At 68.0% G+C, this 230144-nt stretch carries 193 protein-coding genes, 1 tRNA gene and 1 pseudogene (2 of these 195 only partly in view); 122 read left to right on the top strand and 73 right to left on the bottom strand.

The window, feature by feature from the left end:
• A protein-coding gene (locus tag AB9O74_RS07425; protein ID WP_369348911.1) for a S46 family peptidase crosses the window boundary here: on the top strand, positions 1 to 2015 show its 3' portion. The gene continues 133 nt to the left of window position 1, outside the view; 2015 of the gene's 2148 nt are visible here — the last part of the coding sequence; its start codon lies off the left edge, out of view; it ends in the stop codon at positions 2013 to 2015.
• A gap of 78 nt (positions 2016 to 2093) precedes the next feature.
• The gene (locus AB9O74_RS07420; protein ID WP_369348910.1) at positions 2094 to 5543 is read left to right on the top strand and encodes a NahK/ErcS family hybrid sensor histidine kinase/response regulator; all 3450 of its coding nucleotides are present in this window, start codon (positions 2094 to 2096) and stop codon (positions 5541 to 5543) included.
• A gap of 24 nt (positions 5544 to 5567) precedes the next feature.
• On the opposite strand, the gene AB9O74_RS07415 is transcribed toward AB9O74_RS07420, so the two are convergent.
• The 3 genes from AB9O74_RS07415 to acs form a co-directional block, all read right to left on the bottom strand.
• A complete protein-coding gene (locus AB9O74_RS07415; protein ID WP_179459682.1) occupies positions 5568 to 6146 on the bottom strand; it encodes a manganese efflux pump MntP family protein in 579 nt (192 codons plus the stop codon).
• Between the two features lie 282 nt (positions 6147 to 6428).
• Positions 6429 to 7094: a response regulator transcription factor gene (locus tag AB9O74_RS07410; RefSeq protein WP_070470067.1), complete on the bottom strand. Its 666-nt coding sequence runs from the start codon at positions 7092 to 7094 to the stop codon at positions 6429 to 6431.
• Between the two features lie 205 nt (positions 7095 to 7299).
• A complete protein-coding gene (gene acs / locus AB9O74_RS07405; RefSeq protein WP_369348909.1) occupies positions 7300 to 9243 on the bottom strand; it encodes an acetate--CoA ligase in 1944 nt (647 codons plus the stop codon).
• 429 nt (positions 9244 to 9672) lie between these two features.
• Here acs and AB9O74_RS07400 point away from each other — a divergent pair, with 429 nt between their 5' ends.
• From AB9O74_RS07400 to xth, 4 genes are all read left to right on the top strand, one after another.
• Positions 9673 to 11100, top strand: coding sequence for a DcaP family trimeric outer membrane transporter (locus tag AB9O74_RS07400; protein ID WP_346492849.1), 1428 nt, complete (start codon positions 9673 to 9675; stop codon positions 11098 to 11100).
• Between the two features lie 66 nt (positions 11101 to 11166).
• Positions 11167 to 12822, top strand: coding sequence for an MFS transporter (locus AB9O74_RS07395; protein ID WP_354275147.1), 1656 nt, complete (start codon positions 11167 to 11169; stop codon positions 12820 to 12822).
• A gap of 179 nt (positions 12823 to 13001) precedes the next feature.
• Positions 13002 to 14417, top strand: a complete 1416-nt coding sequence (locus AB9O74_RS07390; RefSeq protein WP_369348908.1) for a coniferyl aldehyde dehydrogenase — start codon at positions 13002 to 13004, stop codon at positions 14415 to 14417.
• 43 nt (positions 14418 to 14460) lie between these two features.
• A complete protein-coding gene (gene xth / locus AB9O74_RS07385) occupies positions 14461 to 15228 on the top strand; it encodes an exodeoxyribonuclease III (protein ID WP_088432299.1) in 768 nt (255 codons plus the stop codon).
• 63 nt (positions 15229 to 15291) lie between these two features.
• On the opposite strand, the gene AB9O74_RS07380 is transcribed toward xth, so the two are convergent.
• The gene (locus tag AB9O74_RS07380) at positions 15292 to 15543 is read right to left on the bottom strand and encodes a GlsB/YeaQ/YmgE family stress response membrane protein (protein ID WP_038685456.1); all 252 of its coding nucleotides are present in this window, start codon (positions 15541 to 15543) and stop codon (positions 15292 to 15294) included.
• A 90-nt stretch (positions 15544 to 15633) separates the two neighbouring features.
• Between AB9O74_RS07380 and AB9O74_RS07375 the strand changes: the two genes are divergently transcribed.
• The 14 genes from AB9O74_RS07375 (at position 15634) to AB9O74_RS07310 (ending at position 30051) form a co-directional block, all read left to right on the top strand.
• The gene (locus AB9O74_RS07375; protein WP_176987787.1) at positions 15634 to 16233 is read left to right on the top strand and encodes a 4'-phosphopantetheinyl transferase superfamily protein; all 600 of its coding nucleotides are present in this window, start codon (positions 15634 to 15636) and stop codon (positions 16231 to 16233) included.
• A gap of 59 nt (positions 16234 to 16292) precedes the next feature.
• Positions 16293 to 16931, top strand: coding sequence for a 16S rRNA (guanine(527)-N(7))-methyltransferase RsmG (gene rsmG / locus AB9O74_RS07370; RefSeq protein ID WP_346479201.1), 639 nt, complete (start codon positions 16293 to 16295; stop codon positions 16929 to 16931).
• 201 nt (positions 16932 to 17132) lie between these two features.
• Positions 17133 to 17930, top strand: coding sequence for a ParA family protein (locus AB9O74_RS07365; protein WP_019185613.1), 798 nt, complete (start codon positions 17133 to 17135; stop codon positions 17928 to 17930).
• Positions 17930 to 18853: a ParB/RepB/Spo0J family partition protein gene (locus tag AB9O74_RS07360; protein ID WP_176987790.1), complete on the top strand. Its 924-nt coding sequence runs from the start codon at positions 17930 to 17932 to the stop codon at positions 18851 to 18853. The genes AB9O74_RS07365 and AB9O74_RS07360 overlap by 1 nt, the downstream gene beginning before the upstream one ends.
• Positions 18854 to 18888: 35 nt before the next feature.
• Positions 18889 to 19197 (top strand): helix-hairpin-helix domain-containing protein, encoded by a 309-nt coding sequence (locus AB9O74_RS07355; RefSeq protein ID WP_176987791.1) that lies wholly within the window; start codon positions 18889 to 18891, stop codon positions 19195 to 19197.
• Between the two features lie 42 nt (positions 19198 to 19239).
• Complete coding sequence (locus tag AB9O74_RS07350) at positions 19240 to 19965, top strand: suppressor of fused domain protein (protein WP_369348907.1); 726 nt, start codon at positions 19240 to 19242, stop codon at positions 19963 to 19965.
• 45 nt (positions 19966 to 20010) lie between these two features.
• A complete protein-coding gene (locus tag AB9O74_RS07345) occupies positions 20011 to 20976 on the top strand; it encodes an SDR family NAD(P)-dependent oxidoreductase (RefSeq protein WP_369348906.1) in 966 nt (321 codons plus the stop codon).
• 87 nt (positions 20977 to 21063) lie between these two features.
• Positions 21064 to 21786 carry a glycosyltransferase family 2 protein gene (locus tag AB9O74_RS07340; protein WP_369348905.1) on the top strand — a complete coding sequence of 241 codons (723 nt, stop codon included), beginning with the start codon at positions 21064 to 21066 and terminating at the stop codon, positions 21784 to 21786.
• Positions 21786 to 22127, top strand: coding sequence for a lipid-A-disaccharide synthase N-terminal domain-containing protein (locus AB9O74_RS07335; RefSeq protein ID WP_179459693.1), 342 nt, complete (start codon positions 21786 to 21788; stop codon positions 22125 to 22127). The genes AB9O74_RS07340 and AB9O74_RS07335 overlap by 1 nt, the downstream gene beginning before the upstream one ends.
• A gap of 118 nt (positions 22128 to 22245) precedes the next feature.
• Positions 22246 to 24033: a DUF885 family protein gene (locus tag AB9O74_RS07330; RefSeq protein ID WP_369348904.1), complete on the top strand. Its 1788-nt coding sequence runs from the start codon at positions 22246 to 22248 to the stop codon at positions 24031 to 24033.
• 99 nt (positions 24034 to 24132) lie between these two features.
• Complete coding sequence (locus tag AB9O74_RS07325) at positions 24133 to 24513, top strand: hypothetical protein (protein WP_369348903.1); 381 nt, start codon at positions 24133 to 24135, stop codon at positions 24511 to 24513.
• Positions 24514 to 24566: 53 nt separating this feature from the next.
• Complete coding sequence (locus AB9O74_RS07320) at positions 24567 to 25847, top strand: TolC family protein (protein WP_369348902.1); 1281 nt, start codon at positions 24567 to 24569, stop codon at positions 25845 to 25847.
• Positions 25844 to 26833, top strand: coding sequence for an efflux RND transporter periplasmic adaptor subunit (locus tag AB9O74_RS07315; protein WP_369348901.1), 990 nt, complete (start codon positions 25844 to 25846; stop codon positions 26831 to 26833). The genes AB9O74_RS07320 and AB9O74_RS07315 overlap by 4 nt, the downstream gene beginning before the upstream one ends.
• A gap of 35 nt (positions 26834 to 26868) precedes the next feature.
• Positions 26869 to 30051: an efflux RND transporter permease subunit gene (locus AB9O74_RS07310; RefSeq protein ID WP_369348900.1), complete on the top strand. Its 3183-nt coding sequence runs from the start codon at positions 26869 to 26871 to the stop codon at positions 30049 to 30051.
• Positions 30052 to 30135: 84 nt separating this feature from the next.
• Here the strand turns inward: AB9O74_RS07310 and AB9O74_RS07305 are convergent, their stop codons facing one another.
• Positions 30136 to 31350, bottom strand: a complete 1215-nt coding sequence (locus AB9O74_RS07305) for a glycosyltransferase (protein ID WP_369348899.1) — start codon at positions 31348 to 31350, stop codon at positions 30136 to 30138.
• 317 nt (positions 31351 to 31667) lie between these two features.
• Between AB9O74_RS07305 and rpmB the strand changes: the two genes are divergently transcribed.
• The 10 genes from rpmB (at position 31668) to AB9O74_RS07255 (ending at position 39973) form a co-directional block, all read left to right on the top strand.
• Positions 31668 to 31904, top strand: coding sequence for a 50S ribosomal protein L28 (gene rpmB, locus AB9O74_RS07300; protein WP_019185625.1), 237 nt, complete (start codon positions 31668 to 31670; stop codon positions 31902 to 31904).
• Positions 31905 to 31914: 10 nt separating this feature from the next.
• Positions 31915 to 32082, top strand: a complete 168-nt coding sequence (gene rpmG / locus AB9O74_RS07295) for a 50S ribosomal protein L33 (protein WP_172407465.1) — start codon at positions 31915 to 31917, stop codon at positions 32080 to 32082.
• A 155-nt stretch (positions 32083 to 32237) separates the two neighbouring features.
• Positions 32238 to 33656 (top strand): cardiolipin synthase, encoded by a 1419-nt coding sequence (gene cls / locus AB9O74_RS07290; RefSeq protein ID WP_176987802.1) that lies wholly within the window; start codon positions 32238 to 32240, stop codon positions 33654 to 33656.
• 36 nt (positions 33657 to 33692) lie between these two features.
• Complete coding sequence (locus AB9O74_RS07285) at positions 33693 to 35084, top strand: FAD/NAD(P)-binding protein (RefSeq protein ID WP_369348924.1); 1392 nt, start codon at positions 33693 to 33695, stop codon at positions 35082 to 35084.
• Between the two features lie 63 nt (positions 35085 to 35147).
• Positions 35148 to 37337: a DNA helicase II gene (gene uvrD, locus AB9O74_RS07280; protein ID WP_369348898.1), complete on the top strand. Its 2190-nt coding sequence runs from the start codon at positions 35148 to 35150 to the stop codon at positions 37335 to 37337.
• Between the two features lie 15 nt (positions 37338 to 37352).
• Complete coding sequence (locus AB9O74_RS07275; RefSeq protein ID WP_369348897.1) at positions 37353 to 37679, top strand: low molecular weight protein tyrosine phosphatase family protein; 327 nt, start codon at positions 37353 to 37355, stop codon at positions 37677 to 37679.
• Between the two features lie 141 nt (positions 37680 to 37820).
• Positions 37821 to 38375, top strand: coding sequence for a hypothetical protein (locus AB9O74_RS07270; protein ID WP_369348896.1), 555 nt, complete (start codon positions 37821 to 37823; stop codon positions 38373 to 38375).
• Between the two features lie 198 nt (positions 38376 to 38573).
• On the top strand, positions 38574 to 38831 hold the full coding sequence (locus tag AB9O74_RS07265) for a hypothetical protein (protein ID WP_369348895.1): 258 nt from the start codon (positions 38574 to 38576) through the stop codon (positions 38829 to 38831).
• 49 nt (positions 38832 to 38880) lie between these two features.
• Complete coding sequence (locus AB9O74_RS07260) at positions 38881 to 39450, top strand: sugar O-acetyltransferase (RefSeq protein ID WP_176987807.1); 570 nt, start codon at positions 38881 to 38883, stop codon at positions 39448 to 39450.
• 76 nt (positions 39451 to 39526) lie between these two features.
• On the top strand, positions 39527 to 39973 hold the full coding sequence (locus AB9O74_RS07255; RefSeq protein WP_121040915.1) for a universal stress protein: 447 nt from the start codon (positions 39527 to 39529) through the stop codon (positions 39971 to 39973).
• Positions 39974 to 40126: 153 nt separating this feature from the next.
• Here the strand turns inward: AB9O74_RS07255 and AB9O74_RS07250 are convergent, their stop codons facing one another.
• Complete coding sequence (locus AB9O74_RS07250) at positions 40127 to 40366, bottom strand: hypothetical protein (RefSeq protein WP_369348894.1); 240 nt, start codon at positions 40364 to 40366, stop codon at positions 40127 to 40129.
• Positions 40367 to 40448: 82 nt separating this feature from the next.
• Positions 40449 to 40730 carry a DUF2782 domain-containing protein gene (locus AB9O74_RS07245; RefSeq protein WP_176987810.1) on the bottom strand — a complete coding sequence of 94 codons (282 nt, stop codon included), beginning with the start codon at positions 40728 to 40730 and terminating at the stop codon, positions 40449 to 40451.
• Between the two features lie 97 nt (positions 40731 to 40827).
• Between AB9O74_RS07245 and polA the strand changes: the two genes are divergently transcribed.
• Together polA and AB9O74_RS07235 are read left to right on the top strand one after the other, a co-directional pair.
• Positions 40828 to 43599, top strand: a complete 2772-nt coding sequence (polA, locus tag AB9O74_RS07240; protein ID WP_369348893.1) for a DNA polymerase I — start codon at positions 40828 to 40830, stop codon at positions 43597 to 43599.
• Between the two features lie 362 nt (positions 43600 to 43961).
• The gene (locus tag AB9O74_RS07235; RefSeq protein ID WP_369348892.1) at positions 43962 to 44435 is read left to right on the top strand and encodes a DUF421 domain-containing protein; all 474 of its coding nucleotides are present in this window, start codon (positions 43962 to 43964) and stop codon (positions 44433 to 44435) included.
• Positions 44436 to 44493: 58 nt separating this feature from the next.
• Here AB9O74_RS07235 and hemF read toward each other — a convergent pair whose 3' ends face one another.
• The 5 genes from hemF to AB9O74_RS07210 are packed head-to-tail and all read right to left on the bottom strand — an operon-like array spanning position 44494 to position 50593.
• Entirely contained in the window at positions 44494 to 45390 is an 897-nt protein-coding gene (hemF, locus tag AB9O74_RS07230; protein ID WP_369348891.1) for an oxygen-dependent coproporphyrinogen oxidase, read from the bottom strand.
• Between the two features lie 52 nt (positions 45391 to 45442).
• Positions 45443 to 47095 carry a hypothetical protein gene (locus AB9O74_RS07225; protein ID WP_369348890.1) on the bottom strand — a complete coding sequence of 551 codons (1653 nt, stop codon included), beginning with the start codon at positions 47093 to 47095 and terminating at the stop codon, positions 45443 to 45445.
• A gap of 52 nt (positions 47096 to 47147) precedes the next feature.
• Entirely contained in the window at positions 47148 to 47747 is a 600-nt protein-coding gene (locus AB9O74_RS07220) for a hypothetical protein (RefSeq protein ID WP_176987815.1), read from the bottom strand.
• A gap of 31 nt (positions 47748 to 47778) precedes the next feature.
• Positions 47779 to 48198, bottom strand: a complete 420-nt coding sequence (locus AB9O74_RS07215; RefSeq protein WP_369348923.1) for an NUDIX domain-containing protein — start codon at positions 48196 to 48198, stop codon at positions 47779 to 47781.
• A 28-nt stretch (positions 48199 to 48226) separates the two neighbouring features.
• Positions 48227 to 50593, bottom strand: coding sequence for a prolyl oligopeptidase family serine peptidase (locus tag AB9O74_RS07210; RefSeq protein ID WP_369348889.1), 2367 nt, complete (start codon positions 50591 to 50593; stop codon positions 48227 to 48229).
• Positions 50594 to 50922: 329 nt separating this feature from the next.
• Here AB9O74_RS07210 and AB9O74_RS07205 point away from each other — a divergent pair, with 329 nt between their 5' ends.
• Both AB9O74_RS07205 and cydB read left to right on the top strand, forming a co-directional pair.
• A complete protein-coding gene (locus AB9O74_RS07205; protein ID WP_369348888.1) occupies positions 50923 to 52320 on the top strand; it encodes a cytochrome ubiquinol oxidase subunit I in 1398 nt (465 codons plus the stop codon).
• 1 nt (position 52321) lies between these two features.
• Positions 52322 to 53335 carry a cytochrome d ubiquinol oxidase subunit II gene (gene cydB / locus AB9O74_RS07200; protein ID WP_179459714.1) on the top strand — a complete coding sequence of 338 codons (1014 nt, stop codon included), beginning with the start codon at positions 52322 to 52324 and terminating at the stop codon, positions 53333 to 53335.
• Between the two features lie 258 nt (positions 53336 to 53593).
• Here cydB and AB9O74_RS07195 read toward each other — a convergent pair whose 3' ends face one another.
• Positions 53594 to 54616, bottom strand: coding sequence for a pteridine-dependent deoxygenase (locus AB9O74_RS07195; RefSeq protein ID WP_369348887.1), 1023 nt, complete (start codon positions 54614 to 54616; stop codon positions 53594 to 53596).
• Between the two features lie 181 nt (positions 54617 to 54797).
• On the opposite strand from AB9O74_RS07195, the gene AB9O74_RS07190 reads away from it, so the two are divergent.
• From AB9O74_RS07190 to AB9O74_RS07090, 21 genes are all read left to right on the top strand, one after another.
• A complete protein-coding gene (locus tag AB9O74_RS07190; RefSeq protein ID WP_369348886.1) occupies positions 54798 to 55532 on the top strand; it encodes a beta-ketoacyl synthase chain length factor in 735 nt (244 codons plus the stop codon).
• Entirely contained in the window at positions 55525 to 56328 is an 804-nt protein-coding gene (locus AB9O74_RS07185) for a 1-acyl-sn-glycerol-3-phosphate acyltransferase (RefSeq protein WP_176987820.1), read from the top strand. The genes AB9O74_RS07190 and AB9O74_RS07185 overlap by 8 nt, the downstream gene beginning before the upstream one ends.
• Complete coding sequence (locus AB9O74_RS07180; protein WP_019185497.1) at positions 56315 to 56575, top strand: phosphopantetheine-binding protein; 261 nt, start codon at positions 56315 to 56317, stop codon at positions 56573 to 56575. Before AB9O74_RS07185 ends, AB9O74_RS07180 begins: the two co-directional genes overlap by 14 nt.
• A gap of 20 nt (positions 56576 to 56595) precedes the next feature.
• A complete protein-coding gene (locus tag AB9O74_RS07175; RefSeq protein WP_176987821.1) occupies positions 56596 to 56853 on the top strand; it encodes an acyl carrier protein in 258 nt (85 codons plus the stop codon).
• A 22-nt stretch (positions 56854 to 56875) separates the two neighbouring features.
• On the top strand, positions 56876 to 57427 hold the full coding sequence (locus tag AB9O74_RS07170) for a hypothetical protein (RefSeq protein WP_176987822.1): 552 nt from the start codon (positions 56876 to 56878) through the stop codon (positions 57425 to 57427).
• Entirely contained in the window at positions 57420 to 59105 is a 1686-nt protein-coding gene (locus tag AB9O74_RS07165) for an AMP-binding protein (RefSeq protein WP_369348885.1), read from the top strand. The genes AB9O74_RS07170 and AB9O74_RS07165 overlap by 8 nt, the downstream gene beginning before the upstream one ends.
• Positions 59098 to 59883 (top strand): glycosyltransferase family 2 protein, encoded by a 786-nt coding sequence (locus AB9O74_RS07160; RefSeq protein ID WP_369348884.1) that lies wholly within the window; start codon positions 59098 to 59100, stop codon positions 59881 to 59883. Before AB9O74_RS07165 ends, AB9O74_RS07160 begins: the two co-directional genes overlap by 8 nt.
• Positions 59880 to 60827, top strand: coding sequence for an acyltransferase (locus AB9O74_RS07155; protein WP_176987825.1), 948 nt, complete (start codon positions 59880 to 59882; stop codon positions 60825 to 60827). Before AB9O74_RS07160 ends, AB9O74_RS07155 begins: the two co-directional genes overlap by 4 nt.
• Positions 60817 to 62373 (top strand): histidine ammonia-lyase, encoded by a 1557-nt coding sequence (gene hutH / locus AB9O74_RS07150; RefSeq protein ID WP_369348883.1) that lies wholly within the window; start codon positions 60817 to 60819, stop codon positions 62371 to 62373. Before AB9O74_RS07155 ends, hutH begins: the two co-directional genes overlap by 11 nt.
• Positions 62360 to 62782 carry an acyl-CoA thioesterase gene (locus AB9O74_RS07145; RefSeq protein ID WP_369348882.1) on the top strand — a complete coding sequence of 141 codons (423 nt, stop codon included), beginning with the start codon at positions 62360 to 62362 and terminating at the stop codon, positions 62780 to 62782. Before hutH ends, AB9O74_RS07145 begins: the two co-directional genes overlap by 14 nt.
• Positions 62779 to 63399, top strand: coding sequence for an outer membrane lipoprotein carrier protein LolA (locus AB9O74_RS07140; RefSeq protein WP_369348881.1), 621 nt, complete (start codon positions 62779 to 62781; stop codon positions 63397 to 63399). Before AB9O74_RS07145 ends, AB9O74_RS07140 begins: the two co-directional genes overlap by 4 nt.
• Positions 63392 to 65737, top strand: coding sequence for an MMPL family transporter (locus tag AB9O74_RS07135; RefSeq protein ID WP_369348880.1), 2346 nt, complete (start codon positions 63392 to 63394; stop codon positions 65735 to 65737). Before AB9O74_RS07140 ends, AB9O74_RS07135 begins: the two co-directional genes overlap by 8 nt.
• Positions 65738 to 65780: 43 nt before the next feature.
• Complete coding sequence (locus tag AB9O74_RS07130; protein ID WP_369348879.1) at positions 65781 to 67022, top strand: NAD(P)/FAD-dependent oxidoreductase; 1242 nt, start codon at positions 65781 to 65783, stop codon at positions 67020 to 67022.
• On the top strand, positions 67010 to 67561 hold the full coding sequence (locus tag AB9O74_RS07125; protein ID WP_369348878.1) for a DUF3261 domain-containing protein: 552 nt from the start codon (positions 67010 to 67012) through the stop codon (positions 67559 to 67561). The genes AB9O74_RS07130 and AB9O74_RS07125 overlap by 13 nt, the downstream gene beginning before the upstream one ends.
• Entirely contained in the window at positions 67558 to 68745 is a 1188-nt protein-coding gene (locus tag AB9O74_RS07120) for a beta-ketoacyl-ACP synthase (RefSeq protein WP_176987832.1), read from the top strand. The genes AB9O74_RS07125 and AB9O74_RS07120 overlap by 4 nt, the downstream gene beginning before the upstream one ends.
• Positions 68746 to 68747: 2 nt before the next feature.
• A complete protein-coding gene (locus AB9O74_RS07115) occupies positions 68748 to 69203 on the top strand; it encodes a hypothetical protein (RefSeq protein WP_369348877.1) in 456 nt (151 codons plus the stop codon).
• Positions 69200 to 69931: a 3-ketoacyl-ACP reductase FabG2 gene (locus AB9O74_RS07110; RefSeq protein WP_369348876.1), complete on the top strand. Its 732-nt coding sequence runs from the start codon at positions 69200 to 69202 to the stop codon at positions 69929 to 69931. Before AB9O74_RS07115 ends, AB9O74_RS07110 begins: the two co-directional genes overlap by 4 nt.
• The gene (locus AB9O74_RS07105; protein ID WP_369348875.1) at positions 69931 to 71172 is read left to right on the top strand and encodes a beta-ketoacyl-ACP synthase; all 1242 of its coding nucleotides are present in this window, start codon (positions 69931 to 69933) and stop codon (positions 71170 to 71172) included. Before AB9O74_RS07110 ends, AB9O74_RS07105 begins: the two co-directional genes overlap by 1 nt.
• A gap of 75 nt (positions 71173 to 71247) precedes the next feature.
• Positions 71248 to 71685, top strand: a complete 438-nt coding sequence (locus tag AB9O74_RS07100; RefSeq protein WP_369348874.1) for an excinuclease ATPase subunit — start codon at positions 71248 to 71250, stop codon at positions 71683 to 71685.
• Between the two features lie 229 nt (positions 71686 to 71914).
• Complete coding sequence (locus AB9O74_RS07095; RefSeq protein ID WP_176987837.1) at positions 71915 to 72181, top strand: YcgL domain-containing protein; 267 nt, start codon at positions 71915 to 71917, stop codon at positions 72179 to 72181.
• Positions 72174 to 75509, top strand: a complete 3336-nt coding sequence (locus AB9O74_RS07090; RefSeq protein ID WP_369348873.1) for an ankyrin repeat domain-containing protein — start codon at positions 72174 to 72176, stop codon at positions 75507 to 75509. Before AB9O74_RS07095 ends, AB9O74_RS07090 begins: the two co-directional genes overlap by 8 nt.
• A 72-nt stretch (positions 75510 to 75581) precedes the next feature.
• On the opposite strand, the gene AB9O74_RS07085 is transcribed toward AB9O74_RS07090, so the two are convergent.
• On the bottom strand, positions 75582 to 77387 hold the full coding sequence (locus AB9O74_RS07085; RefSeq protein WP_369348872.1) for a monovalent cation:proton antiporter-2 (CPA2) family protein: 1806 nt from the start codon (positions 77385 to 77387) through the stop codon (positions 75582 to 75584).
• A 345-nt stretch (positions 77388 to 77732) separates the two neighbouring features.
• On the opposite strand from AB9O74_RS07085, the gene mgtE reads away from it, so the two are divergent.
• The 3 genes from mgtE (at position 77733) to AB9O74_RS07070 (ending at position 82650) form a co-directional block, all read left to right on the top strand.
• Entirely contained in the window at positions 77733 to 79103 is a 1371-nt protein-coding gene (mgtE, locus tag AB9O74_RS07080) for a magnesium transporter (protein ID WP_176987840.1), read from the top strand.
• A gap of 74 nt (positions 79104 to 79177) precedes the next feature.
• On the top strand, positions 79178 to 81907 hold the full coding sequence (locus tag AB9O74_RS07075) for a bifunctional acetate--CoA ligase family protein/GNAT family N-acetyltransferase (RefSeq protein ID WP_369348871.1): 2730 nt from the start codon (positions 79178 to 79180) through the stop codon (positions 81905 to 81907).
• Between the two features lie 47 nt (positions 81908 to 81954).
• Entirely contained in the window at positions 81955 to 82650 is a 696-nt protein-coding gene (locus AB9O74_RS07070) for an alpha/beta fold hydrolase (RefSeq protein WP_176987842.1), read from the top strand.
• 150 nt (positions 82651 to 82800) lie between these two features.
• On the opposite strand, the gene dkgB is transcribed toward AB9O74_RS07070, so the two are convergent.
• The gene (dkgB, locus tag AB9O74_RS07065; protein WP_369348870.1) at positions 82801 to 83604 is read right to left on the bottom strand and encodes a 2,5-didehydrogluconate reductase DkgB; all 804 of its coding nucleotides are present in this window, start codon (positions 83602 to 83604) and stop codon (positions 82801 to 82803) included.
• Positions 83605 to 83746: 142 nt separating this feature from the next.
• Positions 83747 to 84961 (bottom strand): MFS transporter, encoded by a 1215-nt coding sequence (locus AB9O74_RS07060; RefSeq protein WP_369348869.1) that lies wholly within the window; start codon positions 84959 to 84961, stop codon positions 83747 to 83749.
• A 126-nt stretch (positions 84962 to 85087) separates the two neighbouring features.
• On the opposite strand from AB9O74_RS07060, the gene AB9O74_RS07055 reads away from it, so the two are divergent.
• On the top strand, positions 85088 to 85990 hold the full coding sequence (locus AB9O74_RS07055; RefSeq protein WP_369348868.1) for a LysR substrate-binding domain-containing protein: 903 nt from the start codon (positions 85088 to 85090) through the stop codon (positions 85988 to 85990).
• Positions 85991 to 86072: 82 nt separating this feature from the next.
• Here the strand turns inward: AB9O74_RS07055 and AB9O74_RS07050 are convergent, their stop codons facing one another.
• Complete coding sequence (locus tag AB9O74_RS07050; RefSeq protein WP_369348867.1) at positions 86073 to 88205, bottom strand: methyl-accepting chemotaxis protein; 2133 nt, start codon at positions 88203 to 88205, stop codon at positions 86073 to 86075.
• A 181-nt stretch (positions 88206 to 88386) separates the two neighbouring features.
• On the opposite strand from AB9O74_RS07050, the gene AB9O74_RS07045 reads away from it, so the two are divergent.
• A complete protein-coding gene (locus AB9O74_RS07045; RefSeq protein WP_369348866.1) occupies positions 88387 to 88839 on the top strand; it encodes an Rrf2 family transcriptional regulator in 453 nt (150 codons plus the stop codon).
• The gene (locus tag AB9O74_RS07040; RefSeq protein ID WP_369348865.1) at positions 88829 to 89737 is read left to right on the top strand and encodes an NAD(P)/FAD-dependent oxidoreductase; all 909 of its coding nucleotides are present in this window, start codon (positions 88829 to 88831) and stop codon (positions 89735 to 89737) included. Before AB9O74_RS07045 ends, AB9O74_RS07040 begins: the two co-directional genes overlap by 11 nt.
• A 76-nt stretch (positions 89738 to 89813) precedes the next feature.
• On the opposite strand, the gene AB9O74_RS07035 is transcribed toward AB9O74_RS07040, so the two are convergent.
• Complete coding sequence (locus tag AB9O74_RS07035) at positions 89814 to 90773, bottom strand: aldo/keto reductase (RefSeq protein WP_369348864.1); 960 nt, start codon at positions 90771 to 90773, stop codon at positions 89814 to 89816.
• Positions 90774 to 90998: 225 nt separating this feature from the next.
• On the opposite strand from AB9O74_RS07035, the gene AB9O74_RS07030 reads away from it, so the two are divergent.
• The 3 genes from AB9O74_RS07030 to AB9O74_RS07020 all read left to right on the top strand — a co-directional run bounded on the left by AB9O74_RS07030 (position 90999) and on the right by AB9O74_RS07020 (position 92752).
• The gene (locus tag AB9O74_RS07030; protein WP_241696387.1) at positions 90999 to 91808 is read left to right on the top strand and encodes a class I SAM-dependent methyltransferase; all 810 of its coding nucleotides are present in this window, start codon (positions 90999 to 91001) and stop codon (positions 91806 to 91808) included.
• 71 nt (positions 91809 to 91879) lie between these two features.
• Positions 91880 to 92140 carry a hypothetical protein gene (locus tag AB9O74_RS07025; RefSeq protein WP_123729856.1) on the top strand — a complete coding sequence of 87 codons (261 nt, stop codon included), beginning with the start codon at positions 91880 to 91882 and terminating at the stop codon, positions 92138 to 92140.
• 69 nt (positions 92141 to 92209) lie between these two features.
• On the top strand, positions 92210 to 92752 hold the full coding sequence (locus AB9O74_RS07020) for a pseudouridine synthase (RefSeq protein ID WP_369348922.1): 543 nt from the start codon (positions 92210 to 92212) through the stop codon (positions 92750 to 92752).
• A 56-nt stretch (positions 92753 to 92808) separates the two neighbouring features.
• On the opposite strand, the gene AB9O74_RS07015 is transcribed toward AB9O74_RS07020, so the two are convergent.
• Both AB9O74_RS07015 and hrpB read right to left on the bottom strand, forming a co-directional pair.
• Entirely contained in the window at positions 92809 to 93198 is a 390-nt protein-coding gene (locus tag AB9O74_RS07015) for a hypothetical protein (RefSeq protein ID WP_019185464.1), read from the bottom strand.
• Positions 93199 to 93382: 184 nt separating this feature from the next.
• Positions 93383 to 95887, bottom strand: a complete 2505-nt coding sequence (hrpB, locus tag AB9O74_RS07010) for an ATP-dependent helicase HrpB (RefSeq protein WP_369348863.1) — start codon at positions 95885 to 95887, stop codon at positions 93383 to 93385.
• 179 nt (positions 95888 to 96066) lie between these two features.
• Here hrpB and AB9O74_RS07005 point away from each other — a divergent pair, with 179 nt between their 5' ends.
• Both AB9O74_RS07005 and AB9O74_RS07000 read left to right on the top strand, forming a co-directional pair.
• Positions 96067 to 96453, top strand: a complete 387-nt coding sequence (locus AB9O74_RS07005) for a hypothetical protein (RefSeq protein ID WP_369348862.1) — start codon at positions 96067 to 96069, stop codon at positions 96451 to 96453.
• 52 nt (positions 96454 to 96505) lie between these two features.
• Entirely contained in the window at positions 96506 to 97303 is a 798-nt protein-coding gene (locus tag AB9O74_RS07000) for a TatD family hydrolase (protein ID WP_179459745.1), read from the top strand.
• A gap of 60 nt (positions 97304 to 97363) precedes the next feature.
• On the opposite strand, the gene AB9O74_RS06995 is transcribed toward AB9O74_RS07000, so the two are convergent.
• From AB9O74_RS06995 to AB9O74_RS06980, 4 genes are read right to left on the bottom strand one after another with little or no spacing between them, the layout of a single operon-like run.
• Positions 97364 to 98251: an epimerase gene (locus tag AB9O74_RS06995; protein WP_369348861.1), complete on the bottom strand. Its 888-nt coding sequence runs from the start codon at positions 98249 to 98251 to the stop codon at positions 97364 to 97366.
• A gap of 2 nt (positions 98252 to 98253) precedes the next feature.
• Positions 98254 to 99192 (bottom strand): 2-dehydropantoate 2-reductase, encoded by a 939-nt coding sequence (gene panE, locus AB9O74_RS06990; protein WP_369348860.1) that lies wholly within the window; start codon positions 99190 to 99192, stop codon positions 98254 to 98256.
• Positions 99192 to 99992, bottom strand: coding sequence for an ABC transporter permease (locus tag AB9O74_RS06985; RefSeq protein WP_019185458.1), 801 nt, complete (start codon positions 99990 to 99992; stop codon positions 99192 to 99194). Before AB9O74_RS06985 ends, panE begins: the two co-directional genes overlap by 1 nt.
• Positions 99989 to 100948, bottom strand: a complete 960-nt coding sequence (locus AB9O74_RS06980; RefSeq protein ID WP_176987856.1) for an ABC transporter ATP-binding protein — start codon at positions 100946 to 100948, stop codon at positions 99989 to 99991. The genes AB9O74_RS06985 and AB9O74_RS06980 overlap by 4 nt, the downstream gene beginning before the upstream one ends.
• A 104-nt stretch (positions 100949 to 101052) precedes the next feature.
• Here AB9O74_RS06980 and AB9O74_RS06975 point away from each other — a divergent pair, with 104 nt between their 5' ends.
• The 5 genes from AB9O74_RS06975 to AB9O74_RS06955 all read left to right on the top strand — a co-directional run bounded on the left by AB9O74_RS06975 (position 101053) and on the right by AB9O74_RS06955 (position 106639).
• Entirely contained in the window at positions 101053 to 101802 is a 750-nt protein-coding gene (locus AB9O74_RS06975; protein WP_176987857.1) for an FAD-binding oxidoreductase, read from the top strand.
• Positions 101803 to 101901: 99 nt separating this feature from the next.
• Positions 101902 to 103092, top strand: a complete 1191-nt coding sequence (locus AB9O74_RS06970) for a GGDEF domain-containing protein (protein WP_369348859.1) — start codon at positions 101902 to 101904, stop codon at positions 103090 to 103092.
• Positions 103093 to 103159: 67 nt separating this feature from the next.
• Entirely contained in the window at positions 103160 to 104677 is a 1518-nt protein-coding gene (locus AB9O74_RS06965) for an alpha/beta hydrolase (RefSeq protein WP_369348858.1), read from the top strand.
• A gap of 34 nt (positions 104678 to 104711) precedes the next feature.
• The gene (locus tag AB9O74_RS06960; RefSeq protein ID WP_179459750.1) at positions 104712 to 105458 is read left to right on the top strand and encodes an ATP-binding cassette domain-containing protein; all 747 of its coding nucleotides are present in this window, start codon (positions 104712 to 104714) and stop codon (positions 105456 to 105458) included.
• A complete protein-coding gene (locus tag AB9O74_RS06955) occupies positions 105455 to 106639 on the top strand; it encodes an ABC transporter permease (protein WP_369348857.1) in 1185 nt (394 codons plus the stop codon). Before AB9O74_RS06960 ends, AB9O74_RS06955 begins: the two co-directional genes overlap by 4 nt.
• Positions 106640 to 106765: 126 nt before the next feature.
• Here AB9O74_RS06955 and AB9O74_RS06950 read toward each other — a convergent pair whose 3' ends face one another.
• The 3 genes from AB9O74_RS06950 to AB9O74_RS06940 form a co-directional block, all read right to left on the bottom strand.
• Entirely contained in the window at positions 106766 to 107461 is a 696-nt protein-coding gene (locus AB9O74_RS06950) for a transposase (RefSeq protein WP_176987862.1), read from the bottom strand.
• Between the two features lie 187 nt (positions 107462 to 107648).
• Positions 107649 to 108659 carry an energy transducer TonB gene (locus tag AB9O74_RS06945; RefSeq protein WP_369348856.1) on the bottom strand — a complete coding sequence of 337 codons (1011 nt, stop codon included), beginning with the start codon at positions 108657 to 108659 and terminating at the stop codon, positions 107649 to 107651.
• Positions 108660 to 108846: 187 nt separating this feature from the next.
• Positions 108847 to 109485 (bottom strand): TIGR00645 family protein, encoded by a 639-nt coding sequence (locus AB9O74_RS06940; RefSeq protein WP_319207443.1) that lies wholly within the window; start codon positions 109483 to 109485, stop codon positions 108847 to 108849.
• Between the two features lie 106 nt (positions 109486 to 109591).
• Here AB9O74_RS06940 and AB9O74_RS06935 point away from each other — a divergent pair, with 106 nt between their 5' ends.
• From AB9O74_RS06935 to AB9O74_RS06920, 4 genes are all read left to right on the top strand, one after another.
• Positions 109592 to 110281: a glutathione binding-like protein gene (locus AB9O74_RS06935; protein WP_369348855.1), complete on the top strand. Its 690-nt coding sequence runs from the start codon at positions 109592 to 109594 to the stop codon at positions 110279 to 110281.
• A 171-nt stretch (positions 110282 to 110452) separates the two neighbouring features.
• Positions 110453 to 112681, top strand: a complete 2229-nt coding sequence (locus AB9O74_RS06930) for a DPP IV N-terminal domain-containing protein (protein ID WP_369348854.1) — start codon at positions 110453 to 110455, stop codon at positions 112679 to 112681.
• A 39-nt stretch (positions 112682 to 112720) separates the two neighbouring features.
• Positions 112721 to 113230 (top strand): cytochrome c oxidase assembly factor Coa1 family protein, encoded by a 510-nt coding sequence (locus tag AB9O74_RS06925; protein ID WP_369348853.1) that lies wholly within the window; start codon positions 112721 to 112723, stop codon positions 113228 to 113230.
• 79 nt (positions 113231 to 113309) lie between these two features.
• Complete coding sequence (locus AB9O74_RS06920; protein ID WP_369348852.1) at positions 113310 to 115121, top strand: DUF885 domain-containing protein; 1812 nt, start codon at positions 113310 to 113312, stop codon at positions 115119 to 115121.
• 140 nt (positions 115122 to 115261) lie between these two features.
• On the opposite strand, the gene AB9O74_RS06915 is transcribed toward AB9O74_RS06920, so the two are convergent.
• Positions 115262 to 115720 (bottom strand): hypothetical protein, encoded by a 459-nt coding sequence (locus tag AB9O74_RS06915; protein WP_176987869.1) that lies wholly within the window; start codon positions 115718 to 115720, stop codon positions 115262 to 115264.
• Positions 115721 to 115901: 181 nt separating this feature from the next.
• On the opposite strand from AB9O74_RS06915, the gene AB9O74_RS06910 reads away from it, so the two are divergent.
• The 4 genes from AB9O74_RS06910 to AB9O74_RS06895 all read left to right on the top strand — a co-directional run bounded on the left by AB9O74_RS06910 (position 115902) and on the right by AB9O74_RS06895 (position 118538).
• Complete coding sequence (locus AB9O74_RS06910; protein ID WP_179459760.1) at positions 115902 to 116150, top strand: hypothetical protein; 249 nt, start codon at positions 115902 to 115904, stop codon at positions 116148 to 116150.
• Positions 116151 to 116287: 137 nt separating this feature from the next.
• Positions 116288 to 117205 (top strand): bestrophin family protein, encoded by a 918-nt coding sequence (locus tag AB9O74_RS06905; protein WP_176987871.1) that lies wholly within the window; start codon positions 116288 to 116290, stop codon positions 117203 to 117205.
• Between the two features lie 39 nt (positions 117206 to 117244).
• Positions 117245 to 118234, top strand: a complete 990-nt coding sequence (gene hemB / locus AB9O74_RS06900; RefSeq protein WP_369348851.1) for a porphobilinogen synthase — start codon at positions 117245 to 117247, stop codon at positions 118232 to 118234.
• A 43-nt stretch (positions 118235 to 118277) separates the two neighbouring features.
• Positions 118278 to 118538, top strand: a complete 261-nt coding sequence (locus AB9O74_RS06895) for an SHOCT domain-containing protein (protein ID WP_354275086.1) — start codon at positions 118278 to 118280, stop codon at positions 118536 to 118538.
• 66 nt (positions 118539 to 118604) lie between these two features.
• Here the strand turns inward: AB9O74_RS06895 and AB9O74_RS06890 are convergent, their stop codons facing one another.
• Positions 118605 to 119480, bottom strand: a complete 876-nt coding sequence (locus AB9O74_RS06890) for a TolB-like protein (protein WP_369348850.1) — start codon at positions 119478 to 119480, stop codon at positions 118605 to 118607.
• Between the two features lie 52 nt (positions 119481 to 119532).
• Between AB9O74_RS06890 and aroE the strand changes: the two genes are divergently transcribed.
• The 3 genes from aroE (at position 119533) to dinG (ending at position 122995) form a co-directional block, all read left to right on the top strand.
• Entirely contained in the window at positions 119533 to 120378 is an 846-nt protein-coding gene (gene aroE / locus AB9O74_RS06885) for a shikimate dehydrogenase (protein WP_369348849.1), read from the top strand.
• A 10-nt stretch (positions 120379 to 120388) separates the two neighbouring features.
• Positions 120389 to 120751 carry a hypothetical protein gene (locus AB9O74_RS06880; RefSeq protein ID WP_346488609.1) on the top strand — a complete coding sequence of 121 codons (363 nt, stop codon included), beginning with the start codon at positions 120389 to 120391 and terminating at the stop codon, positions 120749 to 120751.
• A 141-nt stretch (positions 120752 to 120892) separates the two neighbouring features.
• Positions 120893 to 122995 (top strand): ATP-dependent DNA helicase DinG, encoded by a 2103-nt coding sequence (gene dinG, locus AB9O74_RS06875; protein WP_369348848.1) that lies wholly within the window; start codon positions 120893 to 120895, stop codon positions 122993 to 122995.
• A 110-nt stretch (positions 122996 to 123105) separates the two neighbouring features.
• Here the strand turns inward: dinG and ilvD are convergent, their stop codons facing one another.
• On the bottom strand, positions 123106 to 124944 hold the full coding sequence (ilvD, locus tag AB9O74_RS06870; protein WP_176988456.1) for a dihydroxy-acid dehydratase: 1839 nt from the start codon (positions 124942 to 124944) through the stop codon (positions 123106 to 123108).
• Positions 124945 to 125148: 204 nt separating this feature from the next.
• Between ilvD and AB9O74_RS06865 the strand changes: the two genes are divergently transcribed.
• Genes AB9O74_RS06865 through AB9O74_RS06855 form a run of 3 tightly spaced genes read left to right on the top strand, consistent with a single transcriptional unit; the run spans position 125149 to position 127553 of the window.
• Entirely contained in the window at positions 125149 to 125712 is a 564-nt protein-coding gene (locus AB9O74_RS06865) for a DUF1190 domain-containing protein (RefSeq protein ID WP_369348847.1), read from the top strand.
• 3 nt (positions 125713 to 125715) lie between these two features.
• On the top strand, positions 125716 to 126894 hold the full coding sequence (locus tag AB9O74_RS06860) for a glutathionylspermidine synthase family protein (protein WP_369348846.1): 1179 nt from the start codon (positions 125716 to 125718) through the stop codon (positions 126892 to 126894).
• Positions 126894 to 127553 (top strand): hypothetical protein, encoded by a 660-nt coding sequence (locus tag AB9O74_RS06855; protein ID WP_346479054.1) that lies wholly within the window; start codon positions 126894 to 126896, stop codon positions 127551 to 127553. The genes AB9O74_RS06860 and AB9O74_RS06855 overlap by 1 nt, the downstream gene beginning before the upstream one ends.
• A gap of 24 nt (positions 127554 to 127577) precedes the next feature.
• On the opposite strand, the gene AB9O74_RS06850 is transcribed toward AB9O74_RS06855, so the two are convergent.
• From AB9O74_RS06850 to AB9O74_RS06810, 9 genes are all read right to left on the bottom strand, one after another.
• Positions 127578 to 128876 (bottom strand): DUF58 domain-containing protein, encoded by a 1299-nt coding sequence (locus tag AB9O74_RS06850; protein WP_369348845.1) that lies wholly within the window; start codon positions 128874 to 128876, stop codon positions 127578 to 127580.
• A gap of 31 nt (positions 128877 to 128907) precedes the next feature.
• Complete coding sequence (locus AB9O74_RS06845; RefSeq protein WP_257018680.1) at positions 128908 to 129921, bottom strand: MoxR family ATPase; 1014 nt, start codon at positions 129919 to 129921, stop codon at positions 128908 to 128910.
• The gene (locus AB9O74_RS06840; RefSeq protein ID WP_369348844.1) at positions 129918 to 131096 is read right to left on the bottom strand and encodes a DUF4350 domain-containing protein; all 1179 of its coding nucleotides are present in this window, start codon (positions 131094 to 131096) and stop codon (positions 129918 to 129920) included. Before AB9O74_RS06840 ends, AB9O74_RS06845 begins: the two co-directional genes overlap by 4 nt.
• Complete coding sequence (locus AB9O74_RS06835; RefSeq protein ID WP_369348843.1) at positions 131093 to 132772, bottom strand: DUF4129 domain-containing protein; 1680 nt, start codon at positions 132770 to 132772, stop codon at positions 131093 to 131095. The genes AB9O74_RS06840 and AB9O74_RS06835 overlap by 4 nt, the downstream gene beginning before the upstream one ends.
• The gene (locus AB9O74_RS06830) at positions 132762 to 133754 is read right to left on the bottom strand and encodes a stage II sporulation protein M (RefSeq protein WP_369348842.1); all 993 of its coding nucleotides are present in this window, start codon (positions 133752 to 133754) and stop codon (positions 132762 to 132764) included. Before AB9O74_RS06830 ends, AB9O74_RS06835 begins: the two co-directional genes overlap by 11 nt.
• Positions 133751 to 134440, bottom strand: a complete 690-nt coding sequence (locus AB9O74_RS06825; RefSeq protein WP_176987885.1) for an RDD family protein — start codon at positions 134438 to 134440, stop codon at positions 133751 to 133753. Before AB9O74_RS06825 ends, AB9O74_RS06830 begins: the two co-directional genes overlap by 4 nt.
• Positions 134441 to 134561: 121 nt before the next feature.
• Entirely contained in the window at positions 134562 to 135092 is a 531-nt protein-coding gene (locus AB9O74_RS06820) for a gamma carbonic anhydrase family protein (protein ID WP_346479049.1), read from the bottom strand.
• Between the two features lie 60 nt (positions 135093 to 135152).
• Positions 135153 to 137042: a tRNA uridine-5-carboxymethylaminomethyl(34) synthesis enzyme MnmG gene (gene mnmG / locus AB9O74_RS06815; RefSeq protein WP_369348841.1), complete on the bottom strand. Its 1890-nt coding sequence runs from the start codon at positions 137040 to 137042 to the stop codon at positions 135153 to 135155.
• 491 nt (positions 137043 to 137533) lie between these two features.
• Positions 137534 to 138064 (bottom strand): hypothetical protein, encoded by a 531-nt coding sequence (locus tag AB9O74_RS06810; protein WP_346479047.1) that lies wholly within the window; start codon positions 138062 to 138064, stop codon positions 137534 to 137536.
• A 147-nt stretch (positions 138065 to 138211) separates the two neighbouring features.
• Between AB9O74_RS06810 and AB9O74_RS06805 the strand changes: the two genes are divergently transcribed.
• Both AB9O74_RS06805 and AB9O74_RS06800 read left to right on the top strand, forming a co-directional pair.
• A complete protein-coding gene (locus AB9O74_RS06805; RefSeq protein ID WP_369348840.1) occupies positions 138212 to 139171 on the top strand; it encodes a pyridoxal-phosphate dependent enzyme in 960 nt (319 codons plus the stop codon).
• Entirely contained in the window at positions 139156 to 139770 is a 615-nt protein-coding gene (locus AB9O74_RS06800; RefSeq protein WP_176987890.1) for an ElyC/SanA/YdcF family protein, read from the top strand. The genes AB9O74_RS06805 and AB9O74_RS06800 overlap by 16 nt, the downstream gene beginning before the upstream one ends.
• A gap of 52 nt (positions 139771 to 139822) precedes the next feature.
• On the opposite strand, the gene bioC is transcribed toward AB9O74_RS06800, so the two are convergent.
• From bioC to bioB, 5 genes are all read right to left on the bottom strand, one after another.
• Entirely contained in the window at positions 139823 to 140707 is an 885-nt protein-coding gene (bioC, locus tag AB9O74_RS06795) for a malonyl-ACP O-methyltransferase BioC (protein ID WP_369348839.1), read from the bottom strand.
• A 37-nt stretch (positions 140708 to 140744) separates the two neighbouring features.
• Positions 140745 to 141527 (bottom strand): SDR family oxidoreductase, encoded by a 783-nt coding sequence (locus AB9O74_RS06790; protein ID WP_369348838.1) that lies wholly within the window; start codon positions 141525 to 141527, stop codon positions 140745 to 140747.
• Between the two features lie 59 nt (positions 141528 to 141586).
• Entirely contained in the window at positions 141587 to 142348 is a 762-nt protein-coding gene (gene bioH, locus AB9O74_RS06785) for a pimeloyl-ACP methyl ester esterase BioH (RefSeq protein ID WP_369348837.1), read from the bottom strand.
• Between the two features lie 16 nt (positions 142349 to 142364).
• Entirely contained in the window at positions 142365 to 143576 is a 1212-nt protein-coding gene (gene bioF, locus AB9O74_RS06780; RefSeq protein ID WP_176987894.1) for an 8-amino-7-oxononanoate synthase, read from the bottom strand.
• Positions 143577 to 143638: 62 nt separating this feature from the next.
• A complete protein-coding gene (gene bioB / locus AB9O74_RS06775; RefSeq protein ID WP_369348836.1) occupies positions 143639 to 144673 on the bottom strand; it encodes a biotin synthase BioB in 1035 nt (344 codons plus the stop codon).
• Between the two features lie 70 nt (positions 144674 to 144743).
• On the opposite strand from bioB, the gene AB9O74_RS06770 reads away from it, so the two are divergent.
• From AB9O74_RS06770 to AB9O74_RS06760, 3 genes are all read left to right on the top strand, one after another.
• Positions 144744 to 145457 (top strand): ComF family protein, encoded by a 714-nt coding sequence (locus AB9O74_RS06770; RefSeq protein WP_369348835.1) that lies wholly within the window; start codon positions 144744 to 144746, stop codon positions 145455 to 145457.
• A 68-nt stretch (positions 145458 to 145525) separates the two neighbouring features.
• The gene (locus AB9O74_RS06765) at positions 145526 to 146086 is read left to right on the top strand and encodes an HdeD family acid-resistance protein (protein WP_369348834.1); all 561 of its coding nucleotides are present in this window, start codon (positions 145526 to 145528) and stop codon (positions 146084 to 146086) included.
• 47 nt (positions 146087 to 146133) lie between these two features.
• On the top strand, positions 146134 to 146634 hold the full coding sequence (locus AB9O74_RS06760) for a hypothetical protein (protein WP_369348833.1): 501 nt from the start codon (positions 146134 to 146136) through the stop codon (positions 146632 to 146634).
• Between the two features lie 25 nt (positions 146635 to 146659).
• On the opposite strand, the gene AB9O74_RS06755 is transcribed toward AB9O74_RS06760, so the two are convergent.
• Genes AB9O74_RS06755 through AB9O74_RS06730 form a run of 6 tightly spaced genes read right to left on the bottom strand, consistent with a single transcriptional unit; the run spans position 146660 to position 153884 of the window.
• Complete coding sequence (locus AB9O74_RS06755) at positions 146660 to 148465, bottom strand: MFS transporter (protein WP_369348832.1); 1806 nt, start codon at positions 148463 to 148465, stop codon at positions 146660 to 146662.
• A gap of 53 nt (positions 148466 to 148518) precedes the next feature.
• Positions 148519 to 149634, bottom strand: a complete 1116-nt coding sequence (gene nagA / locus AB9O74_RS06750) for an N-acetylglucosamine-6-phosphate deacetylase (RefSeq protein WP_369348831.1) — start codon at positions 149632 to 149634, stop codon at positions 148519 to 148521.
• Positions 149631 to 150407: a DeoR family transcriptional regulator gene (locus tag AB9O74_RS06745; protein WP_369348830.1), complete on the bottom strand. Its 777-nt coding sequence runs from the start codon at positions 150405 to 150407 to the stop codon at positions 149631 to 149633. Before AB9O74_RS06745 ends, nagA begins: the two co-directional genes overlap by 4 nt.
• A gap of 34 nt (positions 150408 to 150441) precedes the next feature.
• The gene (locus AB9O74_RS06740; protein WP_369348829.1) at positions 150442 to 151770 is read right to left on the bottom strand and encodes a D-tagatose-bisphosphate aldolase, class II, non-catalytic subunit; all 1329 of its coding nucleotides are present in this window, start codon (positions 151768 to 151770) and stop codon (positions 150442 to 150444) included.
• 23 nt (positions 151771 to 151793) lie between these two features.
• Positions 151794 to 152720 (bottom strand): ROK family protein, encoded by a 927-nt coding sequence (locus AB9O74_RS06735; RefSeq protein WP_176987902.1) that lies wholly within the window; start codon positions 152718 to 152720, stop codon positions 151794 to 151796.
• A 6-nt stretch (positions 152721 to 152726) separates the two neighbouring features.
• On the bottom strand, positions 152727 to 153884 hold the full coding sequence (locus tag AB9O74_RS06730; protein ID WP_369348828.1) for an SIS domain-containing protein: 1158 nt from the start codon (positions 153882 to 153884) through the stop codon (positions 152727 to 152729).
• A gap of 334 nt (positions 153885 to 154218) precedes the next feature.
• On the opposite strand from AB9O74_RS06730, the gene AB9O74_RS06725 reads away from it, so the two are divergent.
• From AB9O74_RS06725 to AB9O74_RS06710, 4 genes are all read left to right on the top strand, one after another.
• Entirely contained in the window at positions 154219 to 157578 is a 3360-nt protein-coding gene (locus AB9O74_RS06725; RefSeq protein ID WP_369348827.1) for a TIM-barrel domain-containing protein, read from the top strand.
• 133 nt (positions 157579 to 157711) lie between these two features.
• Positions 157712 to 160684 (top strand): TonB-dependent receptor plug domain-containing protein, encoded by a 2973-nt coding sequence (locus tag AB9O74_RS06720; protein WP_369348826.1) that lies wholly within the window; start codon positions 157712 to 157714, stop codon positions 160682 to 160684.
• 53 nt (positions 160685 to 160737) lie between these two features.
• Complete coding sequence (locus AB9O74_RS06715; RefSeq protein ID WP_369348825.1) at positions 160738 to 162093, top strand: Gfo/Idh/MocA family protein; 1356 nt, start codon at positions 160738 to 160740, stop codon at positions 162091 to 162093.
• A gap of 99 nt (positions 162094 to 162192) precedes the next feature.
• Positions 162193 to 162654, top strand: a complete 462-nt coding sequence (locus AB9O74_RS06710) for a hypothetical protein (RefSeq protein ID WP_369348824.1) — start codon at positions 162193 to 162195, stop codon at positions 162652 to 162654.
• A 3-nt stretch (positions 162655 to 162657) separates the two neighbouring features.
• Here the strand turns inward: AB9O74_RS06710 and AB9O74_RS06705 are convergent, their stop codons facing one another.
• Complete coding sequence (locus AB9O74_RS06705) at positions 162658 to 163005, bottom strand: hypothetical protein (protein WP_369348823.1); 348 nt, start codon at positions 163003 to 163005, stop codon at positions 162658 to 162660.
• Positions 163006 to 163076: 71 nt separating this feature from the next.
• Here AB9O74_RS06705 and AB9O74_RS06700 point away from each other — a divergent pair, with 71 nt between their 5' ends.
• The 10 genes from AB9O74_RS06700 to AB9O74_RS06655 all read left to right on the top strand — a co-directional run bounded on the left by AB9O74_RS06700 (position 163077) and on the right by AB9O74_RS06655 (position 186599).
• Positions 163077 to 163841: an STN domain-containing protein gene (locus tag AB9O74_RS06700; protein ID WP_369348822.1), complete on the top strand. Its 765-nt coding sequence runs from the start codon at positions 163077 to 163079 to the stop codon at positions 163839 to 163841.
• Entirely contained in the window at positions 163841 to 164371 is a 531-nt protein-coding gene (locus AB9O74_RS06695; RefSeq protein WP_369348821.1) for an RNA polymerase sigma factor, read from the top strand. The genes AB9O74_RS06700 and AB9O74_RS06695 overlap by 1 nt, the downstream gene beginning before the upstream one ends.
• Positions 164368 to 165393, top strand: coding sequence for a DUF4880 domain-containing protein (locus AB9O74_RS06690; RefSeq protein ID WP_369348820.1), 1026 nt, complete (start codon positions 164368 to 164370; stop codon positions 165391 to 165393). Before AB9O74_RS06695 ends, AB9O74_RS06690 begins: the two co-directional genes overlap by 4 nt.
• 189 nt (positions 165394 to 165582) lie before the next feature.
• Complete coding sequence (locus AB9O74_RS06685) at positions 165583 to 179205, top strand: filamentous haemagglutinin family protein (RefSeq protein WP_369348819.1); 13623 nt, start codon at positions 165583 to 165585, stop codon at positions 179203 to 179205.
• Between the two features lie 151 nt (positions 179206 to 179356).
• Positions 179357 to 180991 (top strand): ShlB/FhaC/HecB family hemolysin secretion/activation protein, encoded by a 1635-nt coding sequence (locus tag AB9O74_RS06680; protein WP_369348818.1) that lies wholly within the window; start codon positions 179357 to 179359, stop codon positions 180989 to 180991.
• Positions 180992 to 181028: 37 nt separating this feature from the next.
• Entirely contained in the window at positions 181029 to 182840 is a 1812-nt protein-coding gene (locus AB9O74_RS06675; protein WP_369348817.1) for a DUF2341 domain-containing protein, read from the top strand.
• A 10-nt stretch (positions 182841 to 182850) separates the two neighbouring features.
• Positions 182851 to 183264 (top strand): biopolymer transporter ExbD, encoded by a 414-nt coding sequence (locus AB9O74_RS06670; protein ID WP_088433529.1) that lies wholly within the window; start codon positions 182851 to 182853, stop codon positions 183262 to 183264.
• Positions 183265 to 183268: 4 nt separating this feature from the next.
• Positions 183269 to 183961 (top strand): energy transducer TonB, encoded by a 693-nt coding sequence (locus tag AB9O74_RS06665; protein ID WP_369348816.1) that lies wholly within the window; start codon positions 183269 to 183271, stop codon positions 183959 to 183961.
• Positions 183962 to 184011: 50 nt separating this feature from the next.
• A complete protein-coding gene (locus tag AB9O74_RS06660; RefSeq protein WP_369348815.1) occupies positions 184012 to 185742 on the top strand; it encodes a putative porin in 1731 nt (576 codons plus the stop codon).
• Between the two features lie 68 nt (positions 185743 to 185810).
• The gene (locus AB9O74_RS06655) at positions 185811 to 186599 is read left to right on the top strand and encodes a SapC family protein (protein ID WP_369348814.1); all 789 of its coding nucleotides are present in this window, start codon (positions 185811 to 185813) and stop codon (positions 186597 to 186599) included.
• Between the two features lie 186 nt (positions 186600 to 186785).
• Here AB9O74_RS06655 and AB9O74_RS06650 read toward each other — a convergent pair.
• A tRNA-Arg gene (locus tag AB9O74_RS06650) sits at positions 186786 to 186862 on the bottom strand.
• 158 nt (positions 186863 to 187020) lie between these two features.
• On the opposite strand from AB9O74_RS06650, the gene ubiA reads away from it, so the two are divergent.
• From ubiA to AB9O74_RS06635, 3 genes are all read left to right on the top strand, one after another.
• Complete coding sequence (gene ubiA, locus AB9O74_RS06645) at positions 187021 to 187914, top strand: 4-hydroxybenzoate octaprenyltransferase (RefSeq protein ID WP_176987916.1); 894 nt, start codon at positions 187021 to 187023, stop codon at positions 187912 to 187914.
• 122 nt (positions 187915 to 188036) lie between these two features.
• Positions 188037 to 189461, top strand: a complete 1425-nt coding sequence (locus tag AB9O74_RS06640) for a short-chain fatty acid transporter (RefSeq protein WP_369348813.1) — start codon at positions 188037 to 188039, stop codon at positions 189459 to 189461.
• 267 nt (positions 189462 to 189728) lie between these two features.
• On the top strand, positions 189729 to 189872 hold the full coding sequence (locus AB9O74_RS06635; RefSeq protein WP_179459806.1) for a hypothetical protein: 144 nt from the start codon (positions 189729 to 189731) through the stop codon (positions 189870 to 189872).
• A 64-nt stretch (positions 189873 to 189936) separates the two neighbouring features.
• On the opposite strand, the gene AB9O74_RS06630 is transcribed toward AB9O74_RS06635, so the two are convergent.
• Positions 189937 to 190608, bottom strand: coding sequence for a VOC family protein (locus tag AB9O74_RS06630; protein ID WP_369348812.1), 672 nt, complete (start codon positions 190606 to 190608; stop codon positions 189937 to 189939).
• 195 nt (positions 190609 to 190803) lie between these two features.
• Here AB9O74_RS06630 and AB9O74_RS06625 point away from each other — a divergent pair, with 195 nt between their 5' ends.
• Positions 190804 to 191754, top strand: coding sequence for a glutathione S-transferase family protein (locus AB9O74_RS06625; protein WP_369348811.1), 951 nt, complete (start codon positions 190804 to 190806; stop codon positions 191752 to 191754).
• Between the two features lie 31 nt (positions 191755 to 191785).
• Here AB9O74_RS06625 and AB9O74_RS06620 read toward each other — a convergent pair whose 3' ends face one another.
• Positions 191786 to 193288, bottom strand: a complete 1503-nt coding sequence (locus AB9O74_RS06620; RefSeq protein ID WP_369348810.1) for a YifB family Mg chelatase-like AAA ATPase — start codon at positions 193286 to 193288, stop codon at positions 191786 to 191788.
• 160 nt (positions 193289 to 193448) lie between these two features.
• Between AB9O74_RS06620 and yidA the strand changes: the two genes are divergently transcribed.
• Entirely contained in the window at positions 193449 to 194288 is an 840-nt protein-coding gene (yidA, locus tag AB9O74_RS06615; RefSeq protein ID WP_369348809.1) for a sugar-phosphatase, read from the top strand.
• Between the two features lie 23 nt (positions 194289 to 194311).
• On the opposite strand, the gene AB9O74_RS06610 is transcribed toward yidA, so the two are convergent.
• Positions 194312 to 194575: an accessory factor UbiK family protein gene (locus tag AB9O74_RS06610; protein ID WP_176987923.1), complete on the bottom strand. Its 264-nt coding sequence runs from the start codon at positions 194573 to 194575 to the stop codon at positions 194312 to 194314.
• A 126-nt stretch (positions 194576 to 194701) separates the two neighbouring features.
• Here AB9O74_RS06610 and AB9O74_RS06605 point away from each other — a divergent pair, with 126 nt between their 5' ends.
• Positions 194702 to 195040 (top strand): P-II family nitrogen regulator, encoded by a 339-nt coding sequence (locus AB9O74_RS06605; RefSeq protein ID WP_369348808.1) that lies wholly within the window; start codon positions 194702 to 194704, stop codon positions 195038 to 195040.
• A gap of 31 nt (positions 195041 to 195071) precedes the next feature.
• Here the strand turns inward: AB9O74_RS06605 and AB9O74_RS06600 are convergent, their stop codons facing one another.
• Positions 195072 to 195725: an RIO1 family regulatory kinase/ATPase gene (locus AB9O74_RS06600; RefSeq protein ID WP_369348807.1), complete on the bottom strand. Its 654-nt coding sequence runs from the start codon at positions 195723 to 195725 to the stop codon at positions 195072 to 195074.
• A gap of 476 nt (positions 195726 to 196201) precedes the next feature.
• Here AB9O74_RS06600 and AB9O74_RS06595 point away from each other — a divergent pair, with 476 nt between their 5' ends.
• On the top strand, positions 196202 to 197107 hold the full coding sequence (locus AB9O74_RS06595; RefSeq protein WP_176987925.1) for an aspartyl/asparaginyl beta-hydroxylase domain-containing protein: 906 nt from the start codon (positions 196202 to 196204) through the stop codon (positions 197105 to 197107).
• A gap of 281 nt (positions 197108 to 197388) precedes the next feature.
• Here AB9O74_RS06595 and speE read toward each other — a convergent pair whose 3' ends face one another.
• The gene (gene speE, locus AB9O74_RS06590) at positions 197389 to 198243 is read right to left on the bottom strand and encodes a polyamine aminopropyltransferase (RefSeq protein ID WP_346490605.1); all 855 of its coding nucleotides are present in this window, start codon (positions 198241 to 198243) and stop codon (positions 197389 to 197391) included.
• 192 nt (positions 198244 to 198435) lie between these two features.
• Between speE and speA the strand changes: the two genes are divergently transcribed.
• Together speA and AB9O74_RS06580 are read left to right on the top strand one after the other, a co-directional pair.
• Positions 198436 to 200325, top strand: coding sequence for an arginine decarboxylase (speA, locus tag AB9O74_RS06585; protein ID WP_176987927.1), 1890 nt, complete (start codon positions 198436 to 198438; stop codon positions 200323 to 200325).
• A 94-nt stretch (positions 200326 to 200419) separates the two neighbouring features.
• Complete coding sequence (locus tag AB9O74_RS06580; RefSeq protein WP_369348806.1) at positions 200420 to 200743, top strand: DUF6122 family protein; 324 nt, start codon at positions 200420 to 200422, stop codon at positions 200741 to 200743.
• A 182-nt stretch (positions 200744 to 200925) separates the two neighbouring features.
• Here the strand turns inward: AB9O74_RS06580 and AB9O74_RS06575 are convergent, their stop codons facing one another.
• The 7 genes from AB9O74_RS06575 to AB9O74_RS06545 form a co-directional block, all read right to left on the bottom strand.
• Positions 200926 to 201333: a hypothetical protein gene (locus AB9O74_RS06575; protein ID WP_369348805.1), complete on the bottom strand. Its 408-nt coding sequence runs from the start codon at positions 201331 to 201333 to the stop codon at positions 200926 to 200928.
• A gap of 180 nt (positions 201334 to 201513) precedes the next feature.
• Positions 201514 to 204717, bottom strand: a complete 3204-nt coding sequence (locus AB9O74_RS06570) for a hypothetical protein (RefSeq protein WP_369348804.1) — start codon at positions 204715 to 204717, stop codon at positions 201514 to 201516.
• A gap of 9 nt (positions 204718 to 204726) precedes the next feature.
• Positions 204727 to 206142, bottom strand: coding sequence for a hypothetical protein (locus AB9O74_RS06565; protein ID WP_369348803.1), 1416 nt, complete (start codon positions 206140 to 206142; stop codon positions 204727 to 204729).
• Positions 206143 to 206195: 53 nt separating this feature from the next.
• Positions 206196 to 207233: a helix-turn-helix transcriptional regulator gene (locus tag AB9O74_RS06560; protein WP_369348802.1), complete on the bottom strand. Its 1038-nt coding sequence runs from the start codon at positions 207231 to 207233 to the stop codon at positions 206196 to 206198.
• Between the two features lie 733 nt (positions 207234 to 207966).
• Positions 207967 to 209292 (bottom strand): sensor histidine kinase, encoded by a 1326-nt coding sequence (locus tag AB9O74_RS06555; protein WP_369348801.1) that lies wholly within the window; start codon positions 209290 to 209292, stop codon positions 207967 to 207969.
• On the bottom strand, positions 209289 to 209951 hold the full coding sequence (locus AB9O74_RS06550) for a response regulator transcription factor (protein ID WP_176987930.1): 663 nt from the start codon (positions 209949 to 209951) through the stop codon (positions 209289 to 209291). The genes AB9O74_RS06555 and AB9O74_RS06550 overlap by 4 nt, the downstream gene beginning before the upstream one ends.
• Positions 209951 to 210193: a PepSY domain-containing protein gene (locus tag AB9O74_RS06545; RefSeq protein ID WP_342589208.1), complete on the bottom strand. Its 243-nt coding sequence runs from the start codon at positions 210191 to 210193 to the stop codon at positions 209951 to 209953. Before AB9O74_RS06545 ends, AB9O74_RS06550 begins: the two co-directional genes overlap by 1 nt.
• A gap of 197 nt (positions 210194 to 210390) precedes the next feature.
• Here AB9O74_RS06545 and AB9O74_RS06540 point away from each other — a divergent pair, with 197 nt between their 5' ends.
• Positions 210391 to 210825, top strand: coding sequence for a PepSY domain-containing protein (locus tag AB9O74_RS06540; RefSeq protein WP_176987932.1), 435 nt, complete (start codon positions 210391 to 210393; stop codon positions 210823 to 210825).
• Between the two features lie 82 nt (positions 210826 to 210907).
• On the opposite strand, the gene AB9O74_RS06535 is transcribed toward AB9O74_RS06540, so the two are convergent.
• The 3 genes from AB9O74_RS06535 to AB9O74_RS06525 all read right to left on the bottom strand — a co-directional run bounded on the left by AB9O74_RS06535 (position 210908) and on the right by AB9O74_RS06525 (position 213226).
• The gene (locus AB9O74_RS06535) at positions 210908 to 211414 is read right to left on the bottom strand and encodes a hypothetical protein (protein WP_176987933.1); all 507 of its coding nucleotides are present in this window, start codon (positions 211412 to 211414) and stop codon (positions 210908 to 210910) included.
• 98 nt (positions 211415 to 211512) lie between these two features.
• A complete protein-coding gene (locus tag AB9O74_RS06530; RefSeq protein ID WP_369348800.1) occupies positions 211513 to 212724 on the bottom strand; it encodes an NAD(P)/FAD-dependent oxidoreductase in 1212 nt (403 codons plus the stop codon).
• Positions 212725 to 212731: 7 nt separating this feature from the next.
• Positions 212732 to 213226 (bottom strand): lipocalin family protein, encoded by a 495-nt coding sequence (locus AB9O74_RS06525; RefSeq protein WP_369348799.1) that lies wholly within the window; start codon positions 213224 to 213226, stop codon positions 212732 to 212734.
• A gap of 182 nt (positions 213227 to 213408) precedes the next feature.
• On the opposite strand from AB9O74_RS06525, the gene AB9O74_RS06520 reads away from it, so the two are divergent.
• Together AB9O74_RS06520 and AB9O74_RS06515 are read left to right on the top strand one after the other, a co-directional pair.
• Entirely contained in the window at positions 213409 to 213657 is a 249-nt protein-coding gene (locus AB9O74_RS06520; protein WP_176987936.1) for a hypothetical protein, read from the top strand.
• Between the two features lie 117 nt (positions 213658 to 213774).
• Entirely contained in the window at positions 213775 to 216189 is a 2415-nt protein-coding gene (locus AB9O74_RS06515) for a DUF3772 domain-containing protein (RefSeq protein WP_346488655.1), read from the top strand.
• Positions 216190 to 216382: 193 nt separating this feature from the next.
• Here the strand turns inward: AB9O74_RS06515 and AB9O74_RS06510 are convergent, their stop codons facing one another.
• Both AB9O74_RS06510 and AB9O74_RS06505 read right to left on the bottom strand, forming a co-directional pair.
• Positions 216383 to 218485 carry a phosphoglycerol transferase I gene (locus AB9O74_RS06510; RefSeq protein ID WP_346477890.1) on the bottom strand — a complete coding sequence of 701 codons (2103 nt, stop codon included), beginning with the start codon at positions 218483 to 218485 and terminating at the stop codon, positions 216383 to 216385.
• 285 nt (positions 218486 to 218770) lie between these two features.
• A pseudogene (locus AB9O74_RS06505) lies at positions 218771 to 220426 on the bottom strand (ABC1 kinase family protein); the annotation flags it as partial.
• Between the two features lie 165 nt (positions 220427 to 220591).
• On the opposite strand from AB9O74_RS06505, the gene AB9O74_RS06500 reads away from it, so the two are divergent.
• Entirely contained in the window at positions 220592 to 221503 is a 912-nt protein-coding gene (locus AB9O74_RS06500; RefSeq protein WP_176987939.1) for a DUF808 domain-containing protein, read from the top strand.
• Between the two features lie 12 nt (positions 221504 to 221515).
• Here AB9O74_RS06500 and AB9O74_RS06495 read toward each other — a convergent pair whose 3' ends face one another.
• Genes AB9O74_RS06495 through AB9O74_RS06485 form a run of 3 tightly spaced genes read right to left on the bottom strand, consistent with a single transcriptional unit; the run spans position 221516 to position 224321 of the window.
• On the bottom strand, positions 221516 to 222175 hold the full coding sequence (locus AB9O74_RS06495; protein WP_346488657.1) for a hypothetical protein: 660 nt from the start codon (positions 222173 to 222175) through the stop codon (positions 221516 to 221518).
• The gene (locus AB9O74_RS06490) at positions 222162 to 222698 is read right to left on the bottom strand and encodes an RNA polymerase sigma factor (protein WP_369348921.1); all 537 of its coding nucleotides are present in this window, start codon (positions 222696 to 222698) and stop codon (positions 222162 to 222164) included. Before AB9O74_RS06490 ends, AB9O74_RS06495 begins: the two co-directional genes overlap by 14 nt.
• A 57-nt stretch (positions 222699 to 222755) precedes the next feature.
• A complete protein-coding gene (locus AB9O74_RS06485) occupies positions 222756 to 224321 on the bottom strand; it encodes a GGDEF domain-containing protein (protein WP_369348798.1) in 1566 nt (521 codons plus the stop codon).
• 133 nt (positions 224322 to 224454) lie between these two features.
• On the opposite strand from AB9O74_RS06485, the gene AB9O74_RS06480 reads away from it, so the two are divergent.
• The 5 genes from AB9O74_RS06480 (at position 224455) to AB9O74_RS06460 (ending at position 229670) form a co-directional block, all read left to right on the top strand.
• The gene (locus AB9O74_RS06480; protein WP_369348797.1) at positions 224455 to 225093 is read left to right on the top strand and encodes an NAD-dependent dehydratase; all 639 of its coding nucleotides are present in this window, start codon (positions 224455 to 224457) and stop codon (positions 225091 to 225093) included.
• A 71-nt stretch (positions 225094 to 225164) separates the two neighbouring features.
• Positions 225165 to 226043, top strand: a complete 879-nt coding sequence (locus AB9O74_RS06475; RefSeq protein WP_369348796.1) for a tryptophan 2,3-dioxygenase — start codon at positions 225165 to 225167, stop codon at positions 226041 to 226043.
• A 243-nt stretch (positions 226044 to 226286) separates the two neighbouring features.
• Positions 226287 to 227789: an oligopeptide:H+ symporter gene (locus AB9O74_RS06470; protein ID WP_346488660.1), complete on the top strand. Its 1503-nt coding sequence runs from the start codon at positions 226287 to 226289 to the stop codon at positions 227787 to 227789.
• 8 nt (positions 227790 to 227797) lie between these two features.
• Positions 227798 to 228406: a thioredoxin family protein gene (locus tag AB9O74_RS06465; RefSeq protein ID WP_176987945.1), complete on the top strand. Its 609-nt coding sequence runs from the start codon at positions 227798 to 227800 to the stop codon at positions 228404 to 228406.
• Between the two features lie 121 nt (positions 228407 to 228527).
• Entirely contained in the window at positions 228528 to 229670 is a 1143-nt protein-coding gene (locus AB9O74_RS06460) for a hypothetical protein (protein ID WP_369348795.1), read from the top strand.
• Positions 229671 to 229752: 82 nt separating this feature from the next.
• Here the strand turns inward: AB9O74_RS06460 and AB9O74_RS06455 are convergent, their stop codons facing one another.
• Positions 229753 to 230144 carry the 3' portion of a MarR family winged helix-turn-helix transcriptional regulator gene (locus tag AB9O74_RS06455; RefSeq protein WP_369348794.1) on the bottom strand. 100 nt of this gene lie beyond the right edge of the window, so 392 of the gene's 492 nt are visible here — the last part of the coding sequence; its start codon lies beyond the right edge, outside the window — the gene reads right to left on this strand; its stop codon occupies positions 229753 to 229755.

Below are 230144 nucleotides of genomic sequence, written 5' to 3'. Positions count from 1 at the left end.
TCAAGGGCAACCCGGGCGACCTGGCCAACGTCACCGCGCCGCCGCTGAGCGCGGTGGTGCGAGCCGGTGGCGGTACCGGCTCGTTCGTCTCAGACGACGGCCTGCTGCTGACCAACCACCACGTCGCCATGGGCGTGATCCAGTACAACAGCTCGGCCGAGCACAACCTGATCAACGACGGCTTCATCGCCAAGGGTCGCAGCGATGAGCGCGCGGCCAACCCGGATTTCCGCGTGCTGGTCACGGTCGGGTTCGACAAGGTCACCGATGAAGTGCTGCGCGATGCCCGCGGCAAGACCGGGCGTGCGTACTTCGACGCGGTGGACCGCGCCAGCAAGCAGCTGGTGGCCGACTGCGAGAAGGAGGGCAACATCCGCTGCAGCGTGGCGGACATGTACTACGGCACCGATTTCTATCGTATCCGCCAGCTCGAGCTGAGCGATGTGCGCCTGGTCTATGCGCCGCCGCGCGCGATCGGCAATTACGGCGATGAGATCGACAACTTCATGTGGCCGCGCCACACCGGCGATTTCACCCTGCTGCGCGCCTACGTCGGCAAGGACGGCAAGCCCGCGCCGTACAGCGTGGACAACGTGCCCTACCACCCGCCGGCCCACCTGAAGATGGCGATCGACGGCCCGAAGACCGGCGATTACGCGATGCTGGCCGGCTATCCGGGCATCACCTACCGCCATCGCACGGCCGCGGAATTCGCCAGCCAGATCGATGCGGTGCTGCCGCGCCGCGTGGCGGTGTTCCAGCAGATGATCGACACCATCGAGTCGGCCAGTGCCAAGGACGCCCAGGCGCGTACCCGTTACGCCTCACAGCTGCAGTCGCTGAAAAACAACCGCAAGCGGGCCGCCGGTGAGCTGGAAGGCCTGCTGCGCAGCGATGCCAAGGCCCAGCGCGCCGCCGATGAAGCGGCGATGCTGCAGGCCACCGATGCGAAGTATCAGGGCGATATCCAGTCGCTGCTGACCTCGCTGTCCAGCGGGGCCTCGGTCGGCGAGCGCGATCTGCTGCTCGACCTGCTCTCGGCGCAGAGCCAGCTGCTGCGTTCGGCATTGACCCTGGAGCGCCTGCGCATCGAATCGGCCAAGCCCGACGCCGAGCGTGACAGCGGCTACCAGCAGCGCGATCTGGCGCTGATCGAAGGCGTGCTCAAGCAGGTCCAGCGCCGGTACGATCCGGCCATCGAAAAGGCCTTGCTGACCACGCTGCTGACCCGTTACCAGCAGCTGCCGGACGCGCAGCGCGTGCCCGAGTTCGATGCCGCCTTCGGCCGCACGCCGGCCGCGCTGGCCAAGACCCTGGACACGCTCTATGCCAGCACGCATCTGGGCGACGAAGCCGAGCGCCTGTCGCGATTTGCCGCCGCACAGCAGGGCAAGGCACTGGCGCGCGATCCGCTGATCGACCTGGCCGGCCCGCTGGTCGCCGCGCAGCTGCGCCTGGATGACGAGCGCAAGACCCGCGAGGGCGAGCAGCTGCGCCTGCGCCCGGCCTACATGCAGGCTCTGTTCGCCTGGCGTGCCAAGCAGGGCCGTGCGGTCTACCCGGATGCCAACCGCACGCTGCGCATCAGCTACGGCAAGGTCGAAGCGCTGTCCCCGCGCGATGCGGTGCATTTCGACCCGGTGACCACCGTGGCCGGGATCGTCGAGAAGAACACCAACGCCTATCCGTTCGATGCGCCCAAGCTGCTGCTGGACGCGATCGCCAAGGGTGATTTCGGCTCCACCGCCGATCCGGTGCTGAAGACCCAGACGGTCAACTTCCTGACCAACCTGGACACCACCGGCGGCAACTCCGGCTCGCCGGTGCTCAATGCCAAGGGCGAGCTGATCGGCCTGAACTTCGACAGCAACTGGGAGTCGGTCAGCGCGAGCTGGTGGTTCGATCCGCGCTTCAAGCGCGCGGTGCACGTGGACATGCGCTACCTGCGCTGGCTGCTGGCCAAGGTCTACCCGGCACCCGAACTGCTGAAGGAAATGGGCGTCCCCGCCGAATAAGGCACGGCGGCCCGCCCTGGAACGCCACGACCAACGGTCGTGGCCTACACTGCGGGCTGCTCTCACGGAAACACCCGCGTGGTCTCCAGCTGGATCCTGCTGTTGGTGTCAGTGGTCTACGCCGCGCTGCTGTTCGCGGTGGCGTGGTGGGGCGACCGTCGCCCGATGTATCCGAACCGGCCGTGGCTGCGGCCGGTGGTCTACAGCCTGGCGCTGGCGGTGTACTGCTCGTCGTGGACGTTCTACGGTGCGGTCGGCACGGCGGTGCGCAACGGGATCGGCTACCTGCCGATCTACCTGGGGCCGCTGCTGCTGTGGGTGTTCGGCTGGCGCATCATCGAACGCCTGGCGCTGATCGCCCGCAGCCAGAACGTGGTCTCCATCGCCGATTTCATCTCTTCGCGCTTCGGGCGCTCGCGCCGCCTGGCCGCCCTGGTGGCGGTGATCGCGCTGATCGGCATCGTGCCGTACCTGGCCCTGCAGTACAAAGCGGTGGCGATGAGCCTGCAGGTACTGACCGGCAACGTCGGCCCCACCGGCTTCTTCACCGATCCGGCGCTGTACGTGGCGCTGCTGATGGCCTTGTTCGCCACGCTGTTCGGCACCCGCCAGGTGGATGCCACCGAGCACCACCACGGCATGATGCTGGCGATCGCGCTGGAATCGATGATCAAGCTGATCGCGATGGTCGCGCTCGGGCTGTTCGCCTACCTGTGGCTCAACGACCGTACCGATGCGGTGATCGAGTCGGCGCATACGCTGTTCACCGGGCTGCCGCCGGTGGGCTTCATCTCGCAGACGCTGCTGAGTTTCCTGGCGATCATCTGCCTGCCGCGCCAGTTCCACGTGGCCGTGGTCGAGTGTGGCGACGTACGCGACATCCGCCGCGCGCGCTGGATGTTCGGTGCCTACCTGGTGATCATTTCGGCGATGGTGATCCCGATCGCCACCGCCGGTGTGACCCTGTTCGGCACCGGTGGCAGTGTCGCCGATGACAGCATGGTGCTGGCGCTGCCGCTGGCCGAAGGCCGCAAGTTCCTGGCGCTGGTCGCCTACGTCGGCGGTTTCTCGGCGGCCACCGGCATGGTCATCGTGGCCTCGATCGCGCTGGCCACCATGGTCAGCAACGACCTGGTGATGCCGGTCCTGCTGCGCCGCAGTGGCGACCATCAGGAAGCGGCGGATGTCGCCTCGCGCGTGTTGTGGATCCGGCGTACCGCGATCCTGCTGCTGGCGCTGGTCGCCTACAGCTATTACCGCGGCAGCAGCAACGACAGCACCCTGGCGTCGTATGGGCTGATGGCGTTCGCGGCGGTGGCGCAGTTCGCGCCGGGGCTGATCGGCGGGCTGTACTGGCGCGGTGCCAGCCGCCGGGGCGTGGAGGTCGGCATGCTGCTCGGCTTCGCCACGTGGGTCTACACGCTGCTGCTGCCCGCGCTGACCCACGCCGGGTGGATGGACGAGGCCTGGCTGGTGCAGGGGCCGTTCGGGATCGGCTGGCTGCAGCCGCAGCATCTGTTCGGCATGAGCGGCTGGGACCCGCTGACCCACGGCACCTTCTGGTCGCTGCTGGTCAATGTCGCGGCGATGGTGCTGGTCTCGGTGCGCTGGCGCCCGGGCGTGGACGAGCGCCTGCGCGCCGCCCCGTTCCTGGACCCGTATGCGCAGCGGCCCTCGGTGGCCGGCGCCTGGCCGGGCAACGTGCATGTGGGCGACCTGCTGGCGCTGGCCTCGCGCGTGGTTGGTGACCGCCATGCCCGCCGGTCCTTCTTCGAGCAGGCCCAGTCGATGGACCGCGAGCTGCAGGCCTCCGCGCCGGCCGACCGCGCCTGGGTGCAGTTCACCGAGCGCCTGCTGGCCGCTTCGATCGGCGCGGCCTCGGCGCGCCTGCTGCTGACCAGCCTGCTGCGCGGCTCGGGCATGGACCTGGGCGAAGTGGTCGCGGTGCTCGACGAAGCGGGGCAGGAGCTGCGCTTCAACCGCGAGATCCTCTCCACCACGCTGGAGAACATCAGCGCGGGGGTCAGCGTGGTCGATCCGGACATGCGTCTCACCGCGTGGAACCGCCGCTACCAGCAGATGTTCGGGTATCCCGACGGGATGCTCTACGTAGGCCGGCCGGTCGCCGACCTGATCCGCTACAACGCCGAGCGCGGCGAGCTCGGCGAGGGCGACATCGAGCTGCAGATCAACCGCCGCATCGGCTACATGCGCGCCGGCTCGCCGCACATCTTCGAGCGCACCCGCAGCGACGGCAAGGTGATCGAGATGCGTGGGCAGGCCCTGCCCGGCGGTGGCTACGTCACCAGCTACAACGACATCACCGACTACAAGCACGCCGAGCGCGCGCTGCTGGAGGCCAACGAAACCCTGGAGCAGCGCGTGGCAGAGCGCTCGCACGAAGCCGAGGTGGCGCAGCAATCCAAGACGCGCTTCCTGGCCGCGATCAGCCATGACGTGCTGCAGCCGCTCAATGCCGCCCGCCTGTTCGCCTCGGCGCTGCGCGAGAGCCACCACAACAACGAAGAGCAGCGGCACCTGGCCGAGCGCGTGGATGCATCGCTGCGCGCCGCCGAGGAGCTGCTGGACGGCCTGCTGGATGTCTCGCGCCTGGATGCCGGTGGCCTGCACCCGGTGATCGGCGATTTCGATGTCAGCCTGCTGATGCGCGAGCTGGCCGCGCAGTACTCGCCGGTCGCCGCCGGGCGCGGGCTGCGCATGGACCTGTTCGCGCGTCCGGCCTGGGTGCGCAGCGACCGCCGCCTGCTGCGCCGCGTGCTGCAGAACTTCCTGGCCAATGCGCTGCGCTACACGCGCCAGGGCCGCATCGTGCTGGCCGTGCGCCATCGCGGGCCGGAGGTGGAACTGCAGGTGTGGGATACCGGCCCCGGCATTCCCGAGCATCACATGCAGCAGATCTTCGATGAGTTCCACCGCTACCAGCAGCCGTTCGACTGGGGTGAGCAGGGCCTGGGGCTGGGGCTGTCGATCTGCCAGCGCATCTCGCGCCTGCTCGATCACCGCCTCAACGCGCGCAGCCGTGTCGGCAGCGGCAGCATGTTCTCGATCCTGCTGCCGCTGGTGGCCGCGCCGGCCCTGCCGACGGCGAACGCGCTGCCGGCGCCGAGCCCGGTCACCCGCGCCGATTCACTGGCCGGCATGCGCGTGCTGTGCGTGGACAACGACCAGGAGATCCTGGACGGCATGCGGGCGCTGCTGGGGCGCTGGCAGGTACAGGTGATCACCGCCAGCACGGTCGACCAGGCGCTGGAGAAAGTGGTCGAGCGGCCGGATGTGATGCTGGTGGACTACCACCTGCATGACCGCCTGGACGGGCTGGACACGCTGGTGGCACTGGGCCAGAAGGCCGGGCGTGCGATTCCCGGCGCGCTGCTCACCGCCGATGGGCGCGATGAGCTCAAGCGGATGGCACGTGACCGCGGCTACCGGTTGTTGACCAAGCCGATCAAGCCGGCCTCGCTGCGCGCCTTCCTGGCTGCCTTCCACGACACCCGCGGCGATCTCTAGCCGCGGGGCCGTGGCCGCGGCCGGTCAGGCGATGGCGCCGCTGAGGTGTTCGTACAGGATGGTCGAGCCGATGATGATCAGGATCAGGCCGCCGATGATCTCCGCACGCTTGCCGACCATGCCGCCCAGCACGCGGCCGAGCATGATGCCCGCGGTCACCATGGTCAGGGTGCACAGGCCGATGATGAGTGCCATCACGCCGATATGGACGTCGAGGAAGGCCAGGCCGATGCCGACCGCCATCGCATCGATGCTGGTGGCAAAACCGGTCATCGCCAGGCGCCAGAAGCCGTGGTGCTTGCTGGTGTCTTCGTCCTCGGCGCCGTCATCGGGGCGCAGGCCGTTGATGATCATGTGCACGCCCAGCGCGCCGAGCAGGCCGAACGCGATCCAGTGATCGAAGGCCTCCACGTACTGCAGTGCGGCGCGGCCGAGCAGCCAGCCGATCACCGGGGTGATGCCTTCGATGACACCGAAAATCAGGCCGGCGCGCAGCGCGTCGGAGAAGCGCGGTCTGCGCATGGCCGCGCCTTTGCCGATCGCCGCGGCGAAGGCATCGGTGGACATGGCAAAGCCGATCAGCAGGATCGAAACAGGAGACATGGGGGTACGCGGCAGGTCGGGCGATTGCGAGCAACGGACCGCGAACGCGCCCAACCTGTCGTTGCGCACGCGGACCGCTGGTCTCGCCAACCAAGATGGCTACCCGCACCACGGCGCACTGGCCGAGTATGTTGATGCGGGCGATTCCTTCAGCAGGAATCCGGCTACTCCCCAAGGGGACGCGAAGCTTAGCACCGGGGGTGCAGCGTGGAGCGTCTACCGCGAATTGCGCAGGTAACGCTGGAATTCATAGCTCCGGCTATAACGCCGGCGCGCGTGGATCTACTCTTCTTCCGGCGGCAACACGATCTGTTCGTCATCGATGGCCAGCTTGCCGGCCATCAGCACCGCCTGGGTGCGGTTGGTGACGCCGAGCTTGCGCAGGATCGCGGTGACGTGGGCCTTGATCGTCGCTTCGGACACGTTGAGGTCGTAGGCGATCTGCTTGTTGAGGCGACCGGCGCCGAGCATCTGCAGCACCCGGAACTGCTGCGGGGTCAGCTCGCGCAGGCGCTGGCCGATCTCGCGTTCCTCGCGGCCGGTCGGTGGCACGTTGTGCGCTTCCGGCGGCGCCCAGGTCTCGCCATCGAGGATGGTGCCCAGCGCATGGCCGATCGTGTCCGAATCGGCGGACTTGGGGATGAAGCCGAAGGCGCCATGGTCGAGCGCGCGGCGCATCACCGTCGGCTCCTCGCGTGCGGATACCACCACCACCGGCAGCTGCGGGTGCAGGGCGCGCATGTGGACCAGCGCGTTGAAGCCCTGCGCACCGGGCATGTTGAGGTCCATCAGGACCAGGTCGGCGTCGGTGTGCTGGTCAGCCAGCTGGTACAGCGCTTCCACGCTGTCCGCTTCGTACAGCTGCACGCCGGGGATGACGCGTTGCACGGCCCCGCGAAGGGCTTCGCGGAACAGCGGATGGTCATCGGCAATCAGGAGGGTCGTCATGGTGGGGGTCATGTTGCGGAGGAGTGCAGCGACGCAACGAAAAAGTCTATCGAGATGACAGCCTCCTGAGTCAGGGGGCGGCCGCGAAGCGGCGGGGAGTGGGTGCTGGTGAGGCGGGGCCCACGATCCGCTTGCGGATCGTGGGAGCGACAGCGCGAACGCGATGACGCGGCCCCATCCTGCGCCTTCACGGTGAAGGGTTACTTCACTTCACTTTCCGCTCTTCCACCAGCGAGGCCACGACCGACGGATCGGCCAGGGTCGAGGTGTCACCGAGCTGATCCGGTGCGTTCTCGGCGATCTTGCGCAGGATGCGACGCATGATCTTGCCCGAGCGCGTCTTGGGCAGGCCCGGCGCCCACTGCAGGTGATCAGGCGCGGCGATCGGGCCGATCTCCTTGCGCACCCAGGCCACGAGCTCCTTGTGCAGTTCATCGCTCGGCGTTTCGTCGGCGATCAGGGTCACGTAGGCATAGATGCCCTGGCCCTTGATGTCGTGCGGGAAGCCGACCACGGCCGCTTCGGCCACCTTGGGATGCGAGACCAGCGCGCTTTCCACTTCGGCAGTGCCGATGCGGTGGCCGGAAACGTTGATGACATCGTCCACGCGGCCGGTGATCCAGTAGTAGCCATCTTCGTCACGACGGCAGCCGTCGCCGGTGAAGTAGCTGCCCGGGTAGGTACGGAAATACGTATCGATGAAGCGCTGATGGTCACCGTAGACGGTACGCATCTGGCCCGGCCACGAATCGCGGATGACCAAATTGCCCTCGGTGGCCCCCTCCTGGATCTCGCCGTCGGCGTTGACCAGGGCCGGCTGCACGCCGAAGAAGGGCAGGGTGGCCGAACCCGGCTTGAGATCGACCGCGCCGGCCAGCGGCGAGATCAGGATGCCGCCGGTTTCGGTCTGCCACCAGGTATCCACGATCGGGCAGCGGCTGTCGCCGACCACCTCGTAGTACCAGCGCCACGCTTCCGGATTGATCGGTTCGCCCACGCTGCCGAGCAGGCGCAGCGAACTGCGCGAGGTGCGCTTGACCGGTGCATCGCCTTCGCGCATCAACGCGCGGATCGCGGTGGGAGCGGTGTAGAAAATGGTGACCTGGTGCTTGTCGATCACCTCCCAGAAGCGCGAGGTGTTCGGGTAGTTCGGCACGCCTTCGAACATCACCGAGGTCGCGCCGTTGGCCAGCGGGCCGTACACGATGTAGCTGTGGCCGGTGACCCAGCCGACGTCGGCGGTGCACCAGTAGATATCGTCCTCGCGCAGGTCGAACACCGCTTCATGGGTGTAGGCCGCGTACAGCAGGTAGCCGCCGGTGGTGTGCAGTACGCCCTTGGGCTTGCCGGTGGACCCGGAGGTGTAGAGGATGAACAGCGGATCCTCGGCATTCATGCGCTCGGGTTCGCACTGCGTCGGCTGCGGATCCACCACGTCATGGAACCAGCGGTCGCGCGGGGCCTGCATGTCCACCGCGCCGCCGGTGTGGCGGACCACCAGCACCGTTTCCACGGTGGTGGTGCCGGGCAGCTTCAGCGCGGCGTCGACGTTGGCCTTGAGCGGAATCTTCTTGCCCCCGCGCAGACCTTCGTCGGCGGTGATGATCAGCTTGCTGCCGCAGTCGATGACGCGGTCGGCGATCGAGTTCGGGGCGAAGCCGCCGAACACCACAGAATGGATCGCACCGATACGCGCACAGGCCAGCATGGCCACCGCGGCGTCGACGATCATCGGCAGGTAGATGGTGACCCGGTCGCCCTTCTTGACGCCGAGGTTGCGCAGCGCGTTGCCGAGGCGGCAGGTGCGCTCATACAGCTCGCGGTAGGTGACACCCTGGGCCGGTGCGTCGGGGCTGTCCGGTTCGAACAGCAACGCGATCTTGTCGCCGCGCTTGTCGAGTTGGCGGTCCAGGCAGTTGACGCTGGCGTTGAGCTCGCCGTCTTCGAACCACTTGATCCGGAAATCGTCGAGCTGGTAGCTGACGTTCTTGATGCGGGTGGGTTTCTTGAACCAGTCCAGGCGCTCGGCGGCCTTGCCCCAGAAGGCATCCGGATGCTCCACCGACTCGCGGTAGAGCTGCTGGTACGTGTTCCTGTCGATCCGCGATGCCGCGGCGAACGCGGCGTCGACGGGGTAAAGATCAGCCATGGCACCCTCACTTGCACGTTGACTTGGGTTGTGCGGTCGCAACATAAGTGACGACCTCTCCCCCTCAGTTTGCCGCATCCACCCGCCTGCGCGTTACCGGGGTGGTTAGACCATGGTCGAACGCCGACCACCCCGATATGACATGGCCGTTGACCCCGGTAGCTCACGACCGTTGGTCGCGGTGGCTCACGACCGTTCGCCGCGGTAGCTCACGACCGTTGGTCGTGAGGCACTGCGTACCGACCAACGGTCGGTACCTACGCGGTGCCTTCGGCACCTGCCGGCCGCCTGCCGGCGCCCGGGTCGTACTCGCCCCGTCGGGGGGAGTACGACTAATGGCCAATAGCTTCGGTGCGTCAACGCGCCGCACCCTCGGCTCGACCGTGCCCCATGCGCGGCATCACCTTGCCACCCGGGAGAGAGGGCAACATGAGCCACCGTTTGCTGAGGACGACACGCCGGCCGTTGGCCGCCGCCATGTTCGTCGCATTGATCGCGCCAGGCATGGCGTTCGCCGAAACCGCAAAAGAGAAAGCACTGGAAGCCCGCGTCGTGGAACTGGAGCGCCAGGTCCAGCTGCTGCTGTCCAACCAGCAGCAACAGCAGGTCCAGATCAGCCAGGCCCAGACCGAGGTCACCGCCGTGCGCACGGTCCAGGCGCAGCAGCCGGTGGCGGCCACCGTGCCGGCCGGCAAGCAGCCGATCCAGGTCACCACCATCACCCCGGGTGCCGCGCCGGGCACCACGGTCAAGATCGGCGGCTTCATCAAGGCCGATTTCCTGGCTACCCAGACCGGCGACGGCCAGCTGGCCGACGACGCCACCGGCCGCGCGCTGTACCTGCCGGGCCAGACCCCGGTGGCCGGTGCCGGCGGCAGTGGCAAGCGTTCGGACGTGGACTACAACGCCCACGCCAAGTTCTCGCGCTTCAACCTGGGCATCGACAATGTCAGCGAGGCCGGCAACAAGTCCGGTGCGTTCTTCGAGATGGACTTCTTCGGCAACTCGCTCGGCAACCAGACCGCCACCAATACCTACGGTGCGACCCTGCGTCACGCCTACATGTACTGGAACAACTGGATGGCCGGCCAGACCTGGTCGAACTTCATGGATGCGGCCTCGCTGCCGGAAGCCGCCGACTTCGTCGGCCCGACCGACGGCGTGATCTTCGTGCGCCAGGCCCAGATCCGTTACACCCAGGGCGGCTTCAGCGTCGCGCTGGAAAACCCGGAAACCACGCTGCTCACCGGCGCCCGCAATCCGGTCACCGGTGCGTGGACCAACGTGGCCAGCAACTCCGATCGCGGCGCATTGCCCGACCTGACCCTGCGCTATGGCTGGAAGGGTGACTGGGGCACCTTCGGCGTCGGCGGCGTGGTCCGCCAGTTGAAGGTCGACAACCAGACCACAGGTGCCGATGCGGACAAGATCGCCGGCGGCCTGACCCTGGGCGGCAAGTGGGTGATGGGTCCGACCGACACGCTGCATTACCAGGTCACCGGCGGCGAAGGCATCGCGCGCTACATCGGCCTGGGTGTCACCGCCGATACCGCGTATGACATCGCCCGCGACGAACTCAACCCGACCGGCGTCCTGGCCGGCTACGTGGGCTGGCGCCACGCCTTCACCCCGAAGTTGCGCACCAACCTGATCTACGCGCGCAGCGATTACGACAACGACGGCAGCCTCGGCCCGCTGGTCACCAAGAGCGTGCAGAGCATCCGCGGCAACGTGTTCTACACGCCGATGCCCAAGGTCGATGTCGGCGCCGAGCTGATGTACGGCGTGCGCGAGATCGAGGACGGCCGCAAGGGCGATATCAGCCGCCTGCAGTTCACCACGAAGTACAGCTTCTAAAACAGAAAACGCGTGCCGGCGTACAGCCGGCACAACATCACGATTGCTTCGGAGGGGAAGCGTCCCATGTCAACAACACCTGCACCGGCGAAAGCCCAACTTACCCAGGGACACAAGAAGGTCATCTTCGCGTCCAGCCTGGGTACCGTCTTCGAGTGGTACGACTTCTTCCTGTACGGCTCGCTCGCCGCGATCATCGCCAAGCAGTTCTTCAGCGGCGTCAATGAAACCACGGGCATGATCTTCGCCCTGCTGGCGTTCGCGGCCGGCTTCTTCGTGCGCCCGTTCGGCGCGGCCTTCTTCGGCAGCCTCGGCGACCGCATCGGCCGCAAGTACACCTTCCTGGTCACGATCCTGATCATGGGCATCTCGACCTTCCTGGTCGGCGTGCTGCCCAACTACGCCTCGATCGGTTTCGCCGCCCCGGTCATCCTGATCATCCTGCGTCTGGCCCAGGGCCTGGCGATGGGTGGCGAGTACGGTGGTGCCGCGACCTACGTCGCCGAGCATGCACCGGCCGACAAGCGTGGCCTGTACACCAGCTTCATCCAGTGCACCGCGACGCTCGGCCTGTTCATGTCGCTGCTGATCATCCTGGCCTGCCGCTACTTCCTGGGCAATGAGGCGTTCGAAGCCTGGGGCTGGCGCATTCCGTTCCTGGTCTCGATCGTGCTGCTGGGCGTGTCGGTGTGGATTCGCCTGCAGCTGAGCGAGTCTCCGCTGTTCCAGCAGATGAAGGCCGAAGGCAAGGGCTCCAAGACCCCGTTCCGCGACAGCCTCAAGGACGGCAACCTCAAGCTGATGCTGCTGGTCCTGCTCGGCGCTGCAGCCGGCCAGGCCGTGGTGTGGTACGGCGGCCAGTTCTACGCGCTGTTCTTCCTGAGCAGCATGCTCAAGGTCGACGCCACCACCTCCTACCTGCTGATCGCCGCCGCGCTTGCACTGGGCGTACCGTTCTTCATCTTCTTCGGCTGGCTGTCGGACCGTATCGGCCGCAAGAAGATCATCCTCGCCGGCTGTCTGCTGGCTGCGATCACCTACATCCCGATCTTCAAGGGCCTGACCCACTTCGCCAACCCGGCCATCGAAGAGGCGCGCACCAACTCGCCGGCGCTGGTCAATGCCGATCCGAACACCTGCTCGTTCCAGTTCGATCCGGTCGGCATGCGCAAGTTCACCAGCTCCTGCGACGTGGCCACCGCGGCCCTGACCAAGGCTGGCGTGCCGTATGAAGTGCAGCCGGCACCGGCCGGTTCGCTGGCGGTGGTCAACGTGGGCACCTCCAAAGTGACCTCGTTCGAGGCCGCCGGGTTGACCAAGGATGAGCTCAAGGCCAAGGGCGATGCCTTCGGTGGGGAGCTCAAGGGTGCATTGGGTGCGGCGGGTTATCCGGCCAAGGCCGACAACGCACGCATCAACATCCCGGGCACGATCTTCATGCTGTGGCTGCTGGTGCTCTACGTGACCATGGTCTACGGCCCGATCGCCGCCTACCTGGTCGAGCTGTTCCCGACCCGCATCCGCTACACCTCGATGTCGCTGCCTTACCATATCGGCAACGGCTGGTTCGGTGGCTTCCTGCCGGCGATTTCCTTCGCGCTGGTGGCCGGTACCGGCAACCTCTACTACGGCCTGTGGTACCCGATCATCATCGCGTTGATGACGGTCGTGGTCGGTGGCCTGTTCCTGCATGAAACCAAGGGTGTGGACATCACCAAGTAACGGTGATCGCCACGGCATGACGAAGGGGCCGCGATGCGAATCGCGGCCCTTTCTGTTTCCGGGGTAGTGCCGGCCGCTGGCCGGCTCCCGATCAACCGGCGGGGACGCGTGCGAGGTTGCCGGCCAGCGGCCGGCACGACCGATCCCGCCATCACGCAGCCTGCCGCTATAGTCGGGCCATGAGCGATGCCCACACCGATCCCGCCGCGCTTCCCGCGATCCTGCACGCCCTGCGCACCGCCTGGCAGGCCAATCGCCCGACGCTGGACCAGCGCCGCGGTGACCTGCAGCGCCTGCGCGCGGCCCTAAAGGCGCGCCTGCCGGAGATGGCGGCCGCGATCTCGGCCGACTTCGGCCACCGCTCCAGCCACGAATCGCTGATCGCCGATGGCATGACCGTGCTCGGCGACATCGATCATCTGTGCCGCCATCTGCGCGGCTGGATGCGGCCGCGCCGGGTCGGTGTCGGCTGGCGGTTCTGGCCGGCACGTGCGCATACCCGGCCGGTGCCGCTGGGCGTGGTCGGGGTGATCTCGCCGTGGAACTATCCGGTCAACCTGGCGCTGATTCCGCTGGCGACCGCGATCGCCGCCGGCAACCACGTGATCCTCAAGCCGTCCGAGCACACGCCGCGCACCAGTGCTTTCCTGCAGTCGCTGCTGGCCGAGGTATTCCCGTCGGATCGCGTGGCGGTCGTGCAGGGCGATGGAGACCTCGCCAGCGCCGTTGCCGGCTCGCCGCTGGACCACCTGGTGTTCACCGGCTCCACCACCATCGGCCGCAAGGTCATGGCGGCCGCCGCCGAGCACCTCACCCCGTTGACCCTGGAACTGGGCGGTAAATCCCCCGCCATCGTCTGCAGCGATTACCCGCTGGAGAAGGCGGCCGCGCGCCTGGCCACGGGCAAGTTCTTCAATGCCGGGCAGACCTGCATCGCGCCGGACTACGTGCTGATCGACGGCCATCGCCAGCGCGAGCTGGTGCAGCAGCTGCAGACCCAGGTGCAGGCGCGCTATGGCGATTTCGGCGACGCCGCGGATTACACGCGCATCATCCACGAGGGCCAGTATCAGCGGCTGCGCGGCTATCTGGAGGAGGCCCGCGCGCGGGGCGTTCCGGTGATCGAACTGGCGACGGTCGATCCCGAGCGTGCCCAACGCGAGCGGCTGATCGTGCCGACCATCGTGCTCGATCCGCCGGCCGATCTGGCCCTGATGCGCGAAGAGATCTTCGGTCCGATCCTGCCGGTCTGCGCGTATCCGGATCTGGATGCTGCCATCGCGGAGGTGCAGTCACGTGACCGTCCGTTGGCGCTGTACGTTTTCAGTCACGAACGCACGCAGGTGGAACGGGTGCTGGCGCAGGTCGTGGCCGGCGGCGTCACCGTCAACGACACGCTGCTGCATTTCGCGGTCAATGGGCTGCCGTTCGGCGGCGTCGGCCCGAGTGGCATGGGCGCGTACCACGCGCGTGCCGGCTTCGATGCGATGAGCAAGCAGCTGCCGATCCTGTGGCAGTCGCGCTGGGCCGCCAGCGATCTGCTCAAACCGCCGTATTCGAAGATCGCCGGGATGTTGAAGATGATGGTGCGGTAGGGGGTCGCCGACGAAGGCGCGCCCCACAGGTAGAATGGCGCACATGAAAATCGCCTCCTGGAACGTCAACTCGCTCAACGTGCGCCTGCCGCACCTGGAACAATGGCTCACGGCGTTCGCGCCGGACGTGGTCGGCATCCAGGAAACCAAGATGGAGGACCACAAGTTCCCCGACGCGGTGCTGGCCGGGCTGGGCTACCGCAGCGTGTTTGCCGGGCAGAAGACCTACAACGGCGTCGCGCTGCTCTCGCGCGAACCGGCGCAGGACGTGCAGATCGGCATTCCCGGCTTCGAGGATGAGCAGAAGCGCGCCATCGCCGGGACCGTCAACGGCGTGCGCATCATCAATCTGTACGTGGTCAACGGCCAGGACGTGGGCACCGACAAGTACGCCTACAAGCTGCGCTGGCTCGAGGCCGTGCACGCCTGGGTCGAGGCCGAGCTGGCCAGGTACCCGGAGCTGGTGGTGATGGGCGACTTCAACATCGCGCCCGATGCCCGGGACGTGCACGACCCGCTGGTCTGGAACGAGAACCACATCCTGACCTCCACCGCCGAGCGCGGCGCCCTGAACAAGCTGCTGCAGCTGGGCCTGCACGACGCCTTCCGCCTGCACAGCGAGGAAGAGGGCGTGTTCAGCTGGTGGGACTACCGGGCGGCCGGCTTCCGCCGCAACCTGGGCCTGCGCATCGACCTGACCCTGGTCTCCGACGCGCTCAAGGCGCGCGCGCTGGCCTCCGGCATCGACCGCGAACCGCGTACCTGGGAACGCCCCAGCGACCACGCCCCGGCGTGGGTGCAGTTGGGTTGACCGCGGAAACAACAAGGCCCGGCAGTGCCGGGCCTTGTCGATCGAACGAAGTACGTGAGCGCGTCAGCGGACGCTTCGACGCGTAAACAGGTTCACGATCGCGAGCAGGATGACGGCACCGATCAGCGAGAACAGGAACGTACGGATGGTGATTGCTTCATTGATGCCACCGCCGAACAGCCAACCGGCCAGCAGTGCGCCGATGATGCCGACCACGATGTTGAGGATGATGCCTTGCTGCGCGTCCCGCTTCATGATGATGCTGGCAAGCCAGCCCACGATGCCGCCGACGATCAACCAGATGATGATGCCCATAGCGTTGACTCCCTCTGTGCGGTTGCAACCTGTGCAGTTGACGGCACACCCCGTGAAGTCGTCGTGCAGCCGCGATGGCGGGGGCGTGGCATGAGCCTGCCGGCCACCCTCGACGGCCCCTGGCGCTTCGGCCCGGTCACGGTCTGGCGCCTGCCGCACGTGGCGGGCACCCGTGGCGAGCCACAGGCCCGGGTGCTGCTGGCCGGGCAGCTGGGTGGCGAACCGGAGGATCTGCCGCTGCAGCGCGACCCGCGTGGCCGGCCGGAGCTGCATGGCCCGCTGGCGCATGTGGGCACCGGCTGGAGCCACAGCCACGGGCTGCTGCTGGTCGCGATGGGCGAGGGGGTCCGGCTCGGGGTGGACCTGGAGCCGCTGCGCCCGCGCCCGCGGATGCTGGAGATCGTCCAGCGCTTCTTCCACCCGGCCGAGATCGCCTGGCTGGAGTCGCTGGACGAGACCGCCCGCAACCACTGGTTCTTCCGCGTGTGGTGCGCCAAGGAAGCGCTGCTCAAGGCGCAGGGGCAGGGCATCTCGTTCGGCCTGCACCGGCTGCAGCTCGCGCCGGGCATCGATGGTGGCCTTCACCTGGCCTGGTGCGACCCCGAACTGGGGCCTGCCGAGCGCTGGCACCTGCATGAGTGGCAGGCGGCCGATGATTTCCGGGCCGCGCTGGCATTCCATGCCCTGTAATGGATGCCCGTCGTCCCCGGGCGCCGCTGCCGCCGCAGGCAAGATGCGATAATCACGGCATGACTGATCACACACTTCCATCCGGCGTGGCCGACGCGCTGGAGCGCGGGCTGTCGGCGATGGGCCTGGAGGCCGCGCTGGCACCGCCGCTGCTGACCTACCTGACCCTGCTGGACCGCTGGAACCGTACCTACAACCTGACCGCGATCCGCGACCCGCTGGAGATGGTTACCCGCCATCTGCTCGACTCGCTGGCGATGCAGCCCTACCTGGAGGCCGGCACCCTGGCCGATCTGGGGACCGGCCCCGGGCTGCCGGGCATCCCGCTGGCGATCGCGCGCCCGCAGCTGCAGGTGACCCTGGTCGAGAGCAACGGCAAGAAGGCCCGTTTCATGCGCGAAGCCGTTCGCCAGCTGGGCCTGGGCAATGCGCGCGTGGCCGAGTCGCGCGCCGAGGCGCTGGCCGAACCGGCCGCTTACGACCACCTGACCGCGCGCGCGATGGACACCCTGGCCGGGATCATCCGGGTCGGTGGGCATCTGCTGCGCCCCGGTGGCCGTCTGCTGGCGATGAAAGGCGTGTACCCGCACGACGAGATCGCGCAGCTGCCGGCCGGTTGGTCGGTGGAGAAGGTGGTGCCGCTGAGCGTCCCGGGGTTGACCGGTGAGCGCCATCTGGTGGTGGTCACCGGCCCGTGAGCCGGTGACTTCACTGCCCGCATCGCCCGTCCCACGGTCGTCCTGCCCCTCTCCCGGCCTGGCCCCGTGCCGCGTCGTCGGCGTGCCCGTGGGCGCGGCTGCGGCATTGCGGCGCGTGCCTGCCGCGCATCTCACAGTGCATGACACGCCCCATATACGCATAATGACCAGTCCCACTCCCTGCCGATGAGGCTCACCCGCATGGCCCGCATCATCGCCATCGCCAACCAGAAAGGTGGCGTCGGCAAGACCACGACCGCCGTCAATCTGGCCGCCTCCCTGGCTGCTGCACCCAAGCGCGTGCTTCTTGTCGACCTCGATTCCCAAGGCAATGCGACCATGGGCAGCGGCGTGGACAAGCGCGAAGTCGCCGCCTCCACCTGTGACCTGCTGCTGGGCGAAAGCACCGCGGCCGAGGTCCGGGTCAAGACGCCGGAAGGCTTCGACCTGCTCCCGGGCAACATCGACCTGACCGCCGCCGAGATCCAGCTGATGGACCAGAGCGAGCGCGAGCAGCGCCTCAAGCGCGCGCTGGCCCCGATCCGCGACGAATACGACTACATCCTGATCGACTGCCCGCCGGCACTGTCGCTGCTGACGCTCAACGCGCTGGCCGCCGCCGACTCGGTGATCGTGCCGATGCAGTGCGAGTACTACGCGCTGGAAGGCCTGAGCGCGCTGGTGGAAACCATCGAAGCGCTGCGCGCCAACCTCAATCCCGCGCTGGAGATCGAGGGCGTGCTGCGCACCATGTTCGATGTGCGCAACAACCTGGCCAACGCCGTGTCGGCCGAGCTGACCGAGCACTTCGGCGAGCAGGTGTTCCGCACCATCGTGCCGCGCAACGTGCGCCTGGCCGAGGCGCCCAGCCATGGCCAGAGCATCGTCGGGTACGACCGTGCCTCGCGCGGTGGCGTTGCCTATCTCGGCCTCGCCGGCGAGATCATCCGTCGCAACAACCAACGCAAGAAGGCCGACAAGGCCATGGAGACCGCCTGATGAGCACCAAGCCTGCCCTTGGCAAGAAACGCGGCCTCGGCCGTGGCCTCGACGCGCTGTTGGGGCCCAAGGGGGCGGTGACACAGGTGCAGGCAGCGGCGGTGGTCGAGCCGCAGCCGGGTGAAATCCTGCGCAAGCTGCCGGTCGGCCACCTGCAGCCGGGCAAGTACCAGCCGCGCCGCGACATGGACGAGACCAAGCTCGGCGAGCTGGCCGAGTCGATCAAGTCGCAGGGCGTGATCCAGCCGATCCTGGTCCGCCAGCTTGGCCCGGACCGCTTCGAGATCGTGGCCGGCGAACGTCGCTGGCGCGCCTCGCAGCTGGCCGGCCTGGATGAAGTGCCGGTGGTGGTGCGCGAACTGGAAGACCGCACCGTCATCGCGATGGCGCTGATCGAGAACATCCAGCGCGAAGACCTCAACCCGCTCGAAGAAGCCGAAGCACTGCAGCGGCTGATCACCGAATTCGCGCTGACCCACGCCGAGGCCGCGCAGGCTGTCGGCCGCTCGCGTGCGGCGGTCTCCAACCTGCTGCGCCTGCTTGAGCTGCCGGTCGCGATCCGCCTGCTGCTGGAAACCCGTCGGCTGGAAATGGGCCATGCCCGCGCGCTGCTGACGCTGGCGCCGGAACTGGCCAGCAAACTGGCCCAGGAAGCGGCCGACCAGGGCTGGTCGGTGCGCGAAGTAGAGCACCGCGCGCAGCAGTTCGCCGCCGGCAAGGTGCCGGGCGCGCTGCGCAAGAAGCCCGCGGCCGCCGCGCCGCAGGCCGACATCGCTTCGCTGGAAACCGAACTGTCCGAGTCGCTGGGCGCCCGCGTGGCGATCAACCACGGCCGTGGCGGCAAGGGCAAGCTGATCATCCATTACACCGACCTGGACACGCTGGATGGCGTGCTCGACCGACTTCGCGCACAGAAGGGCTGAGTCCCCCGCAGGCGTCAGAGGATCCCCCCCAAGCAATGAACCCCACCAAGGTCGACCGCAACCATCTGTTGCGTCTGACCGACCTGCCGAATGTCGGGCCGGCCTGTGAGAAAGATCTCCGTCTGATCGGCATCCGCGTGCCAGCGCACCTGCGCGGTCGCGATGCCTATGACATGTACGCGCAGCTGTGTCTGCGCACCGGCGTGATGCACGACCCCTGCGTGATCGATGTGTTCCTGTCGGTGGTGCGTTTCATGCAGGGCGAGGCACCGCGGCCGTGGTGGGATTTCAGCAAGGAACGCAAAGCCACGCTGGCCAAGGAAGCGCCGCTGAGCCTGTGGTGAAGCGGCGCACCCGGCAACCGGCAGCCATCACCGGGAGCACCCATGAGCAATGAACACGACGACGTAAGCCCGGGCGGCAGCCCGATCCTGCTGCACACGCAGGAAAAGGACTTCGAGCCGGCACACGGCGAGGAATCCATCGAGCAGATCAGCGCGCATATCGAGCACTACCTCGGCCCGATCTCGGGCGTGTTCCACGAGATCGTCTCCGACGCGGTGCACATCGACGTGCACGTGGTGCCGGCCACCGAGGACATGCCGTACCTGCGGCTGGTGACCTCGGGCATGAGCGACCTGCCGATGCCGCTGCCCGAGGGCGTGGAAGCGCCGCAGCATATGGAGCTGATGCTGACCCTGCCGGCCGACTGGCCGATCCAGCACGGCGACTTCGACAACGAAGCCCACTACTGGCCGATCCGCCTGCTCAAGAGCCTGGCCCGGCTGCCGCACAAGTACGACACCTGGCTGGGGTTTGGCCATACCGTGCCCAATGGCGATCCGGCCGAGCCCTATGCACCCGGCGTCGGCTTCGATGGCGCGATCGTACTGCCGTCAGTGAGCGCGCCGGAGGGTTTCAGCCACCTGGTGATCGACGATGCAAAGACCATCGTGTTCATGACCCTGGTGCCGCTGTATCCCGAAGAGATGGCGCTGAAGCTGAAGAAGGGCAGCGATGCGCTGCTGGACCGCTTCGATGCCAAGGGCGTCAAGGACATCATCGAACCGGGCCGGGTCAACGTGGCGAGGAAGCGTTTCGGCCTGTTCTGAGCGCATCGGCGATATCCTGTGCGCTGGTAACCCAAGACATCTGCCATGACCATCCTCGTGACCGGCGCCGCCGGCTTCATCGGCGCCAACACCTGCAAGGCCCTGCTCGCGCGCGGTGAGCGCGTCGTCGGCCTGGACAACTACAACGACTACTACGATCCGCAGATCAAGCGCGATCGCGTGGCCGCGCTGTGCCCGCAGGCCGACATCCGCGTGCTCGACCTGACCGACCGCGAGGGCCTGGCCGCGCTGTTCGACGAGGTCCAGCCGACCCGGGTCATCCACCTGGCCGCGCAGGCCGGCGTGCGTTACTCGCTGGAAAATCCGCATGCCTACGTCGACAGCAACCTGACCGGCTTCGTCAACATGCTGGAGCTGTGCCGCCATCGCGGCGTGGCCCATCTGGTGTATGCCTCCAGCAGCTCGGTGTACGGCGATTCCGCCACCCCGCCGTTCTCCGAAGACCAGCGCATCGACAAGCCGCGCTCGCTGTACGCCGCGACCAAGGCCGCCAACGAGCTGATGGCCTACACCTACGCCCAGCTGTTCGGGCTGCATGCCACCGGCCTGCGCTTCTTCACCGTGTACGGCCCGTGGGGCCGCCCGGACATGGCACCGCTGCTGTTCTCGCGCGCGGTGCTGGCCGGCCGCCCGATCGATGTCTTCAACGACGGAAAAATGCAGCGCGACTTCACACATGTCTCCGACATCGTGGAAGGTATCCTCGGCGCGCTGGCGCATCCGTCCAGCGAGGTCGTTCCGCATCGCGTCTTCAATCTCGGCAATCACACGCCGATCGAGCTGGAGCACTTCATCGGTGTCATCGAGGCCGCCGCCGGACGTCCCGCGCAGAAGGTCTACAAGCCGATGCAGCCGGGCGACATGGTCCGCACCATGGCCGATACCACGCGGGCGCATGACGCTTTCGGCTATGAGCCGGCCATGCCGATCGAGCGCGGCCTGCCGCCAGTGGTGGCTTGGTGCCGCGATTATTTCGGTACTCACGCCTGACACACACGCACCCATTCATCTTCGGATAACCTCGGGTGCGGAAAATGCGCGCTCTTTTTCGATCCTGGCCATTCGCAGAGTCCGACCATGAGCCAACCCCAGTTGTCGGTCGTCGTCCCGGTCTTCAATGAACGCGACAACGTCACGCCCCTGATCAACGAGATCACCACCGCGCTGCGCGGACGGATCGAGTTCGAAATCGTCTATGTCGACGACCATTCGCGCGACGACACCCTGGCCGTGCTGCAGTCCCTGAAGGCCACCACGTCGGAACTGCGGGTACTGCACCATGTCACCCAGAGCGGGCAGAGCACCGCGGTGCGCAACGGCGTCAAGCACGCCCGCGCGCCCTGGATCGCGACCCTGGACGGTGACGGCCAGAATGACCCGGCCGACATCCCCGGGCTGCTCGCCGCGCGCGCTGCGGCCGCCGGCGAGGTGAAACTGTTCGCCGGCTGGCGCGTGCACCGCCAGGATTCGGGCAGCAAGCGCTGGGCGAGCAAGTGGGCCAACGCGATCCGCGCGCGCATGCTGCGCGACGACACGCCCGATACCGGCTGCGGCATCAAGCTGTTCGAGCGTGCCGCGTTCCTGGACCTGCCGTATTTCGACCACATGCACCGCTACCTGCCGGCGCTGATGCAGCGTGCCGGCTGGAAGACCATCAGCGTGCCGGTCAATCACCGCCATCGCACCGCGGGCGTATCCAAGTACAACAACCTCGGCCGCGCCCTGGTCGGCATCCGCGACCTGCGTGGGGTCGCCTGGCTGATCACGCGCAGCAAGCGCACCGCCGTGGAAGAACGCTGATGGAACTGCACTGGCTCGACCAGCCGCTGACCTGGCTGTACTGGACCGGCCTGCACGTCACCGGCTGGAAGCTGATCGGCTACACCGGCGCACTGATGTTCGGCGGCCGCTGGCTGGTCCAGTTCGTTGCCTCGCGCCGCGCCGGCAAGCCGGTGATCCCACGCCTGTTCTGGTACATGAGCGTGGTCGGCAGCCTGATGACGCTGAGCTACTTCCTGTTCTCGGCCAAGCAGGACTCGGTGGGCGTGCTGCAGAACCTGTTCCCGGCGTTCACCGCGCTGTACAGCCTGAAGCTGGATATCGCGCACCGCGGATGGAAGCGGGACAAGGCCAGCCATTAGGGTAGATCCACGCCATGCGTGGATGCTTGCCGTGTCGGGGGCAGGACCTTTGATCCATGCAGCGCCCGGCCGCTTGGTGCCATCATGGGGGTTTGCCGTCCCTCGGGAACCCCTGACCGTGAAATCACCGCTCGTTGCTGCGCTGCTGCTCGCTCTGGCCCTTCCTGCCGGCGCTGCCCTGGCCGCGCCTCCGGCTGCCCCGGCCGCCGCCCCGGCCCGCCTGGCCACTGAAGGTCCTGCCGATGCGCAGTTCCGCGCCATCTACGAGAAGGAATGGGCCTGGCGCGAGGCCGGGGGTGGTGAAGCCAGTGAGGATGGCGACGGCCCGGCCAACGCCACCCGCATGCCGGATGTCGGCGCGGCCGCGCAGCAGGGACGCCTGAAGGTCTGGGACGACGTGCTGGCCCAGCTGGACAAGGTCGACACCAAGGCGCTCTCGGCCGAAAACCGGATCAACTACGCGATCTACCGCGACCAGGTGTTCAACCTGGCCGCCGATGTGCGCCTGCGCGGCTATGAGATGCCGTTCAATGCCGATTCCTCGTTCTGGTCCAACCTGTCCTTCATGGCGCGGCGCGAGATGAAGACCGCGCAGGACTACCGCAACTACATCGCGCGCCTGAACGATGTGCCGCGCTATTTCGACCAGCAGACCGAGAACATGCGCGCCGGCCTCAAGCGCGGTTTCAGCGTCCCGCGTGCGGTGCTCGATGGCCGCGAGGTGTCCATCGCCACCGTGTCCGAACTGAAGGACCCGACCCAGTCGCCGCTGTACGCACCGTTCAAGAAGCTGCCGGCCGGCATCCCCGCCGCCGAGCAGGCGCAGCTGCAGGAGCAGGCCCGCCAGGCCATCGGCGGCAGCGTGGTGCCGGCCTTCGCCAAGCTGCGCACCTTCTTCGTCAGCGAGTACGTGCCGCAGGCGCGCACCACCCTGGCCGCCGAGGCGATGCCGGGCGGCAAGGCGTACTACAAGCAGCAGATCCACGAGTACACCACGCTGGACCTGACCCCGCAGCAGATCCACGAGATCGGCCTGAAGGAAGTCGCGCGCATCCAGGCCGAGATGGACGGCATCATCAAGCAGGTCGAGTTCAAAGGCAGCTTCGCCGAATTCCTGACCTTCCTGCGCACCGATCCGCAGTTCTATGCCAAGACCCCGGACGAGCTGCTGCACCGCGCCGCCTGGATTTCCAAGCGCGTGGATGGCGTGATCGGCAAGTACATGACGCTGCCGCGCGCACGCTTCACCATCGTGCCGGTGCCGCCGGACATCGCCCCGTTCTGGACCGCGGGCCGCGGTGGCATGGGCACCTACTGGCTCAATACCTACAACCTGCCGGCGCGGCCGCTGTACAACCTGCCGGCGCTGACCCTGCACGAGTCCGATCCGGGCCATGCGCTGCAGGGCGCGCTCGCGGCAGAGCAGGGCGAGCAGCCCGCGTTCCGTCGCAACAACTACATCTCTGCGTACGGCGAAGGTTGGGGCCTTTACTGCGAGAAGCTCGGCGTGGAGATGGGCATCTACGAAACCCCGTACGAGGATTTCGGCCGCCTGACCTACGAGATGTGGCGCGCCGCGCGCCTGGTGATCGATACCGGGGTGCACCACAAGGGCTGGACCCGCGAGCAGGCGCTGTCCTACCTGCGCGACCACACCGCGCTGAGCGAGCATGAAGTGACCACCGAAGTGGACCGCTACATCTCCTGGCCGGGCCAGGCGCTGAGCTACAAGCTCGGCGAGATCGCGATCGTGCGCCTGCGCACGCAGGCCGAGCAGGAGCTGGGCGACCGTTTCGACGTCAAGGCCTTCCACGACGCCGTGCTGAGCCAGGGTTCGGTGCCGCTGCCGGTGCTGGAGGAACAGATCCAGGCCTTCATCGCCCAGCGCAAGGCCGCGGCCAGCTGATCCGCGTGGGGCCGGTCATCGTGCCGGCCCCCGCCAACGTGAACCACCGGACCGCGCTGCGATTGTGTAACGGCTTCGCACCCGGCTACCCTGCGGGCCATGTTCCGTCGTGCCCGCCCGCGTCCGTCCCTGCTGCTCCGCCTGCTGATGCTGGTGGTGGTCGGTGTGGGCGTGTTCGGCAGTTCGCTGGCCTCGGCCCTGGCCGACATCCACCTGACCGTTCATGCGGACAGCAGCGAGCTGCATGGCAGCCTGGATGACACGGCGTCCACCGTGCCAGGCGATGACGATGGCAATGACGACTGGCTGCATGCCCTGGTGCATTGCGGCCACTGCCATGGCCACGGCGGCGTGCTGCCGATGGCCGCGATGGCCTGGAGCCTGGCGGCCGCCCCCAGCCACGGTGTCCCTGCCGGGCTGATCGCGCAGCTGCGCTCACAGCCGCCCGAGAACCTGCTGCGTCCCCCGATAGCGATCTGATGCCCTGCGGCCGCGCGCCGCCGTTTGCCATCTGACCGTTTCTGGAGACTCCCATGTGGATGCGTCTGGCAGCCTTGGCTGCCATTGCGTTCGTGCCGTGCGTGTACGCACAGGGCACGACACCCGCCGTACCGTTGACCCTCGACGACGCCATCGCGCGCGTTGCCCAGTACCACCCCGACCTGCGCCTGGCCGAGGCCCAGCGTCCGGTGTGGGAAGCCCGCCGTGACGCGGCCGGGCTCCCGCCCCCGCTGACCCTGGGCGTGGAGCTGGAGAACGCGCTCGGCACCGGCGACAGCCGCGGCTTTGATGCAGCTGAAGCCACCGTCACCCTGGCCGGCGTGCTGGAGCGTGGCGGCAAGCTGGATGCCCGCCGCGCCGTGGCCCAGGCCAATCTGGACAGCCTGGCCCCGCAGCGCGAAACCGCGCGGCTGGACCTGATGGCCGAGGTCGCACGCCGCTATCTGGCGGTGACCGACGCGCGCCAGCAACTGCGCATCGCCGAGACCGATATCGAACAGCGCAGGCGCGCGGTCGCCGCCGCACGGCTGCGCCTGCAGGCCGGTGCCTCGCCGGAATCGGTGCTGATGACCGCCCAGGCGATGCTGGCCCAGGCCGAACTGGACCGCGATCGCGCCAAGCAGATGGACCAGTCCGCGCGTGCGGCGCTGTCGGCATTGTGGCGCCAGCGCGATTCTGGCTTCGATGTCGTGACTGGCGACCCGATGCAGCTGCCTGCGCTGCAGGACTTCGCGGTACTCGCCGACGAACTGCAGCGCACCCCGGAACTGGCCGTGCTGGCCGGCGAACGTCGCATCCGCGAGGCGCAGGTGCAGCTGGCCCGCACCCAGGCGCGGCCGGATGTCAGTTGGCAGGTCGGCGTGCGCAACAGCCGGGATACCCGCGATACCTCATTGGTCGCGGGTTTCAGCCTGCCCTTAGGCAGCGTGCGCCGTGCCGAGCCGGAGATCCGCGCGGCGGAAGCCGAACTGGCGCTCAACAGCGTGGAGCGCGATGCGCGCGCACTGCAGTTGTACGCCACGCTCGCCGAAGCGCATGGCCGCTACCTGACCTCGCGGCTGGAAGTCACCCGCATGGGGCGCGATGTGCTGCCCCAGCTGCAGCGTGCCGAGAACGCTGCCGAGAAGGCCTGGCGTGCCGGCGCGATCAGTTACATGGAATGGGCCCAGCTGCAGGCGATGCGGATCGACGCACGCCAGCGCCAGCTTGAGGCGGCCATCGCCGCACAGACCGCCCTGATCGAAATCCAGCGCCTGACCGGCCAGAGCATGGTCGCCGCTACCGACACCGTGTCCACGGAGGACCGCCGATGACCCTTTCCCAGACCCGTACCGCGCTGGCTGGCAGCATGTTGATCGCGCTGATGGCGCTCACCGGCTGCGGCGGCACTGAACCCGCTGCGGCACCGGCCAAGCCGGCCGGGACCGATGCCGGCCATGGTGAGGCCGGGCACGACGATGATCATGACGATCACGACGCCCCGGAAAGCACTACCATCGCCGCGGCCATGGCCGACCAGGCCGGCATCCGCGTCGCACCGGTCGTGGCCGGCACCATCGCCGACGAACACGACGTGCAGGGCCTGTTGACCCCGGTCGATGGCCGCGTCGCCCAGGTGATGGCGCGCTTCCCCGGCCCGATCCGCTCGCTGCGCGCCAACGTCGGCGACCGCGTGCGCGCCGGCCAGGTGCTGGCCAGCATCGAGAGCAATCTCAGCCTCACCACGTACACGGTCAGCGCACCCATCGGTGGCGTGGTGCTCGCGCGCCAGGCCCAGGTCGGCGGCGTCGCCGGTGAGGGCACGCCGCTGTTCGAGATCGGCGATCTCTCCACCTTGTGGGTGGACCTGCATATCTTCGGCAACGACACCCAGCACATCACCGCCGGCGTGCCGGTCACCGTGTCGCGGATGACCGACGGCGTCAGCCAGGCCACCACGCTGGAAAGTGTGCTGCCCGGCACCGCCACCGCCAGCCAGAGCACGGTCGCCCGCGCGACGCTGCGCAACGACGATGGTCAGTGGCGGCCCGGTGCCGCGGTCAAGGCGCGGATCGTCGTGGCCACCACGCCGGCTGCGCAGGTGGTGCCGCTGAGCGCGCTGCAGACGATGGACGGCAAGGACGTGGTGTTCGTGCGCCAGGGCGATACCTATGCCGCGCGTGCGGTGATGCTGGGTGCGCGCGACGCGGGCAAGGTCGAAGTGCTCGGTGGCCTGACCCTCGGCGAAGCGGTCGTGGTCGAGCAGAGCTACGTGGTCAAGGCCGATATCGGCAAGGCAGGGGCATCGCATGAACATTGACGTGCTGCCGTGCCCCGCAGACGGAGGGCGCCCCCATGCTTGAGCGCATCATCCGCGCCGCCATCGCCCATCGCTGGTTGATGATGGCCCTGACGTTGGTGCTGATCGTCATCGGCAGCTGGAGCTTCACCCGGCTGCCGATCGACGCCACCCCGGACATCACCAACGTCCAGGTGCAGATCAACACCGCCGCCCCCGGCTATTCGCCGCTGGAGACCGAGCAACGCATCACCTACCCGGTGGAAACGGTGATGGCCGGCCTGCCAGCCATGGAGCAGGCGCGTTCGCTGTCGCGCTACGGGCTCTCGCAGGTGACCGTGGTGTTCAAGGACGGCACCGACATCTACTTCGCGCGCCAACAGGTCGCCGAACGCCTGCAGCAGGTCAAGTCGCAGATTCCGGACGGCCTCGATCCCCAGCTGGGACCGATCTCCACCGGCCTCGGCGAAATCTTCATGTACACCATCGATGCCGATCCCAAGGCACGCAAGGCCGATGGCACGGCGTACACCGCCACCGACCTGCGTACCCTGCAGGACTGGGTGATCCGGCCGCAGCTGCGCAACGTGCCCGGCGTGACCGAGGTCAACACCATCGGTGGCTTCCAGCGGCAGGTGCACATCACCCCCGACCCGGCCCGGCTGCGCGCGCTGGGCTTCACGCTGGAAGATGTCGCGCAGGCGGTGGAGACCAACAACCAGAACGTCGGCGCCGGTTACATCGAACGCAACGGCCAGCAGTTCCTGGTGCGCATTCCCGGCCAGGTCGCCAACCTGGAGGAGATCGGCAACATCGTGCTGGCCCGCCGCGAAGGCGTGCCGATCCACGTGCACGACGTCGCCCAGGTGCAGGACGGACCGGAGCTGCGCAGTGGTGCGGCCACCCAGAACGGCCATGAAGTGGTGATGGGCACCGTGGTGATGCTGATCGGGGCCAACAGCCGCGATGTCGCCCAGGCCGCGGCGGCGCGCCTGCAGCAGGCGCAGGCCAGCCTGCCCGAGGGCGTCACCGTCACCGCCAGCTACGACCGCACCGCGCTGGTGGACCGCACCATCGAGACGGTCGCCAAGAACCTGATCGAAGGCGCGTTGCTGGTGATCGTGGTGCTGTTCCTGCTGCTCGGCAATTTCCGTGCGGCGCTGATCACCGCGGCGGTGATTCCGCTGGCGATGCTGTTCACGCTGACCGGCATGGCCCGCGGCGGTGTGTCGGCCAACCTGATGAGCCTGGGCGCGCTGGACTTCGGCCTGATCGTCGACGGGGCGGTGATCATCATCGAGAACTGCCTGCGCCGCTTCGGCGAACGCCAGCACGTGCTCGGCCGCGACATGACCCGCGAAGAACGTTTCGCCGAAACCGCCAGCGCCACGGCTGAAGTAATCCGCCCCAGCCTGTTCGGGCTGGGCATCATCACCGCGGTGTACCTGCCGATCTTCGCGCTTACCGGGGTGGAAGGAAAAATGTTCCACCCGATGGCGATCACCGTGGTGCTGGCCCTGACCGGTGCGATGGTGCTGGCGCTGACCTTCGTTCCCGCCGCGATCGCACTGTTCCTCGGGGGACGTGTGCAGGAAAAGGAGAACCGCCTGATGGCGTGGGTGCGCCGGCGCTACGAGCCGATGCTCGCGTTCGCCCTGCGTCGCGGCCGCTGGATGGTCGGCGGTGCGCTGGTGCTGGTGATCGGCTGCGGCCTGCTGGCCACGCGGCTGGGCAGCGAGTTCGTGCCGAACCTGGACGAAGGCGATGTCGCCATGCACGCGATGCGCATCCCCGGGACCAGCCTGACCCAGTCGATCGAGATGCAGAAGCAGATCGAGAACCGGCTGGTGCAGTTCGCCGAGGTGGACAAGGTGTTCTCCAAGATCGGTACGCCGGAGGTCGCCTCCGATCCGATGCCGCCCTCGGTGGCCGATACCTTCATCATGATGAAACCGCGCAAGGCCTGGCCGGATCCCCGCAAATCGCGTGCGGCCCTTCTCGGCGAGCTGGAAGAAGCGGTCGAGCAGCTGCCCGGCAACAACTACGAGTTCACCCAGCCGATCCAGATGCGCACCAACGAGCTGATCTCCGGCGTGCGTGCCGACGTGGCGGTGATGTTGTTCGGCGATGACCTGGACACGCTGCTGTCGGTCGGCAAACGCATCGCGGCGGTGGCCGGCACCGTGCCGGGCGCGGCCGACGTGCGGGTGGAGGAAACCAGCGGGCTGCCGCTGCTGACCGTCACCCCGAATCGCACCGCGTTGGCCGGCTATGGGTTGAATCCAGGGCAGGTCCAGTCGACCGTGGCCACGGCGGTGGGCGGGCAGGTGGCAGGGCAGTTGTTCGAAGGCGACCGCCGCTTCGACATCGTGGTGCGCCTGCCTGAAGCGCTGCGCCAGGACCCGGCCGCACTGGCGGACCTGCCGGTGTCGCTGGAGCCCGCGCTTGCGGATGCGGCCGATGAATCCAGCAGAGCGGGCAGCTGGACCAGCGGCAGTGCACGCACGGTGCCGTTGCGTGAGCTGGCGACCTTGAGCAACAGCGAAGGGCCGAACCAGATCAACCGCGAGAACGGCAAGCGCCGGATCGTGGTCACCGCCAACGTGCGCGATCGCGATCTCGGCGGGTTCGTCGGTGACCTGCAGCAGGCGATCGGACGGGATGTGCAGGTGCCCAACGGCTACTGGATCGAGTACGGCGGCAGCTTCGAGCAGCTGATCTCGGCCAGCCAGCGCCTGTCGGTCGTGGTGCCGGTGACATTGGCGATCATCTTCGCGCTGCTGTTCTGGGCGTTCGGCTCGGTCAAGGATGCGGCCATCGTGTTCAGCGGGGTGCCGCTGGCGCTGACCGGCGGCGTGCTCGCGCTGGCGCTGCGCGGTATTCCGCTGTCGATCTCGGCCGGCGTCGGCTTCATCGCGCTGTCCGGCGTGGCCGTTCTCAACGGGCTGGTGATGATCAGTTTCGTCCGCAGCCTGCGCGAGCACGGCATGCCGCTGCCGGAGGCGGTACGCGACGGTGCGCTGGGCCGCCTGCGCCCGGTGCTGATGACCGCGCTGGTGGCTTCGCTCGGCTTCGTGCCGATGGCCTTCAACGTGGGTGCCGGCTCGGAAGTGCAGCGCCCGCTGGCGACCGTGGTGATCGGTGGCATCGTCTCGTCCACGCTTCTGACCCTGCTGGTGCTGCCGGTGCTGTACCGGTGGCTGCATCGGAAGGGCGACGCGGCACGGGCTGTTGGGTAATCCTTGATCGTCGGGTAGCACCCGACCGTTGGTCGGGTGATTCTTCAGGCGGCGCAAGAAAATCCGTGTGCGCCGTGGCCGCTGCTATCGAGGTGACAGCCATGCCTCGATGGCAGCGACGCCGGTGCTGACGCCGTTCTCGGCGGCCATCGCGTGACCCAGCGCGGCCGCGCGGTCGCGGGTATCGGCACATTCTGCAAACGCGATAGCCCGCCCCAGCGTCCCGGCGTCCAACTGCTTCGGCGACAGCGCCGCCGGTGCCACGCCCAACTGCTGCAGCCGGTCCGCCCAGAAGAACTGGTCCGCGGCGAACGGCATCACCAGCGACGGCACCCCGGCCCGGCAGGCCGAATGCGTGGTGCCGCTGCCACCGTGGTGGATGACCAGCGCGCAGCGCGGGAACAGTGCTTCATGTGGGGTCGGCCCGAGCACGAACACGTTGGGCGGAAGCGGGGCGCTGGGCAGCCCGGCCCAGCCCGGGAACAGCAGTACCCGCCGCGGCGCCAATGCCGCCAGCAGCGCGGGCAGCACCTGGTCGCGATCGAAGCCGGTCATGCTGCCGAACCCCAGGTAGACCGGCGCGGGGCCAGCGTCCAGGAAGGCCTGCAGATCCGGCGGCGGCTGCCAGCCACGTTCTGGCGCGCGCCACTGGCCGCAGATCCGGTGATTGGCGGGCCAGTCCGATGGGGGAGGCAGCAGACTCGGCGAGATGCCGTACAGCATCGGCAGATCCCGCCAGGGGGAGGCGCGCCCCGGCATGCCCAATGCCCGTCGCGCGGCGTTGATCGGACGGCGGAAGGTCCGCCACACCGCCTGGTTGACCAAGGTGTAGCTGAGGCGATTGAGCGCGCCGGGCAGGCGCAGCCGTGGCAGGAACGGGGAGGGGAAGCCGGCGGTCGGGGTCAGCGGGATCATCCCCGTGCCGATTACCGGCAGCCCATGGTGTTCGGCCACGGCCAGGCCCACGAAGGCGGCCAGCCCGCCGGTCAGCACCGCATCGCACCCGGCGGCTGCTGCATCGGCCTGGCGCATCCAGCCGGGCACGTGCCGTTGCGCCATCCGCGCCAGGCCCCGGGAGGCGGCGAGCCGGGCGTTGCCGCGCGAGACCAGCGCCACCACCTCGTCATGGATGTCGCCCTCCAGCGCGGCATGCGGGACGCCCAGCTGGCGCGCCGTCTCCAGCGTGCCGCGCTCGGCCAGCAACAGCACCTCATGGCCGGCGCCGATCAGCCCATGGCAGAGCATCACCAGCGGGCGGGTGTCGCCTTCGGTGCCGTAGGTCAGGGCGAGCAGCTTCATGAAAGGCCGCAGGCGAAGGAGAGCAAAGGCGCTGGGGTCATCGTCACGTCCGGGGTGCAGGCCCGGGCAGCCTAGCGGAGGGGCTGTCACGGGACCGGGATGGCGCGCCTGGGCCAGGCCAGCTTGCCGCAGCCCCCCGGAGCGGGCATAATGCGCGGCTCGCTGTGTCCAAAAACCTTTGGATCGGTGGCCGGGAACACGTCATCCGGCCCGCCCTCGACAGCGTAACCCTTTGATTCTCATGACGTGTGGCGGGAAACCGCCGAGGCCGCCGTCGCCCGGGCTATGGGCTGACAACTACTTTATCGAGGTGCGCAATGTCCCGCGTATGCCAAGTTTCCGGCAAGCGAGTGCAGACGGGTAACAACGTCTCGCACGCCAACAACAAGACCCGTCGTCGTTTCCTGCCCAACCTGCACGAGCGCCGCTTCTGGGTTGCCAGCGAAAACCGCTGGGTCAAGCTTCGTGTTTCCGCGCATGCCCTGCGCACCATCGACAAGAACGGTATCGACTCCGTTCTGGCTGAGCTGCGTTCGCGCGGCGAAAAGGTCTGAGGAGTAAACGATCATGGCAGGCAAGCGCGATAAGATCCGTCTGATTTCGACGGCCAACACTGGCCACTTCTACACGACGGACAAGAACAAGAAGAACACCCCCGGGAAGATGGAATTCCTGAAGTACGATCCGGTCGTGCGCAAGCACGTCCTGTACAAGGAAGGCAAGATCAAGTAATCCGCAAGGGTTCTTGAGCTTCCCGACGAAAAACCCGCCCTCGTGGCGGGTTTTTTGTTGGGCCGGCGATACGTGGAGCCGGCCAGCGGCCGGCACCACCGGTTGCATGCAGCGGCCCATGGCAGAATGCGGTTCCCCTCCCGACGGGCGACGCGATGCTGTTCGAGTGGCTGCTGGGTTCGTGGCTGTTGATGCTGGATTGGCTGATCCGGCTGGCCGCGCTGTTCTGGATTCCCAGCCGCACCACGCCCGGTGCCGCACGCAGCTGGTTGCTGCTGGTGGGCTTCGTGCCGCTGCTCGGGCTGCCGTTGTATCTGCTGTTCGGCCATCCGTGGTTGTCGCGCCAGCGGGTGCAGCGCCAGGCCGAAGCGTCCCAGGTGATCCGCGAGGAGCAGGCCCTGCAGCCACCGCTGCGCTGGACGCCCCCGCCGGACACGGCCACCGCCGAAATCGTGCCGCTGATCGAGCGCCAGGGCGATTTCATGCCCATCCACGGCAACGCGGTGGACCTGCTCAACGATTACGACGCCTCGCTGCAGGCACTGATCGAGGACATCGACCAGGCGCGCGAGCGCGTGCACCTGCTCTACTACCTGATGTTCGACGATGCGGTCGGCGAGGCCATCGTGCAGGCGCTGCAGCGGGCCGCGGCGCGTGGAGTGCACTGCCGGTTGCTGCTCGATGCGGTCGGTGCCAAGCGCGGGCTGCGCCACTATCGGCGCCGCCTGCAGGCGCTCGGCGTGGACGTGCGCGCGATGCTGCCCGGCGGCCTGCGCTGGCGCCGCAGCGGCCGCATGGACCTGCGCAACCACCGCAAGATCGCGGTGATCGACAACCGCGTCGGCTATATCGGCTCGCAGAACCTGGCGGGGCCGCAGTTCGTCGCCGGCTACCCCAACAAGGAGCTGGTGGCGCGCGTGCGCGGGCCGGTGGTGGCGCATCTGGAAGCGGTGTTCGCCAGCGACTGGTACATGGAAACCGGGCAGCGCCTGGACGTACTCACGGCGGTGCCGGTGTGCTCGGCCGACGTGCCGACCCAGCTGCTGCCCAGTGGCCCGGCGTATCCCTTCAGCAATGCGCGCGATGCGGTCAACGCGCTGATCCATCTGGCGCGGCGGCGCATCGTGCTGGTCACGCCGTATTTCGTGCCGGACGAAGCGACCCTGAGTGCGCTGCGCATCGCGGCGTTGTCCGGCGTGCAGGTGCAGCTGATCCTCTCGGCCAGCACCAACCAGCGGCTGACCTCGTGGGCGCAGGAGGCGTACTACGATGAACTGCTGCGCAGCGGTGTGCGGATCGCGCTGTACGCGCCGCATTTCCTGCATGCCAAGCACCTGACCGTCGATGAGGACATCGCCCTGGTCGGCTCGATCAATCTCGACATCCGCTCGTTCGCGCTCAATGCCGAGATCGGCATGCTCTGCTATGACGCTGGCATGGTGCGCCAGCTGGCGCAGATCGAAGCCGACTATCTCGAACACGCGCACCCGCTGGACCTGGCGACGTGGCGCCAGCGACCGGCATGGAAGCGCAGCCGCGAAGGGATCGCGCGGCTGGCCGATGCGTTGATGTAGTGCGCTGTGACGCACGTGGACGGCCGATCCACGCGCATCGCCTACAATCCGGGCATGACTGCGTCCGATACCCACCGCCAGTGTGATCTGGCCATCGTCGGCGGCGGCGCTGCCGGCGTCCTTGTCGCGCTGCAGGCCCTGCGCCATGCAACCCGGCCGTCACGCATCGTGCTGTTCGAGCCGGCCTCGGTCCTGGCCGAAGGCATCGCCTACGCCACGCCGTGGCCGGAGCACCTGCTGAACGTGCCGGCCGGCAAGATGAGCGCGCTGCCGGATCAGCCCGCGGATTTCCTCGATTACCTGCTCGACAGCGATGCGGTTCCCGACGTGCCGCGTACGGTACTCGCGGACCAGTTCGTGCCGCGCCGCCACTATGCCGCCTACCTGCGCGCCCGGCTGGAGCAGGCGCGCGCGCACAGCGCGGCGGCGCTGGAGGTGGTTGAACAGCCGGTGTTCGCGCTGCAGCCCGACCCACACGGCGTGCAGCTGCGGCTGGATGACGACATGACCTGGAACGCGCGGCGGGTGGTGCTGGCCTGCGGCAACAGCATGCGCCCGCTGCCGGTTCCCGGTGCCGATGCCCTGCCGCCCGCGCAGGTGGTGGAGGCCTGGGACTACGACGGCGTACGCGTGCTGGCCGGCGATGACGATCTGGCCATCATCGGCTCCGGCCTGAGCATGGCCGACAGCGTGGTCGCGCTGGCCGCCGCCGGGCACCGTGGGCGGATCTTCGTCCTGTCGCGCCACGCGCTGTTGCCGTTGCCACACGCCCACGGCGCGGCGGTCAGCTTCGATCCGCAGCCGCTGCTGGCGATGTCGTTGCGCCAGCGCGTGCGCGAACTGCGCGGGCAGGCCCGCGCGGCTGTCGCCCAGGGCATCCCGTGGCAGAGCGTGATGGACCGCATCCGGCCGATGGGCCAGGCGCTGTGGTTGAGCCTGGGCGAGGGGGACCAGCGCCGCTTCCTGCGCCACGTGGTGCGCTATTGGGACGTGCACCGCCACCGCATCGCCGAATCGGTGCATGCCCAGGTCGCCGAGCTGGAGCGCAGCGGCCAGCTGCAGCGCCACCGCGCTCGGCTGGACACGGTGCTGGTGCAGGAAACCGGGCTGCAGCTGCACGGGCGGAGCCCGGGCAGCGGGCTCCCACCGCTGACCGTGGCGGCGGTGATCAACGCCACCGGCGTGGAGACCCGCGCGCTGTCCATACGCAATCCGCTGATCCGGCAGCTGCTGGCCGACGGCCATGCGCGCCCGGGTCCGCATGGCCTCGGCCTGGATACGACGGTGGAAGAGGGCGGCATGATCGATGGACATGGCCAGCCGCAGCCGGCGATCCGGGTGGTCGGCAGCCTGCGCATCGGCACGCTGTGGGAGAGCCTGGCGATCCCGGAGCTGCGCGGACAGGCCGAGCGGGCCGCGCGCGGCTGAACCCGTTCGATCCGGGCGCCGGGTAACGGCCCGGAGCGACCCGCCCGAGGGTAAAATGGGGACATGGATGTTTCCCACTTGCTCGACGGGTTGAACCCCGCCCAGCGCGAAGCTGTGTCCGCCCCGCCCGGCCACCATCTGGTGCTTGCCGGTGCCGGTTCCGGCAAGACCCGCGTGCTTATCCACCGCATCGCCTGGCTCAATGAAGTCTGCGGCGTGCCGACCCATGGCATTTTTGCGGTGACCTTCACCAACAAGGCCGCCGGCGAGATGCGTCACCGCATCGACCTGCAGCTGCCGCAGGGCAGCCGTGGCGCCTGGATCGGCACCTTCCACGGCCTGGCCCACCGCCTGCTGCGCCTGCACTACCAGGACGCCAAGCTGCCCGACAGCTTCCAGGTGCTGGATTCGGACGACCAGCTGCGGCTGGTCAAGCGCGTGGTCCAGCAGCTGGAGATCGACGACGGCAAGTTCCCGCCGAAGCAGATCGCGTGGTGGATCAACGAGCAGAAGGACGAGGGCCGTCGCCCGCAGCATATCCAGCCCGAGCCGCATGACGCGTGGCTGGAAACCATGCGCCAGGCGTATCTCGCCTATCAGGAGCGCTGCGATCGCGCCGGCCTGGTCGATTTCGCCGAGCTGCTGCTGCGCGCGCATGAACTGCTGCGCGACAACCCGGCGCTGCTGGCCCACTACCGCTCGCGCTTCCGCGAAATCCTGGTGGACGAGTTCCAGGACACCAACGCCATCCAGTACGCCTTCGTGCGCGTGCTGGCCGGCGATACCGGCCACGTGTTCGTGGTCGGTGATGACGACCAGGCCATCTATGGCTGGCGCGGCGCCAAGGTCGAGAACGTCCAGCGCTTCCTCAAGGATTTCCCGGGCGCGCAGACCGTGCGCCTGGAGCAGAACTACCGCTCCACCGCCAACATCCTCGGCGCGGCCAACGCGGTGATCGCGCACAACCCGGACCGTATCGGCAAGGAGTTGTGGACCGACAGCGGCGACGGTGACCCGATCGATCTGTACGCGGCCTACAACGAGATGGACGAGGCGCGTTACGTGGTCGAGCGCGCGCGCCAGTGGGTGCGCGATGGCGGCAGCTACGGCGACGTTGCCGTGCTCTACCGCAGCAACGCGCAGTCGCGTGCCTTCGAAGAAGCGCTGCTCTCCGAGCAGGTGCCGTACCGCGTGTACGGCGGCATGCGCTTCTTCGAGCGTGCCGAAATCAAGGATGCGCTGGCGTACCTGCGGTTGATGACCAACCGCAACGATGACGCGGCATTCGAGCGCGCGGTCAACACGCCGACGCGTGGCATCGGCGACCGCACCCTGGATGAAGTGCGCCGCTTGGCGCGTTCCCACGCGATCTCGCTGTGGGAAGCCACCATGCTGACCACCCAGGGCAATGCGCTCGCCGCGCGCGCACGCAACGCATTGGCCGGCTTCCTGGTGCTGGTCAACCAGCTCCAGGCCGAAGCCGATGAGATGACCCTGGCCGAACGCATCGACCACGTGCTGGTGCGCTCGGGCCTGCGCGAGCACTGGTCCAAGGAAAGCCGCAACGCGCTGGATTCGGAATCGCGCGCGGACAACCTGGACGAACTGGTCTCGGTGGCTTCTCGCTTCGTCCGTCGCGAAGACGATGTCGAAGAAACCCAGGACATGAGCGAGCTGGTCGCGTTCCTCGCCTACGCCTCGCTGGAGGCCGGCGAAGGCCAGGCCCAGGCCGGCGAAGAAGGCGTACAGCTGATGACGCTGCACGCCGCCAAGGGCCTGGAGTTCCCGCTGGTGTTCCTGGCCGGCATGGAAGACGGCCTGTTCCCGAGCGCGCGCTCGCTGGAAGAAAGTGGCCGGCTGGAAGAAGAGCGTCGCCTGGCCTACGTGGGCATCACCCGCGCGCGCCAGAAGCTGGTGCTCTGCTATGCCGAATCGCGTCGCATCCACGGTCAGGACAACTACAACGTGCCCTCGCGCTTCCTGCGCGAAATCCCGCGCGAGCTGGTGAACGAAGTGCGCCCGAAGGTGCAGGTCTCGCGCGGTACCTCGCTCGGCGCCAACCGGGTGATGGGCCATGCGGCGCTGGAAGCACCGCCGCTCAAGCTGGGCGCGATGGTCAACCATCCCAAGTTCGGCGAAGGCATGGTCACCGACTACGAGGGCAGCGGCCAGCACGCCCGCGTGCAGGTCGAATTCATCGAGGCCGGCAGCAAGTGGCTGGTGATGGCGTACGCCAATTTGACGGTGCTCTGAGCAGGTGTGTCACGGATGACGCGCCACGTGCTCTTCATCTGCAGCCAGAACCGCCTGCGCAGCCCGACCGCTGAGCAGGTGTTTGCCGATTGGCCGGGCATCGAGACCGCTTCTGCGGGTCTCAAGCCCGATGCCGATGTACCTGTCAGTCCCGAACTGCTGCAGTGGGCCGATCTGATCGTCGTGATGGAGCGCGCTCACCGCAGCCGGTTGGCCAGCCGCTTCCAGCGCTGGCTCGGAGGCAAGCGCATCGTGTGCCTGGATATTCCGGACGATTACGCGTTCATGGCACCTGGGCTGGTTGCGTTGCTGCTGACCAAGGTGCCACCGCTGCTGCGGTGAGCCGAGGCAGGCGCCCGGCGGATGCGCCGACGTCTGCGGTAGTGCCGGCCGCTGGCCGGCTGCGCTTTACCGTGGCGGTGTCGGGAGCCGGCCAGCGGCCGGCACTACAATGGCGTCACCCTCTTCGAACAGGCCCCCGCCATGACCGATTCGCCGCTGCACCTCACCGTCAAATTGAACGCCAGGCTCCAGCCCGAGCATCGCCATGAGCTGTTCGAAGACCCGCTGGATGCGCTGCTGGGCAGTGCCGAGCTGGGTGAGATCACCGGCGGTGGCACCGCGCTGAGCGAAGAAGGTGAAGTGGATTACGGCGATATCGAGATCGCGTTGAACGATCCGGCCTCGCTGCCCGGCGTGATCGAGCTGCTGGAGCAGCTGGGCGCGCCGAAGGGTTCGCTGATCCAGCGCGAAGGCGCTCCCGATCAGCCGTTCGGCGTTACCGAAGGCCTGGCCTTGTATCTCAACGGCACCGATCTGCCGGACGAGGTCTACGAGCAGTGCGATTCGAACTATGTGTTCGAGCAGATCGTCGAGCGCATCGACGGCCACGGCGAGATCTGCAGCTGGTGGCAGGGCCCGACCGAGACCGCGCTGTATCTGTATGGCGCGTCGTTCGACACGATGCACGCGCGCATCGCCGATCTGCTGGCGAGCTACCCGCTGTGCCAGGGCGCACGCGTGGTGCGTACCGCCTGATCAGCCGTCCGGCGCGTGGCCTGCGCTGCAGCACGGGCAGCGCATGCGTGCGCTATCCGCGTTGCAGTGGGCCAGGGCGCCTCGCTTCATCCCCGATCGCCCCCGACTCATCCCGGATTTCACGCAGTTCGTCGCGTGCCGCTTGTCGCTCCCCGGGCCGGCGCCCAGAGTCTGCCCCTGTCCGCTGGGAGCGCACTCGTGAACAAGGGAATTCCGTATCTGCTTGCTGCACTGGTCCTGCTGACATGGTCGGCAGGCTGGGCCGAGCCGGTGCTGGCCCTGTTCCAGCACGCCCAGACCTGCCTGGCCGGCGGTGGCGACTTCGACCTGCTGCGCCTGCGCTGCCAGCCGCAGCCCAGCGTGGTGTACATCGGCCGGGCGACGCTGTGGTTCTGGCTGAGTGGCATCGTCTTCGCGGTGGTCGCATTGCTGGGCACGCGCTACAAGGCGCGCTGACAGGCGGACGGCCAACCGGCATCATCAGCCTCTGTCCGAAGGAGGCCATATGGGTCCGAGCGAAAAGGAAAAGATGCTGTCCGGGAAGCCGTATCGCCCGGGCGACCCGGAGCTGCAGGCCGACATGGCCGCGGCCAAGGTCTGGATGGTCCGCTACAACGCGGCACTGGCCGAGAGCCCGGCCGCGCGCCGCGCGCTGCTGCGCGAGCAGCTCGGTGCGGTCGGCGAAGGCGCGGTGATCCGGCCGCCGTTCCATTGCGACTACGGCTACAACATCCGCCTGGGGCAGGGCGTGTTCCTCAACTACAACTGCGTGATCCTGGACGTGGCCGAGGTCAGCATCGGCGATGGCACCCAGATCGGTCCCGCGGTGCAGCTCTACGCCGCCGACCACCCGCGCGATCCGCAGGCGCGTGCCGAGGGCCTGGAGTCGGCCAGGCCGGTGCGGATCGGCCGCAACGTCTGGATCGGCGGCGGGGCGATCGTACTGCCCGGCGTCAGCATCGGTGACGATGCGGTGGTGGGCGCGGGCAGCGTGGTCACCCGCGATGTAGCGGCCGGCGCGACCGTGGTCGGCAACCCCGCGCGGGAGGTGCCGGCACGGCCGCACGGCGATTGATCCAGCTCAAGGCGTCGCGTCCACATCGGGTGTGCAATGGTGGTGTTCCCATTGCCGATCCCCAAGGAGCTCTGCCATGTACAAGCGCATCCTGATTGCCACCGATGGTTCGGAGCTGGCCGAGAAAGGCCTGGCCAAGGGCCTGGAGCTGGCCAAGGACCTCGATGCGGAGGTCGATATCGTGACTGTCTCCGAGCCGTGGGCGGTCGGCATGTACGACGCCATGGGCTGGAGCGTGGGCTACATGAACACGCCCGAGTACAAGGCCGACCGCGAAGAGACCGCGCAGAAAGTACTGCAGCCGGCCAAGGCCGCCGCCGAAGCCCAGGGCCTGCGCACCGCCACCGTGCACGTGCTGGACCGCTATGCCGCCGACGGCATCATCGATACCGCCACCGAGCGCGGCAGCGACCTGATCGTGATGACCTCGCATGGCCGCCGCGGCGTCACCCGCGTACTGCTGGGCAGCCAGACCGCCGAGGTACTGGCCCGCAGCACGGTACCGGTGCTGGTCATCCGATAACGGGGAAAGCGGTATCCGGTAGCGGGGAAACCGGTATCCGGGAACGGGGAAACCGGTAGTGCCGGCCGCTGGCCAGCTCCTCGGGTAGTCCGATGCAAGCGCAGCCGGCCAGCGGCCGGCACTACGCATCCGTTGCGCAGCGTGCGCGCCCGGTCAGTCGCGCAGCTTCAACGTCTGCGACTCATCCAGCGTGCCATCCGGCTGCAGCACCACGTAACGGTCGCCGCTGCGGTCGAACAACACCGGGATCGGGTCACGGAACAGAGGGCGGCGCACGAAGCGCAGTTGCCAGCCGAAATGTTCGAGTGTCTCCACCGCCTGGCGCTGCTCCGCGGTCAGGCCGGCGCGCAGTTCAGCCGGATTCGGGACGTTGCGGCGTTCGGGTGTGGTCATCGAGCGTAGACGTGCAGGGACGGGCTTGCTGCCCCGGCCACCGCGTGCGGGCACGGGGCGGCGGGACGGACACCAGCGGGACTCACCAGCTGTAGAGCTTCCAGTAGACCGGCGAGACGCCGTCCTTGTCGCTGTCCATGCGGCCATCGCCATTCTGGTCGTACATGTAGAACGGCGCGCCGCGAGACGGAGTCACCTTGACCATCCGCAGCTGGCCACCGACCCGGTATTCCTCGATGGTGTCGCCATTGTCCTGGACGGTCTTGAGCACGTCGGCACCCGAGACATCGACCGGGGGCCTGCCGCCACCACCGGTGGCACAGCCGGCCAGCGCGAGCAGGCCTGCGAGCAACAGAATCTTCATGGGCCGGGAGTCCTTGGGCGAAGAAGGCCTGATTATGCCCGATGGATCGTGAGCCCGGTGCCGACGACGGTCAGGGCCGGGCGCGTAGAATCGTCATATGAGCCGATTAGTCCTGATTGACGGGTCCAGTTACCTGTATCGCGCGTTCCACGCGCTTCCGCCGCTGACCAACGCACACGGTGAACCCACCGGTGCCTTGTTCGGTGTGGTCAACATGCTGCGCGCCACCCTGAAGGAGCGCCCCGAGTACGTCGCCTTCGTGGTCGATGCGCCCGGCAAGACCTTCCGTGACGACCTGTATGCCGACTACAAGGCCAACCGCCCGCCGATGCCCGACGACCTGCGCCCGCAGATCGAGCCGATGTGCCGCATCGTCGAGGCACTGGGCCTGAGCATCCTGCGCATCCCCGGCGTGGAAGCCGACGATGTGATCGGCACGCTGGCCCTGCAGGGCCACCGCGATGGCCTGCAGGTGACCATCTCCACCGGCGACAAGGACTTCGCCCAGCTGGTCCGCCCGGGCATCGAGCTGGTCAACACCATGACCGGCAGCCGCATGGATTCGGACGCGGCCGTGATGGAGAAGTTCGGTGTGCGCGCCGACCAGATCGTCGACCTGCTGGCGCTGATGGGCGACGCGGTCGACAACGTGCCGGGCGTGGAGAAGTGCGGGCCCAAGACCGCCGCCAAGTGGCTGGCCGAGTACCAGCACCTGGATGGGGTGATGGCGGCGGCGCCGACCATGAAGGGCAAGATCGGCGAGAACCTGCGCGCGGCGCTGGAGCGCCTGCCGCTCAACCGCGAGCTGGTCACGATCCGTACCGATGTGCCGCTGGAGGTCTCAGCGCAGACGTTGCCGCTGCGCGAGCCGGACGTGCCGTCGCTGAGCGAACTGTACCTGCGCTATGGCTTCACCCAGGCCCTCAAGGAGCTGGGCGGCCCCGTTCCGGCTCCGGCCGCTGCCAGCGATGCCCCGGTCAGCCTGCGCGGCACCGCAGCCGGCTACGCTCGTGCCACGCCGGATGACGCGGTGGTGCCGGTCGATCCCGCACTCTCGGCCCCCGGCGAGTACGAGATGGTGCTGACCACCGGGCAGCTGGAGGCCTGGGTGCAGCGCCTGGCCGATGCCGAGCTGATCTCGTTCGATACCGAGACCGACGCGCTGGACGCCATGCGCGCCAACCTGGTCGGCATCAGCCTGGCGGTCGAGCCGGGCCGGGCCGCCTACATCCCGGTCGGCCACGATTACCCGGGCGCGCCGGCGCAACTGCCGCGCGAGCAGGTGCTCGAGGCGCTGCGTCCTGCCCTGGAAGACCCCACCAAGAAGAAACTTGGCCAGCACGGCAAGTACGACCTGCACGTGCTGCGCCGCCACGGCGTGAACCTGCAGGGGTATCACGACGACACCATGCTCGAGAGCTTCGTGCTCAATTCCACCGCCACGCGCCATGACATGGACTCGCTGGCGATGCGCTACCTGGGCTACACCACGATCAAGTTCGAGGAGGTCGCCGGCAAGGGCGCCAAGCAGATCTCGTTCTCGCAGGTCGGCCTGGACGAAGCCTGCCGCTATGCCGCCGAAGATGCCGACGTGACCCTGCGCCTGCACCACGCGCTGCAGCCCCAGCTGCAGGCCACGCCGTCGCTGGACAGCGTCTACCGTGACATCGAGATGCCGCTGGTGCCGGTGCTGGCGCGGATCGAAGCCAATGGCGTGCACATCGACATGGCCGAGCTGCGCCGGCAGAGCCAGGACCTGGGCTCGCGCATGCTGGCCGCCCAGCAGAAGGCCACCGAGCTGGCCGGGCGCACCTTCAACCTGGATTCGCCCAAGCAGCTGCAGGCCGTGCTGTTCGACGAGCTCCAGCTGCCGGCGCTGGTGAAGACCCCCAAGGGCCAGCCCAGCACCAATGAAGAGGCGCTGGAGGCGATCGCCGAGCAGCACGAACTGCCGCGCGTGATCCTGGAGTACCGCGGGCTGGCCAAGCTGCGCAGCACCTACACCGACAAGCTGCCGGAGATGATCAACCAGGACACCGGGCGGGTACACACCAGCTACCACCAGTCCGGTGCCGCCACCGGCCGGTTGTCGTCCTCCGATCCGAACCTGCAGAACATCCCGATCCGCACCGAGGACGGCCGCCGCATCCGCCGCGCTTTCGTGGCCCCGCCGGGTCGCAAGATCCTGGCCTGCGATTACTCGCAGATCGAACTGCGGATCATGGCCCACCTCTCCGAGGACCCGGGCCTGGTGCGGGCCTTCGAGCAGGGCGTGGACGTGCACCGGGCGACCGCGGCGGAAGTCTTCAGCCGGCCGTTGGACGAGGTGACCTCCAACGAGCGCCGCGCCGCCAAGGCGATCAACTTCGGCCTGATGTACGGCATGAGCGCGTTCGGGCTGGCCCGCAACCTGGGCATCGACCGCGGCCAGGCCCAGGACTACGTGGCCCTGTACTTCAGCCGCTACCCGGGCGTGCGCGATTTCATGGAGCGCATGCGCCAGCAGGCCCGCGAGCAGGGCTATGTCGAGACGCTGTTCGGCCGCCGCCTGTACCTGAACGACATCAACGCCCGCAACCAGGGCCTGCGGGCCGGTGCTGAACGGGCCGCGATCAATGCCCCGATGCAGGGCACCGCCGCGGACATCATCAAGCGCGCCATGGTGAACGTGGACAGCTGGCTGCAGGACCACGGTGACCAGGCCAAGATGATTCTGCAGGTGCACGATGAACTGGTCTTTGAAACCGAAAGCGGTTTCCTCGACACCTTGCGTTTGAAAGTCGTTGAATTGATGTCCTCCGCCGCCGAACTGCGTGTTCCGCTGGTGGTGGATGCGGGCGTGGGCGATAACTGGGACGAGGCGCATTGAGGCCTGAATCACAGTCAAAAGGCTGAATTGGTTCAGTGCCCCGCGATAATCTGACTGTTGGATGAATGTTTATGGGGAGAGGCCCGGATTAATTGGGCCCCTTCACGAACTATCAATGTTCGGAGTGCTTTTATAGACCTCGACAGGCGCAATGCCTGTTGTGGATCTCTCCCATCCCCTGGAGCAGATCTCGGAACGGGGGCTCCTCCCCAAGCGCCCGTTCCCCGGCCCCGCTAACCTCCCCCTGGTTGGCGGGGCTTTTTATTTGTGGCGTTGGAACGCACCTCGCCGCCCGCGACGCCCGGCCATTGCCTCGCGCCCGGTGCCGGCCCATGCTGGCCTGACCAGTCCGGGGAGAGGCAATGAGCGACCTGTTTGCATTGGCCATGCCGTGGTGGGAATTCATCCTGCGCGCGGTGGTGGTGTACGCGGTGGTGCTGGGCATGGTCCAGCTGTCCGGCAAACGCGCGCTGGGCCAGATCACCCCCTTCGACGTGCTGCTGATCGTGCTGCTCGGCAACGCGGTGCAGAACGCGCTGCTCGGCGAAGACACCTCGCTGGGGGGCGGCCTGCTGCTGGCGGCGACCCTGATCTCGATCAACTACGGCGTGGGCTGGCTGAGCACGCGCAGCCGTCGCGTGGAGACCCTGGTCGAAGGCGAGCCGATCCTGATCGCCCGCGACGGCAAGGTGCTCGATTCGGTGCTCAAGCGCGAACTGGTCACCCCGGCCGATCTTGACGCCGCGATGCGCCAGCAGGGGTGCCTGTCGATCGACGACGTCGCCCTGGCGGTGCTGGAGATCAACGGGCACATCACGATCGTGCCGAAGAAGTAATTAACGGGGACGGAGGTAGTTAAGCGCATGCGCTTAACTACCTCCGTCCCCGTTATTGCTACACCCAGTCGCGCGGCACCAGGTAATCCGCCAGACGCGCCTCATCGCTGCCGACCTCCGGCTGGAAGCCATACTCCCAGCGCACACGAGGCGGCAGGCTCATCAGGATGCTCTCGCTGCGCCCGCCGCTCTGCAGCCCGAACAGGGTGCCGCGGTCGTAGACCAGATTGAATTCGACGTAGCGGCCGCGACGGTACAGCTGGAACTCGCGCTCGCGCTCGCCATACGGGGTGTCCTTGCGACGCTCGACCAGCGGCAGATAGGCCTCCAGGAAGCCATCGCCGACCGCGCGCAGATAGGCGAAATCACGCTCGAAATCGCCGTGCAGGTCGTCGAAGAACAGGCCGCCCACACCGCGCGTCTCGTTGCGATGGCGCAGGAAGAAATACTCATCGCACCAGCGCTTGTGCGCGGCATAGCGCTCCTCGCCGAACGGCGCGCACAGATCGTGCGCGACCTGGTGCCAATGCCGCACGTCCTCGTCGATCGGATAGAACGGGGTGAGATCGAAGCCGCCGCCGAACCACGACGCGACCTCCACGCCATCGCGCTCGGCACGGAAGTAGCGCACGTTGGCATGCGTGGTCGGCAGGTATGGATTGGCCGGATGGAACACCAGCGATACGCCGGTGGCGCGCCATGAGACACCGGCCAGCTCGGGGCGGTTCGCCGAGGCAGACGGCGGCAGGCGCGTGCCGGCCACATCGGAGAACCCGATCCCGGCCTGCTCGAAGACCGCGCCATCGCGCAGGATGCGGGTGCGGCCACCGCCGCCCTCCGCGCGTTGCCAGACATCCTCGGCAAAGCGGGCCTGGCCGTCGGCGGTTTCGATCGCCGCACAGATGCGGTCCTGCAGGTCGGTCAGATACGCGCGGACGCGGTCGAAGTCGTTCATGGGCGCTACTTTACCGCAGGCCGGTGCACGGCCTGCGTGTGCCCGTGCGAGCTCAGCGGCCGCCTTTGCGGTTGGTGCTCTTGCTGTTTTTCGTCGGGGCGGGCGTTGCGGCCGGCGTGTCCTCAGCATCGGCGTCCGCATCTGCATCTGCACCCGCATCCGCTTCGGCCGCCATGCGCTCGGCGATCTGCTCCAGCCCGGCGCTCACCTGCATCAGGCCCCAGTTGCGGGTCGCGTGCACATCGCAGGCGACGTGCGTGCCTTTGCCATCCTTCGCGCAGAGGGCGGCCATCTGCTCGGGCAGCGCCTCGTCACCGGTGTGTTCATAGACGCTGGCCAGGTTCTCGCAGCCTTCGCGCACGCCGGCCGTGCACAGCTTCAGATAGAACGGCGCCGCCTCGGCCCAGCGGTTGCGCAGGGCCAGCTGGTGGCCGGCGGCATTGCAGCCCTGCAGCTTGCCGGCCGCGCAGCAGGCCTGGGCGCCGCCCTCACGGGTCAGCGTCGGGCAGTCCTGCGGCAGCGGGGTTTCGATGAACACCACCGGCGCGCTGCACTGCTGCGCCTCGCCGGTGCGTTCGTAGTAGCTGAAGCGGTTCCAGCTGTCCATGCCGATCAGGTTGCCGTTGGCCAGGCGCTTGAACACGAAGTCGTCGCCCTGGTCGTGGCGCACGCGGATGTCGCCGTCGACCAGTCGCGCGCGCAGCTTGCCGCCGAAGCCGCTGTCGATCATGCCGCCATCGCCGAACGGCAGATGGTCCATCAGGCCCTGGCTGGCCAGGTAGCTGCCGCAGGGCAGTGCGGTGGCCGCCAGTGGCGTCAGTGCGTTGGCATCCAGCTTGGCCAGCGGCGCCACCCGCTCACAGGCACGCGGATCTTTGCCGCGGCTGCAGGCCCGCTGCAGCGCATCGCGGGCGGGGACCAGGCGGCCGGCCTGCCACAGGGCCTCCGCGGCCTTGGCGCAGAACGTACCGCCGGTCTGTGCCTGGCAGATCGTGGTGATCTCATCGAGCTGTGCTGCCGGCAGCGGCGAGGCATCGGTGGCGGCGAGCCCGCCGACCAGGGCCTTGGCGAAGGCCTGGCCCATGGCGTCACGCGCGGCCTCCAGGCAGGCGGCCTGGTCGTACTGGGCGGAGTCGGCCTTGCAGACCTCCGGCTCGGCCATGTCAGGGCTGTCGTCCTGCGTCGCGGCCAGCGTCCTGGCCTCGTGTGCCTCGGACTGGAAGTTGGCCAGCAGGCGCTTGCAGGCGGCCGGGACATCCTCGCGGCACCACTGGCGGAGGCGGTCGTTGTTGGCGAAAAGCATGTCGTCCAGGCAGGTGCCGATCTCGGCCCGGCAGGACGCAGCGGGGAACACCGTGGCGGGGCGACAGGTGGCGGCCTTCTGCAACCGGTACGCGTTGAAGCGGTCGCTGAGCCGGCGGCCGCCGTCCTCCACGGTCAGCGCGCCAACGCCGCCGTTGTCCAGGTCGGCCAGCTTCAACTCGTTGCCGAGGCGGCTCAGCAGGTACGGTTCGGGCGCCTGCCCGGGAATCTGCCGATAGCCCTGGTTGGCGCTCTCCAGCGTCAGCGTGGTGCCGGTGTCCTCGGCCAGGAAGGTGCCGCAGACCATGGCCTGGGCCGCCGCGGGCAGGCTGACCGCCGTGAGCAGGGTGAACAGCGTCGCGCGCCAGCCGTGGCGGCGCAGGAGGGGAGTCGAAACAGTCACAGCATCATCCTTGCGGGGGTGGTGCAGCGCACGCCGGCGCTGCGGGGGAAACTCAGCGGCGGAACAGCGCACGCACATCCGGCGCGCAAAGGCGCACGATCAGCCAGACATGGAGCACCGCGAACGCGACGGCGGTCAGTCCGGTCAATCCCGTCCAGATCACACGCAGCACCCGCAGGTCTCTACGCAGCTGCAGGATCTCCAGCGAGTAGGTCTCCGCCGGCAGCTGCGCCAGCACATGCCGGAACGCATCGTCGACGGCCCACACCACCACTCCGTTGAGTACGGCGGTCACGGCGAGCAGCACGACGAACGACGCCCACGCCCCACGCCAGCGGCGCAGCATGCCCCAGCACGACACGGCGCCGGCCAGGGCCGACACACACAGCAGCACGTTGGCCAGGACCGGGTGAGCCAGCAGCCACTGCAGCGTGCCGGGCAGCCAGTGCAGGTCCTCGCCGGCCAGCAACGCCTGCAGGGTGTCGGTAGCGGACAACGGAATGGAGATCAGCGCCAGTACCGCCCACAGCGCGGCCGAGGCCAGGCAGACCAGCAGCACGGACTTGAGCAGGGGCGCGAGGAACGCAGGTGCGCCATCCCCGCTGGGGCGTGGCGTGAACGAAGGCAATTGCGGGGGAAACGACGCTGACATCCGGTGTCCTGGTTGGGGCAGGCCACGACGTCTAGGTCGCAGCCACCGCGTTCGCGGCCGCGGGCAGGATATGGTCTGCGCTCAACGGTGCCAAGCGCACGCCATGCGGCGGGCGTGGCGGCACCCAGGCCAGTTCGGCGATTTCCGCCTGTGCCCGGGGCGTGCCGGTCACCGTCACCCGGTACGCATCGGCGCGCACACGGTGCCCGGCTTCGTGCACCGCCCATGCCTCGAAGCGGCCCAGCGCCACGGCGCTTTCCGCCACCAGGGTGACACCGAGTTCTTCCTGCAGCTCGCGCGCCAGGGCGACCAGGGGCGCCTCACCGGGCTCGGGCTTGCCGCCGGGCTGGATGAAGGTCTCCGAGCCCTGTTTGCGCACGACCAGCACGCGGCCGCCGGCATCGAAAACGACCGCAGCGACGATATCGATCGTCGCCGCGGCGTGCTGCACGTCAGGGCGAACCGACGTCATCGCTGGATTACTTCAGGGTCTCTTCGAACAGCTTGAGGATGCGCTTGTACTGGTCCAGCCAGGAATCGGCACGCACATAGCCGTGGCGCTCCAGCGGGTACGGCGCGATCGTCCAGTTGTCCTTGTGCAGCTCGATCAGTTTCTGGGTGAGGTTGACCGAGTCCTGGAAGAACACGTTGTCGTCCATCATCCCGTGCGCGATCAGCAGGTGATCCTGCAGGCCTTCGGCATATTCGATCGGTGACGACGTGCGGTACGCCTCCGGGTCGATGTCCGGGGTGTTGAGGATGTTGGCGGTGTAGCCGTGGTTGTACTGGTGCCAATCGACCACCGGACGCAGCGCCGCGCCGGCCTTGAACGTGCCCGGCGAGCGGAACAGCGCCATGAAGGTCATGAAGCCGCCGTAGGAACCGCCGTAGATGCCAGCGTGGTCACGGTCGCCCTGCTTGGTCTGGACCAGCCAGTCCAGGCCGTCCTTGTAGTCTTCCAGCTCCGGGTGGCCCATGTTGCGGTAGATCGCCGTGCGCCAGTCGCGGCCGTAGCCGGCGCTGCCGCGGTAATCCATGTCCAGCACCACGTAGCCCTTCTGCACCAGCAGGTTGTGGAACATCTGCTCGCGGAAGTACGCCGGATACTGCTGGTGGACGTTCTGCAGGTAACCGGCGCCGTGCACGAACATGGCGATCGGGTACTGCTTGCCCGGCTCGAAGGTCTCCGGGCCGTAGTACTTGGCCCAGACCACGCCGGCACCGTGCTTGGACGGCACCTGCACCAGCTTGGGCTGAATCCACTCGCGTGCCTTGAACGCGGCGGTGCGCGTATCGGTCAGCACCTTGGCCTGCCCACCGGCGGCGGGTACGACGGCCAGCTGGGTCGGCAGGTAGGCGCCGGAGTAACGCACCAGCAGCTGCTGGCCGTCCGGGGAGAGCGAGAAGTCTTCCACGCCATTGAGCGAGGTCAGCTCACGCACCTGCCTGCTGGCGTTGTCGACCGCGCACACCTCGTAGTCGCCGGGCGACTGCTGGTTGCACAGGAAGTAGAACCCGCGGCCGTCGGCGCTGGGCACCGGCATCGAGGTTTCCCACTTGCCGCTGGTCAGCGCCTGCGGCCTGGCCGTGCCCTGCTGGGTGTACAGGTGCGAATAGCCGGATTCTTCGGACAGCAGCCACAGCGTCCGGTTGTCGTTGGACCAGCCGAAATCGTTGAAGCTCCAGTTGACCCAGGCGCTGTCGGTCAGCCGATGACGCGTCTCCAGCTTGCCGCTGGTCGGGGTCACGCTGGCGATCCAGCGATCCTTGTTGTCGTTGGCACGCAGCATGATCGCGGCCTGCTGGCCATCGGGGCTCCAGCGGATGCTGGGCGCACCGGGGCCACCGAGCAGTTCCACCGGGCGGTTGCCCTTCAGGGCGTCCTTGCCGGCCGCCTTGCGCAGCGCGGCCAGCGGGTCGGTGGCGATGCCCGGCAGGCCGTCCAGCGACAGCGGCTTGACCGTACCGGCGACGGCATCGACCAGCCACAGCGCGTTCGGTTCCGGATCGTTGCGACCGACGCGGGTGCGGGTGTCTTCGAACTCTTCGTAACCGGATTCGGTCACGTATTTGGGCATTTTGCCGCCGCGGCCTTCATCGAAGCTCTTCGGCTTGGTCACCACGATCAGGGTGCGCGCATCGGGCGAGAGCACGCTGTCGACGATCTCCACGTCGGCGCCCAGATACACCGGGCCCGGCGCGCGGGTGCCGTCGGCACGGCGCCAGCTGGCTTCCTGCGCCTTGAGCGCCTCGCGCTGGGCGCGGTCGTTGCGCAGCGTGGCCAGGGTGCGCAGCTGCTGCTCGCGCAGGGTGTCGGCCTTGGGGGCGTCGTCCGGGTTCTTCTCGGCCTTCAGGCTGGCCACCTGCTGCACGCCGGCGGCGGCGGTCCAGTGGAACCACTCCTGGCCGGTGCGCCAGATCACACCGCCGTCGCGGGCGAAATTGACCGCGCCGGACTTCTCCGTGCTGCGGGTCAGCTGGGTCAGCGCGCCGCTGCGCAGGTCGCGCACGAACACATCGCCATTGCGCACGAAGACCGAGCGCTGGCGGGTGCTGTCGTAGACCGGGCTCTCCACGTCGAGGGTGCCGCGCTGGTCATCGCCGACCTGGGCGGCCACGCCACCGGCCACCGGCTGGCGGAAGGTGTCGCGCACCGGGCTGCCGGTGCGCTTGAGCTGGTACTCGACCTGCTGGCTGTTCCAGGACCACCACGCGCTCTCGACCGGCGGTCCGATCCAGTCCGGGTCGGCCATCGCCTGCTCGATGGTGATCGGCGTCGGCGCCGCATGGGCAGCGCCGCCGAGAGCGGCGAGCAGCAGCAGGGACAAAGGCAGCGTTCTGGGCATTGCGGGCGGCACCAAGGAGGAAAACCCGCCAAGCGTAGCAGCCGCAAGGGCCCGGGGAAGGGGCCACAGGTCATGGGCGTGCGCTCATGCGGAAGGCAAACGGTGGTCGGTGGGTCGGGCGCTGGGCCCCCATACCCTTGGAGGCGAAATAAAGGAGGAGGGGGCGGCCGCAGGCCGACGCCGGGGGACATTCGCCGGAAAGGGTATGGGGGCCCAGCGCCCGACCCACCTGCGACAAAGTGAAGCAGCGCGTCACCGGGTCGCATGTGCCTTTCACGGATACCGGCCCAGACTGGTGCGGATTTCCAGAAACCAGGCGGAGGCGTCACGTGGACGCGTTGTTGTTGTCGCGGATCCAGTTCGGGTTCGTCATCAGTTTCCATGTGCTGTTCCCGGCCTTCACGATCGGTACCGCCAGCTGGCTGGCCTTTGTCGAATCGCGCTGGCTGCGTACCGGCAATCCGGTCTGGCGCGAGCTGTACTTCTTCTGGCAGAAGATTTTCGCCGTGTCCTTCGGCATGGGCGTGGTCAGCGGCATCGTCATGGCCTTCCAGTTCGGCACCAACTGGCCACGGCTGAGCGAGGTCGCCGGGACGGTGATCGGACCGCTGCTGACCTACGAAGTGCTCACCGCGTTCTTCCTGGAGGCCAGCTTCCTGGGCGTGATGATGTTCGGCTGGGGCAAGGTCTCGCCGCGCCTGCATTTCTTCTCCACCTGCATGGTGGCGCTGGGCACGCTGGTCTCCACGTTCTGGATCCTGTCCTCCAACAGCTGGCTGCAGACGCCGGCCGGTTACGAAATCATCGACGGCATCGTGCACCCGCAGAACTGGTGGCAGGTGGTGTTCAACCCGTCCTTCCCGTATCGCCTCGCGCACATGGCGCTGGGCTCGTTCATCACCACGTGCTTCGTGATCGGCGGCGTGGGCGCCTGGTACCTGCGCAAGGACGTGCACCGCGAGGCCGGGCGCAAGATGCTGCTGGCGGCGGTGGGTTTCGCCGCGTTGACGGTCCCGGTGCAGATCTTCGTCGGCGACATGCACGGCCTGAACACGCTCAAGCACCAGCCGATGAAGATCGCGGCGATGGAAGCGCACTGGCACTCCGAAGGCGAGGGCAAGGGCGTCCCGCTGGTGGTGTTCGCGGTGCCCAATGAAAAGGCCGAACGCAATGACTACGAAATCGCGATTCCGCGCCTGGGCAGCCTGATCCTGACCCATTCGCTGGACGGCAGCTTCAATCCGCTGACCTCGGTGCCCGCCAGTGATCGGCCCCCGGTGGTACCGGTGTTCTTCGCGTTCCGGGTGATGGTCGGGCTGGGCACGCTGATGCTGCTGCTGGCCTGGGTCTCCGCGTTCCAGTGGTGGCGCGGCAAACTGCTGCAATCGCGCTGGTTGATCCGCGGCTGGAACTGGATGCTGCCCAGTGGCTTCATCGCGCTCATCTCGGGGTGGTTCGTGACCGAGATGGGCCGGCAGCCGTGGGTGGTCTACGGCGTGCTGCGTACCGCCGATGCGGTGGGTCCGCAGAGCGCGTGGATGACCGCGCTGTCGCTCGGCGTGTACATCGTCGGCTATGCGTTCGTGTTCGGCTGGGGCGTCTGGTACCTGGTGAAGATCATCCGTACGGGTCCCAAGCCGCACGATCCGGCGCCGAAACTGGATGCCGGCAGCCACACCCCGGCGCGGCCGCTGTCCGGTGCCGATGAACCGCTGGAGGAGCGCTGAGATGGAAATGACGACCTGGCTGCCCGTGGCATGGTTCGCGGTGATCGGTTTTGGTGTGCTGATGTATGTGGTGCTGGATGGCTTCGTGCTCGGCATCGGCATCCTCGCGCCGATGGCCGAGGATGAAGAACAGCTCGACATCATGATGAACACCGCCGCCCCGATCTGGGACGGCAACGAAACCTGGCTGGTGCTGGGCGGAGCCGGCCTGATGGCGGCCTTCCCGAAGGCCTACGCGGCGCTGCTGTCGGCGCTGTACCTGCCGGTCCTGCTGCTGGTGGTGGCGCTGGTATTCCGCGGCGTGGCGTTCGAATTCCGCTTCAAGGCGCACCGCTCGCGCAGACTGTGGAGCGTGGCGTTCGGCCTGGGCTCGCTGCTGGCCGCCTTCGCGCAGGGCGTGATCCTGGGCGCGCTGGTGCAGGGCCTGCAGGTGGTGGACGGTCGTTACGTCGGCGGCGCGTTCAGCTGGTTCAGCCCGTTCTCGATGCTGACCGGCGCGGCGGTGGTGTTCGGTTACGCGCTGCTGGGCAGCACGTGGCTGATCCTCAAGACCGAAGGCCGCGAGCAGACCTTCGCCCGCACCTTGACCCGCCCGCTGGTGGTGGCGGTGATCGTGTTCATGGGGCTGGTCAGCGCCTGGCTGCCGTTCCTGGATTCGCGCCTGATGGCGCGCTGGTTCAGCGATGGCAATTTCTGGTGGCTCTCGCCCGTACCGTTGCTGACCCTGGCGGTCGCCACGGCACTGTGGCGCAGCGCGATGCACCCCAAGCGCGACCTGCCGCCGTTCCTGTTGACGCTGGCCCTGTTCGTGCTCGGCTTCATCGGACTGGTGCTGGGCATGTGGCCCTACCTGCTGCCGCCGAGCATGACGTTGTGGCAGGCGGCCGCGCCGGCATCGTCGTTGAGTTTCAGCCTGGTCGGGCTGGTGATCCTGCTGCCGGTGATCCTGGGCTACACGGCGTGGTCGTACCGGGTATTCCGCGGCAAGGTGCGGGCGGATGTGGGGTATCACTGAGGCGTCGGCTGGTCGTTGTCCTGATGGGGCGAGGGCGGCCACCCCCTGCCGGGACGCGCCGTAAACCCATCCATGGGGGCTCGACGGGCGCCATCCATGGCGCCCGACGGTCCCGTCAGGGGGTAGCCACCCTCTCCCTGGACACGTCGCGTTGCCGGTGGGAAATGGCAACAGCAAAAGCTGGTGCATGAGCAGCCGACCAGCGGTCCGCACTACAGGGGCCTGCAGCCGGCGAAGGGAAGGACAGCCTTCGGGAACTCAGCCGTGCAGCCCTTCGATCTCCACCAGCAGCTCCGCACGACACACCTCGGCGTGCAACACCACGAACGGCGGCGCCGTCGGCAGTGCCGCCATCTGCGCCGCCACCGCCGCCATATCCTCCGCACGACGCACATATACCTTCAGCACCGACGTCGAACCCAGCACCGGTGACAGCGACGGCCGCTGACCGCGCGCCGTATCCACCAGACTCTGCAGATTCGTCAGCGTCTCCCGCAACTGCTCATCCACCGCCCCCGTGTGCTGCGACACATGCCCCACGATCGCCGCCGTCCCCGACTGCAGCAACGGCAGGCCCGTGGCCAATGGCGGCAGCAGCGCCCGCGAAAAACTCGGCGACTGCGGCCCGTACTGGCGTGGATAGCGGAACGCGCTCACCTGGCGCGGATTCTCCAGCGGCAAGCCCGGCTCGCGCGCCGACAACCAGTACACCTGCAGGCGGCGCTCGCCATCGAAACGGCCAATGCACGTCGCCGCCGGCAGCGCGGCTTCATCCAGTTCCCGCAGGCCCCGCACGCGGCCCACGCAGAAACGCCGGTAGCGCTCCTGATCACCCTCGCCCTCGGTCACCGCGTCGAGATAGTTCCAGGTCCGCAACAGATGCGGATACCCGCAGCGCGACAGGAACGCGCTCATCCGCGCGTAGGCCTCGGCCGCGGCGGTCTCGATGTCGCTGTCGATCTCGTCGATGTCCAGCACCCCGAACAGCAGCTGGCCGTTGTGCGACCAGCGCACGCCGTCGGTGACACCGTGCTCGACGGGCGTGCCACCACGCCACACCTCGACCTGCGCCGGGCCCTGCTCGGCCAGCGGCACCTGCAGCCAGCGCGGGTCCGCCAGCGGAGCGGGGTGCAGGCCGAAGCCGAACACCGCCAGTGTGTGCGGGTCGGCCAGGGCCGCGTCACGCTGCGCCGCCGGGACGTAGGCGACATGGAACAACGCAGGTCCGGAGGAAAGGGGGGCGACTGCCGGGGCCGTTGCGTTGTCGATCGTGTTGCTCATTTCAGAATGTGAATGCTGCCAGTGCCGAGAGTGTCATGATAGCGTGCGCTCCTTTCTCGGCACCGCCACCGGTGCCAGGCGATGTCGACGACAGGCGTGGAATGGCTGGCATGGGGGGCCGTTCTGCGTTGCCACCATGGCTCGTGCCTTCTCTTGGTACCCATCCATCATGTTGGCGGGAATGATTGAGTTTTCTGTAATCGATTGGGCGGCGTGGGCGCCGGGCATCACGACCCGGGCGGAGTGGCAGGCGTGGGCGAAGGCCCCCTGGCTGCCGGCCGGCGACGATACCCCGGCGTTGTCCGAAGTGCCCGCCATGCAGCGGCGCCGGATCGAACGGCTGGGGCGCATGGCGATCCAGACCGCGTGCTGGTGCGAGCAGCCCGACGACGGTGGCCAGGTGCCGCTGGTGTTCGCCTCGCGCCATGGCGATGTGGCCCGCTCGATGGAACTGCTCAACACCTTGAGCGCGGACCAGCCGATGTCGCCGACCGGCTTCGGGCTGTCGGTCCACAACGCGATCGCCGCGCTGTACTCGATCGCCCGCGGGCATCGGGGCAACTATCTGGCCCTCGCGGCCGGCCGCGCCACGGTCGAGACCGCCTGCGTCGAGGCCTTCGGGCTGCTCGCCGATGGCGCGCCCGAGGTGCGGCTGGTTGTCTATGAATCCCCCTTGCCACCGATCTACGCCGGCTTCACCGACGAGCCCGACCCGTTCTTCGCCTGGTGCTGGCGGCTGGGCCCGGCTGACGGTCCCGGCACCCGACTGTCGCTGGGCTGGGGCGCCGGCGGCGAGGACCGTCCCTCCCAGGGGCTGCCGCACGGCCTGGAAGCCCTGCGCTTCCTGCTGGACGGCGGGCCTGCGCTGGGGCTGGACGCCGACGGCCAGCATTGGACCTGGCAGCGGCATGGCTGAGCGTTGGCCGGCCCGGATCAACCGTGCCTGGCGGGTGCTGGGCACGGGCCTGAGCTTTGCCGCCTTCGGGATCGGCGGGCTGGTGCTGGGCGGCCTGCTGTTCCTGTCGCTGCTGCTGATCCGCGATCCGGTGCGCCGGCGCGTGCTGGCCCGGCGGCTGGTGCAGGCCGGGTTCGCCACCCACGTGGGCCTGATGCACCGGCTCGGGCTGATGACGTATGACATCCGCGGGGGCGAGCGCCTGCAGCGCAACGGTCTGCTGATCCTGGCCAACCACCCGACCCTGATCGACGTGGTGCTGTTGATCGCCCAGCTCCCCAACGCCGACTGCGTGGTCAAGCAGGCGGTGGCGCGCAACCCGTTCATGCGCGGCCCGGTCCGGGCCGCGGGCTATGTCTCCAATGACGACGGTGCCGGGCTGGTCGACGACTGCATCGCCGCGGTCCAGGCCGGCGGCAACCTGGTGATCTTCCCCGAGGGCACCCGCACCGTGCCCGGCCAGCCGCCGAAGCTGCAGCGCGGGGCGGCCAACATCGCCGTGCGGGGCCGGCTGGACATCACCCCGGTGCGGATCACCTGCACCCCGCCGACCCTGACCAAGGGCCAGAAATGGTATCGTGTGCCATCACGGCGATTTCACGTTCAGCTGGAAGTCGGGGAAGATCTCCCGATTGCCCCGTTTCTGAACGAGACCGGCGATGCGCCCAGGGGGGATGCCTTGGCGGCCAGGCGTGTGACCGATCATCTTGCCCATTACTTCGACTTCGCTGGAGACCCGACCCGTGCAGGCACTTGAGCACGAGATCAAGGAATTGATCATTTCATCGCTTTCACTGGAAGACATCACTCCCGAAGACATCGATTCCGCCGCCCCCCTGTTCGTGGAGGGGTTGGGCCTGGATTCGATCGACGCGCTGGAACTTGGATTGGCCCTGCAGAAAAAGTACGGTGTCAGCCTGTCAGCCGATTCGGAAGAGACCCGTCGCCATTTCTCCAGCGTGCGTGCCCTGAGCGAGTTTGTCGCCGCACGCCAGCCGTCCTAACGGCGCGTCAGGATTTACCCATGACCAAGACCGAACTTTTCGAGCGCATCGTCAAGATCCTCAAGGACAGCTTTGAGATCGAGCCGAGCCGCATCACGCCCGCCGCGCGCCTGTACGACGACCTGGACATCGACAGCATCGACGCGGTCGACCTGATCGTGCAGCTCAAGCCGCTGCTCGGCCGCAATCTGCAGCCGGAAGCGTTCAAGCAGGTGCGTACCGTGCAGGACATCGTCGATGTGGTGCACGGGCTGTTGCCCGGTCAAGCGGCCGCCTGACGGCCATCGCTGAAGACTGACCATGGTCCGGGTACGCGTCGCGGCGTTTGCGTTGCTGTCGCTGGCATACCCGCTGGTGGTCTACCTGTCGCTCGGCCGGTTCGAACCACGCTGGTTGTCGCTGCTGCTGTTCACCCTGGCCGCGCTGCGCGCGCTGACCACCCGCCAGGCGGTGTGGTGGGTGGCCGCGCTCGGCACCGGCCTGCTCGCCCTGATCGCCACGGCCTTCAACGAGGCGCTGCCGCTGAAGCTGTACCCGGCACTGGTGAACGCGGTGATGCTGGTGATCTTCGCCACCAGCCTGCGTTTCGGGCCCAGTGCCGTGGAGCGCCTGGCGCGGTTGAGCGAGCCGGATCTGCCGCCGTTCGCCGTGCTCTATACCCGCCGCGTCACCTGGATCTGGTGCGGCTTCTTTGTTCTCAACGGAAGTCTGGCCCTGGCCACGGCGCTGTGGGCGTCCAACCAGGTCTGGGCGTTCTACAACGGAGTGTTGGCCTACGTGATGATGGGTGCGCTGTTTGGCGGGGAATGGCTGGTCCGGCGACGGGTCAAGGCGGCGCACGCGCATGGCTGAGTGGATCGCCCTGGACCGGCTGGCGTTGGTGCCGCGGCCCGGCCGCATCGTCGGCATCGCCGGCGACACCGTGGTGGACCACCCGCAGTTCCGCGCGCAGGTGCTGCGCTGGCAGCAGGCGTTCGCGCGCGCGCCCGGCACCGACTGGGCGCTGTATTTCGATGACACGCTCACCTTCGCCGCCGCCCTGCTGGGCGCCTGGCATGCCGGCAAGCGCGTGTTCCTCGGCGGCGACAACCTCCCGGCCACGCTGGAAGGGTTGAGCCCGCGCGTGGCCGGATTCGCCGGTGACGTGCCGGCGCGGTACGCACCGCTGCAGCCCGATGCGGAGGTCGACCCGGCGCGGGTGCTGCAGCCGCTGGATGAGGCCGTGCTGGAGCTGGTGGTGTTCACCTCCGGCAGCACCGGCGCGCCGAGCGCGATCGTCAAGCGCATGCGCCAGCTGACCCGCGAGGTGGATGCGCTGCAGGCCGCCTTCGGCGAGCAGCTCGATGGCGCGCAGGTGCAGGGCACGGTCTCGCACCAGCACATCTACGGGCTGCTGTTCCGGGTGTTGTGGCCGCTGGTGGCCGGGCGCGCGATCCAGCCGCGGCGGTTCTTCCACGAAGACCTGGTCAGCGCGCTGGGCGGCCAGCCGTCGGTGCTGGTGGCCACCCCGGCCCATCTCAAACGCCTGCCCGAGCAGCTGGACTGGTCCTCGCTGGGCGGCCAGCTGCGCGCGGTGTTCTCCTCCGGCGGGCCGTTGCCGACCGAGGCCGCGCTGCAGGTGCGCGCCTGGATGGGCGTGGCGCCGACCGAGGTGTTCGGCAGCAGCGAGACCGGTGGCATTGCCTGGCGCCGCTGGAGTGCCGAACAGCCGCAGTGGCATCCGCTGCCGGGCGTGGCGTGGCGGATCGACGCGGGCTCCCTGGCGGTCCGCTCGCCGCACCTGGACGGCGACGACTGGTGGCTGACCCAGGATCGGGCCGTGGCCGATGACGGCCACAGTTTCCGCCTGCTCGGCCGCGCCGACCGCATCGTCAAGATCGAAGAGCGCCGCGTCTCGCTGGAGGGCCTGGAGCAGCAGCTGCGTGCGCACCCGGCGGTGCAGGACGTGCGCGTGCTGGTGCTGCCCGGCGCGCGCGAACAGCTGGCCGCCGTGGTGGTGCCGCAGGCGATGGGCGCCGCCCAGTGGGACGATGCCGAGCGCCGCCGCCAGGCGCAGCAGCTCGTCGCACATCTGGCCCGCAGCCACGACGCCGTGACCCGGCCGCGTCGCTGGCGTTTCATCGATGAATTGCCTTTCAACGCGCAGGGCAAGGTCACGGCCGCGGCATTGGCCGCGCTGTTCCGCCCGGTGATGCCCACGGCCGAGTGGCAGCAGCGCGATGACACTACCGCCGCGTTGCAGTTCGTGCTGGATCCGGACCTGGTCGCGTTCGACGGGCACTTCCCGCAGGCGAAGATCCTGCCGGGCGTGGTCCAGCTGGACTGGGCGATCCACTACGGCCGCAGCGCGTTCACGATGCCGCCGCGGTTCCTGCGGATGGACGCGGTGAAGTTCCAGCACGTGGCGCGCCCGGGCGACTGCCTGCAGCTGAGCCTGGGCTGGGATGCAGCCAAGTCCGCCATGAGCTTCCGCTATGTCTCCGACCATGGCGTACACGCCAGCGGCCGGGTGGTGTTCGGCGATGCGTGAGGACACCGGAACCCGCGTGAACAGGCAGGCCTTCGCCCCGTTGGTGGTGATCCCGGTCTACGACCACGCGCATGCGATCGGCGCGGTGGTGCAGGGTGTGCTGGCCAGTGGCGTGCCGTGCCTGCTGGTCGACGACGGTTCTCACTTGCCGTGCGCGCAGGTGCTCGATGCGCTGGCGCGCGCGCACGCACCGCAGGTGACGCTGCTGCGGCTGCCGATCAACCAGGGCAAGGGCGGCGCGATGCTGGCCGGGTTCGCCGAAGCGGCGCGCCTGGGGTACACCCACGTGCTGCAGATCGATGCCGATGGCCAGCATGAAACCGCCGACATCCCGCGCTTCGTGGCGTTGTCGAAGGCGCAGCCGGAGGCGGTGATCTGCGGCATCCCGGTCTACGATGCCAGCGTGCCGAAGGCCCGCCTGTATGGGCGCTATGCCACGCATATCTGGGTCTGGATCAATACGTTGTCGCTGCAGATCCGCGATTCGATGTGCGGCTTCCGGCTGTACCCGCTGGCACCGGTGACGCGCCTGATCGGCGAGGAAACCATCGGCCGGCGCATGGACTTCGACAGTGAGATCCTGGTGCGGCTGTTCTGGCGCGGCATCAAGGTGATCAGCGTGTCGACCGCGGTCACCTATCCCAGCGATGGCGTGTCGCACTTCGATGTCTGGCGCGACAACGTGCGCATCAGCCGCATGCATGCGCGCCTGTTCTTCGGGATGCTGTGGCGCGCGCCGCGGCTGCTGTGGCAGCGCATCGCGGGCCCGCGCGCATGACCACGCCTGCACCCGGAAGCGCGCCGCACTGGGCCGACATCGGCGAGTCCACCTCGGCCGCCGGCGTGCTGTTCCTGTGCTGGGTGCATCGCTGGTTCGGCCGTTGGCCGTTCCGCCTGTGCGTCTACCCGGTGGTGCTCTGCCATTGGCTGACCAACCGGGTCGCGCGCGAATCCTCGCTGCAGTACCTGGAGCGCCTGCAGGCGCATACCGGCGTGTTCGCCTCGGCACCGGGACGCTGGCAGAGCCTGAAGCACTTCGCGCTGTTTGCCGACACCATGCTCGACAAGCTGCTCGGCCTGGGTGGCCGCTATCCACCCGAGCACATCTACCTGCAGCGCGACCTCGTCCTGGACAAGATCGCGCGCCGCGAAGGCGGCCTGATCCTCACCGCGCACATCGGCTGCCTGGAGCTGTGCCAGGTATTGGCCGAGCGGGTGCCGGGCTTCCACATCACCGTGCTGGTGCACACCGCCCACGCGCAGCGCTTCAACCGCCTGATGCAGCGGCTCGATCCGCTGGCTTCGGTGGAGCTGCTGCAGGTCACCGACATGGGCCCGGCCACCGCGGTCGAGCTGCAGCGCCGGGTGGAGGCGGGCGGCTTCGTGGCCATCGTCGGCGACCGCGTGCCGTTGCGTGGCGGGCGCACCGTACCGGCCTCGTTCCTCGGCCACACCGCGCAGTTCCCGATCGGCGCCTATGTGCTGGCCGCGGCGCTGGCCTGCCCGGTCTACACCATGGCCTGCCTGCATCACGGCCGCGGCTACCAGGTGCGCTTCGAACAGTTCACCGACCGCATCGTATTGCCGCGCGGTTCGCGTGACGCCGCGCTGACCGCGCAGGCCGAACATTTCGCCCGGTGGCTGGAAGTTCAGGTCACCCAGGCACCCTTGGACTGGTTCAATTTCTTCCCCTTCTGGGATCAGGCATCTCATGGCAAGTAAGGCCGATCAGGCACCCTCCGTCCGCTTCGGCGATGCGCCGCTGACCATCGAAGACGTGGTCGCGCTGTCGCAGCGCCAGGCCCGGGCCGTCGTCACCGACGATGCCGCGTTCACCGCGCGCATCCAGCGCGGCGCGGACTTTCTCGATCGCCTGCTGCGCGAAGATGGCGTCATCTACGGGGTGACCACCGGCTACGGCGATTCGTGCACGGTGAACATTCCGCCGGCACTGGTGGCCGAGTTGCCGCATCACCTGTTCACCTATCACGGCTGTGGCCTCGGGCGCTTCCTGGATCCGCAGGAAACCCGCGCGGTGATCGCCGCACGCCTGGCCTCGCTGGTGCGCGGCATGTCCGGCGTCAGCCACCCGCTGCTGCAGGGGCTGGCCACGCTGCTGCACCACGATGTGCTGCCGCTGATTCCCGCCGAGGGTTCGGTCGGTGCCAGTGGCGATCTCACCCCGCTGTCCTACGTGGCCGCGGTGCTGTGTGGCGAGCGCGAGGTGATGTACCAGGGTGCGCGCCGCCCGGCCGCCGAGGTGCTGGCCGAGATCGGCATGACCCCGCTGCGGCTGCGGCCCAAGGAAGGCCTGGCGATCATGAACGGCACCGCCGTGATGACCGCGCTGGCCTGCCTGGCGTATGACCGCGCCGACTACCTGACCCGGCTCGCCACGCGCCTGACCGCGTTCAACGTGCTGGCCAGCGACGGCAACGCGCACCATTTCGATGAAATGCTGTTCGCCGCCAAGCCCCATCCGGGCCAGACGCAGATCGCCGCGCGCCTGCGCCAGGACCTGCACAGCGACCGCCCGCCGCGCAATGAACAGCGCCTGCAGGACCGGTACTCGCTGCGCTGCGCCCCGCACGTGATCGGCGTGGTGCAGGACGCACTGCCGTTCTTCCGCCAGCTGATCGAAACCGAGCTCAACAGCGCCAACGACAATCCCCTGATCGACGTCGAAGGCGAGCGCATCCTGCATGGCGGCCACTTCTACGGTGGCCATATCGCCTTTGCGATGGATGCGCTGAAGAACACCATCGCCAACCTGGCCGATCTGCTCGACCGGCAGATGGCCCTGGTGGTGGACGCGCGCTACAACCACGGCCTGCCGGCCAACCTGTCGGCCGCCACCGGTGAGCGTGCGGCGATCAACCATGGCCTGAAGGCGCTGCAGATCAGCGTCTCGGCCTGGACCGCCGAAGCGCTCAAGCAGACCATGCCGGCCTCGGTGTTTTCGCGCTCCACCGAATGCCACAACCAGGACAAGGTCAGCATGGGCACCATCGCCGCGCGCGATTGCCTGCGCGTGATCGAACTGACCGAACAGGTCGTCGCCGCGCTGCTGATCACCGCCCGCCAGGGCGTGGCCCTGCGCGAGCGCGTCGGCATGAAGGCGACCCTGCACGGCGACCTGGCCGCGATGTACCAGGACCTCTCCGGCCGCATCGCCCTGATCGAGGAGGACCGTGCGCTGGATGGTGAGCTGCGCGCCCTGCTGGACGATATCCGCGCACAGCGCTGGGAGTTGTATGTCGACGCCTGAGCTGAGCTTCGAGGTGGCGCTGTCGCCGGCCTTCCACGACTGCGATGCGATGCAGGTGGTCTGGCATGGCAACTACTTCAAGTATTTCGAGATCGCGCGCTGCGCGCTGCTGCAGCGCCACGACTACGACTACCCGCAGATGCGCGATTCCGGCTACCTGTGGCCGGTGGTCGATGCGAGGGTGAAGTACATCCGGCCGCTGCTGTACGGCCAGGCGCTGCGCGTGCGCGCCACGATCACCGAGTGGGAGAACCGCTTGAAGATCACTTACGAGATCCTGGATGCGGACAGCGGTGCCACGCTGACCCGCGCCCATACCATCCAGGTCGCGGTCGACGCGGCCACCAATGAAATGCTCTACCTGTGCCCGCCGGTACTGTGGGAGCGTCTGGGAGTGCAACCGCAATGAACCGTTTCCTGCGCACGCTGTGCGTGCTGGTGATGCTGGCGGTGGTCGCCCCGGCGTGGGCCGCCACCGATGTGGACGTCGTCAAACAGCGCGTGGCCAAGGTCGACGTGCTGCGCGGCGAGTTCACCCAGGAGAAGCAGGTCGCCGGCTTCAAGAACCCGCTGCGCTCGCAGGGCCGCTTCGTGCTGGCCCAGGAGCATGGGGTGATCTGGACCACGCTCAAGCCGTTCCCCTCCGAGGTGGTGGTCACCCGTGACCGCATCCTCAGCCGGCAACGCGATGGCAGCAGCCGCGTCGAAATGGATGGCCGCCAGCAACCGGCGATGCGCTCGGTCAACGCGATCATGTTCGCGCTGATGAGCGGCGATGCGCAGGCGCTGTCGGCGCAGTTCACGGTCAAGGTCGAGGTGTTGCCCGGCAACGCCTGGAAGATGCAGCTGACCCCGCGCTCGACGATGCTCGGCAAGGTGTTCGCGCAGCTCACCCTGAGCGGCGACCGCTACGTGCGCGAGGTCCAGATCAACGAAGCCAACCAGGACGTCACCCGCATCCACTTTGCGGGCATGAGCGAGACGCCGGCCACGCTGAGCGCGGACGAGGGCGGCAGGTTTGAATGACGTGCTGACCTCGAACGGCCGCCTGCAGCGCATCTGGCGCTGGCTGGCCATTGTGTGGCTGCTGGTGCTGGTCGGCCTCGGCGTGCAGCAGTGGCAGCTGTGGAAGAGCGAATCCCGGATCGACACCGACATCCTCGCGCTGTTGCCACAGGACGCGCATGACCGCCTGTTGTCCGATGTCACCCGGCGCATCGCCGATGCCAATGCACGTCAGATCGTGGTGCTGCTGGGCAGCACCGATGCGGCACAGACCAAGGCGGCCGAGGCGGCCTTCCGCGACGCCATCAAGGCAGAGCAGGGCGCGACCCCGCTGCTGCAGGAAAGCGGCTCGATCGAGGGCTGGTTCGATCAGGCCCGCGCGTTCTACGCACCGTATCGCGACCGCCTGCTGACCAGCGCACAGCGCGAGCGCCTGCAGGACGAACCCACCGAGGGCCTGGCAGCGTCGGCACTGGCGGCGCTGTACGGTCCGATGGGCGCACCGCGCCTGACCGAATGGCGCCAGGATCCGCTGTCGCTGTGGCCGCAGTGGTGGCAGGAACGCGCGCTGGGCTCGGGCCTGCAGATGGGCGATGACGGCCTGCTGGAGGCCGACGGCAAGCATTGGTCGATCGTGCAGTACGACACGGTCGGTTCGGCATTCAAGCTGGACGGCGAGCGGCACATCGATCTGCTGCTGGATATCGCCGCGGAAGCCGCCACGAAGCAGGCACCGGGCCTGGAGGTGCTGCGTGCCGGCGTGCCGCTGCATGCCGAAGCGGCGGCAGTGCAGGCCAGCTGGGAAATCAACACGATCGGCTGGGGCTCGCTGGCGGCGGTGCTGCTGCTGGTGTGGCTGGCGTTCCGCTCGCTGCGCCCGATCCTGCTGGTCGCCGCGTCGCTGCTGATCGGCTGCGGTGTCGCGCTGGCGGTGACCGTGCTGGTGTTCGGCAAGGTGCACGTGCTGACCCTGGTGTTCGGTGCGTCGCTGGTCGGCGTTGCCGAGGACTACGGTATCCACTGGTTCGCCTCGCGCCAGGCCGAGCCCGCCGACCGTCGCTGGAAGTTGCTGCGGCACCTGCTGCCCGGCCTGTGGCTGGCCCTGCTGACCAGTGCGCTGGCCTATCTCGCGCTGGGCCTGGCGCCGTTCCCGGGCCTGCGCCAGATGGCGCTGTTCTCGGTGGTCGGCCTCGCGGCCGCGTTCCTGACCGTGATCTTCTGGTTCCCGTGGCTGGATGGCGGCGAGATCCGCCGCACCGGGTTCGCCCGCTGGCTCGGCGCCACGCTGGAGCGCTGGCCGCGCCTGCATGGGCGCAGGGCCGCGGTGTTCCTGGGGGTGGTCACCGTGCTGTCCGCGCTCGGCATCGCCCGCCTGCAGACCAACGATGATCTGCGCAGTCTGCAGTCGTCGCCGCCCGCGCTGATCGCCCAGCAGATCCGCATCAGCCAGATGCTCGGCATGCCCAGCCCGGCCCAGTTCTACCTGGTGCAGGGCGACACCGCCGAACAGGTGCTGCAGCGCGAAGAAGCGCTGATCGACCGCCTGCGGGTGCTCGAGGCCGACAAGCAGATCGGGGGGTATCGTGCGATCAGCGAGTGGCTGCCATCGCAGCAGCGGCAGCACGCGGACGCCGCGTTGACTGCCAGGGTCGAGCCGCAGGTGCTGGCCCAGGTCGGTGAGGCCGTCGGTGAGCCACTGCTGCGCCCGGCCTACGCCGCGCAGGATCTGCAGGCCGACGCCTTCCTCGCCTCGCCGGCGGCGATGCCGTTCCGCCACCTGTGGCTGGGCACGGTCGGGCAGGGGGTGGCCTCGGTGGTGATGGTCGACGACCTCTCTCGCGCCGATGCGCTGACGCTGCTCGAAGCGCAGGCCAAGGGCATCGACGGCGTGCGCTGGGTCGACCGCACCGCCGATTTCTCGCAGCTGCTCAAGCACTACCGCAAACTGATGAGCGGCCTGCTGCTGATCGGCATCGCGCTGGTGTTCGCGGTGCTGTACTGGCGCTACCGCGGGCAGGCCTGGCGCGTTCTCGCGCCGACCCTGGTCGCCGGCGCGCTGACGCTGGCGCTGCTGGGCCTGTTCGGGCAACCGCTGCAGCTGTTCAACGTGCTCGCCTTGATGCTGCTGCTCGGCATGGGCATCGATTACGGCATCTTCCTGATCGAACACCGCGGCGATGCCAGTGCCTGGCTCGCGGTCTGCGTAGGCGCGGCCAGTACCTGGCTGTCCTTCGGCCTGCTCGGGCTGTCGGCCACGCCGGCGCTGCGCGCGTTCGGGTTGACCCTGCTGTTCGGCATCGGCCTGGTCTGGCTGATTTCGCCGCTGTTCCGACCACCGCCACACGACGCACCGCACTGAGCGACCGCGTTTTCCTTTCATGATCTGATCAAGGATGTATCCGATGAACCCGCACGTGGAACGTACTGACATCCTGGTCATCGGCGCCGGCCCGGCCGGTTCCGTGGCCGCTGCGATGCTGCGCCAGCAGGGTCGCCAGGTGCTGATCCTGGAGCGCCAGCAGTTCCCGCGCTTCTCGATCGGCGAGAGCCTGCTGCCGCAGAGCATGGAGTACATCGAGGCCGCCGGTCTGCTGCAGGACGTGGTGCAGGCCGGGTTCCAGTACAAGAACGGCGCGGCCTTCGTGCGCGGCGAGGCGACCACCGAGTTCGACTTCCGCGACAAGTTCTCGCCCGGCTGGGGCACCACCTACCAGGTGCAGCGCGCCGACTTCGATGACGTGCTGGCGCGCGGTGCCGAGCGCATGGGCGCCACGCTGCGCTTCGGCGATGAAGTGCTGTCGGTGCAGCCCGGGCGCCCGGCGCGGGTGCAGGTGCGCCGCCCGGACGGCAGCGAATACACCATCGAAGCCGGCTTCATCCTCGATGCCAGTGGTTTCGCCCGGTTGCTGCCGCGCCTGCTGAAGCTCGAGTCCCCGTCGAACTTCCCGGTGCGCGGCGCGATCTTCTGCCACGTGCGCGACCACATTCCAGCTGGCGCGGGCTTCGACCGCAACAAGATCCTGATCACCACCCATCCCGAACACGTGGACGTGTGGTACTGGACGATTCCGTTCTCCAACGGCTGCTGTTCGCTGGGCGTGGTGGCCGAGCCGGCCTTCTTCGAACGCTACCCCGGTACCGATCTGGAGAAGCTGCAGGCGATCGTCAGCGAAGACCCGAACCTCACCCGACTGCTCAGGAACGCCGAGTGGGCGGTGCTGCCGGTGCGCACCATCACCGGTTATTCGGCCAACGTCTCTTCGTTGTGGGGCGAGGGCTATGCGCTGCTGGGCAATGCCGGCGAGTTCCTGGACCCGGTGTTTTCCTCGGGCGTGACCATCGCCTTCAAATCGGCGCAGCTGGCCAGCGATTGCCTGGCACGCGAACAGGCCGGCGAAACGGTGGACTGGGAGCAGGACTTCTCGGTGCCGTTGCGCGCCGGCGTGAAGACCTTCCGGCGCTTCGTCGAGGCCTGGTATGCCGGCGGCTTCCAGAAGATCATCTACCATCCCGATCCGCAGCCGGAGGTACGCCGCATGATCTCTTCGATCCTGGCCGGCTACGCCTGGGACACGCAGAATCCGTATGTCGCCGATGCCAGTGGCCGGCGCCTGCGCGTATTGGAGGAACTGTGCAGCGCCTGATCCTGACCCTGTTGCTGAGCCTGCTGCTGGCCGCGTGTGCCAGCACCCGGATGCCCACGCCGCTGGTACAGCTGCCCACGCTGCAGCTGGCGCCCTCGGCGTTGCCGCAGCCGGTGCAGCTGCAGCAGCGCCTGCAGTTCCGCTTCGGCAGCCACGAGCGCGAGCTGGATGCGCTGCTGGAAGTGGATGCCGGGCAGGTGCGGTTGGCCGTGCAGGCCATGGGCCAGACCGGCGTGCGCATGGTGTGGGACGGGCAGCACCTGGAACAGACCCGTGCGCCGTGGCTGCCGCCGCAGGTGCGCGGTGAACGCGTACTGGACGACCTGCAGTTCTCGCTCTGGCCGGCGTCGGCGATCCGCGCCGCGCTGCCGGCCGGCTGGACCCTGCAGGAGACCGATGGCGTGCGGAGCCTGGAGCAGGGCGGCAAATCCTGGCTGGTGCGCGACACGCTGCCCGATGGCCGCGTGCGCCTGCGCAACCTGGCCGAGGGCTATGAACTGGTGATCGAATCGATGGACATGGGGCAGGGCCAAGAGTGAGCAGCAGTGCGGTCTATCTGAACGAACTGGGCGTGATCTGTGCGCTGGGTGCCGACCGCGCCGAGGTGCGCGGCGGCCTGTTCGCGGCACAGCCCGGCGGATTGCGCGACAACGATGCCATCCTGCCCGGCCGCACGCTGGCGCTGGGCGAGGTACATGCGCCGTTGCCGGACCTGGCCGAGCTGCCGGTGGCGCTGCGTGGCCGCAACAACGGCCTGCTCGACGCTGCGCTCGGCCAGATCCGCGAGGCCGTCGCTGCCGCCGTGGCCCGCTTTGGCGCCGAGCGCGTCGCGGTGATCATCGGCACCAGCACCTCGGGCATCGGCGAATCGGAGAGCGCGCTTCGCACTTACCATCGCGACGGCACATGGCCGGCCGATTTCCATTATGCGCAGCAGGAAATGGGGACCGCCGCGCGCTTCGTGCGCGAGCGGATCGGCAGCACCGGCCCGGCGTGGACGATCTCCACCGCGTGTTCCTCCAGCGCCAAGGCGCTGATGTCGGCCGCGCGCCTGCTGCAGGCCGGCGCGGTCGATGCGGTGGTCGCCGGGGGCGCGGATTCGATGTGCCGCTTCACCGTGGCCGGGTTCAGCGCGCTGGAGTCGGTCTCGGCGTCGCGCTGCAATCCGTTCTCGGTGAACCGCAGCGGGATCAACATCGGCGAAGGCGCGGCGCTGTTCCTGATGACGCGTGAGCCGGGCCCGGTGCGCCTCGCCGGTTGGGGCGAATCCTCCGACGCGCATCACATGTCCGCCCCGGACCCGCAGGCGCGCGGCGCGATCGATGCCATGCAGCAGGCGCTGGACCGGGCCGGCCTGGCCGCGGCGCAGATCGACTACGTGAACCTGCACGGCACCGCCACCGGCCACAACGATGCGATGGAAAGCCAAGCGGTCGCGGCGGTACTCGGCACGCAGGTGCCGGCCAGCTCGACCAAGCCGCTGACCGGGCACACGCTCGGTGCCTCCGGGGCGATCGAAGCGGCGCTGTGCTGGATGACGCTGGCGGACAACCCGGACCAGCAGCTGCCCACCCACTGGTGGGACGGGCAGGCCGATGACGCCTTGCCGGCGCTGGCGCTGGTGGCACCGGGCACGTGCGCCGCGCAGCCGCTGCAGCATGTGCTCAGCCACTCGTTCGCCTTCGGTGGCAGCAATGCCGTGCTGGCGCTGGCCCGGGGATGAGCATGCCGCTGCCCGATGACATCGACGCGGTGCTCCCGCACCGCGACAGCATGCGACTGATCCACCGCGTGGTGGCCTGGGAGGACGCGTCCATCGCGGTCGAGGTGGACGTGCCGGCGCAGGGTCTGTTCTGCACCCCCGACGGTGTGCCTGCCTGGGTCGGGGTCGAATACATGGCCCAGGCGATCGCCGCCTGGGCCGGGTGCCGCGCGCGCCATGCCGGCCGGGCGCCATCGATCGGCTTCCTGCTCGGTACCCGCCGTTACACCGCCCACCAGCCGTTCTTCACCGCCGGCAGTTGCCTGCGGGTGGAGGCGAACTGCGAGCTGTTGGGCGAGAATGGCCTGGGCATGTTCGCCTGCCGGATCCTGGCAGGTGATATCGAAATGGCGGTCGCCAACGTCTCCGTGTTTGAACCCACGGATGCGATGGCCTATCTGGAGACTGGAGAGGCATGACAGGGAATTTGACCGTGCTGGTGACCGGCGCCAGCCGTGGCATCGGCCGTGCCGTGGCGCTGCGTTGCGCGCGCGACGGCTTCGATGTGGTGGTGCATTGCCGCAGCCGCATCAAGGAAGCGCAGGCCGTGGTGGCCGACATCCAGGCCCTGGGCCGCCAGGCCCGGGTGCTGATGTTCGATGTGGCCGACCGTGACGCCGCGCGCACCGCGCTGGAAGCGGACATCGCCGAGCACGGCACCTATTACGGGGTGGTCTGCAACGCGGGCATCGCCCGTGACGGCGCCTTCCCGGCGATGCCGGCCGAGGATTGGGATGCCGTCATCCACACCAACCTGGACAGCTTCTACAACGTGCTGCACCCGTTGGTGATGCCGCTGGTGCGCCGGCGCAAGCCGGGCCGCATCGTCACCTTGTCCTCGGTGTCCGGCCTGGTCGGCAACCGCGGCCAGACCAACTACAGTGCGGCCAAGGCCGGGATCATCGGCGCCACCAAGGCGCTGGCGCTGGAACTGGCCAGCCGCGCGATCACCGTCAACTGCGTGGCGCCGGGGCTGATCGAGACCGAGATGGTCAATGAAGAAGTGGTCGAGCACGCGCTCAAATTGATTCCCGCCAACCGCCTGGGCCAGCCGGACGAGGTCGCTGCGGCCGTGTCCTTCCTGCTCTCTGAATCGGCCGGGTACATCACCCGCCAGGTGATCTCGGTCAACGGAGGCATGGTCTGATGGCCCGTCCCGATCGTCGCGTCGTGGTCACCGGCGCCGCTGCCATCAGCCCGCTCGGGCAGGATTGGGCGAGCATCCGCGCGCGCCTGCAGGCGCGGACCAACGCGGTGCGCTACATCCCCGAGTGGGAAGTGTTTGATGGCCTGAATACCCGCCTGGCCGCGCCAGCGGAGGAATTCGAGCTCCCGTCCAACTACAACCGCAAGACCACCCGCAGCATGGGCAAGGTGGCGGTGATGTCGGTGCGCGCCACCGAACTGGCGCTGGAGACGGCCGGCCTGCTGGGCCATCCGGTGCTGCGCAGTGGCATGGCCGGCGTCGCCTACGGTTCGTCCTCGGGCAGCCACGAAGCCACCGCCGAGTTCGGCCGGATGCTCCATGAGCACACCACCGAAGGCATCAGCGCCACCACCTACCTGAAGATGATGAGCCACACCTCGCCGGTGAACATCGGCGTGTTCTTCGGTTTGTCCGGTCGCGTCTACACCACCTCCAGCGCCTGCACCTCGGGCAGCCAGGGCGTGGGCTCGGGCTACGAGGCGATCCGCAGCGGCAAGCAGACGGTGATGGTCACCGGCGGTGCCGAGCAGCTCGACGCCACCGCCGCAGCGGTGTTCGACACCCTGTTCGCCACCAGTGTCCGCAACGACGCGCCGCAGACCACGCCCAGCCCGTTCGACGCGCACCGCGACGGCCTGGTGCTGGGCGAGGGCGCCTGCACGCTGATCCTGGAAGAACTGGAGCATGCGCAGGCGCGCGGCGCCACGATCCTGGCCGAAGTGGTCGGCTACGGCACCAACAGCGATGGCCAGCATGTCACCCAGCCCAGCGCCGGCACCATGGCGCAGGCGATGCGGCTGGCGCTGGAGGATGCCGAGCTGGCCGCCGATCGGATCGGCTACGTCAACGCACACGGCACCGCCACCGAACATGGCGACATCGCCGAAACCCAGGCCACCCACCAGGTGTTCGGGCCGGGCATGCCGATCAGCTCGCTGAAGAGCTACGTCGGCCACATGCTCGGCGCCTGCGGTGCGTTCGAAGCCTGGCTCAGCATCGAGATGATGCGCGAGGGCTGGTTCGCCCCGACCCTGAATCTGCATGAGGTCGATCCCCGCTGCGGTGCGCTGGATTACATCGCCGGCGAGGGCCGCGCATTGCAGACCGACTACGTCATGAGCAACAACTTCGCCTTCGGCGGCATCAACACGTCGTTGATCTTCCGCCGCTGGCAGGACTGACCGCTGTTTCCGGCCCGCGCCGCGGGCCGGCCGTTCCGTAGCCCCCTCGCATCCCCCCAACAAGGAGAAAGTTGAATGCGTCGTTTTGCCCTGATCGCCGCCACCGCCCTGCTCGCCGTTGCCAGCACCGCCCAGGCCCGTGACACCCGTGTCGAGCAGTCGCTGCATGAGCTGGTCAATTCCGCTGAAGCCCGCAACGTCGGCATCGACGGCAGCGTGAAGTTCTATCTGGCCGGTGAAAAGGTCAGCGTGGTGGATCGCCTGGGCGAGGACGTGACCAACAAGAAGACCAACGCCGCCAACAAGAGCGACGCCGAGGCCTGCCGCTGGGTGGCCCTGTCGGCGCTGCGCGCGCTGCAGGATGGCGCAAAGTCGCGCGGTGCCAATGCCGTGGTCGACATCGTCAGCTACTACAAGAAGAACGAGTTCAAGAGCACCACCAACTACGAATGCTATGCGGGCGCGATCCTGGCCGGCGTGGCGCTGAAGGGCACCTACGCCAAGGTGAAATAAGCACGCACGACCACCGTCCCCCGGGGCGGTGGTCGGCGGAAAGCGACGCATTCATCACGGCGGCGTGGGCAGACTGCAGCGGCGCCCAGCTGAACGACATCGCGACATTGATGAACCTCATGCTGTCCCGCGACGGAAAACCGACAGCAGACCGTGCACGCAGCTTTCACCTGTGCCGGCTTTCCTCCACAATCATTGCCATTCACTACCCTGGGCAAAGCCCTGCGGCATGCAAGCCTACGTCTATAAAAGCCAACGCAAGCAGGACAGCTTCGTCTATCTCGCCGTTCGTGATGACTTCTCGGTCATCCCGGACGCGGTGAAGGCCTCGCTGGCGCCGTTCCAGTTCGTTCTCGAAGTGGCCCTGACTCCCGACCGTCGCCTCGCCCAGGCCGATGCCGCACAAGTGCGCCAGAACCTGACCGAGCGGGGATTCCACCTGCAGCTTCCGCCGCCGCCCCTGGCACCGGTCCGGATCCCGCGACGCAATGACTGACGCCCAACGCCCCCGCGCCGTTGCCTCCGCTGTCGCGCTCGGCGTGCTGCTGGCCCTGGCTGCGGCCGTCGGTGGCGTGCCCGGCGCTGTGTGCGCCGCGCTGGCCCAGCCGGCGTTCGCGCTGGCGGTGTCGTGGTGGCGCCGCACCCGGCCGCTGCAAGCGCTGCCGCAGGTGGCGCGCCAGGATGCTCCCGCGCTGCTGGCGCTGTGGTCTCTCGGCCCGCTGCTGCTGACGTTGCTGGTGGCCTGGCCACTGGGCGCACTGCACGACAGCGGCAGCCTGGCGGCCGTGCTGGGCCTGAGCGTGGCGGTCAGCGCCGCGCTGCTCGGGGTCTGGCGGACCTGGCCGTTGTGGAATGACGTGGAGCGCAGCGAAGGCAGCCTGGCGCGCCACTGGCAGACCCTGGCCGGGCGCGACCTGACCGCCTGGCGCGGCCTGGCCGTCGCCGCGCTGGTGGTCCTGGTCTGCGCGCTGGTGGTGCTGCCGGCGTGGCCGGGGCTGGTGTCGGATGCACTGCACTGGCCGATCGCCGCTGCGGTCGTGCTGCTGTCGCCGTTGGCGCACGTGCTGCTGCAGGCGATCGCCCCGGCCGACGCGTTGACGGCGACGGTGCCGGTCCAGATGAGTGGCGACCGCGAGGATCCGTTCGCCGGGCATCACGCCGAGCCAACGCCGCTGGAATCCATCGGCCTGCACGAACAGCAGCCGGCGCTGTACGACGCCGCGCGCAGCGGTCGGGTCGACCGCGCCCTGCAGCTGCTGCAGGCCGGCGCGGACCCGCACGGCCTGCCTGATCCGGCCTGGCGCGACCAGCGCAGCCTGGCCGTGCTCGCCGCGGTGCTGCCGGACCTGCGCCTGCTGCGTGAACTGATCGCCCGTGGCGTGGGCGTCAACGCGCCGCATCGCGGCATGACCCCGCTGCTGGCCGCCACCCGCGACAGCTGGCACGGTCGCCCCGAGGCGGTGATGACCCTGCTCGCCAACGGCGCCGACCCGCGCGCGGTGGACAGCGAAGGCAACACCCCCCTGCACCATGCCGCGCGCAGTTCCGATCCCGGCGTCGCCGCCCTGCTGCGCGATGCCGCCGCCGAAGTGGACGCGCTGAACGACGATGGCTGGTCACCGCTGGCGGTCGCCTGCCAGGTCGGCAACTGGCGCCTGGCCAAGTTCCTGCTCGAACGCGGCGCGAAGACCGAGCCGGCCGAAGGCACGCCCGTGCTGCTTGCCGCCGCCGGTACCGAAGAAGACGATCCGGCCGGTGTGCAGCTGCTGCTCAAGCACAAGGCCCGCGCCGACGCGCGCGACCGCCAGCGCCGCAGCGCGCTGCACGAAGCCGCGCTGGCCGGCCATGTCGACATCATCGATGTGCTGCTGGCCGCCGGCGCCAATCTGGAAGCGCGCGATGCACTGGCGCGCACGCCGTGGCTGGAAGCCGCGCGCGGGGGCCGTGCCGGCGTGGTGGAACACCTGCTGCCGCACCAGCCCGACCTCAATGCGGTCGATGGCGAAGGACGCAATGCGGTACTGCTGGCCTGCATGGCGGACAACGTGTCGCCGCTGCTGGTGCGCCGCCTGCGCGACCTGGGCATCGCCGTCGACGTGGCCGATCCACAGGGCCGCCGTGCGGTGGACATCGCCGCCGGCGCCGGGCGCTGGGCGATCGTCTCGCTGCTGGATCCCGCCTATCCGCTGCCGTCCGCGGTCAGCGATGGCCTGGTGATGTCTGGTGACAGCGATGCGGCCGCGCCCTCGCTGCCGGACCGCCCGCCGCTGGAACTGCTGCGCGAAGCGCTGAGCTTCGGCAACGTGGAGGGCATGGCCGCGCTGGCCCGCCTGTGTGCGCCCGACGAACTCGGTGCGCTGCTGCACGATGCCGAACTGGCGCTGGACCCACAGGCGCTGGACTGGTTGCTCGCGCATGGCGCGGCGCCCGAAGTGCTCGATGCCTGCGGTGATACCCCGATGTTCGCGCTGCTGGCGCGGGGCATCGACGCGGTGCCTGCGCTGCAGGTGCTGCTGCGCCGTGGCCTGTCCCCGGCCGGTCGCGGTGGCCTGGCGCGGCTGCTGAGCGCCTGCGCCCAGCACGACCACGCCTCGCGCGGGCTGGAACAACTTGCGCTGGAACTGCTGGAACGCGGCGCGGATCCGTTCGCGCCATCGCCGGCCGGCGACCCGCCGCTGTCATTGGCCGTGCGCCTGGGCTGGCTGCGCGTGCAGCAGGCGCTGCTCACCCAGGGCGTGGACCGCGAAGCGCGCGACAGCCATGGCATGACCGCGCTGCATCTGGCCACCGCGCTCGCACGCGAAGGCTCGATCAAGCTGCTGGTCCAGCAGGGCGCCTCACCCGAAGCGCGCGCCGCCGACGGCCAGACGCCGCTGGGCGTGGCGCTGTCGATCGGTCGCCGCGACCTCGCCGACTGGCTGGACTGGCGGGTATGGCCGTTGCCGCGCCGCGCGCTGCGCGACGGCGACCTGCCCGCCGCGGCGATGGCCGGCGATGCCGATGCCGTGCGTCGCCTGATCGATCTCGGCTTCGGCGTCGATGTGGTCGACGCCCAGGGCTGCACCGCGCTGCTGCGTGCCGCCGGTGGCGGTCACCTGGCCGTGGTCGACCTGCTGCTTACCCGCGGCGCGAATCCGCAGCACGCTGCCGCCAGCGGCGCCACGCCGTTGTCGGCGGCGGTGAGCATGCGCCAGATCGAGATCGTTTCGGCCCTGCTCGATGCCGGTGCCGAACTCGAATACCGCCTGCCAGGCGGCGTCACCGTGCTGATGCTGGCCTCGGCGCTGGGCCTGCCGGACATCGTCTCTCGCCTGCTCACCGCCGGTGCCAACGTCCATGCCGGCGATGCCCAACAGCTCGGCCCGCTGCACTGCGCCGCGCTGTACGGCTTCAGTGCGCGCGACCGCTCGCGTCTGCTCGCGCTGCTGGACACGCTGCTGCTGGCCGGCGCCGAACCGGACCAGGCCGCCGCCGGCTCGGTCACGCCGTTGCTGCTGCTGCTCGGCGCCCGCGCCGAACCGGGCACCGCCTGCGACGAGCAGATCGTGCTCGCCGCGGTGGAGCGCCTGCTGGACGAAGAGGTCTCGCTGGACGTGCGGGATCCGCGTGGCTTCGGCCCGCTGCATCTGGCGGCCCTGCACGGCCTGCCGCTGCTGGTGCAGCGCCTGCTGCGTGCCGGCGCCGACCCGGACGTGCGCGACGCACTCAACCGCAGCCCGCGCGAGATCGCGGTGATGCGTGGTTTCATCGACGTCGCCGGCGAATTCGAACCGCTGGTGCCGGGGGTGTCCTCGATGGCCCGGTTCCTGCGCGATAACGGCTGAGCCCCGCCTGGTAGTGCCGGCCGCTGGCCGGCAGCGCTCAATGATGCACGGGCAGGTGTACCCGCAGGTCCATCAACGCGGTGGGGTGCCGTCCGCACCCTTCCCATCACTCTCCGCATCCGCCTCGAACAGATGCATCAGGTCCGCACGCGCATCGCGCGAGGTCTGGATCACCGCTGCTTCGTCGTCGTAGACCAGGTACTGGTCGCGCAGCAGCTTCTCGTCGTGCTCGCGGAAACGCTGCACATGGTTGCGTGCGGTCTCCACCGACATGCCGAGTGCGATCAGCATCCGTTCGCTCAGTTCCAGGCTGGTCCCGAACACTTCGCGGAACGGCTCGGCGGACATGTCCATCAGGCGCCACGCATGCTGTCGGTTGCGCGCGCGCACCAGCACCACCGCATCCGGGTACATGCGCCGGATCAGCCGCGTGGCCCGCATGTTGGCGTCCGGATCATCCAGCGTGACCACATACACGCGGATGTGCTCGCCGCCGGCGGCACGCAGCATTTCCGGCCGGGTCGGGTCGCCGTAATACAGCTTGTTGCCGAACCGGCGCAGGTCCGAGACCGTGTCCGGATTGGACTCCAGCGCCACGAACGGAATCTTCTGCGCGGTCAGCAGGCGCGCCACGACCTGGCCGAAGCGGCCCATGCCGGCGATCATCACCTGGGGCTGCACATCGTTGATATCGACGGTGTCGGCCGGCTGGGCCGGGGCCTTGGGACCCTCGACGCGGCCCAGCAGGCGGATCAGGCCGATCATCAGCAGCGGGGTGATCGCCATCGACAGGCCGACGATCGCCACCAGCCGGTCATGGTTGGCATTGCCGAGCAGATGCGCGCGCTGCGCCTCGTTGAACACCACGAATGCAAACTCGCCGCCGAGCCACAGCACGCTGCCCAGCAGCACCGCGTGGCGGGTCCGCAGTTTGGCCAGCTTGCCGATGCCGAACAGAAGGCCGAACTTGACCACCAGCAGGATCGCCACGCCCGCCGCGATCATCATCGGCTCGGCGACGATGCGGTCCAGGTCGATGCCCATGCCCACGGCGATGAAGAACAGGCCGAGCAGCAGGCCCTTGAACGGCTCGATCTGCGATTCCAGCTCGTGGCGGAATTCCGAATCGGACAACAGCACACCGGCCAGGAAGGCGCCCAGGCTGGGGCTCAGGCCGGCCTCCTGCATGAACCACGCGGTGCCGAGCACGACCAGCAGCGCGGTCGCGGTGAACACTTCCGGGCTGCGCGTGCGCGCGATGATGTTGAACAGCCGGCGCAGCACCGGCCGGCCGCACAGGATCACGACCGCCAGCGCACCGATCGCGATCGCCACGTCATTCCACTGCAGGGTGTCGTTGCGTGCACCGCCGAGCAGCGGGATCGCCGCCAGCAACGGGATCGCGATCAGGTCCTGGAACAGCAGGATCGCAAAGCCAAGCCGCCCGTAATCGCTGTTGATCGCCTTGTGTTCGGACAACAGCTGCAGCCCGACCGCCGTGGAAGACAGCGCCAGCGCGATGCCGACGATCAACGCGCTCTTCCACTGGAAGTGATCCAGCATCAGCAGGCTGCCCAGCACCAGCGCGCTCAGCGCCACCTGCAGCGCGCCGGCCCCGAACACCGAGCGGCGCATCACCTTCAGGCGGGCGGGGGACAGCTCGAGGCCGATCACGAACAGCAGCATCACCACGCCGATCTCGGCGGCACTGAGGATGCGGTCGGCGTCCTGCACGAAGCCCAGCCCATCCGGGCCGAGCACCACGCCGGCGGCCAGGTAGCCGAGCACCGCGCCGAGGCCGAGCTTCTTGAACACCGGTACCGCGATCACCGCGGCCAGCAGCAGCACCAGGGCCAGCTCGAGCGCGCCGCTATGCATGGGAGAACCTGCTCATGGGATCGTGTGCCGTGCGGGTGGAAAACCTCCCCGGCAGCCGGGGCCCGTGGCCGGGGCCACGCACCATTATGCGGCCGGCATGGACGCCGAAGGCCACTGTCACCCGAACGGGCCGCGGCCCAAGGGTTGACCTGCGTCACACCCGGGTCCAGACTGCCCGCCGCTGCTGGCGCGTCCGCCGTCGGCAGTACACCCCTCCGGAGTCTCCAACCCATGTCCAGCGACAGTAGAAGTCGACCTTGCTCGACGCCAGCGATGGCTACCGCCTGACACGGGTCGGTTCGCCAGCGTTGGCGTCGCGCAATGCGATACCCACAGGCGAATACGATGAACCAGAAAGACCTGCTGCGCCCGGTGGCCGATGCCGCCTCGTTGAGCGCACCCCTCGATAATTTCAACACCGCCGATGCGGTGGAATTCCTCAACACGCTGAGCCTGTCGCGCGCCGCCGACACGCTGGCCGCGTTGCCGTTGCCGCGTGCGGTGAAGATGCTCGAACAGCCCGAGCTCAACCGCGGGGGCGATCTCGTGGCGGCCATGCCTGTGGCCCGCGCGGCCGCCCTGCTCGGGCTGATGGCCGACGATCGCGCGACCGATATCGTCCACGAGCTGGACGAGGACGAGCGTGCGCGCCTGATCCCGCTGCTCAGCCCGGAAGCGCGCAAGGCGATCCAGCAGCTGCTGAGCTACCCGGCGCACACCGCCGGTGCGCTGATGACCACCGAGTTCGTCAGCGTGCCTTCGGACTGGACGGTCGGGCGCACCCTGCAGCACATCCGCGAGGTCGAGCGCACCCGCGAGACGGTGTACGCGATCTACGTGCTGGACCCGCACACCCGCGCGCTGGTGCAGGTGGTGACCATGCGCCGGCTGATCACCGGGCTGCCCGAGGAACCCATCCTCGACGTCGCCCAGGTCAACCCGCCGGTGACGGTGGAGGTGCAGATGGACCAGGAAGAGGTCGCGCAGCTGATCCGTCGCCACGACCTGCTCGCGATCCCGGTGGTCGATGCGCAGCACCACGTGCTCGGCATCGTCACCGTGGATGACATCCTGGATGCACTGATCGAAGAATCCACCGAGGACGTGCACAAGTTCGGCGGCATGGAAGCGCTGGAAAAGCCGTACATGCAGATCGGCTTCTTCGAGATGCTGCGCAAGCGGGCGGGCTGGCTGAGCGTGCTGTTCCTCGGCGAAATGCTGACCGCCAGCGCGATGCAGCACTACGAGGACGAACTGGCGCGTGCGGTGGTGCTGACGCTGTTCATCCCGTTGATCATGAGCTCGGGCGGCAACTCCGGCTCGCAGGCCACTTCGCTGCTGATCCGCAGCCTGGCCCTGCGCGAGCTGCGCCTGCGCGACTGGTGGAAGGTGGCGCTGCGCGAGGTGCCGACCGGCATCACCCTGGGCGCGATCCTGGGCGTGCTGGCGATCATCCGCATCGTGTCCTGGCAGTTGCTGGGCCTGCACGACTACGGCGAGCACTGGCAGCTGCTGGCGCTGACGATCGGCGCGGCGCTGGTCGGCATCGTCACTTTCGGCTCGCTGTCCGGCTCGATGCTGCCCTTCATCCTCAAGCGCCTGGGCTTCGACCCGGCCAGCGCCTCGGCCCCGTTCGTGGCCACGCTGGTCGACGTCACCGGCCTGGTCATCTACTTCAGCATCGCCGCGATGATCCTGCGCGGCACCCTCCTTTAACGGGGACGGAGGTAGTTAATAACAGGGACGGAGGTGGTTATTAACCACCTCCGTCCCTGTTACTGTCTGGTCGCATGAGCACCTACCACCTGCAAGCCGTCTTCCGCCCGCAGTCGGTCGCCGTGATCGGCGGCAGCCCGCGTGAACGCTCCGCCGGCCGTGCGGTGATGCGCAATCTGCGCGACACCGGGTTCCCCGGCAAGGTCGCCTGGATCAATCCGCGTTACAGCGAGATCGACGGCATCCGCACCGTGAAGCGGCTCAAGGACCTGGACTGGGTGCCGGAACTGGTGGTGATCACCGCCCCGGCCAGCATCGTGCCGCAGGTGGTGGCCACCGCCGCCGAGCGCGGCGTCAGTGCGGCGATCATCCTCACCGCCAACCTGGGCGAAGGCCCGGGCTCGCTGGCCGCGCAGGTGGAGGCGGCCGCCCGGCCCAAGGGCCTGCGCATCCTCGGCCCGCACTGCCTGGGCGTGATCGCCCCGCATGCGCGCTTGAACGCCAGCATCGCCGCGCATTTCCCGCAGGCCGGTGACCTGGCCCTGATCTCCGAATCCAGCGCGATCGCCGCGGCCCTGGTGGAGTGGGGTGTGGCACGCTCGGTCGGTTTCTCCGCCGTGGTCTCGCTGGGCGACACGCTGGATGTCGACTTCGGCGACCTGCTCGATTACTTCGCCACCGATTACCGCACCCGCGCCATCCTGCTCTACGTCGAACACATCCGCGATGCGCGCAAGTTCATGTCGGCCGCGCGTGCCGCCGCGCGCGCCAAGCCGGTGGTGGTGGTCAAATCCGGCCGCCACATCCGCATCAACCCCGATGCCGATACCCATGTGCAGGCGCTGGCCAGCGCCGATGCGGTCTACGGCGCGGCATTCAACCGCGCGGGCCTGCTGCGCGTGAGCGCGCTGGACGAACTGTTCACCGCCGCCGAAACGCTTGGCCGGCTCGGCACGTTCCCCGGGCGTCGGCTGGCGATCCTGAGCAATGGCGGCGGGGTGGGGCGGCTGGCGGTGGATCAACTGCTGGCCCTGCGCGGCAGCCTGGCCGAGCTGTCGCCGGCCACCGTCGCCCAGCTCGATGCGGTGCTGCCGCAAGGCTGGTCGCGCAGCAATCCGGTCGACATCGTGGTCGACGCCGATGGCGACCGCTACGCCGCCGCGATCGAAGCGCTGATGTCCGATACCGAGAACGACGCCGTGCTGGTGGTCAACGTGCCCACCGCGTTCACCTCCTCGGCCGATGCCGCGCAGGCCCTGACCCGCACGCTTGGCCTGCGTCCCCGCCATCACCGCGACAAGCCGGTATTCGCGGTCTGGCTGGGCAACGACGACCGTGCCACCGCCACGCTCAACGCCGCGCGCGTGCCGACCTATCCCACCGAAGCCGAGGCCGTCCGCGGCTTCCAGCATCTGGTGCGCTACCGGGATGCGCAGGCCGCGTTGATGGAAACTCCGCCCAGCCTGCCAGAGGATTTCGTGGTCGATACCGCCGGCGCGCGTGCGCTGGTGGACACCGCGCTCGCCGCCGGTCAGCAGTGGCTGGACCCGATCGCCACCCACCAGCTGCTCACCGCCTACGGCATTCCGTCGGCGCCGGTGATGCAGGCCCGTGATGCCCACGAGGCGATGGACCTGGCCCAGCCGTTGCTGGAACAGGGCGCCACGGTGGCGATCAAGGTGTTCTCGGCCGACATCCCGCACAAGTCCGATGTCGACGGCGTGCGCTTGAACCTCAGTACCCTGCAATCCGTGCATGCGGCAGCCACCTCGATCATCGCGCGCGCGCACGAAAAGCGACCGGATGCGCGCATCGATGGCGTGCTGGTGCAACCCACCATCGTGCGGCCCAAGGCGCGCGAGCTGATCGCCGGCATTGCCGACGACCCGACCTTCGGCCCGGTGATCGTGTTCGGCCGTGGCGGCACCGCCGTCGAAGTGATCGATGACAAGGCCATCGCCCTGCCACCGCTGGACCTGCGCCTGTCGCACGAACTGATCGGGCGCACGCGCGTGTCGCGCATCCTCAAGGCCTACCGCGATGTCCCGGCCGCCGACGAACGCGCGGTCGCGCTGATCCTGGTCAAGCTCGCCCAGCTGGCCGCCGACATTCCCGAGATCCGCACGCTCGACATCAATCCGCTGCTCGCCGACCGTGATGGCGTGATCGCGCTGGATGCGCGCGTGGCGATCGAACCGTCGCGCAAGCTGCACAAGGGCCGCGGGCATCCGCGCTTCGCGGTGTTTCCGTACCCGAAGGAGTGGGAGCGCACCATCACTCTGTCCGACGGCGCGCCGGCCTTCGTGCGCCCGGTCCGCCCCGAGGATGACGCGCTGTTCCGCGCGTTCTTCGCCCGGGTCACCGACGACGACCTGCGCCTGCGCTTCTTCCAGTCGGTGAAGCACTTCAGCCACGAATTCATCGCGCGCCTGACCCAGCTCGACTACGCGCGCTCCATCGCGCTGGTGGCGATCGACCCGCGCAGCGGCGACATGCTCGGCGCGGTGCGGCTGCATGCCGATGCGGACTACGACCGTGGCGAGTACGGCATCCTGATCCGTTCCGACCTCAAGGGCCATGGCATCGGCTGGCGGCTGATGGCGATCATGATCGAGTACGCGCAGTGGCTGGGCCTGAACATCATCGAAGGCCAGGTGCTGCGCGAGAACAGCACCATGCTGGCGATGTGCCAGAGCCTCGGCTTCAAGACCCGGCTCGACCCGGACGATTCGACGGTGATGGTGGTGACGCTGCCGGTGCAGGACGTACAGGTGCCGCAGGCGCCCGATCCTGCAACGCACTGAGCCGATCGCGGTACGGCGCGTGCACGTGGGCGGGGCGACAATACGGGATGACCGATCGCCTCCCCCTGCTGCTGCTCCCCGGCCTGCTCAACGACGCTGAACTCTGGCGTGCGCAGATCGCCGACCTGTCCGATATCGCCGACTGCATCGTCGGCGACCAGACCCGCGGCGAGACGATGCAGGCGGTGGTCGAGGACGTGCTGGCACAGGCACCGGCGCGCTTTGCCCTGGCGGGATTCTCGCTGGGCGGCTTCGTGGCGCAGGCGATCCTGCGCACCGCGCCGGAACGGGTGTTGCGGCTGGCCCTGATCGACACCTCGATCCATGCCGACTCGCCCGAGCGTGCCAAGCAGCGCCAGACCCAGCGGGCCAGCGTGCGCCTGCCCGGGAAATTCCACGGCTTCGGCGACACCCTGATGCGCAGCTATATCGACGCCTCGCGGCTGGATGATTACGTGCTGGTCCAGCGCGTGCGCGACATGACGGCGCGGCTGGGCGCGGAGGTGTTCCTGCGCCAGAGCGCACTGGACCGGGTGGATGGACATGATGTGCTGGCGGGGTACCGCGATCCGCTGTTGATCGTGTGCGGTGCGAACGACCGCATCACCCCGCTGGCGATCAGCGAGGAGATGCATGCGCTGGTGCCGCACTCGAACCTGGTCGTGCTGCCCGACTGTGGGCATCTGGCCCCGATGGAAAAGCCTGACGAGGTCAGCGCGGCAATGCGGGACTGGTTGCGGTGATACCGGCCACGCACCTCCGGTGATGCCGGCCAGCGGCCGGCACTACCCGATGATGTCCACGCCGTTGATCGGGCGCTGGCTCTTCCGGTAGGTGCCGACCGTTGGTCGGCACGCACCACCCACGCCCGACCAACGGTCGGGCGCTACCGATCAATCCCAGGCCGGCGCGATCGCTTCCGGGTTGGCCAGGCGATGCCCGCGGTCCAGCGTGGCGATCTGCGCCATGTCCTCATCGCTCAAGCGCAGCTCGGCCGCCAGCAGGTTGCCGGCCAGGTTGTCGCGCTTGGTCGAGGACGGAATCACCGCAAAGCCCTGCTGCAACGCCCAGGCCAGCGCGACCTGCGCCGGGGTGGCCTGGTGGCGGCCGGCGATGGCCTGGATCACCGGGTCCTTGAGCACTTCGCCGTAGGCCAGGCTCATGTAGGCGGTGACATGGATGCCCTGTTCCTTCAGGAACGCGATCAGCGCGCGGTTCTGCAGGTACGGGTGGACTTCGATCTGGTTGGTCGCAATCGCGTCGGCCCCGAGGATGTCGATGGCCTGGCGGGTCTGGGCGATGGTGAAGTTGGAGATGCCGATCTGCCCGGTCAGCCCGAGCGACTTGGCCTCGGCCAGCGCGCCCAGGTACTCGGCCATCGGCACGGCATCCTTCGGCGACGGCCAGTGGATCAGGGTCAGCTCGACGTGGTCGGTGCGCAGCTTGCGCAGGCTCTCGCGCAGGCTGGCCAGCAACGTGTCGTGCTGGAAGTTGGCGATCCAGATCTTGGTGGTGAGGAACAGATCATCGCGGGCCACGCCGGATTCGGCGATGGCCTGGCCGACCTCGGCCTCGTTCTCGTAGATCTGTGCGGTATCGATGGCGCGGTAGCCGACGTCCAGTGCGTTGCGGACCGAGTCGATCACGGTCTGGCCCTTCAGGCGGAAGGTGCCGAGGCCGAATGCGGGAATGCTCATGGAAACTCCTTCATGGGGTGAGGTGCAGGCTACGCCGTGCACCGTAAAGCGACGTAGAGCCGACCGTTGGTCGGCTGCGGTTGCGTGAAACGAATCGTTGGGCGACTGCTGTCGCGTAAGGCGAACCGTCGGTCCGGATCGATCAATGCGCACTCACCGCGATGCCTTCGGCGCGGTCGGCCACACCATCGCGACGGTCCAGGCGGCCACTCCATGCGGTCAGGCCGAAGGCGCCCATCACCACCAGCGCGCCGAGCCACGGGGTGTGCATCAGGCCGAAGTGATCGACCACCAGGCCACCCAGCGAAGCACCGAGCGCGATGCCGACGTTGAACGCGGCGATGTTCAGGCCCGAGGCCACATCGGCGGCCTGCGGGGCGAACCGCTGCGCCTGCTTGACCACGTACACCTGCAGGCCGGGCACGTTGCCGAACGCCACCGCACCCAGCGCCAGCACGGTCAGCAGCACCAGCCAGGTGTTGTAGGCGGTGAAGGTGAGCACGAACAGCACGGCGGCCAGCAACGCGAAGATCAGCTTCAGTGCCGGGATCGGGCCGCGACGGTCAGCCAGGCGGCCGCCCCACAGGTTGCCGATCGCCACCGACACGCCATACACCAGCAGCACGCCGCTGACCGCATTGGCGGAGAAGCCGGTGACGTCCTGCAGGATCGAGGCCAGGTAGGTGAACGACAGGAAGGTGCCGCCGTAGCCGAGCGCGGTGATCGCATACACCAGCAGCAGGCGTGGCTGTGCGAGCACGGCGAGCTGCTGGCCGAACGTGGCCGGCGCGCTGCGCTGGAGGTTGCGCGGGACGAACAGCAGGCTGCCGATCAGCGCGATCACGCCGAGCGCGGCCACGGCCAGGAAGGTCGCGCGCCAGCCCAGGTGCTGGCCGATGAAGGTACCCAGCGGCACGCCGGTGACCAGCGCCACGGTGAGGCCGGTGAACATGATCGCGATCGCACTGGCGGCCTTTTCCTTGGGCACCACCGAGGTGGCGATGATCGAGCCGATCGAGAAGAACACACCGTGCGCCAGGCCGGTCAGCACGCGCGCCACGATCAGCGAGCCGTAGCCCGGGGCCATCCAGGCGATCACGTTGCCGAGGGTGAACAGCAGCATGAGCGCGACCAGCAGGGTCTTGCGCGGCACCCGGCCGGTCAGCGCGGTGAGCACCGGCGCACCGACCGCCACGCCCAGTGCATACAGCGACACCAGCAGGCCGGCCGAGGGCAGGGTGACGCCGAGGTCGGCGGCGATGGTCGGAATCAGGCCGACGATGACGAATTCAGTGGTGCCGATGGCGTACGCACCCAGCGTCAACGCCAACAAGGCCAAGGGGATACCACGGGACATGGACGGATACCGGTGGGGAGTGAGGCTGCGCAGTCTGCGCGCCGTACTCTTGCGGAAAAAGCGGCCTTCACGCCAATCACTGTTGCCCCATGGTCAATAATGGAGCACCTCCACCGTGCCGCCGCCATGAAAACCACCCTGGATGAGATGCAGGCCTTCATCGCCGTGATCGACAGCGGCTCGATCACCGCCGCCGCCGAGCAACTGGGCCAGACCACCTCCGGGGTCAGCCGGGCGCTGGGCCGGCTGGAGGAAAAGCTTGGCACCACGCTGTTGACCCGTACCACGCGGCGCCTGCAGCTGACGGAAGAAGGCGACGCCTTCCTCGCCCAGGCCCGCGCGATCGTGGCCTCCGTGGAAGCGGCCGAGGAGCAGATCGCCGCGCGGCGCCAACGCCCGGCCGGCCGCCTGCGCGTGGATGCAGCGATGCCCTTCGTGCTGCATGTGATCGCCCCGCTGGTGGCCAGCTACCGGGCGCGCTATCCCGACGTCGCCCTGGAGCTCAACAGCAGCGAGCGCTACATCGACCTGCTGGAGCGGCGCACCGATGTCGCCATCCGGATCGGGCCGCTGGCCGATTCCACCCTGCATGCGCGGCCGCTGGCCCACAGCCGCCTGCGCGTGATGGCCAGCCCGGCCTACCTGCAGCAGCACGGCACCCCGCGCGATGTGGCGGCACTCGGCGAGCACACGCTCCTCGGCTTCAACGAGCCCGATTCGCTCAACCACTGGCCACTGCCCGGCGCGACCGACGCGCTGCTGCACGTGCGCCCGGCGGTGGCGGTGTCCAGCGGCGAAACGTTGCGCCGGCTCGCGTTGGAAGGGGTCGGCATCGTCTGCCTGTCCGACTTCATGACCCACCGCGACCGCGAGGCCGGCGACCTGGTGCAGCTGCTGCCGGAGATCACCGTGGAAGTCCGCCAGCCGATCCACGCCGTGTACTACCGCAACACGGCGGTCTCGGCGCGGATCAGCTCGTTCCTCGATCACCTGGCCGAGGCCATGGTGGGCACCCCCTACGTCCGGTAGTGCCGGCCGCTGGCCGGCACCGTCGCGATGTCCGCTGCATACGGTTGCCGGCCAGCGGCCAGCGGCCGGCACTACGGCTGCATCACGCGGCGCGGGCCAATCCGCCCACCGCACCGCGTCCCGCATCCAGCACGAACACATCCACCGCCGCATTCAAGGCGACGGCCTGCTCTTCCATGCTGCGCGCCGCCGCCGAGGCTTCCTCGACCAGCGCGGCGTTCTGCTGCGTGGTTTCGTCCATCTGCACGACGGTCTGGTTGACCTGCTCGATGCCGGCCGACTGCTCCTGCGACGCGGCGGCGATGTCGGCCATGATGTCGGTGACGCGCTGCACGCTGCCGACAATCTCGCCCATGGTCTGCCCGGCCTGCTGGACCAATGCCGCGCCACTGTCGACATCGGCCACGGACTGATCGATCAGGGCCTTGATCTCCTTGGCGGCACCCGCCGAGCGCTGCGCGAGGGTACGCACTTCGCTGGCGACCACCGCGAAACCACGGCCCTGCTCACCGGCGCGCGCGGCCTCCACGGCGGCGTTGAGCGCGAGGATGTTGGTCTGGAACGCGATGCCGTCGATGACGCTGATGATCTCGGCGATCTGGCGCGATGAGGACTGGATGGCGCTCATGGTGGTGACCACCTGGCCGACCACCGCACCGCCCTGCGAAGCGACGGACGCGGCGCTGATCGAGAGCTGGTTGGCCTGTCGCGCGTGCTCGGCGTTCTGGCGCACGGTGGAGGTCAGCTCTTCCATCGAAGCGGCGGTCTCTTCCAGATTGGCCGCCTGCTGCTCGGTACGGCGCGACAGGTCACTGTTGCCCGCGGCGATCTCGCCGGCCGCGGTCTGGATCGACTGCGCGGCCTGCTTGATGTCGCCGACGATCGTGGTCAGCTGGCCGGTGGTGCGCGCCATGTCATCGCGCATGCGCGCGAACACGCCGTGGAAATCACCGTGCATGCGCGCGCTGAGATCACCGCCGGCGATCGCCTGCAGCACGCGCGAGACCTCGCCCAGATCCTGCTCGGTGGTCTGCATCAGGCGGTTGAGGCCGCCGACCATCTCGCCGAAGTCGTGCTGGTAGCGCGCTTCATCGCCGCGCTGGCTGAAATCGCCCACGGCGGCCGCTGCGGCCAGCCGCTTGATCTCGGCATTGATCGCACCGAGGTTGGCCTTGGCCGTATCCAGCGCCTGGGTGATCACCGCCTTCTCGCCGGGCAGGCGTTCCATGTCCACCGACAGGTCACCGACCGCGTAATGGCCCATGATCTCGATCGCCCGCAGCTTCACCTGGATGTGGTTGGCGACCAGGGTGTTGGTGTCGCGCACCATCTGGCCATAGCCGCCGGGGAACACGGACGCATCCATGCGGTAACTGATCTCGCCCGCATCGTGGCGCTGCGCCATCGTCGCCTGGGCAGCCAGCACGGCCTTGAGGGTCTGGGTGACCTCGGCCATGGCCGTGCCCAGGCGGCCGATCTCATCGCGGCTGCGCACCACCACCGCATGCTCCAGATCGCCACGGGCGACAGCACGGGCGGCGGCTTCCACGGCGACCACCGGGGCGATCACGGCGCGTCGCAGCCACACCGCCAGCACCCCCATCAGCACCACGGCGGCCAGCGCCGTGGTGACCGCCGATGCCACCAGCGCGGCGCGCGCGCGCTCGGAGGTGGCATGGGTTTCGAACGTGGCACGTTCGCTGGCGCGCGCGGCCAGCGCATCCAGCGTGGTGCCCACGGCACGGTCGGCTCCGAGCACCAGCGCGTCGCCGGCCTGCGTGTCATAGCCACTGGCCGCGAACGCCTCCAGCGCGCCACGGTAGCGGGCCTCCAGCGCACGGTGCTCGGCCAGGAACTGGTTGGCCAGTGTGCGCGTCTGTTCGTCGCGGCTGGTGGCGAGCGTGCCGGCCAACGCTTCGATGCGGCGTCCTTCCGCATCGAATGCCGCCAGGTGGCGTTCGCGCTGTGCAGCGTCCGCACCGCGGATCAGCACGTTCTTCCACTCCTGCACCTGCAGGCGGAACTCGCGCTGCAGCAGCTCGGCCTGTGCCTGCCGGGCGACCTCTACCGGCACCTCGGCCGAGAGGTTGCGCCAGGCAGAACCCAGCCCCGCCAAGGCGGCCAGCACGATGATGACCAGGCCGAGCGACAGCGCGCCCAGCAGTTTGAAATGAAGACTCAGGGCGCGTGGACGCGCCGATGCGGAGGACGTCATGAGAGATCAAAAGTAAGGAAGGGCGATGCGGTATCGGTCTGTGAGGAACAGGCTGAAGTGCGACGCCAATCACGGTTACCGTTCCATTAAAGGTTGTGACGATGGCGTGTAGATGAATTTTGGTCACACATGGAACGAAACAGGACTGGACAGGCAACTAATATGTAACTATCGTTGTTACATGAAATCCAGCAACCAGTTCTCCGATGCACTCCACGTCATGGCCCATCTGGTCGGCCAGGACGGCCCGCGCACCTCCGAGCAGCTCGCCACCTGCCTGCCGACCCATCCGGTCGTGATCCGGCGCCTGTTGTCGGCCCTGCACAAGGGCGGCCTGGTGACCACCGTGCGTGGCCACGGTGGCGGCAGCCAACTGGCACGGCCGCCGGCGGAGATCACCCTGCACGACGTCTACGTCGCCATCGGTGCGCCCGCGCTTCTGCACACCGGTGCGCGCGAGACCGGCCGCGGCTGCCCGGTGCAGCGCGTGGTCAACGAAGCGCTCGACGACAGTTACCGCCAGGCCCAGGCCCTGCTCGAGGCCCGCCTGCGCGACACCACCCTGGCCACGCTGGGCGACGAATTCGCCCGCCACCTGGCCCACCACGCTGCAGGAGTTCCCCATGACGTTTGATGCGATTGTCGTCGGCGGCAGTTTCGCCGGCCTGTCCGCCGCCCTGATCCTGGCCCGCGCCCGCCGCGACGTGCTGGTGATCGACAGCGGCCTGCCGCGCAACCGCTTCGCCGCGCATTCGCACGGCGTGCTCGGCCAGGACGGCATCGCCGGCGCCGAGCTGCTGCGCAACGCGAAGGCGCAGCTGCTCGACTATCCCACCGTGCGCTGGATCAGCGACACCGCGACCCGCGCGCAACCGACGGTCGATGGCTTCGTGGTGGCTACCGAAAACGGCGACACCTGGGCCACGCGCAAGCTGCTGCTGGCGACCGGCATCCGCGACGAACTGCCCGAACTGCCCGGCCTGGCCGAACGCTGGGGCCATAGCGTGGTGCACTGCCCGTACTGCCATGGTTATGAAATCGGCGGCGGGGCGATCGGCCTGCTGGGTGGACACGAGAAGTCGGCGACGATGGCCGCGCTGCTCGCCGACTGGGGCGAGGTCACCCTGTTCGCACAGGGCATGACCCTGGCACCGGAGGAACTCGCGGCCCTGCAGCACCGCGGTGTCAGCATCGAACACACAGCCGTGGTCGGGTTGGAAGGCGAGGCGCCGGCGCTGAGTGCCGCCGTGCTGGCGGATGGGCGCCGGGTCGAACTGCGCGCGCTGTTCGTCACCGCGCGGCAGCACATGGCGGCACCGCTGGTCGAACAGCTCGGCTGCGCGCTGGAAGAGAGTCCCATCGGCGTGCTGGTCCAGGTGGACCCCGGCAAGCAGACCAGCGTGCCCGGCATCTACGCGGCGGGCGATGCCACCCTGGTCGGCAATATCAGCCTGGCCAGTGCCGAAGGCGTACGCGCCGGCGTGAGCCTGCACCACGCGCTGGTCGCCGAGGACAGCCGCGCCAGTCGCTGAGGTGAGGGCGCCCGGCCCCGGCCGGAAACAGAAACAGCCGCCCTGCGGCGGCTGTCCGTAACAGAGAACGTCGGGTTCAGGCCTGTTCGGCGCTCGCCGCATCCAGCTGCTGTACCTCCTGCGCCGACAGCGCGACGTTCGCGGCGGCCAGCACATCCTTCAACTGCTCGACACTGGTCGCACTCACGATCGGTGCAGTGATGCCCGGGCGTGCGATCAACCAGGCGATCGCGATCTGCGAGGGGCTCACGCCATGCGTGCTGGCCACGTCGTCCAGCGCCGTCAGGATGCGCAGCCCACGCGGATTGACGTACGTGTCCACCACTTTCTGGCCGCGCGCGCTGCTCTTGGCCGCATCGGCGGCGCTGCGGTACTTGCCACTGAGGAAGCCGCTGGCCAGCGAGTAATAGCTGATCACGCCCAGCTGTGCCTCGCGCACCACCGCTTCCAGCCCGGCCTCGTAACCGGCGCGGTCGTACAGGTTGTACTCCGGCTGCAGCGTTTCATAGCGCGGCAGTCTGTAGTCCGCGGAGACCTTCAAGGCGTCGCGCAGGCGCTCGGCGGTGTAATTGGAGGCACCGATCGCACGCACCTTGCCCTGTTCGATCAGGCGGCCGAAGGCGGCCAGCGTGGTTTCCAGCGGGGTGGATTCGTCATCTTCGTGCGCCTGGTACAGATCGATCACATCGGTCTGCAGGCGGCGCAGCGAGTCTTCCACCGCGGCGGTGATGTTGTCGGCGGACAGGCCGGGGCGCTCGGCCCACTTGGCCACCTTGGTCGCCAGCACCACCTTGTCACGCTTGCCACTGTGCTTGAACCAGCGGCCCAGGATGGTCTCCGATTCACCGCCCTGGTTGCCGGGCACCCACGCCGAATACGCATCGGCGGTATCGACCAGGTTGAAGCCGGCATCGACGAAGGCATCGAGCAGGGCGAAGGAGGTCTTCTCGTCCGCACTCCAGCCGAAGACATTGCCGCCGAAGGCGATGGGGGCGACATGGAGGCCGGAACGACCGAGTTCGCGCGTAGCAGTCATGGGTGATGTTCTCCCTGGGAATCGTTTCCACAGGATACGGCCGGCGTGGTGACAGCGTTGCGGCAGCAGGCACAAAACAGTGTTCCGGATTGCTGCGCCGCACTAACGCTTTGTGAACACCTGTGCACGCTTGGCTGCTAGTCTCGCCGCATCCCGCTACCGGAAGCCCCGCCGATGAAAGCCCGTTCGTTGACCTGTGCCTGCCTGTTCACTGTCTCCACCCTGATGCTTGCCGCGCCCGCGATGGCCATCAAGCCCGCCGGCCCGAACGCGCAGGTCGCGATCACCCCGGCCGTGCAGAAGGCCGTGCAGGACAGCCGCCGCGATCCGGCCAACGTCAAGCGCGATGCGTACCGCCATCCGGCACAGACCCTGTCGTTCTTCGGCGTTGCGCCTGGCCAGACCGTCATCGAGATCACCCCGGGCAACGGCTGGTACTCGGAGATCCTGGCGCCGCTGCTGCACGAGAAGGGCCAGTACGTGGCCGCCGTGGTCGATCCGATGGCCGTGGCGGAAGGGCGTGGCCGCGATTACCAGCAGCGCAGCCGAGAGGGACTTGAAAAGAAGTTCGCCGGTGACGCCGCGGTGTTCGGCAAGAGCCGCGTAGTCGCCTATGACCCGAAGGCCCCGGTGTTCGGCCCGGCCAACTCGGCCGATGTGGTGCTGACCTTCCGCAACGTGCACAACTGGCGCAGCAGCGGCCAGGCCGAGGGCATGTTCAAAGGCTTCTTCTCGGTGCTCAAGCCGGGCGGCGTGCTCGGCGTGGTGGAACACCGTGCCAAGGCCGACGTGCCGGCCGACGACAAGACCGGTTACGTGGGCCAGCAGCAGGTGATCGCGATGGCCAAGGCTGCCGGTTTCGAACTGGCGGGCAGCAGCGAGATCAATACCAATCCGCGCGACACCAAGGATTACCCGAACGGTGTGTGGACGCTGCCGCCGACCAACCAGCATGACGCGGCCGACGAGGCCAAGTACCAGGCGATCGGTGAAAGCGACCGCATGACGCTGCGCTTCGTGAAGCCGGGCAAGTAAGAAACCCGCGCATGAGACAGGGCGCGCGGGCCATTGCCCGCGCGTTCCAGGGACGGTAAAGGAATGCACCATTGAAGAAGCTGCTGTTGATCGGTCTTGCGGCGATGACGCTGATCAAGATCGTTGATTTCGTGTTTTACGGGCAGCACGGCTACGATCTGATGGGGGCGGCCGGGTTCGGGCTGCTGCTCACGGGCGCTGCGCTGGATGGACGCAGCGCGTTCAACGCGCCCGCCACGGGGCGCTGGGCACGGGAAGCCCGCATCGCCAATGTCTGCGGCGTGGTGCTGGTGCTCGTCTACTTCCTGCTCAAGATGAACGTCATCGGCTGACGATCGGGCGGATCGCGGCGGCACCACGGGGATGGGACAATGGGCCATCCCACCGCCGCTGTTGCCTCGATGCTGATCGCCTTCAACAAACCGTTCAACGTGCTGTGCCAGTTCACCGACCGCAGCCAGCCGCCGCGCGCGACCCTGGCCGGCTTCGGGTTGCCGCCGGCGGTGTATGCGGCCGGACGCCTGGACTACGACAGTGAAGGCCTGCTGCTGCTCACCGATGATGGCGGCCTGGCGCACCAGTTGACCGATCCGCGCCACAAGGCCGACAAGACCTATTGGGTGCAGGTGGAAGGCACGGTGGCCGATGAACAGGTGCAGGCGCTGCGCCGTGGCGTGCTGCTCAACGATGGGCCTACCTTGCCGGCGGGTGTCGAACGGTTGGAACCGCCGCCCGGGCTGTGGCCGCGCACGCCACCGGTCCGCTTCCGCAAGACGGTGCCCGATGCCTGGCTGGCCATCACCCTGCGCGAGGGCCGCAACCGGCAGGTACGCCGCATGACCGCCGCGGTCGGACTGCCGACGCTGCGGTTGGTACGTGTCTCGATGGGCGAGCATGCGATCGGCGACCTGCTACCCGGGCAGTGGCGGGAGATCGGACACTAAAAAACCGCCGGTGGAGACCGGCGGTTTCGATACGCATGCGGTGATGCGTCAGCGGATCAGGCGTCGCTGCCGATATCGCTGGTCTCATCCACCACGGTGTCGTTGCGGCGGTTGCGGGCGCTGATGCGCTGCGCCTGGCCGTTCACCACGCCACCGTTGGCCAGCTTCTTCTTCTGCTGCTTGCGGTACAGCGCGTAGCCCAGCAGGCCCACGCCGACCGCCGCGGCTGCGATGGTCACGGCCGGATTGCGGCGCACCACCTTGGCAGCCACTTTGCTGCCGGTCTTGACCGCGCCGAGTGCGGCGCCGGTCTTGATCCAGTCGGTGGCCTGCGGGCCGAAGTGGCGCAGGTTGCTGCCGGCATGCTTGAGGCCGTCACCAGCGGTGCTGGCGATGTCCAGGGCGCGCTCGAGGGCGCGGTCGGTAATCACAGTCAATCTGCTCATGGGGGGTCCTTGCCTGAGGTTCTGTTCCAGTGTGTCGCGTGGGCCGTGTACGGGGCGTCATCCGCCTGCTACGGCCGCATCACGACTGTAGCCGCTCCCCACCGTTGGAGGCGGGCTTGGACGCGGCACGGTCAGGCGCCAGCCATGAATGCGCGTATCCGGTGACGGTGGTGGTGGGGCGTGCTCAGGTGCCGCGCGGTTTCGCCCGGTGGGTCGCGTTGGCCGTCCACGGGTCGTCCGGCCACGGGTGGCGCGGGTAGCGGCCCTTCATTTCCTTCTTCACTTCCGCATAGGTGTTCGCCCAGAAATTGCGCAGGTCCTGGGTGACCTGCAGCGGGCGACCGCCGGGGGAGAGCAGATGCAGCGTCAGCGGAATGCGGCCGTCGGCGATGCGCGGGGTATCGCTCAGGCCGAACAGTTCCTGCAGTTTGACCGCCAGCACCGGCGCCTGCGGCGTGAGGCCATCGGCGTCGAGCGCGTAATGGATCGGACGTTCCATGCCCGAAGGCACGGCAATGCGGACCGGTGCGTGGCGATCGACCAGCTGGCGTTGCGCCCAGGGCATCGGCGACTTCAGCGCTTCACCGAGGGCGGATTCATCAAGGGCATCCAGGCGCGTCCTGCCGTTGAACGCAGGCGTCAGCCACGTCGGCAGCGTCGCCACCAGGGCCGCATCGGAGACGTCCGGCAGATCCAGTTCCGGCATCCACGCGCGCACCGCCAGCGCACGCGCCTGCCATTGGCGCAGGCCCTCCGTCCACGGCAAGGCATCCAGGCCGAGTTCGGCGACGGCGTCGGTCAGGGCTTTCGCGGCGTGGGCGGGGTCCACGCGGCCTGCCGAGCGGCTGTCCAGCACGATGCGATCGAACCGGGTCTCACGGCGGGCGACCAGCGCTCGCTTTTCGCCGTCCCAACGCACCACGTCGTCCTGCGTGAAACGCTCCGGGAAGTCTCGGCGCAGGCGGTTCTCGTCCACCGGCGCGGCGCGCAGCAGCAACGCGTCGCGTGCCTCGTAGCGCAGTTCCACCGCCACCAGCCACGGCTCGCCGCGCAGATCGCTGGGATCGAACAGGCGCGCGCTGCGGCCGTTGGCCAGCAGGTAGCGCAGCGGATCGGTGGGATGGCGGGCGGCGATGCGGTCCGGGAAGGCATGGGCGAGCAGGTCACCGAGTTGATGCGCTTCGACCGAGGACGGCGGCGCGGCATCACACCGCAGGCGTCGCCGCCATTGTCTGCTCGCGGCATCGATCGTGGCCAGGCCACCGCGGTTCGCGTCGTGCGGTGCGCGCCCCTGGCGGAACGCGGCCAGTGCACGCCACCGCGCCGCGAGTGCGTCACCGCCCTGGCGCAGGGGATCGCGCGCTTCCACCAGCGCGGCCAGATCGCAGGCGAGTGCCTGTTCGACACCACTGCCTGCCGCCATCAGCATCGCCGCCAGCCGCGGATGCGTGCCGAGGGTCAGCATGCGCCGGCCCAGCGGGGTCAGCGTGCCGCTGTCGCTTAGCGCGCCCAGGCGCTGCAGCAGTTCCCGCGCGGCGGCCAGGGCACCGGCGGGCGGTGTATCGACGAAGCGGAGGTCGTCACTGCCCCACGCAGCCAGTTCCAGTGCCAGCGAGGCCAACTCCACCTGGGCGATCTCGGGCCGTCGCTGTGCCTCCAGCCGCTGCGACTGCGGCCACAACCGCCAGGCCCAGCCCTCAGCCACGCGTCCAGCGCGCCCGGCACGCTGATCGGCCGAGGCCTGCGCGATGTTCACCACGTCCAGGCGCGCAAAGCCGCTGTTGGGGTCGTAGCGCGGCTCGCGCGCCAGTCCCGCATCGATCACCACGCGCACGCCGGGCAGGGTCACCGAGGACTCGGCGACGTTGGTGGCCAGCACCACGCGGCGGCGACCACCGGGATCGGGCTGCAGCACCTGCGACTGCTGGTCCACCGGCAGTTCGCCGTGCAACGGCAGCACCTGGACGGCCGGGTCGAGCACGGCCTGCAACGCCGTCTGCACGCGCGTGATCTCGCGCTGGCCCGGCAGGAACACCAGCACGTCGCCGGGATGCTCGGCCAGGGCCTGCTCCACCGCACGCCGCGCCTGCGACTCCAGCGCCTCGTCGCGGCGCGCGGGGAAATGCGCGACCGTCACCGGGAAGCTGCGGCCTTCGCTGCTCAGGCGCGGCGCATCGAGGAACTGCGCCAGTCGCTCGCCATCGAGCGTGGCCGACATCACCACGATGCGCAGGTCCTCGCGCAGCTGCGACTGCACATCCAGCGCCAGCGCCAGACCGAGATCGGCGGCCAGGTGCCGCTCATGGAATTCATCGAACAGCAGCGCGCCCACGCCTTCGAGCAGCGGATCGTCCTGCAGCATCCGGGTCAGGATGCCCTCGGTGACCACTTCGATACGGGTCCGCGTGGAGATCCTGTTCTCGAAGCGGATGCGGTAACCCACGGTCTCACCGATGCCCTCACCGAGCTGCCGCGCCATGAACTGCGCGGCGCTGCGCGCGGCTACACGACGCGGCTCCAGCATGATGATTTTCCGGCCTTCCAGCCACGGCGCATCCAGCAGGGCCAGCGGCACCTGGGTGGTCTTGCCGGCGCCGGGTGGCGCTTCCAGCACCAATCGGGTGTGCTGCCGCAGTTCGTTCAGAATCTGAGGAAGCAGCGTGGAGATCGGGAAAACAGGCGGTTTCATGCGTCAAGGATAAGCGCCCCGACGCCAACGTGGCTTGACCCTGGAAGGTCGAGAGTGATCTGGTAGCGCGCCCCGCCTCTCTCACGCCCATGCGTCCCTATCTCCTGCTTGCGTCACTACTACTGCTGCTGTCTGCATGCAGCGGTGCCAGCGCCGCGCCCTCCGACACTGCCCACCCGATGGCGCGCCTGCTGGGTGCGGACGTCCAGCAGCGCTACCTGCCGCAGGGGATGGGCGACGAAGCGTCGATCCGGCGTGCCTACGAGGAGGGCATCCTGCGCTCGCCGGACTTTCCTTCGTTGGAAGTGTCCGGCGACCAGGCCTTCATCTTCTTCGGCCAGTTCGCGCGCAGTCGGATGGGGCCGACCTTCAATACCCTGACCGTGTGTCACGCTGCAGACGGCTTCCGGTTGCTGGTCGGCGGCGGATCGCGCGAGTCCTGCGTGGCGCGCCCCGACGCGGGGATGCGGTTCATCCGTCAACCCGATGGCGCGCTGGTCTGCGAACCCTGCGCTGCGCTCAACCTGCCTCACCGCTGGGAGCGCCACGACCGCAACACGGAATGACCCGCCGAGGTGGCGGGCTACAATGTGCGCGATTACCGCCCTGTAGCCCCCCATGCAACTGATCGATATCGGCGCCAACCTCACCCACGACTCCTTCGATCGCGACCGCGACGCCGTGCTGGCGCGTGCGCGCGAGGCCGGGGTAGTGCAGATGGTGATCACCGGCGCCAGCCGCGAGCATTCGCCGATGGCGCTGGATCTGGCCCGGCAGCATCCCGGCTTCCTGTACGCGACGGCTGGCGTGCACCCGCACCATGCGGTGGAATACACCGACGAATGCGATGCGGAGATGCGCGCGCTGCATGCGCATGCCGAAGTGGTCGCCGTGGGCGAGTGCGGGCTGGACTACTTCCGTGATTTCTCGCCGCGCCCGGCGCAGCACCGTGCCTTCGAGCGTCAGCTGCAGCTGGCCGCGGAGAACGGCAAGCCGCTGTTCCTGCACCAGCGCGACGCGCATGCCGATTTCATGGCGCAGATGAAGAACTTCGACGGCAAGCTCGGCCCGGCCGTGGTGCACTGTTTCACCGGCGAGCGCCAGGAGCTGTTCGACTACCTGGACCAGGACTGGTACATCGGCATCACCGGCTGGTTGTGCGATGAGCGCCGCGGCGCGCACCTGCGCGAGCTGGTCAAACACATCCCGGCCAACCGGCTGATGATCGAGACGGACGCCCCGTACCTGCTGCCGCGCACGCTCAAGCCGTTGCCCAAGGACCGCCGCAACGAGCCGATGTTCCTCTCGCACATCGTCGAGGAACTGGCGCGCGATCGTGGCGAGGACGTGGAAGCCACGGCAGCCAATGCGACGGCGGCCACGCGCGCGTTCTTCCGGTTCCCGCAGACCCGGTAGGTACCGACCGTTGGTCGGTACGCGTGTCGGTGCGCGGCACCCACGACCGACGGTCGTGGGCTACCGCCCGTCTCCATGGGCCCACGCATCGGCCAGCCCTTCGCGGTAGGTCGGGAACCGCGGCTGCCACTGCAATGCCTCGCGCGTGCCGCGACTGTCGATGCGCTTGTTGCTGCTGTAGAAACGCCGCAGCGAGGCAGGAAGGGCCGGGTCATCCCAGGCCTGCGCGACGGGCAGCGGCACGCCACTCAGTGCCGCCGCATACGCCAGCACGTCCTGCGACGGGGCGGGTTCATCGTCGGCCGGCAGATACAGCGCGTTTTCCTGCGAGCGATGCATCGCTGCAAGCGCTGCGGTGGCGAGGTCTTCGACGTGCAGCCGGTTGAACACCTGGCCCGGCCGCACGACCTGCCGCGCCGTGCCCTGCGCCAACTGGACCAGCGCGTTGCGCCCACGCCCGTACAGCGCGGGCAGCCGGAATACCGCCGAGGCGATGCCGCGCGCCTGTGCGAACGCCTGCCACTGGCCTTCGGCACGCAGGCGCTTCAGTGCGGTGTCGTCGGTGGCATCGGCCGCCGCGTGCAGGTTGATCCAGCCGCCATCACGATCGGCGTAGACGGCGGTCGAAGAGAAATAGCCCAACCAGCGCAGCGCGGGCGCATCCTGCAGCGCTTCGCCGAGCAGGCGTAGCGCAGGATCACCCTCGGCATCGGGCGGAATGCTGCACAGGATCGTGTCGGCGCTGCGGATCGCCTCCTCCAGCGCCGCATCGATGGGGTATCCCTCGGCCAGCCGGTGGCGGATCACACCATCGTCCGGTGCGGGGGAGGGATCGCGCACGGTGCCGCTGCAGGCAATGCCCTGCGCGTGCAGCAGGGCGGCCAGGTGCCGCCCGCTGTAGCCCAGGCCCAGCACCAGCACGCGTGCCGGTGCGGTGTCGGCCGGCACGCTCAGTCCTTGCGCTGCTGCTGGTAGGCCTGCAGGTGCGCATAGGCCACGGCCAGCAGCGGTGCGGCCTGGCCGGCCGCCCGTGCCCGTACCAGCATGTCGCCGACGATGTGCTCGGCCTCGACCTGCTGGCCGGCCTCCAGATCGCGCAGCATGGAGGCTTTCAACGCCGAGCCGGACTGGGTGGTCGCGGCCAGCGCGATCTCGCGCGCCTTGCCCGGGATCGGCTCGCCGGCCGCCTCGGCCACTGCCACGCACTCGTCATACAGGCCACGCACGATCGCCGCGCCGTCATCGGTCGCCACGATCGTGCCGACATCGGCGCGCATCATGCAGGTCGCCGCCGCCAGCGTGGTCAGGAAGGTGTACTTGATCCACTGCTCCTGGCCGATCGCATCGGTGGCGACGTGGTCCACGCCCGCCTGCACGCAGGCCGCCGCCAGCGCCAGCACGCGCGCGCTGCTGCCGGTGCCGTCGCGCTCGCCGAAGGTCAGCTTGGCCGCCGGCGCCAGATGCACCACCGCGCCGTCGCTGGCCTTGGTCGCGCTGATGAAGCACAGCCCGCCCAGCACTGCGTCGCGGCCGAAGCGTGCGTCGAGATCGGCGTAATGCCGCAGCCCGTTGAGGATCGGCAGCACCGTGGTGCGCGGGCCGACCGCGGGGGCGATCGCCTCGATGGAGCTGGCGAGGTCGTAGGCCTTGCAGCTCAGGATCACCAGGTCGAACGGCTCGGCCGTCGCCAGCGCGGGCAACGCGTCGGCGGTGACGTGCTTCACCGGGAAGGTTGCATCGCCCAGCGGGCTGCGGATCACCAGCCCTTCGCCCGCCAGCTGCGCCGCACGCGCCGGGCGGACGAGGAAGGTGACATCCACGCCGGCCTGGGCCAGGCGACCACCGAAGTACCCGCCGGTCCCGCCGGCGCCGAGGATCAGGATGCGCATCAGCTGCGCATCCCCACGCCACGCTTCAGCAGCCACAGCGCCAGCGCGGTGAGCGCCACCACGAAGCCGATCATCAGCGCATAGGCGACCCACAGCGGCACGTCGCTGGTGCCCAGCAGGCCGTAGCGGAACGCGTTGACCATGTAGAAGATCGGGTTGGCGTGGGTAGCGGCTTCGGCCCAGGTCGGCAGCAGCTTCACCGAATAGAACACACCGCCCAGGTAGGTCAGCGGGGTCAGGATGAAGGTCGGCACGATCGCCACGTCATCGAACTTCTTGGCGTATACCGCGTTGATGAACCCGGCCAGCGAGAAGATCGTCGCGCCCAGCAGCACCGTGGTCAGCGTCACCAGCGGATGCGGGATGCGCACGGGGGTGAAGAACATGGCGATGATCAGCACGATCACGCCGACCATCAGGCCGCGCAGCACAGCACCGGACACATAGCCCCACAGGATCACCCAGTTCGGCATCGGGCTGACCAGCAGCTCTTCGACGTGGCGGCCGAACTTGGCGCCGAAGAACGAGGAGCTGATGTTGCCGTAGCTGTTCTGGATCACGCTCATCATCACCAGGCCCGGCACGATGAACTGCATGTAGCTGTAGCCGCCCATCTCGCCCACGCGCGAACCGATCAGGCCGCCGAAGATCAGGAAGTACAGGGTCATGGTGATCGCTGGCGGCACCAGGGTCTGGCCCCAGATGCGCAGGATGCGCGCCACTTCGCGGCGCACGATGGTCATCAGGGCGATGCGGTTGCGCTGGCCGTCGGTCAGGACCGGGGTCGGGGTGCTGCTCATGCCACGTTCTCCTGGTTGCCGGTGAGGCGCACGAACAGCTCCTCCAGGCGGTTGCTCTTGGTGCGCATCGAACGCACGCGGATGCCCGCAGCGTTCAAGGCTTCAAACACCCGGTTGAGGTCCATCGCGCGCGGCATGTCCACGTCCAGCGTGTGGCTGTCGGTGGCGATCAGGATCGCGCCCTCGATCTCCGGCAGCTGGGCCGGCAGGCTGCCGTCGATGTCGAACAGGAAGCCTTCCACGTCCAGCTTGGCCAGCAGTTCGCGCATCGGGCCCTGGGTGACGATCTGGCCGTGGTTGATGATGGCCAGGTTCCGGCACAGGTGCTCGGCTTCTTCAAGGTAATGCGTGGTCAGGATGATCGTGGTGCCGGCGGCGTTGATCTCCTTGAGCACGCGCCACATGTCGCGGCGGATCTCGATGTCCACGCCGGCGGTCGGCTCGTCCAGGATCAGCAGGCGCGGGCGGGTCATCATCGCGCGGGCGATCATCAGCCGGCGCTTCATGCCGCCGGACAGGGTGCGGCTCATCACCTGCGCCTTCTCCCACAGGTGGGCGCGCTTGAGCTCCTCTTCGGCCATCTTCTCGGCCTCGGCACGGGCCACGCCATAGAAGCCGGCGTAGTTGACCAGGATGTCGAAGGGCTTTTCGAACAGGTTGAAGTTGATTTCCTGCGGGACCAGGCCGATCAGGCGCATGGTGGCGCTGCGGTTGCGCACCAGGTCGCTGCCGAAGACCTCGACCTGGCCCTCGCTGAGGTTCACCAGCGAGCTGATGATGCCGATCAGGGTCGACTTGCCGGCGCCGTTGGGGCCCAGCAGGGCGAAGAAGTCGCCCGGGGCCACGTCCAGCGAGACGCCCTTCAGCGCCTGGGTGCCGTTGTCGTAGGTTTTGCGGAGGTCACGCACCCGCAGGGCGGGCACGGCGGTGGGCGCGGGAGTGTTCTGGGAAGCCAAGCTCTTGCCTTCGCGCCTACGGGCTGGCGCTGGATAGGGGCGGGGAGGGGCTATTATAGAAGACCCCGAGGGCTTGCCCCGGCTACACACTGTCCCGAAAAGTCGTGCCTGCCCAATTCCCCCTCAAACTGGTCGACCGGCGCATGCTGGCGCCGACCGTCGGCCATTACCAGTTCCTGCGTGATGACGGCCAGCCGCTGGATTTCCAGCCCGGCCAGTTCATCCAGGTCCATTTCGAGTACGCCGACGGCACCGCCACCAAGCGCAGTTACTCGCTGGCCACCATTCACAACCACGCCCTCGGCGCGGGCGAAGCGGTCGATATCGCGGTCAGTTTCGTCCCCGGCGGCGCCGCCACGGCCCTGTTCGAGGGCCTGGACATCGGCGGCCACGTCAGCGCCAGCGGCCCGTTCGGCCGGTTCTGCCTGCAGCCGGGCGACCACAATGCCCGCTACCTGCTGATCGCCACCGGCACCGGGGTCACCCCGTACCGCTCGATGCTGCCGCTGCTGGCCACCGCCATGGCCGGGCGTGGCGTGGAGGTGGTCCTGCTGCAGGGCGCCCGCACGCCGACCGAACTGCTCTACAGCGAGGACTTCTACGCCTTCGCGGCTGCCCATCCGGGCTTCCGCTATGTGCCGTGCCTGTCCCGCGAATTGCCGGAAAACCCGCATCCGGACGTGCGCCACGGCTACGTGCAGCAGCATCTGGCCGAATTCGTCCCGGACCCGGCGACCGACATCGCCTACCTGTGCGGCAACCCGGACATGGTCGATGCCACCTTCGAGGTGCTGAAAGCGGCCGGCCTGCCCACGCCGCAGGTGCGGCGCGAGAAGTACGTCAGCAGCAAGTAACCGTGCCCGGCGGCCCTGCCATCGGGCCTGGCCGCCAGCGGCGTCGGGATGCGGGCGGCGGTAAGATGCGCCGCGCGCCGCTTCCGCCTGGCTGACACGATGCCCCTGGATTTCCCCACCATTGCCGTGCTCGGCTTCCTGCTGTGCCTGGGCATCGCCATGGGCTTCTCGCTGTTGCTGCTGGTGCTGCGGCGGCAACCGGCCCTGCGGCTGTGGACGGCCAGCCTGTGGATGCTGTCGATCAGCCTGACCCTGGTCGCGCTGCGGCCCCATCTGCCCCAGGTGCCGGGCATCCTGGCCGGCAACGTTGCCGTAGCGCTGTCCGGCGTCCTGATGCTGTATGGCGTGGCCCGCCATCTTGGGCGTCGGCTGCCGGCGTGGCAGCCCTTGGCATTGGCGGCCACCTACCTCGGGGCAATCGCGTTTTTCCTGGTCGTCCATCCCAGCCTGGTCATCCGGCTGGATGTCTTCAGCGTGTTCGCGGTGTTGCTCAACGGCTGGATGGCGGGGTTGCTGCTGCGGCATGCACCGCCGGCGCAGCGCATCAGCTGCCGGCTGGCGGCCGCGGTATTTGCCGCGCAGGCCGTGCTGTACCTGGTCCGTCTGTTCCTGCCGGTGGCGCCCGATGCGGGCGACGACATCCTGCGCGCCGGGGCGCCGGTGTTCGCGACCTATCTGGTCGGGCTGATCCTGGAACTGGCCCGGTGCTTCGCGCTGGTGCTGCTGCTGGTGGAGCGCATGCTGGTCGACCTGCAGCGGCTGGCGCGCACCGACGTGCTGACCGGCCTGCTCAACCGGGGCGCGGTGCTCGCCGACGGTGCCACGCTACTGCAGCTCAGCCGCCGCCCGCCGAGGCCACTGGCGCTGCTGCTGTTGGACGTGGATCACTTCAAGCAGATCAACGACCGCTGGGGGCATCTGGCCGGCGATGCGGTGCTGCGCCACGTCGCCGACGTCCTGGCCGCGTGCGTGGCCGATCGCGAGCACCTGCTGGGCCGCTATGGCGGTGAAGAGTTCGTCCTGCTGCTGCCCGGGGCAGACCCGCACCAGGCACGCCAGTGCGCCGATCGCCTGCGCCAGGCACTGCGGGAGTCGCCCGCCCGGATCGACGGTCTTCCGGTACGGGTGACGGCCAGCATCGGCCTGGCCATCGACCAGGGCACGGGCGACCTGGCGCGCCTGCTCGGCGAGGCCGATGCGGCGCTTTACCGGGCCAAGGCCGAGGGCCGTGACCGCACCATCAGCGCGCTGGCCCCCGCGGCCTTCCCCGGCACCGGGGCAGCCGTGTAAGTTGAGTCACATCGCCCACGCCCGTGCGTCGTGGTGACATGATCTTCAACAAGGGGAAGTACGGAAGATGTCTACACACCACCTGAGGCTGGCCGTCGCGCTGGTCGCCGCCCTGTGTGCCGGCTGCGCGCCGGTACCCGACGCTGCACCCGCCGCCGCGGCCGCCCAGCGCCTGTACGGCACGCTCGCGTTCCAGCCCTGCACCCTGACCAGCGCGCAGGCCAGCGCGAATGTCGAGGCGCAGTGCGCCACGCTGCAGGTGCCGGAGAACCCGGCGGCACCGGACGGTCGCAGGATCGGCTTGAACATCGCCTGGCTGGACGCCGGCAATGACGGCGCGGGCAAGGCCGACCCGGTCTTCTTCCTGGCCGGTGGCCCGGGCCAGGCCGCGACGGAGGTCGCCGCCCCGGTCAACATGGCGCTTCGGGACGTGCGCAAGCAGCGCGACATCTTCCTGATCGATCAGCGCGGCACCGGCAAGTCCAACCCGCTCACCTGCCTGGATGCACAGGGCAAGGAGCTGCCGCTGGACGAGAACGCGGCACCGAGCGCCGCGCTCATCGAAGACTACGCCCGCCGCTGTGCGCAGTCGCTGACCGGTCGCGCGGACACCCGCTTCTACACCACCACCGAGGCCATCGGTGATCTGGATACGGTGCGCAAGGCGCTGGGCGTGGACAAGGTCAACCTGGTCGGTGGCTCCTACGGCACCCGCGTGGCGCAGCAGTACGCCGCGCGCTATCCGCAGCACACGCGCACGGTGGTGATCGATGGCGTGGTGCCGAACGATCTGGTGGTCGGCGGTGATTTCGCCACTACTTTCGAAGATGCGATCACCCTGCAATCGGAACAGTGCCGCCAGGATCCGATCTGCGCCAAGCGCTTTCCGGTCGATACCCGCAGCCAGCTGCGCAACGTGATGGCCGCACTGGCCAAGGCACCGGTCGAGGTCGACTACCGCAATCCCGGCACCGGCCAGGCCGAGCGTGATGTGTTGACCGCCGACTCGGTTACCGGACTGGCCTTCATGTTCTCGTACATGCCGGAGTTGTCGTCGCTGCTGCCGGTCACGCTGGATGAAGCCGCGCAGGGCCGCTATGCACCGTTGATGTCGCTGAGCAAGATGGCCAGCCGCACGCTGGGCGTGCAGATGAACCGTGGCATGCAGTGGTCGGTGCTGTGCGCCGAAGATGCCGATCGCTACAAGGAAGGCGACGCAGGTGATCGCGTGCTGGGCCCGGAAGTCGCGCGCATGTTCTTCGCGGCCTGCCCGGCCTGGAATGCCGGTTCGCGGCCGAAGGATTTCAACGCGCCGTTCGCCTCGACGCTGCCGGTGCTGTTGTTGTCGGGCCAGTTCGATCCGGTCACGCCGCCGCGCTACGCCGAGCAGGTGCTCAAGCAGCTGCCCCAGGGGCGCCACCTGCTCGCCAAGGGACAGGGTCACGGCACCATCAACGCCGGCTGCATGCCGCGCATCCTCGGCCAGTTCATCGACACCGCTGACGCGAAATCACTCGACGCCACCTGCCTGGACACCCTCAGCCCGGTGCCCGCCTTCACCTCGTTCAACGGATGGGCCCCATGAACCGTACTTCGTACCGCACCGGGGAGGTGCGCGCATGATCGTCGCCGAGCATCTGCACAAAGCGTTCAAGACCAAGACCGGCGTGATCCATGCCGTCCAGAACGTCGGCTTCCAGGCCGACAACGGGCGCATCACCGGCCTGCTCGGCCCCAACGGCGCCGGCAAGACCACCACCATGCGCATGCTGTACACGCTGATGAAGCCCGACGAGGGCCGCGTCGTGGTCGATGGCATTGACGCGGCGGTGGACCCGGTCGCGGTGCGTCGCCAGCTGGCGGTGCTGCCGGACGCGCGCGGCGTCTACAAGCGCCTCACCGCGCGGGAGAACATCGCCTACTTCGGCCAGCTGCACGGCCTGAGTGCCGCGCGGATCCGCGAGCGCACCAAGGTACTCTCGGCGGCGCTGGAGATGGAGGACATCCTCGACCGCCAGACCGAAGGGTTCTCGCAGGGACAGCGCACCAAGACCGCGATCGCCCGCGCGCTGGTGCACGATCCGCGCAACGTGATCCTCGATGAGCCGACCAACGGCCTGGACGTGATGACCACGCGCGCGCTGCGCGGGTTCCTGCGCGGACTGCGCGACGAGGGCCGCTGCGTGATCTTCTCCAGCCACATCATGCAGGAGGTGGCCGCGCTGTGCGACCACGTGGTGATCATCGCGCAGGGCACGGTGATGGCGGCCGGCAGCGCCGATGAGCTGCGCGCACAGACCGGGGAAAGCAACCTCGAAGATGCCTTCGTCAAGGCGATCGGTACCGAAGAAGGATTGCACGCATGAGTTCGTTCGCTACGCTGTTGACCGTGATGCGCAAGGAACTGCGCGACCTCTCGCGTGACCGCCGCACGCTCGCGCTGACGCTGCTGCTGGGGCCGTTGCTGTACCCGGTACTGATCCTGGGCATGAGCAAGCTCGCCGAAAGCCGGGTGAAGACACAGATCGAGCAGCCGCTGGACATCCCGATGATCGGCGGCGAGCATGCGCCCAACCTGGTGCGCTTCCTGGCCGCGCAGGGTCTCAATGCGACCGAGGCGCCGAAGGACCTGACGGATGCGATCCGCAGCCAGCGCATCGATGTGGCGCTGCGGATCAGTCCAGAGTTCGGCAAGGACTGGAGCGAGGGCCGTCCGGCGCTGGTCGAGATCATCAAGGACAGTACCCGGCGCGCTGCCGATATTCCCAGCAGCCGCCTGGAGGCGGCGCTGGGCGGCTACAGCCAGCAGGTCGGTGCGCTGCGCCTGCTGGCGCGCGGGATCGATCCGCAGGTCGCGCGACCGCTGGATGTCGCCGCGCAGGATCTGGCGACGGCTGAAGCCAAGCGCGGGATGATGCTGTCGGTGCTGTTGCCGATCCTGTTGACCATCACCTCGTTCCTGGGCGGCGCGTATCTGGTGATGGACACCACCGCGGGCGAGCGCGAGCGGCAATCGCTGGAACCGTTGCTGGCGACGCCGGCACCGCGCAGCGCGATCGTCAGCGGCAAGATCGCCGCGGCCTGCGCGGTTGGTGTGGCGTCGTTGCTGCTGACCCTGGCGGCCTTCAAGATCAGCGCGCAGCTCTCCTCCGGTGGAGTGGGTCGCCAGCTCAACATGGGCTTCCTGCCGATGCTGCAGATGCTGCTGATCATGCTGCCGATGCTGTTCATCGGCACCTCGCTGTTGACCTTCCTGTCGGCGGCGGCCAAGAGCATGAAGGAAGCCCAGAGCCACATGACCTGGCTGATGCTGTTGCCGATGCTGCCGGGCTACGCGCTGATGGTGTACCCGATCAAGAGTGAGCTCTGGCAGTTCGCGGTGCCGTTCCTGGCGCAGAACCAGATGCTGCTCAAGATCATCCGCCACGAAGCGATCAGCCCGCAGATGTGGGCGGTCTACCTCGGCGCAGGCTTCGGCTTGGCGGCCCTGTTCTGGTACGCCGCCGTGCGTCGTTACCATCAGGAACGGTTGGCGATCTCGGGTTGATGCACGAAGGGCTCCGCAAGGGGCCCTTCTTCATAACGGGGACGGAGGTAGTTAATAACAGGGACGGAGGTGGTTAATCCGGCGGCCGTCAATTCCTTTGCGGTCGGGACGCTGACGCAGGTCCGGCTAGTCGCCCTGTTCCTTGACGGGTCTTCCCGCAGGCCTGCACACCACGGACCTCTGCAATGCCCGCCCCACCATGTCCTGGAAGCGCGGGCTGCCCAACGCGCGCTCCTGCGCGATGTAGGCGACGATCCGCTCTCTTTCCTGCGGTTGGATGCCGGCCTGCAGCCATTGGCTGTAAGCCACTGCGCGGGCTTTCGGTGTAGCGCCGAGGGCGGTGTAGCCGGCGTGGGGTGTCAGCATCGGGTTGTACTCAAGCCCCAGGTACGCCCGAGCGCTGGACCATCGATAGCTCTCGGGGAGGGCCACCAGCGCGGCCCGCACCGGATTCAATTCTATGTAGCGATGGACCATCAGCAGGTAGCCATCGGAATCCACCAGGCACGACTTGAAGCGGCCCTGCAGCAGCGTTCCGCTCCGAACATGTCGCTTGTTGAAGTACTGGACGTAGTTCTGCCCGCACCTCCGCATCGCTGAAGCCAGCCCTTCGGCCACCATCGGCGTTACCAGGAGATGCACGTGGTTGCCCATCAGTACGAAGGCGTGGATCAGGACGCCATGCCTTCGGCAGGCAGAGCGCAACAGACGCAGGTAGTGGGTCCGATCATCGTCGTCGATGAACAGCGCAGCGCGATTGACGCCACGCTGGATGACATGGAGGGGAATGCCAGGCAGAACCAGACGAGGGGAGCGGGGCATGGTCGCAACCGGGATGGCGAGGCATCACTCTGCAGAACCGCACATCAAAACGCGCTAGGTCGGCGGCGCGGAACGCGGTAAGGGAAGTGCGCTTAACTACCTCCGTCCCTGTTATTAACTACCTCCGTCCCCATTAAAAAAGGCCCGGATCGCTCCGGGCCTTTCATCATCCAGCAGTGCGTTGCGATCAGCCGCCTTCAGGCGCGAACGCGAGCGTGCGGCGGGTCGTGACCGGGGCGCCGACCGGTTCGAACTTCCAGCGTTTGACCGCGTTGAGTGCTTCGCGGTCGAACACGCGGGCCGGGGTGGCGCGCAGCACGCGGGCGGCGGTCACCGAGCCGTCCGTGCCGACCGTCAGTTCGACCAGCACTTCGCCGGCGGTGCCCGAACGCAGGGCGTCGGCCGGGTAGCGCGGGGCCGGGGTACTGACCGGGCGCAGGGTCGCTGCCGGCGCGGCGGCAGCCGGGGCCTGGCGGGCGGCGGCTGCCTGGGCGGCGGCGGCCTGCTGCTGGCGCTGTTCGGCCTCGCGGCGGGCGGCGGCCTGGCGCTCGGTGTCCTGGTTGTCGATGCGGGCGGCGGCTTCCTGCTGCGCGGCGATCTTCTTCGCTGCTTCGGCTTCCGTGGCCTGCTGCTGGGCCAGTTTCTGCTGTTCCACCAGCTGCTTGGCGCGGGTCTCGGCGTCCTTCTTGACCTTGTCGGTCTCTTCCTGGGTGCGCTTGAGCGCGGTCTGCATGCTGCCGCTGATGCCCTGCTTCAGGCGCGGCAGCGCCGGGGCGGTCGGGTCGACCTTTTCGATCAGCGCGACCAGGCGCTGGGTCTCGGCGAAGTCCTCGCGGCCCAGGTTCTGCTCGGCGGCGATCAGGGTGTAGGGCAGCAGATCGGTCAGCGCGCTCTTGACCGAGGCGTCATCCGGGGTCTTGTCGCGCAGTGCCAGGTAATACTCGATGGCGTTGTCGCCGGCCGGGGCATACATGCGGTTCTCGCGCAGCGCCTTGCTGGCCAGCTCCCGCAGTTCCTCGGTGCCCAGCGACTGGACCTTCGCCGACACCGCCGGTGCGGCCGGGGCAGCAGTGGGGGCCGCCGGTGCCGCGGGCGTCGCCGGTGCGGTGTCGTCCTTGCCCGAGCAGGCGGACAGGGCGATCAGCAGGATCATCGGCGCGAACAGGCGCGCCGGGCCATGAGTCTTGACGTGCGACATCCAACTCCCCTTTGAAGACGACGATACGTAGGGCCTGATGCGGTCAGGCCGACCGACGGCCATGGACGTTTCCCGACGCCCATGGCGGACCCGCAGGTGTGCAATCTAGCATCACCCCGCCCGGCCCGGGGGCCAGGCGGTGAGGGCAGGGGGCATCCTCACCGATGCCGCCACTGCCGGGCAAGCCTCAGTGCGACAGCGCCTTGCTCGGCGTGCCGTTCATCAGCTTGTCGGTGTAGGCGATGCCGATCGCCGACAGGATGAAGGCGGCATGGATGATGGTCTGCCACATCACGCCGGTCGAGGTCAGCCCACTGGCGCACTTGAAGACCTCGGCCGCGGCCGGACCCTGCGCGGCCACGACGGAGGCGACTGCCTGGATGTAGGTATCGCTGTTGCACGCGGGCAGCGAGTCAAGGCTGCCCGCCGCAATGAACGTCTTCAGCAGGTGGATCGAGGAGATGCCGATGATCGACAGCGCCAGCTTCACCTTCAGCACGCTCGCGTTGACGTGGCTCAGCCACTCCGGCTGGTCGGGGTGGTTCTCCAGGCGCAGGCGCGACACGAAGGTCTCGTAGCCGCCCACGATCACCATCACCAGCAGGTTGGAGATCATCACCACGTCGATCAGGCCCAGCACCAGCAGCATGATCTGCTGCTCGCCCATCTCGTTGGCCTGATGCAGCAGGTGCCACAACTCCTTGCCGAACAGGAACACATAGACGCATTGCGCCAGGATCAGGCCCAGGTACAGCGGCAGCTGCAGCCAGCGCGAGGCGAAGATCAGGGAGGACAGGGGACTGATGGGGGTCTGGGTCGAACTCATGCTGGAATGCTGCGTTGCGGGGACGGCGCAGCGTAACGGTCCAGCTTGACCCTGCCAAGCCGAGCGACGGACTAGACTCGGGATTCCTTGTCCGCGAGCCCTCGCCATGATCGACCTGTACTACTGGCCTACCCCGAATGGCCACAAAGTCACGCTGATGCTGGAGGAAACCGGCCTGCCGTACCGGATCCAGCCGGTGAACATCGGTGCCGGGGACCAGTTCAAGCCCGACTTCCTGGCGATCTCGCCGAACAACAAGATGCCGGCCCTGGTCGATCACCAGCCCACCGATGGCGGGGCCGCGCAGCCCGTGTTCGAGTCCGGCGCGATCCTGCTGTACCTTGCCGAAAAGACCGGCCGCTTCCTGCCGGCCGACAGCCGCGGCCGGGTGGCGGTGCAGGAATGGCTGTTCTGGCAGATGGCCGGCCTCGGCCCGATGAGCGGCCAGATGGGGCATTTCAACGTCTACGCGCCCGACAAGATTCCCTATGCGATCGAGCGCTACGACAACGAAGTGCGCCGCCTGCACGGGGTGATGGACAAGCGCTTGGCGCAGGCCGCCTACCTCGGCGGTGACGAGTACAGCATCGCCGACATGGCCAGCTACCCCTGGATCGGGGCCTACGACAAGCTTCCGGTCGATTTCAGCGCCTTCCCGAACCTCAAGCGCTGGCATGACGCGATCGCAGCACGCCCGGCCACCCAGCGTGCCTATGCCCTGCGCGAGAAGGTGAACCCGCAGGCTGGCAAGCCGCTCAGCGATGAAGAGCGCAAACACCTGTTCGGCCAGCGCTGAAGCGGTGCGCACCTGCGCGGTAGTGCCGTCCGCTGGCCGGCTCCCCGCAGCGGTGGGCGCGGCCGGGCGCCCACCGGCCTACGGCACGACCGGAACGGTTTTGGTTAGGATGAAGCGTTCCCCGTGCCGCACCCGCCGCCGGGGACTGCCCAGACGCTGCCGGAATCCTTCATGCGCCACCTGTTCGCTTCGCTCGCCCTGATGCTCGCCTCGACCTCGATCGCCCACGCTGAAAAACTCACCCTGGATGCCATCACCGGTCCGCTGCCGTTGTCCGGCCCGACCCTGATGAAGCCCAAGGTGGCCCCGGACGGCTCGCAGGTCAGCTTCCTGCGCGGCAAGGACGCCGACCGCAACCAGCTGGACCTGTGGGCGTACGACATCGCCAGCGGTCAGACCCATCTGCTGGTCGACTCCAAGGTGGTGCTGCCCGGTACGGAAACCCTGAGCGACGCCGAGAAGGCCCGCCGCGAGCGCCAGCGCATCGCCGCGATGACCGGCATCGTCGATTACCAGTGGTCGCCGGATGCACGCACGCTGCTGTTCCCGCTCGGCGGTGAGCTGTACCTGTACGACCTGAGCAGGCAGGGCAAGGCCGCGGTGCGCCAGCTCACCCATGGGGAAGGCTTCGCTACCGATGCCAAGCTGTCGCCGAAGGGCGGCTTCGTCAGCTTCGTGCGTGCCCGCAACCTGTGGGTGATCGACCTGGCCAGCGGCGAGCAGATCCAGCTCACCCGCGATGGCAGCGACACGATCGGCAACGGCGTGGCCGAGTTCGTCGCCGATGAGGAAATGGACCGCCACACCGGCTACTGGTGGGCACCGGACGACTCGGCGATCGCCTTCGCCCGCATCGATGAATCGCCGGTGCCGGTGCAGAAGCGCTACGAGATGTATGCCGACCGCACCGAGATGATCGAACAGCGCTACCCGGCGGCCGGCGACCACAACGTCACCGTGAAGCTGGCCGTGATCGCGCCGCATCAGAACGCCAAGCCGACCTGGATCGACCTGGGCCGCACTCCCGACATCTACCTGGCCCGCGTCGATTGGCGTGATCCGCAGCGCCTGACGTTCCAGCGCCAGTCGCGCGACCAGAAGACGCTCGAACTGATCCAGACCGAGCTGGCCAGCGGCCAGCAGCGCACCCTGGTGACCGAAACCTCGCCGACCTGGGTGCCGCTGCACAACAGCCTGCGCTTCCTCAAGCAGGGCGGCTTCGTGTGGTCGTCCGAGCGCAGTGGTTTCGAGCACCTGTACCGCATCTCCGATGACGGCAGGACCGTCACCGCGCTGACCGCCGGCAGCTGGCCGGTGGACGAACTGCTGGCCGTCGATGAAGACGCGGGCAAGGTGTATTTCCGCGCCGGCGTGGACAGCCCGCGCGAAAGCCAGCTCTACGCCGTGTCGCTGCAGGGCGGCACGCCGCAGCGCCTGTCGCAGGCGCCGGGCATGCATACCGCCAGCTTCGCGCGCAATGCCAGCGTCTACGTGGACAGCTGGTCCAGCACCACCACGCCGCCGCAGATCGCGCTGCACCGTGCCAACGGCGAGAAGATCGCGACCCTGGTCGAGAACAACCTGGAAGATCCCGCGCATCCGTATGCGCGCTATCTCGATGCGCAGCGCCCGGTCGAGTTCGGCACGCTGACCGCCGCCGACGGCAAGACGACACTGCACTACAGCCTGATCAAGCCGACCGGTTTCGATCCGGCCAAGCGCTACCCGGTGGTGGTGTACGTCTATGGCGGCCCGGCCTCGCAGACGGTCACCAACAGCTGGCCCGGCCGTGGCGATCATCTGTTCAACCAGTACCTGGCCCAGCAGGGCTACGTGGTGTTCTCGCTGGACAACCGCGGCACCCCGCGTCGCGGTCGTGATTTCGGCGGCGCGCTGTACGGCGTGCAGGGCACGGTCGAAGTGGCCGACCAGCTGCGCGGCGTCGCCTGGCTGAAGCAGCAGGCGTGGGTGGACCCGGCGCGCATCGGCGTGCAGGGCTGGTCCAACGGCGGCTACATGACCCTGATGCTGCTGGCCAAGGCGTCGGACAGCTACGCGTGTGGCGTGGCCGGTGCACCGGTGACCGATTGGGGCCTGTATGACACCCACTACACCGAGCGCTACATGAACCTGCCGGGCAACAACCCGAAGGGGTATGAAGAAGCGCGAGTGCTGGCACACATCGATGGCCTGCGTTCGCGCCTGCTGCTGATCCACGGCATGGCCGACGACAACGTGCTGTTCACCAACTCCACGGTGCTGATGAGCGCCCTGCAGAAGCGCGGCCAACCGTTCGAACTGATGACCTATCCCGGCGCCAAGCACGGCCTGTCGGGCAGCAACGCGCTGCACCGCTACCGCCTGGCCGAGGATTTCCTGGGGCGCTGCCTGGCGCCCTGATTCCCCGTTCCTGCCACCGGCCTGACAAGGAGTTCGCCGATGACATTGCCGCCCGCGCTTCCTGGTTCGACCGTGCCTCCCGGCTGGTGGCGCCGCCACTGGCGCTGGGCCATGCCGCTGGCCGTGGTGTCCGGCCTTGCGGCGGCAGTGGGCGCGGTGTGGTTCGCGCTGTACCAGTGGGCGTACTGGAGCAAATCCAGTACGCCCTACCAGGAGGCCATGCGTCGCGCACGCTGCAACATCGAGCTGGTCGAAGCGCTCGGTGAGCCCCTGCGCGATGGCTACCTGCCCGCAGGCTCGATGCACTCCAATGGCCAGAGCCAGTTCGTGATCGCGATCTCCGGCCCACAGGGCAAGGGCCGCGTGTTCCTCAACGCCAAGCGCTCCGGCGACCACTGGGACTACCCGATGCTGTACGTGGTGACCGACAGCAAGGACGCGATCGATCTGGCGGCCCTGGACGACATCGAAGCCGCGGATAGGTGCGCGCTGGACGAATGCCGGGCGAAGGGGGAGTGCCCGTCGTCAACGGGCGGGTTGCAGATCTGAGCGGCGCATGACCTCCGGCCAATTGCCCCCGGCCCGCCAAGTGCGTAGGGTCGCAGGCATCCTGCCCTGGAGTTCCTGCATGAAGCCGCTTGTCCTCGCTGTCGCGTTGGCCCTGTCCGTTCCCGCCGCGTTGTCGGCCCCGCCGGCGCTGGCCGCCCCGGCTGCCGCCAAGCCTGCCGCCTCGCCCGGCTGGGTGACCCGCAGCAACCAGCTGGCGCAGATCCTGCTCGATGCGCAGGGCCCGTTCCAGCCGGAAGAAACCGGCTTCTTCGGCGTACCCGGCTACGACGACAAGGTGGCCGATTTCGGCCCGGACAATGGCGCCCGCTACCGTGCGGCGATGGCCAAGGCGCGCAGCGAGCTGCAGGCCAAGCTCGCCACCGAGCGTGATGCCAACGTCCGCCAGGACCTGGCGATCATGATCGCCGCCGCCGACCAGAACATCGAAGGCAGCGAGCTCAACGAGAAGTACCTGCTGCCGTGGAGCGATACCCCGCAGACGGTGTTCAGCGGCCTCAACCTGCTGCTGTCCGACCAGGTGCCCGCCGAGCGCCGGGCCAAGGCGCTGGATCGCCTGAAGGCCTACGCCGGGCTTGCCCCGGGCAGCCAGCCGGTGACCACGCTGTCGCGCCAGCGCTATGAAGAGCGCCTGGGCGACAAGACACTGCTGCAGCCGACGAAGATCGAGGTCGAGCAGTCGCTGGCCAATGTGGACACCTACATCACCGGCATCGAGCAGCTGTTCGGCAAGTACAAGATCGCCGGCGCCGAGCAGGCGCTGCAGACCATCGCCAGCCAGCTGCGCGAGTACCGCGACTGGACCCGCCGTGAAGTGCTGCCCAAGGCGCGCACCGACGCGCGCCTGCCCGAGCCGCTGTATGCCTACCAGCTCAAGCGCGTGGGCATCGACATCGCCCCGGCCCTGCTGATGCAGCGCGCCCAGCTGGAATTCATGGAAACCCGCTCGGCGATGCGCCAGCTGGCGCCGCTGGTGGTACAGGCCAAGGGCCTGAAGGTCACCGACAGCACCGATCCGGTGGCGGTGGTGCGGGCGCTGAAGGGCGACAAGATTCCTGACGACCAGCTCGAGCACCACTACCGTGGCGTGATCGATGCGATCGACCCGATCATCCGCAAGGAAAAGATCGTCGACGTGCCGCAGCGTCCGATGCAGATGCGCCTGGGCTCGGCCGCCGAAAGCGCCGCCTCGCCGGCACCGCATTTCCTGCCGGCGCCGCTGGTCGGCAACACCGGGCAGCAGGGCACCTTCGTGCTGCCGCTGGGCAACCCGGCCGCCGGCGACAAGGCCGCCCAGTACGACGACTTCAACTTCGGCTCGGCTGCCTGGACCCTGAGCGCGCATGAAGGCCGCCCCGGCCACGAGCTGCAGTTCACTGCGATGGTCGAGCGCGGCATCTCGCTGGCGCGCACGATGTTCGCGTTCAACTCGGTCAACGTGGAAGGCTGGGCGCTGTATGCCGAGGCGGAGATGGTGCCGTACGAGCCGCTGGACGGGCAGCTGATCGCGCTGCAGTTCCGCCTGTTGCGTGCCGCCCGCGCGATGCTGGACCCGATGCTCAACCTGGGCCAGATCGACCGTGCCAACGCCGAGCGCGTGCTGATCGACGAGGTCGGCCTGTCCAAGGCGATGGCGACCCAGGAACTGGACCGCTACATGGTGCGGATGCCCGGCCAGGCCGGCAGCTACTTCTACGGCTACACCCGCATCCTGGAACTGCGCATGCAGACCGAGCTGGCGCTCGGCGATCGCTTCGACCGCCTGGCCTTCAACAACTTCCTGCTCGACCAGGGCCTGCTGCCGCCGGACCAGCTGGCCAAGGCGGTCAATGACGTCTTCGTGCCGAAGTACAAAAGCGCCACCAAGCGTTGACGCCTGTCCGGCAGCCACCGACCATCCTTTGGTAGGCACCGACCATCTCCCGGTAGGCACCGACCGTTGGTCGGTGCATTGTTCCAGCAGCCACGACCAACGGTCGTGGCCTACCCCGGTCTGCGTTACCGCGGTTCTCGTTACCGCGTCGGCGTGATCGTCTGCGTCGGCAGGCGCGGGGCCGGCGGCGGATTCGGGACCCAGATGGCCACACCGGCCGCGCGCTTCTGCGTGGTCGGGATGCCGATGCCGACGCCACCGCCCACGTGCGAGCCGTAGCTGCCGGCACCGACGGACATGCCGACCGGCGATCCGCTGGAACCCACGCCCATCAGGATCACGCCATTGGCGCCGAGTGCGGCGGCCTCACGCTTGAGCCGCATCACGGCGGCATCGGTCTGGCCCTGCGTGCCGAAACCGACTGCGCTGGCCGATTCCAGCTGGGCGATTTCCTGCGAACCGGCCGGCGGCGTGGAATAGATCTGCACCGTGGCCGGATCGACCGGCGCGCGCGCCTGGCCGAGCATGACCTTGGAGGTGCTGGCGCAGCCGGCGCTGAGCAGCGCCAGGCCCAGCAATGCAGCGCATCGGATGTTCATGGCGTTACCCCTGTGTGTGATGGCTGGGATGATCGGTGCTGGCGACTGAATCGGTCCCAACCCCTGCCAGCGCACCCTAGCACCGGCCCGGTGAGGCCCCCGCCAACGGCGTCTCGCCGGCGCTTGCGCCTGCGCCGGGAACCGCTATGGTGGGCCACGCATTCACCTCAAGGAGCCGGGTATGGGATTGATCAGTCTGTTGTGGGGCATCGTGTCGCTGCTCTGGATGATTGTGGCCCTGATCCCGCTGCTGGGGTGGGGCAACTGGTTCCTGATCCCGTTCGCCGCGGTGGGCGCGGTCATCGCCGCGATCGGCATCCTGTTCACCCACGCCAGCAAGCGCGGCCGGGCCTGGACCGGGCTGGTGCTCAACGGGATCGTGGTGGTGGTCGGCATCGTCCGGCTGGGGCTGGGCGGCGGCATCATCTGAACCGCCGGCGTCTGCGTCGCCGGGTGCGACCGACCGTCGCAGCTCACGGCCGCCGGGTACCATCGGCGTAGAATGACCGGCTGCCGCATCCGGCTCTGCCGGCGGTCCACGCCCCTCCGGGCGCTCTCCCTGCACCGATGATCATTCGTCCTCGTCCCCACGGCTGGCAACTGCTCTACATCCTGCGCGGCTCCATCGTTCCGGCGGTGGCGCCGAAGGTCGTGGCGATCCTGCTGTTGTCGGTCGCCGTCGCCGCCCTGGCCGAGCTCTGGCACCCACCGGGCATCGAGCGCGTCTCGGTGGCACCGTTCACCCTGCTGGGCCTGGTGCTGTCGATCTTCCTCAGCTTCCGCAACAACGCCTGTTTCGAGCGTTGGTGGGAAGGCCGCAAGCTGTGGGGCCAGCTGATCTACGAATCACGCAGCCTGGCCCGGTTGTGCCAGGCGCTGCTGGTCGACGATGCCGCGCTGCGCGACCGCGTGTGCCGGCTGTGCATCGGCTTCGCGCATGCGCTGGCCGCCCGCCTGCGCGGTCGCGACATGGCGCTGGCCGCGCTGCCGTGGGTGCCCGAGGCCGACCGTGCGCGGTTCGGCCAGCGCCTCAATGCGCCGGATCAGCTGCTGGCCATGATCGCCACCGACCTGGCCCAGGCGCTGCGTGCCGGGCAGCTGGATCCTTACCTGTACACCCAGTTCGAAACGCGCCTGCATGCGTTGTCCAGCATCCAGGCCGGCTGCGAGCGCATCCTGACCACGCCGCTGCCGTTCGCCTACACGTTGCTGCTGCACCGCTGCGCCTGGCTGTTCTGCGTGCTGCTGCCGTTCGGCCTGGCCAGTTCGCTGGGCTGGGCGACGCCGGTGGTGTCGGCCGTACTGGCCTATGCGTTCTTCGGTCTGGACCAGCTCGGCGAGGAAATGGAAGAACCCTTCGGGCTGGAATCCAACGACCTGCCGCTGGATGCGATGGTGCGCATCATCGAGATCGACCTGCTCGACAGCCTGGGCGTCCAGCCGCTGCCCGAGCCGCTGCAACCGCGGCAGTACCTGCTGCAGTAGTTCCTGCACTCCTTCCTGCATTCCGTTCCGGAGTTCCTCATGGCACACCCCGACTATCGCCCCCGCCGCATGCGTCACGACGAGTTCTCGCGCCGCCTGATGCGCGAGAACACGCTGACCACCGACGACCTGATCTACCCGGTGTTCGTGCACGAACTGGCCGGCCGCGCGGCGGTGGCCTCGATGCCGGGCGTGGAACGGCTGTCGATCGACGAGCTGCTCAAGGTGGCGGAAGAAGCGCTGGAACTGGGCATTCCGGTGATCGACCTGTTCCCGGTGATCGATCCGGCCGGCAAGTCGCTCGATGCGGCGGCGGCATGGGACGAGAACGGCCTCGCGCAGCGTGCGATCCGCGCGCTGAAGTCGCGTTTCCCGGAACTGGGCGTGATGACCGACGTCGCGCTGGATCCGTACACCACGCATGGCCAGGACGGCATCATCGATGACAAGGGCTATGTGCTCAACGACATCACCGTCGAGGCACTGGTGAAGCAGTCGCTGTCGCATGCCGAGGCGGGCGTGGACATCATTTCGCCCTCGGACATGATGGACGGCCGCATCGGTGCGATCCGCCGCGCGCTGGATGCCGCCGGCCACGTCAACGTGCGCATCATGGCCTACTCGGCCAAGTACGCCTCGGCGTTCTACGGTCCGTTCCGCGATGCGGTCGGCAGTTCCACCGGCCTCGGCAAGGCGGACAAGAAGACTTACCAGATGGACCCGGCCAACGGTGACGAGGCCATGCGCGAGATCGCGCTGGACCTGGAAGAGGGTGCGGACATGGTGATGGTCAAGCCCGGCATGCCCTACCTGGACCTCGTGCGCCGGGTGAAGCAGCAGTTCGGCGTGCCGACCTTCGCCTACCAGGTCAGCGGCGAGTACGCGATGATGAAGGCCGCCTTCGCCAATGGCTGGCTGGACGAGCGGGCCTGCGTGATGGAGTCGCTGATCGGCTTCAAGCGTGCCGGCGCCGATGGCGTGCTGACCTATTTCGCCCCGCAGGTGGCGCGTTGGCTGCGCGAGCGCTGACAATACGCGCCCACCCCGAGACAGGACGACGATGATGCAGACGATGGGATGGCTACAGTGGGTGACCTGGAGTGCCGGTGTACTGGCCTTCGCCGTGGTCATCGGGCTGGTGATCCGTGGCGTGCGCCGCGCCGCGCGGCAGGCACCGGAGCAACCCTCCGCCGCCGCCCGCATCGCCCGTGAGGCGCAGCTGTCGCCCGCGTTGCAGGCGCAGCTGGCCGCGTTGAACCAGCGCAAGGACCACGGCGAGATCAGCGAAGCGCAGTACGAGCAGCAACGTGCGGCGCTGCTGCAGGGCCATTGACGCTGGGCGACGCCGCCTCCACGGGTAGAGCCACGCCACGCGTGGCTGCCTTTCGGCCCCGCAACGTCACCCGCAGCCCGGACCCCGGGGCGCTGACGGCGTCTTGATACGGTACAGATCCAGCCCGCCGGCACGCGGTGCGCGTGCCACGCCAGCAAGGACCATCTCCGACGGCTTCGAGGCGTCCACCACCGGCGCGCCGGTCTGGCCGTCGGCGGTATTGAATGACAGCGTCAGCGGCTCCGCCGCCTGGCGGTGATCGCAGCCCACCCGCCACACCTGCGAATGCCCATCGGTCGCGCGGGTGAAGGCCAGTGCGCCCTCATTGTCCAGCCAGGCGGCACCGAGTTCGTCGGCCGCCGTATTGAGCGGAGCAGGCAGGGCCTGCGCGGTGCCGAAGCCCTCGCCCTGCACGGGCGCCAGATACAGATCGAAGCCGCCCTGGGTCTGCTTGCCATTGCGTGAGAACAGAAGGGTGCGTCCATCCGGTCGCAGTGCGGGCGCACGTTCGTCATCGCGGGTGTTGAGCGGTGCTGGCAGGGCCTGGACGGGGCCGAGGGTGCCATCGGCACCCACCGGGGCACGGTACAGATCGAACCCGCCCCGGCCGCCGCTGCGGTCGGAGGCGAAGTACAGCCAGCGGCCATCGTGGCTGAAGTAGGGATCGCGTTCGTCGCGTGCACTGTTGAGCGCGAGCGGGGAGGCATCCTGCCAGCGGCCATCGCGCAGCACCGCCTGCCACAGGTCCCAGCCGCCGCTGCCCCCGGCGCGGTCGCTGGCCCAGACGATGCGCTGGCCGTCCGGCGCGATCGTGGCCTGGGCCTCATTGGCCTTGGTCGAGACCACGCCCATGCCCTCGATGCCGAATTCGGAAAGCGCCATCGCGGCGGGTGTGCAGAGTAAACTGGCGCTCAGCGCGAGCAGAGACAATGGAATGCGCATCATCGCGTCCGTTGGGGTTTGCGTTCCATTCTAGGCCCGGAGCAGGAAACCCATGACCGACCGTTACGCCGTATTCGGCCAGCCCATCGCGCATTCGCAGTCGCCGCACATCCATGTCACGTTCGGCCGGCAGGAAGGCCTGGCGCTGGATTACCGCGCGATCGAGGCATCGCCGGCCGAGTTCCTGGCGGCCCTGGAGGCCTTCGCCGCCGAGGGGGGCGTGGGCGCCAACATCACCGCGCCGCACAAGGAAGCCGCCTTCGCGCTGTGCACCACGCTGACCTCGCGCGCGCGCCGCGCCGGTGCGGTCAACACGCTGCTGCGCAAGGGCGACCGCTGGCACGGCGACACCACTGATGGTATCGGCCTGGTCCGCGACCTCACCGACCGCCACGGACTGGACCTGCGTGGCCGCCGCACCCTGCTGATCGGTGCCGGCGGCTCGGCCCGCAGCGTGGCTCCGGCCCTGCTGGATGCCGGCATCCTGGAGCTGGTGGTGGTCAACCGCACGCCGGAACGCGCCGACGCGCTGATCGACGCGATGGGCGAGCCGGGCCGCGCGATCACCCGCTACTGGGAAGACATCCGCGAACTGGGCGATTTCGAGCTGATCATCAACGCCACCTCGGCCGGCCGCGACCGCGCCGCGGAGTTCAAGCTGCCGTTGTCGCTGGTCAACAGCATGACCACCGCAGTGGACCTCAACTATGGCGAGGCGGCCATCGCCTTCACTGCGTGGGCGCGCTCGGCCGGCTGCCGCAACATCGTCGATGGCCTGGGCATGCTGGTCGAACAGGCCGCCGAGAGCTTCCTGCAGTGGCACGCGGTGCGTCCGCAGACCGATGCGGTCTACACCGAGCTGCGAACCCAACTGGCGCCGCTGGTCGGCGAGGACTGAGCCGGTGAACATGGACCTGCTGATTTCGATGCTGGGCATGGTCGGCGTACGCCTGCCCGTGCTGATCGCGCTGGCGATCGCCGTGGTCTGGGTGGTGGATACCCCGCGCGGGTCGATACGCAGCGTGGCCCTGTGGGCCCTGGGCGTGCTGGCCCTGACCACCCTGGCAGGCCTGGTACTGAACGTGGTGCCGATGTGGCTGGTGCAGCAGGGCAACTACGAGAACCTGCAGCTGATGTCGACGCTGCTGGGTGTCGGCCACTTCGCGCTCAACCTGTTCGAGGCGCTCGCGCTGGTCCTGCTGGTCTGGGCGATGACCCGCGCACTGCGCGGCCGCGCCGTTCAACCGTCTCCGCCGCTGCCGCCGCGCTGAGCGGGTACTGCCGCCTGTCGTGGTCCACACCTTTCGCGTGGGCCGCGTCACGGATATGAACCGGCGCGGAAAATGGCGCCGGTCACGGCCCTCGCGTCGTGAGAAAATGGGGACCGTGATCCAGTCAGGCAGTCCCCCGGCGTGACCGAAAAAGTTGAAGCTCCCCGCGCCCTGAACGACGAGCTCAAGGCCGGCATCCGCGACGCCTACGCCAAGCTGCAGGCCAATACGCCCGGCTTCAGTACCCGGCGCTCGCAGAGCCAGATGATCGGCGTGGTGTCGCGTGCGCTCTCGCACAGTGGCGGCGTCGGCGTGGTCGAAGCGCCGACCGGCGTCGGCAAGTCGCTGGGCTACCTGACCGCCGGCGTGCCGATCGCGCTGGCGACCAAGAAGAAGCTGGTGATCAGCACCGGCACCGTGGCGCTGCAGTCGCAGCTGGTCGAGCGCGACATCCCCAATTTCCTCAAGGCCACCGGCATCGAAGCGACCGTGGCGCTGGCCAAGGGGCGCACCCGTTACCTGTGCACCCGCAATGCCGCCGAAGCGCATGGCGACGGCGCGCAGGAAGGCATGTTCGAGGACGAGCAGCCGCTGTTCGATCGCCCGCTCGCACCGATTGAAATGGACCTGGCGCAGTCGCTGACCAAGGCCTTCCTCGAAGGCCGCTGGAACGGTGACCTGGACAACGCCCCGGAAACGATCAGCAACACCCTGCGCTCGCGCATCACCACGCCGGCCTCGGGCTGCGCCGGGCGCAAGTGCGCCTACTCCGCGCAGTGTGCGGTGCTGCGCTCGCGCAACACGGTGCGCGAGGCGCAGATCGTGGTGACCAATCACGCGCTGCTGTTGTCGGCGCTGTCGATCGGGGAGAGCGACAACGGCCAGCCGCTGATCGCGCCGCCGTCGGACATGCTGCTGGTCCTCGACGAAGGCCATCACATCGGCAACGTCGCCATCGACCAGGGCGCGGCCAGCCTCGCGCTGGACGAGATGGCCAAGCGTACCGGCCGCCTGCAGGTGCTGATCGCCGCGTCCTACCGCGCGGTGGACAAGGACAAGCTGGGCAACCTGCTGCCCAACGAGGCCATCGAGGCCGCCGCCAAGGTCAGCAAGCAGCTCAAGGCCTTCCGCGACGTGATCGACCGCAGCTGGCGGCCGGACCCGTCCGCGCAGGAGCCGATGTGGCGCGCCCCGAATGGTCGCCTGCCGGAGATCTGGATGCCGGATATCGAGGCCATCGCCGACGATACCCGCGCGCTGTTCAACTGGGCGCACGCCGCGCTGACGCAGGTGGCCAAGGGCAAGCCCGAGGATGCCGCGCGCGAGCGCCTGCAGCGCAACCTCGGCATGGCGCTGGAGATGATCGAGCAGCAGCACAACCTGTGGACCGGCTGGCGCCGCGAAGACAAGGACGGCCAGCCGCCGACCGCGCGCTGGATCACCCTCTCGCGCGATGGTGACCTGGTCCTGCATGGCTCGCCGGTCTCGGCCGCGAACGTGCTGCGCAAGCTGCTCTGGGATGAAGTGGATTCGGTGGTGATGACCTCGGCCACGCTCACCGGCGGCGGGGACTTCCAGGCGCTGGCGATCGACAACGGCATTCCGGCCGAGGCCGAGATGGTCTCGCTCGCGTCGCCGTTCGATCTGCCCAACCAGGCGCAGCTGATCGTGCCGGCGTTCCCGGTCACCCCGGATGACAAGGAAGGTCACCCCAAGGAAATCGCCAAGTACCTGGTCAAGGAACTGGACTGGGACAAGGGAAGCATCGTGCTGTTCACTTCGCGCTGGAAGATGGAAAAGGTGGCCGAGCTGATGCCGGCCGCGCAGCGCAGACAGGTGCTGGTGCAGGGCGAAACCGCCAAGCAGAAGATGATCGACGAGCACCTGCGGCGCACCTCGGCCGGCGAGGGCTCGGTGCTGTTCGGGCTCAATTCCTTCGGCGAAGGCCTCGACCTGCCGGGCGAAGCCTGCACCACGGTGGTGATCACCCAGGTGCCGTTCGCGGTCCCGACCGACCCGCAGACCTCCACCCTGAGCGAGTGGTTCGAAAGCCGCGGGTTGAACGCCTTCAACCTGATCGCGATCCCGCACGCGTTGCGTACGCTCACCCAGTTCTCCGGCCGGTTGATCCGCACCTCCACCGATACCGGCCGCGTGATCATCCTCGACTCGCGGCTGCTGACCCGCCGCTACGGCAAGCGCATCATCGATTCACTGCCGCCGTTCAAGCGGGTGATCGGGTAGGGGTGCATCAGACAGCCACGGGGTCGTGGCGTTCACAGCGGTAGAGCCACGCCATGCGTGGCTGCTCTCCGATGAGCCTGAAACTGCACGCATCCACGCATGGCGTGGACCTACTCTTCCAGCTTCGCCAGGTCCCGCACCGCACCCTTGTCGGCACTGGTGGCCAGCAACGCGTAGGCCTTCAGCGCGCCGGTGACCTTGCGCGGGCGGGCCTCGCGTGGCTTCCAGCCCAGTGCATCCTGCTCGGCGCGGCGTGCGGCCAGCGTGGCGTCATCCAGCAGCAGATCGATGCGCCGTGCGGGAATGTCGATGCGGATGCGGTCGCCGTCGCGGACCAGGCCGATGGTGCCGCCCGAGGCCGCTTCCGGCGAGGCATGCCCGATCGACAGGCCCGAAGTGCCGCCGGAGAAACGACCGTCGGTGAGCAGTGCGCATTGCTTGCCCAGGCCCTTGGATTTCAGATAGCTGGTCGGGTACAGCATTTCCTGCATGCCCGGGCCGCCCTTCGGGCCTTCATAGCGGATCACCACCACGTCGCCGGCCACCACCGTGTCGGCGAGGATGCCGGCCACGGCGGCGTCCTGGCTTTCGAACACACGCGCGTTGCCTTCGAACACATGGATCGATTCATCGACGCCGGCGGTCTTCACCACGCAGCCATCGACGGCCAGATTGCCACGCAGCACCGCCAACCCGCCCTCGGCCGAATAGGCATGCGCCACGGCGCGGATGCAGCCTTCGGCACGGTCCACGTCCAGCGTCGGCCAGCGCGTGGCCTGGCTGAAGGCGACCTGGGTCGGGATGCCGGCGGGCCCGGCACGGAAGAAGTCGTGCACCGTTTCATCGGTGCTCACCGCGACATCCCAGCGCGCGATCGCCTCGGCCAGGGTGCGGCTGTGCACGGTCGGCACGTCGGTATGCAGCAGCCCCCCGCGCGCGAGTTCGCCGAGGATGCCGAACACGCCACCGGCACGATGCACATCCTCCATGTGGTACTTCGGGGTATTCGGGGCGACCTTGCACAGCTGCGGCACACGGCGCGACAGCGCATCGATGGCATGCAGGTCGAAGTCGACTTCCGCCTCCTGCGCGGCGGCCAGCAGGTGCAGGATGGTGTTGGTGGAACCGCCCATCGCGATATCCAGCGTCATCGCGTTCTCGAACGCCGCGCGGGTCGCGATGCCACGCGGCAGGGCACCGATCTCCTCACCGCCATACCAGCGATGGCACAGCTCCACGATCAGTCGCCCGGCGCGGCGGAACAGCTGCTCGCGGTCGGCATGCGTGGCCAGGGTCGAGCCGTTTCCGGGCAGCGACAGGCCCAGCGCTTCGGTCAGGCAGTTCATCGAGTTGGCGGTGAACATGCCCGAACACGAGCCACAGGTAGGGCAGGCGCTGCGCTCGTACTCGGCGACCTTCTCATCGCTGGCGCTTTCATCCGCGGCGATCACCATCGCATCGACCAGGTCCAGTTTGTGCTCGGACAGGCGCGTCTTGCCCGCTTCCATCGGCCCACCGGAGACAAATACCACCGGGATGTTCAGGCGCAGCGCGGCCATCAGCATGCCGGGGGTGATCTTGTCGCAGTTGGAGATGCACACCAGCGCATCGGCGCAGTGCGCGTTGACCATGTACTCCACCGAGTCCGCGATGATTTCGCGGCTGGGCAGCGAATACAGCATGCCGTCGTGGCCCATGGCGATACCGTCATCCACCGCGATGGTGTTGAACTCCTTCGCCACGCCGCCGACCTGCTCGATCTCGCGCGCCACGAGCTGGCCCAGGTCCTTGAGGTGCACGTGGCCGGGCACGAACTGGGTGAACGAGTTGGCGACGGCGATGATCGGCTTGTGGAAGTCGCCGTCGGTCATCCCGGTGGCGCGCCACAGGGCGCGTGCACCAGCCATGTTGCGGCCGGCGGTGGAGGTGCGGGAGCGGTATTCAGGCATGGTGGCTGGCAGGATCTGGCGGGCCGTGGGGGCGCGTTTCACCTCGATTCTGCCGAAAAATTCCGGTTGCGTTTGCAACCACCTTCGCCGCTGCCGCGCGATCGAATCCTGAAACGCTGTTCATGTTTTGGACTTTGCCGGTTTTGGTTGTTCGCCCCGATCAGGCATGATTGGGGAGATAACCGTATTAGGGGGCATGACGCCATGAAACGTTCCAGGACCACTGCGCTGCTGCTGATGAGCGCTGCGCCGCTGCTGTTCACCGCCTGCCAGAAGAACGAGGCCGTGCAGGTGCAGGAAGGGCTCTACACCTCGGTGCAGGCCTGTACCGAAGCCACCGGCGATCCGTCCAGCTGCCGCACGGCCTTTGCCGAAGCGCAGAAGCAGTCTGCCGATGCCGCCCCCAAGTACGCCTCGCGTGAAGCCTGCGAAGCCGAGTACAACGCCGAGCAGTGCGTGGAACAGAAGACCTCCACCGGCCATTCGTTCATCGGCCCGATGATGATGGGCTTCTTCATGTCGCAGATGCTCAGCAACCGCGGCGGTGCAGGCCTGGCCCAGCAGCCGGCGGCAAGCCCGGCCTATCAGGACAAGGCCAAGGGCTGGGCACGCCCGGGTCCGTCGACCGGCGGGCTGAACACCGCCAGCGGCATCGGCGCCGGCAAGGCCGGCCTGGCCCCGGTCAGCGCCACCCCGAACCGTGCGGTCACCGCCAGCCGCGGTGGCTTCGGCAACACCAGCAGCAACCGCAGCAGCGTCGGCGGCTGATCGATGCAGCGCGTGCGTATCGCCGAGCGCAGCCAATGGCGCGCCCGGGCCGAAGAGTCGGGGTTCCGTTTCCACACCATCGATGGCCTGCCGTACTGGGATGAAACCGCGTACTACGCCTTCACCCTGCGTCAGATCGAACAGGACATCGAAGATCCCAGCGCCGAGCTGCATGCGATGGCGATGGATCTGGTCGACGAGGTGGTGGGCAGCCAGCAGTTGATGGACCAGCTGGCGATCCCGCCGCAGTTCCGCGACTGGATCGCGGACAGCTGGCGCCGCCGCGAGCCGCATCTGTATGGGCGGCTGGATTTCGCCTACGACGGCAGCGGCCCGGCCAAGCTGTACGAGCTGAATTACGACACGCCCACCTCGCTGTTCGAGGCCTCGTTCTTCCAGTGGCAGTGGCTGGAGGACCAGCGCAACCAGAACCGGCTGCCGCCGCATGCCGATCAGTTCAACGCGATCCATGAGGCGCTGGTCGAACGTTTCGGCGAACTGGCGGCCCAGTTGCCGCCGCCGCTGTATTTCAGTGCGGTCGGTGCTTCGGAAGAAGACCAGGGCACCGTCGCCTACCTGCGCGACTGTGCGGCCCAGGCCGGCCTGCGTGGCGAAGCGATCGCGATCGAGGATATCGGCCTGTCCGAGGACGGGCGCTTCACCGCGCTCGACGACACCGTGATCGGCAGCCTGTTCAAGCTGTACCCGCTGGAAGACCTGATGACAGAGTCGTTCGGCCAGGCGCTGCCCGCCTCGGGCGTGCAGCTGCTGGAACCGGCCTGGAAGGCGATCCTCAGCAACAAGGGCGTGCTGCCGCTGCTGTGGCAGCGTCACCGTGGCCACCCGAACCTGCTCGCCGCCGAGTTCGACGACGGCAGCGAGCTGCCGCGCGGCTGGGTGCGCAAGCCCTTGTTCTCGCGCGAGGGCGCCAACGTGGCCATGCACCTGGCCGACGGCAGCTGGCAGGAAAGCGAAGGCCCGTACACCGGCCCGGCGATCCGCCAGGCCGCGCATCCGCTCACCGCGTTCGATGGCGCTTATCCGCTGATCGGCAGTTGGATCGTGGGCGACCAGGCCTGTGGCATGGGCATCCGCGAAGACAACAGCCGGATCACCCGCGACAGCGCCCGCTTCGTTCCGCACGCGATCATCGACGAAGCGCCGACGCGTATCTTCGTCTGATGGCTGTGCAGCGCCGGCCCGGCTCGCGCGGGCGCACAACACCTGTTGCCGGCCGTCACTTCGATGACGGCCGCAGCCTGCAGGCGTTTGCCGATCGCGTGGCTGTACGCTGCCACCGCTGCGATACGCCTGGCTGGGTGCTGGCGAGCTGGGCACCGTATCGCTGGACCGCACGCTTCCGCTGCACCGGTTGCAGCGCGGCATTGGACAGCGTCGACAACCCCTGGGTGGGCCCGGTCCGCCTGGATGGGCGTCGGCCCTGTGGCCACTGCGGACATCAATGGCTGTCCGTACACCAGCACCGACCATCTGCGACCACCGGGGTGCCGGGCACGTTGCCTGCGGAGTGCGCGCAATGCGGGCGCAGCAGCGAGGTCAGCGTCACGGTACGCCCACTGCGCGCTGGGGACCCGGCCGATCCGCATTTCGGCCTACCCCTGCGCCTGGTCGAGCCGACCCGCGCCGGTCTGCTATGGGCGTACAACACAGCGCATCTGCAGGCCCTTCTGGATTACGTCAACGCGTCACTGCGCGAAAGCCGTGGCGTGCATCGTTCAATGTTCTCCCGCCTGCCGGGGTGGATGAAGCTTGCCCGCAATCGTGCGGTCGTGCAGAAGGCGATAACGCGCCTGATCGTCAGCGCCCGCATCGCTGCGTAGCTACCGACCGTTGGTCGGTACGCGTTACAACAACCCATCCCGCTTGACCGCCAGATAGCGCTCCACCAGCGCCCCGGGCAGTGCCTCGGCGGTGACATCCAGCACCATCACCCGATGGCTGCGCAGCGCGTCATGTGCGTCGCTGCGCTGCTGCAGGTAGCGGGCGATCGCACCGGCCTGGGTGGCGTCCTGCAGGGTCTCCACCGGCTGGGCCAGCGCATCGTCCAGCGCGCGTTCGCGCAGGCTGGCCACGCACACCAGGTGCTGGCGCTGCAGCAGGCGCACGGCCGCGAGGAGGTCTTCGATGTCTTCATCGCGCACGTTGGTGACCAGCATCACCAGCGAGCGCCGGCGTTGCCGCAGCGAAAGCTCGGTGGCCGCGGCGAGGTAATCAGTGGCGACCGGTTGCGCCTGCAGGTCGTAGCTGGCGCGCAGCAGAGTATCGATGGTGCCCATGCCGCGTTTCGGTGCGACCCAGCGGCTTTCGCCACCGGCGGCGAACAGGCCCACGCCGTCACCCTGGCGCAGCGCGAGGTAGGAGACCACCAGCGCTGCATTGAGCACATGATCGAAGTGCGACAGGCCGCCTTCGCTGGCCATCATGCGCCGGCCGGTGTCGATCATGAGCACCAGCTGCTGGTTCTTCTCGTCCTGGTACTCGCGTGAGATCAGCTTGCGCGCCCGCGCGGTCGCCTTCCAGTCGATCTGGCGCAGGCTGTCGCCGATGCGGTACTCGCGCATCTGGTGGAAATCGGTGCCTTCGCCGCGACGGCGCTTGAGGTGGGCACCGACCAGGCGCGAGGCCTGTTCGGCACTGAACAACGCAAAGCGGGTCAGCGGTGCGAAGTTGGGGTACACGCGCACTGTCATCGCGGGCGGCAGCTGCCGCCGCTGATGCCACAGCCGCCAGGCGCTGTGCATGCGCAGGTGCACGCCCTCGAACACGAAGCGGCCACGCGCGGTGGGCGTCAGCCGATATGCCACGCTGCTGCTGACCATCGGCTTGAGCGCCAGCGCACGCGGCAGGCCCTGCAGGGCCCAGCCACCGGGCACCAGATCGAACACCTCCACGCGCTGGTGCCGGCTCGATTCCAGCCGCAGCGTGGCCTCGCGCTCGACGTTCAGCGCCAGCGACTCTGGCAGCGCGCGGTGCACGCTGGGCGAGGGCTGGCGGCGCAGGCGCAGCAGGTCCACCAGTGCGATCAGGCCCACACCGGCACCGATCGCCCACCAGGCCGCGTGCGGCCAGGCACCGAGCACCACCGGCACGCCGAGCAGGCCCCAGCCGGCCAGCAGTGCCAGCAGCAGCGGTCCCGGCCTCATGCCGGTCGCCCGCGATGGACGGCGCGCGCACTCATTTGCGTGGTGCGTCCACCTTGGCCAGCAGTGCGGTCAATGCATCGTCGGCGCTTTGTCCTTCGATCTGCAGTTCCGGTGCCAAGGCGATGCGGTGGCGCAACGCCGGCTTGGCGATGTCGCGCACGTCGTCGGGGGTGACGAAATCACGGCCGGACAGCACCGCCTGCGCACGCGCCGCACGCACCAGCGCGATGCTGCCGCGGGGGCCGGCACCGAGCGCGATACCCGGCCACTGCCGCGTGGCGGCGACGATACGCACCGCGTAGTCGATCACTTCCGGATCGACCGTGATCGCCGCGGTCGCCTGCTGCAGCGCGACCACCTCGGCCCCGCTCAGTACACGTGGCACCTGCGAGAGATCGAAGTCGGCCGCGCTGCGGCCGGTGGTGATCGCATCGACCATGCGCTTCTCGTCGTCCAGCGTCGGGTAATCGATCAGCACCTTGAGCAGGAAGCGGTCCAGCTGCGCTTCGGGCAGCGGGTAGGTGCCTTCCTGCTCGACCGGGTTCTGCGTGGCCAGGGTCAGGAACGGCGGGGTCAGCGCGAACGCCTTGCCCTCGATGGTGACCTGGCCTTCCTGCATCACTTCCAGCAGGGCCGACTGGGTCTTGGCCGGGGCGCGGTTGATTTCATCGGCGAGCAGCAGGTTGGTGAACACCGGGCCGCGACGGATCTTGAAGCTCTCGGTCTTCGGGTCGTACACCGCATGGCCGCTGACATCGCTGGGCATCAGGTCCGGGGTGAACTGCACGCGGCCATAGTCCAGCTCCAGCGCCTGGGCGAGGGCACGCACGAGCAGGGTCTTGCCCAGCCCGGGAACGCCTTCGATCAGCACATGGCCACCGGCCAGCAGGGCGATCAGGATCTGGTCGAGCACCTCGGGCTGGCCGATGAAAGCGCGGCCGACGGCGTCGCGCACGGCATCGACGCGCTCGGACAACGGCGACGGCGACGGCGGCGCGGTCACGGCAGGAGGGGACAGCGGCGGCGGAAGCGTCGGCTCGGTCATAGCAGGTTTCTCATCTGGATCAGCAGGCGGATGCGGTCGCGCAGGCCGGCGACGTCGTGGGAAGCGGGTGGGGTCAAGGCAGTCTGCACGCGTGCGTGCGACCACTGCAGCAGGGTGGCGACGGCGTGCACCCGCGCGTCGCCGGTCAGCGCGGCGGCCGTCGGTGAGCGCCGTCGCAGGCGAGCCAGGAAGGCACGGCGGACCGCGTCGTACAACAGCGGCGCTTTGCCGAAGCGCAACAGGTGCTCGCCGCTGGCGCGGATGTGCTCCAGCAGGGAGCGGCGTTCGGCCGGCGGCGAAGGCAGTTCGCTGCCCAGCCGCTGCGCACGCTGCCACAGCCAGCCGAGCAGGGCCAGCAGCAACGGCGCCCACACCGGCCAACCGAGGTAGAACACGCGGTTCCACAGCGAGGGCGGACGGGAGGCGTAGACCAGCCACATCGTGCCCTTGCCATGGTTCGGCGCCAGCACGTAGCGGGTCAGATCGCGGTGCGCCTTGTCGTGCAGGCCATCGACGATCGCGTTGGCAGCATTCGGGGGGACCGTCGGGTTGGGCCGGCCCTTGCCGTGCATGAAGGCCATGTCGGCCAGCACATCGATGCGGCCATGGCCGTGGCGCAGGCGGGCGAAGACCCGGCTTTCCTCATCTCCCCAGCCCCGCTCGAGCGTGATGCCGGTGGGCGGCGTGACCGCGAAGCGGCGTCCATCGCAGAACTCGACATGCTGCGGGTCATCGCGCACGTGGAACGGCTGGCAGTCGCTTTCATGGCCTTCGCTGTCCACGCCGAGCGCTTCCAGCAGCGGCCCGTTGCGCGCCTCGTCCTTGCCGATCGGTGGCGTGCGCACGATCAGATGCCCGCCGCGTGCCACCCAGGCCATCAGGGCGGCCACCGCGGGCGCGGGGACCTCCGCACTGTCCTGCAGCAGCACGACGGTATCGCCCGGCGCCAACGGCATGCGGGTCAGGTCCAGGCGCGGCCGCGACTGCACCGTGAGGCCGTCCGCACGCAGCGCCTGGCCGAGCACATACAGCGGGTTGTAGCTCGCTTCGCCCTGCGGGGGCAGGCGTTCCACTTCGGTCACCCGCTCGTGCGTGCGCAGGAACAGGATCGCCAGCGGCACCGCGATCACCAGCAGCACGAGGCCAACCAGCAGCCAGCGCAGGCGGGCGCTCATGCGTGCCACCCGAACTGGGCCTGCAGTGTGGAGGCCAGCGTGTCGAAGTCGTCATCGGTCGGCAACTGGCCCGCATAGGCGGCGTACTGCCAGACCCGCACGATGCGCGCGAACAGGCTGCGGTCGGCCTCGACCGGCATCCGTCGCGAGGCGCGCAGGCACTGCGCTTCGGTGGCCCCCGGTGGCAGGCTGACCTGCGCGCGTTCGCTCATGCTGTCCACACTGGCGCGATACAACAGCGCCAGCGCCTGGCGGGGGCGTCCCTCCTGCCACAGCGCACGCGCACGTGCGGCGGGATCGGGCGGTGCCACGTCCGGTATCCGGATCGCGTCTTCCACGATCGCCGTGGCCGTTGCGCGACGGCGCTGGCCGGAGCCGCGCAGCCACGGCAGCCAGCGCGGCGCGGTGGCCAGCAGCAGCACCACCAGCAACCCCACGAACGCCCACAGCGTCCACTCGGCGATCTGTGCCGGCAACAACGGACCCTTGGCACCGCGTTGAGAGGTGCCCTTGGTCGCGGCCTCGCGCTTGGCCTTCTCGACATCGACTGCGTCGGTGTCCGTGCGCTTCCACTCGGTCACCTCGCGGGTCGGGCTCTGCAGCGGGTCTTCGTACGCGCGCTGCACGGCCTGGCGGAAGCCGGCCGTATCCACCGCTTCGCCGCCGAAGATGCCGACCGGTGTGTTGGCCGGATCGTTGTCGTAGGTCAGCGGTGGATCGTCTTCTTCGCCGTCTTCGTCAGCGGCGTCGGCCGCGTCGGCCGCATCGGAGGCGGGCGCCAGGCCGTCCTCGAGCGACGGCGTGTCATCGGCCGGTGCCGCCACCGCGCCCTTGGTGTTCGACGGCGGCACCTGCTGGGCGTGCAGCGCCGCGCCCGGCCAGATCAGCACCAGGGCCAGCATCAGCAACGGCGCCGCCTGCTGCAGCCGTACGCGCAGGCGCCGGAAGGCGATCTCCAGATCCCACGCCTCCATCTGCGTACGCCGGTCCAGGTACAGCCCGAAGCCCGCGCCTGCGTAGAACGGACCGATCACCGTGGCCGCGCCCCAGAACAGCAGGTTCACGCCCAGCTGCATCCACGCCGGCATGTCCTGCTTGGCCAGCTCCCACGCCGCGCGCCAGGATTCGGACAGCAGGTCCACCGGAATGAACAGGAATACCGCCGCGATGCCGCCGGCCACCAGCACGATCTCGAACACCATGCACACCAGCGTGAGCAGCAGCGCATGGCCCAGTGCGCCCCCGGCGATCGCACGGCGCCGCTGGCGCCGATGCGCCGGATCAGCACCTTCCAGCAGGTTGACCGGGAGCAGCACCGAGCGCAGCGGGCTCAGGCGTCGCCAGCCGAGATAACCCCAGAAGCCCTGCCAGCCCCAGGAGCGCTGCGCGCGCAGGGTCTGCCGGGTCGTCGACGCATCGCCGAACACCCCGCGCGAGATCACGTACAGCGCGATGCGCTCGAACAGCGGCTTGAGCCACCACATCGCCAGCCAGGCCCAGCCGAAGCTGTCGGTCCACCACGCCACGGCGTTGAGCAGCACGAACACCGGCAGCGACACGGCCAGCCAAGGCGCCCAGACCGCAGCCGCATGGCGGCGCACCAGGGCCATGCCCAGCTCCATGGCCTCCCAGCCCGAGCGTGCCCGCAGCACGACGTTGAGCCGATCAATCTGCATCGGCCGCCCCGCGTCCACCGCGCCACAACCAGACGAACACCGTGGTCCACAGCACCGCGGCCACGCTGTATTTCCCCCATGCCGGGATCGCCGCGATCGAGGACCAGAAGGCTTCGATGAAGGCGGCGATCAGCAGCATCGCCGCGACCCCCACGCACAGCTTGGCTCCGATCACGCCGCCCTCGACCAGCGCATCGATGCGCCGCCGCCGCCCGGGGGCAAGCAGTTTCATGCCCAGCTGCAGGCCGGCGCCGCCGGCGATCACGATCGCGGTCAGCTCGAACGCGCCATGGCCGGCCACGAAGCGCCAGAACGGATCGCCGTGGCCGATGTGCTGCAGATGGCCGGCGATCGAGCCGATGCCGACACCGTTGAACAGCATCACCAGCACCGTGCCGACGCCGGCGATCAACCCGAAGGCGAACGTGCGCAGGCCGATGCTTATGTTGTTCATGATGTAGTAGCCGAACATGGTCCAGTTGGTGCCGCTGTCGCGGCCCAGGTTCGGCGAGGCCGGATCGTACATGCGCTCGAATTCGGCGATGCGCGCGTTGTCCAGCAGCAGGTGGATCAGCTCCGGGCGCCACAGCACCAGCGCGAAACTGCCCACCAGCGGCACTACGAACAAGGCTGCGGCCACCCACATGCTGCGCGCCTGGCTGCGCACCAGCTGCGGGAAATCGGCGAACAGGAAGGCGAGCGCGCGCTGCCACTGCGGTCGCGGCGTGCGGTAGAGCAGGGTGTGGCCCTGCTGCATCAGCTGCTGCAACCGCGCGACCAGCTGCGGGCTGTAACCGCGCCGGCGCGCCAGCGCCAGCTGCTGGCACAGGCGGCGGTAGCGCTGCGGGAAATCACCGTCGTCCAGGCCCTCGTGGGCGGCTTGCCGGCGCGCCTGCCGTGGATGCTCGCCGCGCTGGGTCAGCCACTGCTCCAGCGCCTGCCATTCGGCCTGGTAGCGGGCGACGAACTGTTCCTGTCTCATCGGCGTCCCAACAGCCAGTTGGCCATCGCATACAGGCGCAGCACGCCGACCTGGCCGCGGCTTCCGGTGAGCGGCGCGGCGATATCGGCCAGCTCCTGCTGGCGCGGGGTCGACAGCCGCGGCGCACGCTCGGCGAAGGCGACCACGGCCGCCTGCTCGGCCGGCTGCAAGGGGTGCGGTGGCACCAGCACGCTGCCGACCGGCACGCTGCCGCCCAGCGGCGGCGCACCCTGGTGGATCACCACGGTGCCGGCGACCAGGTCGCCGAGGCGGCGGCCATGCGCATCGAACAGACTCGACAGCAGGCCGAGCGCGTAGCCGAACGGCAGCATGTCCACGGTGCGCAGCAGGTTGCGGGTGATCGCGCTCATCCAGCCGATCGGTCCGCCATCGCGCGCGACCACGCGCAGGCCCATGGCGCGTTTGCCCAGGGTGCGGCCCCAACACGCTTCCTGGACGATGGTATAGGCCCACAGCAACAGGAACATCAGGCCCAGGTAGAGCCCTTGACCGAAGCCCCCGAGGAAGGCCAGCGGAATGCTGAGGATCATCAGCGCGCCGATGCGGATCACGAAGTCGATCGCCCAGGCCAGCGCACGCGGCAACGGACCGGCCACGGGCAGGTGCAGGGGCACGCCTTCGGGTGTGATGACCTCCCGGTAGGTGTCCAGCATGGGCGCGCTCATCGGCGGCACGTCACGGTGGATCGTACGGAAGGCCACAGGGGACGCCGGATTCCTCTCCGGTCTGCCAGCGGGGGCATGCGGGTCTCGACTGCTTCCTGGTCGGCTGAGGACTTTACCGCAATCAACCGCGGTACTGATCCTTCAGGCGCACATAGTGATCGGCCGAGTAGTGCAGCGACTCGATCTCCTTGTCGCTGAGCCTGCGCGCCAGCCGCGCCGGGTTGCCCAGCCACAGCTCGCCTTCGCCGACCACCTTGCCGGGGCCGAGCACCGCGCCCGCGCCGAGGAAACCGTGCGTGCCCACCTTGGCGCCATCGAGGATGCAGGCACCCATGCCGATCAGGCAGTAATCGCCGATGGTGCAGGCATGGATGATGGTGCCGTGGCCGACCGTCACGCCTTCACCGATCAGGGTCGGGTAGCCGCCCTTGTTGAACGGGCTGTGGTGGCTGACGTGGATGATGGTGCCGTCCTGGATGTTGCTGCGTGCGCCGATCCGCACGTGGTTCACATCGCCGCGGATCACCGTGCCCGGCCACACCGAGACGTCATCGCCCAGCACCACGTCACCGATGATCGTGCAGGCCGGGTCGATGTAGACGCGCTCGCCGAGCACGGGGAGTTTGTCGAGGAAGGGGCGGATCGGGGACATGCGGACTCCAGGCAATGACGCGCCCTGCTGGGCGCGGCGTCATGATACCGGGCGCTGTTGTTACGCGACTCTGTTGCGACGCGCGCGTTCCAGGTGCACCAGCAGCAGCGAGATCGCCGCCGGCGTCATGCCGGGGATGCGCTGGGCCTGGCCGATGGTCTGCGGCCGCACCCGTTCGAGCTTCTGCTGCACCTCGGCCGAGAGGCCGCGCACGCCGGCGTAATCGAACTCCGCGGCGATGGCGGTGTTCTCGTGGCGCTGCTGGCGCGCGATCTCATCGCGCTGGCGGTCCAGGTAACCGGCGTACTTCACCCCGATCTCGACCTGCTCGGCGACCTTGGCATCGGCCACGGCCGGCCCGAGCGAGGGCACCTGCATCAGCGTGGCGTAATCCAGTTCGGGACGCTTGATCAGGTCCAGCACGTTGGTTTCGCGGCTGACCGCCACGCCCAGGGTGGCCTCCACTTCGCGGCCGAGCGCATTGCCCGGCGTCGCCCACAGTGCACGCAGGCGCGCGGTTTCCCGTGCGACGGCATCCTGTTTGGTCTGGAACGCGCTCCAGCGACGGTCATCCACCAGGCCCAGTTCGCGGCCGGGGCCGGTCAGGCGCACGTCGGCATTGTCTTCGCGCAGCTGCAGCCGGTACTCGGCGCGGCTGGTGAACATGCGGTACGGCTCGTTGGTGCCATGGGTGATCAGGTCGTCGACCAGCACGCCCAGGTACGCCTCGTCGCGGCGCGGGCACCAGCCGGCGTCGTCGCGGGTGAAGCGGGCGGCGTTGAGGCCGGCCAGCAGGCCCTGCGCGGCGGCCTCTTCATAGCCGGTGGTGCCGTTGATCTGGCCGGCGAAGAACAGGCCGCTGACGGTCTTGGTCTCCAGCGTGTTCTTCAGCCCGCGCGGATCGAAGAAGTCGTACTCGATCGCGTAGCCCGGCCGGGTGATATGCGCGTTCTCGAAGCCGCGCATGCTGCGCACCAGGTCCAGCTGCACATCGAAGGGCAGCGAGGTGGAGATGCCGTTGGGATAGATCTCGACCACGTCCAGCCCTTCGGGCTCGACGAAAATCTGGTGGCTGGCCTTCTCGGCGAAGCGCACCACCTTGTCCTCGATGGATGGGCAGTAGCGCGGGCCGATGCCTTCGATCTGCCCGCTGTACAGCGGCGAACGGTGCAGCGCGTTGCGGATGATCTCGTGGGTGCGCTCGCTGGTGTGGGTGATCCAGCAGCTGACCTGCGCCGGATGCTCGGCCACGCTGCCGAGGAAGGACATCACCGGGCGCGGGTCGTCGCCGGGCTGTTCTTCCATGAGGCTGTAGTCCAGCGAGCGGCCATCGATGCGCGGCGGCGTGCCGGTCTTGAGGCGGTCGATCACGAACGGGCGCTCGCGCAGGCGCGCGGCCAGCGTGGTCGCCGGCGGGTCGCCCATGCGGCCGGCGGCGTACTGGGTTTCACCGACGTGGATCTTGCCGGCCAGGAAGGTACCGGCGGTGAGCACCACGGCCGCCGCGCTGAAGCGCAGGCCGGTCTGGGTGATCGCACCGCGCACGGCGTCGCCTTCGATGATCAGGTCATCGACCGCCGCCTGGAACACGGTCAGGTTGGGCTGGGCCTCGACGATCTGGCGGATCGCCATGCGGTAGAGATTGCGGTCGGCCTGGCAGCGCGTGGCGCGCACGGCCGGGCCCTTGGAGGCGTTGAGCGTGCGCCACTGGATGCCGGCGCGGTCGGCGGCATGCGCCATCGCGCCGCCCAGGGCATCGATCTCCTTGACCAGGTGGCCCTTGCCGATCCCGCCGATGGCCGGGTTGCAGCTCATCGCGCCGATCGTTTCCACGTTGTGGGTCAGCAGCAGGGTGCGCGCACCGCTGCGCGCGGCCGCCAGCGCGGCCTCGGTGCCGGCGTGGCCGCCGCCGATGACGATCACGTCGTAGCGGTAGAAGGAGTCAGTCATGGCGGAGGAGCTCGGGACGGGGCCGGGCGGCCCGGATCAGCCCTGGCGACAGGGCGCGGGTGGCGATTTTAGCGCCATTCGTCGGGGGCCATGAAATCAACCCTCAAGTTGGCACGTTTTCTGCAGATAACCCAATAGCACCCAGGATGGCATGCGCCTTGTGCGCAACGGACCGGAATTGGAACAGGGGCCGGTCCAAGCGCATCGTGGGGAAGCAGAGGGGCCGGCAGTCGGGGGACTGCCGGCCCTGTTTTTTTGCCGTTCCCGGCCGGGCCGGGTGGCCCAAATACAGAAGGCCCCGCCAGTAGCGGGGCCTTCTGCGTTTAAGGTGCCGACATCCGACAGGGCCGGAACAGGGGGGATCCAGATGTTCCTGGCGGATATCGACATAGAGCCGAATGTGACGCCACTTGTCGCTTTTGACACTATGTGACCGTGGCAGTCACCGCCCGGCTAGAGTGAACCGCCGGGCGCGTGAAAATCAAGCCATCTCAGGGCTCAACTGTGCGTTGGTTCGCATTGTTGAGATTCCGCCACGGGGAGCCGTTCATCCTCGGCGCAGCCGGCCGCGGGGCCTGGGCCGGGCGTGCCTGCGGCGGACGCGAGGGTCGCTGCTGCTGTTGCTGCGGTCGGCGCGGGCCACCCACCGAATCCATGTTCCGCCACGGCGAGCCGCCGTTGGTCGGACGCGGACGATCCGGCGGACGGGTCGGATGACCCCCATTGCCGTTGCCGGGACGCGGCGGCGGGCGATGATTGTGCGGCGGACGGTAGTTCGGATAGGGGCGATACACCGGGTAGCCGTAACCACCGCCATAGCCGCCGCCATAACCGTAATATCCGCCACCGCCGTAGTAGCCGCTGCCGTAGCCGTAGGGATAGCCGGCCGGGTAGCGGTACTCGACCGACGGTGCGCCGTGGTAGTAGCCACTGCCGCCACCGCCACCGCCGACATAGTCGTACGTCGCGCAGCCGGACAGGGCCAACAACAGGCCACCGGCAAGAACAAGGCGCATTTTCATGATGGGTCCCCCCAAAGGGCTGTAGGGCCAGCTTCGGCCCACGGCATTGAATCGGCCCTTAACTCGGCCCGATCCGAATGAATGGTTGCCATGCTGACACGTTCATCAGGGCGCATGTGGCCGTGGGGCATACGTTAATCTTGCGTCATGAGCGATTCACCCTTGCCCTGTGTTGACGACGTGCTGGCGGCGGCGGCGCGCATTGCCGCGCACGCCTGCGTGACCCCGGTGCTGCGCTCGCGCACGCTGGATGCGATGACCGGCGCCACGATCTTCTTCAAGGCCGAACACCTGCAGCGCAGCGGAGCCTTCAAGTTCCGCGGCGCGTGCAATGCCGTCTGGGCGCTGGGCGATGAGCAGGCCCGGCGCGGGGTGGTCACCCACTCCTCCGGCAACCATGGCGCCGCCCTGGCGCTGGCCGCGCGTACCCGCGGCATCGCCTGCCATGTGATCGTGCCCGAGGGCGCCGTGGCGGCCAAGCTGGCCAACATCGGTCGCCACGGGGCGACGCTGTGGCGCTGCGATGCCTCGATCGCCGCGCGCGAAGCGATGTGCGCGCAGGTCCAGGCCGAAACCGGGGCGACCCTGGTGCATCCCTACACCGATGCCCAGGTGATCGCCGGCCAGGGCACGGCCGCGCTGGAGCTGCTGCACGCCAGCGAAGGCGTGGACATGATGGTGGTGCCGGTGGGCGGCGGTGGCCTGGCCTCGGGCACGCGGCTGGCGCTGCAGGCGGTCGCCCCGGCGACCGGGCTGGTTCTGGCCGAACCGCTGGGGGCCGCCGATACGGCGCGCTCGCTGGCGGCCGGCGAGCGCCGCATCGATTTCACCCCCGATACCGTCTGCGATGGCCTGCGTGGCACGCTGGGCACGCCGAACTTCGCGCTGCTGCACGGCGCGGCGCAGGTGATCACCGTTGCCGATGACGCCACCATCGCCGCGATGCGGCTGATCTGGCAGGTGCTCAAGCAGGTGGTCGAGCCGTCCTCGGCGATCGCGCTGGCGGCGATCCTCGCCGAACCGGCCCGCTTTGCCGGCAAACGCGTCGGTGTGGTGCTGTCGGGCGGCAACGTCGACCTGGACGCCCTGCCATGGAGCGCGGCATGAGCCGGCGCACCGGGGTGGGGTTCTTCGGCTGGCTGTGGCGGCTGTGCATCGTGCTGGCCGTGTGGCTGCTCGGGGTCACGGCGTGGATTGTCTGGATCGGCGAGCGCGACCAGGCACAGAAGGCCGACGCGATCATCGTGCTCGGTGCGGCGGCGTATGACGCCAAGCCCTCACCGGTGTTCGAAGAGCGCATCCGGCACGGCCTGGATCTGTACCAGCAGGGCTATGCGCCGCTGCTGATCTTCACCGGTGGCTACGGCGGCACCGGCGCGCGCTTTTCCGAATCGCAGGTGGCACGTCGCTACGCGCTCAAGCAGGGTGTACCGGATGACGCGATCCTGATCGAGACCGCCTCACGCACCACCCGGCAGAACCTGATCGAGGCACGGCGCCTGATGGACCAGCGCAAGCTGCACCGCGTGATCATCGTCAGCGATCCGCTGCACATGGCGCGCGCGCTGCGCCTGTGCCGGGAACTGGGCATCGATGCGCTGGCCTCGTCCACGCCGAGCACGCGCTTCCGCAGCTTCCACACCAGCTGGCGGTTCCTGGCGCAGGAAATCTACTTCTTCCACCGCGACCTGTTTCCGGCGTCCTAGCGCAGCGCTTCGCCCCGGCCCTACGCCGTAACGCCGGCCAGACGCCGGCGCATCACGTCGTCCGCCGACGGATCGGAATCGCCGAGACCGGCACGGTGGCGACATCGTGGCCGCGCTCGCGGATCGGCGCGCCGCCCTCCGGTGCCCAGGCATGGGCGTAGATCACTTCCCAGCTGCTGGGCAGCTTGCCATCCTCGCGGCGCAGCGGCTCGTACGCCGCCCGCGCGGCATCGAAGCGCCCGCGCCCGGTCAGGGTGTGGCGGCGGTCCTGGCGTGCGTTGGTGGCGCCGATCGCCTGCAGCTCGCGCATCAGCGCGGTCAGGTCGTCGTAGGTCAGGGTGAACAGGTCGCGGTCCAGCACCGGATCGCGGAAGCCGGACATCATCAGCGCATCGCCGAACTGCGCGATCGGGGCGAAGCGGCTGACATGCGGCACGTCGTCGGTGGCGGCGAACGCATCGCGCAGTTCGATCAGGGTTTCCGGCCCGAACGTGGAGACCAGCAGCAGGCCACCGGGCTTGAGCGCGCGGCGGAACCCGGCGAACACCGCCGGCAGATCCTCCACCCACTGCAGGCACAGGTTGCTGAAGATCACATCCACGCTCTGGTCCAGCACCGGCAACGCCTGCGCATCGCCGCATACGCGCGAGAACGGCTTCCACCAGCCGGCCTGCTTCTTCGCCTCGCGCAGCATCGGCTGGGCCAGGTCGAGCGCGATCACCTGCGCCTTCGGCCAGCGCTTCTTCATCACGGCGCTGGCGTGGCCGGTGCCGCTGCCGACATCGAGCACCACCTGCGGCTGGCGGCTTTCCAGGTAGTCCAGCGATTCGAGCAGGCGCTTTTCCACCTCGCGCTGCAGCGCCGCGGCGGCGTCGTAACTGCTGGCGGCGCGCGAGAAGGCGCGGCGGACGTGATGGGGATCGAAGCTGGACGTCATGGGGTACTCACGGCTCAAAACGGTGGTGCGGGTGGACTCAGAAGGTGCCCGGGTAGGCGCCGCCATCGATCAGCAGGTTCTGCCCGGTGATGTAGCCGGCCTGCGCACTGCACAGGAACGCGCAGGCGGCGCCGAACTCATCGGCGGTGCCGAAGCGGCCGGCGGGAATGTGGGTGCGCTTGCGTTCGGCGAGCTGACCGGCATCGATACCCTGCTGCTGCGCCAGGTAGGCGAAGTTGCCGCGCAGGCGATCGGTATCGAACTGGCCCGGCAGCAGATTGTTGAGGGTGACATTGTGGGCAACGGTCCTGCGTGCCAGCCCGGCCACGAAGCCGGTCAGCCCGGAGCGTGCGCCGTTGGAGAGCCCGAGGATGTCGATCGGCGCCTTCACCGAGGACGAGGTGATGTTGACCACGCGGCCGAAGCCGCGCTCGATCATGCCGTCCACGGTGGCGCGGATCAGCTCGATCGGAGCCAGCATGTTGGCATCCAGCGCGGCGATCCAGTCGTCGCGGGTGAACTGGCGGAAATCGCCCGCCGGTGGTCCCCCCGCGTTGTTGACCAGGATGTCGACCTGCGGGCAGGCGGCCAGCGCCGCGGCGCGGCCCTCCGGCGTGGTGATGTCGGCGACCACGCCGATCACCCTGCGGGCGCCCGGCAGGGCCTGCAGCTCGAGCACGGCGCGATCCAGCGCCGCTTCACCGCGCGCGGCGATCACCAGGTTGACGCCTTCGCGTGCCAGCGCACGCGCACAGCCAAGCCCGAGGCCTTTGCTGGCGGCGCAGACCAGGGCCCAGCGGCCGGCGATTCCAAGATCCATGGGTCAGTCCTGTGGCATGAGGCAGGCGTACATGATCGGCGATGCGTGGCCGGGAGAGGTCAAGACTGGGCGGCAACAAAGTGTTGCAGCTGCGCGGCGACCTCGTCGGCATGGCCGAGGAACGGGGCATGCCCGCCGTGGGCGACCACATGGACCTGCGCGGCGGGCGCCAGCGCGCCGGCCGCCTGCATGGCCCGCGCCGAGACCAGCCGGTCGCGCTGGCCGGCCAGCCACAGGCTGGGTTTGCCCAGCGGGGCCAGGGCGCCGCGGAGATCGGTGTTCTCCAACAGTCGTAGGCCTTCCTGCAATGCACGGGGGGCCGGCTCTCCGCGCGCGACCAGCATCTCGCGCAGCGTGCGCAGTTCCTGGCGGGCGTGTTCGGACCCCATCGCGTCCAGCGCGAGGAAGCGCTCCAGCGTGCCGCGATAGTCCTGCGCGAGGTCCTGGCCGAACTGGCCGAACACCGCCGGCTCGACCGCATGCGGCCAATCGTCGCCGCGAACGAATCGCGGGGTGGCGGCGATCATCGCCAGGGCGCGCACCTGCGGCAGCGTCGCGGCGGCATGCAGGGCGAACAGGCCGCCGAGCGACCAGCCACACCAGACCGCCGGCGGCGTCGCAGCGGCGATGGCGTTGACCACATGCGGCAGGCGCAGCGGGGTGGTGTCGTCGCGGCTGGCACCATGGCCGGGCAGATCGACCAGGTGCAGCTGGAGGTGCGTCGACAGCCGCTCCACCAGCGGCGCGAACACGCCGCCATGCAGGGCCCAGCCGTGGATCAGGACCAGTGCCGGGCCCTGGCCGATGACATCGATATGCATGCTCAACTCTGTGGCGTCACGCGGTCAGGGCATTCAACGCGTGCTGCTGCCCCACGGTATCGCGGGCGTGCGCGATCGCATCGACCAGCGCGCGCACCTGCGCCGGCGCATGCAATGCGGACAGCGTCACGCGCAGGCGCGCCTTGCCCTCGGGCACGGTCGGCGGACGGATCGCGCTGACCAGGAAACCCGCCGCCTCCAGCGTGGCCGACATCGCCATCACCGTCGACTCGGCGCCGCACAGCAGCGGTTGGATCGGGGTATCGGACGGCATCAGTTCCAGGCCGTGCTGGCGGGCACCGGCGCGGAAGAGGCCGATCAACTCGGTGAGCTTCTCGCGGCGCCAGTCGTCGCGGCGCGCCAGCTTCACGGCGGCCAGTGCCGCGGCGGCCTGGGCCGGCGGTACGGCGGTGGTGTAGATGTAGGGCCGCGCGGTTTCGGCCAGGTGCTGGATCATCGCCTCGTCGCCGAGCACGACCGCACCACTGCCGCCGAGTGCCTTGCCGAGCGTGGCCAGCTGCAGCGGCACATCGTCGACGCCCAGGCCTGCATCGGCCACGCAGCCACGGCCGTGTTCGCCGACCACGCCGATACCGTGCGCGTCATCGACGTACAGCAGCGCTTCCTGCATGCGCGCCACCAGCGACAGCGAGCGCAGCGGGGCGATGTCGCCATCCATGCTGAAGACGCCGTCGGTAGCCAGCATCGCCGCGCCGTTGGGCGCGTGCTTGAGCTGGCGCAGCGCGCCTTCGGTATCCAGGTGCGGATAGCGCCGCAGCCGGCAACCGGCCAGGCGCGAGGCATCGAGCAGGCTGGCGTGGTTGAGCCGGTCCTGCACGCAGACATCGTCTTCTTCGCCGAGCAGCGCCTGCTGCACGGCCAGGTTGGCGGCAAAGCCGCTGCCGAACAGCAGTGCGCGCGGATAGCCGAGCCAGTCGGCCATTTCCTGTTCGAGCGCTTCATGCAGCGCATGGTGGCCACAGATCAGGTGCGAGGCGGTCGCGCCGGCGCCTTCGCGCGCGGCGGCATCCTGCAGTGCGCTGACCACCCCGAACTGCTGCGACAGACCCAGATAGTCATTGCTGCAGAAGTTGGTCAGCCATTGGCCATCCACTTCCAGCTGCACGCCATCGCGCCGGCTCACCACGCGGCGGACACGCAGACGCCCCTGCGCGTCGCGGAGCTTGCGCTGGGCCTGGATGCGGTCGTGCAGGTCAGGACGGGCCATGGTCGTCAGGGGGTCCGGGTGGGCCGTTAGCGTACCCGGTTGCCGGGCCCGCTGCTCGGGGCTCAGGCCGCCCGCCCACAGCCGCCGCCAGCGGTGATGTCGGCGTGGACCGTGGCCGGGTGATCGTGTCCCGGCGCCTCTACGGTGATCGCCATCGGGCGCAGCCCCAGCCGTTCGAACAGGGCCAGGTCGCGCTCGGTGTCCGGGTTGCCGGTGGTCAGCAGCTTTTCGCCATGGAAGATGGAGTTGGCCCCGGCCAGGAAGCACAGCGCCTGCAGCTCGTCGCTCATCGCCTCGCGCCCGGCCGAAAGCCGCACCATCGAACGCGGCATCACGATGCGGGCCACCGCGATCATCCGCACGAACTCGAACGGGTCCAGCGCGGCGGTGCCGTGCAGGGGGGTGCCGGCGACCTGCACCAGGCGGTTGATCGGCACCGAGTCCGGGTGGGCGGGCAGGGTGGCCAGCGCCAGCAGCAGGCCGGCGCGGTGTTCGCGCGTCTCCCCCATGCCGACGATGCCCCCGCAGCAGGTCTTCAGCCCGGCATCGCGCACGTGCGCCAGCGTGTCCAGGCGGTCCTGGTACTGGCGCGTGTGGATGATCGAGTCGTAGTAGTCCGGTGCGGTGTCCAGGTTGTGGTTGTAGTAGTCCAGCCCGGCCTCGCGCAGGGCGGTGGCCTGCGCGCTGCTGAGCATGCCCAGCGTGGCGCAGGTCTCCAGGCCGAGCGCCTTCACCTCGCGGATCATCGCCGCCACCTTGGGGATGTCGCGGTCTTTCGGCGAGCGCCAGGCCGCGCCCATGCAGAACCGCGAGGCGCCGGCGGCCTTGGCCTGGCGCGCCTTGGCGACCACATCGTCGGTGGCCATCAGCTTCTGCGCGTCCACGCCGGTGCTGTAGCGCTGTGCCTGCGGGCAGTAGGCGCAGTCCTCCGGACAGCCGCCGGTCTTGACCGAGAGCAGGGTCGAGATCTGCACTTCCGCCGGATCAAACTGTTCGCGGTGCACGCTGGCCGCGCGGTGCAACAGCGCCGGGAACGGCAGTTCGAACAGCGCCAGCAGCTCCTCGCGGTGCCAGTCGTGTCGGATGACAGAAGCCATGGGGATGTCCTGACAGATAGGGGAACGAAAGGGCGGCAGTCTGGTGAGGAGGTCGCCATCTGTCAACCACATGATCATTTCAAAAGTTTACGGAGCCTTGGGGTGGCTGCGCTGGCAGATCCTGCCGCTGCGCTGCCTGGTCTGCGAGTGCCCCGGCGAGGATGGAATGGACCTGTGCCGCGCCTGCCATCGGGCGTTGCCCTGGAACGACCATGCCTGCCGCCGCTGCGCGCTGCCCTTGGCGGCGGCCGACCGCGCTGATGAAACAGACGACCACTGCGGGCGTTGCATCGACGAGCATCCCCGCCAGGCCGCCGCCAGCGCGGCGTTTCTGTATGCGGCGCCGATCGACCGCCTGCTGATCCGGTTCAAGTTCCACCAGGACCTGGCCGCCGGCCGATTGCTGTCGCAGCTGATGCTGCAGCGCGTGCCGCCGTTCCTGGCCGGGCCGCTGCAGCCGATGCCGCTGCATCGCCGGCGGCTGCGCCAGCGCGGCTACAACCAGGCGCTGGAATTGGCCCGGCCGCTGGCGCGCGGGCTGTGCTGCCCGCTCTGGCAGGGTCTGCAACGGACCCGCGAAACGGCCGCGCAGTCGAATCTGGATGCCGATGCCCGCCGCTGCAACCTGCGCGATGCGTTCGCGGTGCGGGGGCATCCGCCCGCCGGGCTGACCGTGGTCGACGATGTGATGACCACCGGGGCGACCACCGATGCCGCGCTGCGCGCGCTGCAGTACGCCGGTGCCGGGCCGATGCAGGTCTGGGTCTGTGCGCGCGTGCCGTGAGCGCCGTTGCCGCGCCGTGCACAACGAAGCCGTACCATCGGGCCGTCATCACCCCTCAAGGATGTCCCATGAACCTGCCGCCGGACTCGCGCACGTCTCCCCTTCTTACTGCCATCGGCCGCAGCTGGTGGGTGCTGATGCTGTACGGCGTGGTTGCCGTGGTATTCGGGCTGATTGCGATCGCCCGGCCGTTGTCGGCCGCGACCGCACTGGCCTGGGCGATCGGGGTGATGGCGCTGGTGGAGGGCCTGATCAGCCTGTTCGCGCTGTTCGGCCGCAGCGGCGTGCCGCGCGGCTGGCTGCTGGTCTACGCGCTGGCCTCGCTGGTGTTCGGTGTACTGGCCGTGCTCAATCCGCTGGCGACCGCCAGCGTGCTGATCCTGCTGCTCGCGGCCTGGCTGATCGTGGCCGGCCTCTACCGCATCGTGTTCGCGATCCGGGTGCGCAGGGAAATCCAGGGTGAGTGGTTGCTGATCCTCAGTGGCGTGCTGGCGATCGTGCTCGGCGCGATGATGGTGGCCAATCCGATTGCCGGCATCGCCGTCACCACGCTGTGGATCGGCATCGGCAGCCTGCTCTACGGCGTGCTGCAGATCGTGGTCGGCTGGCGCATCCGCCGCCTGCGCTGAGCGCGGGCAACAGCGATACTCGGGGCCCCACCCTTGGAGAGACGCGCATGCGCAGCCATCTGTTGATCGTGATCCTGGCACTGGGTGCCGGCCTGGGCGCCTGCACGCAGACATCCCCGCCTCCGGCGGCGGCAGACGCGCCGGCGGGCGTCTCACCGCTGGCGCAGGCACGCATCCAGATGCGTGAGGTCGCCGCGGAGGCAGGTGGCTCCAACAGCACAACGCTCACGGACCGCGATGGCAACGCCCTGCCGCTGCTCGAACCGGCGTTCATCACCACCGGCGACATCGCCTCGGTTGCCGTCGGCACCGATGGACACAACGGACAGGACACCCTTGTCCTGCGCTTCACCGACGCAGCCGCACCGCGCATTCTTGCCGCGACCGAAGCACGCGTGGGCAAGCGGGTGGCGTTCACCATCGGCGACCAGGTCCTCAATGTCGCCGTCATCGCCGGTCCCTTCGCGCAGTCCATGCAGGTGACCGGACTGGATGGCAGCGACGAAGCGCACCGGCTGTTCACCGAGATCACCGGCAAGGCGCCCTGAGCCCGTCGGGCAGGGCAGCTGCCGCTCAGCGGAAGTTCGCCTCGATCTGCTCCAGCGACTTGCCCTTGGTCTCCGGCAGCCAGAACGCGGCGATCAGGAAGTACAGCAGCGTGCAGCCGGCCCAGAAGAAGAACATGCTGGCGTAGCCGTAGTGACCGACCGTGGGCAGGAAGATCGCGGCGATCACCGTGGAGACGAACTGGTTGATCAGCAGGGCGATGCTCATGCCGTTGGAGCGGATGCGGGTCGGCATCAGCTCGGACAGCGCCAGCCACACGCACACCCCGGGGCCGACCGCGAAGAACGCGACGAACAACAGGATGCAGCCGGCGACCAGCCAGCCGTGCGTGGGCGAGGGCACCGGGCCGATCACCGCGCGTTCGATCACCAGCGGTGCGTTGGCGGCCTGCGCGGGATCCGGGAACGGGTTGAGGTGCAGGGTACGGAAGAAGCGGCCGATCACGCTGTCGGCCGAGACCGCGTCCTCGCGGCGGATCTGCAGGGTGGCATCGATCGGGTTGTCGCTGCGCAGCGAGCGCACATTGCTGAAGCCGCTATAGGCATAGGACACGGTCAGCTGTTGCGGCGCGGTGCCGGCAGTGCCGTCCAGCCGCTGCCATTGCGCGGCATCCAGCGGAAGCGACAGGGTGGTGCCGCTCACCTGCTGCTGCAGCGTGGCCTGCACATCCAGCCGCCCGCGTTCGCTCTGCACGAACAGCAGGGCCGCCGCCAGCAGCGACAGCGTGATGCCGCCACTGCCCAGCATCAGCAGGAACTTGCGGCCCTTGCGGTCCACCAGCACCAGCGCCACCACGGTCATCACCGCGTTGAGCAGCTTGATCGCCACATCCGCACCATTGGCCACCGAGCCGGGCAGGCCGGCCTGGTTGAGGATGTTGACCGCGTAGGCCAGCACCGAGTTGATGCCGGTGGCCTGGGTGAACGCCAGCACCAGGCAGGCCAGCACGAAGGGCCACACGTAGCGGCTGCTGAGCAGCGGATCGCGTTTGCCGTTGCGGCCGAGCTGGCGTTCTTCCGGTGCCTGCATGCGCTGCAGGGTCGGCTCGACGTCGGCCGCGGCGACCGTGCGCTGCAGCGCGCTGCGCGCCTTGTCGATGCGGCCACGGCGCACCAGCCAGCGCGGTGATTCACTGATCAGCAGCACGCCCCCGGTGAACACCAGGCCGGGCAGCAGGCAGCTCCAGAAGATCGTGCGCCAGGCATGGTCCTTGACGTCGAACAGCAGCCGCTGCTGCTCGGCACCGGGCAGATGGCGCACCGCGGCGGTCGCCGCATCCACCGCATGGGCGTGGTACAGCCCGATCACGGCGGCCAGTACCAGCCCGATGGTGAGCAGCAACTGGAACATCGCCGCGCCGCGACCGCGCCGTTCCGGGCTGAGGACTTCGGCGAGGTACAGCGGCACCACCACGCCGATCAGGCCGCCGCTGATGCCCTGCAGCAGCCGCCCCATCAACAGCGCGCCATAGCCATCGGACAGCGCCATCACCGGGATGCTGGCAGTGAACAGCACGCCGGCCAGCAGCATCGCGCCGCGACGCCCGATCAGGTCGGCGACCATGCCGGCGAACAGCGAGGACAACACGCTGCCGAGCAGCACGGCGGCGACCACGAAGCCCAGCTGCTGGCTGGTCAGGTGCCAGCTCGCGGTCGCGGTGGCCTCCAGGTAGGGCAGGGCGCCGGCGATGATGCCGATGTCGATGCCGTAGAGCAGCCCACCCATGCCGCCGATGAACAACAGATAGCGTACCGGCCAGCGCGGCGCGGAGGCGCCGGCGTGCACGGGAAGGGCTGCGGAAACGTCGTTCATCATGCCGGTCCTGTCTGCAACTGCGTGCGCCGTGGCGGCGCGGGAGTCAACGCTCAGTCGAGCGCGATGTCGTCGCCTTCCACCACCACGCCGCGCACGCGCAGGTCGTGGTCGAGCACCACCAGGTCCGCCCAGGCACCGGTCGCGAGACGGCCGCGGTCGTCGATGCCGAGGTAGTCGGCCGGGTAGCGCGACAGCCGGTTGGAGGCATCGGCGATGTCCACGCCGAGCGAGACCAGGTTGCGCAGCGCCTGGTCCATGGTCAGCGCACTGCCGGCCAGCGAGCCGCTCGACAGCCGCACGCAGCCCAGGCATTTGTGCACGCGCTGCACGCCCAGCGCGTACTCGCCATCGGGCATGCCGGTAGCGGCGGTCGCATCGGTGACGCAGTACAGGCGCGGGATCGCGCGCAGGGCGGTGCGGATCGCGCCGGGATGCACGTGCTGCAGATCGGGGATGAGCTCGGCGTACTCGGCATGCGCGAGCGCGGCGGTCGCGATGCCCGGGTGGTAGTGGTCCACGCCGGTCATGCCGTTGAACAGATGGGTGAAGCCGGCCGCGCCTGCGTTCAGTGCGGCAACGCCATCCTCGTAGCTGCCGGCGCTGTGGCCGAGCTGCACGCGGATGCCGAGTGCGCTCAGCGCGGGAATCAGCGCCAGGTGCTGGCCGATCTCCGGGGCGAGGGTCAGCACCTTGATCGGTGCGATCGCATGCAGGCGCTGCACGTCGGCCAGGGTGGCCTCGACCACCAGCGGGGGCTGTGCGCCCAGACGCTCGGCACTGATGAAGGGGCCTTCCAGGTGTACGCCGAGCACGCGCGCCATGCCGGCTTCGCGCGTGGCGATCGCAGCGGACAGGCCTTCAAGTGCGCGGGTGATGTCGTCCTCCTGCGCGGTCATGGTGGTGCCCAGCAGCGCGGTGGTGCCGTGCCGGGCATGCGCGCGCGCCACGGTCTGCGCGGTCGTGCCGCCCTGCATGATGTCCATGCCGGCGCCGCCATGCACATGCAGGTCGATGAAGCCGGGCAGGATCAGCGGGACCTCATCGTCGCCGCGCGGATCGGCGTGCGCGATATCGATGGCGGTGATGCGCTGGTCGAAGTGGATGTCGCCGCGGACCCAACCGGTGTCGGTGAGCAGGCGGCCGTGCAGGGAGTGGGACTCGGTCAAGGCGGGGACTCGGCGATGATCACTTCGACGCCCAGCCGCTGCAGCCCTTCCAGGTACTCGGCCTCGATGCTGGCGTCGGTGATGATGGTGTGGACCTGGTCCAGCCGCGCGATGCGGTGCAGGCTGACCCGGCCGAACTTGGAGGCGTCGGTGAGCACCACGATGCGGCGTGCACGCTCGACCATGCGGTGGTTGAGGCTGGCTTCGGCCTCGTGGTGGGTGGTGAGGCCGAACTGCAGATCCAGGCCATCGACGCCCAGGAACAGGGTGTCGAAGCTGTAGGTGTTGAGGCTGGCCTCGGCCTGGCTGCCGTGCAGCGACAGCGACTGCTTGCGCAGCAGGCCGCCAGTGAGCAGCAGTTCCACGCCGGACGCATTGGCCAGCTCCCAGGCGATGTTCAGGCCATTGGTCATCACCGTCACATCGCGATGCCCGCGCAGGTGCCGCGCCAGCGTCATCGTGGTCGAGCCCGAGTCGATGATGATGTTGTCGCCGGCCTTGACCAGCTTGGCCGCCTCGATGCCGATCCGGTCCTTCATCGGCAGGTTCAGCGCATCCTTCTCGTGGATGTCCTGCTCCTGCGGCGGCGTGCGTACCAGCGTGGCGCCGCCGTGGGTACGGGTGGCCAGTCCCTGCGATTCGATGTGGGTCAGGTCGGCACGGATCGTGACCGCCGAGACCGAAAAACGCGTCACCAGCTCGCTGACCTGCACGTTGCCGTGCTCGACCAGGGTCTGGAGGATCTGCTGGCGACGCTGCCGGGTATTCCGCATGGGGGCGATTCCGTTCGAAAGGGAAGGCCGAAGCTTACCGTTCCGAAAGCTCCTTGGCCTGCCGGGTTTCGTTATGCGTGCCCGAGAGGTTGCGATTGCAGGCCCGGGCGTATTCGGCCAGGCGCAGCGCGACCTTGTGCTGGATCAGCGCCAGCGGTGCGGGCTGCAGTTCACCGGCTTCGATCGCCTTGAGCTGTTCGGGCATGAACTGGCTGAGCAGCATCTGCGGTGGCACCTGCGCGGTGAGGTTGGCGACCAGCGTGTCCAGCGCGGCCTGCACCGCCGGCTCGCCCCAGTAGTAGCGGCTGCGGTCACTGAGCGAATAGGCGCGCAGCAGGCGCAGCGCGTGTTCGTCGCCCTGGTAGTAGCTGCGCCAGCTGCCCGGCGTGTCGACCATGCAGCGGTCCAGCACCTCGATCAGGTTCGAGCGCTGCGCGGCGGGGAGCAGTTCGCGCTCGATCATGGCCAGCGCGAACACGGCTTCGCGGAAGGCATAGGTGGCCGCCGGCCCGACCTTGAGGATCGCGAAGTGATCGCGGACCAGCGCCTGCAGGCCGGCCTCGGTCTGGTAGTCGGTGGAGTGTGCTTCGAACACGATGCGCGGCTGCCGTTCGACGAAGGCCGAGAGGTCGGCGGCGGCGGCAGGGTCGTAGTAGTGCACGCTGCTGTGGTCGAAATCCACGCCGGGCTGCACGACCATCGCGATCACGCGCTCCCACGCCGGCAGCAGGTCCGGGGCGGAGAACGCTTCGCGGTGGATGTCCAGCGTGGTCGCGGCCGCGGCCGGCGTGGTGACCTGCAGGCCACCGGCCAGCGAAGCCTCACCCCCGGGGATCGGCACTTCGGTGCCGATCACGTAGACCGGCGGCGGTAGGCCGTGTTCGGCGGCGGTACGTTCGGCGATCCGCGCCAGTTCGGCCGAGCGCGCGGCGACGATGGCGTCCGGCAGCGGGGTCGGGTCATCGGCGCAGGACATGCTGCAGTCCAGGTGGATCTTGTGGAAACCGGCGGCGACATAGGCGGCGATCAAGTCGCGCGCGTTTGCCATGGCAGCGTCTGCCGGGCCTTTCTGCCAGGCGTTGGGGCCGAGATGGTCGCCACCGAGCACCAGCCGCTCGGCCGGGAAGCCGGCATCGCGCGCCAGCTGCAGTACGTAGTCGCGGTACTGCGGCGGGGTCATGCCGGTGTAACCGCCGAACTGATCGACCTGGTTGGAGGTCGCCTCGATCAGCAGCAGGGTGTCGTAGCGCTGCGCGACCTGCATCGCCGCCAGCAACACCTGCGCGTTGCTGCAGCAGACGCTGTACAGCCCGACGGGTTGGCCCTGGCGGTGGGCGGCGATCAACGATTGGACGGCGGACATGGCAACTCCAGTAACAACGGTGTTCAGGGGGAGGAAAAATGCTGGCGTGCGAGCAGGGCGGCGCCACGCGCACCGCCGGCATCGCCGAAGGTGGGCGGCAGGATCGGGGGAACGCGTACGCCGGTGAACAGGTAGGGCGCGATCGCGGCCGGCAGGTCGCGGTAGAGCTGCTCCAGCTTGGACAGCCCGCCGCCGAGCACGATCACGTGCGGGTCCAGCGCGAGGATCAGGCTGGCGAAGCTGTAGCCGAGCAGGTCGCGGTGGATCGCCAGGGCCTGCTGCGCGATCGCATCGCCGGCCTGCGCACGGGCGACCACCGCAGCGGCATCCAGGGCCGCGCCACCGCGGCGCTCGTGGATCATCGCCAGCCCGCTGCCGGAGACGTAGCGCTCCAGGCAGCCCCGCAGGCCGCAGCCGCAGTCCAGCACCGGCAGATCGTGGCGCTGCTGCAGGGTGGCGGGGAGGCTCCAGTGCCCCCATTCGCCGGCGATGCCGTTGTGCCCGGCGATCAGCCGGCCGCCCACGCAGAAGCCACCGCCCGCGCCGGTGCCGAGGATCACCCCGAACATGCTGGGGTAGCCGGCGGCAGCGCCGTCGTGCGCTTCGGACAAGGCGAAACACTGCAGGTCATTGCCCAGTTCCAGCGGGCGCTGCAGGCGTGCCTGCAGGTCCGCACCGACCGTCTGGCCGGTCAGGCTGGGCACGTTGGCGCTGAGCTGGCGGCCACTGGCACGATCACGCACGCCGGGCAGGCCGATGCCGACGGCCACGCCGCGCTCGCCGAGCGCGCGGTCGGCGGCATCGACCAGATCGACGATGGCCTGCAGGAACGCGGCGTAGTCGCGGGTGGGTGTCGCCACGCGCTGGCGGTGATGCACCACCAGCGCCGCGTCGCATGCGACCAGTTCGATCTTGGTGCCGCCGATGTCGATGCCGTACCAGGTCTGCATGCGTGCTCAGCCGTGGGGATGGATGATCACGCCCTGCACCACACGGTTGACCGTGCCGTCGGGGAAGGGATTGTCCGGGGTCATGCCAAGCGCGGCCGAACGCTGCAGCGCATAGCACTGCGGCACCAGCAGCCACAGCGGGGCCAGCCACGGATCGGGCAGCGCGGGCGCATCGAGCACGAAATCGCCGTCGGCGCGGTCCGCATCGTCGGGCCCGATCGACAGCACCCGGCCGGCGATGCCGTCGCGGCGCAGTTCGTTCAACAAGTCCTGTTCGTAGCGGCGGGCCAGCGGCTGTGCGCTGCGCAGCATCACCACCAGGGTCTCGCCGTTGAGGGTGGACTTCGGCCCATGGCGGAACCCCAGCGGGGTGTTGGCCAGCGCCAGCACGCGGCCGGCGGTGAGTTCGAGCACCTTCAGCGCGGCCTCGCGCGCAACGGCTTCCAGCGGACCGCTGCCGAGATAGATGACGCGCGCGTACGGCGCCTGGGCAAGGGCAGCCACCGCGGCATCCCAGGCGTCCAGCGCACGCGCGCCGTGGGTGCCCAGCGCATGCAGGCGTTCCAGGCGCTGCGCCCACGGAGCGCTGTCGAATGTGCTCAGCGCGGCCAGCAGCATGCAGCTCAGGCTGCTGGTCATGGCGAAGGCGCGGTCGCAGCTGGCCGGCGGCATCAGCAGCGACAAGGTATCGCTGCGGCCGTGGCCACGCGTGGCCAGTTCACCCGCGGCGTTGCAGGTGATGTCCATGAAGCGCGCGTGGTCGACCTGATCGCGGACCAGGTCCACCGCTGCCACGCTCTCCGGGCTGGAGCCGCTGCGCCCGAACGACACCAGCAGGGTCGGTCGATCGCGGCGCAGGTACAGCGCCGGATGGGTCAGCAGGCTGGTGGTATGCACGGCGCGGACCTCGGCGGGCCACTGCGCATTGATCTGGTCGGCCACCATCTCGGCGATGAAGCCCGAGCTGCCGGCGCCGGTGAAGATCACAAGCTGGCCGGGATCGCGCAGGGCGTCACCGAGGAAGGCATCGATGCGCGCCTGCGCGTCGTCCAGAAGGTCGGCCAACGCCGTCCACAGCCGGGGCTGCTGGGCGATTTCTTCGGCGGTATAGGCGCCACCGAGGCGCTGCCACGCGGGCAAATCAGGGAGCAGAGAAGCGTCCATTCGCAATTCCTGTTGGGCGAACGCACCTTCTGCGTTTTCTTTCGAAATGTCAAATATCGAAAGATAAAGAAAAGGTAGTTCGATCACACTTTTTACCGATTGCCTGATGGACCATCCTCATCCGCCCTGTTGAATGCCGCGTCGCAGCAAGGTTTCAGGCGACATCAAAATGCGCATTCAGGTGGCGTTTGGAAAGTGTTGCTGTGCCGCATCTTTCGTTTGTACGAAAATATCCTTCCTTTTTCTTTGCAATTTGTTGACATCTTTCGAGACCCTGCCCTAGAGTCGGCCGCACTGGTTTCAGTTTCCCGCTGACCGCGGGCTTGGGGGCAAGGTGGACTTCCGGTTACGACGCACTGGTCTGACGATCGCACTGCTCGCTGCAGTGGCCCTGGCCGGCACTGCCAGCGCCGCGACGGTGGGCAACCTGCGTGCGATCAGCGCGACCCCGGGCAAAGACGGCACCGCCAGCTGGACGCTCAGCAGCGATACCGGCGCCACCCTGCGCGTGGAGCTGCTGCGCGAGGACGTACTGCGCGTGCAGGCCGGCCGCAACGGCACGCTGACCGCTGCCGGCGACAAGGCCGCACCCATCGTCCTGCCGCAGCCGGCGACGAAGGTCGCCTTCCAACTGGAAGAAGACGCCGACGAGGTGCGCATCCGCACCGATGCGCTGGTCCTGCATATCCAGCGCCAGCCGCTGCGCCTGTCGCTGGATCGCCGCGAGGGCGACCGTGATGTCGCCCTATGGCGCGAACTGCAGCCGCTGGACCTGGACAAGGACCAGAGCGTGCAGGTGCTCTCCAGCGAGGCCGGTGAACACTTCTACGGCGGTGGCCAGCAGAATGGCCGCTTCGAATTCAAGGGCCGCGAGCTGGAGGTGTCGTACTCCGGTGGCTGGGAAGAGGGCGATCGGCCCAACCCCGCGCCGATGCTGCTGAGCTCGCGCGGCTGGGGCATGCTGCGCAACACCTGGAGCGATGGCACCTACGATCTGCGCCAAGCCGACCAGGCCACGCTGCTGCATCGCGAAGACCGCTTCGATGCGTACTATTTCGTCGGGCCGAGCCTGCACACCCTGCTGGACCGCTACACCACGCTGACCGGCCGCGCCGGCCTGCTGCCGCGCTGGGCGTTCTCCTATGGCGACGCCGACTGCTACAACGATGGCGACAACATCAAGAAGCCCGGCAGCGTGCCCGACGGCTGGAGCGACGGCCCGACCGGCACCACGCCGGACGTGGTGGACAGCGTGGCCAGGCAGTACCGCGACCACGACATGCCCGGGGGCTGGATCCTGCCCAACGACGGCTACGGCTGCGGCTACAAGAAGCTGCCCGAGACCGTGCAGGGCCTGGCGAAGTACGGCTTCAAGACCGGCCTGTGGACCGAGAACGGCGTCGACAAGATTGCCTGGGAAGTGGGCACCGCCGGCAGCCGCGTGCAGAAGCTGGACGTGGCCTGGACCGGCAAGGGCTACCAGTTCGCGATGGACGCGAACCAGTCCGCGTTCAACGGCATCCTGCACAACTCCGACTCGCGCCCGTTCCTGTGGACGGTGATGGGCTGGGGCGGCATCCAGCGCTACGCGGTGGCCTGGACCGGCGACCAGAGCAGCAGCTGGGACTACATCCGCTGGCACATCCCGACCCTGATCGGCTCCGGCCTGTCCGGCATGGCCTATGCCAGTGGTGACGTCGATGCGATCTTCGGTGGCAGCGCCGAGACCTTCACCCGCGATCTGCAGTGGAAGAGCTTCACGCCCGTGCTGATGGGCATGTCCGGCTGGTCCGGCAATGCGCGCAAGCACCCGTGGTGGTTCGACGAGCCCTACCGAAGTGTCAACCGCGACTACCTCAAGCTGAAAATGCGCATGACCCCGTACATGTACGGGCTGGCGCATGACGCGGCGACCACCGGTGCCCCGCTGCTGCGCGCGCTGATGTGGGACTACCCGCAGGATCCGCAGGCCTATACCGAAGCACACAAGTACCAGTTCCTGCTCGGCCGCGAGCTGCTGATCGCGCCGGTGTACCGCAGCCAGGCCGCGAGCCGTGGCTGGCGCCGCGACATCCACCTGCCGCAGGGCCGCTGGATCGATTACTGGGACGGCCGCCAGCTGCAGGCCGGTGCCGAGGGCCGCGCGCTGGATCGTCCGGTCGACCTGGCCACGATCCCGGTGTTCGTGCGTGCCGGGGCGATCATCCCGATGTACCCGGCGATGCTCTACGACGGTGAGAAGCCGCTCGATGAAGTGACCTTCGATCTGTATCCGCAGGGCACCTCGCAGTACACGCTGTACGAAGACGATGGCGCCACCCGCCGTTATGAGAAGGGCGAGTCCAGCACGCAGGCGATCACGGTGCAGGCCCCGGCGCAGGGCACGGGCCCGGTGCAGGTGCGCATCGATCCGGCGCAGGGCCAGTACGCCGGCCAGCTGCCGCAGCGCCGCTATGCGCTGCGCGTGCTCAGCCGCCAGCGCCCGGCCACGGTGACGCTGGAGGGTCGCGCGCTGCCGATGCTGGCCGACCAGGCCGCGTGGCAGGGTGCGGGCGAGGGCTGGTACTTCGATGCGGCCGAGCGCCGCGGCACCCTGCACGTGCGCACCGCACCGACCGACATCCGCCAGGCACTCGCGCTGCAGCTGGATCTGCCGATCGCCGCGGCGCCGGCCGACGATGCCTTCCCGGCCGCCCCGGAACTGGGCCGCGCGCTGCCCTCCGACAGCCTGCTGGTGGTCAGCCGCCCGGCCGAGGAACAGGGCTACGAAATGGAGAAGGCCTTCGACGAGGATCCGGCCACGTGGTTCCGCACCGTGCGCAACCAGGCGGTCAAGACCGGCGCGCACGAGTGGGTGCTCGGCTTCGGCGAACGCAAGCTGATCGACGGTATCGAACTGGCGCCGCGCAACGACCAGCACTGGAAGAACGGCCAGATCCGCGACTACGAGATCTACATGGCCGACAGCAATGGCGAGTGGGGTGAACCGGTCAAGCGTGGCCGCCTGACCCTGCAGCAGGGCATGCAGCAGATCGACTTCCCCGCCCATGCCGGCCGCCTGCTGCGCTTCCGCGTGCTGAGCACGCAGAACCCGGAAGGCGATGGCGCCAGCGGTGCCGATCCGATGGTGACCGCGGCGCAGGGCAGCGTGGCGCGGGCGGTCGATGCGCTGCAGCCGCGCGATGTCGGTCCGATCGTGCTGTCCACGTTCCACGTGCTGGAGCACCCGCAGCCGGAGGGCCCGGCGCAGCAGCTGTACCTGTCCGCGTTGCCGCTGCCGGCTCCGTTGAAGGCCAGTGTCGCTGCCGACCATGCCTTCGGTGGGCAGGCGGAAATGCGCATGAACGGGCTGCATTTCCGCCGCGGCCTGGGCGTCAACGCCAGCAGCCGGATCGATCTGCAGCTGGGCGGCGGCTGGCGCCTGCTGCGCGCCGACCTGGGGATCGATGATCAGTGCCGCACCGCCGGCGGCATGCAGTTCCAGGTCTGGGGCGATGGTCGGCTGCTGTATGACAGCGGCCTGGTCAAGGCACCCGGCGTGGTCAAACCGGAGCTGGACGTGCGCGGCCTGCAGCGGCTGAGCCTGCGCACGCTCGGAGCGCAGGGCGATCACCCCGCGCAGGTCTGTGGCAACTGGGCGAACGCCGCCCTGATCGGACAGGAGGGCGATACCGCCAGCATCGTGTCGCCGTAACCGAACCGCCTTCCGGAACACCGCTCTCTCCCGTTTCCCGTCTGCGGCCCTTTGGCCGCGGCACGGGGGACGTTTGCCCGAACACACCCATCCACCGCCAGCCCCACGCTGCGGATCGAACAAGGAGCCCAAGATGTTGACCGAACGCCATCGCCATCGCCGCATCACCGCCACCCCCTTGTCCATCGCACTCGGCCTGGCCGTTGCGGTGGTCGGCAGTGCCAGCGCCCAGGACGCAGCACCCGATACCAAAGCCACCGAGCTGTCGCGCATCGAAGTGACCGGCTCCAACATCCGCCGCAGCGATGTGGAAACCGCCTCGCCGGTGCAGGTGATCAGCAAGCAGGACATCGAGAACATGGGCGCGCGCACGCTGTTGCAGGTGCTCGACAACCTGCCGGCGGCACGCCCGGGCCAGCAGGATGCGCGCTCGCTGTTCACCGGCTCGGACGGCGCCTCGCAGGCCAACCTGCGCGGTCTCGGCGCGCAGGGCACGCTGGTGCTCTTGAATGGCCGCCGCCTGTCCTACTACGGCGCGCCGGCCGGCTTCCAGACCCAGTTCGTCAACATCGATGCGATCCCCGCCGCGGCGATCGAGCGCATGGAAGTGCTGACCGACGGTGCCTCGGCGGTGTACGGCACCGACGCCGTGGCCGGCGTGATCAACGTGATCACCAAGCGCTCCTACCAGGGTGCGGAGATCAATCTCACCACCGACAAATCCTCGCGGATCAGTTCGTACGGTGAGCACCAAGGGAGCATCACCGCCGGTTTCGGCGACCTCGATGAAGACCGCTACAACGTGTACGCCTCGGTCAATCTGTACCGGCGCGATGCGATCCCGCTGAGCGATTTCTACGACAAGCGGCCCGACCAGTACTACGTCAACAACCCCAACTACCTGCCCAACCTGCGCCTGGGTACCGGCAGCAAGCCGGGTGAGTTCAACCCCGGCAGCTACTTCGCGTTCGATCCGGTCACCGGCCGCCGCGTGCAGGAAGCCGCCCCGGGCTGCAACAACGTGCTCACCAGCGAAGCGGCCGGCCCGCGCTGCATCTGGGAGACGTGGATGAACAACGAGATCGACGCCGGCGCCAAGTCGGAGCGCAACACCGCCTACGTCAACGCGCATTTCCTGATCGGCGACAGCACCGAAGCCTTCGCCGAGGCGACCTACACCGACATCGACCTGACCGCCAACGGCGGCACGCCGCGCGCCTACGGCACCACCACCGGCAACCCGACCAGCTGGTTCTCGCGCAACACCGGCACCACGGTCAACCAGTTCCTGTATCCGTACCTGGGCCCGAACAACGAATACAACAACGCCTCGCCCGAACTGAAAGCACTGATGGGCGGTGTGGTCGGCCTGCAGTACCTGCTGCAGGACGTGGGCGCCAACCACTTCGGCCAGCGCAACACCGACCAGAGCTACCGCGTGGTGGCCGGCCTGCGTGGTGACATCGGCGACTGGAACTGGGAAACCGCGTTCGCCACCGCCGGCAGCCACTCGGTCACCTACCAGACCACCAACGTCAACCTGGCCGGCTTCGAGAAGGCGTTCGGCCCGTACTCGGTCGATCCGGGCACCGGCCGCGTGATCATCTCCGATCACCCGGCGTACAAGTTCGGCGAGATCAGCGAAGCCAACGCCGCGCTGATCCGCGAAGCGTTCCCGACCTTCGACATCCAGTCCTGGACCCGCCTGCATACCCTGGACGGCAAGATCGAAGGCCCGCTGTTCCAGATGCCGGCCGGCGAAGTGCGTGCGGCCTTCGGCTTCAACGCCAGCCGCGAAACCTTCTATACGCCCGGCAACCCGGATGCGGCCAATGGCCTGATCACCCAGCAGGGTGGTTCGTGGTTCGACGGCAAGCGCAACACCTACGCGCTGTTCGCCGAGACGGTGGCCCCGCTCACCGAGAAGCTGGAACTGGACGCCGCGCTGCGCGTGGACAAATACCCGGACTTCAGCGCCAACCTGGCGCCGAAGATCGGCCTGAAGTACCAGATGTTCGACCAGCTGATGCTGCGCGGCACGTACTCCACCGGCTTCCGCGCGCCCAGCCTGGCCGAATCCGGCAACGGCGGCGTGTTCGCCCAGCTGGGCGGCTACCGCGACGAGGTACGCTGCAACGAGACCAACGCCATCGCCAACCTGCTGTTGCGATCGCAGCGCGGCGGGGATGTCGACCTGGGCAAGACCCTGCTCAACACCGACTGCAGCCGCACCGTGGCGCGCATGACCCAGCCCAACCCGGACCTGAAGCCGGAGAAGGCCAAGATCACCACGCTGGGCTTCGTCTACGAACCCACGCAGTGGCTGTCGGTGTCGGGCGACTACTGGTTCATCTACCGCAGCAACGAGATCGTCGCCCCGGACTTCACCCGCGACGAGGACATCATTTCCTCCACGCGTTCGCCGATCACTGAAAGCGACCGCGCCAACCTGGCCGCCCTGGCGGCGATGTGCGCCGACCCGGCCAGCGGCGTTGCCTGTCCCGGCACGCTGCCCGGCTACAGCGTGGGCAACGTGGCCAGCGTGGTGGGCCAGTACAAGAACCGCGGCAAGACCCTGATCGACGGTTTCGACATCGACGCCCGCAGCCGCTTCTCGCTGGGCGAGTGGGGCAACCTGAACATCGGCGTGGCCGCCACCATCGCCAACCGCAACCGTTCCTACCTGGACGACGAAAGCGGCTGGTACTACGGCGACCTGGTCGGGTATTACAACAACCCCCGCCTGCGCGCCACGTTGAACGCGGACTGGAGCTACAAGCAGGTCACCACCAGCGTCTTCGTCAACTACGTCGGCGGCACCAAGTGGGCGCTGCAGCAGATCGATGAAGAAGACAACAACCCGCAGACCTGCACCGCCGGCTACCTGCCGGTGGAGCAGAGCAAGTGCGACGGCGCACCGTCGTGGTGGACGGCCAACCTGAGCGTGGCCTGGCGCCCGGACGCGCACTGGAACGTCGGTTTCACCATCAAGAACCTGTTCGACCGCCTGCCGTTCTACGATCCGAACAGCTTCCTCGGCGATTCCAGCGATTACGCCACCATCTTCGGTCGCGGCTACAGTCTGACCGTCGGCTACAAGTTCTGATGCTCCCCTCGCGCCGGTTCCGGCCGGCGCGATCTTCACACGAGGTACTGTCCATGAAACGCAGAGAATTCATCGCCGCCAGCGCGGCCGTTGCCGCCACCAGCCTGCTGCCCAACACGCCCGCCTGGGCGCGCGGACGCAAGGTGCGGCTGGGGCTGATCGGCACCGGCATGCGCGGCCAGGTATTGCTGAAGGAACTGGTCCGCCGCGACGACGTGGAGGTGGTGGCACTGTGCGACATCGAGCCGATCATGCTCAAGCGCGGCATGGACATGGTCGCCAAGGCCGGCAAGCCGGCGCCCAAGGCCTACGGTCAGGACGGCGACGTCAATGCGTGGAAGCGGCTGATCGAACAGCGCGGGCTGGACGGCGTGATCATCGCCACACCCTGGGAATACCACGCGCCGATGGCGATCGCGGCCATGCAGGCCAAGGTCGCGGTGGGTTGCGAAGTCGTCGCCGGCATCACCCTGCAGGACCACTGGGATGTCCTCAAGACCCAGCTGTCCACCGGCACCCCCTACATGCTGTTGGAAAACGTCTGCTATCGCCGCGACGTGATGGCGGCGCTGCAGATGGTGCGGCAAGGCCTGTTCGGCGAGCTGGTGCATCTGCAGGGCGGCTACCAGCACGACCTGCGGGGCGTGAAGTTCAACTCCGGCGATCCCAGCCAGCCCTATGACAGCGGCGTGGAGTTCGGCGCCAAGGGCTGGTCCGAGGCGCGCTGGCGCACCGAGCATTCGGTGAAGCGCAACGGTGAGCTGTACCCCAGCCACGGCATTGGCCCGTGCGCGATGTACACCGGCATCAACCGTGGCAACCGCTTCACCCACATCAATGCGTTTGCCAGCAAGGCACGCGGCCTGCACGACTACACCGTGGCCAAGAGTGGCGGTACCACCCACCCGAGTACCAAGGTGGCCTTCAAGCTCGGCGACATCGTGACCACCACCCTGGCCTGCGAAAACGGCGAGACGATCCTGCTGCAGCACGACACCTCGCTGCCGCGCCCGTACTCGATGGGCTTCCGCGTGCAGGGCACCAAGGGCCTGTGGATGGACGTCAACCAGTCCATCCACATCGAAGGCCGCAGCCCGCCGCACAAGTGGGAGCCGTTCCAGGCCTACCAGGACCAGTACGAGCACCCGCTGTGGAAGCAGCACGCCGATACCGCCGCCAGCGCCGGCCACGGTGGCATGGACTGGTTCGTCATCCATGCCTTCGTGGAAGCCCTCAAGGCCAAGGCACCGATGCCGATCGACATCTACGATGCGATCACCTGGAGCGCGATCACGCCGCTGTCCGAGCAGTCCATCGCCAACAGCTTCCAGACGCTGGAGTTCCCGGACTTCACCGCCGGGCTGTGGAAGCAGCGCAAACCGATCTTCGCGTTCGACGGTACTTACTGAGCCGCACCCCCCGCCATCGTTCTGTCACGGACGCATGGCACGGTAATCGCCCACCGGGCCGCCCCTGCGCGGCCCGGTTTCTTTTTCGGGGTGGGCAACATGACGGTGGTGGCAGTACACACGCATGCGTGGCGGCAGCGGCTGCAGCAGTGGTGGCGGCAGGCCCGTCGCTGGGGCGTGCTGGGTGGGCTGGTCGTGGCCAGCGGGGCCACGGCAGCCGATGCCGCACCGGCGCACTGGATGGCCTACGCCGCGCAGGCCGGTGAAGTGGTATCGCAGCGCCTGGGCGACCCGGCGGATCCGCGCGTCGAGCGCTTGCAGGCCCGGCTGGCCGAGCGCAGCGATCCGGCTGCTGCGTTGACGGTATCGCTGTGGATCGATGCCAGTGGCACCATCACCGACAGCCGTTTCGCCTCGCTGGGTAACGCCGTTGCGGATGCCGATCTGCGTGCGCTGCTGCGCGACACGCCCTTGCCCGCGCCCCCGCCGGACATGCGGCAGCCGTTGAATCTCGGGCTGTCCCTGGCATCGCCCGCGGTGGTCGACGCGCCCCTCCCCTGAGCGTCATCGCCCCGGTCGGACCGTCGGCGGCGGGGGCGGCGGGCGCTGCGGCTGCGTCGACATCCCGAACGCGGTGCCCATGCGCTGCTGGGTAGCAGCGCGATGGGCCAACCCCAGCGCCGACGGTGGCTGGCGGACGATCAGCAGGGAGCCGGGTGCCTGTGCGGGTGCCGCCGAGGCCGCCGCAGGCGCGAGCAGCCGGCTGAAGCAGTCGTAATCGCGGATACGCTCGCCGTTGACCTCCACCTCAATGCAGGCGGGCGGCGGGGCGGTCTGCGCGCGGGCGACCCAGGGCACGGCCAGCAGGGCGATGCACAGGCCCGCTGCGGTGGGTGGTCGAAGGTCCGGCATGGCTGTCACCGCTCTGCAATGAAACCGACCTAACGTGACCGGCTTGGCGTTGTGATGCTGGCGCGTCTTGCATGCAGTTTGATGACACCGGGGCGCATGACCAACAGGGGCGGGCAGGCAAGCGCATCGGCGGCCGGCGCAGGAACTCTCTGCGCCCGTGTGGCTGGCTGTTTCTCCTGCTCGCGTTGACCTGGCCGCCGGCGATGGCCCTGGCCCAGGACACCGTTGATGCCGCGCACACGCAGTACACGTTCGATGTTCCGGCGCAGCCGCTGCCGGAGGCCTTGCAGTCGTATGGGGAGATCACCGGGGTGGCGGTACTGATCGATGCCCGCTTGTTGGGTGGCCTGCGTTCGACCGCGCTGTCGGGGCGGTACGCCCGGCGCGACGCGTTGCAGCGGATGTTGAGCGGTACCGGGCTGGTTCCGCATTTCGTGGAGAACGGTGCGTTCACCCTGGTGCCGGTGGGATCCGTGGACGCCGACGAGGTGCTGCCCGATGCCACACCCATGCCTGCACCGTCGCTGCCCGAGCGGACCCGCCAGCGCGGCGCCCAGGTGATCCAGCACTCGCTGGAGCAGGCGCTGTGCGCTACGGCACTGACCCGGCCGGGCAGCTATCGGGCCAGCCTGCGCTTCTGGTTGACCGAACCGGATCGACGCATCCGCGCGCCGGAACTGCTGGCGTCCACCGGCGACCCGGTGCGCGACGCGGCGATCGTCCGGCGGGTGCGCGACCTGCCGTTGCCGGGCCTGCCGGCCGACCTGCCTCAACCGATCACGCTGCTGTTGCTGCCGGAAGCGACCGGCGCGACCCCGCCGTGCCGGAGCCGGTGATGGCGGGCCTGCGCAGCCTGTTCCTGGATCACTACGAGGCCTTCCGCAAACGCCTGCGGCGCCGGCTGGGCTCGGACGATCTGGCCATGGATGCGCTGCAGGAGACCTGGTTGCGCGTGGAACGCATGGGCAGCACGCAGCCGCAGCGCAATCCGGTGGCGTATCTGTTCCGCATGGCGCTCAATGCCGCCACCGATCAACGCATCGCCTACGGCCGGGTGTTGACCGGTGCCGAGGTGGAGGCGCTGATGGAGGAAACGCCGGATTCCCTGGACCCGTCCGACGTGGCGCATGGCCAGGCCGAGATCGCGGCGCTGGCCGAGGCCCTGCGCGAGTTGCCCGAGCGCCAGCGCGCCATCCTGATCGCCGCGCGCATCGACCAGCAGCCGATCGACACCATCGCCGATCAGCACGGGGTCTCCTCGCGGATGATCGGCAAGGACCTCAAGAAGGCGCTGCAGCACTGCGCAGGTCGGCTGGACCGGCCACTCGTGCAGCGTTTCGGTCCCGGGGCGGGAAAACCGTCATGACAGATATGAAGACCACGCCCGCTCCGATTTCCGCCGACCTGCAGGCGCAGGCACACGACTGGCTGCTGCGCCTGCAGACCGGCCCGGTGACTGCCGCCGATGCCGAGGCATTCCGACGTTGGCGCGCGCAGGACCCCGGCCATGCGCTGGCCTTCGCCCAGGCACGCCGGCTGTGGGCAGCGCTGGCGCCGGCGCTGCAGGCCAGTGCCGCGCCCGCGGAGGCACCGGCGGTGAACGCTGGCGTGCCGCTGAGCGCATCCGCAGCCGCCCTCCCGGTGCGGCAACGCCCCCGCCGTTTCAATCCCGGCCGCCGTGCGTTCCTGGGCGGCGCTGCGGCCGCCGCCGCGGTCGGCTGGGTGGCAGTGCAGTCGCCGCTGGGCCTGTGGCCGGCGCTGGACGCGCTGGGCGCCGACTACCGCACCGCCACCGGCGAGCGCCGCGATATCAGCATCGGCAGCGTCGCCGTGGCCATGGCCGCGCGCACCACGATGCGCCGTCCCGCCGACGGTTCGGCCGGGATCGTGGTGACCGAGGGCGAAGCCCAGTTCGCGTTGCCGGCGTCGGCGGCCACCGGCTTCGTGATCGGTGTCGACGGTGCCCGGTTGATGCCGGCGCCGGGTGCGCGGGTGAATGTGCGCTGCGTCGGCGGCGATACCCGCATCACCTGCCTGGCCGGGCGGGCTGAACTGGTGCGTGGCCCACGCACCGTGGTGCTGCAGCCCTCGTGGCAGGCACGCCTGACAGCGGACCGGATCGCCTCCGTGGCGCCAGTCGCGGCCGACAGCATCGATGCGTGGCGGCGCGGCTGGCTGGTCTTCGATGATCAGCCGCTGCAGGACGTGGTGGACGAAATCAACCGTTACCGCACCGGCCGGATCGTGCTGACCGGCAGCGCATTGCCTGCACGGCGGGTGCAAGCGCGCATTCCACTCGCGCGCATCGATACCTTCATCGATCTGGTGCGCGACGCCTATGGCGCAAAGGTAGTGAGCATGCCCGGCGGTGTCGTGCTGTTGAGCTGAGCGGCGCGTGCGCAGATGAATTTTTTATTGCAACGGTTCAGTCGTTGTCACCGGCCCCCGTCTTATCCCTCGTAACAAGCGCATCGCATTGCACTGCCACGCTCGCTCCTGCCATGGACGGGATCGCGCTGCAGGACGGAAGCACGCGCTTGCCCTTATCAGCGAACGATATTGCGACGGGTGACAGCGATGGTGAAGCAGCAGAGCGGTTCGATCGGATGCACGGCCCCGCAGGTGCCGCAGGTGCGCGCACTGTCGCAGGCCATCGCGGTGTTGCTGATGGCCGGTGGCGTCGCGGCGGGCGTCAACGCGCAGCAGGCCTTCAGCCCGGCATGGTTCGCCAACAAGGGCGTGCAGCAGCAGACCGCCGCGCAGACCGGCCGCCTGCCGAACGGCATGCCGTCCAACCTGGTGCGTACCGACCAGCAGGCGCAGCAGGCCCGCGACACGCTGAAGACCTCGCTGGAGAACCTCAACACGGCCGCGCAGGCGATCGCCATGCAGCAGCGCATGCAGCAGACCGCGCGCGATGCCGCGCGGCTGCGCGCCGGCCAGGTGCCCGATGGCCTGGGCGAGGGCGGGCTGAAGATCGATGACGACACCCTGACGCGCGGCTGGTTCAACGCCAGCGCTCCGACCCAGAGCAGCAAAGACGGCACCACCACCGTCAGCATCGCCCAGACCGGCGACAAGGCCATCCTCAACTGGGAGACCTTCAACGTCGGCCGCAACACCGTGGTCGATTTCGACCAGCAGGCGAGCTGGTCGCTGCTCAACCGGGTCAATGATCCCAACGCGCTCCCGTCGCAGATCCTCGGCCGCATCCAGGGCCAGGGCACGGTGATGCTGGTCAACCGCAATGGCGTGGTGTTCGACGGCAGCAGCCAGGTCAACGTCAAGAACCTGGCCGCCTCGGCGGTCAACATCAGCGACGCGCAGTTCCGCAAGGGTCTGTACAGCGACGCGCAGGGCAATGCCTTCATCCCGACCTTCGGCAACGAACTGACCACCACCACCAACGGCTTCGCCCATGGTGCGGCCACCGGTGACGTGGTGGTGGAGCGCGGTGCGCAGATCACCACGGCGGTGCCCACCTCGGTCACCGAAGGCGGCGGCTACGTGCTGCTGCTCGGCCGCCAGGTGCACAACCACGGCCAGATCACCACCGCCAATGGGCAGACCACGCTGGCCGCCGGCGATGCGTTCGTGATCCGCAAGGGCATGGGCACCGACCAGAACCAGACCTCCACCACCCGTGGCAACGTGGTCACCACGCTGCGCAAGCCGGTGGCAGCCGATGCCGTCGTGGCCACCGCCAGTGGCGTGGTCAGCAACAGCGGCCTGATCCAGGCCAGCACCGGCGACATCACCCTGGTCGGCCATGACGTGCGCCAGCAGGGTGCACTGATCTCGACCAGCTCGGTGCATACCCGCGGCACCATACACCTGCAGAACGAACGCGCCGACACCACCGGCAGCGTCCTGCTGGACCAGGGCAGCACCACCGCGATCGTGCTCGATGCCAGCGCCACCACCGCGCTGGACGTCCAGCGCGAAACGCTGGTGCAGGAATCGGACAAGGTCGGCGACGGTATCGCCCATCGCCGCGACCAGTCGCTGGTGCAGATCAGCACAGGCGGCAAGGTCGCCTTCGATGACGACAGCCTGACGCTGGCGACGGGCGGGCAGATCTTCGTCGACGCCGTCGACAGCGAGGTCCGCCAGGGCGCGCGCCTGGACGTGGCCGGCTACGTCGGGGTCAAGATCGCGATGGAGGCCAACAACGTCCAGATCAACGTGCAGGGCAACGAGCAGCGCGACGCCGCGGTCAACCGTGACGACAAGTCGCTCAACAGCAGGAACATCTGGCTGGACCGGCGCGATCTGGTCCTGGTTCCGGCCGGCACCAACGGCTATGAGACGGATCGCTGGTACACCGCCGGTGGCCTGCTGGAAGTCGGCGGCTACCTCGGGGTGACCGGCCATGGCATCGGTGAGTGGTCGGCGCAGGGCGGGACCGTGCAGTTCTCCGGCGGCAACGTGACCACGCAGCGTGGCTCGAGCATCAACCTCTCCGGTGGCGCGCTGGACGTGCAGACCGGCTACGTCAACCTGACCCACCTCAAGGGTGCCGACGGCAAGCTCTACAACGCCTCCACCGCGCCGGGCGATCTGCTCTACAGCGGGCTGTACCGCGGGTTCGAAGATACCCATGCGCGCTGGGGCAATACCGAGTTCTACTACAACCCGCTGATCGCACCGCAGCGCAGGCTGGAGAACGGCTACACCGTGGGCCGCGATGCCGGCCGGCTGATCGTCGCCACCCGTGCAGCGAAGCTGCAGGGCGACGTGGACACCACCACCTTCCAGGGCGACCGCCAGCAACGCGCCCGCGATGCTGCGTTGGATGGCTACCAGCAGGGGCAGACCAGCGTTGCACGCCAGGGTCAACTGGTGATCGGCAGCTACCTGCCGTACTACGACAAGAACAGCGGACAGCAGCGTTTCGGCCCGGCCGCATTGGCCGAACATGTGGCCATCGGTGGAGATGCAGCCAGTGTCTCCGGCATCGGCGTCATCGGTCTGGACGCGGCCTGGCTCAACGCGCAGCGCTTCGGCGGCGTGGAGGTGTACGCGCACGCCGGCATCGATGTCGACCAGGCGCTCGAGGTTGCGCTGGGCGGCACGATCGCCCTGCATGCCAGCGATGTCCGCATCAACGCCGATCTGCGTGCCCGGGGCGGCAGCATCGCACTGGGTGACATGGTCGTGCAGCGCACCTCGAGCGGCATCGAGTGGCAGGATCTGCCGATCAGCGCGCGTCCCGGCGATACCCTGCTGCACCAGGTGCTGGTCGGCGATGGCGTGACCCTCGACGCGCGTGGCCTGTGGACCAACCAGGCGCAGGACCCGGCGGCCATCGGCGGACTGCCGTTCCTCGACGGCGGCAGCGTGGCGGTGCGCAGCACCGGAAACGTGGCCCTGGGCAAGGGCAGCGTGATCGACGTGTCCTCCGGTGCGGCCATGGGCGAGGAGGGCGATGTAACCGGTGGCAAGGGCGGCAGCATCACCCTGGCCGCAGGGCAGAATATGGGGAGCGGCGTGCTGTCGCTTGATGGCAGCATCCGCGGCCACGGCGTGAAGGGCGGCGGGGCGCTCAACATCGAGAACGGCACGATGGTCAGCATCGGTGGCGACGTGCCGGATGCGATCGAGCAGTTGGCCGCCGGCCAGGCCAGCACGCTGCCGGTACGCCTGGCCGCCGACGTCACGCTCCAGCCGGGCGACGTGATACCGCTGAGCTTCTCCATCACCATTACCCATGTGGCCGGCGGCAAACCGATGCCGCTCACGATCCGGCCCGAGGTCAGCAGCACCAAGCCGGTGACCACACAGGCACCGTGGCTGTTGCCGGCTGCCGTGCAGCTGGCCGACTACGGCCCGGTCCGGTCCGCCGGCGAGATCCTGCCGGCAGGCACCACCCTGTGGACCATCACCGACCTGCCGGCCGGCTATGTGCTGCCGGCCAATGTATTCCCCGGTGGTCTGCCGATTCCGGCACAGACCTCCCGTTACGTCGCCGGTACCGTGGCCACTGCCGCGATCACGGTCCCGGCCGGCACCCGCCTGCCGGTCGGCACGGTCTGGCAGCGCGATGTGCCGGTGCAGTCGTTCCTGGCGCTGGACACCGGTCTGTTCCAGAGCGGCTTCAAGCAATACAACGTGGTGGGCCGCGATGGCGTCAAGGTGGTCGAGGGGGCGCACCTGGACGTGGCGATGCCGCTGCTGCAGGTCGACCTCGCTGCCGCGCGTGCGCTGGCCACCGGTGCCGATCCTGACGATGCCCTGTCGGTCTGGCTGCCACCGCTGCAGCAGGACGATCCGAAAAGCGGCGAGGTCATTCTGCGCAAGGGCGCCGGGCTGTCACTGACCGCCGGCACGCCGCAGAACGCGGCCGATCTGGAGATCGGCCGCAACAGCCGGATCAACGTCGATCCCGGCCAGGCCATCACCCTGACCGGCAACGCACAGATCACCCTCGACGGTGCCCTGCAGGCCCGCGGTGGACGCATCACGGTACTTGGCGGTGACCTGGGCGAAGGCAGTCTGCTCAACCTGCCCAAGGGCACGCCCAACGCGCGCTCGATCTGGATCGGTGAGCAGGCCGTGCTCGACGTGTCCGGCATGGCCTATACGGCCCTGGATGAAGCCGGCGGTCGGCACGGCCAGGTGCTGGCGGGTGGCACGATCGAGGTCGGCGCACGGCATGACCTCGCATCGCGCAACCTCCCGGCGATCGATGCATTCGTGGTGGTGCGCGAGGGCGCCCGCCTGGACGCCTCCGGTGCGCAGGCGGTGCTGGACCTGCCCGATCTCGGCACGACCCCCATTGCCAGCCACGGCGGCGTCATCGCGCTGAGTGCCAGCAATGGGCTGTTCGTCGACGGCACCCTGCATGCCGCCGCCGGTGGCAGCGGCGCGCGCGGTGGCACGTTGGCGCTGAATCTTGAAACGCCGATCTACGGGCCGGTCGAGCGCTTCAGCGGCAAGGGCATCGAGGTCGCCGACGGCGTGCGCGTCCCGCGTGAGCTGGTGATCGAACAGCACTACAGCGGCAGCGGCTTGGGCACGGAGGCCGTTGCCGGCGAGCTCGATCCAACCCTGGTCTATGGCAAGGCCCGCTACGGCGTGGATGCGATCCAGGCCGGCGGCTTCGATACCGCTTCGCTGTACGTCAATGGCCTGCTGAGCTTCGATGGCGACGTAGCGCTCGACATGCGCCAGGCGTTGTACCTCACGGCGAGCGCGCTGGGGCTGTCCACGGATGCCACGCGCGACAGCCAGGTGCAGCTGTCCGCACCGTACCTGCGCCTGGCCGGCTCGGCGCGCCGCCAGCCGGACAGCACCATCATGCCCAACCCGGTCACCGGCTCGCGCAATATCAGCCCGGCGTCCGGCTCGCTGGGCGTGGCCGCGCTCGCCGACGCGGCGTCGATCACGTTCGCAGGCAGCCTGGTCGATGTGGTCGGCATCGTCGGCTTCGGCGCGAACGGTGAAATCGTGCAGAACGCGGTCGACCCGCTGGCGGTCAAGCGCGACGCGTTCGGCGCGGTGCGCATCGAAAGCCAGGGCGACCTGCGCCTGCGCGAGGCCGACCTGTTCTCGCCCGGCGACACCACCCTGGCGGCGGCGCAGATCTACGGCAGCGGCAACGTCACCGTGGGCCTGCGGACCCTGCTGAACGAATGGGGCGCGCTTACGACCGAGTTGGATCCGGACCGGGCACTGGACATCCAGCGCATCGGCAGCACCTTGCCGCCGCAGCCCTACAGCGTGTTCGGCACGATGCGTTTCAGTGCCGCCACCGTCAACCAGGGCGGGGTACTGCGCGCGCCGCTGGGCAACATCATTCTGGGTCGCGCCGATGGCACCGGCTATACCGGCGTGGTCAACCTGCTGCCGGGCAGCGTCACCTCGGTCAGCGCCAACGGCCTGGTGATGCCCTACGGCGGCACGGTCGACGGGCTGGTCTACAACTACAACGGCGTCGACGTGGCTTACCAGGGCGTGGGCGGTGAACCGGCGGTGGAGTTCCGCTCGCACGCGGTGAACGCCCAGGCCGGCGCGGTGCTGGATCTGTCCGGCGGCGGTGAGCTGACCGGCGCGGCGTTCCTCTCCGGTCGCGGTGGCTCCACCGATGCGCGCCTCAACCCGCTGGTGCAGATGGACCGCGATGGGTTCACGCTGCCGGGCCTGTCCACCAACCCGGTATATGCCATCCTGCCCGGGATACAGGCCGGGCAGGCCCCGATCGGTGCCGAGCGCGGTGCCGGTGATCCGGCCATCGGCCAGCAGATCACCCTCGGCGCCGGCATCCCCGGGCTGCCGGCAGGCACCTATACGCTGCTGCCGTCCAGCTATGCACTGCTGCCGGGTGCCTTCCGCGTGGAACGCAACGGCCTTGCCGGCAGTGCCACCGCGTTCGGCACGACCCAGGCCATGCGCAACGGCTCGTGGAGCACCTCGGCGCGGCAGAGCGTCGCCAACACCGGCAGCGGCGATACGCTGCCCACGCAGTGGGTGGTGACCGCCGCCGACACCCTGCGCACCTACTCGCAGTACAACGAAACCAGCTACGCCACCTTCGCGCTGCAGCAGGCCGCGCGCGAAGGGGCGCCGCGCCCGCTGCTGGAACGCGACGCCAAGGCGGTCAATTTCATGGTGACCAGCCCGGATGTGGCCGGCTCGCTGGAGCTGCCTTCGCTGCGGTTCAACGCCACGGTGCTGGATGCTCCCGCCACGGCGGGCACCGGTTCGGTCGCGCGTCTGTTCAATGCAACGAACTACGAAATTCTCGCCGACGGCACGGAAGCGACCGAGGACTTCGCGGGTATTTCCATGCATGCCAGCGAGCTGAACCGGGTCGGCGCAGCGCGCCTGGAAATCGGCGGCCGCCTGCGCAGCACCTACGCCAATCCGGCCAACGGCTCGCTGCAGTCGGCCAACGTGATCAACATCGAAGGCGGCGGGTCCAGCAACAGCATCGTGATGCGTGCCGGTGCGCAGCTGGAGGCGGCGGAGGTCTTCCTGATGACCGGTCGCCAGGCGGGTGGCATCACCCTGGAACAGGGCGCGGGCATCAACACGCTGGGCCAGGGCGCCGCCGCCTATGACGCCGCGCAAGGTTACATCTATACGCCCGGTCGCACTGCGCTGCTGGCCGTCTCCAACGGGCAGATCAACCTGCTGGCGCCGGAAGCGGCCGACAGCCAGGGCAACGGCGCCGGTACGATCGAGATCGGGGCCTGCGCCGTGCTCAGCGGATGCGCGGGCACGACCCGTCTGTACTCCGAAGGCACCATCGCCACGGCGACCGACAACCGCTTCGTGCTGGGCGATGCGGTGCGCTATGGCACCCGCAACCTGGCACTGGCGGTCGGTGGCATCAACGTCGGCAGTGCCGAGGCGATCGCCGACGCCACCGCGCGCGGCACGCTGCCGGCCGGCATGACGCTCAACCAGGACGTGCTCAGTCGGCTGTTGCTGGGCGACACCAGCGTCGGTGCGCCGGCACTGGAAGCGCTGTCGCTGACCGCACGCGAGTCGGTCAACTTTTACGGCGATGTATCGCTGTCCACCTACGATGCGGTCACCGGCAAGTCGGCGTTGCAGCAGCTGGTGCTGGGCACGCCGGCCATCTACGGGTATGGCGACGCTGACGCAGTGGCCCGCATCCATACCGATACGCTGATCTGGAGCGGTGCACTTGCGCCGGCCGGCAGCATCGTCGCCGACGGCCCGGGCACCGGCCACGGCCAGCTGGTGGTGGATGCCCGCGACATCGTGTTCGGCTACGGCCCGCGTACCCAGCCCGATACCGTGCGCGCGCAGGACCGCCTTGCGCTGGGCTTCGCCGGCGTGCACCTCAACGCCAGCGGCCGCGTGACCGCCAACCAGAAGGGCAGCCTGAGCATCTTCGAGACCCAGGGTGACTGGAATGCGGATACCCGCTCCTACGCCCGCAGTGGCGGCGAGCTGTTCATCAACACGCCGCTGCTGACCGGCGCAGCCGGGTCGGTCAACACGATCACCACCGGGGGCAACCTGCATGTCACCGGCAACGGCGCGCCCGTCGCGCCCGACAACGCGACCCTGGCCGCCGCGCTGGGCGCGGAGATCGCGCTGGACAGCCGCGACGGCAGCCTGCTGCTGGACACCGCCGTGCTGCTGCCCAGCGGCAAGCTGCGCCTCGCGGCGCAGGGCGACGTGCGCCTCGCCGATGGCGCGCAGCTGGACCTCGCTGGCCGCCGCATCGCCTTCTTCGACACCGCCAAGTACAGCTGGGGCGGTGACGTACTGATCGACAGCCGGCAGGGCGACGTGCAGCAGGACAGCGGCGCGAAGATCAGCCTGGCCGCGCAGAACAACCGCGCCGGCACGTTCACTGCACACGCCGCCGCAGGCACCCTCGATCTGGCCGGCCAGCTGCTGGGCAGCAGCAGTGGGCATTACGACGCCGGTGGCACCGAGGTGCCGTACAGCGCCGGGCGCATCGACCTGCACGGGCAGGGGATCAACGATTTCAGTGGGCTCAATTCGCGCTTGACCCGCGATGGCGTCACCGGTGGGCGCAGCTTCCGCATCGGCCAGGGTGATCTTGCGCTGGGCGACGAAGTGGTGGCGCGTGAGGTGAACATCGCGTTGGACAACGGTCAGCTGTGGGTCAACGGCACCGTCGATGCCAGTGGCGAACAGGCCGGCAGCATCCGTCTGGCCGCGCGCAATGGCGTCACCCTGGGCAGCGCGGCCGTGCTGGATGCCAGCGCGAGCGTACTGCGCCGCGACAGCTACGGGGCGGCGATCGACGCGCCCAACCGCGCCACCATCGAGATCGATTCGGGGCGTGGCACGTTGGCCATCGCCAGTGGCGCACGCATGGACCTGCGCGTGGCCGGCAGCAGCAGGAATGTCGGCACGGTGGCGCTGAACGCGCCGCGCGTGGGCGGCAACGACGTGGCGATCGCGGCCGGCGGCCCGATCAGCATCGACGGTGCGAAGACGATCCAGCTCAATGCCTTCATCACCGACAACAGCGCAGCGGCAGGCACGGAGGCCAGCACCAGCGGCGAAACCTACCAGGTCATCGACCAGGCGTACCTGGACCGCCTGCATGCCCAGAGCACCACCTTCATCGACGCCGCACTCGCCAACAGCGCACTGGTCGACCAGCGCCTGGCGGGCCTGCGCGCGTACGGCGATGCGTTCCACCTGCGCCCGGGCGTGGAGGTCGTGGCCGACCTGGCGGTGAATGCAGACGGCAATCTGCACGTGGATGGCGATCTGGATCTTTCGGCGCACCGTTACGCCAGCCTCAACCCCGGCAGCCAGCGCACCGGCGTGCGCGGCTCCGGTGAGGCCGGTGCGCTGGTGCTGCGCGCGCAGGGCGACCTGGAGGTGTTCGGCAGCATCAGCGATGGTTTCGATGGCAGTCGCCTGGGCACCACGTTCGACGACAACGGCTGGTACCTCACCGCCGGCCGCCAGCTGTTCGGCAGCGACGTGGTGGTGCCGCATGGCGGCCTGGTCACGCTCGCCGCCGGCACCGTGTTCAATTCGGGCAAGGTGCTCAACTACGACCTGCCCATCGGTGACATGCAGATGGCCGCTGGCACCCTGTTGCCCGCCGACGCCCGTCTCGCGCTGCCGCTGGCGCTGGCCAAGGGCACCGTACTGGGCGCGGCCGTCCACGATGCCTCCGGTGCGCTGCTGTATGCGGCAGGCACGGTCCTGGCCGATGCGGTCACGCTGCCGCAGGGCGCGCGTCTGTCGGCCGGCCTGCGCCTGCCGCTGGCCGCCCGCATCGCGGCGATGACCTGGCCGGCCGGTGTGGCCCTGCCGGCGTCGCCACTCGGCAATCTGGTCACCCTGGCCGCTGACCTCGGCCTGGCCAAGGGCGCCTTCATTCCCAGCGACACCGAGGTCAAGCTGCCCGGCGACGCCACCACGGTGAACCTGCGACCGGTGGACGCCGATGGCAACCAGGGTCGCATCTGGGCACTGGCGCCGATGCTGGCGGCCGGCTCGCAATCGTGGGACATCAGCCTGGTGGCGGGCGCCGATATGGCCGCCGCGGATCGCCTGACGGTGGATCCTGCCGGCACCGGCAGCCTGCGCCTGTCCGATCCGCATTACGGCCAGGGGGGCGCCGTGGTGGAGATTCCCGGGACCGGCTCGCCGGCGACGTACCTGTGGGGCGACACCGAAGCGTTCGAACGATTGGTCGTGGAATTCTACGGCGAGTACATCGTCAGCTTCGTCCCCACCACGGGCACTGCGTTCACCGAGGACCAGCTCAGCGAACTGATGATGTGGGGCTTCGTGTACAGCGGTCCGGAGAACCTCAACGAGTTCGGTTTCGACGGTGTGGCTGCCATCGACTCGCCAGAGGTTCCGCCGGACACCGAGTTCAGGACACTGCCCGGGCGTGAACAGTTGCCCAGCGTGGTGCGCACCGGTACCGGCGACCTGCGTCTGGTCTCCGGCAAGGACATCGCCACCACCTCGCTGTATGGCGTCTACACCGCCGGTACTCCGTCGGCTGCCTTGGCCGGCAACGGGGGCGATCCGTACAACCAGGCGCGCGCGCGCGTCGCCCCCGGCAATGCCAATCCGCTCGGAAACAGCGTGCTGGGAGATGCCGGCGAGGTGTTCGAGCACCTTGTCGATGGCGGCAGCCAGAGCCTGTATCAGGCGTGGTATCCCGAAGCAGGTGGCAACCTGCTGCTGCGCGCCGGTGGCAACATCTCGGGCGACAGCATCGGGCGTCAGGGAGCGCTGACGCGTACGGAAACGCTGGGAATCGCCACACCGCGATTGAGCACCAGCGCATCGGTGGGCAACTGGCTGTGGCGACAGGGTACCGGCAGCGTGCAGCCCGGTGCGGAAGGTCTGCCGACCGCCTGGTGGATCAACTTCGGCACGTACGTTGCCGCACCCGACAACGCGAACTACAACAACAATTTCGTCAACATGCCGCAGCTGATCGGGTTCACCGGCTTCGGCACGCTCGGTGGTGGCAACCTGCTGCTGGAGGCGGGCGGCGATGCGGGCATGCTGCAAAGCCGCGGCGACCATGGCGCGGCGTACATCACCCGCAGCGCGGGCCTGAACCTGGCCGTTGCCAGCACCGGCAGGGTCAGCGCCGATGGCGCGCTGGTACAGACCGGCGGCGGCGATCTGGACATCCGCATCGGCGGCGGCCTCAATGCCGACCCCGCGCTGCGCTCCTTCACAGGCAGCAACAGCGCCCCGGTGGCCAACGAGATCACCGTCAACGACGCGCAGCGACTGGACGTCAACGGCAGCTTCACCAACCTGCGCGGGGCCCTGCGGCTGGAAGCCGGGTCGGTGGGCGGCGTGGAACTGCGCTACGGCAACCGGCAGGACGCCAAGGAGTCGCGCCCCTACGACGTGTATACCGCAACGGCCGCTACCGCAGCCGGTGGTCCGGTCCTGGTGCTCGGCGATGCCGGCGCCCGTCTGGATGCGCGTGGCGACCTGGTGCTGGGCACCGTCTCCGATCCGGGGCGCGTCGCCCAGTTCAACAATGGCACGCCCTTCAGCGTGGGCGGCAACGCTTACCAGGACGGCGGTTGGAGCTGGTTCTCGCTGTGGACCCCGTCCACCGCGGTGGACCTGATGGCCGCCGGCGGCAACCTGACGCCGTCGCTGGCGATGCAGGACCGCAACGCTGGCACCGACGCCCGGGCGACCGACGGCAATCACGTGTATCCCTCGGTCCTGCGTGCGGTGGCTGCCAGCGGCAGCATCTACTACGGTCGCGCCCGCACGGCCCCGACCGCCGGCACCAACAACGAGGACTTCGTGGCGGGCGTGGTACTGGCGCCGTCGCCGGTGAACGGGAAGTTCGACGCGCAGGGCACCGGTCAACTGGAACTGCTCGCGGCCGGCTCGATCTATGCCAACGGCACCGGCTTCGGCACCTCCGGCGCAGACCCGACCGCGTTGCCCAATCCCTGGAATCCCGGCTTCGTCGGGCTGGGGCAGGAGATGTGGTACGGGCGTCAATTCCTGCACAACGTCAGTACCGGCGCCCTGGCGCCCAGCGTGCTGATTTCAGGCGATCGCGCCAACGGCTCCCTGCAGATCTATCCGCTGTTCTCCTTCACTTCGCCGACCGCGTCCGGTTACGTGCACGTGGGCCAGGCGCCTTCGCGCTACTACGCGCTCCACGGCGATCTGGTCGGGCTGCGCAGCGGCAGCGTGGTCGATACCCAGTACGGCGTCTTCAACAATGGTGTCACCACCAATATCACCAACACCTGGTACGACGGTGGTGGTGCCGTCGCCATCCGTGCCGGCCGGGATATCGTCAACTCGGGCACTCCGCTGGGTGCCTTCGACAACGTCGGCACGGTGTTTGGCAATGCCGATGGTGCGCTGGGCTGGATGGGCACCATCAACCGCGGCGATCCTGCCGCCGAGCCCCGGCCCACGGCGATTGCCAGCGGTACCGCACGCGGCAACCTGATCGTGCATACCAGTGCCGACGACGTGTCGGTCGTGCAGGCCGGGCGCGACATCCGCTTCAGCACGTTCTACGTCGCCGGCCCCGGGTTGCTCGACATCAGCGCCGGGCGCGACGTGTACATGGCCGACAAGGGCGAACTGCGCAGCCTGGGACCGGTCACCGGCGCCACGCCCGGCGACCGCAGCAGCGGCGCCAGCATCGCGGTGGCGGCCGGTCTTGGCGAGCACGGCGCGGATTGGAACGCCTTCGCCGCACGCTATCTGGATGCGGCCAACCTCGCCGATCCCGGCCGCGCGCTGGGCGATCAGGACGGCAAGGTCGTCCGTGTCTACGGCGGCGCGGTGTCGCTGGCGCAATGGCTGCAGGCGCACTTCGGCTACGGCGGCGATGAGGCCGGCGCCGCCGCGTTCCTGGCACAACAGCAGCAGGCCCTGGACCAGGCGCACGCCACGGCGGTGGCCAGCGGCGGCACGGCCGCCAGCCGCGACCTCGCCCGGGAGTTCAAGCTGGAGAGCCAACTGCACCTGGTCAATTGGCTGACCGGCCGCTTCGGAGGCGCCAACGGACGCGGCCTGCACTTCGACGCCGCCAGCATGGACGCGCAGGCTTTCTTCGCCGCGCTGCCCGCCGAGCAGCAGAGCGCATTCCTGCGCAACGTGTACTACGCGGAGCTGAAGGCCGCCGGCCGTGAGTACACCGCCGTCGACGGACCGCGCGAAGGCAGCTATCTGCGCGGCCGCGAGGCGATCGCCACGCTGCTGCCGACCAAGGATGCCAAGGGGGGCGAGATCGCCTACCAGGGCGACCTGACCATGTTCAGCAGTGCGCTGTACTACGAGGGCGTGCTCGAATCGGCGGCGGGCCGCCGCCCGAAACCGGGTCAGACCTACCTGAGCGAAGCGGACTGGATTGCCGCCGGTCGCCCCACCACCGGGGTGCGCTATTACCGTGTCAACGACGCCGGTATCCACACCGATTTCGGCGGCGACATCCATCTGCTGGTGCCCGGCGGTCGCACCCTGGTGGGCGTGGATGGTGGCTTCCTGCCGGGGGCCGGTTCCGGTGTGCTCACCCAGGGCGAGGGTGACATCAACATCTACTCGCGCGGCAGCCTGCTGCTCGGGCAGAGCCGCATCTTCACCACTTTCGGCGGCAACATCCTGGCGTGGTCGGCCGAGGGCGACATCAATGCCGGCCGCGGCAGCAAGACCACGGTGGTCTACACCCCGCAGCGCCGCGTCTACGACACCGTCGGCAACGTCGCGCTGTCGCCGAACACCCCCAATACCGGTGCGGGCATCGCCACGCTCAACCCGATCGCGGAGATTCCGCCCGGCGACATCGACCTGATCGCGCCGCTGGGCACCATCGATGCAGGCGAGGCCGGCATCCGCGTCTCGGGCAACGTCAACCTGGCCGCGCTGCAGGTGCTCAATGCCGACAACATCCAGGTACAGGGCAAGGCAGTGGGCATTCCGGTGGTCGCGGCGGTCAACGTCAGTGCGCTGACCTCGGCCAGCGCGGCGGCGAACACCGCAGTGCAGGCGGCGCAGGAGATGGTCAAGCGCCAGACGCAGCAGACCCGCCCCTCCACCATCAGCGTGCAGGTGCTGGGCTTCGGCAGCGAAACCAGCAGCGTCGCACCGCCGAAGCACGAGGATCGCTACGACCCGGACAGCGTGGTGCAGGTGGTCGGCATGGGTGAGCTGAGCACCGAGCAGCGCGCCCGCCTCGACGCTGCGACGACGAAGCGACAGTGATGACGACGTCTTTCCTGCCCTTGGCCAGCGCGCATGGCCAACGCCATGCGCGCGCACGCAACTGCCTTGCCGGTGCAACGGCGCTGTTACCGCCGTTGCGCACGCTCACCTCCTGCGCATCTGAATCCCTTTCCGCATTGAGAAGCCACTGATGTCTTCAATCTCCCCGGCGCTGGCACGGGCATCCCTGCCACTGGGCCTGCTCTGCGCGATCTCGCTGGCCAACGCGCAGACCGCGCCTGCCGACGCCGACGCCGACGCCGTCGCTGCCCCGATGGCGGCCGCGGCGGCCCCGGCTGCCCGCGTCAACATCAACGAGTACCTGGTGCGCGGCAACACCGTGCTCGGCGCGCGCGACATCGAGCAGGCGGTCTCCCCGCATCTCGGCCCGGACCGCACCCTGCAGGATGTCGAAGCAGCGCGCGTGGCGCTGCAGTCGGCCTACCAGGGCAAGGGCTACCAGTCTGTCTATGTGGATCTGCCCGAGCAGCAGGTCAGCGGCGGCGTGGTGATCCTGCAGGTCACCGAGACCCGCATCGGCCAGGTCAAGGTGGTCGGCGCCGAGCACAACGATCCCGCACGCCTGGCCGAGCGCGTGCCGGCACTGCAGGCGGGCGCCGTGCCGGACTTCGAACGCGCGCAGGCGCAGCTGACCGAGCTCAACCGTGGCGGCAAGCGCCAGGTGGTGCCGCTGGTCAAGCCCGGCGCCGCCGAGGGCACGATGGATGTGGAGCTCAAGGTCGATGACACGTCGCCCTGGCGCTACAGCGCCACGCTCAACAACGACCACAGCGTGGACACCGAGCCACTGCGCAGCTTCCTCACGGTCGGCCACGACAACCTCTGGCAGCGCGAGCACACCGCCTCGCTGACGTTCTTCGCCGCGCCGCAGGACCTGGACCAGGCCAACGTGTGGTCCGGTGCCTACGGTCTGCCGCTGGGCAGCCCGGACTGGATGCTGGATTTCTCCGGCTACCGCTCCGACAGCAACGTGGTGTCCACCGGCCAGACCAATGTCACCGGCAAGGGCCACGCGGTCGGCGTCAAGCTCAGCCACACCTTCCCGATGACGGGCGCCTGGTGGCACCAGCTCTCGGCCGGTGTCGACTTCAAGGACCTGGACGAATCGGTCGCGATGGTCGGCCAGGCCTCGGATTTCGCCCCGCTCAAGTACGCGCCGGTGACCGTGGCCTACAGCGGCTTCCGCCAGGGCACCAGGCACCAGCTCAACGTCGGCGTGCAGGCGGTGTTCGGTGCGCGCAGCCTGTTCGGTTACGGCAGTACCGATGATGAGTTCGACTGGAAGCGCGCCTATGCCGATCCCAGCTTCTTCGCGCTCAAGCTGGAACTGAGCGACACCTACACGCTGGAGAGTGGTGCGCAGTGGTTCGCGCGGCTGTCGGCGCAGATGACCGACCAGCCGCTGGTCTCCGGCGAGCAGTTCGCCGCCGGCGGCATGTTCACCACCCGTGGCTACCGCTCGGCCGAAGGCATCGGCGATTACGGCGCGCTGGCCACGCTGGAATGGCGCACGCGCCCGCTCGGCCTGTGGGGCCTGCAGGAGTGGCGCTTCTACGGCTTCCTCGACGGTGCGTGGCTGGGCCTGCGCCGGCCGCTGCCCGAACAGGCCGACAGCGCCGCGATGAGCGCGGTCGGCGTAGGCAGCAGCCTGCGCATCGGCGAGCACTACAACCTCCGCTTCGACTACGGCCGGACGCTGCACGACGGCCCGACCACGACCAAAGATGCCAACCGCCTGCACCTGAGCGTCGGCGCCAGCTACTGAGCCTGACTTTCCCAAGCATTTTCCGGAGATACCGTCCATGCAACGCCTTCTTGCCCTGTTGTTGTTCTGCCTGAGCATGTCCACGCTCAGCGTCGCCCACGCCGAGACCGCGTGGTGGCAGGCCGACTGGAAGTACCGCAAGCCGATCACGCTCGATGCCAGCCCCAACGGGGCCGCGCTGGGCGGCAATCTCGGCCGTACGCCCGTGCTGATCCGCCTGCACACCGGCAACTTCGCCTTCGACGGCGTCGCCGAAGGCGGCAACGACCTGCGCTTCGTCGGGGCCGACGGCCACACCGTGCTCAACCACCAGGTCGAGCAATACGACGCGGCGCTGGGCATGGCCCTGATCTGGGTCGACGTGCCCACGCTCAGCGGCACCGCGGCGCAGACGATCTGGATGTACTACGGCAACGCCGGCGCACCGGCGGCGGCCAACGGCCAACGCGTGTTCGATCCGGACTACAGCGCGGTCTACCACTTCGCCGACAGCGGCACCGAGGCACGTGACACCACGGCGTACGTCAATACGCTCACCGGTGAGTTCAAGCCCGCCGACGGCGCGATCATCGGCCGCGGTGCACAGCTGGCCGGCGCGCCGCTGCACCTGCCGGGTGCACCGTCGCTGGCGGTGGCGGCCAACGGTGCGATGACCGTCTCGGCCTGGATCAAACCGGACCAGCTCGGCCCGGACCAGGCGATCTATGCGCGCCGCGAAGGCGGCAACGTCTTCCTCGTCGGCCTCGACAACGGCGTGCCCTACGTGCGCGTCAACGACCAGCGCAGCCAGCCGATCCCGGCACTGGTGGCCGGACAGTGGGCACACGTGGCGGTGACCAGCACCGAGAATGCGGTGATCCTGTATGCCGCCGGCCGCGAAGCGGTGCGTCTGGCCACCGGCCTGCCGGCGTTCACCGGTGAGGCCCTGCTCGGTGGCGACGCCCTTGCCACGGGTGCGGCGGGCGAGGCGGCCGCCCTTCCGGCCGCGCAGCCGTTCCTGGGCGTGATCGATGAAGTGCGCGTGTCCAAGGTGGCCCGCCCGGCCACCGCGCTGCTGGCCGATGCCACCGCGCAGGGGGCCGAATCGCGCCTGATCGCCTTCGGCGAAGACGAGCAGTCGGCCGGCGTGAGCCACTTCGGTTTCATCCTCAAGGCGATGCCGGTCGATGCCTGGGTGGTGGTGATCGTGCTGGGCCTGATGCTGCTCCTGTCCTGGGCGATCATGATCGCCAAGAGCCGCTACTTCGGCACCGTGGCCAAGGCCAACGAGGCCTTCACCCTCCAGTACAAGAAGGTCACCGGTGCACCGGTCGCGTCGCTGCAGGCACTGGAACGCACCGGCAGCCTGGCTCCGCAGATCCGCGACAACTCCACGCTGTGGCGGCTGTACCGCATCGCCATGGAAGAAATGGACGGGCGCGGCTCGCACCACCATGGCCTTACCGCCGCGGCGATCACCTCGATCCGCGCCTCGATGGATGCCGAAGTCACGCGCGAGACCGAGCGCATGTCCAAGCGCATGAACTGGCTGTCCACCACGATCGAAGGCGCGCCGTACATTGGCCTGTTCGGCACCGTGATCGGCATCATGCTGGTGTTCGCGGTGGCGGCGATGGCCGGCGCGGTGGACATCAACTCGGTGGCGCCGGGTATGGCGGCGGCGCTGCTGTGTACGGCGGCCGGTCTGGGCGTCGCGATCCCGGCCCTGTTTGGCTACAACTGGCTGGCCTCGCGCGCTGAAGCGATCGCGGCGGACATGTCGGTGTTCGTCGACGAGTTCACCGCGCGCCTGGCTGAAGAGTTCGACCGCACCGCACCGGCCGCCGCAGCGCGCCCGGCGCTGGCCTGAGGAGACCACCATGGCCAGGGCAAAGCGGTTCGGCATCAAGAAACGCGAGAAAGGCATCAACGTCACCCCGTTCGTGGACGTGCTGCTGGTGGTGCTGGTGATCTTCATCCTCACCAGCAACGCCACCATTCCCGGGATCGAGGTCAACCTGCCGAAGGCCAGTTCCAGCATGGCGCTGGAGAAGCCCAAGACCAAGGCGATCACGGTCGACAACGCCGGCCAGATCTTCCTGGACGCCTACCCGGTCAGCCTGGCCGAGCTGGAGGATCGCCTGCGCACGGAGAAGGCACTGAACCCGGATATCCCGGTGATCGTGCGCGGCGATGCGCAGGTGCAGTACGCGCGCGTGGTCGAAGTGCTCGACCTGCTGCGGAAGATCGAGCTGACCCAGGTCGGCCTGGTCACCGGCAAAGTGCAGGGGTGAGGGCGTGACTTCCCTCCACTCCCGCAGCGGTGACAGCGTGCCCGCGTGGCGTCGCTGGTGGCCCGTGGCGGCGTTGATCGTCGGCCTGGCGGCCGTGGCGTTGCTGCTCTGGTACCTGCTGTTCAAGGACACCGCCAGTACGCGCCGGCCCGTGGCCGAGATCCCGATGGTGATGTTGCCGCCACCGCCGCCGCCGCCCCCACCGGAGCCCGAGCCCGAGCCGGAGGTGACCCCTGAAGAGGTCATGCCCGAGCCCGAGCCGCTGGACGAGGTGCCCAAGCCCACCGAAGAAGCGCCGACGCCCGACACCGCCGACCCGGTGACGATGGATGCCGACGCGCAGGCCGGCGGCGACAGCTTCGGCATCCAGTCCGGCTCGGGTGGCGGGCGCAGCGGTACCGGTGCCGGTGGCGCCGGCAATGCGAGCTACGGCCGTTACCTGGGCTACGTGCTGCAACAGGCCGTGGCGCGCGACGCCAAGGTGCAGCGCCTGGCCTTCCAGCTGACCGTCAACGTCTGGCTGGACGAGGCCGGGCAGGTGACCCGCGTCGAGCTCGCGCGCGGCAGCGGCAATACCGAAGCCGATGAAGCGGTGCTGCAGGCGATCCGCGCGATCGGCCGCATCGACGAGCGGCCGCCGGCGTCGTTGAGCTTCCCCGCGCGCGTGCTGGTGCAGGGCCGTCGTCCGGCCGGATGAGCTGCGCTGTCTTCCTTCTTCCCTGATCTTTCCTTTCTGCGAGCAAGCCGATGACCCGTTCAACCCTCCACTCCGCGCTGCTGGGACTGCGCAGCACCGCCATCGCCACCGGTGTCGCCCTGGTCCTGGCCAGTGGCGGCGCCCATGCCCAGGCAGCGGGCGGCGAGAGCACCATGATCAAGCTGATCCGCGGCCTGATGGATAGCGGCGCGCTCAAGCCCGAGGCCGGCCAGGCGCTGTTGCTGGAGGCGCAGCGCGAATCGGCCGCAGCCCCCGCAGCGCCGGCGTCCGCCGCGATCGCAGCGCAGCCCGGTGACGTGCGCGTACCCTACATCCCGCAGACCGTGCGCGATGAGATCCGCGAAGAGGTCAAGGCCAGCGTCATGGCCGAGGCCAAGGCCGAGCGTTGGGCGGCGCCTGACCAGGTGCCCGAGTGGACCCAGCGTCTGCGCGTGCAGGGTGACGTGCGCGTGCGCAACGAGAGCCGCCTGTATTCCGAGCGCAACAGCGACATCGAAGTGGACTGGGCGCGGATCAACGCCGGCAACGGATACGACGTCAACGGCAACACCAACCTGGATCTGCCGCCGCTGCGCAACACCCGCCAGGACCGCAACAATTCCTGGCGGATCCGCGCACGCCTGGGCGTGATCGCCGAACTGGGTGAGCACACCCGTGCCGGCGTGCGCCTGGCGACCGGCAACGACAACGGCCCGGTGTCCTCCACCCAGACGCTGGGTGGTGGCCTGGCCAAGAAAGACGCCTGGCTCGACCAGGCATGGCTGTCGTGGTCGCCGGTGGCGGGCCTGGACATCCTCGGTGGCCGCTTCGGCAACCCGTACTGGTCCACCGACACGCTGTTCTCCAACGACCTCAACTTCGACGGCCTGGCGTTCAAGTACGCGCAGCCGATCGGCGATGACGGCCTGTCCTTGTTCGCCACGCTGGGCCTGACGCCGTTGGAGTACTCCTCCGACAGCTTCCCGAACACCAGCCAGGACAAGATGAAGAGCGAGAACAAGTGGCTCAACGGCGTGCAGGTCGGCGCCGAGTTGCAGTTCGGCGATGCGCAGAAACTGCGCGCCGCGGTGGGCTACTACGATTTCCGCAACACCGCCGGCGAGTACTCGCAGCCGTGCGCGCTGTATGCCGGTGCGGATTTCTGCAGCAGCGACTGGTCGCGCCCTGCGTTCATGCAGAAGGGCAACACGCTGATGCTGCTGCGGAACATCGCGCTCAATCCGCTCGACCCGGCCAACACCCCGATGCCGCAGTACGTCGGCCTGGCCTCGGAGTTCGAACTGCTCGACCTCAACCTGGCCTGGGAAACGCCGCTGTTCGCGGGCAATGCCCTGCGCCTGGAAGGGCACGCGATCAAGAACCTGGCCTACGATCCCAACCGGATGTGGGAACGTGCGCAGGGCGGCATCGTCACCAACCTGCGCACTGCCGCCAACGGCGTGGCCGGGCCGCAGGACATCCAGAGCGGTGACATGGCGTACATGGCGCAGGCGACCTTCGGCCAGCTGGCGATGAAGCAGACCGGCGACTGGAACCTGGCGCTCGGCTACAAGCGCCTGGAAGGCGATGCGCTGCCCGACGCCTACAACGATTCCAACTTCCACCTCGGTGGAACCAATGCCAAGGGCTACTACCTGAGCGGCTCCTACATGTTCGACAGGAACGTGTGGCTGACCGGGCGCTGGATGGCCGCCAAGGAGGTCACCGGCGCCCCGTTGTCGATCGACGTCTTCCAGCTGGAAGTCAACGCAGGCTTCTGACCGACGCAACGCCTGTCTCCGGGAGGCGGCGTGCCGCCTCCCTTGCTGCCCCACATTGGATTTTCACCATGAACACCGACACTTCCCTTGCGCCGGATACCGGCGACGACGTCGATGCCGATGCCGTCTCGGCAGCGGCCGACAGCATCACGCCGCCGGCCAGCTGGCCCATGCTCTACCGCCGTCCGGTCGTGCTGTCGTCGCAGCTTCATGCCCATTGGCGCGTGCGCCAGACCGGCGCCGCGTTCGCCGCCGGCAGTCACTCGATTCCGCTGATGATCGGGGAATTCGCCGCGGCCTCGCGTGCGTATCCGCTGGTCTTCGCCGGTCCCGAACATCTACCGATCGCCGTGCTCGGCCTGGAGGCGGAGCAGAACCGCTTCGTCATCGCCGACCAGTGGCAGGCCGGCGCCTACATTCCCGCCTACGTGCGGCGCTACCCGTTCGTGTTCGCGCGCACCACCGATCCGGACGGCTACGTGCTGGCCATCGATGCCGATGCGGACATGATCGTGCAGGAGGGCGAGGAAGGGCAGCCGCTGTTCGAGGGCGACCAGCCTTCGGCGATGACGCGTCATGCCCTGCAGTTCTGCGAAGCCTTCACCCGCGAAGACATCGCCACCCGCGCCTTCAGTGCCGCCCTGGCCGAGGCCGGCGTGCTGATCGAGCGCCAGGCTGACGTGGTCCTCGCCGATGGCCGCCGCCACAGCCTGCAGGGCTTCCATGTCGTCGATCCCGCGCGTCTGGATGCGCTGCCGGATGCCACCCTCGTGCACTGGCATCGCCAGGGCTGGCTGGCGCCAGTGTATTTCCACCTGGCTTCGCTGGGTCGCTTTGCCGACCTCGCCACAGGCTGACCTGTTCTACCGGGGCGCCGTGCAGGTGCCGTCACTCCAGGCCGGTGGGAAGACCAGCCCTTCGAGTGGCGTCACCTGTTCGGCACCCGATCCGGTGCGTTCGCGCGCGGCAGCCGGCACGGCACTCCGTCCGAGCGCACAAAGGCGCGCAGCAGCGGAAATACCTGCAAGGGAAGATGGCGAAGATGGTGCGCCCGGAGGGATTCGAACCCCCGACCAATGGCTTCGGAAGCCACTACTCTATCCGGCTGAGCTACGAGCGCGTTGTGTCCTGCGTCCCGCCGGGCCGCCTGATGGGGCCACGGACCGCCAAAGCGGCGCGGGAGGAGCATTCTATCCGTAAACGCCGCGCAGGTCTGCCCCCCGCACCGATGCGCCGGACGACGGCGCGCCCGGCCAGCCCAGGCGGTATCCTTTACCGATGGCTTACGAACGTTTTGAGGCGCCCGAGGCGGCGCCCCCGTCGCGCTGGCGGCACTACTGGAAGTTGATGCGCGCCGACCGTCCGATCGGCACCCTGCTGCTGCTCTGGCCCACCTGGTGGGCGCTGTGGCTGGCCTCCGGCGGGCTGCCGCCGCTGTGGACGCTGTTCGTGTTCACCGCAGGTGTCTGGTTGACCCGCTCGGCCGGCTGCGTGATCAACGATTACGCCGACCGCTGGCTGGACCCGCACGTCAAGCGCACCAAGGACCGCCCACTGGCCAGCGGTGCCGTCTCCGGCCGCGAGGCGCTGGCCCTGTTCGCCGGGCTGATGATCGTCGCCTTCGCCCTGGTGTTGACCCTGAACTGGCTCACCATCGGCATGAGCTTCATCGGGGTGTTCCTGGCCGCCAGCTACCCCTACCTCAAGCGCTACACCCACCTGCCGCAGGTCTACCTGGGCATGGCCTTCGGCTGGGGCATCCCGATGGCGTTCGCCGCGGTGCAGGGCGAGGTGCCGGTGATCGGCTGGCTGCTGTACGGCGCCAACATCCTGTGGTCGACGGCGTATGACACCTGGTACGCCATGGTCGACCGCGATGACGACCTGAAGATGGGCTCGCATTCCACCGCGATCCTGTTCGGGGATCTGGACCTGGTGATCCAGGGCATTCTCTACGCACTGTTCCTGGGCACGATGGCGCTGGTCGGCCTGCGCGCCGGGCTGGGGTTCTACTACGGCGTCGGCGTCGGCGTTGCCGCAGGGCTGATCGCCTACGAGTTCTGGATCGCCCGCAAGCGCGAGCGCGACCCGTGCTTCAAGGCCTTCCTGCACAACAACTGGGTCGGCGCCGCGCTGTTCGCCGGCATCGCGGTGTCGTTGGCGGTGCGCTGAGGGGGCCGCCCGACCAACGGTCGGGTGCTACCCGTAACGCGCACTACGACCATTAGGCGACTGACAGCGCCGTTCCCAACGCCCAGAATCCCTCCCATTGAATGATCGGGGAGGGCGGGACGATGAGCACGTCGACGGTGGTACAGGACGGCTGGATGGCGCGCGCGGCACTGCGCTCGGCGGCCTGGGCGGAAAAGTGGTTCCCCGATGCCTACGTGTTCGCGGTGCTCGGCGTGGTCATCGTCGCCGCCGCCGCGATGGGCTTCGGCGCGACCCCGCAGGCTACCGCCACCGCCTTCGGCGAGGGCTTCTGGAGCCTGATCCCCTTCACCATGCAGATGGCCTTCGTGGTCATCGGTGGCTATGCGGTCGCCACCGCGCCGATCGTGGCCCGCTTCATCGAACTGCTGGCCCGCGTCCCCAAGACCGGCCGTGGCGCGGTGGTCTACGTCGGGCTGATCAGCATGCTCGCCTCGCTGCTGAGCTGGGGCTTCTCGCTGGTGTTCGGCGGCCTGCTGGTGCGCGCGCTGGCGCGTCGCGAAGCGCTCAACATGGATTACCGCGCCGCCGGTGCCTCAGCGTATCTCGGCCTTGGCGCCGTCTGGGCGATGGGCCTGAGCTCCTCGGCCGCCCAGCTGCAGGCCAACCCGGCGAGCATGCCGCCCGGCCTGGTCGAGATCACCGGCGTGCTGCCCTTCACCGAAACCATCTTCCTGTGGCAGTCGATCGCGCTGACGTCCGCGCTGATCCTGGTGTCGCTGCTGATCGCCTGGCTGACCGCGCCCGGTGCCGCCACCGCGCGCACCGCCAAGGACTTCGAAGGCGCCGCCCGCGCCGAGGCCGAGCCGCTGCAGCCGCGCACCCGCACCGGCGAGTGGCTGGAGTACAGCCCGCTGCTGACCGTGCTGCTCTCGCTGCTCGCGTTCGGCTGGCTGTTCGGCGAGTTCGCCAGCAAGCCGGTGGTCACCGCCATCGCCAACCTCAACACCTACAACTTCCTGTTCATCTCGCTCGGCCTGCTGCTGCACTGGCGCCCGCGCAGCTTCCTCAACGCCGTGGCCAAGGCGGTACCGAGCACCACCGGCGTGCTGATCCAGTTCCCGCTGTATGGCGGCATCGCGATGATCCTCACCCACGCCACCGGCAGTGGCGATGAGACCCTCGCGCATCGTCTGTCCACGCTGTTCGTGCATATCGCCACCACCGACACCTTCGCGCTGGTGATGGGCGTGTACTCGGCCGTACTCGGCTTCTTCGTGCCCTCCGGCGGCGGCAAGTGGATCATCGAAGCGCCGTACGTGATGCAGGCCGCCAACGAACTGAAGGCCCATCTGGGCTGGGCGGTGCAGGTCTACAACGCCGCCGAGGCGCTGCCGAACCTGATCAACCCGTTCTGGATGCTGCCGCTGCTGGGCGTGCTCGGCCTGAAGGCGCGCGACATCGTCGGCTTCACGTTCATCCAACTGCTGGTGCACATCCCGCTTGTGCTCGGCCTGCTGTGGCTGCTCGGCATGACGCTGACCTACGTGCCGCCGGTGATGCCGTGATCGTCATCTGCGCGTCATCCGCACCGGGAGGTGCCGGGATGGCCTGTTCAGTCGCACGGAAAGCCGGTTTGCGCGTAGCGGCATAAGGGAATTCGAACCGTTCATATGCAGGCCAACGCCTACTGCGACATGGGCTCCTGCACGGCACGAAACGTCGGAACGGACGCGTTGACGTTTCCGTATGCAAACCCGCACACGTCGTTAACCTGCCGCTGCAGAGGATGGCCCCGACCGCGACATTCCGTTTGCGGCAACCGGAGAATCGAGATGGCTCAGCAGAACCAGCAGAATCCGAATCAGCGCGGTGAGCAGCAGGAACGCGGTCGCGACCAGCAGCAGCAACAGCAGCAGGAACAGCAGCAGCGCAACCAGAACCAGCAGCAGGGCGGCCAGCAGGACGAGGAAGAGTGAGCCCAGCCGGCTGTTGTGTGAACTGAAGCCCCGCTCCGGCGGGGCTTCGTTCGTCCGGGCCTGCTCAGGCAGAGCGCAGGTGCCAGCCCAGTGCGTCGTCTTCGACAACCGCGCCAGGCACCACGTCATGCAGCACGACGCGGATGCCGCGCGCATTCGGCAGCACTTTCTGCTCGGGGAACCAGCGGCGCGTGGCATCGACCACGATCAACAGGCCTTCATCATCGCCGAGCGGTGCGAAGTGCGGCGTCGGCTGTGACAACGGCGCCAGCCCGAAGGCGTTCTGTGCTTTTGCCTGCACCTCGCCCACGTCTTCAGCGGGCAGGCCGACCTCGCTGATGCAGGTCATCTCGCTGCCATGGAATTCGCCCTGGCGCTCGCCGGCAGGCAATTGCCGACGCGCGATCAACTCCAGGATCAGGCCGTCCGGCCCGGTGAAATAGATCGACTCTGAATCCCAGCGGCCATCGAAGGTGAAATGGTCATGGCCCTTCAGATCGCGCTGCAGGGTGGCGCGTGCTTTCAGCCAGTCGGTGGCCGCTTCGAATCGATTGGCCGGGACGTTGAACGCCAGGTGCACACCGCCGACCGGATTCGATTCTGCGGGGTGCAGCTGCAGGGTGCTCCAGCCGATGCGCACGGCCGAGCCCTCGACCGGCAGCTGAAGTTCATCGTGGAAGTACGCCACGGTGGCGGCGACATCGGACACGGGAAGGTCGATCTGATGGATACGCATGATGATGGATGTCTCACGTAGATACATCGACATTCTGCCGCAGATGCGTGTGCTTCGGCGATGAACGCGATGAAACATGCACCGGCTGCGAAGGCCCATCACCGGGCATTGCCGATGCGTTTGCTACAACACGCTGTAGAAGCCGGGACGCACCACCGGCGCATCACATACCGCTATCAGAGGAGTACTCCCGCGATGGGCATGCTGGTCGACGGAACATGGCAGGAAGGCACCGCGGGTGCCGCTGACAAGGACGGTCATTTCAAGCGCGAGGAATCCACCTTCCGCGATTGGTTGAGCGCCGACGGCAGTGCTGGCCCGAATGGCGAGCCTGGTGTCAAAGCCGCGCCTGGGCGGTTCCGCCTGTATGTAAGTCTCGCCTGCCCGTGGGCCCATCGCACCCTGATCATGCGCGCGCTGAAAGGCCTGGAAGATATGATGCCCGTGTCGGTGGTCAACTGGCACATGGGTGATCAGGGCTGGACGTTTGAGCCCGGCCCGCAGGTGACGTCGGAGCCCGAACGCGGTGCGCGCTATCTACATGAACTGTACGCGGCCGCCAAGCCGGGAATGACCGGCAAGGTGACCGTGCCGGTGCTGTGGGATCGCGAGCGCGGCAGGATCGTCAGCAATGAATCGGCGGACATCATCCGGATGTTCAACACCGCCTATGACGGGCTGGGTGCCAAGGCCGGTGATTTCTATCCGGTGGCGCTGCGTGCTGAAATCGATGCGATCGACGAACGGGTCTATGCGACCGTCAACAACGGTGTGTACCAGGCGGGCTTCGCCTCAACGCAGAAGGCCTATGAAGAGGCTGTTGGTCCGTTGTTCGATTCACTCATCTGGCTGGACGAACGCCTTCAGCAACGCGAGTGGCTGGTGGGCGATGCCATGACCGAAGCCGATATCCGTCTGTTCACCACCTTGATCCGCTTCGATGCGGTGTACTACGTGCACTTCAAGTGCAACGTGCGGCGCATTGCGGACTTCGCTGGCCTGCATGCGTTCGTGGCGCGGATGATGGCGATTCCGGAGGTGGCGGATACGGTGAGCTTTGAGCACATCAAGCACCATTACTACGGGAGCCATCGACATCTCAATCCGTCTGGGATCGTGCCGGTGGGGCCGGAGTGCACATACTGAGCCAGCATTCCGGCCATCCCGGCGTCTTGCCTCACCCGCTACCACCCCGATCCAACTGCCGATACCCGATCGCCTCCGCCACATGCGCGGTCGCGATGTCCTGGGCATGATCCAGATCCGCCACCGTCCGCGCCACCCGCAGAATGCGATGCATCGAGCGCGCTGACAGCTGCAACTGCTCCACGGCATCCTCCAGCAGCTGCTGATCCTCCCGCGACAACCGGCAATGCTCGCTCAGCTCGAACGGCAACAGCTGTGCATTGGCTTTCCCACTGCGCACCAGCTGCACCTCCCGCGCGGCCACCACACGGGCACGAACACTCGCACTGTCCTCGCCCAGCGGCGCGTCATCCCGCAGCTCGCGCGGATCCAGCCGCGGCACTTCCACATGCAGGTCGATGCGGTCCATCAGCGGCCCGGAAACGCGCCCCCGGTAACGACGGATCACCTCCTCGGCGCAGAGGCAGCGTCCACTACGATCCCCCGCCCAGCCACACGGGCACGGATTCATGGCCGCAACGAGCTGGAACCGGGCAGGAAAGCGCTCGGTGCGTGCCGCGCGGCTGACCACCGCAACCCCGGATTCGATCGGCTCGCGCATGACCTCCAGTGCATGCCGGCTCCACTCGGGGAGTTCGTCCAGAAACAGCACCCCGTTGTGTGCCAGTGAGATCTCCCCAGGTCGGGGATGCGAGCCGCCGCCGATCAGCGCCACCGCGCTGGCGGTATGGTGCGGCGCCCTGTAGGGCCGCTGCCGCCAGCGCCCCGCATCAATACCCTGGCCACTGCACGAGGCAATCGTCGCCGCTTCCAGGGCCTCCAGCTCGCTGGCCGCGGGCAGGATGCCGGGTAGGCGCGAGGCCAGCAACGTCTTGCCGCAGCCGGGGGTGCCGAGCAGCAACAGGTGATGCCCGCCGGCCGCCGCGACCTCCAGCGCCCGGCGCGCCTGCAGCTGGCCGCGCACGTCGCGCAGGTCGGGAATGCTGACCGGCAGTGGGTCAGCCGCCACGGCGGGCGGCAGCGTACCGCTCTCAAGGGCGCTGCAGACTTCCAACAGGGTGCGGGCGACGCGGACGTCGGCGTGCTGGGCCAGCGCGGCTTCCTCGCTGTTGGCGGCGGCCACGATCAGGCTGCGGCCGTCCCGGGCGGCGGCAATCGCAGCAGGCAGGACGCCATCGACCCCGCGCAGTTCACCGGTGAGGGCCAGCTCGCCCAGGAACTCGAACCTGTCCAGCGACTGTGCATCGATCTGGCCGCTGGCGGCGAGGATGCCGAGCGCGATGGCCAGATCGAAGCGGCCGCCTTCCTTGGGCAGATCGGCCGGGGCCAGGTTGATGGTGATCCGCCGCTGCGGAAACTCGAAGCGTGCGCAGATCAGCGCGGCACGCACGCGGTCGCGCGATTCCCGCACGGCCGCCGCCGGCAGCCCGACGATCTGGGTATGTGGCAACCCACCCGACAGGAATACCTCGATCCGTACGGCGGGGGCTTTCACGCCGGCACGGGCACGACTGTGCACCAGCGCCAGGCTCATGCGGTTGTTTCCGGGGTCTGCGGCATGCCGGGAACAATGGCAGGGCACAGAGACCGCAATCCATCAGCGCTTGCCCCGCCGTGGGGTAGGCAAACGGTGCCGCAGTGTCCAGGCACTCCCGCTAGACTGGACGCCCCCACGCACCACGCCGTCGAACACCATGGATATGCACCACCGCTCCGGCCCGATCGAACTGGTCGCCATCGATATGGACGGGACCCTGCTCGATCCCGCACACACGCTGACGCCCCGGGTCATGCAGGCCATCGCCCGCGCCCGCGCGCAGGGCGTCCAGGTGGTGCTGGCCAGTGGCCGCCCGGTGTCCGGCATGGCACCGTTCCTGCAGCAGTTGGGTATCGAGGGTGAGCAGGACTACTGCATCGCCTGCAATGGCGCCGTGGTGCAGAACATCGGCAGCGGCCAGCGCGTCATCGAGTTTCCGCTGAGCTTCGAGGACTTCGTGTTCTGCGAGCGGATCTCACGCGAGCTCGGTATCCACTTCCAGGCGCTCGATGGCCGCCGCATGTACACGCCCAACCAGGACATCAGTATCTACACGGTGGCCGATTCGCACCTGTCGAACGTGCCGCTGTCGTATCGCCGGGTGGCGGACATGGACCCGGCGATGCAGTTCATCAAACTGATGATGATCGATGAGCCGGACGTGCTGGATGCCGCCATCCAGCGTCTGCCGTCCGAACTGACCGACCGCTTCGCGGTGCTCAAGAGCGCGCCGTTCTTCCTGGAGGTCTTCGATCACCGCGCAGGGAAGGGGCCGAGCCTGGAGAAGCTGGCCGCGCACCTCGGCGTGGACCGTGCCAACGTGATGGCGGTGGGCGATCAGGAGAACGACCTGACCATGCTGCAGTTCGCCGGCACCAGCGTCGCCATGGGTAACGCGATTGCGGCGGTCAAGCAGACGGCGCGCTTCGAGACGGCGAGCAACGCCGAAGATGGCGTGGCGTTGGCGATCGAGCGGTTCGTGTTGCAGGACGCGTAAGAAAAGCGCCGTCCGAGCCTGACTTACTCCCGAGGCGCAGCCGACCCGTCACGCGCCTCCAGCGCGGCCACCGTCTTCTCCAGCGCCTCCAGCTTCTCGCGGGTGCGCAGCAGCACCGCACGCTGCACGTCGAATTCCTCGCGCGTCACCAGGTCCAGCTTGCCCAGCCCGGCCTGCAGCGCGGTCTTGAAGGTGGCCTGCAGTTCTTCGCGCGACTGGCGCAGGCCCGGGGGGACCATGTCGCTCAGGCGGCGGGCGAGGTCATCCAGGTGGTTGAGGTCGATCATGCTGCGGCTCCGCGGGGTATGCGCCAAGGATAAGCCGCCACGCTGCCGGCGGCACGGACCGCGCGCATCGCGTTCACCGGCGGACAGGCGTTATCCTCGCAGCCTGAGAGACAGGAGTGCAGACGGATGAAGATGGTCATGGCGGTGGTCAAGCCGTTCAAGCTCGACGACGTGCGCGAAGCGCTGGCCGAGCGCGGCGTCACCGGGATCACGGTCACCGAGGTCAAGGGCTTCGGGCGGCAGAAGGGCCATACCGAGCTCTACCGCGGGGCGGAGTACGTGGTCGACTTCCTGCCCAAGGTGAAGATCGAGGTGGCGGTCACCGACAGCCAGGTCGAGGAGGTGGTGGAAGCCATCGTCAAGGCCGCCGGCACCGGCAAGATCGGCGACGGCAAGGTCTTCGTGTACGACCTGGGCACCGTGGTGCGCATCCGCACCGGTGAGCTGGACGCCGACGCGCTGTAACACGCGCCGGCTTTCCTGAGGGCCCCCGCGATCAGGCGTGGCCCTTGAACCAGCGGTAGAAACGCTTCCAGGCCACGCGCACGCCGGCCACCCAGCGCGGATCGGCCACCTGGGCCGCCTCGGCGGGGCTGGGACGCTCGCCGGTCAGGCGCTGGCGCATCTTCAGCAGGTTCTTCATGTCGCTGCGGCGCAGCTGGCGCGAGACCGGGTGCACCGGCAGCCAGCGCGGGCTGCGCCAGGCCGAAGTGAAATCGACCAGCACCGGCACGCCCCCGCTGACCATGACGTTGGTGCCGTGCAGATCGTTGTGGGTGATGCCGGCGGCATGCAGGCGCGTCAGGGCGTACTGCAGCTGCTCGAAGACCTCGATGCCGACCGACTGGGCCGCGCTCAGGGTCTGGCCGGGAATGAACTCCATGCCCAGCGCGAGCCCACCGATGGTGCCGAGCAGGGCAGGGGCGTGTTTCCAGCCGCTCAGGCGCTGCAGGATGCGCGCCTCGCGGCGGACCAGCAGGCGGGCGATCGGCGACAGGGGGGTGCCGCGGTAACGGGTGTAATCCTTGACCACGGCCGCCTGGCCATTGAGGCAGGTCCGGTAGACGTCGGGTTCCAGGAGGCGTTCGCCGCGCTTGAGCAGCTCGGCGGGGGCGGTGTCATCGACACACGGGGCAACGATTGTATTCATAGGGGTCTGTGCGACCCGGCGGTCGGCGCAATGCGTCAGGCGTACCGGTGCTGCTTAACGTGGGGAACTAAAGATTTCGTTAATTTTAGTACTCGGCAGTACATGAATCCAGATCATGTCGGAGAAATGTCGTAGCGCAGCGTGGAACAGTTCGTCACGCTGAAGCGGACAATCTTGTATCGTTTGAAAGAATTTCGTTCTATATCAGCGGGTTGCCGGCGATCACCGGGGAGTGCGGGGCAGGCATGGCTGCCGTGCGTCCAATGCAGCAGGCGGTTCCATGGGGCGCCAGGCGCTGAACATCGCCCAGCCCGTGCTTGACCGCGACGCGGGCGCTGCCGACCATATGCTGTTGCTTGCGACATCGGCGGCCGCCCCTCCCCGGCACGTCCCCGCCTCCTGCCGCCCTATCGATGCCGGTCACTGCCGTGCATCGCCCCCACCATTTCGGGTCCGGCCATGCCGGAGGAAGACTGATGATCAAGATCGTGCTGGCAGGGCTGTTCATCGCCTGCGTGCTGTACATCCATTACCGCGGCAAGGTGCGCGCGCGCTGGTCGCGCCAGCTGCTGGACCACTCCAGCTTCATGGCCCCGATCAACGTGATCATGTACGCCTTCTCGAAGGTACCGACCACGCCGTTCCTGGATCCGGGCAAGGAATTCCCGCAGCTCGAGCCGCTGCGCCAGAACTGGCAGATGATCCGCGACGAAGCGTTGGCCCTGCGCGATGCCGACAAGATCGCCGCCTCCAGCACCTTCAACGATGCCGGCTTCAACTCGTTCTTCCGCCGCGGCTGGAAGCGCTTCTACCTGAAGTGGTACGGCCCTTCGCATCCCTCGGCCAAGGCGCTGTGCCCGAAGACCACCGCGCTGCTGGAATCGCTGCCGGACGTGCGCGCGGCGATGTTCGCCCAGTTGCCCTCGGGCAGTGAACTGCGCCCGCACCGCGATCCCTTCGCCGGCTCGCTGCGCCTGCACCTGGGCCTGGCCACGCCGAACGATGACGCCTGCTACATCGAAGTGGACGGCATCCGGAAGAGCTGGCGCGACGGCGAGTGGATGATGTTCGACGAGACCTACATCCACCACGCGCACAACGAGACGCCGGATGACCGCGTGATCCTGTTCTGCGATATCGCCCGCCCGCTGCGCTTTGGCCTGCCGGGCCTGTTCAACCGCGCGGTGGCTTCCACGCTGCTGGCCGGTGGCGCCTCGCCGAACCTGCCGGGCGACCCGACCGGTGGCGTCAACAAGGCCTTCGGCAGCGTCTACAAGGTGCGCCTGAAGGCCAAGGCGCTGCGCGAGCGCAGCGTGGTGGCCTACCAGGTGATCAAGTGGGGCCTGGTGGTGGCGGTGATCGCCGGCATCTGGGCGATCTGAGCCGGGGTGCATGAGGTTGCCGGCCAGCGGCCGGCACTACCGGGCATGAAAAACCCGGGCTGTTGCCAGCGCGGGTTTTTTGTTGCCTGCATCGATGTGGTCCGCACCGACCAACGGTCGGTGCCTACCGCCATGGCCGGGTTTTCCGGTCAACGCCGAAGCGGACGTCGACCGGCAGGTGCCGACCGTTAATTGGCAGCCGCACGCACCGGTAGGTGCCGACCGTCAATTGGCAGCCGCACGCACCGGTAGGTGCCGACCGTTGGTCGGCACGCCTTCGATCAGCCCTTCAGGGCTGAAGCCACGAACGGCGGGGTCACCAGCACGCCGGTGTGCAGCGCGGCGGTGTAGTACAGCGTCTCGAACGACTTGGCGGCCGAATCGGCCTGGCGGAAATCGAAGCTGCTCTCGCCCTTGCGGGCCAGGGTCACGCTCCACCAGCCGGTCGGGTAGCACGGCTGCGGGAACGGCAGGGTCTTGAACGAACCGAAACCGGCCTTGCCCATCTCGGCGCGCATTTCGTTGATCAGGTCCAGCTGCATCAGCGGCGACTCGGACTGCTGCACCAGGATGCCGTCATCCTTCAGGGCCTTGAAGCAGCTCTCATAGAACGCCTTGTTGAACAGGCCTTCGCCCGGGCCGACCGGATCGGTCGAGTCCACGATCACCACGTCCACGCTGCCGGCCGGGCAGTTGGCCATGTAGGCCACGCCGTCATCGAACATCAGCTCGGCGCGCGGATCGTCGTTGGAATCGCACAGTTCCGGGAAATGCTTGCGGGCCATCACGGTGACCTGCTCGTCGATGTCGCACTGGGTCACGCTCTCCACGCCCTGGTGCTTGAGCACTTCGCGCAGGGTGCCGCAGTCGCCGCCGCCGATGATCACCACGCGCTTGGGCGCGGCATGGGTGAACAGCACCGGGTGGCTGATCATCTCGTGGTAGAAGAAGTTGTCCTTGCTGGTCAACATGATGGCGCCATCGATGGTCATCAGGTTGCCCCAATCGGTGGTCGCGAAGATCTCGATCTTCTGGAACGGCGACTGCACTTCATCCAGCTTGCCGGTCAGGCGGTAGCCGATGGCCGAGCCGGTGCGCTCGAAGTGTTCGATGTACCAGTTGTTGTTGTCAGTCATGGAATAGCAGTCCTGTTCGGAAGGGTGTTGGAGCCGGGCTGGCGGCGGTGCCGCGTGGCGCAAGCCACGTCCGGACGGGTTGGCCCGTTCAGGTTTCAAGCCTGAGCACGGGCGCGGGCGCGCATGATAACGGAGCTGTCGCCACATAGGCGTTATCATGCACCCCCTTTTTTACCAACCAGGCCCACTGAAATGACCGATTGGTCCCTCGACCAAGCCCGCAAGACCTACTCGATTCCGCATTGGGCGGATGGTTACTTCGACGTGGATCAGGCAGGACACATGGTGGTGAGACCGACTGGCCAGGACGGCCCGGTGGTATCGCTGCCGAAGATCGTGGACGCCGCCCGCGAGGCCGGCGCCAAGCTGCCGCTGCTGGTGCGCTTCCCGGACATCCTGGGCCAGCGCCTGGGCAAGCTGCAGGCCGCCTTCGCGCAGGCGCAGGCCGACTGGGACTACCCGGGCGGCTACACCGCCGTGTACCCGATCAAGGTCAACCAGCACCGTGGCGTGGCCGGCACCCTGGCCAGCCACCATGGCGAGGGCTTTGGCCTGGAAGCGGGCAGCAAGCCCGAGCTGATGGCCGTGCTGGCGCTGTCGCGCCCGGGCGGCCTGATCGTCTGCAACGGCTACAAGGACCGCGAGTACATCCGCCTGGCCCTGATCGGCCGCAAGCTGGGCCTGCAGACCTTCATCGTGATCGAGAAGCCCTCCGAGCTGAAGCTGGTGCTGGAGGAATCCAAGGCGCTGGACGTCAAGCCGGGCCTGGGCGTGCGCATGCGCCTGGCCTCGCTGGGCGCGGGCAAGTGGCAGAACAGCGGCGGCGACAAGGCCAAGTTCGGTCTCTCGCCGCGTCAGCTGCTGGACCTGTGGAAGTCGCTGCGCGATACCGAGTACGCGGACTGCCTGAGCCTGCTGCATTTCCACATGGGCTCGCAGATCTCCAACGTGCGCGACATCGCCAACGGCATGCGCGAAGCCACCCGCTACTTCGTGGAGCTCTCGCGCCTGGGCGCGAAGATCACCCACGTGGACGTCGGCGGTGGCCTGGGCGTGGATTACGAAGGCACCCGCTCGCGCAGCTTCTGCTCGATCAACTACGGCCTGAACTCCTACGCCAGCAACATCGTGCAGCCGCTGGCCAATGCCTGCGAAGAGCATGGCTTGACTCCGCCGCGGATCGTCACCGAGTGCGGCCGCGCGATGACCGCGCACCACGCGGTGCTGATCGCCAACGTCTCCGAAGTGGAAGAGGCGCAGGAAGGCCGCGTGCCGGACCAGCACGACGACGAGCCGGCGGCGATCCGCCACCTGCGCGAGATCCACGCCGAGCTCGATGAGCGCCCGGCGGTGGAGCTGTTCCAGGAAGCGCAGCACTTCCATGCCGAAGGCCTGTCCAGCTATGCGCTGGGCCAGATCGACCTGCCGCAGCGCGCCCGCATCGACGACCTGTTCTACGCCATCGCCCATGCCGTGCGTGCACGCCTGAGCTATGACGAGAAGAGCCATCGCCCGGCGCTGGACGAGTTGAACGAGCGCCTGGTCGACAAGTACTTCGTCAACTTCAGCGTGTTCGAATCGATCCCGGATGCCTGGGCGATCGACCAGGTGTTCCCGATCGTGCCGATCGAGCGCCTGAACGAGCAGCCGCAGCGCCGCGGCATCATCGCCGACATGACCTGCGATTCGGACGGCATGGTGAAAACCTACGTCGAAAACGAGAGCCTGGACACGTCGCTGCCGCTGCATGCGCTGAAGTCGGGCGAGAGTTACCGCATCGCCTTCTTCATGGTCGGTGCGTACCAGGAGATCCTGGGCGACATCCACAACCTGTTCGGCGATACCGACGCGGTGGAAGTGCTGGCCGACGCCGATGGCTACGCGATCACCCAGCAGCGCCGCGGTGACACCACCGATGTGATGCTGGACTACGTGGGCTACAGCCTGGCCGACCTGCGCGCGAGCTACGCCGCGCGCGTGGCGGCGGCGGACCTCTCGCCGGCGCGTGCGCAGGAACTGTCCGAGGCACTGGAAGCCGGCCTGACCGGCTACACCTACCTGTCCGACGAGCCGCTGGCCTGAGCCGGTGGCGACGGGTGATGGCCTTCGGGCCTCACCCGGCCGTCCGTAGCGCCGGGCACTGCCCGGCGGTTCCTCCAAGGCACCCGGAACCCGCATGAGTGCGCGCGCGATCTTTCATCTGTTCCTGCATGCGGCCGTGCCGGCGGTGCTGGCGTGGATGTTCTGGCGCAAGCGTTTCCTGTCCGCCTGGGTGCTGATGCTGCTGGGCTGGATCATCGATCTGGACCACCTGCTGGCCGACCCGATCTACGCCCCGAACCGCTGCAGCATCGGTTTCCATCCATTGCACACGGCGTCGGCGATCGCGGTGTACGCCGGGTTGTGCATTCCGAAGAAGACGCGGCTGTTCGGCATCGGCCTGATCATCCACATCGTGCTGGATGCCATTGATTGCTGGTGGATGCACGCCGGCAGGTAAATGCACGCCGGCCGGTAGATCCACGCCATGCGTGGATGACGCACCGCATCAGATCCGCTGCAGCTGACCGGTAGTGCCGGCCGCTGGCCGGCTCCACGCAGGGTCGGGAGCCGGCCAGCGGCCGGCACTAGCAACAGTACGGACCATAAATTCCCAGAGCAGGCGGTGGATCGTCTGCCCGCCTACAACGCAGAGTCGCCAGGGGCCGCACTATTGCTTATTCCGCTGGGCCGCTCTGCCTGCTCCGCATCGATGATGGGCAATTGTGTTGCAAAAAAGTTGGCGGCAACCAGCCCATTGATGAGCACGTAGCTGCAGATGGCGCCGTCGAGCCAGGCGCCGGCCATCAAGGAAATGATGACACCCAAGGCGGCAAGAACTGTGGTGATGACGAAGTTGACACCACAGCTGGCGCGCGAACGAGCCAGCGCGGATGCCTGCCGCCACCAGAATCCTTGTGTGTAGCGTCGGCCCTTGGCGATGCCAAGGTTGTAACGCTGGACATTGATGCCTCGAATTAGTCCATAAACCTGGAGCGGCAGAACGATGAGCAGGTTGAGGAGAAGAAAAAGAAGGGGCATAGCTTCCATTGCAGGAACTCCGGTTCGACACTGCCGGGCTGGCAGCGACAGAGTCAGGTTGCACAGGGTGCGCGACACACCCTGTCGTCTGAGCAAGAACGTCTGCGAACGGGACAGCCTGCCATGAAGCAGGCTGTGCATCCTCAACCTCGGCCTCTTATGTGGGCATCGCAGACGCACCCGGTGATGTCATGACGTGGCGTGAAAAACGAAATTGCCCACTCGCAGCGACGTCTCGTGTGCGTTGGGCGAGTACACGCTCAACGCGCCCTGATCATTGGCGCAGAAGTAGTTCCAGGTGCCGTCCTCCAGCGTGAGCTCCTTGAACTGCCTACCGTCTTGGCTGAGATGGAGTCCGTTGTGCCGACTCCACGAAGGGAAAATACTCATTCCATCCAGATGGAAGCACTCTCTGACCGAAATTCGCACTTCCTCGAGCTTCCACTCATACCCCTTCTCGGACGTAAGAAGTTCGTTGGAGCCGAAGCACATCAGTTGCTGTCCCATCCGCGTCACCAACGCACCAGCGCCGTGTCGTTTGTCGCCGCCCCAGGTGCAGTTGCGCCAGCCTTTGCCGGGCGTGTAGTACTGCACGAAAGGCTCGGTATCGGTCTTCTTCTTGTTCGCGACGTAACTCCAGTCATAGCTGCAGAATACCAGCAGAGAGTTCACGCCAGGAATCCTGCGGACGGAGTCGATATTTACACCTTCGCCTACTCTTGGAGCCCCATCCCATAATGACCATGCACCATCAAGTTCATCAACGCTGTACAGCACGGATTCGGTGTAAGACGAAGTCTTTTCTGAGTCGAAAAAGAGTCCTTTCTCCGTGTGTCGATAGTCCCGGCGACGTGTAAATCGCCAAACCCAGGCGCTATCGAGATGGACGATGTCCTCTGTCTGTGAGAAGGACCAGTCGTCGCCATTGTCTGGGAATTGTGTTTGCTTCCAGTTCACCGCATCGTGTGAATAGTGGAAGCCGCCGGTATGGCTCAGCAGTATCCATACCCCGTCAATGACGGCGATATGGCGGGCTCTCTGCTCCTCAGAACCAAAGGGATACACCTCTTGCCAGTTGATTCGATCGCTACTGACGAAGTACGTACCTTTGTCGGTTGATATCAGCCAGGACCTGCCGTCACTCTGGATGTTCTGAATGGACTCTGGGTCGAACGGAATTCCCTCCAGATCCTTCCACTGAATACTGAATAGCTGCGTTTGTCCTTTGATGTCGAGGGACACCGAGCGCTTGGCTAAGTCTTCCTCAGCCTTTCGCAGTTGAGCTTCTCGACGTTCCTGGGCGCGGGTTTCGACGATGGAGTTACCAAACTGGCCGCTAGCAAACAACCGGAGCTGCGACTGGGCATCGTCACACGCGCTGGAGAAAGACCCGAGGCTTCTCTCCAAGCGACCCTGATGGTGCTCGAACTGATCGCTCCAGTCTTCATTGCTGGTGGAGTTGTCCAGGTCGAACTCTTCGATACCTGTTTCATCCTTGAAATCGAATGTCGGCATCCTGAAGCTGGAAACAAGACCATTTGCTTCCCTCAATATGGAGGACTTAGTCTCGATCAGGTCGCGGACCTTTACGCGAAGCTGATTCAACGACGTCAGTGCGGACTTTCGGCCCACCAGGAAGGCCGTACTGCCGACGGCGGATCCAAGTTTGCTCAGAAGACCCTCGTCGAACGGCGACGCATCGAGAAAATAAGAGTAATCCATAGCCTTTCTTGACACGTCGCTAAACTCAAAGCCAAGTCGCGTTGCTGCCCAGCTGGCCTCGCCGAGCTGGCTGATGGATTTGGCAAAGGTGTCCTCAAATCGCAGCTCTCGATAGCGCAGGATATTGGCCCAGCCTTTGGTGATACGGGATAGGCTCGCACATGCTGTCAGAAGTCGATCTGGCTCGGTCTCTTGGATGACCTGCTGCAGCGCGTCGAAACGGTCCTTGAACTCTGCAGGCTTGAGCGAGCTGATGATGCGCATGAGCAGCGGATTCCCAATCCTCTTCTGCTCAATCGTCAAAAGGAAGAAAGCATCCAGAAGCCAGCAGTACGTGATATTGCTATCGCTGAGAAGGAGCTGCAGACGCTGCAGCTGCCCTGACTGAAGCTGCACGGTGCGAGCGCCGGACATGAACGGACCGAGAGCATCATGGCAGCCTGCCTTGGTCGCCAGTTGAGTAATGAACTCCCTACCCAGCGGGCCAAGATCACCCGGGTTCTCCAGGCAGAGCGAAAGCAGCCGGACGTAGTCGCGACGGTCATCGGCATCCGTTGTGGAATCAAGATAGCTATGTACCGTGATGTCTGGCAGCTCTGAGACGAGAGACACTTCTTCGTCCGCTGTCTGCCCCAGCAGGAGTGTTGGCTCAGCTGCAATCTGGTGCTTGTCCTTGAAAAGATCGATTGCCAGCAGCCCGCCACCGACAACCTCGGCGATCAAGTCGCGCAAGGTGTAGGTCGTCGCCAGTCCATCGAATTCGTCACCGAAAATTCGGGAGATGATCTTCTCGCGTGCAGCATCGCTGTTACACAGTTCGTTATCCTCGATCAGCGCAGCAATCTTCGTGTACTGGTCAGAGAGATAGTAGAGGGCGTTGAATCCCAGGCCGGACACGCTTGTCTGGATGAAAGCGGAGTCGATAGCAAGATCATCGGCGGAGAGCGCAATGTGGGACCGGTAGCGCTCGATGCCGGTGGCATCCATCTGGTCGATGAGGGCGATGATGAAGTCGAGCAGACGAACTTCCTCATCGCAGTTCACGCCGAGCTTTTCCAGCGTCACGACCAAGTGATTGACGTCTTGGAATGTCAGCGAAACGTCGCTGTGGGTACGCAGGAAGTCGTAAGAGAGCTGTACGACGAGCAGTGAGCTGGGCAGCGACTTGTACCGCCGCGCATTCGCTTCTATGTTCAGCGACCAGGTGCTGAAGCGAGTGTTGTTTTCGACATGCCGAAGTCGGCTGTTGATCTTGTCGATCGCAAGTTCTAGAAAGTCCCTCGTTTCGATGATGTATTCATTCATCGTCCCTAGGTTGTTCCTGATGACCGCGATGCTCTGCGCGTTGATCAGATTTTGTTGCTGAAGCTGCTGTAGAAAGTGCCAAGCCACCTTCTGCATCTGAAGCATGTCCACTTGGTTGGACAGGCCATTCTGGCGGGTTGCGCCGCTGATTGTGCTCACGAATCGTCTGCAGAATCCGGCGTTCGCCTGTTTATCCAGCCGCGCCTGGCTGGTACTCACGAGGCGGGAGGCGTCGATCGCCAGCTGCTGTGTCAGTGCGGCGTTGCCGCGATGGTGCGCGACCAGCGCATCCACAGCGTCCTGGTCTGCTTTGCTGGGGATATCGTGAAAGATATGCTGTTGGGGATCTTGGATAGTGGCGTTCATGGATAGGCCTTACAGATTATTGATCTTGTCTTTGAGTCGAACACTCTGCGAATGCAGTGTGCTGACCTGGGTGGCAAAATGCCGCTCGGAGAGGAACAGGCCCTTGTGGAAGTCCGCGTAGAACGCTTGGGACACCTCGAGGTATTGCAACGCCTCCTGCATGGTCAGGCCGTTATCAACGACGTGCCGTGTGCCATCCAAGGTGAGTCGGAAGGCTTTCTCAACATGGTTGTCCAATGCAATGGTCATCGCCAAAGAGGTGATCAGGCCACCTACGATGCTGCCGATCAGCATTCCCGGGGGGCCGCCCGGCGCACCCAATGTGGCGCCGATTGACGCGCCGACCACGCCTGCGCCAGTCTGGAAAATGTTGGTACCAGTACGCGTCTCCAGTTCCGTCATGGTCATCTTGCCAATGCCAACCAGTACCAGGCACTGGACGAGGTCCACCGCACAGACGGCTGCGCCGGCAACTCCGCCACGGGCAACAGCACTAGCGAACCCGGCTCCGGCGAACAGGCCCGGCATGGCACGTGTTGCCATGGCGACACTTGCGGTGCCCGCACCTGCTTTCAAGGCGGCATCACCGGCGGCGATCACGGTGTTCTGAAGAATGCGCTGTGCCGCTTGTTCCGGTGTAATTCTGCCCTCTCTGACCTGCTGGATATGCTGGAATGTGTTGATGCTCCCTGCGATCACGGTGGTGACCACGGCAGCCGAGCCAGCTGCACGCACGCTCTGCTGTAAAGTGGCTTTATTGAGATAGCCATCCTGCATTGTTTCGTGAAGCTTCTTTCCGGCGTCGGACCCCCTCCCGAGCTGCTCAGCGTCGCGTTTGCCTAGCGGTGTTGACTGCACGCCGTCCACATCCAGTTGAGCGCTAGTGTTATCACCCACCTTCTGCGCTGCCTCAGCAACGCTCGGGCGTGTCTGCTGATTCTTTAGTACGTCTCGTTGTGCGGACTGGCGGATACCATCGATCTGATCCGCTGGGCCGACGAAGAGATCGCTGTCCTGATAGCGGTGTACGCCGTCCTTGCTCGCGCGGAATGCTTTCTGGGTTGCATCGGCGTCCTTGAAGTACTTCAGCTGCGCACCGAGCAACTGTTCGTCACCATGCATCACAACAATGTCATGTGTCATGTCATTGCGTGCGAGTGGGGTATTGGCGAAGGTGTCGGTGAATGCCCGGACCTCCTTGTCCTTCAGGATCGCATCAAGATTGAAGGTCTCCGCGTGCCACGTTTCGGCTGCAAACCCGCCTTTGATTGCGCTGTTCTGTGCGGTTGACGCAACCCCTCTCAAGAGACTGTTGGCTTGATCCATCTGGCTCAGCATCAGGCTGACCTTTTCCGCTGCTTGCGCCGACCAGATAGGACACACGCTTACCGACCCTGAGATTATTCTGTTACGTTCGTTACCCATATGTGGTCCTTTCATGGCGGTTGCTTAGCAAGGTTGCGGGCTGCTCGGCCCGTTCAATACAAGGAGAGGACGCTATGCGTACGAGCCAGGACGGCCTGCTTGAGCGCTACGGGTGATTGGATCCGGATGTTTTCGCCAAGCCCATATACCCACCAGAAGCTCTCCTGGTCATCCGGCAAGTGAGCATGCAAGCGGACCCAATCCGTCTCCGGGATCGGCGTCAGTGTCTGGTCGCTGCTCAGTGGCGTTTCTCGCAGAGTCCAAGCCAGCTGCGGATGCACATCGGCGATCAGCTCGACCGTGTCCGTGCCTTGGCGCGGCGTAAACGCGGCGCCAGGCAAATAGTCGTCCATATCGAACGCGTCATCGCGCGAAGTAAGCTCCAGAAGCTCGGCGCGTTGAATGCGATGCATCGCGAAGTGGCGGATATCGCTGTACTCACCTACGCTAGCGATAAGGTAGTTGCACGGCCCTCGCGATACGATTCCCCTTGGATGGAGCACCATGGGCCTGATGTCGCCCTTGGCACGACTCAGGTAGTCCACCCGAAGTTGGCGTTGCCGAAGTAGTGCATCTGCAACGTGTTCCCACACCTTTCCATCCACGATGGCCGGCAACAGTGCCCGACCGTTGGGCAAGCTCCGTACTCGGCGGGCCCACCGTCCGTGGCTTCCAGAACTGGTACTTTCGATCCTCGTACGAGCCTCTGAGAAATGTGGTCGCAGCAAGGTGAGGACATCAGGAGGGAGCAGATATTTCAGATGATGCTCTGACAGGCACATTGCCAATGCTTCTGCCGAACTCATGACTGGCAGCCCGGCCCTGGTGTGAGGCTCATATGACCATCGGTAGGGACGCTGCTTGCGGATGGCCTCGTCTTCATCGTCCTTGGAGCACATCAGATTGAATCGGCCACTCAGCATTCCCTCCAGATCCCGCTGAAGGGACCTAAGGGTGATGTCGAAGTCGGGATCCTCCTGAAGGAGCGCGTCGCGTAGCTGGGTGGTTGAGATGCTGGCCGGGTGACGCGGTATTAGCCGCAATAGAACAAGATTGCGACGCGTGGGGTCCTTTTTGATTCGATTGTTCATGGTCGTAGGCAGGCTGGTCGTCACGTGCAAGCGCTGGGGCGCGCTGATTGAACAAGCTTGTTCGGTGCAGGCGACACACTGCGTCGCCTCTGGGCGCTTCAATAGATCATTGGCCGGTGATGCGACGGACGAGCTTCTTCGGAGCCGTTGGTCTAGCGATGACGCTATCTGCACGGAACGCGTTGCAGCGTCGGTGTTTTCCGTACGCTCGGCAGTGACCGTTGGCTTTGCCAAGGGGCATTACTACCCGTGCATCAACCCACAGCAGGCGACGGTTGTTACCGCTACGGTAACTTCCGATGCTGCGTATTTCCGTCGCGGATTTTGCGCACGTGTGATGGGAGGCGGGAAATGACCTTATGACTACAGCGTCCATGATGCTGTGTGCTTCCTTGTCCATTTGAATGATGCTGCCCTGCCAGTTCCAGGCGGGCTCCTTCACATGAAGATGACGTTTACCTATTACTTTTGCAATAAGGATGTACCGCTCGTTCCGAGTGTCAGATTGTTGACACTGGGACGCGGCACAAGAACGCATAGCAACGGTAGTGCTTCCGGCTGTACGGTTGCCGACATGATCGACAGCCGGCCAGCGGCCGGCACTACTCATGGCTCCACGCAGCGTCGGGAGCCGGCCAGCGGCCGGCACTACCCATGGCTCCACGCAGGGTCGACAGCCGGCCAGCGGCCGGCACTACCAACGGCAAACGCAACGCCGTCTGCGACGGCGCGTTTACCCGGCCGGCAGCGTCAACGTCGCGCTCAATCCCGGCGTGGCATTGGCCAGCACCAGGGTGCCGCCGTAACTCTCGGCGATGTCCGCCACGATCGACAATCCCAGCCCGCTGCCTGCGGCACGCTCATCCAGCCGCACGCCGCGTTCCAGCACGCGCTCCAGCTGCTCTGGCGGGAGTCCCGGACCATCATCGGCCACGGTGATGCGCAGCTGCGTACCCTCCCGTGCCACGTCCACGCGCACGGCCTGCGCGGCCCACTTGCCCGCATTGTCGAGCAGGTTGCCCAGCATCTCTTCCAGATCCTCACGCGCGCCTGCGAAAACACCCGCCGCGTCGCCGTCGCATTCGAAACGCAGCCCGCGCGCCGCATGCACGCGCTGCATCAGTCCGCACAGCGCGCTCATCACCGGTGCGACCGGCGTGCGCTGCTGGCTGTCCGCGCCCAGGCCTGCGGCCAGGTAGCGATCAATGCTCGCCTGCATGCGCGCGGTCTCGCTGCGCAGGGTCTGCCGCCAGTCGCTGCCGTCGCCTTCGGCTTCGGTGGTGAGCACGGTCAGCGGCGTCTTCAGCGCGTGCGCGAGATCTTCGGCGCTGCGGCGTGCGCGCACCATCATGCGCTGGTGATGATCGAGCAGCGCGTTGAGCTGGCCGGCCAGTGGCGCGACTTCCTTCACCAGGCCCTGCTGCGGGAAGCGCACGTTCTCGCCATTGCGCACCTGCCCGGCGATGCGGCCCAGTTCGGCCAGCGGCCGCAGGCCGTAATGCACCTGCGTGACCAGCACGCCGAACCACAGCGCGATCAGAACGGCCAGGGCAAGCGCGGTGCGCTGCCGGAAGCTGGCGACCTGGGCATCCAACTGGCTGCGGTCGGTGGCGACCATCACGATCACCGGCGCGGCGGCGCGGGGCAGGGTCACCTGCTGGGCCAACGCCCGCAGCGGTTGCTGCAGCGGCCCGGTGAGATCGATCGCCTGCGCCGGGCCGGGTTGCAGCCCCACCGGGGCGGCGAGCGATTCGTCCCACAGCGAGCGCGACTGCCCGAGGGGCTGGCCCTGCGGGTCCAGCACCTGCCAGTAGTCGCCGGAGAACACACGCCGGTAGCGCTCGTCGGCCAGGGTCTGGCGCCACTGCAGCCGGCCGTCGGCATCGCTCTCGGCCAGCGCCAGGACCGCGATCAGATCGTTGCCCAGGCGCTCGTCCATCGCGGTACGTGCGGAGCGCTCGAACATCGCGCCCAGCCACCAGGTCGCCAGGGCCGAGACCAGCACCAGGCCCAGGCCACCGGCGACCAGCAGGCGCGTGCGCAGCGAGCCGGTGGTCATGGCGTCGCCGACAGGCGGAAGCCCTGGCCGCGGTGGGTATGGATCAGCTCGCTGCCTAGCTTGCGGCGGATGCGCCCGATCAGCACGTCGAGCGTGTTGGAATCCGGATCGAAGCCATCCTCATAGACGTTCTCGCCCAGCCGCGCGCGGCTCAGCACGGTATCGGGGTGGTGCATGAAGTAGCTGAGGATGCGGTGCTCCTGCGCGCTGAGCGCCAGCGGCGCGCCGTCCAGCTCGAAGCGGCCGGCGTTGACGTCCAGCACCAGTGGACCGCATTGCAGCCGCGGATGCGCGTGGCCGGCACTGCGGCGGATCAGGGCGCGCAGGCGCAGCAGCAGTTCTTCGGGCTGGAACGGCTTGGTCAGGTAGTCATCGGCACCGGCATCGAAGCCGGCCAGCTTGTCGTGCCAGCGGGCGCGGGCGGTCAGCACCAGCACCGGGAAGTCACGCCCGGCCTGGCGCCAGCGCTCGATCACGCTCAGTCCGTCCAGGCCTGGCAGGCCGAGGTCGACCACCGCCGCGGCGATGTCCTCGATCTGGCCCTGGTATTCGGCATCCCGGCCCTCGGCGCTATGGATGACCACGTATCCGGCTTCCTCCAGCAGCGTCTGCAGGCGGCTGGCGAGCAGGGTGTCATCTTCGGCGAGCAGCACGCGCATCAGTCTTTTTCCATTTTCAGCAGGCGGCCGGTGGCGGCATCGTAATCCAGCTCCATCACCACGCCATCGGGGCCGAGGATCTCGATTTCATACTTGGCGTCATCCAGCTCCACTTCGATCAGCTTGCCGGGGTAGCGCCGCAGCGCATCGGCGACCACCTGTTCCAGCGGCACGAACCGGCCCTGACGCACCGCCTGGCGCACGCTGTCCTGCTGGCGGCTGCCACCGTCGAGCACCCGCATCGGGTCCTGGGGGGCGAGGGTCAACAGCAGGGGCAGCATCAGGGACAGGGCGGACATGCGGGCACGCAGGGCAGGGGCGGGCCACCGGTATACCGGGGATGTCTAAACAGTATCTAACAGTCGCCCTCATGGTCCGGTTAGGCGCGGTGGCCAGACTGGCGGTGCCGGAATGGACCGGCGCCCCCTCAAGGATTCCCATGAAGACGATGATTGCCGCAACCGCCCTGGCCGCCGCCCTGTTCGCCACCCCGGCCTTCGCCGCCAACCTCTCGGCCGCCCAGGTCCAGGCCAAGCTCAGCGCCGCCGGCTATACCCAGGTGCACGAGCTGGAGCACGACGATGGCGTGTGGGAAGCGGATGTGACCCGCAAGGACGGCAGCGTCGATGAAGTGCTCATCGATGACACCAAGGGCGAGATCTTCGACCCGCGCGACGGCCGCGCGCTGCTGGATGCCGGGCAGATCCTGGCGCTGGCCGGCAAGGCCGGGTTGAAGCAGATCGACTCGCTCGAGCGCGATGGCGCCACCTGGACCCTGGATGCGCGCAATGCCCGCAACCAGCGCGTGGAAGTGCGCATGAGCGGTCACGACGGCCGCGTGCTGGCCAGCAAGCGCGATGGCTGGTGGGACTGATCCGGCCGCGCCACCGCGCGCTGGATGTACGAACGGCCGGGTTTCCCCGGCCGTCCGCGCACGTGCCTGAGGGCGGCAGCGCTTACCAGCGCGCCGGGTAATCCCAGTAGCCCGGGCCGCGGCCGTAGCCGCCGTAGCCATCGAACCCGTCGTAGCCGTAAGGGCCGAAGAAGCCGGGGCCCTTGCCCTCGCTCACCCGGATGTTGACGTTGACGTTGCGGGTGTTGCCCTCGTCCGTGGTGTAGTTCTTGCTCAGATTGAGCTCGGCCGCGTTGTAATGGCTGTTGCCGTAATTCTCGGAATAGCCGATGCCGGTGGTGAAGCTGCCGTTGACCCGCAGCTTGTCATCGGTCACGTGGGCGATCCCGTTGGCGGCCCGGTCGGTGGAACGCCGGCCGGTCCGGTCGCCGTAGAAGGTGCCCGGCGGATCGCCGCGCAGGGACTGATCGCTCAGGTACTGCAGCGGCGCATCGGGAATGCTCAGGTCCAGCCCGGTCGAGGACTGCGGGCCGGTGGCGCCTGCGGCTGACTGGGCCAGCGCCACGCCGGGCAGGGACAGGCACAGCAGCAGGGGAAGCAGGCGGATCATGAGAGGCTCCGGAGCAGACAGGCGGGACGGCCGACAGCGCTGACGCTAGCAGCCGTAGTTTGAATGATGCCTGTCATGGCGTGGGTTGCAAGGGGAACTCAGCGCAACCGGTCGAATCCGAACAGCTCGGCGAGCGGATGACGGCGCCGTTCGATGCGCGCGCGGAGCAGCCCGGCGCCGATCATCGAATAGGTGATGCCGTTGCCGCCGTAGGCCATCGCGAACAGCACGCGAGGGCCCCACTGCGCGTGCGGGCCAAAGAACGGCAGGCCATCGTGGGTCTCGGCGAAGGTGCCGCCCCAGGAGAACGCCGGCTGCAGCGGCAGGTGCGGGAACAGCTTCGCGGTCTTCCTGAGCAGCTTGCCGGTCTTGCTCTCCACCCGCCGGTCGCGCCGGGCCGGGAGATCGATGGCGTCGTCTTCACCACCGATCAGCAGCCGGTGGTCGCCGGTGCTCCGCAGGTACAGATACGGCCGCGCCGACTCCCAGGCCATGGTCTCGCGCAGCGGGCCGAGCAGGTCCGGGTGGATCGGATCGGTGATGAAGGCGTAGCTGCTGCGGTTGCGGGCCACCGAGGGCTTCAACCAGCGCTGCCCGGCATAGCCGGTGGCCAGCACCACGTGGCGGGCACGGATGCGCGCGCCGCCCAGGGTGGTCGCGGTGACGCCGCGCGGGGTCGGGGTGAGCGTATCCAGCACGGTGCGGTCGTAGACGCCGCAGCCGCGCTTGTGCAGCCGCATCAGCAGCCGATAGGTAAGTCGATAGGGGTCGATACGTGCAGCGAGTGCGCTGAGGATCGCGCCCGGTGCGCGGATGCCGTACTCGTCCGCGACCGCCTCGCTGTCCAGCCAACGCACATCGAAGCCATGCCTGGCCCGCAGCGCGCATTCCTCGGCCAGCACCGCCTGGTGGCCACGCTTGCTGGCGTAGTACAGGCTGGCCATGCGGTGGCAATCCACGTCGCGGAACGGTGCGGCGACCTCGCAGATGGCCGGGATCGCCTCGGCACAGGCCTGGTAGGCCTGCACGGCGGCGTCCTCGCCATAGCGCTGGGCGAGATCGATGAGATGGGTGTCGATCTCGTACTGCAGCAGTGCGGTGCTGGCCGCGGTGCTGCCCCAGCCGATATCGCGCTGTTCGATCAGGGCGACATCGTGGCCGTGCGCGCACAGCTCGTCGGCGATCAGCGCACCGCTGATGCCGCCGCCCACCACCAGCACCTCGCAGTTCAGATCGTTTTCCAGCGGTGGAAACGCATGCATCAGGCCGTTGCGCACGGCCCAGAACGGGTACCCGCTCTTCAGGTCCATTGAAGCCTCAGGCGGTGGGGTGGCCGGTATGCGGGGTCTGGATCAGCGCGCTCAGGTCGAAGCCCTGCAGGCGCGCCTGGGCGAGGTAGTGTTCCTGCGTGGTGCGGTCGAGCGTGGGGGTGCGCGAGAGCAGCCAGAGGAACTTGCGGTCCGGGCTGCCGACCAGCGAGACGTTGTAATCCGGTGCGATCTGGATCACCCAGTAGTCGCCCTTGGTGAAGGGCAGCCAGCGCAGCCCCTTGGGCAGGAAGCTGACCTCCAGCCGGGCCGGGTCGTTGTCCACCGGGCAGGCTTCGCCGTCGGCTTCTTCGATCTCGTTGCCCATGCGGCAGCGGTTGAGCACGGCCACATGGCCGTTGTCCTTCAGGCTGTAATGCGCGGAGACATCCGTACAGCCTTCCGGCTCGTGCTTCATCGGCAGGCGGGCGATCTCGTACCAGGTGCCCAGGTAACGCGGCAGCTTGAGGTCGGGAACGGTTTTCAGGTCGGGATGTGTGGTCATGGGGGACGGCTGGTGGGAGTGCGATCCCACGATGCCGGGGCCGCTGCCACGGCCGGGTGAAGCCGGGGCGAGTGCGGCGTCGAGACAGTCCGTTGTGGCCGCGTCATGTTCCGCTTCAGATGGCGGCGCTATGCTGGGCCCGAGCGCCGCGGGCGCTTCTTTCAACAGCGATGGAGATGCGGATGTACCAGGTGATTCTGCTCAAGAGCGAAACCGGCGTTGCCCGCCAGCAGCGGGAAACGGCCGACGATGTGATCGACCATGAGGGCGTGAGCTATACGCTGCGGGCCGGCCCGCGGCAGCCGCTGCCGACCGATCACGCCTGGGACGAGATCGCGGTGTACGCGCCCGAGGAGATCACCGAGGAGGAGTTCCAGGACTGGTATGCCCGCCTGCAGCCGCAGGTCGAAGAACTCCGCCTGAAGTACTGAGGGCCGCATACCTGTTCTGAACGGGGCCCGGTTTATAGTCGCGGGCAGGCGCGGTGGTCCGCGCGAACCGTTGGTGCTGGCGTGTCGCTTCGTCATTCTTCGTTTGTGGTGCGGTCGTTGTCGTGGCTGCTGTTGTTCGCCTGGCTGGGGGCCGCGCCGATCGCGCTGGCCCAGGCCGGTGATGCGGATCCGGACCCGGCCAAGCAGCTGGCCGAGGCCGAGAAGACCTTCCGGTCCATCAATGATGACCTGGAGGATGCGGCCACCACCGAGACGCTCAAGACGCTGTCCGACCGCGCCCTGTCCGTCCAGCGCGATGCGGATGGCCTGCAGACGGCGCTGGACCCGCAGCTGAAGCAGGTCGATGCGCGCCTGTCCCAGCTCGGTGAGGTCGCCGAAGGCACCGTCGAGCCGCCGGAAGTCAGCCGGCAGCGCAAGGCGCTGAACCAGCAGAAGGCCGACATCAACGCGCAGATCGCCCGCGCCAAGCTGCTCTCGGTGGATGCCAAGCAGCTCGGCGAGCGCATCGAGAAGATGCGGGTCACCCAGTTCAGCGAGCAGCTCACGCGCAAAGTCGCCTCGCCGTTGTCGCCGTCGCTGTGGCGCAGCTTCGCCAAGGATGTGCCGGACGACGTGCAGCGCCTGGCCATCCTGTATCGCATGGGTGAAGACGCCGCCCGCAAAGCCATCGCCAAACATGGCTGGACCGCGCCGCTGATCGGGCTGGCAGTGGCCCTGGTGATGTTCTTCCCGCTGCGGCTGTGGCTGCGCGCGCTGGGCCGGCGCTTCGCCGCCTCCGAGCGGGCGCCCGATGGACGTCTGCGCCGTTCCGGCCTGGCGGTGTGGCTGTTGCTGGTCGGCACGCTGCTGCCGGGCCTCGCCGCGGTAGCCCTGGTCGAGTCGCTGGATGCGATCGGGGCGATCCCGCCGCGCCTGCAGTCGGTGGCCGAGACGTTCGAAGTCGCCACCTTCGTCGCCGCCTTCATCGCCGCGCTCAGCGCCTGCCTGCTGGTGCCCAAGCGGCCCTCGTGGCGCCTGCTGTCGCTCGACGACAGCGCGGCCTGGCGCCTGCGCAAATACGCCTGGGGCGCGGCCGGCCTGACCTGGCTGAGCATCATGCTGGTCGCCCTCGACCGTGCGGCGCGTACCAGCGCGGTGACCACGGTGGCCGCGGACGGGTTGATGGCGGTGACCTATATGGCGCTGATCATCGCGATCCTCGTATCGCTGGCGCGCATGCACAACCGCCAGGCCGCCGAAGCCGCCGAAGCCGAAGCGCGGGCCGATCCCCGGGCCGGTGGCGATGGCAAGGTGCGGGGCGCGCCGCGCCGCAGCGGCTGGATCGTGCTGGCGCGCCTGGCCGGCCATATCGCCGTGGCAGCGGCGGTGATCGCCACGCTGTTGGGCTACCTCAACTTCGCCCTGTTCGTCGCCCAGCAGCTGATCTGGGGCGCGGTGGTGCTGATGGCCGTCTCGCTGCTGCTCAAGTTCGCCGACGACCTGGCCACCTGGGTGCTCGCGCCCAGCAGCCGTGCCGGGCAGACCATCGTGTTGACCACCGGGCTCAGCGAGTCGCGGGTGGAGCAGGCCGGCGTACTGCTCTCGGCGGTGCTACGCGTGGGCGTGATCGTGCTCGGCCTGCTGGCGCTGGCCGCACCGTTCGGCAACCTCAACGCGTTCCTCGGCGGGCTGGATTCGCTCACCGGTGGATTCAAGGTCGGCGAAGCGACGGTCACACCGAGCACGGTGATGTACGCCGTGCTGGTGTTCCTGGTGGTGTGGGCGGTGACGCAGGCGTTCCAGCGCTGGCTCAGCGATACCTACCTGCCCAAGACCGAACTGGACGCCGGCGCGCGCAACTCGATCAGCACGGTGACCCGCTACCTCGGCATCATCGCCGCGGTGCTGTGGGGCCTGACCGCGCTGGGGATCGGCTTCGAGAAGCTGGCGCTGGTGGTTAGCGCGCTGTCGGTGGGTATCGGTTTCGGCCTGCAGGCGATCACCCAGAACTTCGTGTCCGGCCTGATCCTGCTGGCCGAGCGGCCGGTCAAGATCGGCGACTGGGTCAAGCTGGGCGATCAGGAAGGCGACATCAAGCGGATCAGCGTGCGCTCGACCGAGATCCAGGTCGGCGACAAATCCACCTTGATCGTGCCGAACTCCGAGCTGATCACCAAGACCATCCGCAACATGACGATGGGCAACGCGCAGGGCCGGATCCAGATCCAGTTCTCGGTGCCGCTGAACACCGATGTGGCCGCGTTGCGCCAGATCCTGCTGGATGCGTACACCGAGCACCCGGGCGTGCTCAGCGATCCGGCGCCGTCGGTGTTCATCGACTCGATCGCCAACGGGCAGATCGCGATCAACAGCTTCGCCTACGTCTCCGGCCCACGGGCGGTATACGGAGCGCGCAGCGAGCTGTACTTCACGATGCTGCAGACGTTCGCCGCTGCCGGGATCGCGCTGTCCTCGCCGACGGATATCCATCTCGTGCGTGACCCGGCAGCGAAGCCCGACCCCGACGCGTAAGCAGGCCGGTAGGTACCGACCGCTGATCGGTATCGTCGCGATCGAGGTGTCGGTCGGTATCGTCGCGATCCAGGTAGTGCCGGCCGCTGGCCGGCAGCTGCACGATGCAGAGCGAATCGGGAGCCGGCCAGCGGCCGGCACTACCGATATCGACCGCCGACAGCCCCCCGATGTTGGCCGGGGAGGTGCCGGATCAGCCGCGGTTGCCGCGGCGCGACGGCACCAGCGCGAAGGTATCCACGGCGAGCTTCTCGGCATGGTTCAACCACGCCCGCACTTCCAGGTCATCGACCTCGTGGTCCAGGCCGAAGCTCAGGTTGATGCGGCCTTCGGCGTCCGGCTGCACCCACTGCTGGGCGACCACCACCTTGCGCTGCGACGACACCGCCTCGATCCAGAAGCCACGGTCCGGCGACTGCTTGGTCACCAGCTGCACCATGTACTGGCCGGCGCGGGTGCGGCGGCCCTTCTGCGTGATCATGTGGGCCTGGCGGATGCTCGGGCGCGGGCCGTTGAACGGATCCAGCGGGCCATCCACGGCCACGCCACCGCGCAGCTGGTCATCGCGGAACAGCTTGATGCCCTTGTCCTGGTTGACCAGCATCGCGCACCAGTCGCCATCGGCCGAGCCATCCTCGAAGGCGGTGCAGCGGTCGACGTAGGCCAGCGTATTGGACGGATCGGCGAGATCGAACTGCTTGGAGGTGTTCTCCAGGTAGACCGACTTCAGGTCCCAATGCTTGTCGTACTCCAGCAGCACCGGTGGCTGCACATGCTGCAGGCCGATCACCACCTGGTTGTCGTCATCGATGCGCAGCTGGCGGGTCTTGTCGCCCAGCCACAGCGAGCGCGAGAACGCCAGGTAACGCGGATAGTCCTTGCCGTTGTCGCGGAACACCGCGGCACTGGCACTGTCCGAACGTTCCGGGTGCAGCAGCGAGCGGCCGAAGCCGATCGAATCGATGGCCGGGTCGATCAGGCTCAGCAGGGTGGCGCCCGAGTCCAGCGTCGAGCCGGCCGGCGCGGCCAGCTGGCGCGGCGCGATGTCCTTGCCCAGGAACAGCAGCAGGTTCTCGCGGTCCTGCTTGGCCAGGATGTGGCTGAGATCGTTCGGCATGGCCAGGTGATCGGAGGCGATCACGATCAGCGTGTCCTCGCCATACGGGCTGGCCTGGATGCGATCGACCAGCTTGGCGATCAGCCCGTCGGTGCACTTCAGCGCATTAAGCATGCCGATGTTGCCGTGCTCGCTCTTGTAGCGGGTGCCTTTGCAGGCCACGGGCAGGTGGCCGGCGGGGTGATGGGTGTCCATCGTCAGCGTGGTCAGCATGAAGGGCTCGCCCTTGCGCGAGAGCTGCACGAAGCGGTCGTAGGCCTTGTCCAGCAGCACATCGTCATGCACGCCCCACGGCGAGAAATGCGCGCGGGTGACTTTCTGTTTCTTGAACCAGGCCAGGTCATCGACGGTATCGAAGCCGTGCGTGGCCAGGAACTGGCCCTTGCCGGCGAACTGGCCGTTGGCGCCGCCCAGGTAATGATTGGTGTAGCCCTGCTGCTTGAGGTAATCGCCCAGGCAGACCGCTTCGGGCAGGAAGCTGCCCATGCGGCCCATGCTGTTCTCATCTTCCTTGGCGGTGGTCAACGGCACGCCGCACATCGAGGAGACCAGGCCGGCGATGGTCCAGCCACCGCCTTCGGCCGAGACCAGCCCGCGCACGTCCAGCGACTGCGCGGCCAGCCGGTTGATGTTGGGCATCAGGTCCGGGAACGTTTCTTCATTGAGATAGGTGCGCTCCAGGCTTTCGCCGTAGATCCACACGATGTTGCGCGGCTTGGTCAGCGGCTGCGTCGGCACGCGGTACTCGGCCTTGACCATGCTGTAGTCGACCGGGCGCATCTGCTGGTACAGGCGCTGACCATCGCTGTAGAGCGGGCTCACCACGATGGCGACAAACCACATCGCCATGAAGCCGGCAAACACCGCCTTGCCATGCGCGGGGCGGTGCCGACGACGCAGGCGCGCCAGCAGCAAAGGGGTGAGTGAGACCAGAGCCAGTGCGATGAAGCCGGCGATGTAGTGCTTGAAGTCGGCGACGCCGGCGCCTTCCATGTCCGCGCCGAGGTGATACAGCGTGGCCGCGTTGAGACCGTCACCGGACAACTTGTTGATCAACCACCATGCACTGAGTGTCAGCAGCAGCAATGACATCAGGCTTGCCTTCCACCACACCCATTTATCAGATGCGAGGAACAGCCAGGTGAGCAGCAACAGCGACAGCAGCAGGATCCAGAGCATAAGCACTTTTGGCAGTGGAGACAGGTGGTGATGGACGCCATGACGACGCAGTTCCCATCCGACCGGCTGTCCCAACCACACATGCATGACAAGCCGATGACTCGATCATGCCTGCACGAACCTGACTGAAATGTTTGTTGAAAACGACATTCACCCTCACGCATCGCACTGCGATATGCGACGTAAAACGCGCGTGAAGAAGTGCGCGCGATGCTGCACCGCATCGCGCGTTTCTCCGTGCGTTTATATGCTCTGACTGAATGCGTGACGCACGTGGCAAGCGCGTCAACGGTGCCCGCGTTCTTCCTTCGAGCGCGCACGACGATCGAAGATCAACGCACTGAGGATGATGCCCAGCCCAAGGAACACGCCGATCAGCATCAGGGTGAATGCGATGGCGGGATAGCCGAACAGATGCCAGCCGGTATCGACCTTCATCATCATCGCGGCGGCAAGAATCAGTGCGGCGGTGACAATGCCGGCGGAGACGCGGTTGGCGATCTTCTGCAGGTTCTCCATCAGGCGTGATTCTTCCAGCCCGGTCACTTTCATCTGCAGGCGGTTCTCGGCAAGCAGCGCAAGGATGTCGGTCATCTTGCGCGGCCCATCGCGCAGCAGCTGCTGCATCTCCATGGCCTCGCTGGCGAGATTGGCAGCGGACAGGGATTTCTTCAGTCGCGCCCGCATCACGTGCTGCAGCTGTTTTTCCACGATGCGGCGGGTGTCCAGGTCCGGCGACAGCAGGCGGCACACGGTCTCCAGATTCAGCAGCGCCTTGCCGAGCAGGCTCAGCTCCGGCGGCGTCCGCAGGCCGCTGGCGGTGGCGATGCGCACCAGGTCCAGCACCACGCGGCCTTCGGAGAAGCTGCTGTTGGCGGCATAGCGCGCGATGATCTGCCCGGTCTCGCGCAGGTAACGTTCTTCATCGAAGAACTCGAGCCGCGTGCTGATGCCGATGATCTCATCGGCCACTTCCTCGCCACGTCCATCCACCGCAGCGAACAACAGTTTCAGCAGGCGTTCGCGCAGGCGCGGCGGCATGTGCGCGACCATGCCCAGGTCGAAGATCGCCAGGCGACCCGCCGGTGTGACGCGCAGGTTGCCCGGATGCGGATCGGCGTGGATCTCGCCATGCACGAAGATCTGGTCGACATACCCGCGGATCAGCGCGGCGGCGAGCGGCGCCATCGGCTGCTCGGTGCGGCGCACGTCGGGGATCATGTCCACGCGCACGCCCTGGGCCAGTTCCATGGTCAGCACGCGATGGCTGCAGTAATCCCAGATCGGCTGCGGTACCCACAGCGGCTTGAACGGCTTGAGGTGCTGGCCGAAGCGCTGCAGGTTCTCCGCTTCGGCCTGGTAGTCCAATTCCTGCATCAGGGTCTTGGCGAATTCATTGAGCCAGTCGCGCAGGCGTACGCGACGGCCGACCTGGGTAAGGTGGTCGGCGGCCAGCGCGAAGCTGCGCAGCACCTCCAGGTCCGAGCGCAGCTGCGCGGCGACCTCCGGCTTCTGCACTTTGACCGCCACCTGGCGTCCATCGTGCAGTTCGGCGCGGTGCACCTGGGCGATCGAGGCGCAGCCCAGCGGCACCGGATCGAAACTGGCGAACAGCTTGGATACCGAGGCCCCCAGCTCCTGTTCGATGATGGCCGCGACCCGCTCGACCGGGATCGGCGCGACGTTCTCCTGCATCCGTTCCAGCGCCGTGGCGAACTCCACCGGCACCATGTCGGGACGGGTGGAGAGCATCTGGCCCAGTTTGACGAAGGTCGGCCCCAGCGATTCCAGATCGGTGACGAACTGCTCCGGGTTGCCCTCCGGCGGCACATCGTGGACCGCGCGCGAATCCAGGTTCATGCCGGAAAACACCCCGGAATTACGGTAGCGCAACAGCAGGCGCAGGATCTGGCTGCGGCGGTTCATGCCCTTGACCAGCGACGGCGAACCGGGGACGACGGGCGTGGTATTCAAGCAGGACTCCGGGGCGACGATCACCGGCAGTGTGGCGGGGCGGCAGTGGTGGGCCGGTGAATCCGTGCCGGCTACCGCGAGAGGGGGCGGATCGGTCAGAATCGGCGCTCCTGCTTCCTCTTTGGATCCACCATGGCCGGTGCCAGTCTGTTCGCGTTGCTCGATGATATTGCGTCCCTGCTGGACGACGTGGCGGTGCTGACCAAGGTCGCGGCCAAGAAAACCGCCGGCGTGCTCGGCGACGATCTGGCGCTGAACGCACAGCAGGTGACCGGGGTCAGCGCCAACCGGGAGCTGCCGGTGGTGTGGGCGGTGGCGAAGGGCTCGCTGGTCAACAAGGCGATCCTGGTGCCCGCCGCGCTGGCGATCAGCGCGTGGCTGCCGTGGGCGATCACCCCGTTGATGATGATCGGTGGCGCGTTCCTCTGCTACGAGGGCGTGGAGAAGCTGGCGCACCGTTTCCTGCATTCGCGCGATGAGGACGAGCAGCGCAGGGCCGAGCGGGTCAAGGCGCTGGCCGATGAGAAGGTGGACATGGTCGCGTGGGAGAAGGACAAGGTGAAGGGCGCGATCCGCACCGACTTCATCCTCTCGGCCGAGATCATCGTGCTGTCGCTGGGCGTGGTCTCGAGCGCACCGTTCCTCAACCAGGTCACCGCCTTGGTGGTGATCGCACTGGCGATGACGGTGTTCGTCTACGGCCTGGTCGCCGGCATCGTCAAACTCGACGACCTGGGCCTGTACCTGTCGAACAAGGGCGCGGCGCTGGCCGCGATCGGCCGGGGCCTGCTGGTGGCCGCACCGTGGCTGATGAAGTTCCTCTCGGTGGCTGGTACCGCGGCGATGTTCCTGGTCGGTGGCGGCATCCTGGTGCACAGCATCGCGCCGCTGCACCACGCGATCCTGGCGATGGGCGGCGACGGCAGTTGGGGCTGGCTGATCAATGCGCTGGGCAACGTGATCGTCGGCGTGGTGATCGGTGCGGTGGTGCTGGGGGCAGTCACCGCGTTCCAGAAGCTGCGCGGGGCCAAGCCCGCGCACTGAGGCGCGGCCGGGTCAGGCCGTTTCCCACCCGCGCAGGGCGTCCAGCTCGGCGCGGGCACGGGCCAGCCGGCGGCCGGACAGCGCGTCGATCGCGCGTTGCAGCCACGGCGATGCCGGTGCGCGCTGGACCCAACGCCGGGCCAGGACCAGCGCGGCCAGCATGGCCAGCGTCCCGGCACCCAGCGAGACCAGCAGCCACGGGGCGGCGAACGCGCCCAGGTCCACCCCCCACGCCTGCCAGGCCACCAGCACCGGCACCGCGAGCCACAGCCAGCACCACGGCAGGCCGAGCAGCAGTTCGGTCACCGCCGTGTGCCGGCGCAGCGCGGCCAGCTGCTGCGATTGCTCCAGCACCGTCTGCGTCGGCTGCAGCTGCCGGCGGCGCTGCAGGCGGGTGATGCTGGCGATGATCACCGCGATGCAATAGGCATGCAGCGCCAGCGCGCTGAGCATCACTGCCAGCGGCGGTTGCTGCCACCACTGGCTGCCGCAGTACACCGCCAACCCCAGCCAGAACACCAGCTGCAGTCCCTGCCACAGGCTGAAGAGGCCCAGCTGGCGCTGGACGCTGCGTTGCCGATGGCTGCGCCACGCCGCCAGCGCGAAGGCCTCCTGCGCGTCAGTGGGGTTCCCGACGCTGTTCCACAGCTGCTTGAGTTCATCCGGTTGCATGGCGGGCTCCTCGGTCCGTGGGATTCAGGCGCGTGCGCAGCTGCTGGCGCAGGCGGTGCAGGCGGGTGGAGACGTTGGCGACGCTGATGCCCAGCACCTCGGCGATCTGGCGATGGTCGTGGTCGTCCAGGTGCAGCAGCATCAGCGCACGGTCCAGCGGCGGCAGTGCATGGATGGCGACCTCCAGCTGATGCAGGGCGTGGCGCTGTTCGGGCGGAAGCGCCTCGTCGGCCGCCGGCAGATCGTCATCCAGGGGCGCGTGGTGCTGCTGCCTGTGCTGCTGCCGCCGCCATTGCGAGATCGCCACGTTGAGTGACACCCGGTACAGCCAGGTCGAAAAGCGCGCCCGCGCCGGTTCGAAGCCTTCGAATGCCGCCCACGCCTGCACGCTGATCTCCTGGACCAGATCGAGCCGATCCTCGGGATGATGGCAGTAGCCGCGTGCCACGTTCAGCACGATGCCGCGGTGCTGCTCCAGCAGCGCGGCAAAGCGCGGGCGCAGGTCGGTGTCGCTTGCGGGCAGTGTCATGTCCATACCCGGGTGATTCGCGCCGGTGCGCGGAATATCACAGCCACGGGATCAGCCCGCCGGGGGTTCGGCCGCCTGCACGCGGTTCTTGCCGACCCGTTTGGCCGCATACAGCGCCGCATCGGCACGCCGCAGCAGCGCGTCCGCCGCTTCGCCCGGCTGCCATTGCGCCAGCCCGGCGCTGAAGTGCACCGGCACCCGCTGTCCATCCAGCGGCAGCGGCCGCTGCGCCAGCGAGCGCTGCAGGCGCAGCAGGGTGGACATGCTGTCCGCCGCCGGCGTTTCCGGCAGCAGCAGGACGAACTCATCTCCGCCCAGGCGTGCGATCGCATCGCTGCTGCGCAGGTGCAGCTGGCAGACCTCGACCAGGTGGCGCAGCACCGCATCGCCGCCGGCATGGCCGTGCAGCGTGTTGGTCTGGTGGAAATCGTCCAGGTCGAGCAGGGCCAGCGCCAGCGGATGGCCGTGGCGGGCGGCGCGCGCGCGTTCGCGCTCAAGCAGTTCGTCGAGCCCGCGCCGGTTGAGCGCACCGGTCAGCGGGTCGCTGCGGATCAACCCGGACACCTCGCGCAGCTCCTGCTCCAGCTCGGCGATGCGCTGTTCGGCCTGCTCCACTTCGCGGCGCGCGTTGCCGAGGTGGTCGCGCGCCTGCAGGGCCTGGTCCTGGACCCGGCCGGTATCCTGCAGGACGTCCTGCAGCAGCTGGTTGAGATCGGCGATGCTGCGCGCCTCCTTCAGGGCCAGCGCGTAACTGCTGATCCGGTCGTGGTATTCGCCGGTGCTGACCGCCATGCCGTCCAGGCGCTCGATGAAGCCGCCCATGACGTTCTTCATCGCCGCCTTGGATTCGACGATGCCCTGCTTGAGCAGGCCCTGCTTGTAGATCACTTCGCGCAGGTTGGCGCGTGCCTGTTCCACCGAGTCGCGATCGAGCGGGCCACCGATCAGCGAGCGCACCGCGTGCACCTGGCCGTGCAGCCAGCTGCTGTCATCGAGCAGCTCGCTGATGTTGTCCAGCAGCAGATCGAACAGGCTCAGCAGCAGCTCCTGCTGTTCCTGCCAGCCATCGCTGCGCACGCCGATCTGGTGCGACAGCTCGCGCAGCCGCAGTTCGATCGGCTGCAGCGGCTGGCCCGGATGCCAGTGGCGCAGTTCACCGGCCAGCTGCACCGGCTCCTCGCGCAGCTCGGGCATGTTCTGCAGCAGGCTGGCCACGGTCACCCCGACGGTGTGCCGCAGCAGCTCGCGCAGGCGCAGGCTGTCCGGCTGGCCGTCCGGTGTTTCCTGTTCGATGGTGCGGATGTACTTGTCGATCAGCTGGCGCATCGCGCGGCCGTAGCTGACCCAGTCGGCGCTGCGCTGCGCCGACTGCAGGCGCAGGCCCATGTCGCCCAGCTCGCCGGGGAGGGTGGACATGCCGTTGGCGAAGGCGGCCAGCAGCGGCTCGGGCGCATCGATGCCGGCGAACAGGCGCTGCAGCATCGCGCTGCTGCCGCCCTTGGGCCCGGGCGCCGGCTCGCTGGCGGTGTCCAGCACCGTGCCCGCGCTCTGCCGCCGCGACAGCAGCCGCCCGACGGCGGTACCGGGGCTGGGGGGAGCATCGTGCGGGTCCGTCATGCGGAAGGTCCTTGCAGGGCACGGCCAAGGGCCGGAGCGGTGGAGAGGTGGGAACAGTATCGGCGCAGTCGGGTCGGGCTTGAACCGGCCCTGCATGGCAGGATGGTAAGCACGGCAATGGCAGGAGCGTGCGATGAAGGTGATGCTGGTGGGAGCGACCGGACTGGTCGGCGGTCATGTGCTGCGGCAACTGCTGGACGACCCGCGCTGCGATGCGGTGGTGGCCCCGACCCGGCGGCCGGTGGGCGTCACCGATGCGGCGCTGCTCAATCCCGTGGTGGACTTCGCGCAGCTGCCGGCCGAGGCCGACTGGTGGGCGGTGGATGCCGTGATCTGCGCGCTCGGTACCACGATCAAGCAGGCCGGCAGCAAGGAAGCGTTTTCCCGGGTCGACCATGATTTCCCGCTGGCCGTGGCGCGGCGGGCGCGTGCCCAAGGCGCGCATGCCTTCGCGTTGAACTCGGCGATGGGCGCCGACGCGGGCTCGCGGATCTTCTACAACCAGGTCAAAGGGCGGCTGGAACACGACCTGCGGGACCTGGGCTATCCGTCGCTGACCCTGGTCCGCCCCGGGCTGATCGGAGGCGAGCGTGCCGAGCGGCGTACCGGCGAGCATCTGGCCAGTGTGGTGCTGGGCGTGCTGGGTCCGGTGCTGCCGCGCGCGTGGCGGATCAATCCAGCCGAGACCATTGCCGCCGCGCTGGTCGAGGCGGTGCTGGTGCCGACGCCCGGCGTCAGGATCGTGGGCTCGGCAGATCTGGCGGAGCGCTGAGCCGCTGACGGGCGGACGGGCGGCCACCCGGCCACTGCGCTACCCTTTCTGCCCCTCAAGCGGTCCCTGCCATGTCCGTCGACAAGAACCAACGCGATCTCGAAGCTGGTATCCATACCGATCTGGAGGGGCGGCTGACCTACGGCGGTTACCTGCGCCTGGACCAGCTGCTGTCGGCCCAGCAGCCGCTGTCCAACCCGGCGCACCACGACGAGATGCTGTTCATCATCCAGCACCAGACCTCGGAGCTGTGGCTGAAGCTGCTGGCGCACGAACTGCGCGCGGCGATCGGGTTCCTGCAGCGCGACGAGGTGTGGCAGTGCCGCAAGGTGCTGGCGCGCAGCAAGCAGGTGCTGCGCCAGCTGACCGAACAGTGGTCGGTACTGGAGACGTTGACGCCCTCCGAGTACATGGGCTTCCGCGACGTGCTGGGTCCGTCCTCGGGCTTCCAGTCGCTGCAGTACCGCTACATCGAATTCCTGCTGGGCAACAAGAACGCGCAGATGCTGCAGGTGTTCTCGCATGACCCGGCCGGCCAGGCCCAGCTGCAGGAGGTGCTCGATGCCCCCAGCCTGTACGAGGAGTTCCTGCGCTACCTGGCCCGCTTCGGCCATCCGGTCCCGGCCGGCTACCAGGGCCGCGACTGGCAGCAGCCGCACGTGGCCGACGATGCGCTGCACCCGGTGTTCGAGCGGATCTACCAGAACACCGACCGTTTCTGGCGCGAGTATTCGCTGTGCGAGGACCTGGTCGATCTGGAGACCGCCTTCCAGCTCTGGCGCTTCCGCCACATGCGTACGGTCATGCGGATCATCGGCTTCAAGCGCGGTACCGGCGGCTCCAGCGGGGTCGGCTTCCTGCGCCAGGCGCTGGAGCTGACCTTCTTCCCGGAGCTGTTCCAGGTGCGCACCACGATCCGCAACGACGATCCGATGCCGCCGGACGCCTGATCCGGCATCGACCGCAATAAGCCTATTCATATTTAGCGGCCCCATCCGCCGTACGGTGCGGCAGGCCCCGTCGTTGCTGCGCTGCCGGTCCCGGACCGGCAGTTGCAGATGCAAGTTCAGCGACCGTGCCGCCAGCGGCACACATCAGCGTGTATTTGACGTGAACGTGGTTGGTCTGGGATTCTCCCGCGCTGCTTTCGCACATCGGACGTGCATGTCTTCCACCGAACCCAGGAATCCCGCATGAGCGTAGACGCCGCCGCGAAATCCGTTCCCGATCCGGCGCTGCCGGAGTTCAAGACCACGCTGGGCCATCCGCGCCCGTTGTGGATGCTGTTCATGACCGAATTCTGGGAACGCTTTGCGTTCTACGGCATCCGTTGGGCCCTGGTGCTGTACATCGTCGCGCAGTTCTTCGACGGTGATTCGGCCGGCCAGGCCGCCGCCAGCCGGACCTACGGTGCCTATCTGGCGCTGGTCTACGCCGCCGCCATCTTCGGTGGCTACGTGGCCGATCGGGTACTGGGCTACCAACGCTCGATCCTGACCGGCGCGGTGATCATGGCCGCGGGCCTGTTCATGGTGGCCATGCCCAACAAGGAAATCTTCGAGCTGGGCCTGGCCACGATCATCATCGGCAACGGCCTGTTCAAGCCGAACATCTCCACCATGGTCGGCAAGCTGTACGGCCTGAAGGATGAGCGCCGCGATTCGGGCTTCACCATCTTCTACATGGGCATCAACATCGGCGCGATGATCGCCCCGGTGCTGACCCAGTACCTGGCCGAGCGCGTGTTCGGCACCCAGGCGATGCCGTCCTACAAGATGGTCTTCATCGCGTCGGGCATCGGCATGCTGATCAGCCTGGCCTGGTTCTACGTCGGCCGCGCCGGCCTGAAAGGCATCGGCGCCCCGCCCGCCGGTGCCGAGGGCTATGGCCGCATCGTGATGGTGTTCATCGGTGCGATCGTGGCGATCCCGATCGCGTTCTTCCTGCTCTCCACCGGCGCCACCGCGCTGGCCTGGATCCTGGGCGCGATGTTCATCGCGCTGGCGATCCTGCTGCTGGTCGAAGGCATCCGCGAAGGCAAGGTCCAGCGCGACCGCGTGATCGCGATGCTGATCATCTTCACCTTCAACGTGATGTTCTGGATGTTCTTCGAACAGGCCGGCAGCTCGTTCACCTTCCTGGCCGACAATATCGTCAACCGCAACCTGGGCGGCTGGGAATTCCCGACCGCCTGGTTCCAGTCGGTCAACTCGGTCGCGATCATCACCCTGGCGCCGATCATTGCCTGGATCTGGATCAAGCTGGGCCGCTCCAACCCGTCGATCCCGCGCAAGTTCGGCCTGGGCCTGCTGTTCAACGGTGCGGCGTTCGCGCTGCTGATGGTGGCCCTGTCGAGCATGGTCGTGGACGGCAAGATTCCGTTCTGGACGCTGTTCATGGTCTACGTCATCCAGTCCGTCGGTGAGCTGTGCCTGTCGCCGATCGGCCTGTCGATGGTGACCAAGCTGGCCCCGGTGCGCCTGGTCGGCTTCGGCATGGGCGGCTGGTTCCTGTCCACCGGCATCGGCAACAACATGTCCGGCATCTTTGCCGGCGTGGTCAGCGGCGAAGGCGGCATGACCGTGGAATCGGCGCTGAAGGGCTACACCTTCGGCTTCTGGGCGTTGATCATTTCCGGCGCGGTGCTGTTCCTGGTCGCCCCGCTGATCAACAAGCTGATGCACGGCGTCAAGTGAGGACTGCGATGCGCATGAAAGCCGTGGGGATGTCGATGATCGCGGCCGGCCTGCTGGCCGCCTGTTCGCCGTCGTCGGCGCCCAGCACTGCACCTGCGCAGCCGCTGGATACCTCCGAGCAGAAAGCCCCGGTCGCCGATCCCGGCGAACCGGTGGCCTCGGGCAACACCCCGGCCGCGGCGGACATCGCCGCGATCGCGGCGCTCAACGCCCAGTTCGATCCGGCGCGCGACCCGGTCGCCGACCTGGCTACGGCCAAGGTCGAAGCCCAGCGCGGCGGCAAGCGCATCATCGTGGACGTGGGCGGTGAGTGGTGCCCGTGGTGCCATCTGATGGACGGATTCATCGAAGGGGATGCGGAGATCCGCAGCTTCCGCGATGCGAACTACGTCTGGATGAAGGTCAACTACAGCGAAGAGAACGAGAACGCGGCCTTCCTGTCGCAGTTCCCGGCCGTGAAAGGCTACCCGCACCTGTTCGTGCTCGATGCCGACGGCAAACTGCTGCACTCGCAGTTCACCGGCGAGCTGGAGGCCGACAAGGGGCAGAAGAAGGGCTACGACCGTGGCCGCTTCTTCGCCTTCATGAAGCAATGGGCACCCCCGAAGGCGTCGTGATCGAAGAGGCCGCGGATTCCGCGGCCTTTTTTTTTGCCCTCAATTTCCGCGCCCTGCTGCCGCTACCCCCAAGGACCTCATGCCGCGCTGTTCGTGGCGGGCAACCGACGGAATTGGACGCATGCAGCCGGGCACCAGCGACAGCACCACCGATGTTTCCCTTGATGCGCCGGCCGGCGTGAGCCTGCCGCCGGTCGATGTCCTGCTCGACGACCAGACCGCGCCGGATGCGCTCGATGGCGAGGCCGGGACGCCGGCACCGGGCGCGATCCGCTACCGCCTGCCGATGGTCTCCGTGCCCGACAACGTGCTGCTCAAGGCCGCGGTGCAGAAGCTGGTGGAGCAGAAGGCGCAGCTGGATGCGCTGGCACGCCAGGGCAACCTGCCCGGCCTGATCCCGGCCGAGTGGCAGGGCAGCGGCATCCGCGGCGTGGACCTGCAGGGCTTCGTGCTGAGCGTGGTGCCGTTCCTGCAGAACGCCAGCAAGGATGAAACCGCCCAGGCACGCCTGCCGCTCAAGCACGTGCTCGGCGATGCCGGGCGCTGGGACCAGCACGACGTGGAGGAGCCCAGATCGCTGGCGTTCTTCCTGGCCAGCGATGATCGCGCCACTGCCGGCACGAAGGATCCTGCCGAGGTGTACCTGGTCGGCGCGCTCGGCCTGGCCTGGGCGCATGAAGGGCGCACCCGCCCGGGCTTCCTGCGCGCGATGGGGTACGACAGCATGGCCGCGCGCGTGCACCTGCTGCCGTATCCGGCGGCAGCGCAGCTGGCGCTGTACAGCGTCACCGCGCACGGGGTAACCCAGATCTGGTGCGTGCTGGACCGGCGCAAGGTGCGCCCGCTGCTGGCACCGTGGATCAGCGTGCCGCTGCTGACCGCGTACGGGGTGAACGCCCCGCAGACCTGGCCGACCAGTTTCCCGGCGGTGGAGGAGGTGGCCGCACTGCTGGCCGCCGCGCGGGGCGGCAAGGGGCCGGTCGAAGCGGACCTGGGCAAGGTGGCCGCCAAGGTCGCCCAGGACGCATCGGGCGAAGCGTGGATGCCGGTCAGCCTGCTCCAGGTCGGCACCTGGGCACCGCGCTGGCGCTACTTCATGGCCACCTTCATCGGCCTGCCGTCGCTGTTGCTGGTGGTCGCCGCGCTGGCCCTGCCGGGCGCGATCGAAGCCGCCGCCGTGGCCGCCTCGCTGGGTTTTGCCGGCGGCGCGATCGGTGCCCTGGCGGCGCCGTGGGTGCATGCACGGCGCAAGCACCTGAGCTGAGGCGCAACGGAGGCGCAACGACCAACGGTCGTTGCCTACCGGCATCGCGTAGGTACCCACCGTCGGTGGGTACGCCTTGCGATCAGCCCTCGTCCATCCGCTGCAGGCCTTCACCGGCCAGGCGCAGGATCAGCGTTTCCAGCATCTGCTCTTCCTCTTCGCTGAGCACGGACATCAGCTTGCGGGTGATGTCGATCACCAGCGGGGCGATGGTCTCGTACACCTCGAATCCGGCGGCCGACAGCGCCAGCACCGAACGGCGGCGGTCGTCGCCATGGGTTTCACGCTTGATGAAGCCCCGTTCGAGCAGTCTGGCCACGGCGCGGCTGACCGCGACCTTGTCCATCGCGGTGCGATCGGACACCTCGCTGGCCGACGAGCCCGGGTACAGCGCCAGGACCGTGATCACCCGCCACTCGGGGATCGCCAGGCCATACCGGTCCCCGTACAGCTTGGCGATATTGCCGCTGACCC

This window comes from Stenotrophomonas sp. JAG2 (genome assembly GCF_041080745.1).
In the GTDB taxonomy this organism is placed as follows: Bacteria; Pseudomonadota; Gammaproteobacteria; order Xanthomonadales; family Xanthomonadaceae; genus Stenotrophomonas; species Stenotrophomonas maltophilia_AA.
The sequence above is the reverse complement of the archived record's forward strand: the minus strand, read 5'-3'. Positions and strand labels throughout refer to the sequence as shown.

What these genes read in the sequence shown, in the direction of transcription:
- hutH (WP_369348883.1), top strand. Translation starts at nt 60,817, where the DNA reads ATGGCAAGTAAGGCCGATCAGGCACCCTCCGTCCGCTTCGGCGATGCG.
- AB9O74_RS07400 (WP_346492849.1), top strand. Translation starts at nt 9,673, where the DNA reads ATGAGCCACCGTTTGCTGAGGACGACACGCCGGCCGTTGGCCGCCGCC.
- AB9O74_RS06765 (WP_369348834.1), top strand. Translation starts at nt 145,526, where the DNA reads ATGAACCTGCCGCCGGACTCGCGCACGTCTCCCCTTCTTACTGCCATC.
- polA (WP_369348893.1), top strand. Translation starts at nt 40,828, where the DNA reads ATGAGCCGATTAGTCCTGATTGACGGGTCCAGTTACCTGTATCGCGCG.
- AB9O74_RS06600 (WP_369348807.1), bottom strand. Translation starts at nt 195,725, where the DNA reads ATGAATACAATCGTTGCCCCGTGTGTCGATGACACCGCCCCCGCCGAG.
- AB9O74_RS06620 (WP_369348810.1), bottom strand. Translation starts at nt 193,288, where the DNA reads ATGAGCCTGGCGCTGGTGCACAGTCGTGCCCGTGCCGGCGTGAAAGCC.
- AB9O74_RS06575 (WP_369348805.1), bottom strand. Translation starts at nt 201,333, where the DNA reads ATGGAAGCTATGCCCCTTCTTTTTCTTCTCCTCAACCTGCTCATCGTT.
- xth (WP_088432299.1), top strand. Translation starts at nt 14,461, where the DNA reads ATGAAAATCGCCTCCTGGAACGTCAACTCGCTCAACGTGCGCCTGCCG.
- AB9O74_RS06580 (WP_369348806.1), top strand. Translation starts at nt 200,420, where the DNA reads ATGAGTGCGCGCGCGATCTTTCATCTGTTCCTGCATGCGGCCGTGCCG.
- AB9O74_RS07395 (WP_354275147.1), top strand. Translation starts at nt 11,167, where the DNA reads ATGTCAACAACACCTGCACCGGCGAAAGCCCAACTTACCCAGGGACAC.
- AB9O74_RS06730 (WP_369348828.1), bottom strand. Translation starts at nt 153,884, where the DNA reads ATGGACGCTTCTCTGCTCCCTGATTTGCCCGCGTGGCAGCGCCTCGGT.
- AB9O74_RS07220 (WP_176987815.1), bottom strand. Translation starts at nt 47,747, where the DNA reads ATGTCAGCGTCGTTTCCCCCGCAATTGCCTTCGTTCACGCCACGCCCC.
- AB9O74_RS07160 (WP_369348884.1), top strand. Translation starts at nt 59,098, where the DNA reads ATGCGTGAGGACACCGGAACCCGCGTGAACAGGCAGGCCTTCGCCCCG.
- aroE (WP_369348849.1), top strand. Translation starts at nt 119,533, where the DNA reads ATGACCGACCGTTACGCCGTATTCGGCCAGCCCATCGCGCATTCGCAG.
- AB9O74_RS06840 (WP_369348844.1), bottom strand. Translation starts at nt 131,096, where the DNA reads ATGAGCGCCCGCCTGCGCTGGCTGCTGGTTGGCCTCGTGCTGCTGGTG.
- bioF (WP_176987894.1), bottom strand. Translation starts at nt 143,576, where the DNA reads ATGGCCCGTCCTGACCTGCACGACCGCATCCAGGCCCAGCGCAAGCTC.
- AB9O74_RS07315 (WP_369348901.1), top strand. Translation starts at nt 25,844, where the DNA reads ATGACCCTTTCCCAGACCCGTACCGCGCTGGCTGGCAGCATGTTGATC.
- AB9O74_RS07050 (WP_369348867.1), bottom strand. Translation starts at nt 88,205, where the DNA reads ATGACGTCCTCCGCATCGGCGCGTCCACGCGCCCTGAGTCTTCATTTC.
- AB9O74_RS07140 (WP_369348881.1), top strand. Translation starts at nt 62,779, where the DNA reads ATGAACCGTTTCCTGCGCACGCTGTGCGTGCTGGTGATGCTGGCGGTG.
- AB9O74_RS07055 (WP_369348868.1), top strand. Translation starts at nt 85,088, where the DNA reads ATGAAAACCACCCTGGATGAGATGCAGGCCTTCATCGCCGTGATCGAC.
- AB9O74_RS06495 (WP_346488657.1), bottom strand. Translation starts at nt 222,175, where the DNA reads ATGCAACCGGATGAACTCAAGCAGCTGTGGAACAGCGTCGGGAACCCC.
- AB9O74_RS06970 (WP_369348859.1), top strand. Translation starts at nt 101,902, where the DNA reads ATGCCCCTGGATTTCCCCACCATTGCCGTGCTCGGCTTCCTGCTGTGC.
- bioH (WP_369348837.1), bottom strand. Translation starts at nt 142,348, where the DNA reads ATGCATATCGATGTCATCGGCCAGGGCCCGGCACTGGTCCTGATCCAC.
- AB9O74_RS07090 (WP_369348873.1), top strand. Translation starts at nt 72,174, where the DNA reads ATGACTGACGCCCAACGCCCCCGCGCCGTTGCCTCCGCTGTCGCGCTC.
- AB9O74_RS06965 (WP_369348858.1), top strand. Translation starts at nt 103,160, where the DNA reads ATGTCTACACACCACCTGAGGCTGGCCGTCGCGCTGGTCGCCGCCCTG.
- AB9O74_RS07110 (WP_369348876.1), top strand. Translation starts at nt 69,200, where the DNA reads ATGACAGGGAATTTGACCGTGCTGGTGACCGGCGCCAGCCGTGGCATC.
- AB9O74_RS07005 (WP_369348862.1), top strand. Translation starts at nt 96,067, where the DNA reads ATGGCGCGCCTGCTGGGTGCGGACGTCCAGCAGCGCTACCTGCCGCAG.
- AB9O74_RS06475 (WP_369348796.1), top strand. Translation starts at nt 225,165, where the DNA reads ATGTCCGTCGACAAGAACCAACGCGATCTCGAAGCTGGTATCCATACC.
- hemB (WP_369348851.1), top strand. Translation starts at nt 117,245, where the DNA reads ATGGCACACCCCGACTATCGCCCCCGCCGCATGCGTCACGACGAGTTC.
- AB9O74_RS07115 (WP_369348877.1), top strand. Translation starts at nt 68,748, where the DNA reads ATGCCGCTGCCCGATGACATCGACGCGGTGCTCCCGCACCGCGACAGC.
- AB9O74_RS06805 (WP_369348840.1), top strand. Translation starts at nt 138,212, where the DNA reads ATGAGCGATTCACCCTTGCCCTGTGTTGACGACGTGCTGGCGGCGGCG.
- AB9O74_RS06695 (WP_369348821.1), top strand. Translation starts at nt 163,841, where the DNA reads ATGGCGGGCCTGCGCAGCCTGTTCCTGGATCACTACGAGGCCTTCCGC.
- AB9O74_RS07195 (WP_369348887.1), bottom strand. Translation starts at nt 54,616, where the DNA reads ATGAGCAACACGATCGACAACGCAACGGCCCCGGCAGTCGCCCCCCTT.
- AB9O74_RS07345 (WP_369348906.1), top strand. Translation starts at nt 20,011, where the DNA reads ATGACCATCCTCGTGACCGGCGCCGCCGGCTTCATCGGCGCCAACACC.
- AB9O74_RS06925 (WP_369348853.1), top strand. Translation starts at nt 112,721, where the DNA reads ATGACATTGCCGCCCGCGCTTCCTGGTTCGACCGTGCCTCCCGGCTGG.
- AB9O74_RS06850 (WP_369348845.1), bottom strand. Translation starts at nt 128,876, where the DNA reads ATGAGGCCGGGACCGCTGCTGCTGGCACTGCTGGCCGGCTGGGGCCTG.
- mgtE (WP_176987840.1), top strand. Translation starts at nt 77,733, where the DNA reads ATGAACCAGAAAGACCTGCTGCGCCCGGTGGCCGATGCCGCCTCGTTG.
- speA (WP_176987927.1), top strand. Translation starts at nt 198,436, where the DNA reads ATGACCGATTGGTCCCTCGACCAAGCCCGCAAGACCTACTCGATTCCG.
- AB9O74_RS06890 (WP_369348850.1), bottom strand. Translation starts at nt 119,480, where the DNA reads ATGCGCATTCCATTGTCTCTGCTCGCGCTGAGCGCCAGTTTACTCTGC.
- AB9O74_RS06465 (WP_176987945.1), top strand. Translation starts at nt 227,798, where the DNA reads ATGCGCATGAAAGCCGTGGGGATGTCGATGATCGCGGCCGGCCTGCTG.
- AB9O74_RS07015 (WP_019185464.1), bottom strand. Translation starts at nt 93,198, where the DNA reads ATGAGCAGATTGACTGTGATTACCGACCGCGCCCTCGAGCGCGCCCTG.
- AB9O74_RS06685 (WP_369348819.1), top strand. Translation starts at nt 165,583, where the DNA reads ATGGTGAAGCAGCAGAGCGGTTCGATCGGATGCACGGCCCCGCAGGTG.
- AB9O74_RS06790 (WP_369348838.1), bottom strand. Translation starts at nt 141,527, where the DNA reads ATGGATCTTGGAATCGCCGGCCGCTGGGCCCTGGTCTGCGCCGCCAGC.
- yidA (WP_369348809.1), top strand. Translation starts at nt 193,449, where the DNA reads ATGGATATGCACCACCGCTCCGGCCCGATCGAACTGGTCGCCATCGAT.
- AB9O74_RS07185 (WP_176987820.1), top strand. Translation starts at nt 55,525, where the DNA reads ATGGCTGAGCGTTGGCCGGCCCGGATCAACCGTGCCTGGCGGGTGCTG.
- AB9O74_RS06935 (WP_369348855.1), top strand. Translation starts at nt 109,592, where the DNA reads ATGATCGACCTGTACTACTGGCCTACCCCGAATGGCCACAAAGTCACG.
- AB9O74_RS06745 (WP_369348830.1), bottom strand. Translation starts at nt 150,407, where the DNA reads ATGCGGAATACCCGGCAGCGTCGCCAGCAGATCCTCCAGACCCTGGTC.
- AB9O74_RS06460 (WP_369348795.1), top strand. Translation starts at nt 228,528, where the DNA reads ATGCAGCCGGGCACCAGCGACAGCACCACCGATGTTTCCCTTGATGCG.
- AB9O74_RS07415 (WP_179459682.1), bottom strand. Translation starts at nt 6,146, where the DNA reads ATGTCTCCTGTTTCGATCCTGCTGATCGGCTTTGCCATGTCCACCGAT.
- AB9O74_RS06895 (WP_354275086.1), top strand. Translation starts at nt 118,278, where the DNA reads ATGGGATGGCTACAGTGGGTGACCTGGAGTGCCGGTGTACTGGCCTTC.
- AB9O74_RS07210 (WP_369348889.1), bottom strand. Translation starts at nt 50,593, where the DNA reads ATGCCCAGAACGCTGCCTTTGTCCCTGCTGCTGCTCGCCGCTCTCGGC.
- AB9O74_RS06630 (WP_369348812.1), bottom strand. Translation starts at nt 190,608, where the DNA reads ATGCGTATCCATCAGATCGACCTTCCCGTGTCCGATGTCGCCGCCACC.
- AB9O74_RS06525 (WP_369348799.1), bottom strand. Translation starts at nt 213,226, where the DNA reads ATGACCACACATCCCGACCTGAAAACCGTTCCCGACCTCAAGCTGCCG.
- AB9O74_RS07060 (WP_369348869.1), bottom strand. Translation starts at nt 84,961, where the DNA reads ATGTCCCGTGGTATCCCCTTGGCCTTGTTGGCGTTGACGCTGGGTGCG.
- AB9O74_RS07045 (WP_369348866.1), top strand. Translation starts at nt 88,387, where the DNA reads ATGAAATCCAGCAACCAGTTCTCCGATGCACTCCACGTCATGGCCCAT.
- AB9O74_RS07350 (WP_369348907.1), top strand. Translation starts at nt 19,240, where the DNA reads ATGAGCAATGAACACGACGACGTAAGCCCGGGCGGCAGCCCGATCCTG.
- AB9O74_RS06810 (WP_346479047.1), bottom strand. Translation starts at nt 138,064, where the DNA reads ATGAAAATGCGCCTTGTTCTTGCCGGTGGCCTGTTGTTGGCCCTGTCC.
- AB9O74_RS07165 (WP_369348885.1), top strand. Translation starts at nt 57,420, where the DNA reads ATGGCTGAGTGGATCGCCCTGGACCGGCTGGCGTTGGTGCCGCGGCCC.
- AB9O74_RS06820 (WP_346479049.1), bottom strand. Translation starts at nt 135,092, where the DNA reads ATGTCCCCGATCCGCCCCTTCCTCGACAAACTCCCCGTGCTCGGCGAG.
- bioB (WP_369348836.1), bottom strand. Translation starts at nt 144,673, where the DNA reads ATGGCTTCTGTCATCCGACACGACTGGCACCGCGAGGAGCTGCTGGCG.
- AB9O74_RS07105 (WP_369348875.1), top strand. Translation starts at nt 69,931, where the DNA reads ATGGCCCGTCCCGATCGTCGCGTCGTGGTCACCGGCGCCGCTGCCATC.
- AB9O74_RS06705 (WP_369348823.1), bottom strand. Translation starts at nt 163,005, where the DNA reads ATGCCGGACCTTCGACCACCCACCGCAGCGGGCCTGTGCATCGCCCTG.
- AB9O74_RS06635 (WP_179459806.1), top strand. Translation starts at nt 189,729, where the DNA reads ATGGCTCAGCAGAACCAGCAGAATCCGAATCAGCGCGGTGAGCAGCAG.
- AB9O74_RS06755 (WP_369348832.1), bottom strand. Translation starts at nt 148,465, where the DNA reads ATGAACGACGTTTCCGCAGCCCTTCCCGTGCACGCCGGCGCCTCCGCG.
- AB9O74_RS06950 (WP_176987862.1), bottom strand. Translation starts at nt 107,461, where the DNA reads ATGCCCCGCTCCCCTCGTCTGGTTCTGCCTGGCATTCCCCTCCATGTC.
- AB9O74_RS07000 (WP_179459745.1), top strand. Translation starts at nt 96,506, where the DNA reads ATGCAACTGATCGATATCGGCGCCAACCTCACCCACGACTCCTTCGAT.
- dkgB (WP_369348870.1), bottom strand. Translation starts at nt 83,604, where the DNA reads ATGAGCATTCCCGCATTCGGCCTCGGCACCTTCCGCCTGAAGGGCCAG.
- AB9O74_RS06715 (WP_369348825.1), top strand. Translation starts at nt 160,738, where the DNA reads ATGAAACGCAGAGAATTCATCGCCGCCAGCGCGGCCGTTGCCGCCACC.
- AB9O74_RS07170 (WP_176987822.1), top strand. Translation starts at nt 56,876, where the DNA reads ATGGTCCGGGTACGCGTCGCGGCGTTTGCGTTGCTGTCGCTGGCATAC.
- AB9O74_RS07320 (WP_369348902.1), top strand. Translation starts at nt 24,567, where the DNA reads ATGTGGATGCGTCTGGCAGCCTTGGCTGCCATTGCGTTCGTGCCGTGC.
- AB9O74_RS06655 (WP_369348814.1), top strand. Translation starts at nt 185,811, where the DNA reads ATGAACACCGACACTTCCCTTGCGCCGGATACCGGCGACGACGTCGAT.
- ubiA (WP_176987916.1), top strand. Translation starts at nt 187,021, where the DNA reads ATGGCTTACGAACGTTTTGAGGCGCCCGAGGCGGCGCCCCCGTCGCGC.
- AB9O74_RS07155 (WP_176987825.1), top strand. Translation starts at nt 59,880, where the DNA reads ATGACCACGCCTGCACCCGGAAGCGCGCCGCACTGGGCCGACATCGGC.
- speE (WP_346490605.1), bottom strand. Translation starts at nt 198,243, where the DNA reads ATGACTGACAACAACAACTGGTACATCGAACACTTCGAGCGCACCGGC.
- AB9O74_RS07260 (WP_176987807.1), top strand. Translation starts at nt 38,881, where the DNA reads ATGGGTCCGAGCGAAAAGGAAAAGATGCTGTCCGGGAAGCCGTATCGC.
- AB9O74_RS06555 (WP_369348801.1), bottom strand. Translation starts at nt 209,292, where the DNA reads ATGACCACCGGCTCGCTGCGCACGCGCCTGCTGGTCGCCGGTGGCCTG.
- AB9O74_RS06680 (WP_369348818.1), top strand. Translation starts at nt 179,357, where the DNA reads ATGTCTTCAATCTCCCCGGCGCTGGCACGGGCATCCCTGCCACTGGGC.
- AB9O74_RS07410 (WP_070470067.1), bottom strand. Translation starts at nt 7,094, where the DNA reads ATGACGACCCTCCTGATTGCCGATGACCATCCGCTGTTCCGCGAAGCC.
- AB9O74_RS07190 (WP_369348886.1), top strand. Translation starts at nt 54,798, where the DNA reads ATGATTGAGTTTTCTGTAATCGATTGGGCGGCGTGGGCGCCGGGCATC.
- AB9O74_RS07095 (WP_176987837.1), top strand. Translation starts at nt 71,915, where the DNA reads ATGCAAGCCTACGTCTATAAAAGCCAACGCAAGCAGGACAGCTTCGTC.
- AB9O74_RS06530 (WP_369348800.1), bottom strand. Translation starts at nt 212,724, where the DNA reads ATGGACCTGAAGAGCGGGTACCCGTTCTGGGCCGTGCGCAACGGCCTG.
- AB9O74_RS06535 (WP_176987933.1), bottom strand. Translation starts at nt 211,414, where the DNA reads ATGATCCGCCTGCTTCCCCTGCTGCTGTGCCTGTCCCTGCCCGGCGTG.
- AB9O74_RS06485 (WP_369348798.1), bottom strand. Translation starts at nt 224,321, where the DNA reads ATGACGGACCCGCACGATGCTCCCCCCAGCCCCGGTACCGCCGTCGGG.
- AB9O74_RS06720 (WP_369348826.1), top strand. Translation starts at nt 157,712, where the DNA reads ATGTTGACCGAACGCCATCGCCATCGCCGCATCACCGCCACCCCCTTG.
- AB9O74_RS06700 (WP_369348822.1), top strand. Translation starts at nt 163,077, where the DNA reads ATGCAGTTTGATGACACCGGGGCGCATGACCAACAGGGGCGGGCAGGC.
- AB9O74_RS06825 (WP_176987885.1), bottom strand. Translation starts at nt 134,440, where the DNA reads ATGAGCGCGCCCATGCTGGACACCTACCGGGAGGTCATCACACCCGAA.
- AB9O74_RS06940 (WP_319207443.1), bottom strand. Translation starts at nt 109,485, where the DNA reads ATGAGTTCGACCCAGACCCCCATCAGTCCCCTGTCCTCCCTGATCTTC.
- AB9O74_RS06760 (WP_369348833.1), top strand. Translation starts at nt 146,134, where the DNA reads ATGCGCAGCCATCTGTTGATCGTGATCCTGGCACTGGGTGCCGGCCTG.
- AB9O74_RS07100 (WP_369348874.1), top strand. Translation starts at nt 71,248, where the DNA reads ATGCGTCGTTTTGCCCTGATCGCCGCCACCGCCCTGCTCGCCGTTGCC.
- AB9O74_RS07255 (WP_121040915.1), top strand. Translation starts at nt 39,527, where the DNA reads ATGTACAAGCGCATCCTGATTGCCACCGATGGTTCGGAGCTGGCCGAG.
- AB9O74_RS06855 (WP_346479054.1), top strand. Translation starts at nt 126,894, where the DNA reads ATGGCTGTGCAGCGCCGGCCCGGCTCGCGCGGGCGCACAACACCTGTT.
- AB9O74_RS07270 (WP_369348896.1), top strand. Translation starts at nt 37,821, where the DNA reads ATGACCGATTCGCCGCTGCACCTCACCGTCAAATTGAACGCCAGGCTC.
- AB9O74_RS07035 (WP_369348864.1), bottom strand. Translation starts at nt 90,773, where the DNA reads ATGACTGCTACGCGCGAACTCGGTCGTTCCGGCCTCCATGTCGCCCCC.
- AB9O74_RS06915 (WP_176987869.1), bottom strand. Translation starts at nt 115,720, where the DNA reads ATGAACATCCGATGCGCTGCATTGCTGGGCCTGGCGCTGCTCAGCGCC.
- AB9O74_RS06845 (WP_257018680.1), bottom strand. Translation starts at nt 129,921, where the DNA reads ATGACCGAGCCGACGCTTCCGCCGCCGCTGTCCCCTCCTGCCGTGACC.
- AB9O74_RS06480 (WP_369348797.1), top strand. Translation starts at nt 224,455, where the DNA reads ATGAAGGTGATGCTGGTGGGAGCGACCGGACTGGTCGGCGGTCATGTG.
- AB9O74_RS06470 (WP_346488660.1), top strand. Translation starts at nt 226,287, where the DNA reads ATGAGCGTAGACGCCGCCGCGAAATCCGTTCCCGATCCGGCGCTGCCG.
- AB9O74_RS07365 (WP_019185613.1), top strand. Translation starts at nt 17,133, where the DNA reads ATGGCCCGCATCATCGCCATCGCCAACCAGAAAGGTGGCGTCGGCAAG.
- AB9O74_RS06955 (WP_369348857.1), top strand. Translation starts at nt 105,455, where the DNA reads ATGAGTTCGTTCGCTACGCTGTTGACCGTGATGCGCAAGGAACTGCGC.
- cydB (WP_179459714.1), top strand. Translation starts at nt 52,322, where the DNA reads ATGGAAATGACGACCTGGCTGCCCGTGGCATGGTTCGCGGTGATCGGT.
- bioC (WP_369348839.1), bottom strand. Translation starts at nt 140,707, where the DNA reads ATGACGTCCAGCTTCGATCCCCATCACGTCCGCCGCGCCTTCTCGCGC.
- AB9O74_RS06905 (WP_176987871.1), top strand. Translation starts at nt 116,288, where the DNA reads ATGATCATTCGTCCTCGTCCCCACGGCTGGCAACTGCTCTACATCCTG.
- AB9O74_RS06770 (WP_369348835.1), top strand. Translation starts at nt 144,744, where the DNA reads ATGATCATTTCAAAAGTTTACGGAGCCTTGGGGTGGCTGCGCTGGCAG.
- AB9O74_RS07085 (WP_369348872.1), bottom strand. Translation starts at nt 77,387, where the DNA reads ATGCATAGCGGCGCGCTCGAGCTGGCCCTGGTGCTGCTGCTGGCCGCG.
- AB9O74_RS06570 (WP_369348804.1), bottom strand. Translation starts at nt 204,717, where the DNA reads ATGAACGCCACTATCCAAGATCCCCAACAGCATATCTTTCACGATATC.
- uvrD (WP_369348898.1), top strand. Translation starts at nt 35,148, where the DNA reads ATGGATGTTTCCCACTTGCTCGACGGGTTGAACCCCGCCCAGCGCGAA.
- AB9O74_RS06800 (WP_176987890.1), top strand. Translation starts at nt 139,156, where the DNA reads ATGGAGCGCGGCATGAGCCGGCGCACCGGGGTGGGGTTCTTCGGCTGG.
- AB9O74_RS07360 (WP_176987790.1), top strand. Translation starts at nt 17,930, where the DNA reads ATGAGCACCAAGCCTGCCCTTGGCAAGAAACGCGGCCTCGGCCGTGGC.
- AB9O74_RS07130 (WP_369348879.1), top strand. Translation starts at nt 65,781, where the DNA reads ATGAACCCGCACGTGGAACGTACTGACATCCTGGTCATCGGCGCCGGC.
- AB9O74_RS06930 (WP_369348854.1), top strand. Translation starts at nt 110,453, where the DNA reads ATGCGCCACCTGTTCGCTTCGCTCGCCCTGATGCTCGCCTCGACCTCG.
- ilvD (WP_176988456.1), bottom strand. Translation starts at nt 124,944, where the DNA reads ATGCCTGAATACCGCTCCCGCACCTCCACCGCCGGCCGCAACATGGCT.
- AB9O74_RS07305 (WP_369348899.1), bottom strand. Translation starts at nt 31,350, where the DNA reads ATGAAGCTGCTCGCCCTGACCTACGGCACCGAAGGCGACACCCGCCCG.
- AB9O74_RS07380 (WP_038685456.1), bottom strand. Translation starts at nt 15,543, where the DNA reads ATGGGCATCATCATCTGGTTGATCGTCGGCGGCATCGTGGGCTGGCTT.
- AB9O74_RS06510 (WP_346477890.1), bottom strand. Translation starts at nt 218,485, where the DNA reads ATGCTCTGGATCCTGCTGCTGTCGCTGTTGCTGCTCACCTGGCTGTTC.
- AB9O74_RS06610 (WP_176987923.1), bottom strand. Translation starts at nt 194,575, where the DNA reads ATGATCGACCTCAACCACCTGGATGACCTCGCCCGCCGCCTGAGCGAC.
- AB9O74_RS06740 (WP_369348829.1), bottom strand. Translation starts at nt 151,770, where the DNA reads ATGTCCGCCGTCCAATCGTTGATCGCCGCCCACCGCCAGGGCCAACCC.
- AB9O74_RS07070 (WP_176987842.1), top strand. Translation starts at nt 81,955, where the DNA reads ATGACCGATCGCCTCCCCCTGCTGCTGCTCCCCGGCCTGCTCAACGAC.
- AB9O74_RS06910 (WP_179459760.1), top strand. Translation starts at nt 115,902, where the DNA reads ATGGGATTGATCAGTCTGTTGTGGGGCATCGTGTCGCTGCTCTGGATG.
- AB9O74_RS07235 (WP_369348892.1), top strand. Translation starts at nt 43,962, where the DNA reads ATGAGCGACCTGTTTGCATTGGCCATGCCGTGGTGGGAATTCATCCTG.
- cls (WP_176987802.1), top strand. Translation starts at nt 32,238, where the DNA reads ATGCTGTTCGAGTGGCTGCTGGGTTCGTGGCTGTTGATGCTGGATTGG.
- AB9O74_RS06710 (WP_369348824.1), top strand. Translation starts at nt 162,193, where the DNA reads ATGACGGTGGTGGCAGTACACACGCATGCGTGGCGGCAGCGGCTGCAG.
- AB9O74_RS07310 (WP_369348900.1), top strand. Translation starts at nt 26,869, where the DNA reads ATGCTTGAGCGCATCATCCGCGCCGCCATCGCCCATCGCTGGTTGATG.
- AB9O74_RS06500 (WP_176987939.1), top strand. Translation starts at nt 220,592, where the DNA reads ATGGCCGGTGCCAGTCTGTTCGCGTTGCTCGATGATATTGCGTCCCTG.
- rsmG (WP_346479201.1), top strand. Translation starts at nt 16,293, where the DNA reads ATGACTGATCACACACTTCCATCCGGCGTGGCCGACGCGCTGGAGCGC.
- AB9O74_RS07040 (WP_369348865.1), top strand. Translation starts at nt 88,829, where the DNA reads ATGACGTTTGATGCGATTGTCGTCGGCGGCAGTTTCGCCGGCCTGTCC.
- acs (WP_369348909.1), bottom strand. Translation starts at nt 9,243, where the DNA reads ATGGCTGATCTTTACCCCGTCGACGCCGCGTTCGCCGCGGCATCGCGG.
- AB9O74_RS06830 (WP_369348842.1), bottom strand. Translation starts at nt 133,754, where the DNA reads ATGAGACAGGAACAGTTCGTCGCCCGCTACCAGGCCGAATGGCAGGCG.
- AB9O74_RS06865 (WP_369348847.1), top strand. Translation starts at nt 125,149, where the DNA reads ATGAAACGTTCCAGGACCACTGCGCTGCTGCTGATGAGCGCTGCGCCG.
- AB9O74_RS07075 (WP_369348871.1), top strand. Translation starts at nt 79,178, where the DNA reads ATGAGCACCTACCACCTGCAAGCCGTCTTCCGCCCGCAGTCGGTCGCC.
- AB9O74_RS07375 (WP_176987787.1), top strand. Translation starts at nt 15,634, where the DNA reads ATGAGCCTGCCGGCCACCCTCGACGGCCCCTGGCGCTTCGGCCCGGTC.
- AB9O74_RS06675 (WP_369348817.1), top strand. Translation starts at nt 181,029, where the DNA reads ATGCAACGCCTTCTTGCCCTGTTGTTGTTCTGCCTGAGCATGTCCACG.
- AB9O74_RS07030 (WP_241696387.1), top strand. Translation starts at nt 90,999, where the DNA reads ATGCTTGCCGCGCCCGCGATGGCCATCAAGCCCGCCGGCCCGAACGCG.
- AB9O74_RS06920 (WP_369348852.1), top strand. Translation starts at nt 113,310, where the DNA reads ATGAAGCCGCTTGTCCTCGCTGTCGCGTTGGCCCTGTCCGTTCCCGCC.
- AB9O74_RS06520 (WP_176987936.1), top strand. Translation starts at nt 213,409, where the DNA reads ATGTACCAGGTGATTCTGCTCAAGAGCGAAACCGGCGTTGCCCGCCAG.
- AB9O74_RS06960 (WP_179459750.1), top strand. Translation starts at nt 104,712, where the DNA reads ATGATCGTCGCCGAGCATCTGCACAAAGCGTTCAAGACCAAGACCGGC.
- rpmB (WP_019185625.1), top strand. Translation starts at nt 31,668, where the DNA reads ATGTCCCGCGTATGCCAAGTTTCCGGCAAGCGAGTGCAGACGGGTAAC.
- AB9O74_RS06985 (WP_019185458.1), bottom strand. Translation starts at nt 99,992, where the DNA reads ATGAGCAGCACCCCGACCCCGGTCCTGACCGACGGCCAGCGCAACCGC.
- AB9O74_RS07340 (WP_369348905.1), top strand. Translation starts at nt 21,064, where the DNA reads ATGAGCCAACCCCAGTTGTCGGTCGTCGTCCCGGTCTTCAATGAACGC.
- AB9O74_RS06565 (WP_369348803.1), bottom strand. Translation starts at nt 206,142, where the DNA reads ATGGGTAACGAACGTAACAGAATAATCTCAGGGTCGGTAAGCGTGTGT.
- AB9O74_RS06670 (WP_088433529.1), top strand. Translation starts at nt 182,851, where the DNA reads ATGGCCAGGGCAAAGCGGTTCGGCATCAAGAAACGCGAGAAAGGCATC.
- AB9O74_RS06545 (WP_342589208.1), bottom strand. Translation starts at nt 210,193, where the DNA reads ATGCGGGTGCTCGACGGTGGCAGCCGCCAGCAGGACAGCGTGCGCCAG.
- AB9O74_RS07020 (WP_369348922.1), top strand. Translation starts at nt 92,210, where the DNA reads ATGCTGATCGCCTTCAACAAACCGTTCAACGTGCTGTGCCAGTTCACC.
- AB9O74_RS06880 (WP_346488609.1), top strand. Translation starts at nt 120,389, where the DNA reads ATGGACCTGCTGATTTCGATGCTGGGCATGGTCGGCGTACGCCTGCCC.
- hemF (WP_369348891.1), bottom strand. Translation starts at nt 45,390, where the DNA reads ATGAACGACTTCGACCGCGTCCGCGCGTATCTGACCGACCTGCAGGAC.
- AB9O74_RS06625 (WP_369348811.1), top strand. Translation starts at nt 190,804, where the DNA reads ATGGGCATGCTGGTCGACGGAACATGGCAGGAAGGCACCGCGGGTGCC.
- AB9O74_RS06945 (WP_369348856.1), bottom strand. Translation starts at nt 108,659, where the DNA reads ATGTCGCACGTCAAGACTCATGGCCCGGCGCGCCTGTTCGCGCCGATG.
- AB9O74_RS07390 (WP_369348908.1), top strand. Translation starts at nt 13,002, where the DNA reads ATGAGCGATGCCCACACCGATCCCGCCGCGCTTCCCGCGATCCTGCAC.
- mnmG (WP_369348841.1), bottom strand. Translation starts at nt 137,042, where the DNA reads ATGACTGACTCCTTCTACCGCTACGACGTGATCGTCATCGGCGGCGGC.
- AB9O74_RS07275 (WP_369348897.1), top strand. Translation starts at nt 37,353, where the DNA reads ATGACGCGCCACGTGCTCTTCATCTGCAGCCAGAACCGCCTGCGCAGC.
- AB9O74_RS06640 (WP_369348813.1), top strand. Translation starts at nt 188,037, where the DNA reads ATGAGCACGTCGACGGTGGTACAGGACGGCTGGATGGCGCGCGCGGCA.
- AB9O74_RS06560 (WP_369348802.1), bottom strand. Translation starts at nt 207,233, where the DNA reads ATGAACAATCGAATCAAAAAGGACCCCACGCGTCGCAATCTTGTTCTA.
- hrpB (WP_369348863.1), bottom strand. Translation starts at nt 95,887, where the DNA reads ATGAAACCGCCTGTTTTCCCGATCTCCACGCTGCTTCCTCAGATTCTG.
- AB9O74_RS06540 (WP_176987932.1), top strand. Translation starts at nt 210,391, where the DNA reads ATGAAGACGATGATTGCCGCAACCGCCCTGGCCGCCGCCCTGTTCGCC.
- AB9O74_RS06595 (WP_176987925.1), top strand. Translation starts at nt 196,202, where the DNA reads ATGATCAAGATCGTGCTGGCAGGGCTGTTCATCGCCTGCGTGCTGTAC.
- AB9O74_RS06860 (WP_369348846.1), top strand. Translation starts at nt 125,716, where the DNA reads ATGCAGCGCGTGCGTATCGCCGAGCGCAGCCAATGGCGCGCCCGGGCC.
- AB9O74_RS06735 (WP_176987902.1), bottom strand. Translation starts at nt 152,720, where the DNA reads ATGCAGACCTGGTACGGCATCGACATCGGCGGCACCAAGATCGAACTG.
- AB9O74_RS06550 (WP_176987930.1), bottom strand. Translation starts at nt 209,951, where the DNA reads ATGCGCGTGCTGCTCGCCGAAGATGACACCCTGCTCGCCAGCCGCCTG.
- AB9O74_RS06835 (WP_369348843.1), bottom strand. Translation starts at nt 132,772, where the DNA reads ATGCAGATTGATCGGCTCAACGTCGTGCTGCGGGCACGCTCGGGCTGG.
- AB9O74_RS07355 (WP_176987791.1), top strand. Translation starts at nt 18,889, where the DNA reads ATGAACCCCACCAAGGTCGACCGCAACCATCTGTTGCGTCTGACCGAC.
- AB9O74_RS07250 (WP_369348894.1), bottom strand. Translation starts at nt 40,366, where the DNA reads ATGACCACACCCGAACGCCGCAACGTCCCGAATCCGGCTGAACTGCGC.
- AB9O74_RS06605 (WP_369348808.1), top strand. Translation starts at nt 194,702, where the DNA reads ATGAAGATGGTCATGGCGGTGGTCAAGCCGTTCAAGCTCGACGACGTG.
- AB9O74_RS06690 (WP_369348820.1), top strand. Translation starts at nt 164,368, where the DNA reads ATGACAGATATGAAGACCACGCCCGCTCCGATTTCCGCCGACCTGCAG.
- AB9O74_RS07175 (WP_176987821.1), top strand. Translation starts at nt 56,596, where the DNA reads ATGACCAAGACCGAACTTTTCGAGCGCATCGTCAAGATCCTCAAGGAC.
- AB9O74_RS07335 (WP_179459693.1), top strand. Translation starts at nt 21,786, where the DNA reads ATGGAACTGCACTGGCTCGACCAGCCGCTGACCTGGCTGTACTGGACC.
- AB9O74_RS07325 (WP_369348903.1), top strand. Translation starts at nt 24,133, where the DNA reads ATGTTCCGTCGTGCCCGCCCGCGTCCGTCCCTGCTGCTCCGCCTGCTG.
- AB9O74_RS07245 (WP_176987810.1), bottom strand. Translation starts at nt 40,730, where the DNA reads ATGAAGATTCTGTTGCTCGCAGGCCTGCTCGCGCTGGCCGGCTGTGCC.
- AB9O74_RS06660 (WP_369348815.1), top strand. Translation starts at nt 184,012, where the DNA reads ATGACCCGTTCAACCCTCCACTCCGCGCTGCTGGGACTGCGCAGCACC.
- AB9O74_RS07145 (WP_369348882.1), top strand. Translation starts at nt 62,360, where the DNA reads ATGTCGACGCCTGAGCTGAGCTTCGAGGTGGCGCTGTCGCCGGCCTTC.
- panE (WP_369348860.1), bottom strand. Translation starts at nt 99,192, where the DNA reads ATGCGCATCCTGATCCTCGGCGCCGGCGGGACCGGCGGGTACTTCGGT.